This window comes from Paraconexibacter sp. AEG42_29 (assembly GCF_040581415.1).
Classification (GTDB): Bacteria; Actinomycetota; Thermoleophilia; order Solirubrobacterales; family Solirubrobacteraceae; genus Paraconexibacter.
The window spans coordinates 4,418,323-4,639,914 of record NZ_CP114014.1; the positions used below are offsets into that span (position 1 = coordinate 4,418,323).

Here is a 221,592-nt window from a genome sequence, read left to right on the forward strand (position 1 = left end):
CGCCCAGAACCGCTACCGGCTGGGCTGGCGCATCCTCGACCTCAGCCGTACCCTCGACGCGAGCACGGCCTTCAGGCAGACCGCACGCCCGGTGATGCGGGCGCTCGCCGACTCGACCGGGGAAACCGTCCACCTCGCCATCCTGGAGGACGGCCGCGCGGTGTACGTCGAGAAGATCGAAGGCCGGCACGGCGTGCAGATCGGCGAGTCGCACATCGGCGCTCAACTCCCCGCGCACTGCTCAGGCGTGGGCAAGGTCCTGCTGGCGTTCCGACCCTGGACGGACGTCGAGCGCATCATCCGCGAGCACGGCCTCGCCTCTCGGACACCGCACACGATCACCTCGCCGGACGTCCTGCGCCTTGAGATCACCACCGTGCGCCGCCAGCGACTCGCCTACGACCACGAAGAGGCCGTGCTCGGGATCGCGTGCGTCGCCGCACCGGTCTTCGGTGCGAACGGGCTCATCGCCTGCGCCCTGTCCCTGTCAGCGCCGGCGCCCCGATACGCCGAACGGTCAGAGACCTACCGACAGGCCGTGACCACGGCAGCAACGCGCCTCAGCACGCAGCTCGGGGGCCGTCCGTAGAACGCCGCGCTTCATCATGCCCGCAGCACTCATCGGGCTTCAGCGGCCCGCCGGCCGGGGCGGGCTCTCGGGCTCCGTCATACGGTGGCTGCGCGCCTAGGAGCGCCGCACGCTCGCGCAGCTTGAAGCGCTGCACCTTGCCGGTGAGCGTGCGCGGTAGGGCGTCGACGAACTCCACCACGTGCGGGTACTCGTAGCGTCGCAGGCGCTCCTTGCACAGCGCCCGCAGCTCCGCTGCCAGCTCTTCGTCGCCGTCGCCGTCGCACTCGACGAAGGCGGCTATCCGGCTTGCGTTGTTGATCGTCGTGGCGGTCACGCCAACACCCCGGACGCGGTCGTGCTCGAGCAGCGCGTGCTCCATGTCCACGGGAGAGACCCACAAGCCGCCGACCTTGAACATCTGATCCAGTCGGCCGATGTAGACGAAGTTGCCGTCCTCGCGGCGCTCGTAGCGGTCGCCGGTGGCGAACCAGTCCCCGCGCATCGAGGACTTGGTCTTCTCGTGCTGATGCCAGTAATAGGCCGCACAGGAGTCGCCGCGCACCTCGAGGGCGCCGGTCGCGGCCCCCTGGAGCACGCTTCCGAACTCGTCCACCAGTCGGAGCTCGTAGCCGGGCACGCCCTTGCCGGTCGTTCCGGGCACGATCTCGCCGGGACGATTTGAGCAGTAGATGTGCAGCAGCTCGGTTGATCCGATTCCGTCGACGATCTCGACGCCGAAGCGATCTTTGAACGTCCGAAACGTCTGCGGTGGCAGGGGTTCGGAGGCCGACACGCAGCGCCGCACCGAGGCGAACGCCGCCGGTGCCTCGGGTTCGCGGGCGATCATCCGGTAGACCGCCGGCACCGAGAAGAAGATGGTCGGACGGTGCCGATGCAGCGTTCGCAGGATCGCCTCGGGCTTGGTCGGGCCGTTCATCAGGACCGCGGTGGCGCCGAACCACAATGGGAAAGACAAGCCGTTCCCCAGCCCGTAGGCGTGGAAGAGCTTGGTGGTGGAGAACGTCACGTCGTCCTCGCGCAGCCCGAGGACGTTCGCCGCGTAGGTCTCGCACGTGACCGCGATGTCGTGGTGCAGGTGCACCGCGCCCTTGGGCCGCCCGGTCGATCCGGAGCTATAGAGCCAAAACGCCATGTCGTCGCGATGGGTTGGCCACGCCTCGAGCTCGTCGCTCTGGCCGGCTAGGCCTTCGGCGAGGTTCAGGACCCCCGGCGGGGTGTGGCCGGGCTCCCCCGCGAAGACGTAACGTACGGGCTCGCCGGCGAGTGCGTCCTGGAGCCGCGGGAGCGAGGCCGCATCGGCCACGACGACCTCGGCGTAGGTATCGCTGTGGTAATGACGGAAGTTCTCGCTCTTGTCGAGTCCGCTCACCGGGACCGGAACCGCCCCGATCCGCATCGCTCCGAAGAACATCACCGGGAACGCGATGCTGTCGTCGAGCACCAGGAGCACGCGATCCTCTCGCCTGACCCCGAGACCGCGCAGGAGGTGTCCGGCACGGTTGACCTGCTGCCGCAGCTCCCCGTACGTCAACGTCGTATCGCCGTCGATGTAGGCGGTTTTCGTGGATCGTTCCTCGTGACGATCCACGATCGAGCTGGCGTTCCACCGGTCTGTCTGAATCACGCGCATGGCTTGGTCTCCCCGTTCGTGCTGATCGGCCAGCCCACCTCGCGGTCGGCTCCTGCAGCGTGAGGCGCTGACGGCTGGTGGTCGTCGGCGAAGTCCTCACGGATCGCTTCGAAATACGATTTGCAGACAAGGCACTGCCAGTGGGCGGTGATCATCTGCCCGCCCCACTGACCCACGCGCGTCACCGCGTCCGAGGCGCAGAAGGGACAGTGGAACTCATCGACCGTCATGCTGTCCAGCGGCGTCGCTGCGGGTCCCAGCGCGTCCAGTCGGCCGGCTCGTCGAGCTCGACCTCGGCGCCCTCGGCCGCGAGCCGGTCGGCAAGCCAGTCGAGCACCTGCCGGCGCTGCTCCGCGGGCCCGCAGCTGATCATTCCTGCCTCGACGGCCTCCGCGAACCCGGGGTCGTCGTCGGGGCCGAGCCAGCGGCCCGCGTGCTCCCATGCTTCCGCTAGCCGGCGCAGGAAGCCTTCGCGCTCGGACGAGTCCGTGCGGCACAGGCGCTTCAGCCACGCCTCGGCGTGGACGCGATGTGAGCTCTCCTCCTGAAGGATCTTCTGCGCCCGCTGGGCCATCGGTGCCACGCTCGAGCCGACGCACGATGCGACGAAGGTGGAGAGGACAGCGTCGACGACGACGTTCGCGGCGATGACGGCCGACCAGTCAGCGAGCTCTTCGTCCAGGAGCGCCAGGCAGTGGCCGCGATCGTCGTCGTCGGTGTCCTCCCCGAGCGCCTTGAGCACCGGGTACGTCGACCGGGCGTGCCCGAGCTCGTCCTGGGCCATCGCGGCAGCGGCAACCGCCGCCTCAAGGGCGGGGGCGCTGACGGCCCATTCACCATAACGCTGTCCGAGCGCGGCCTTGTTGTCGGCCAGCGAGCCGACCAGCGAGACCATTGTTCTCGTGGCGGCGTCCGTGGGAACGGTGGTGGTCAACGGTCAGCCTTTCGGTCTTTCGCGGGCGAGCGGACGCCGGATGGGAGATGCCGAGTCATGCCTGGATCGCCTCGCGGATGGCAGCGCGCGGGACGATGATCATGTGAATCCAGACCTGCTCGTCGTAGATGGAGCGGGCCGCGACGAGCGCTAGGTCCTCGTCCGCTTCGGTGACGGTGCCGACGTGGTGGAGCGGGTCCTCGTACGCCTTGCGGGCGAAGACCTCCCAGACGTCACCGCGGTCCCCGGGAGCGGTCACGCGACGATCCCCAGACTGCGCATCGTCGCGCGCGCGTCCTCGCGGATCCGGCTGCGTGTCCACACCGGATCCCAGACCACGTCGATGGTCACGATGTCGACGTCGGGCTCCCGGCAGAGTCGTTCGCGGATGTCGTCCTCGATGAACTCCATCGCCGGACACCCCATCGAGGTGTAGGTGAGTTCGAGGTCGACGGCACGTTCGTCGGGACGGTAGGCGACGGACACGATGAGGCCCAGTCCAACGACGGAGATCGGGATCTCCGGGTCCTCGACCTGGCGCAGCGCGAGCCAGAGGCGCGCCTCGACGGCCTGCTCCGGAGTCAGCGGCGCCGCGGCGGCGGCCTCGGCCACCGCCTCCTGCCGCGTGATCAGGCCCGCGGCAGTCATGACGCCATCGCCTCGCGGCGAGCGCGGTAGCCCTTCTGCAGCCGGCCGACGTAGTCCACGTTCATCGTGCCGCGGCCCTTCCACCGAGTCATCACCTCGTCCCATCCGCACAAGCCTTCGTCGAGGAGCCAGGACTTGCGCTCGGCGTCGAATCGCGCCGGAAACGGGCAGTCGATCACGTAACAGTCCTGCTCGGCGTCGAAGTGCGCCGGGACCTCGAGCCCGACCTCCTCCATGAACGGCACCACGTGGCCCATCCAGTCCTGCCGGAGCTCGTCGTTGGACTTGCCCTTGAAGCCGTAGTCGAGCTGGACGGAATGGCGCTTCTGCCGGTCGGGCAGCCCGAACCACTCGAGCGTCAAGATGAACATCCAGTCGAGCGACTCCTGCAGACGCTGTTTCTCGTCCGGGTCGGCGGCGAGCTTCTTGACCCAGGTGCGGCCGTGTCGCAGATGAAAGGTCTCTTCCTTGTCGACCTTCGCCAGGGCGCGCTTCCATGGGCCGAACGTGCTCGAGTTGTGCACGTCGGAGAGCAGGACGAACCCAGCCTGGTCGTACAGCGTGTTCGCCAGGACCAGTTCGCGCCACGAGTCCAGCGGGATGTCGAATGCGTAGGGGTACTTGAACTCCGCGGGCTCGCGCTCGTAGATGAGCTCCGCCATCTCAACCCCGAGATCGCCCAGCAGGCGGTAACCGATGTGGGCATGGGCGAGCTCGTCCTGGACGATCGACATCGCTGAGCCGTAGTTGTTCAGCGCCGGCGCGTGCGTGGCCGCGCGCAGGTAGGCAGGAGCACTGACCAGCTCCGTGTCGGCTGACACCGTGAGGATCCGGCGGATGCCGCTGAGGTAGTCCGGCGACATGTGCTGAAGCCCCTCCACGAGCCGGCCTGACGCGAGGTGATCCCGGACCCACTGCTCACTGCGCGGTGCCAGCTCTTCGATCGTTGAGGCGTGCGACGTCATCGGAAAACAGACTCCCACATTGCATGACAAAGAATTGACGTTCGGTACGCTACCGTCAATCATGCGCCGTCGTCAAGTGTCGGATGACGGCCAGACGCTTTCCTCATATAAGACGTTTGACGAACGGTCGCGACGATGTAGTCTTTCGTTTAATGGTGTCGAACGGCGAACGTGCAGTGCTCGCCCGAGCGTCCGACGCGGGCGTCGTCACGCTCACGCTCGACCGCCCGGAGAAGCGCAACGCGATCGACGCGACGCTGCTCACGGCGCTTGCGGACGCGCTCGAGCACGCGGCCATCGATGCCGATGTCCGCGCCGTTGTTCTGACCGGTGCCGGCGGCGCGTTCTGCGCCGGGGGCGATATCGGGGGTTTCGACCAACTGCGCGACGGGCGCACGTACCGTCACGCCTCCCACCGGCTCTCGGACCTGATCGAATCGGTCGAGCGACTGGAGAAGCCCGTGGTCGCGGCAGTCGGCGGCGTGGCCATGGGGGCGGGGCTGGCGCTCGCGCTCGCCTGTGACTGGCGGATCGGCTCGCCGCGCACGCGGATCCTGTTGCGCGAGGGGCAGATCGGCCTGATCCCGACGCACGGGGGTCTGACACGGCTGGTGAAGCACCACGGGCTCGCCCGCGCCAAGGAGATTCTCCTCGGCGGCGACGACCTCGACGCTGACGCCGCCCGTTCGGCCGGGCTGCTCTCCGAGCTCTGCGCGCGAGACGAAGACCTGCTGCCCGCGGCGCACGACCGTGCGCACCGCATGCTCGCGCGCGCGCCGCTGTCCTTCGGTGCCGCCAAGCGTCTGCTTCACCTGGCGGCCGACGTGGACCAGCGCAGCGCCATGGTCGCGGAGAGCCTCGCCCAGACCCATCTGCTCCAGAGCGCCGACCACCAAGAGGGCCTGGCCGCCGCCCGCGAGCATCGTGCACCGGTGTTCACCGGAGCCTGATGCCTCACACACTTGCCCATCACCGTCGCCGTGTCACGACGGCACCCACCCCACGAGGAGACTGCCAATGGAAGCGTCGATGCTGATCGGAGGAGAGTGGCTGCCGGCCACCTCCAGCGAAGAGATCGAGATCGTCAACCCGGCGACCGAGCAGACCGTCGGCGCGGTACCGAGCGCCGACGCGGTCGACGTCGATCTCGCCGTGGCGACCGCCAAGCGGGCGTTCCCCGGTTGGGCGAAGACGGACGTCGAGCACCGGGCAGGAATCCTGCACAAGGCGGCTGACCTCATCGAGGCCGGCGCAAGGGACCTGGCCGCCGTGCTGACCGCCGAGCAGGGCAAGCCCGTCGGCGAGGCCCTCGGCGAGGTCCAGCATCTCGCGCACGGGGTGCGCTATTACGCCGAGGCTGCGACCAAGGTGCGCGGCAGCCACCAGGCGCTCCCCTCCTCGTTCGGGCCTGCGTACGGCCTGGTCGTGCATCGCCCGCTCGGTGTCTGCGCGGCTATCACCCCATACAACTTCCCGCTGACGTTGCTCGGCACCAAGGTCGCGCCCGCCCTGGCGATGGGGAACACCGTAGTGGCCAAGCCCGCCGCCACCACCCCCTTGGCGACGCTCGCGGTGGCGCGCCTGTTCGCGGAGGCCGGAGTTCCGGACGGCGTGCTGAACGTCATCACCGGCCGCGGATCGGTCGTCGGCGACCTGCTCGTCGGCCACCCCGACGTCCGTCGCGTCGCGTTCACCGGGTCAACGTCGGTCGGCCGTCACGTGATGTCCGTCGGGGGCCCGCTGCTCAAGCACATCTCGCTCGAGCTCGGCGGCTCTGATCCGGTGATCGTCTGCGCCGACGCGGACATCGAGGCGGCGGTGAAGGCGGTGAACATCGGCCGCTACTGGAACGCCGGCCAGGCATGCCTCGGCTGCAAGCGCGTGTTCGTCCACGAGAAGGTCTACGACGAGTTCGTCGCCCAGCTCAGCTCCCGCGTCGGCCGTTACTCGCCGGGCGACGGGACGCAAAAGGCCGAGAAGCCGAACATCCGCATGGGCCCGGTCCACACCCGAGCGGCACGCGACGAGCTGCTTGAGCAGCTCGAGGACGGCATCAAGAGCGGCGGCGAGTTGGTCATCGGCGGCGGCACCGGTGACAGCGACAAGGGCTACTTCCTGCAGCCGGCGATCGTCGCCGAGCCCGGTGCCGACTCGCGCCTGATGCAGGAGGAGGTCTTCGGGCCGATCCTGCCGGTGCTTCGCTACAGCGAATTCGACGACGTCCTCGAGCGCGCGAACAACACTCCCTACGGGCTCGGCTCCTCGATCTGGACGCACGATGCCCGGCTGATCCATCGCGCCGTGCAGGAGATCGACGCCGGCATGACGTGGGTCAACCAGATGCACTACGGCTACGACGAGCTGCCGTTCGGCGGCACCAAGGACTCGGGCCTGGGCAAGGAGCACGGCCTTGAGGCCCTCGACAGCTACGTCGAGACCAAGAGCGTCGTGATGGGAGGGCTGGCCTGATGGGTTCCCCTGAAGTCGTGACCTACAGGGTCAAGAACGGCGTGGGCACGATCACCCTCGACAACCCTCCAGCCAACTCGTACGACCTGCAGGTCATGCAGTCCCTCGGGTCCGCGGTCGACGAGGCGATCGCGAGCGACGCGAACGTCGTCATCCTCCGCTCGGGGAGCACGAAGTTCTTCTCCGCGGGCGCCGACGTCAAGAAGTTCCTCGAGGGCGACGTCGAGGGCAACATGGAGATGATCCGCACCAGTCAGGCGACGTTCAAGCGGATGGGCGCAGCGCGCCAGGTGTTCATCGCGCACATCAACGGGCACGCCCTCGGCGGTGGCCTGGAGATCACCCTCGGCTGTGACCTGCGCTTCGCGAGCGAGGGTCGCTACAAGCTCGGCACCCCCGAAGTCACGCTCGGCCTGCTCCCCGGCAACGGCGGCACGCAGCGCCTGACGCGGCTGATCGGGGCCTCCCGGGCGATGGAGCTGCTGCTCACCGGCCGCACGTTCTCGGTCGAGGACGCCGTCCAGTTCGGGCTGATCCACGGCGTCTTCCCCGCCGAGAAGGCTGAGGACGCCGTACGCGAGGTCGCCGAGCGGCTCGCCGCCGGCCCGACGCTCGCGCTCGCGGCGATCAAGCGCTGCGTGCACGAGGGCTCGCAGCTCGCGCTCGACGACGGCCTCGCCCTCGAGCAGGATCTCGTCGAAGACCTGTTCCGGTCGGCCGATGGGCTCGAGGGGATGACGGCGTTCGTCGAGAAGCGCCCGGCCGAATTCACGGGCGCATGACGCCGCCATCGACCGAGAGGTTCCCCTCGTGAGTACTACTGACGTCATCGCGTTCGAACGCGGCCTGTTCATCGACGGCGCACCCCGCCCGCTTGCGGGCGAGAGCCTGTGCATCACCAACCCCGGAACCGGCGAGCACGTCGGCCGTGCCGCGTCCGCGTCGGCCGCCGACGTGGACGCCGCGGTCCGCTCGGCTCACGCCGCACAGCCGGCGTGGGCCCGGCTGGGCTACTCCGCCCGCGGCGAGATCCTCGCCGCCTGTGCCGAAGCCTTCGAGGCTCACGTTGACGAACTCGTCCCGCTGCTCGTGGCCGAGCAGGGCAAGACGATCCGCGAGGCGAAGATCGAGCTGCACAAGGCCCCGGACACGCTCGCGCACTACGCGGGGATGTCGAAGGAAGTCCGCGGCGTGTCGGTGGCTGGGCTGGCCCCCGGCGTCGACGGACGCGTCATCCGGCGCCCGCTGGGTGTCGTGGCCGCAATCGTCCCGTGGAACTTCCCCACGACACTGCTATGCAACAAGCTCGGCCCCGCGCTGTTGTGCGGCAACACGGTCGTCGCCAAGCCCGCCGACACCACGCCGTTCACGACTCTGCGGCTCGCGGAGATCCTCACCGAGGCCGGCCTGCCGCCCGGGGTGCTGAACGTCGTGACCGGCACCGGGCCGGTCGCCGGAGAGGCGCTCGTCACCCACCCGCTCGTGCGCAAGGTCGCGTTCACCGGCTCCACGCCAACCGGCGAGCACGTCGCCGCCTTGGCGGCCAAGGGCAGCAAGCGCGTCACCCTCGAGCTCGGCGGCTCTGACCCGATGATCATCTGTGAGGACGCCGATCTCGCGAAGGCCGCAAGCGCCGCGAGCATGGGGCGCTTCTACAACTGCGGGCAGGCGTGCCTGGCGATCAAGCGCGTCTACGTCATGGACTCGGTCGCCGACCAGGTGATCGAGTCGATCGCGGCGAAGGCCGGGCGCCTTCGCGTGGGCATCGGCAGCGACCCCGACGCGCAGTTGGGACCATTGCACTCCCGGGCCCAGCTCGAGCAGCTCGAGCGTCAGGTTGACGCGAGCATCGCCAGCGGCGGCGAGCTCCTTGTCGGCGGAAGGCGCCCGGGCGACGAGGCGCTGGCGAACGGCCACTTCTACGAGCCGACGGTCATCCTGGACCCGGCGAAGGACTCGCCGATGGCCGTCGAAGAGGTCTTCGGGCCCGCGCTCCCGATCTGGCGCGTCGCCGATCTGGACGAGGCGATCGCCCTGGCCAACAGCTCCGAGTTCGGCCTCGGATCCTCGGTCTGGACCCAGAGCCTGCAGACCTCCGAGCGGGTCGCGGCGGAGCTGGACTGCGGCTACACGTGGATCAACTCGCCGACCAAGGTCTACGACGAGCTTCCGTTCGGCGGGCTGAAGGCCTCCGGCTACGGCAAGGAGCACGGCTCAGAGGCGTTCGACTTCTACACCGACAAGAAATCGATCGTCGTCAAGCGCACGCTGTGAACCCGACGATGCATCTGTCCGGGAAGCCCCACCGCCCATGACGGGCGCGGTGATCGTCGAGGCCGTCCGTACTCCGATCGGACGACTCGGTGGCGCGCTGGGTGACGTTCGGAGCGACGACCTCGCTGCGAACGTCCTGGCGGCTGCCGTTGCAAGGTCCGGAGTCACTCCGGCCGACATCGAGGACGTCGTGCTCGGCTGTGCCAACCAGGCCGGCGAGGACAATCGCGATGTCGCCCGCATGGCCGCGCTCCTCGCCGGCTTCCCGGTGGCGGTCGGTGGGGTCACCGTCAATCGGCTGTGTGGGAGTGGTCTTGAGGCGGTCGCGCAGGCCTCCCGGGCGATTGCCGCCGACGTCGGCGAGGTCTACGTGGCCGGCGGAGTGGAGTCGATGACCCGGGCGCCGCTGGTCATGGCCAAGCCGCCGCGCGCGTACGACCGCGGGGACCGCATGGTCCACGACAGCGCGCTCGGGTGGCGCTTCGTCAATCCTCGCATGGAGTCCCTCGGCCATACCGACCCCCTCGGCGTCACCGCCGAGAACGTCGCCCGTCAGCACGGCATCTCCCGGGAGGAGCAGGACCGCTTCGCATTGGCCAGTCACACCAAGGCACTCGCCGCCGTCGACCGTCTGGCGGCGGAGATCGTCCCGGTCGGCGCCGGCCCGGACAGTGTCACCGCCGACGAGGGCCCGCGCGCCGACACTTCACTTGAGCGCCTCGCGCGACTACGACCCATCTTCGCCCCCGACGGGACAGTGACCGCCGGCAACGCAAGCCCGTTGAACGACGGCGCCGCTGCCTTGGTACTCACGTCCGCGAACTACGCGCAGACTCGTGGTCTTGAGGCGAAGGCGCGGGTGCTCGGCGCAGCCGCTGCGGGGGTGGAGCCGCGGGTCATGGGCCTCGGGCCGGTCCCCGCCGTGCACAAGCTCCTCGGCCGCCTCGGGCTGACCCTCGATGACATCGACCTGATCGAGCTCAACGAGGCCTTCGCTGCTCAGACGATCGGCGTCTGCCGGGAGCTTGACCTTGATCCCGAGGACGCGCGCCTGAACCCCAACGGCGGCGCGATCGCGCTCGGACATCCCCTCGGTTGCTCGGGCGCCCGGCTCGTCACGACGCTCGTGCACGAGCTGCAGCGGCGCCCCGACGCCCGCTACGGTCTGGCCACCATGTGCATCGGCGTCGGCCAGGGCGTCGCCCTCGTCGTGGAGAGACTCTGAGGTGAGCGGCATGACCGCATACCTTCCCCACCCCGTGACCAGCCACGATGAGCTGCAGGCCGAGCTGACGCGGGCCTTCGAGCATCTCCAGGGCGCCCTCGCCGCCGGCAGCCCGGTCGTCGTCCTGCTCGAGGAGCGCAATGTGCAGGCGACCGAAGAGCCGCTGGCCGCCGCGCTTGCCCACGGCCTGATCGGTCTCGTTCGTGCCGCAGCGATCGAGGGGCGTCAGGCCGGGTGGCACGTCGCGGCGCTCTCGTACCTGCCGCACACCGACGATGCCGAGTTGCAGCGCTGGGTCGGGAGCCTCGCCGCGTCGGCGTCGACGTCTGGGAGCCTTGTTCGGCTCGGGGGCGAGCACCTCGGTCGGGTGGCGGTATGAGCGGCCCCCTCGACGTTCGAGAGGGCACGCCGCTGACGATCGTGACCGGCGCATCCGGAGCCATCGGCCGTGCGATCACGGCCGAACGCATCCGTGCCGGCCACGCCGTGCTGCTCGTCGACGTCGCCCCGCAGGTCATCGACCACGCCGCTGCACTGCGAGCGAGCGGTGCCGCGGTGGCCGCCTGCGTCACCGACCTCACCGACCCCGGCGCGGCGGCCGTCATCCTCGCTGCCGCGGAGGCGCTGGGCTCCCCCACCGTGCTGGTCAACAACGCCGGGATCACCCGGGACGGACGTCTCCTGAAGCTCTCGGCGGACGACTTCGCTGCGGTCATCGGCGTCAACCTCCTGGCACCCATGCGCCTGGCCGAAGCGATCGCCCCTCGCCTGCCGGACGGCGGCTCCGTCATCAACATCTCCTCCCGCGCTGCCCTCGGGAACTTCGGCCAGGCCAACTACGTGGCGGCGAAGTCCGCGCTCGTCGGTGCGACCCGCGCGTACGCGCTGCGCTGGGCGCCGAGGGTCAGGGTCAACGCCGTCGCCCCAGGCCTCGTGAACACGGCGATGACGCAGGCGATGCCTCCGGAGGTCCTCGACAAGCTGGTCGGGCGGATTCCCGCGGCCCGCGCAGCCGATCCGGCAGAGATCGCCGAGACAGTGGGCTTCCTCGCTTCATCGCGTGCGTCGTACACCACCGGCCAGGTCCTGTTTGCCTGCGGCGGACGCAGCCTTGCCGCCTGATCCGGACACCTTGGACACCTCACCCGACACCTGCAGCGACACCCCGGGAACGACGGTGACCGACCACCGCGAGGACGTGACCGTCGACGGCCACCGGATCGAGGTGGTCCGCTTGGACGGCGATACGCGGCGGGCTGCGCTGGTGCTGCTGCACGAGGGCCTCGGCTCGGTGGGACTCTGGCGCGGATTCCCCGCTTCCCTGCAGGCGGCAACAGGCCGCCGGCTGATCATCTACTCGCGGTTCGGGCACGGGCGATCCGCCCCGCCGCCGCAGCCGCGGACTCCCGCGTTCTTCGGCGAGGAAGCTCACAACGTCCTGCCCAAGCTGCTCGCCGAATGCGGCGTCGAGCGCCCGATTCTGATCGGGCACAGCGACGGCGGTTCGATCGCGCTGGTCCACGCGGCCGCACACGCCGTGGGCGGCATCGTCCTCATTGCCCCACATGTCGTGGTCGAGGACATGACCATCACGGCGATCGAGGAAGTGCGGGACGTCTTTCGTGGCGGACGGCTTCGCGAGCGCATGACCCGCCATCACGACGACCCTGATGCGGCGTTCTGGGGCTGGTGCGACGTCTGGCTTGATCCCGCTTTCCGCGCCTTTAATCTCCAGGCCGACGCCGAGAATGTCTCCGCCCCGACCTTGCTGATCCAGGGTGCGGAGGATCCGTACGGCACGCTCGATCAGCTCGACCGGATCCAATCACGCGTCCGCGGCCCGGTCGAGCGCTTGGTCGTTCCCGGGGGACATTCCCCCCACCTCGAGCAGCCGGCGGCGGTGGTGGAGAGGATCGCCGCCTTCACCGCAGAGCTGGCGTGACGGTCCTGGCCATCCGGTCGGCGATGTCAGGCTGCGAGGCGCTCGGTCTCAAGCGCGTCGAAGTACTCCTGCGCACCTGCGTGCCACGAGTCGTGGCGCTCGCGGAACACCTCGAGCGCGCGCTCGCGAGGCCACTTCGCCGGCAGCAGTTCCTCCGGAAGCCCTGGGTCCAGGAACGGGAATTTCCGCCACTCGTGCACGAGCATCGTCTGGGCGGCGAACAACCCCGCGGGGCTCTGCGGGCGCGATCGTGCGAACCGGTCGATGAACTGACGGTAGCCCGCGTGCAGCCCGTCCAGGTCCCACGCACCGGTGACGACCTGTTGCGGATCGCCGACGTTCCCCATCTCCGCGCGGAACGTCTGCAGCTCGGCGACCGAGTCGTCGCCCTGCAGATCTCTGAGCTCGCTCTCGCGGTCGATGTGCGGGCTGATCCACAGGCCGCCGCCGAGCGACCCGAAACCCGCCCACGCAAGGCGGGTACGAACCTGGTGGCGGACTTCGCGACGCTGCTCCGGGACGCGCAACACGACAAGCAGCCAACGACCGTCCCATGCCCATGGCTCCCCGAACGCATAGATGCGCTCGGTGCCGGTCTGCAGCATTGCGGCGGTCGAGTCCGTCAGCGTCACACGCGACCGGCGTCCATGACGCTCGGCCGTGAGCCAACCTTGGCCGACACTCCGCGCGAGCGCTTGGCGCGCCGCGTGCATCTTGTAGTCGAGCGCCCCGAGGGCCTCGACAAGCGTCTCCTGCCAGACCCCCTCGCCGCGGGGCAGCACGTACTCCCCCAGCACGGTCAAGAGCATCGATCGCGCGGCGGGTGCCCCCACGGAGCGGCGACGGAGCTGATCTTCCACGACCCACGACACTACAGCGAAGGCGGCGTCACGCGCATGTCAGACATCACCGAATCCGCAGCCGGTCACGCCCGGATCACGTTGACGCGCCGGGTCGAGTGGATCGATACCGACGCTGCTGGCATCTATCACTGGACCACGGCGTTCCGGTTCGCGGAGGCCGCCGAAGCTGCCCTGCACACAGCGCTCGGCATTGTCGACCAGACATTCGGAGTGACGCCACGAGTCGCCGTGGCGACCGAATTCACGCGGTCCCTACGCTTCAACGACGAGGTATCCGTCGAACTCGCGGTCGAACGTGTCGGCCGGACGTCCCTTCGTTATGGCTTTGGAATCATCGGCCCACAGGGCGTCGCGGTCACGGGGACCCTGACCATCTGCCTCGTCGACGCCACCGCGGGTCGCCCAGTGCCATGGCCAGAAGAGACTCGCCTTCGTCTCGAAACCGGCGGACCGCAGCAAGAGGTCCGGTGACTCAGCCGTGCACGCCAACGGCTCTCCCTACCAGGCGGCGGGCGGCTTCAGCTCCACCAGCACCGCCACCTCGTGCCCTTCTGCGGTGAGCGTCCGCTCGAGCATCCGGCGGACGGAAGGGTCATCGTCGACGACCAGGATGAGCGAGCCCACCGTGCCAGAGCAGGCGCGCGGCACCCGCCCGGCTGAACACCGCCTGAATGTGCACCTGGCGCGGGGCCTGGCGCGAACGGACGATTGCCGCGTGTCCGCAACCGAAACACGAGACCACGACGATCCGTCGCGTTGCCCCGTGAAGCACGAAACCCCCCTGGCGAGAGGGGGGCTTCGAAGTAGCGGGGGCAGGATTCGAACCTGCGACCTTCGGGTTATGAGCCCGACGAGCTACCGGACTGCTCCACCCCGCGACGGACTGGGAATACTAGCACCACCGGGCCACCCGCGACGGCACCCCGGCGAGGCGACCGTCAGACCGGGCGGGCCGCGTCCGTGTACTGCGCGGCGTACTCGGGCGACGCGGCGATGACCTGGACCACGTCGACCAGGAGGCCGTCGGGGTCTGACGTGATGAAGTGGCGCTGGCCCCAGTCCTCGTCCCGGAGCGACCGCGCGATCGGGAGGCCCATCGCCTCCGCTCGCCGGTGGACCGCGTCGACGTCCTCGACCTCCACGGTGACGAGCGCGCCCATGGGAGCAGCGGCGAACCCGTCCGGGATCGACGCGTGCGTGCGGGCGACCGTGGCCAGCTGCGGCCCGCCGCCGGGCGCAGCGAGCGACACGTACCAGTCGGCGGTGAACGTCCGCTCGAGCGCGAGCAGCTCGCAGTAGAACTCCGCGGTCACCTCCGGGTCCTCGCTCATCGTGACCGGGTACAGGGCATGGGTCGTCATCGCTCCTCCTTCAGGGGAACCGTGAGGCGGGTGGTGTGGGGGTCGAGGTAGGTCTCGCGAACCGGGCCGGCGGGCTCCAGCCCGCGTTCGTGCACCCAGGCGAGCAGCGGCCACCAGCTCAGCGCGAGCGTGTCGCGCGGGCCGTCGTGGACGACTGCGGCACACGGCCCGCCCGGCAGGTCGACGGCGGTCGTGCCCGGCGGCGGCGACGCGCCGGCCGCAAGCGGCACGCCGAGGACGACGTCGAAGCTGTCCGGCACGTCGACCGGGAAGAGCGCGACGAACGGCGGCGACGGATCCGGCAGCGCGGCGGCGAGCGCATCGGCGAGCGCGGTCGTCACCGCGCCGACGGTCTCGGGGGTCGCTTCGCGGGTCAGCGCCCATAGGCGACCGGGCGCCTCGCGGACCACCGTCACCTCGGGATCGCGCTCCGGCTCTGCCGCCAGGCGGCTGAGCATCGCGACGCTGCGCGCCGCCCGGTCGAGCTCCGCAGCGCGGCGGTCGCGCTCGGCCTGAAGCAGCGCCGACGCCGCCTCCGGCTCGGCCACGAGCAGCTCGCGGACCGTCGCGAGCGGGACGTCGAGCTCCCGCAGCAGCGCCACCGTCGCGGCCGTCCGCGCCTGGCGACGGTGGTAGAAGCGGTACCCGGTGTCGGGGTCGACGACCGCGGGCGCGAGCAGCTGGAGCTCATCGTACCGGCGTAGCTGCCTGACGCTCAGCCGGGTGAGGCGGGCGAAGCGCCCGATCGAGAGCAGGTCAGCGGCCATGGCCCCAATGATCGGGCCTCCCCCCGCGGGAGGGTCAAGCGCCGGCTACTGGACGTCGAACTTCCACTCGCCGTCCTCCTTCACGAACTTGGCCGTCGCCTCGCCGGACTTCGTCTCGTTCGTGACGGTGGCCTTCTCGCCGTCGACCTCGATCTTCTTGATCTTGCTGGCCTTCACGTCGGCCTCGCTCGGCGGGTCGGCCTTGACCTGCTTGACGCACGCCGCCTTGCCGCCGGGGATCGACTTCAGGGCCGCCGCGGAGAAGTGGTCGCAGAGGGACGCCGGGTTGTCCTTCACGTCGTTGATGACGCTGGTGATCTTGTCCTCGTCCGAGTCGCCGCCGCCACCGCACGCAGCCAGCGTGACCATCGGGACGGCGAGGAGCGCGAAAAGGGACTTGCGGCGGTGCATCAGGGACAGCTCCGTTCAGCGGACGAGGGACGGAAAACGGGCTCAGACACTACATCGCGGTGGATCGTGGCAGTCCCGCGCCACGGCGAACGCGCCACGCCGCCGGCGGCGCCCGCGACGACAAACGGCGCGCCCCGCAGAGCGGAGCGCGCCGTCGCCGTCACCTGTCCCAGGCGGGACCCGGCAGTGGTGGCTACACCGCCGCCAGCTTGAAGCGCCCGACCAGCGACTCGAGCACCTCGGCCCGCTCCGCCAGCTCCTGGGCGCTGACCGCGATCTCCTGGGCGGAGGCGGTCGTCTCCTGCGTGGACGCGCTGACCTGCTGCGCGGACGCGGAGGACTGCTCGGCGACGCTCGCGACGTCGACCATGTCCGTCTGGACCTGCGTGGACGAGTCCGCGATCTGCTGGATCGCGCCCGCGATCTGCGCGACGCGCTCGTTCATGTCGTCGACCGACTGCCCGATGAGCAGGAAGCTCTCGCGGGCCTGCTCGACGGTGGACGCGCCCTCGTCGGTCCGGGACGCACCGGCCGACACGGCCTCCATCGCGCGGCGGGTCTCGCTCTGGATCTCCCCGATCAGCGAGCCGATCGAGCGGGCTGCCTGCTGGGACTCCTCGGCGAGCTTGCGGACCTCCTCGGCGACGACCGCGAAGCCGCGGCCCTGCTCGCCGGCGCGGGCCGCCTCGATCGCCGCGTTCAGCGCCAGCAGGTTCGTCTGCTCGGCGATGTTCGTGATCGTCTCGACGATGCCGCCGATCTGCTCGCTCTTCTTCGCGAGGTCCCCCATGACGCCGCTGACGGCGGACGAGCTCTCCCGCACGCCGACCATGGCGGCGGTCGCCTGCTCGACGGCCTTGGCCCCCTCGGTCGCGACCTCGCGGGCGTTTCGCGCCGCGGTCGTCGCCTCGGCGGCGGACGACGCGCTGGACTGCGTGGCGGTGACCATCTCCTCGGTCATACGCTGCGCGCTCTCGACGGTCCGCACCTGACGCTCGGCACCGTGGGCGACGTCGCTGACCGCGTGCGCGATCTCCCCGATCGCACGCCCGGCCTCGTCGCTGGAGCGCGCCATCTGCTGGCTGGCGGAGGACAGCTGGGACGCCATCACGGCGACCTGGCCGACGAGGTCGCCGAGCTTGGCGGTCATCTCGCCGAACGCGTTGCCGAGGGTGTCCTCGGTGCCCTTGGAGCGGATCTCGACGCTGAGGTCACCGGCGGCGACCACCTCGACCGTCGATGCGACCGTGGCCAGGTCCTCGCGCATCGTGTTGTACGCCTCCAGCGACGTCTGCGCGCGGCCGAGCATCCCGTTGAAGATCTCCGCCAGCGTGCCGGGCGCCAGCCCGTCGCCGGTCTGCACCGGAGTCGTGACGGGGATGACCTCGATCGTCAGGTCGCCGTCGCGGCTCATCGCCTCCAGGCCCTTCTGCAGGTTGGTCAGGCAGTTGCTGTTGAGCGAGTCCAGGCGCGGGACCAGCTGGTCCAGGCACGACTGGTCGCCGAGCGCGGAGCGGAAGTCCTCGCGCGTGGTGTTGTACGCCTCCAGCGACGTCTGCGCGCGGCCGAGCATTCCGTTGAACGTCTCGCCGAGCTGCCCGACCTGCTGGCCGTCCCGCGCGGTGATCGGGGTCGTCGCCGGCTGCACGTCGACGGTCAGGTCGCCGCGGGACATCGCGCCGAGGCCGACCTCGAGGTTCGTGAGGCAGACGCTGTTCAGCGACGTCATGCGCTCGCCGAGCTGCTTGAGGGACGACTGGTCGCCGAGGCCCGCCCGCAGGTCCTCGCGCGTCGCGTTGTACGCCTCCAGCGACGTCTGCGCGCGGCCGAGCATCCCGTTGAAGATGTCCCCGAGCTCCCCGAGCTCCTGCCCGGGCCGGGCGGACAGCGGCGAGGTCACCGGCTGGACCTCGACGGTCAGGTCCCCGGCCTCCATCGCCTGCAGGCCGTCCTTGAGCGAGTTCAGGCAGTTGTTGTTGAGCGACGCCAGCCGGCCGCGCAGCTCGTGCAGGCACGACTGGTCGCCGAGCGCCGAGCGCAGGTCCTCGCGCATCTGGTTGTAGGCGTTCAGGGCCGTCTGCGCACGACCGAGCATCGAGTTGAACTGCACGACGAGCGCCTGCACCTGCGGGTCGTTCGACGCCGCGGTGATCGGCGTCGTGGTGGGCTGCGCGGCGATCGTGAGGTCGCCGGTGGTCATTCCGGTCAGCCCCCGCTCGAGTGCCGAAAGGCAGTTGTTGTCCAGTGCGGCCAGGCGCTCGGAGAGCTCGGCGACGACTGGATCGTGCTTGGGCTTGCGGCTGAGGAACGACATGGATTCCCTTCTGGTGGTGGCCCCGACGGTGACACTCGGGGTTCTCGACCATCGGCCGCCCAGATTGAGAGCATCCGCCCTGTGGCCCGTGTCCTCGTCACCCGCCGGCTGCCGTTCGCGGCGCTCGATCGCCTCGCCGCCGAAGGCCACGAGGTGACCGTCTGCGACGGGGAGCTGCCGCCGGACCGCGCGACGCTCGAGCGCGCGATCGCCGGCGCGGACGGCCTGCTGTGCATGCTCACCGAGCGCGTCGACGCCGCCCTGCTGGACCACGCGCCGCAGCTGCGCGTCGTCGCGAACTACGCGGTCGGCGTGGACAACATCGACCTCGCGGCCTGCGCCGCCCGCGGCATCCCGGTCGGCAACACCCCCGACGTCCTGACGGCGGCGACGGCGGACCTCGCGTTCGCGCTGCTGCTCGCCGCCGCGCGTCGCCTGGCCGAGGGCGAGCGCGCGATCCGCGAGGGGGACTGGCACACGTGGGTCCCCGATCGCTGGCTCGGCGCGGACGTCCACGGCGCGACGCTGGTGATCGTCGGCGCCGGGCGGATCGGTGAGGCGGTCGCCCGCCGCGCCGCCGGATTCGACATGCGCGTGCTGCGCGTCGGGCGCTCGGACGACCTGCACGCGGCGCTGGGCCAGGCGGACTTCGTCAGCGTCCACACCCCGCTGACCCCGGCGACGCGCCACCTGATCGACGCCGCCGCGCTTGCCGCCTGTCGCCCGGGGGCGATTCTGGTCAACACCGCGCGGGGCGGCGTCGTCGACCAGGTCGCCGTCGCCGCGGCCCTGCGCTCGGGTCACCTGGCCGCCGCTGCGCTCGACGTCATGGACCCGGAGCCCCTGCCGCCGGACGACCCGCTGCTGGACGCGCCGAACCTGCTGGTCGTCCCCCACATCGGGTCGGCGACCCGCGGCGCCCGCGAGCAGATGGCCGAGCTCGCCGTCGCCAACGTCCTCGCCGGGATCGCCGGCGAGCCGCTCCCCCATCCAGCGCCGTCGCCGACCCTGCCAGACTGAACAGCAAGACGATGACGCCACCTGCCCGACTCGATCGCAAGAGCGCACGCAACCTGCTGCTCGTCAACGCCGTCACGCGCCCGGTGAACCTGATCGCCGCGCTGGTTGCGCTCGTGGTGGTCGCCGGGATCGCCGGCGGCGCGGGCCTCCTGGCCGGCCTCGTCGTCCTGGCGGGGATGTCGGCCCGCACGTTCTTCGACGAGGACGAGGCAGAGAAGGTCTTCCGCGAGCACCGTGAGCAGCGGCAGGGCGTGGCGGACGGTGCCCCGCCGCCGCCACCGGCCGGCGTGCGACAGCGCATCCTGAACGCCGCCGCGCCCACGGGCCCGGCGCTCCCCCCGGCCGCCAAGCGGATCGACCCGTCCACCATGCCCGAGCAGTTCGCGGTGCACCTGCGGTCCGCCCACCGCACCGAGCAGTCGGTCAAGGACGCGCTCGCGCAGACGGGCAAGGAGTTCTCCGGCCTCGGGCAGGAGCTGTCGCTGATCATCGACGACATGGAGAAGACCGCGGCTCGCGCCAACATGGTCAACACCTACGTCCGCGGCCAGAACCCCACGCACCTGCAGGCCGAGCTCAACGCGCTGCGGGCGAACAACGGCTCGCAGGCGCGGATCGACCAGCTCAACGACCAGCTCAAGAGCCTCTACCGCCTGCAGCGCAAGGTCGAGGACTACGTCCACCAGCTCTCCTCGCTGACCGGCGCGCTCTCGACCGTCGCCACCAAGGTCGTCGAGCTCGCGCTGATCGGCGACGAGTCCGGCGGGGCCGATCTGCTCGCCCAGGCCCGCGGCCTGCGCGAACAGGTCGATGAGCTGCAGAACATCCTCCGCGACCCCGCCGTCTAGGCAGCGACGAACATGCGCGTCACCGTCGTCGACGTGGGGACGAACTCCACGCGCCTGCTCGTCGCGGACGTCGTGGACGGGACGATCACGGAGCTCGAGCGCGAGTCGACCGTCACGCGCCTGGGTCACGGCGTCGACGCGTCCGGGTCGCTCGCCCCCGAGGCGATGGACCGCGTGTTCGCCGCGCTCGCCGCCTACCGCACGCTGATCGACCGGCACGACGCCGGCGGCGCAACGATCGCCGTCCTCACGAGCGCGGTCCGCGACGCCGCGAACGGCGCCGAGTTCACCGCACGGGTCCGGGCGGACTTCGGCCTCGACGCGCGCACCATCACCGGCGATGAGGAGGCCCAGCTCACGTTCCTCGGCGCGACCGACTCCCGGGCCGCGTCTGCCCCGGTGCCGGTGGCGGTCATCGACATCGGCGGCGGCTCGACCGAGTTCGTCGTCGGTGCGCGGGCGGCCGTGGACTTCCATGTCTCCACGCAGGTCGGCGTCGTCCGCCAGGGCGAGCGCCACATCCGCAACGATCCGCCCACCCGCGAGGAGCTCATCGCCGTGGCGGCCGACGTCCGGGCCACGTTCGCCGCCGCTGTCCCGGCACCGGTCCGGGAGTCCGTCCGCGCCGGTGTCGCGGTCGCCGGCACGGCCACCTCAGCGGCCGCGATGCTGCTGGAGCTCGAGCCCTACGACCCCGAGCGCGTCCATGGCTACCGGCTCGGCCTGCCCGAGTGCGAGGCGCTTCTCGCCCGTCTGGCCCAGCTGGACGAAGCGCAGCGACGCGCCCTTCCCGGCCTGCACCCCGACCGGGCTCCGACGGTCATCGCGGGGATGGTCATGCTCGTCGAGGCGATGCGGCTGCTCGGCCTGGAGACGGTCGAGGTCTCCGAGCACGACATCCTGCGGGGCGCCGCGCTCCACCTCGCCGGCACCGCCTGACCCGCGAGACCCCACTTCTGGGGACCGCCCTGGACGGGTGTCCGATTGTGCGAACGATGACGTGCCCCGATACTCACCTTGTCGGGAGCGAAGGCGAGGAACCGCAAGGTTCCCGCCAGATGGCCCGGCATACATAGTCCGGGCGATCAGCCGCTTCATCCCGGCGCCTCCCGCCGCCCGGACACCTCATCGGCCCTGCATGGCACGTACCCCTGCCCGTCCTGACGGGGCCAAGTTTGGAAGCCGCCTTCGGGCGGCTTCCGACGTTTAAGCGTGGATCCAGGCTAAGCGGTCGGCGGCCCGGCGTCCTCGGACGGCGGCGCCACGCGGCCCTCCGGCACGTCCTCGGGCGCGAACCGCACACCGGCCACCACGAAGCGCCACATCTCCTCCGTGAGCGCGGACTGGGACGGACGCCGGCTGCGCGTGAGCGCTTCGGCGATCGCGACGCGGAACGCGCCCATCAACATCGCGCCGATCATCCGCGCGTCGAGGTCCTCGGGGATCTCGCCCTGCCGCTGCCCGCGCTGCACGCTGCGGGCGGCGTCGTCGACGAGCTTCGTGATGAACCGCGCCTCGACGGCGGCGACCTCGCCCTCGCGCGCCAGGAGCGTGAGCACGATCGGTGCCAGCGGCTCGCGGTAGTAGAAGGCGACCGAGCGCTCCGTCCGCCCGCGCTCCCGCGCCGCCCAGTCGAGCGAGCGGTCGTCCCCCTCCCCCGTCTCCTTCAGCGAGCGGTCGTAGAAGTCGGCGACCACCGTCGCCACGAGGCCCGCCTTGGATCCGAAGTAGCGGTAGAGCAGGCCGACCGAGACGTCGGCCCGCGCGGCGACGGAGGCGACTTCGAGCGCGCCGTCGCGCTCGATGAGCTCGTCCACGGCAGCCTCGAGGAGGCGCGCGCGGGTGGCTTCACCGCGGCGGGTCAGGGTCTGGTCGCTCATGCGCGAGCGACATTACCTGAAACGAGTTCAGCTCCTGGGGCGACGGCTTCTGCCGCCGGGTCAAGTGGCGTGGGCCGCGAGCGCGGCGTGCTCGCCCGGGGTCAGGTCGCGTGCGCAGCGCCCCTCCCCGTCCCAGCCCACGATCACCGTCCGGCCCGTGGCGGCCACCGTGCCGTCGGGCTGCAGGACGTCGTGTCCGAGGGTCAGCGACCGGCCGCCGACCCGCTCCACGCGGACGACCACGTCGACGGTGCCGTGGGCCAGGCGCACCTCTCGTCGGTAGTCGAGCTCCACCCGGGCGAGCACGTACGCGTCGGGCCGCGCGTCCGGGACCCCGAGGTCCGCGATGAACGCGGCCCTGGCCTCCTCCAGGAACTCGTGGTAGGCAGCCTGGTTCGCGTGGCCGAGCTCGTCCATGTCGCGGCGGCGCAGCGTGATGGTCCGGCGGAACTCTGGGCTCGTCATCGGCCGTCGAGGGTAGACGGCAGCCGCGTCTCAGGCCCGGACGGCGTCGGTCACCGGGCCGGGCCGGGTGGCCGCGGCGGCGACGGGCGCGTGCAGACGCACGCGCTCGGTCTTGCCCTTCAGGTCGACCGTGGGCCGTTCGACGAACGCGCCGTGGTCACGCGCGAGCAGCCGGCGCGTGGCCTCCGTCAGGAGGATGTCGTCCCCGGTCTCGCGCGTGACGGACTCCACGCGCGCGGCGGTGTTGACCGCGTCCCCGATGACGGTGAACTCGACGCGGCCGCCGCCGCCGATCGTCCCGGCGACCACCGGCCCCGAGTTGATGCCGACCCCGACGCGGAGCGTGTCCCCGAACCGCTCGTGCACGCTCGCCACGAGCTCCAGCGCCGCCGCCGTCGCCGCGTCCGCGTGATCGGGCAGGTGGTCCGGGGCGCCGAAGACGGCCAGCAGCCCGTCCCCCACGAACTTGTTGGCGTGGCCGCCGTGCTGCGCGATGACGGGCACCACGAGCGCGTAGAAGAGGTTCAGCTGCCGGACCACGTCGGCGGCGCTCGCGCGCTCGGCGAACGCCGTGAAGTCGCGGATGTCGACGAACAGCACGGTGACCTCGACCTCCTCGCCGCCCAACTCGGTGCCCTCGGCCAGCACGCGCTCGGCGAGCTGGGGATCGACGTAGGCGCCGAACGCCTCGCGCAGCAGCTCGCGCTCCTGCAGGCCGGCGACCATCGAGTTGAACGACGCGGCCAGGGCGCCCGTCTCGTCGCCGCCCAGGACGGGAACCCGCACGCTGAAGTCGCCCGCCGCCACGGCGTCCGTCCCGCGGCGCAGCTGGCGCAGCGGCTGCAGGATCGAGTTCGCGAGCAGGATCGACAGCTCGAGGGAGATCGTGAACGCCACCACGATCGCCGCGGCGACGCCGATGCCGAGGTCGTCGATGGAGCGGTCGCCCCCGCTGGCGGAGACCCCGGAGACGACGACCCCGCTGATGATGTTGATCGCCGGGAGGGCGACGAGCAGGCGCGTCTTCAGCGAGACCGAGGTGCGCCGAGGGTCGACGTCCGGCCCCAGGTCGGCGGCGACCGCCTCGAGCACCGGGCGCGTGATGATCTCCATCGCGAAGAACCGCAGCATCGAGCCGTACAGCAGGACGACGCCGGACGCGCCCGCCAGCGCGAAGAAGGCCGGGAACCACGGCACCTCCAGGCGCCAGGTCGCGAACGCCGCGATCGGCGGGATCGTGATGAGCACCGGATGCAGCACGCGCCGGCGCACGAACGCCAGCGGCAGCCCGGCGAGGGCGTGCCAGGCGGCATCGGCTGCCTCGGGCGAGTGGTCGCCGCGCTGCCACGGGTCGGCCGGCCGCAGCAGCTTCGAGGTCACGCGGCAGGAGATGACGTTGTCGACGACGACCAGCACCTGCGACGCGGCGAGGATCTGCAGGAATGTCGTGCCGTCCGCCCGGACGAACAGCTGCAGGAGGCCGGCGCCGCCGGCGACCACGACATGCGCGCCCTGCATCTGGATGAACAGGACGAGGCGGACGTAGCGTCGGCCGAGCTTCGCGTAGAGCCAGCGCATCGGGCCGCCGAGCATGGGCGGGAGTGTGACGGGCCGACGGGCTTCGCGCCACCCGCGGCGCGGCCCGGCGGCTGCGCTCAGCCGGCGGTCGGCGAGTCCGGCCGTGCCAGCGAGCGGGCCGGACCCGTGACGCGTGCGGCGGCGGCCGCCTCCAGCAGGCGGTCCTCGCCGCAGAACAGGGTCCGTCGCACGCGCACCGCCGGCAGCAGCTGAGCGCCCTGCGCGGTCAGCCGGCGGCCGCGCTCGATCAGCGCGCCATCGCGCCCACGGTCGCCCGCGGCCCTCAGGCAGTCGTCGAGCGGCAGCCCGGCTGCGGCGGCCGCCTCCGCCAGGATGTCCGGGTCGTCGAGGTCGAACCCGCCGCAGAACGCGAGCCGGCAGGCGGCGAGGACGAACGGCTCACCCCGGCCCGCATCGCAGGCGTAGTCGGCCACGCGCATGGCGGACAGGAACGAGACCGGCATCTGCTCCGGCCAGACCAGCGGCATCCGCAGCTCGGTGGCACGGCACTCGGCCCGCTGCTGCAGCTCCTCGTCATCCCGGCAGCCGTCGCCGACGGCGTCCCCCAGGACGGGGACCCAGCGGACCTCCGCGAACCCGCGCGTGACGCGCTCGGCCGCGAGGTACGTCTCCGGCGAGGCGAGGTCGAAGAAGAAAGTCGCCGCGGTGCTCGGGAGGCGATGGTCCAGCCGCTCCGCCACTGCGCCGCGCTGCCGCCGGCGTCCTGCCATGTCGATCACGTCGCCCATTTCGCTCCACCCCGTCCGCGCGCCGCCTCCGGGGCGACGCTACTCCCGGCTCTAACGGCAGGTTTGAAAGAAACTCGCGCTAAGTCGGGTGACTGGTCTGGGTGCGCACAGTGCAGCTGCGACGCGGGCTCGCGGATATTGGCGCGTCGCTCAACAGACCGCGGTAAGGTAGATCGGGAATGACGCCGTCCCACGCGGCATCGAGCACGTCCCACCCCAGCTGAAGGAGCTCGCCATCCCCGCCCCGCCCCCGCCCAAGCGCCACCCCTACGACCAGTGGGCGCCGGATGCGCGCGCACTGGATCTCGTCGGGGACAAATGGACGCTCCTGATCGTCCGTGACCTCGTCGGCGGCCCGCGCCGCTTCGTCGAGCTACAGCGCACCCTCCCCGGGATCTCGACCGAGCAGCTGCGCTCGCGGCTGAACCGCATGGTTGCGGACGGCCTGCTGACCCGCCAGCGCTACCGCGAGGTCCCCCCGCGCGTCGACTACGAGCTGACCGAACGCGCCCGTGACCTGCTTCCCGTGATCGGCGCCCTGGCGCGCTGGGGCTATCAGTGGGCGTGGACCGCGCCCCGCGCCGGCGAGGCCGTCGACATCGGCGCCGTCCTGCGCTCGCTTCCGGGCCTCGAGGCGCCGAAGGGCCTGCGCGGGGTCACCCAGCTGATCGTCACCCGCCCCGACGACGAGGACCGCGTGTACGCGGTCACCGCCAAGAAGGGCGCCGTGACCGTGCAGGAGGAGGCGCTCACCGACGCGCCGACCACCATCAGCGGCACGGAAGCAGCCTGGGTCGCCGCGCTCGGCCCCGACGAGGACCGCAAGGGCCTAAAGATCGCGGGCGACCAGGCGCAGGCGAACGTCCTGCTGGACGGGCTCGCGCCGCTCCACGCGCGGGAAGCCGCCGTCGCCTGACCGACGCCGCCACAAGCATGCAGTCCCGACGACCCGCCCGCGTGCGGGTCGTCGTCGTTCTCGCGGCACTGTCGTCCTCATACCTTTCTCATGAGGTGTGACCGCAACGAACCGGGGGCAAGGACGGTTGCGATGACCATGTCCCACGTTCCGAAAACCCTCCTCGCCCTCGTGCTCAGCCTCGCCGTCCTGGCGGGTGCGCAGAGCGCCCAGGCCGCGACGACGAAGATCGCCGTCGGGGTCGGCGACCAGAGCCCCAACATGTTCGCGTCTCCTGTCTACAAGGCGCTCAAGATGAAGAAGACGCGCTACTTCATCCCCTGGAACGCCGCCAGCAGCAGCTTCGAGCTGCAGCGGGCCGACAACTTCATGAAGGCCGCCAAGGCCGCGAAGGTGAAGGTGCTGCTGCACATCTCGACCGACAACTTCGAGTCCAAGAAGGCGAAGCTGCCGTCGGTCTCGGACTACAAGAAGAAGGTCAAGACGCTGATCACGCGCTACAAGAAGCTCGGCGTGAAGGAGTTCGGCGCCTGGAACGAGGCGAACCACGCCTCGCAGCCCACCTACCGCTCGCCGAAGCGTGCCGCTGAGTTCTTCGTCGCGATGCGCTCGATCTGCTCGGGCTGCACCATCGTCGCGCTCGACGTCCTGGACCAGTCCGGCGTCGCCACGTACATCAAGAAGTTCTACGCGGCCGTGCCGTCGTCCAAGCGGAAGTACGCGAAGATCATCGGGATCCACAACTACTCCGACGTCAACCGTGCCCGCTCGACCGGCACGTCGACGATCATCAAGGCGGTCAAGAAGGCGGACGTCATCGACACCGACTTCTGGCTCACGGAGACCGGCGCGCTGATCTCGTTCGGCAGCAACTTCCCGTGCTCGGAGTCGCGGGCCGCGAAGCGCATGGCGTACATGTTCACGCTGGCGAAGAAGTTCAGGTCCGACATCACCCGCCTGTACTCGTACAACTGGCAGGGCACCGACTGCACGAACCGCTTCGACGCGGGCCTGGTGCATCCGGACGGCTCCCCCCGCCCGGCGTACGACGCGTTCCTCAAGGGTGCGAAGAGCTTCACCCGCTGAATGAGGATCGTGTGAGGACCCGCCGAGGCTCCCGCCTCGGCCGGCTACCCTGGAGGTGCGGCGGCTGCCACCACGGCGCTGCCGCACCCCGGCGCAACCTTCCGCGCCGGGCGGCGTTGTAGCCCCCAGTCCCCACTCACACGTGGAAGCCTCCAGCCTCACATCCCGAAGCGCAGCCGGCCTGCGCGGACCCACTCCGCTCCTGCGGATGGCGGGTGACGAACGTCTCGTCGCCCTCACCCGGCGCGGGAACCAGGCGGCCTACGAAGCGCTGGTCGGCCGCTACCAGTCGCGCCTGCTCGCGTTCTGCCGGCACATGCTCGGGTCCCGCGAGGATGCCGAGGACGTACTGCAGGAGGTCTTCGCGGCCGCCTTCAACGCGATGATCGCCGACGACCGGCCCATCAACGTGCGGCCGTGGCTCTACCGGATCGCGCGCAACCGCTCGCTGAACCACATGCGGCGGCAGACGGCGATCGGCGTGGACTCGATGGACGCGCACTTCGCGGACCACGGCGCCACCACCGCGGACAAGGTCCACGCCCGCGAGCAGTTCCGCGAGCTCATCGGCGACGTGCAGGAGCTCGCCGAGACGCAGAAGACCGCGCTGCTCCTGCGCGAGATCGACGCCCTCTCCTACGAGCAGATCGCCGAGGCGATGGAGACGACGGTCCCGGCCGTCAAGTCGCTCCTGGTGCGGGCCCGCGTGTCCCTGGCCGAAGCGGCCGAGGCGCGACGGCTCTCCTGCGAGGAGGTCCGCGATGAGCTCGGCGAGGTCGCCGAAGGCCTGAAGCGCCGCAGCCCCCCGGTCCGGCGTCACCTGCGCCAGTGCGAGCGCTGCCACGACTTCGACAAGGACCTGCGAACGACGAACCGCCAGCTCGCCGCGATGTTCCCCATCGGGCCGCTGCTGCTGCTCAAGAAGTTCGTGATCATGCAGGGTGCCGGGCAGGCCGCCGCCGGCTCGGCCACCGCCGCCGGTGCGGGTGCCGCCGCGAGCGTCGGCACGAGCAGCGCGCTGTCCGCCGGCATCGGCGCCGTCGTCACCAAGACCGCCGCCGGAATCGCCGCCGCGGCGATCGTGACGGCCGGGGCCGTCGAGGTGGACCACGTCCGCCGCAAGCCCGCCATCGCCGCCAGCGAGGCGCAGGCCGCGGTGGCCAGCAAGCGCGCGGCCGACGCCGCTGCGAAGGTCGCCGCCACCCCGCGCGTGGTCGTCACCACGCCGCAGCCGCTGGAGGCATCCGCCGCCGAGGCCCCCGCGGTCCTTCCCGCACCGTCCCTGTCCAAGCCGGCGCGCGCCGTGGCCAAGCTGACTGCGGTCCAGACCGCCGCCGCCCTCGCACGCCTGAAGGCCAAGCGCGAGAAGCTGCTCGCCGCCACCACGCCCCCGGCCACCCCGGCCGTCGCCGCGGTCACCGACCCCGCTGCGCCGCTGCCGGCGGACGGTCTCGCGCCCGCGGTGACCGGGCAGGTCCCGCAGGTCGTCGGCCCGCCCCAGACGGGCTCGGACACCACGACACTGCCGGTCACCGGTCGCCCCGTGGCGCCTCAGGCCGGCGCGACGACGCCGCCGGCCCAGCCGCCGATCATCGCCGGCGCCCCGCTTCCGGCTGCGCCCGCACCTGCGCCTGCGGCCCCTGCGGCGGACACCACGCCCCCGCCGGTCGCGGCCGCCCCGGCGCCCGCCGCCGAGCCCGTCGCCCCCACGGACGCGGCGCCCGTCCCGACGGACACGGCGCCCGCGCCCGCCGACGCGGCGCCGGCAGCGGACGTCGCAGCCCCCGCGCCCGAGCCCGCAGCCGCACCGGCTCCGGCCGAGACAGCCCCCGCCGCACCCTGAGTCGGTCGGCGGCCGCGGTCAGCCGACCTGGTCGCCCGGCTGCGCGTCCGGCTCCGGGTTCAGCAGCAGGACGAGGCGCTCCGCGGTGTAGGTCCCGAGCACGAGGCACTCGCTCATCACGGGACCGATCTGCTTCGGCGGGAAGTTGACGACGCCGATCACGAGCCGGCCGAGCAGCTCGTCCTTCGCGTAGTTCGTGATCTGCGCCGACGAGCGCCGCTCGCCGATGCGCTCCCCGAAGTCGACCCGCAGCTTCCAGGCCGGCCGGCGGGCCTCCGGGAAGTCGTCCACGGCGACGATCCGCCCGACGCGCATGTCGACCCGCTCGAACTCCGGCCAGGTCAGGTCACGGGCGGGGTCGTCGCTCACGCGGGTCCTCCGAGGGATCTCACGGGCGTTCGGTCCCGAAGCGAAACGACCGCAGCGGCGCCTTCAGCAGGACGTCGCTGCCCAGCGCGGTCGGGTTGGGCACCTGGCCGGAGAACTGGGCGGTGAGCGCGAGCACCGCGCCCTCGCGCGTCTGCTCCCCGCCCTCCTCCTCCGGCTCCGGGACGAGCCAGAAGACGCGGCCGAAGACGGTCCGGCCGTCCGGACGGCCGCCTTCGCGGGTGGAGTAGGTCAGCTGATACCCGGGAATCAGGTTGATGCGGGTCTTGCCCTCGCCGCGGTAGCGCAGCTGCGGGTCAGCTGCCTGCAGCTCCGCCAGCTTGCGCGTGGCCAGCCCCAGGAAGGCCGAGGAGATGTCCCCGCGGTACGGCGGGACGGTCAGCGCGGAGACCGCGTAGGTCTCCTTCGCGCCGCTCTTGCCGGGCAGGACCCCCTCGAGGCGCAGCAGCTCACCGGGCCGCGGGTCGACCTTCGGGAAGTCGGCCCGGTGGATCAGGTTGAACGCGATCGGCTCGCGGACGACCAGCGTCTCGAGCGGGTCGGAGCGCAGGACGGCGTAGGCGGCGGCGAGCAGCAGCACGAACGCCGCGAGCGCGGCGCCGAGCAGCCGGCGGTGCGCGCGCGAGATGCGCGCCCAGTGCGGCCGCGCGAGCTGCGGCAGGGTCGGGCCGAGCTCTTCCCGGACGAGGGACACGGTGCGGGAGTCTACGAGCGCGGCGCCCCGGGGCGGGCTACGGCCCGACGGCGTCGTCGGCCGCGGTGAGCCGCCCGGCCGCCGCCCCGTCGTCGACCGCGATCTCGTAGCTGCCCGGCTTCAGCCCGTCGACCGTCCGCGTGACGAGTCCCGTGGCGGGGACGTCGACGGTGATCGGGGACGGCGTGCGGAGCGTGAACCGGTGCGCCGCGCCGTCGCCCGAGCTGAGCCGCAGCTCGACGCGGAGGAACGGCGCGACCGTGACCTCCGCGGGTGTCACGCGGCCCGGCGCGACCGAGAAGGTCGCGGGGATCCGGATGCCCTCCTCGTCACCGCCGGGGGCGCCCGCTGCGCCGGCCGGTGTCGTCGCCGGCGGCGCGGGGGCGGTCGCCGACGGGGTCGCCGGGTCGGCGGCCGGAGCCCCTGTGGTGGCGGCCGGCGCTGCCGCGGTGCCTTGCGGGGCGGTCGCGGTACCGGGGGCCGTGCCGGTCGTCGCCGGGCCCGGCGAGGCGGGTGCGGCGCCCGTCTCCGCGGCCGCCGCGCCCGTCCTGGCACCGGCGTCGCCGGCCCCCGACGGCGCGTCGTCCGAACCGCAGGCGCTCAACGAAAGGGCGATCAGGACGCATCCCAGCGTCAACGATTTCGGTCGAATGCCGATATAGCGGTCAGAAGGTGACATCAGAAATCCCCGGAGTGAGGTGATCGATCCATGAGCTCGCAGACGCACAATCTCGTCCACTATGACGCCACGCAGCGACGACTCTGGATCGCGGGCCAGCGGTGTCACCACGGTGCCACCGGGGCCCTCATGGCCGGCATCGCGGCAGCCGGGCTGGCCGCCGCCCGGCTGCACATGAGCGGCACCGTGGCGCTGCTCGCGGCCGGCACGCTGCTGATGGCCGACGACTGGCACGACCGCCGTATCTGGTTCGAGCGGGGCTGGCAGAACCAGCCCTGGCCCGACGCGCACGCGTGACCCGCGCCCGCGCCTACTTCGCGGTGTAGGACTGCCCCGGGTCGAGGACGACGACCTGCGCGAAGCCGGCGTGCTCCACGTCGGCCTTGAACGCCTGCGCGTCGGCCTCGATCGGCGGGAACGTGTCGTAGTGGCACGGGATCACGACGTCGGCGCCGACGAACTCGGTGGCGACCACGGCGTCGAAGCGGTCCATCGTGTAGTGGCCGCCGATCGGGACGATCGCGATGTCGATCTTGCCGCGCTTGCCCGGCAGGGCGAGATCGCTGAACAGGGCCGTGTCGCCGAGGTGGTAGATCCGCTTGCCACCGAACTCGATGACGAGGCCGCCCGCGGGCGTGACCGTGCCCTTCGGGGTGGTGGACGTGTGGAACGCCGGCACGATCCGGACGCTGCCCCACTCGTACTCGGCGGTGCCGCCGAAGTTCGTGTCGATCGCGTTCAGGCCCTCCTCGCCCAGCTCGCCCGCGATCTCGGTGATCGCCTGGACGGACGCGCCGGTGCGCTTGGCGATCTCGACCGTGTCGCCGTAGTGGTCCTGGTGGCCGTGGGTCAGCAGGATCGCGTCGGCGGGGACCTCGTCCGCCTTCGCCGCGCCCTTCGGGTTGCCGGTCAGGAACGGGTCGACCAGCACGCTGACGCCTGCGTCCTGCAGCAGGAAGCAGGACTGTCCGAGGAAGGTGATCTCCATGGGGGTGGTTCTCCTTATGTGGGGGGTGCGGGGGTGTCCGGGGTGCCGGCGACGTGCTGCAGCTCGTGCGCGAGCTGGAAGCCGACGGCTGTCCCGATGAGCAGGCCGAGGCGAACCTCCTCGGCGATCAGGACCCTGATCGCCGCGAGGCGCTGCTCGTCGTCCGGGGTGGCCAGTGCCTGGCCGACGGCGGCCTCGTGCGCGCCGCTGAAGTAGCCGCCTTCGAAGAGCGCGTCGTTGAGGATCTTCTGCAGCGCCGGCGCGGCGTGCGTGACGACGTCCTGCGCGTGATCCAGGCGACCCGGCTCGCTCATCGCGGTGACGGCGGCGTCGACCTGCTCGGCGGTGTACGTCGGGGCGTCGGCCATGACGGCCGACTCTACAAACCGCGGGTGGGCCGGACCGCTCAGCGCGGCTTCGTGCGCGACAGCAGCAGCCCGGCGAGACCGCCGACCGCAGCGCCGGTGAGCAGCGCGACGGGGCTGGCGCCGAAGGCGACGACCGACAGGAGCACGACGACGCCGGCGATGACGGCCGTCCCGAGCAGGTCGGCCTCGTCCTCGTCCCCGCGCCGCCGCGCGAGCAGGATCGGGATGACCCAGGCGAGCAGCAGTGCGATCGCGCCACCGTTGCCGCCGAGGACGAACACCTGCTCGTCGGCCTTCGTGGCGAGCACGACGCCGCCGATCGCGCCGAGGCCCCAGATGAGCACGACGGCGACGGGACCGTGCCGCCGCTCGAGCAGCCAGCCGTAGATCGCGACCGGGGTGACGCAGGCCAGCTGCACCCAGCCGCTCTCGTACAGGAAGGGCGTCGTGGCGTAGCGCCAGTACTCGCCGTCGATCGGGCCGGCAACGCCGACCGACACGCGGTCGACCAGGTACAGGACGAGGAAGCCGACGACCCCGAGGGCGGTCAGGACGATCGTGGCGTACGGGCGCGCCGACTCGTCCCCGCGGATGCCCGGGATCTCCCCGGTCCGCAGCGGCCCGAGCGTCGGCCGCGGCATCTTGCGGGACTCCTTGACGCGGGCCTCGCCGTCCTCCCGCTCGATCTTCGGCGCGCGCTTGCGCAGCCGCTGCCCGCAGTACGGGCACTCGGTGATGTACGGGCTCACCTCGGAGCCGCAGCTCTTGCACACGACGAAGAGATCAGGGGTGCCGGCCATCCGCCTCCGATGATAGGCGTCCTGGCGCTTCGGGGTCGCCGTGCTATCGTCATGGGTCGCATGTGGCGCCGCCGCATGCCCGAGGTGGCTTTTCCGTCAGACGAAACTCGCCTCCCCCATCAGACGTGACCCGCCAACCGAATCGGGCGGTCACAGGAAGCGAAGGTTCGTATGACCCCGTCGTTCGCCGATCTCGGTGTGTCCGAGATTGTTTGCAGCACCCTGGCCAAGAAGGGCTTCACCGCCCCGTTCGCCATCCAGAACCTCGTCGTCGCCGACGTGCTCGCCGGCCGTGACGTCCTCGCCAAGTCCCCCACGGGCTCCGGCAAGACCCTCGCCTTCGGCATCCCGGTCGTCGACCGGATCGAGGCGACCGACCGCCGTCCGTCGGTGCTGATCCTGGCCCCGACCCGCGAGCTCGCCTCGCAGATCGTCGAGGACATCCGCCCGCTGGCCCACGCCCGCGCGCTGTCGATCACCGCCGTCTACGGCGGTGTCGGCATCCAGAAGCAGGCCCGTGACGCGGCCAAGTCCCACATCGTCGTCGCGACGCCCGGCCGCCTGGAGGACCTCCTCAAGCGCCGCGCGATCACGCTGTCCCACATCAAGATCCTCGTCCTCGACGAGGCCGACCGCATGCTCGACATGGGCTTCAAGCCCGCTGTCGACCGGATCGTGAACCTCTGCCCGAAGTCGCGCCAGACGCTGTTCTTCAGCGCGACGCTCGACGGCGAGGCCGGCCGGGTCGCGAAGGCGTACACCGAGAACGCCGCCCAGCACGAGCACACGCCGCCGATCGACCCGAAGGTCGCGGCGCGCATCGAGCACCGCTTCCTGTCGGTCGTCCACGAGCACAAGCTCCGTGTCCTGACCGAGGAGCTGCGCCGCGAGCGCGACCTCGCCCTCGTCTTCGTCCGCACCAAGCGCGGCGCCGACCGCCTCGTGCAGCGCTTGACCCGCGAGGGCATCGACGCCGTCGCCATGCACGGCGACAAGACGCAGAAGCAGCGCGAGAAGGCGCTGGCCCGTTTCGAGGCCGGCAACGTCGACGTGCTCGTCGCCACCGACGTGGCGGCGCGCGGCATCGACGTCGCGGGCGTCTCGCACGTCATCAACTTCGATCCGCCGGAGGACCGCGAGGGCTACGTGCACCGCATCGGCCGCACCGGCCGCGCCGGGCGCCGCGGCATCGGCATCACGTTCGTTATGAGCGACCAGGCGCGGGACGTCGGCGCGATCGCCAGCGCGCTCGAGCTGTCCGATCAGTTCGCCAAGGCCGGCCTGCGCGGCGGCGGCTCGGGTGGCTCGTCCTCCTCGCGCGGTGGCTCCGGCGGCGGGAACGGCGGCAGCGCGCGTTCGTCGCGGCCGAAGACCCGCTCGGGCAAGGGTCACACCGGCCCGAGCGAGCGCAACAACGCCGCGGCGCCGACCGGCTACCGCGGCGGCAGCTACGGCGGCGGCAAGTCGAGCGGCTCCTCGCGCTCGGGCGGGTCGCGCCGGTCCAGCAGCCGCTAGCCGGACCCTCTCGGGTGCCGAGACCCGTTCTTCATCACCTTGGGTGATGGAAGACGGGACTCGGCCCCTCAGGTCGCGCTACTAGGGCGCGGTGGCGGCGACGATCTCCGCCATGACCTCACGGAGGTCCTGGTTCGCCTCGTAGACCACGATCTGCCGCTTCGCGCCGTTGTTGCGCTCGATCAGATCGGTCAGGCCGTCCAGGTCGTCGCCCGAGCCGAGGTCCTGCGCGTGCTCGCGCAGCCGGTCGCGCAGACGCCGGGCCAGGGTCTTGGAGGAGACCTTCTCCGCCACGGGGAGGTCGACGAGCTCGCCGTCCATCCCGTGCCGCGCGGCGAGCCACTTGTTCTCGTCGAGCATCTGCCACTGGACGTCGGACAGCGTCTCGCCGCTGTCGTAGCGCTCGCTGAGCTCCTTGACCATCGCCTGGATGAGGGCCGCGAGCGCCAGCGTGTGCTCCACGCGCGTCTGCGCGTCGCAGACCCGGATCTCCACCGTCCCGAAGCGCGGGTGCGGCCGCACGTCGTACCAGAGGTAGGTGTAGTCCTCCATGACCCCGGAGCGGACCATGAAGTCGATCTCCGCGCAGTAGTGGTCCCAGTCCTCGTAGCGCGGCGGGATGCCGACGCGCGGGAAGGCGCGGAAGATCGGGGTCCGGGACGACATCAGGCCTGTCCGGCCCGAGCGCCAGAACGGCGAGTTCGCGCTGAGCGCCTGCAGGATCGGCACGTGGACCCGCATGCCGTTGGCGACGTAGACCGCCTTGTCGGGGTCGTCGACCGCGACGTGGACGTGGAGCCCGAAGATCAGCTCCTGCCGGGCGACGAACCGCAGCGCGTCGATGAGGTCCTGGTACCGGGGGCGGGCGACGATGCGCTGGTCCTCCCACATGGCGAACGGGTGCGTCCCGGCCGAGCCGATCAGCAGCCCCTTGGACGCGGCGGTGTCGCGCACCTGGCCGCGGAGCTTGCGCAGCTGCACGCCCGCGTCCGCGGTGTTGCGCGCCGGGTGCGTGGCGATCTCGAGGACCGACTCCATGAGCTCGGGTTTGATCTCGCCGTCGCTCGAGGCCTCCAGGAGGGACTCGATCGCGTTCTTCAGGTCGTAGCTGACCGGGTCGACGATCATGAGCTCTTCCTCGATCCCGATCGTGTAGGCGTCGCGGTCAGCGCGGAAGGCGTGCTCCATTGGAGCGGATGGTATGGCCCGAGTGGCGGTCCGTTACACGTCGTTTTCCGGGTATCGTCCGGTTATGACCACTGCCGAGATGACCAGCACGCGCCTCGAGGAGCTCCTCGGCGCGGACGCGGCGACCCTGTTGGAGCACCAGTGCACCACGGTCGCGGCGTCTGACCTCCACCTCCCGGGCCCGGATTTCATCGACCGGGTCTGGCTCGATTCCGACCGCTCGCCGCAGGTGCTGCGCAACCTCGCCGCGCTGCGCGACAGCGGTCGCCTCGGCGGCACGGGCTACGTGTCGATCCTGCCCGTCGACCAGGGCATCGAGCACTCGGGCGCCGCGTCGTTCGCGCCCAACCCGATCTACTTCGACCCCGAGAACATCGTGAAGCTCGCGATCGAGGGCGGCTGCAACGCCGTCGCCTCCACCCTCGGCGTCCTCGGCGCGACGTCCCGCAAGTACGCCCACAAGATCCCGTTCGTGGTCAAGCTGAACCACAACGAGTTCCTGTCCCTGCCCGAGACCTACGACCAGATCATGTTCTCGTCGGTGCAGCGCGCCTACGACCTCGGCGCGGTCGCGGTCGGCGCGACGATCTACTTCGGCTCGCCGGAGTCCGGCCGCCAGATCGTCGAGGTCTCCCGCGCGTTCGAGGAGGCTCATCGCCTCGGCATGGCCACGATCCTCTGGTGCTACCTGCGCAACTCGGCGTTCAAGGTCGACGGCGTTGACTACCACACGGCCGCCGACCTCACCGGTCAGGCGAACCACCTCGGCGTGACGATCGAGGCGGACATCATCAAGCAGAAGCTGCCGGAGCTGAACGGCGGCTTCAACGCGATCAAGGTCGGCAAGACGCACAAGCTCGTCTACGAGAACCTGACGACCGACAACCCGATCGACCTCACCCGCTACCAGCTCCTCAACTGCTACATGGGCCGCGCCGGCCTCATCAACTCCGGCGGCGCGTCGTCGGGCGAGAGCGACCTCGCCGAGGCCGTCAAGACCGCCGTGATCAACAAGCGCGCCGGCGGCACGGGCCTGATCTCGGGTCGCAAGGCGTTCCAGCGTCCGATGGACGAGGGCATCGGCCTGCTGAACGCGATCCAGGACGTCTACCTCAACGAGGCCGTCACCGTCGCGTAGCGACCGCTACGCCGTCACCGTCGCGTAGCGACCGCTACGCCGTCACCGTCGCGTAGCCCGTCTGTCCCGGCGCTGTGCCGGGACGACCGCCGTTCTGCAACGCCGGGGGCCTGCCGCCCGGCGTTGCTGCTTCTCTCCCCGGATGGACGCGAAGACCGCACTCGGCTGGCTCATCGTGATCGCCGCCGTCGCGATCGCCGCCGCGACGGCCGGCGGCGGGGGCGGGGGCGGGGGCAGCGCCGATCAGGCCGGCCGGCTCGCCGTTCGCCCCGGGCAGACGGTCGCAGCCCAGGTCACGCGGGTCGTCGACGGGGACACGGTGCGCGTCCGGGCGCCGGGCGCCGCCACCGAGACGGTCCGGTACATCGGGGTCGACACCCCGGAGTCCGTCAAGCCCGACACGCCGGTCGAGTGCTACGGGAAGGAGGCGAGCCGTCGCAACGCCGAGCTCGTGTCCGAGCAGTCCGTGCGGCTGGTCGTCGGGGCCGAGCCGCGCGACCGCTACGGGCGGCTGCTCGCCTACGTGTACCGGGCGCGGGACGGGCGGTTCGTCAACGAGGCGCTGGCCGCCGAAGGCTTCGCCCGAGCCCTCACGATCCCGCCGAACGACCGCTTCCAAGGCCTCTTCGAACGCCGCGTGTCAGCCGCCAAACAGGCGCGCAAAGGGCAGTGGGGCGCCTGCTGAACGCCCTCCCGCGACGACTTCGTCGTCATAATCCTCTACCCTTTCGGGAGTTCATGGGCGTGCGGCAGAACCTTCACCAGCTGGAACAGGCGTTCGTCGAGGAGACGATCGCCGACCGCGAGCGCCGCGAGGCGCTGCAGCGCCAGATCGTCTCGCGCAGCCGTCAGCGCGAACTCGACAAGGTGCACAAGAAGGGGTCCCTGCGCTTCGTGGCGCTGTGCCTCGTGCTGATCGCGACCGCCGTCCTGGTGACGGCCGCGATGTTCGAGACGCTCTACATCGTGATGGGCTGAGCGGCGCTCAGCCGTCGCTGAGGGACTTCAGCGCGTCGTCGACCGCGGCGCTGAAGCCGCCGGCCGGTACAGCGGGACGATCGCCGTCCGCGGCACGCTCCGCCTGGATCTCGAGGTAGACCTCTTTCCGGAACACCGGCACGTCACGCGGTGCCTGGATACCGATGCGGACCTTCTCGCCCATGATCGACAGAACGGACACCTCGATGTCGTCGCCGATCATGATGCTCTGATTGGACTTGCGTGTCAGGACGAGCATTGGGTCGCCTCCCTGGTTCCCTGCGCTGCCGTGGGATCCACGGGACGCACGAGTTGTTGTGCCTGATGACGACGGGACAACTTGGGTGCTGCGACGTACCTGCCCGGCGTCGTCGCTGCCCCGTCGACGAGCATGCTTTCAGGTTGTGCACCGGCGCGCCACCGACAGGCCGTTTTGCAGCCCATTCGTATAGGGTCCGTGGTCGATATGGCTCGTCGTTCCTTGCGTCCCCACCTCAATCAGATCCGCACCTGGGTGCAGCAAGGGCGCACCGATGCGTGGATCGCTCACCAGCTGGAGGTCACGGTCCAGCAGATCGATGCGTTCAAGCGCGAGAACGAGCTCGTTCCCGGCGCTTCGGTCGACGGAGGGCCCGCTGCGGACTTCGACGACGAGATCGACCTGCGCGCCCAGGACGACGAGCTGATCGCCGCCGAGCTCGAGAAGGCCGAGGCGGAGCGCCTCGTGCGCGAGGCCGAAGAGGCAGCGCTGGCCGCCGCCGAAGCGGAGAAGGCCGCCGCCGAGAAGGCCGAGCGCGCTGCGCGTGGCGAGGAGGAGCCCGAGGACGAGGCCCCGCGCCGTCGCGGCCGCCGCGGTGGTCGTGGGCGCGGCAAGAAGAAGTCCGCCGGCCCGCTGGAGGCGACGTTCGACCACGGCGAGGAGGGCTACGGACTGTGGCTCGATCCCGCGGTCGCCGACGACGCCGTGTACGCCGAGCACTGGGCGGGCCACCGTCCCGTCGTCGTCGTGGTCGAGGAGGACCAGATCATCATCCGCCGCGCGGGTGAGGACGAGGCTGCCGAGGAGCCGGACGAGAAGTAGTCCCCGCGTGCCGCAGTGGCGGCACGCCCCATGGGGCCGGCGCGAGCCCTACGCGTCCTGCTCGAGCTCGATCCGCCGGCCGCCGGCGAAGTCCTGCGCCTCCCGCACGTAGCGGAAGAAGGTCGCGTCGGCGACGACGCGCTCGTCCCACGCCCATGGCGCACCGGGGGCAGTGGCCGCCGCGAGGTCGAGGCACCAGCTCGTGCCGCGGTCGTAGAGCTCGACGAGCTCGTCCGTGGTGAACGTCCCCCCCAGCCGGCGCCTGAGCTCCGCGTGGAGCGCGTCGCAGACCCGGTCGACGGCGATGCGCTTCGCCCCCTCGACCTGTGCGGCGAGTTGGTCGCCGGCGCGCCACTGCTGGTAGGCGAGTTCGAAGCTGCTCACCCGCCCGACGGTAGCACCGGGCGCTACGGGCCCTTGGGGAGGCCCCGCACCACGAACGGGCGCTCGGTCGGGCGGACCATGCCGCGCCGACGGGCCTCGAGCTCGAGCGTCCCCTTGGACTTCAGGGCGCTCTGACGCTGCTTGAGCCGCGTGTTCTCCCGCTGCAGACGCTGGACCTCGGCCTGCTTGGCGTCGGACTCGGCGAGCGTCGAACGCAGCGACAGCAGCGGGCCGACGAACAGCGCGGTGATGCCGAGCAGGACGCACAGCAGGGCCATGCGGCCGACGCGGTCCCAGCGGATCCGGCTGCCGGGCTGCCGTGCCGCGGTGGCGCGAGCGGGCGCGCCACCGCGGACCGCCCGCACCGGTGGCCGCGGCGTGCCCGACCGGCGATGCGGGTCGGGGACGTCGGGACGCGGGGCACGAGCGGCAGCCATCGGACTGCCATTCGGCTCGCCCCCACCATCTCCTTCCGCGGCCGGCGGCTTGCACGACGGCGACCACCGGACCTGGCCGAAAAGCCGACCCGGCCGGCCCCGGCCGGCCGGCGATGGCTAGGAGCGGAAGATGCCCCGGCCCGGGTAGGACGCGGCCGAGCCCAGGGCCTCCTCGATGCGCAGCAGCTGGTTGTACTTCGCCACGCGGTCGGAGCGGGACGGCGCACCGGTCTTGATCTGCCCGCAGCCCGTCGCGACGGCCAGGTCGGCGATCGTCACGTCCTCGGTCTCCCCCGACCGGTGGGACATCACGGAGGTGTAGCCCGCCGCCGTCGCCATGCGGATCGCCTCGAGCGTCTCGGTGAGCGTCCCGATCTGGTTGACCTTGATCAGGATCGAGTTGGCGGTCGCGGAGTCGATGCCGCGCTTCAGGCGCTCCGGGTTGGTCACGAAGAGGTCGTCCCCGACGAGCTGGATCTTGTCCCCCAGCTTGTCGGTGAGGAGCTTCCAGCCGTCCCAGTCCTCCTCGTTCATGCCGTCCTCGATCGACAGGATCGGGTACTTCTCGCACATCTGCGCCCAGTAGTCGGCCATCTCGGCGGACGTGAGCTTACGGCCCTCGTGGTGCAGGTCGTAGAGCCCGTCCGCACCGTGGATCTCGCTGGTCGCCGGGTCCAGGGCGATCGCGATGTCGGTGCCCGGGGTGTAGCCGGCAGCCTCGATGCCGGCGACGACGACCTGCAGCGCCTCCTCGTTGGAGCCGAGGTTCGGCGCGAAGCCGCCCTCGTCGCCGACCGACGTCGCCATGCCCTGGTCGTGGAGGAACTTCTTCAGCGCGTGGAAGACCTCGGCGCCCATGCGCAGCCCCTCGGCGAACGAGGACGCGCCGCACGGGATGACCATGAACTCCTGGAAGTCGACCGAGTTGTCCGCGTGCGAGCCGCCGTTGAGGATGTTCATCATCGGGACGGGCAGCACGCCGACGTCGTCGCCGCCGAGGTGGCGCCAGAGCGGCTGGCCCGCCTCGGCGGCGGCCGCGTGCGCCGCGGCGAGCGACACGCCGAGGATCGCGTTCGCGCCCAGGCGCGACTTGTTCGGCGTGCCGTCGAGCTCGATCAGGGCGTTGTCCAGGCCCGCCTGGTCGGCGCCGTCGCGGCCGGCGACCGCGGACGCGATCTCCTCGTTGACGTTGCCGACGGCCTGCAGGACGCCCTTGCCCAGGTACGCGTCGCCGCCGTCGCGCAGCTCCGTGGCCTCGAACTCGCCGGTCGACGCGCCGGACGGGACGGCGGCACGACCGTGCGCGCCGGAGTCGAGGGTCAGCTCGACCTCCACGGTCGGGTTGCCCCGCGAGTCGAGGATCTGGCGGGCGTGGACGGTCTTGATCGTGCTCATGGCGGGGAGGGTTGACCCTTCTTGGTGGTCGCTTGGGTTCAGGGGGCGCCGGCGGGGTCCGCTAGGCGCCGTTCTGCAGCATGGAGCGGGCGTAGACCTGGAGCTTCTGCTCCTCGGTCAGCGTGGCCCAGGTGAGGCCCTCGGCGGCAGCGAGCGCCTCCGCGGCCTCGATGCGGGCGCGGTACCGGGTGGCCGACGAGCGCAGGGAGAGCTCGGGGTCGACCTTCAGCTTGCGCGCCACGTCGACCGCGGCGAACAGCAGGTCGCCGAGCGCGGTGAACGCCGCGTCGCGGTCGCTGTCGACGGCCTTCAGCGTCTGGAGGGCCGTCTCGAGGACCTCGTAGGGGACGCCGTCGACGTCGAGGCCCGCGGTGGCCGCGCGCCGCTGGACCTTGCGGGCGTAGAGCGGCCCGGGCAGGTTCTCCGGGACCTCGCCGAAGATGCCGCGCTCGCGCCCGGGCTCTTCCTGCTTGATCTGGTCCCAGTTGCGCAGGACCTCGCCCGCGTCCGCCACCTCCACCGCACCGAAGATGTGCGGGTGGCGGTGGATGAGCTTCTGCCGGGTGTGATCGGCGACCTCGGCCAGCGACCCGCCGCCGCGCTCCTCGAGCAGCAGCGACAGGAAGTGGACCTGGAAGAGGACGTCCCCCAGCTCGTCGAGGAGCTTGCCGTCGTCCCCGCTGTTGGCGGCGTCGGCGAGCTCGTAGGCCTCCTCGAGCGTGTGCGGCACGATCGAGCGCTCGTCCTGCTCGCGATCCCAGGGGCACTCGACCCGGAGCTGACGCGTCAGCTCGTCAAGCGCTTGGACGGCGGCTGCCGCGGCGGCGGGGTCACTGCTCACCGCCCGCAGGGTACCGTCCAAGCGGCTCGGACGGCGCTACGGCGTGGCGGGCGCCGTGTCGGGCTGGACCGGCACCTGCGTCTGCGGCGCGGGCGTCGCCGGGGCGGCACCCGTGGACGTCGTCTTCGCCTTCGGCGCGTTCTTGCAGTCCTGGGTGATGAAGCCCTTGCGGCAGTCCGTCTTGTCCTTCCACTTCTTCTGGAAGGTCTTGACGAAGGTGTCCAGCGCCTTCTGCGTGTTCTCCTGGGAGACCACCTGCTTGATCGTCGCGGTCGCCTGGGCCTTGGTCTGTTGGCTCTTCGGCGTGATCTTCTGGACCTTGAAGACGTAGTAGCCGAAGTTCGTCTTGACCGGACCGGTCAGCGCGCCCTTCGCGGCCGAGAACACCGCGTTGTCCAGCGCCTTCTCCTGCTGGCCCTTGGACACCGCGAGCAGCACGCCGCCCTGGCTCTTGGAGGCCTGGTCGATCGAGACCTTCTTCGCGACCGTGCCGAACGAGGCGCCGCCCTTGATCTGGCCGATGGCGCTGTCCGCCTGCGCCTTGGTCTTGGTCAGGATGATCCGCAGGTCGCGGCGCTCGGGCTGGGCGAAGCGCGCCTTGTTCTTGTTGTAGTACGCGGTGATCTGCGCGGGCGTGACCTTGTCCTTGCCCTTTGTCACCTTGGTGCGGAGCTTGTTCGAGAGCGTGTCGAGGCGGACGCGGTAGAGCAGGTCGCCGAGGGTCATGCCGGACGACTTCAGGAACTTCTGGAAGTCGGCCTCCTTCGGGAACGACTGCTTCTTCGTGGTGTCGAACGCCTTCTGGACCTCCTTGTCGGTCACCTTCACCGACTGGTCCGAGGACTCGCCCGAGATCCACTCGGAGGAGATCAGGAACTGCAGGACCTGGTCGCGCAGGCCTTCGTACTCGGTCTTGCACTGCGTCTTGAACTGCGTGGCGTTCTGCTTCGGCTGGCCCTTGGCCGGCTTCGGCGCGGTCTTCGTCTTGTTCGCGACGCACGCCTTGAACTCGGGCGGGTCCGGGAGCGTGACCTTCGGCTTCGTGCCGGCGGCGGCCGCGGCCGGGTCGGAGGCGCCGGCGGAGGAGATCGCAGCGATCTCGAGCCAGTGCTCGAAGGTCGTCTTCTTGATCGTGACGTCGCCGACCTTGACGACCGCGCTACCCGGGATGCCGCTGTCGCCTCCGCAGGCGGTCAGCAGGGCAGCGGACACAAAAAAGGCGCACAGCGCCGAGAACGAACGAGTTTTAGCCATGTCCCTGTTGATGGTAGGGAACTCGGTTCCGGGACGTCTCACCGGGCAGCACGTCCGGGGCCTGGAGTCAAGGCGAGCTGGGAGTCGCCTGTGCGCCGGCTGTGCCTCGGAAGTTCGCGCAGTCGGCGACGGCCAGGTCTGCTCGGCAGAACGTCTGCGCCCGCCAGCGCCGCGTGAACTCCCGCGTGAACCGGTCGAGCGCTGCGCCCTTCTGCTGCTGGGTGCCCTTTGCGACGGCGGCCTGCAGCTTGGAGGAGCTGACGTTCAGCTCGACCCGGCGCCGCAGGTCGGCGGGTGTCATCCCGGACGACTTCAGGAACCGCTGGAAGTCCGCCGCCTTCGGGTAGGAGCGCTGCTTCTCGGCAGCGAACGCCTTGTCGATCTCGGCCGCGGTGACGGTGAGCCCACGGCGCTCCGCCTCGCGGGTGATCCGGATGCCCGAGATCAGGAACTGCAGGGCCTGGTCGCGGAAGCCCTTGGCTGCCGCCTTCCGCGATGACGCGGGCTGGCCCGCGGTGGCCGGGGCGGCGCGGCGGACGACCGCGACCCAGTGGTCGAGGGTCGCGCGCGTGATCGGCTCGCCGCCGACCGTCGCCACGGCGTCGGCGGGGATCGCGGCGACGCCGGCCGTCGGCGTGCTCGCGACGGTCCCCGTGCTGACGGCAGCGTCCTTGCCGGTCGACGAGCCGTCCCCGTCGTCCCCACCGCAGGCGCTGAGGGTCGACGCAGCGATCAGGACGGCGACGAGGCTGGGGACAAGGCGGCGGCTGGACACCCGACGATCATCCCGGATCCGGCGTATGGCCCGGTCTCGTTCCGGGCTCAGGTCGCGCTCGGGCCGGGTCTCACGCGCCGAGGCGGGTGACGGCGAGCAGCACGTCCGCGGCCTTGACGACGGCGGGGAAGCGCTTGGCCGGGTCCTTGTCGACCTTGACCGACAGCTGGCTGCGGCCCGGCTCGTACAGGCAGCCAGGGAGCTGCTCCTTCAGCGCCGTGACCTGGCTGCCCTCGATGTCCACCGGCGTGACGGACAGCCGGTCCTGCTTGAAGGAGACCGCGCGGACGCCGGCCTGCCCGAGCTTGATGCGGGCCTGCTGCAGCTGGATGAGGTGGTCGACGGGCTCCGGCACGGGACCGAAGCGATCCTCGAGCTCCTCGTGCAGGGCGCCGAGGTCAGCGAGGTCGCGCGCGCCGGCGATCCGGCGGTGCGTGTCGATCTTGGCCTGCTCGTACGGGATGTAGTCGGCCGGGACGTAGGCGTCGACGTTGACGTCCATCCGCACCGGCTCGCCCTCGTCCTCCCCGTCGACGGCCGGTCCAGCCGCCGCGACGGCCTCGTCGAGCATCGCCATGTAGAGCTCGAAGCCCAGGGCCGCGACGTGGCCGGACTGCTCGTCGCCGAGCAGGTTGCCCGCCCCGCGCAGCTCCAGGTCGCGCATGGCGATCTTGAAGCCGGAGCCGAGCTCGGTGTAGTCGCTGAGCGCGGTCAGGCGCTTCATCGCGTCCTCGGTCAGCGAGGCGTGCGAGGGGTAGACGAGGTACGCGTAGGCGCGCTCGCGGGACCGGCCGACGCGTCCGCGGATCTGGTAGAGCTGGCTCAGGCCGAACAGGTCCGCGCGCTCGACGATCAGCGTGTTCGCGGTGGGGACGTCGATGCCGGACTCGATGATCGAGGTGGCGACGAGCACGTCCGCCTCACCGCGCAGGAAGGTCAGCATGCGCTGCTCGAGGACGGTCTCCTCCATCTGGCCGTGGGCGACGACGAACGACATGTCGGGGCACAGTCCGCGCAGCCGCTCGGCGGTCTCGTCGATCGACTCGACGCGGTTGTGCAGGAAGAACGCCTGGCCGCCGCGGGCCTTCTCGCGCTCGAGCGCCTGCTTGAGCAGCGGCTCGTCGTACTCGCCGACGTAGGTCTTGACCGGACGCCGGCCCTCGGGCGGGGTCTCGATGACGCTGATGTCCCGCAGCCCGGCAAGCGACATCTGCAGCGTGCGCGGGATCGGCGTGGCGGACATCGCGATGACGTCGACCTTGAGCTTGAGCTGGCGCAGCAGCTCCTTCTGCTTGACGCCGAAGCGCTGCTCCTCGTCGACGATCAGCAGGCCGAGGTCCTTCGGCCGCATGTCCTTCCCGAGCAGCCGGTGCGTGCCGATCAGGATGTCGACCTTGCCGTCGTTGAACGCGCCGATCGCCTCGCGCTGCTCCTGCGGGGTGCGGAAGCGGGACACGTGCGCGATCGTGAACGGGTAGTCCTTCAGCCGTTCGGAGAACGTCCCGAAGTGCTGCTGCGCGAGGATCGTCGTCGGCGCGAGGACGAGCACCTGCTTGCCGTCGTCCGCCGCCTTGAACGCCGCGCGCAGCGCGACCTCGGTCTTGCCGTAGCCGACGTCGCCGCAGACCAGGCGGTCCATCGGCCGGGCCGACTCCATGTCGACCTTGACCTGGTCGATCGCCTCGCGCTGGTCGGCGGTCTCCTGGTGCGGGAAGCGGCCCTCGAAGTCCCGCATCCAGTCCGAGTCCTCCGGGAACGAGTGGCCGACGCGGCGCCGCCGCTCGGCGTAGAGGTTGATGAGCTCGCCCGCGAGCTCCGAGGCCGCGCGACGGGCACGCGACTTCATCGTCTCCCACGACTTGCCGCCGAGCTTGGAGAGCGGCGGGTGGCTGCCGCCGGCGCCGACGTACCGGCTGATCTTCGCCAGCTGGTCGACCGGCATGAACACCTTGTCCGTGCCGGCGAACTCGAGCTCGAGGTAATCGCGCGTGATGCCGGCGACGGTCTTCGTCTCGAAACCCGCGAAGCGCGCGAGGCCATGGTCCTCGTGGACGATGATGTCGCCCGTGCGCAGGTCCGCGAACGACCGCAGCGCCCCCTTGCGACGCTGGCGGACGGACTGCCCGCCGGTGCGTTCGGTGCGCTTGCGGCGGAAGAGGCGATGCTCGGGCAGGATCGCGAGCTTCAGGCCGGCGGCGATGAAGCCGTCGCGGAGCGTGGCCTCGGCGAAGTTTAGCGCTGGCTCCGCGTACGGGTCCTTGTTGCTGACGATGTGGTCGTTCGCGCCGAACCAGCGGGCCTTCAGACGCGCGAGGTTGTAGGCGGCGCGCTCACCCTCGCCGCGGCGCGGCCAGGCGACGAACGTGCGGTAGCCGGAGCGGACGAGCTTCTCGAGCTCCGGCTCGGCCTCCTTCAGCGACCGGGCGGCGAGCTCGGCCGACTGCGCGCGGAACTCCATCTCCTGACCGGAGTCCAGGCTCGACAGCGCGATCGAGGTGCGCGCCTTCAGCGTCGCGGTGATGGTGTCGGGATTGACGTAGAGGTCGCGGGCGTCCGTGTCGTGGAAGGCCGCGGTGACGTCCTGCCAGTGGTCGGCGAGGGCGGGCTCGATCTCCTCCTCCGCGGCGATGACGATCGCGGCGTCGTCCGGTGCGAGGTCGAGGAAGGCGTGGAAGCGGTCGACGGGCAGCAGCTGCGAGACGTCCGGGCGCTCGTCGTCGTCTGCCAGCAGCGCAGCCTGCTCGGCGGCTTCGCGGTGTTCGGCCGCCAGCTCGGCCGCCGGGGCGATCTCGACGCTGTCGGCCTCCCCCAGGGACCGCTGCGTGAAGGTCGAGAACCAGCGCAGCGACTCGATCTCGATGTCGAACAGGTCGACGCGGATCGCGCGGTCCTCGGTCGCGGGGTAGACGTCGAGGATCCCGCCGCGGATGGCGAACTGGCCCCGGTCGTCGACCTGGTCCACGCGCTCGTACCCGGCGGCGACGAGCTCCAGGGAGACCTCGTCGAGGTCGAGCAGCTCGCCGACCTTCAGCGTGAACCCGTGCGGCCTGAGCGCCGGATCGGGGATCTTCTCGCTGAGCGCGACCGCCGAGACGACGATCACGGGCGGCTCCCCGTCGGCGGCGGGGTCGTCCGCGGCCACGAGCGCGTCGAGGGCGGCGATCCGCAGGCCGGTCAGATGCGGCGGCGGCGCGAGGTGCGACTCGTACGTGACGCCGCGGCTGGGATAGAAGCGGACGGGACGCGGCTCGAGCCAGGTCCGCAGGTCGACCGCGAGGTCACGCGCCTGGCGGTCGTCCCCGGCGACGACGATCGCGGGCCGGCCCGCGGCGAGGGCGCCGTCGACGCCGTCGAGCAGCGCGGCCAGCAGGTACGGCCGCATCGTCTGGGAGACGAACGCGCGGCCGCCCTCGGTGGCGAGCTTGACCCCGTCGGGGCTGTCGGCGAGATGGGCGAGGAGCGGGCGGAGGGACATGGCGGGACGCACGACGGCCGCGCGGGTGGCGCGGCCGGGGGTTGGCCAGTCTACGAACCCGGCGCTGCTTTCGGCCACCCCACCCCCGCCCATGCCGCCTCCAGCGTGCCGAAACCCGGCGAGCATCAGACTGGGTGATGAGAAACGGGTTTCGGCGGCTTGGGCGGCCGCCGCGGGACCTCGCGGACCGGCTTGGGCGGGGATGGGGCCGCCGGAGCGGTCAGGCGGCGGTGGCGTCCAGGTTCAGGCGGACGTAGTCGATCGTGATGCGGCCGTCCGGGGACGCCGCGGACAGCTCGGCCGCCACGTCCGCGACGAACGACTCGTGCAGCTCGGCCGGGAGGCGCTCGAGGTGGGACCCCAGCACGATCGTCGACAGGTACTCGAGCGGCTCGTCCGGCTGGACGGGCCGCTCGACGAGCGTGGCGCTGACGTCCGTGAACCCGGCAGCGCGCAGCCGGTCCGTCGCGTCCTGCGGCGTGCTGAAATTCCACGGACCGGCCCAGCCGGACAGGTAGGGCGCATACGGGTCGCGAGCGCCGACCGCCCGCGACGCGGCGTGCGGCCCGGCGACGTTGCCGGCGCCGCCGCACTGGACGACCAGCTGTCCTCCGTCCCGCAGCGCCCGGCGCAGGGCGGCGAAGAGCCGGGCATGGTCGGGGATCCAGTGGAAGGTCGCGGTCGAGAGGATCGCGTCGACGGTCCGGCCCGGGCCGAGGTCCAGCTCGGCCAGGTCCTGCACGAGCAGCTCGGTGCCGGCGGGCAGCCGCTCCGCCGCCACGTCGATCATGTCCGCCGAGCCGTCGACGCCGATGACGCGGCCCCGCGGGAGGCGGTCGATCAGGGCCTCCGTGACGCGCCCGCTGCCGCAGCCGGCATCGAGCACGGTCTCGTCGCCGGCGAGCTGCAGCCGGTCGAGGACCTCCCGGCCCAGCTGCTCCATGAAGTCCGCAATGCGGTCGTACGACCGCCCGTTCCAGTCACGAGGTGTTGAGTGCATGGCTGTACGTTATCACGTACAACCGTTATTGCATACACCCATCTGCGATCACGGTCAGGGCGAGGGCAGGTCCTCGGTCAGGACGTCGACCCGCTCCCGGAGCTCGCGCACGTCGCCGACGAGCTCCGCCTCCCCGGAGGCCTGCGAGCTGACGGCCAGCCCGACCAGGCGCGCGTGGACGGTCCGCAGCGACGCGTTCACCTGCTCCATCTCGCCGTAGGCGCCGCGCAGCATCGCGTCGAGCCGGCCCAGTTCGGCGTCCTGCGCGCGCAGCGCCGCGACCGTCGCCTCGTCGCCGATCCGCGCGAGCTGCTCGATGCGGTCGCGCAGCGCGCGCCGGTCCTGCGTGACCAGGTAGCCGTAGAGCCGCTGCGACCGGCCCGCTGCGCCCTCGAGCGCGGCGACCAGCTGCGCGACCTCCTCGCGGACGTCGGCGAACGAGAGGTCCGACTCGGTGATGGTCCGCACGATGCCGCTCTGCTCCGCCCGCGCGGCGTCGAGCTGCGCGCGGATCTCGGGCGCGAGCTTCGCCGGGTCCAGGCCGGCCCGCGTCGTGCCGCCGTGCCCGCGGGCGTACGCGCGATCGCCGACCGCCTCGGCCTCCTTCTCGTCGAAGAACGTCAGCGCCGCGAGCGCGGCGTAGGCGACCAGCGCGATGACCAGCAGCCACGTCGCCCCCAGCACGATCGCGGCGACCGCGACCGCGGCGCCGACGCCCACCGTCACGGGCTTGGTGAGGGCGTTGACCGCGAGCGCGCGCTGCAGCTCGCTTCGGGTCGGGGGACGGCGATCGGGCGTGCTGTCGCGGCGCACGGGTTAGAAGAACGACGAGATCGAGAGGTACACACTCTCGATCTGCTTCGGGTCACCGGTGAAGGCCTTGCCGCCGGACGCCGCCGCGACCGCTTCGAGCGCGGACCGGTTGGCCTCCCTGCCGTAGGCGATCGTGTAGAGGCGGACCGTCGAGCCCTCGCTGCGGGCCTGCGCGTCGAGCGTGCGCCGGAGGGCGTCGTCGGTGCCGGTGGACGACGTGTCCTCGCCGTCGGTCAGCAACACGACGGCGTTTATGCGCGTGTCGTCCTTCAGGTCCTGTACCTCTTTCAGCGCGTCACCGGCGGCATCGATCCAGGCGGTCTCGCCCCCGGCCAGCAGGTCGCGCACGGTGGCCCTGAGCTTGGCCTCGTTCGTCGCGAAGCGGGCGACCGGCACCCCGCGGAAGACCTGGTTGTTGAAGAAGATCAGGCCGATGCGATCCCGCGGCGAGAGCTGCGCGAAGAAGCGCTCGAGCCCCTCCTTGGCCTGCTCGAGCTTGTTCTCCTCCCCCATCGAGCCGGAGACGTCGACCGCCAAGACGACGTTCGCCGGCTTGCGGTCCTCGCGCCACGCGGCCTTGACGCGGGCGAGGACCTCGGGCTGGGGCAGCGACAGCACGCGCTGCGGCTCGTCCGGGTCGACGCCGTTGGCGGCGTTCACGGGGGCCACCGGCCGGGCGTCCGGATCGCCAGGGCGGAACCCCGCCCGGGCGGCGACCGCCGCCGTCACGTTCTTCGTCAGGAACCCGACGAACTGGTCCGCCGCCGCCTTGAGGTCGGGCGTCACCCACGGAGCGGCAGGGACGATCAGCGGGTTGTCGGAGAAGAACGTCCCCTCCGACGGGTAGATCCCGACGAGCTTCGTCGCGCTGCCCCGCGTCTGGTTGAACTGGACCAGGGTCGCCTCCTCCATCGCGACCGCGCTCGCGTAGGCAGGCCCGTACTTCTTCAGCTGCTCGGCGAAGAACAGGGTGGTGTCGCCGTAGTGGACGATCGCCCGCTCGATCGCCCGGATCTGCGTGCGGACCTTCGCGGAGTTGACGTCGGCGACCGTGAGGCCCTCGCGCTTCCCGGTCGCGGAGTAGTACTCGGCGGCGACGGCGCTCAGGCCGGACGTCGAGAAGTCCGGGTTCGTGTGGCCGAGGCGGAAGCTGCCGTACTCGGGCTTGCCGAGCTTGCGCAGTCCGTCCGGGTCCTGCGCGAGCCGCAGGACCGTGTCGAAGCCGACCGGCTTCTTCGGCCACCCGAGCGCGCGGGCCAGCGGCTCCCACATGGCGATGACGAGCGGGGTCCGCGCCAGCGACGGGTTCTCGTCCGGGACCCACGGCTTGTCGGCCTCGTAGTTCAGCAGCCGGCCCCACAGCGAGGACGCCGGCGACCAGATGGCCGGCTTCAGCGTCCCGCGGGCGATCTGGCGCTGCGCGTCCCCGGAGGCGACGTTGCGCCCTTCCACGAAGACCGTCTTGCCGCCGACCTTCACGCCCTGGTCGTTGAACGCCTTGATCTGCTCGGCCACGAGCGACTCCTTCTCGGGCGAGTACGCGAACTCGACCACGAGGGCGCCGGACGGGGCCTTCGCCCCGGCCGGGCTGCCGGCGGACGTCGAGGCCCCGTCGTCCCCACCCCCGCCCGCGACGACGACCGCCACGATCACGGCGACGACGGCGAGCACGATGACGGCGAGGCGGCCTTGGGACACGCGCGAAGCGTACCGGCCGCCCCGGGGCCCGACGAGGGGCGCTGTTACAGCTCGAGGTCGCCGCGGACGATCCGCTCAGCGGCGTCCGCGGCGGCGGTGACGAGCGCGTCGACGTCGGGGGCCGGCTGCTGCCACCGCCCCAGGACATAGCCCGCGACGATCTCCGGATCGGTCGAGTCGGGGCGGCCGACCCCGATCCGCACACGGGCGAAGTCGGGGGCGCCGAGATGGGCCTTCAGGGATTTCAGGCCGTTGTGGCCCGCGAGGCCCCCGCCCAGGCGCCAGCGGACGTCGGCGAACTTCAGGTCGATCTCGTCGTGCAGGACGAGGACGCGCTCGAGCGGCAGCTTGAGCGCACCGCGAGCCGGGCCGACCGCGCGGCCCGAGTCGTTCATGAACGTCTGCGGCGCGAGCACGGCGACACGCGGGCCGGCGGGGACGACGCCCGGCGGGGTGGTGCGGCCCTCGGCGAAGCGGCCCGCGTACTTGTCCTTCGCGCGTGGCAGGTCCCAGCGACGCGCGAGCTCGCCCAGGACCTGGAAGCCCACGTTGTGGGGGGTCCCGTCGTACTGCGCACCGGGGTTCCCCAGGCCGACGACCAGCCAGTCGACCGGCGGGGATGAGCGGCCGAAGGCCATGACGTGATCGCCTTCGCCGGTCCGGGGCGCAGCGCGCCCCGGCCGGGGGTCCTACTCGGAGTCGCCCTCGCCGTCGGCCGACGCGTCGGCGTCGCCCGCGTCCTCGTCGCCCACGCGCTCGGTCTCGGTCTCGAGCTCGTCCTCCGCGGCGTCCTCGGCGGCGGCGTCGATCGTGGGCGGCGTGACGGTGACGAGCACGACGTCATCGGTCTCGTCGAGCAGCGTGACTCCGGCCGGCATCGTGAGCGCGTCGAGCCCGATCGTGTCGTTGACCTCGACATGGGCGACGTCGAACTCGATCGTCTCGGGGATCTCGTTCGGCAGCGCCTCGATGTTCACCTCACGCGTGATCTGCGTGATGATGCCGCCGTTCTTGGCGCCCGGGGAATCGTCGCCGTTGATGAGCTCGACCACGACGATCGCGGCGATCGGCTTCTTGAGGTCGACCCGGACGAGGTCCAGGTGGATGATCTCGCCGCGGACGGGGTGACGCTGCGTCTCCTTGACGACGGCGGAGGTGGTCTTCCCGTCCAGGTCCAGCTCGAGGACCGCGCCGGAGCCGGCGAGCGCGTTGCGCAGCTCACGGGCGTCGACGGCGAAGGACTGCGGGTCCTGGCCACGGCCGTAGATGACACCGGGCACCTTGCCCTCGCGCCGCAGGCGGCGCGTGGCGCGGGAGGAACCGGTCTCGCGGCTGGAGATCTGGAGGGTCGTGGAAGTGTTCGTCTGGGCCATGAGCGACCGACCATGCTAGCTGAGCAGGGCCGATCGGCGTCGCCCGGTCCGGCGGGACGCAGGCCCCGCCGACGTCCCCTCAGGTCCCCCCGCCGACCCGCGGCGGGAGCGACCGGATCTGCTTCGTGCCCTTGAAGATCCGCTGGACGTCGAACCATGCCGGCTTCTTCACGCCGGCGAACGTGATCAGCCCCTTCTCGTGGATCGGCGGGTTCGGCCGCGGGTTGCCGCCCTGCCAGCCCGGCCGCACGCGGAACTCCTCCATGGCCCAGTACATGGCGCCGGCGAGCCACGGCTTCGTCGCGTAGACGCCGAAGTGGTAGTTCACGAAGTCCTGCTGGAACTCGTAGGTGCCCTTCTCCTCGACCGGGCCGCTGCGGTTCGCCTCCGCGCCGGTCTCGGTGATCACCAGCGCCTTCTTCGGGTAGCACGCGTGCACGGTGTCGAGGTAGGCCGACATCAGGGTGCGGTCGGCGACCTGGCCGTTCGGCCCGGGGTACCAGCCGAAGTACTCGTTGATGCCGAGGACGTCGAGCGGCGCGTACTCCGCCTGGCAGCCGGCGGCGGGATAGCCGGCGACGGCGTAGCCGACCGGCCGGGTCGGGTCCATCCGCTTCGCGGTCTTCGCCGCCTTGGCGAGGTAGGCGCCCTGGACGGCGCCCGGCCGCGAGCTCAGCTCGTTGCCGACCGACCACACGACGATCGACGCGTGGTTGCCGTTCTCGGTGATGTTCGACGCGAGCTCCTTGGCGGCGAGGTCGCGGACGAGCTTCTTCTTCAGCTCGGTGGTCCGGACCGAGTACACCGGGATCTCGGACCAGTTCATGATGCCCTGCTTGTCGAGCTGCTCCAGCGTGTACGGGTGGATCGGGTAGTGGCTGCGCACCATCGTCGCCCCGAGCTCCTTGGCCGAGGCGACCTCCCGGTCCCGGATCTTGTTGTTGATCGCGAACCCGAGCTTGGGGTCGTCCTCGTGCATGCCGAGGCCGCGGAAGTTGAGCGCGCGCCCGTTCAGCAGCCACTTGCCGTCGACCACCTTCACCGACCGGATCCCCGAGCGCAGGAAGTAACTCTGGAGCGTCCGGCGCGTCGCGGCCTTCTTGCCCTTCGCCTTCTTGCCGGCGACCGTCGCCGCCAGGCGGACCGTGTAGAGGTTCGGGCTGCCCGGCGCCCACAGCTTCGGGTTCCTCACGGTGATGGTCCGCGAGAGCGAGCGGAACCCGCCCGCGCTGATCGTGGTCGACCCCAGGTCGAGCTTCTGCGTGCCGTACGTCCCGGTCACCCGCGTCGTGACGCTCCCGGGCCCCGCGTTGCGCAGAACCGTCTCGACCTTCACCTTGGCGTCGCACGTGGTGCAGTCGATGGTCGGCCGGACGAGCACGCGCGAGAAGTCGACCTTCTCGACCTTGCGCAGGTACACCTCGCGCAGCAGACCGCCGTAGTTCCACCAGCCGCCCGTGGGTGCGCCGGCGACGGACAGGCCGGCCGGCGGGAAGTCGTACGCGAAGCGATGGTTCTCGACGCGGACGACCAGCCGGTTCGTCCCGCTCCGCTTCAGCAGGCCGTTCGGGAGCCGGATCTCGAACGGGAGGTAGGCGCCGCGGTTGGAGCCGATCGCCGTCCCGTTGAGGAACACGCGCGAGCGGTAGTTGACGGACTCCAGGCGCACGACCCACGAGAGCGACTTGTCCGCGCTGGGCAGGCGGAAGTCCTTGCGATACCAGCCCACCGAGCCCTGGAAGGACTCGAGCGACTCATCGGTCGCGTTCCAGGCGTTCGGCACCTTCACGGGACTCCAGCCGGCGGTGCCCGTCTGGTCCTCGAAGTGCTCCTTCAGCCCCACCTCGGCCTTGTCGAGCCGGAAGAGCCACGAGCCGTTCATGAGAATGCGGCCGGACGGGCCGTACTCGTACAGCGGCTTCCCGTTCGGGACGCTGCCGGCGGCGTGGGCGGGCGCCTGCGGCAGGACGACCACCGTCGCGAGCAGCGCGAGCAGCAGTGGCAACAGCACCAGGCGGTGGCGCCGGGCAGGGCGTGCGGGCACGGCGACGGGGGTCGGCACGAACGAGGAGGTGTGGGTCATGGGGTGCGGTGCTCGCAACACGGGCTCGCGGTCGCGGTTGCGGCCGGGGCAGTGTCAGTGGGGGAACGTGGCGTCAGCAGGATGCTTCGTTGCCGATGCGGGGGCTGATGCCGCGCAGCTGGACGCGGGCCCCGTGGATGAAGGACCAGCTCTTGCGGACCGCGACGCACTGCACGAAGGTCGCGCCGTCCTTGTCGAGGTCGCTCCACGCGACCCGGGTCAGGCCCGAGGTGGTCGAGAGCTTGTACGACGTGTCGCTCTCCATCAGCAGCACGCGGACGTTGCCGTCGGTGCGCAGCGCCCGCGCGTTGCGGCGGACGATGGCGGCGCAGGCCGGCTTCTCGTCGCAGTCCCCGAGGCGCTCCAGCATCGCGGTGGCGTCGCCGCGGGCCTGATCGCGGAGCAGCGCGACGACATCGCTGCGCTCGGAGCCCGAGGCCGCAAGGTAGCGCGCAAGCTCGACGGAGACCGCGAGGAAGACGATGACGGCGGGGACGATCCAGACGCGGCGGGGCAACGCCGCGCAGGCTACCCGTCGACCCGGTCCCCGCGCCGCACCACCTGTGCCGACGCCTACGCGGCGTCCCCGTTCAGCTCGAGGAAGCGCGCCACGCTGGCCTCCTGGTGCTCCATCTGCTGGGCCAGCCGGTGCGCGTGCTCGGCGGTGCGGCGGCTGAAGTCCTTCAGGCAGCGCTCGGGATCGTCGGGCAGCGGGTAGACGTGCGCGACGTCCTGCTGCGCGCACGCGATCCCGAGCGGCGGACGGCCCTCGGCCAGGGTGCGGGCGCCGCAGACGGGGACGACGGTCAGGCGGCGCTCCGGCGCGACCAGCGCCACGGGCATCAGGCGGTGGGCGGGCAGCGACAGGCCGAGGTCGACCGACCGGTCCACGCTGACCCGGATGTCCTCGAGCTCCGCGAGCGCCTCCTGCCAGATCGCCAGCACCGTGTCCGCGGCCAGGAGCGCCTCGCGCAGCGCGCGCGCCTGGGTCGCGTACAGCTCCTCGGCCTCGCTCCGGGTCGCCGCGTCGTGGAGGTCGAGGTCGCACGGCACGCGGAGCAGCGACTGCGCCGTGACGGCCTCGCCGGCCCCGTGGCCGCCGTTGGCGACGAACGTCTGGATCGTGGCGAGGTCCTTGCGCCCGTGGAAGATGACCGTGAGTGACTCCCCGATGGCGAGCCCCTCGACGCGCAGGGCCACCGCGGCCGACGCCTCGGGGTCCAGGAGCGCGCGCTCGAGCAGCGCCTCCGCCTCGCGGCGTGCCGCCTCGTCACGGTCCTGACCTGACTCTCCCATCGCGTTCGCTCCTTGGTGCGTTGGACGGCCTCTGCAGATGGTGGGCTATTGCGCTCCTCATCGTTATCGACCGTCCGGCGGAATCGGCTCACCCCCGGGTGGACGTGTTGGCGGCCTGCGGCCGCGGGGTAGGGTCCGGCCCATGGTGAAACTGCTCTACAAGCCCTTCGGGATCCTGCTGGCCGTCGTCACCGGCCGCATCGCCGGCGCGGTGTTCGACGCCGTGTGGGCGCGGCTGGACCGTAAGGGCGACGGGTCGGTCCCGGCCCCCACGCAAAAGGGCGTGAGCACCGGTCGCGCGGTCGCGGCGACCGCCGTGCAGGCGGCGACCTACGCCGGGACCAAGACCGCCGTCGACCGCTTCGGGGTGCGGGTGTTCCACCACCTGACCGGACTCTGGGCGGGCGACCCGAGCTCCGAGGAACAGGCCGACAAGGCCGCGAAGAAGGCGGCCAAGAAGGCCGAGAAGAAGGGCGAGAAGCGGGTCGTCGCCTGACCGCTCAGGCCTGCGGGCGGCCGGCCGCGTCGAGGGCTTCCCGCGCCGGGACGGGCGCACCGACCGCGGGACCCTGGGCCTGGTCCACGCCCAGCGCACGCAGGGCCTCCAGCGTCGGCGCGTCGGCAGCGCCGGTCGCAACGGTCCGCGCCCCCACGCCCGCGGCGAGCTCGACGATCGCCGCGATCACCACCTGATCGATGTGCTCCGTCGCGCTGCTGCGGACGAAGCCCTCGTCGATGCGCAGGACGTCGAACGGCAGGTGCTTCAGGAAGTAGAAGCTGCCGAAGCCCGCCCCGACGTCGTCCAGCGCGAGCGGGCAGCCGAGGTGCCCCAGGTCCCGCCCGAACTCCTGGACACGGGCCAGGTGGGCCACCGCCTCGTGCTCGCGCAGCGTCACGGTGAGCCGGCGGGGATCGACGTTGCGGCGCGTGAGCTGGTCGGACAGCACGTCCACGAGCCCGTCGCCCATCAGCGAGCGCACCGACACACGCGCCGACAGGGCCGGCCCGTCCGGATAGTCGGCCAGCAGCTCCGCCGCCCGCGTGATGACGTACCGGTCGAGCTCCGGGACGAGTCCCGCGCGCTCGGCGTCGGGCAGGAACGCCGCCGGGCCGTGCAGATCGCCGTCCGGCGTCACGAGCCGCGGGTGGAGCACCAGCTCGGGGACCCCGCCGCCCGCGAGGTCGAGCAGCGGCTCGGCGTGCAGGACGAGGCGGCCTGAGGACAGCGCGGCGCGGATCACCGCTGCGGGGTCGGCGCCGGCGGCCCGGGCCCGTCCGCGCTGGGCCGGACGGGCCCTGGCCCCGCGTGCCTGCCGCAGCCTGTCCCGGCCCGCCTGCTTGGCGTCGTACATGGCGAGGTCGGCGTCGCTCAGCAGCTCGTCGCCCCGCTGCTCGGGCCGGTCGACGAGCGCCAGGCCGATGCTGGCCGTGAGCGGGACGTGGGCGTCCGCGGTCCGCACGACGTCCGCGAGTCCGGCAGCGATCTCGAGCGCCTCGGGCAGCTCGGCCTCCGGCAGGAGGACGACGAACTCGTCGCCGCCGTGACGGGCGATCAGGTCCGAGTCGCGCAGCCGCCCGCGCAGGGCGTCGGCGATCCGTGCGAGCAGGGCATCGGTGGCCGTCCGGCCGAGCCGCGCGCCCACCGCCGCGAAGCCGTCCAGGTCGATGACGAGGACGGCACCCCGGACGCCGTAGCGGCGGCCCCGGCGCAGGTGCTCGTCGAGCGAGCGCTCGAAGGCGCGGCGGTTCAGCAGGCCCGTCAACGGGTCGCGGTCCACCAGGTACTGCAGCTGCGCCTCGGCGCGGCGGCGGCCCGAGACGTCCTGCACCTGGGTGAGGTAGTGGCGTGGGCTGCCGTCGGCGGCCAGCACCAGCGCTGTGCTCATGGCCGTCCAGACCACCTCGCCGCCCGGCTGGACCAGGCGCAGCTCCGCGGTGTGCTCGCGCAGCACGCCGTCGAGCAGCGCGTCGCGCGCCTGCGCGTGGACGTCCGCGTCGGCCTGGTGCAGCAGTGCGTCGAACGCGACGCCGCGCGGTCCCGGCTCGTCCCAGGCGCAGAGCCCGGCGAGCGCGCGATTGGCCTGCAGCAACTCGCCCTCCAGGCTGATGACCGCCATCCCGAGCGGAGCCTCGTCGAACGCGCTGCGGAACCGCAGCTCGGCCTCGCGCAGGCGACGCTCGGCATCACGGCGGCGCGTGACGTCCCGCACGCTGCCCTGGGCCTCCATGACCGCACCGGTCGCCGGGTCCTTGACGGCGCGCAGCAGCGTCTCCACCCACAGCCAGCGGCCGTCCGCCCGTCGCAGCCGGTGCGTGATGTCGACGGCGGCGTCCGTCCGTCCCAGGTGCGCGACCAGCGCCTCGAGGCGGTCACGGTCGTCCGGGTGCGCAAGGGCGGCGAGCGTGTGGCCGAGCAGGGCATCCGGCGCGGTCCCGAGCAGTGCCTGCGCCGCCGGGGACACGTACGTCAGGGTGCCGTCGGGCCGGGTGAGCAGAAGGATGTCCGTGGCGCTCTGCTCCAGGAAGAGCGACCGCCGCCGCGCGTCGAGCGCGTCGCGCGCGGCCAGGTCCCGCTCCCGGGCCCCCAGCACGGCCAGCGTGCGCGCCTCCTGCTCGCGACGGACCAGCGCGCCGACTCCCAGCACCGCGAGCAGCGTGAGGCTGAGTCCGGAGCCGGCCGTCGCCGCGATGCCGGACCACGCCGCGGGCACCCGGTCGACCGAGACGGTCCAGGCCCGGCCGGCGACCCGGACGACCGCCTCCCGGGTGGACGGGCCGACCGCTGCACGCCCGCCCTCGAAGCTGACCGAGCCGTCGCGGATCTGGGCGCCGAGGCCGCTCGGCAGCGCGGCGGCGATCGTGCGCGCCAGGACGCGCGTGTCGCAGACCACCGCCACGCGCAGCGGGCTGAGCTCCCCGGTCAGCCGGACCACCGGAAGGTAGAACGCGACCACGGCCCGGCCCGGGTCCAGCAGGGCGTTCGGCGCGGTGACGGACGCCGACCGCGTCCGGATGGCCCGGGCGAGCGCCAGCGCGCGGCGCGGGTCCGCGGCGGCGTCGATGTGGCCGCGGGCCGGGATGGACGACGGCCGCCCCACGCCGATGCCCTGCTGCGCGAGCGCCGTCAGGATCGGCGTGTACTGCGGTCGAGTCCGCGCGCGCGTGCGGCCGTCGAGCTCCACGATCGGCCCGGCCGACGCCTCGAACCGGGCGCGGCCGGACTGCGGGACCGCGCGCAGCACCGAGACGGCGGCCACGATCGGGTTCTGCAGGAGCTTGGCGGCAGCGAGCCGCAGGTGCGCCGGGGACACGGGTCGCGCGGCGGCGTACAGGGTGGCGAGCGCTTCGAGGTCGCTGATGACCCCATTCGCCGCGTTCCGGGTCGCGTCGGCGGCCAGGTGGAGCTCGGAGCGCTGCTCGCGCTCGGCGGCGTCGCCGGCGTGCTCCGTCGCGACGAGGGCCGCGATCACGGTCAGGAGGACCCCCACCACCGCGACGATCCGTGGCAGGACGGTCGGCGACGACGTCGGCCGGTGAGCGCCCATCGGTTCCGGTCAGGCGCCGGGGCGCGGACCGCCGCCGCCCGTGATGACGAAGCCGCGGTCGGCCAGCGTCGCCAGCGCGTCCTCGAAGCCGGCGTAGTCGCGGGCCAGGAGGTGGTCGAGCGGCCGGCCCTGCGGCCCGCTGACCCGGAGCCAGCGGCGCAGCGCGTCCGGGTGGACCCGCTCGGCCGCCTCCTCGGTCAGCGTGAGCAGGATCGGGAGCTGCGGCTTGTCGTCCAGGTCGCCCGCGATCAGCGACAGCGGATCGGCGCCGAGTGCCGCGCAGAGCTCGTCCTCGGTGAGGCCGAGGCGCTGCATGAGCACGGCGGCGGCGGTGGCGGTCACGGGGCCTTCTGGCGGTGGGCGGGCGGTCGGGGCCTGGGTCAGCCGCCGCGCTTGCGGCGCAGGGCGGCCCAGCCGTTGTCGAGCAGCATATGCGCCGCGGTGATGGGCATGGGCTCGGACGCGGTCGGCTCGTGACCGCCGCCGATGCGCTGGATCTGCCGCGTGTGGAAGTAGAGCTCGAGTGCGGCGTCGAGCTGCTTGGCCGACGTCTTGCGGCCGCCCATGTCCGGCGCGGTGCCACCGCCGGCGACGGTGCGCGGGACGGCGGCGTCGAGCGCGAACGGCCGGCCGAGGCCGACCACGTCGGTCGCCCCGGACGTGATCGCGTCGCGCATCCCGGCGGGGGAGCGGAAGCCGCCGGTCACCATGAGCGGGACCGGGGTGATCGCCCGCACCTTCTCGGCGTAGTCCAGGAAGTAGGCCTCGCGCTGCTTGGTCGACTCGGCCCGCGTGTCGCCCGTGGTCATCGCCGGCGACTCGTACGTTCCGCCGCTGACCTCGAGCAGGTCGAGGCCCTCGGCGGTCAGCGCCGCGACGACGTCCATCGACTCCTCCTCGGTGAACCCGCCCCGCTGGAAGTCGGCCGAGTTCAGCTTGATGCCGACGGGGTAGGCGGCCCCGACCCGGGCGCGGATCGCCTTCATGACCTCGACGACGAACCGCATCCGCTTCGTCGCGTCTCCGCCCCAGGCGTCGGTGCGCTCGTTGGCGCGCGGCGAGAGGAACTGGCTGACGAGGTACCCGTGGGCGCCGTGGATCTGGACGCCGTGGAAGCCAGCCTCCTTCACGACCGCAGCTGTGGTCGCGAAGCGCTCGACGATCGCATGGATCTCGGCGTCGGTGAGCTGCTTGGGCGTCGGCGCGCCCGGCACCTTCGGCCGGATCGGCGACGGGGCGACGGGATGCGTGCCCGCGATCCGGAGCGCCTGACGGCCGGGGTGGTTGATCTGGACCCAGGTGGGCGTGCCGCCGGCCTGGGCGGCCGTCGCCCACGCGCGGAGCTGCGTGAGGTGGCGGTCGTCGTCGACGACGACGTTCTTCGGCTCGCCGAGGTGACGGCGGTCGACCATCACGTTGCCGGTGATCAGGAGCCCGCCGCCGCCGGAGCCCCAGCGGCCGTAGAGCGTGTTCAGCGCGGGCGTCGGAGCGTTGACGCGGTCCCCGAGCTGCTCGCTCATGGCGGACTTGCCGATCCGCCCCGGGAGGACGGCGCCGCACGGCAGGGCCAGCGGCTGGGTCAGGACGTCAATGGCCGCTTCGACGGTCGGTTGCATTCCACAACCTTACTTCCCGACCGTCAGAACAGTTGATTCTCCCCGCCGAAGACCTCGCTCACGGAGTCGTCGGTGAAGATCCGGCGGATCGAGTCGGTCAGCAGCTCGGCGCAGCTGAGGACGCGGATGTTGTCCGGCGCGCCGCGGCGCAGCGGGATCGTGTCGGTGACGACGATCTGCTCGAACGGCGACGCAGCGAGGTTCTCGAAGGCCTTGCCGCTGAGGACCGGATGGGTGGCGGCGGCGAAGACACGCGCCGCGCCCTCGTCCCGCACCGTCTGACCGGCCGCCTTCAGCGTGCCTGCGGTGTCGATCATGTCGTCGACGATCAGCGCGGTCTTGCCGCGCACGTCGCCGATGATGTACCCGATCTCGGCGACCTGCTGGGCGGGGCGCTCCTTGTCGAGGATCGCGAGCTCGGCGCCGAGCTTGGAGGCGAACTTCTTGTTGAGCTTCACGCGGCCCGCGTCCGGGGCGACGACGACGAGGTCCTGCAGGTTGAGGTCCGCGAAGTACTGGGTGAGCATCATCATCGCGGTCATGTGGTCGACCGGCTTCTGGAAGAAGCCCTGGACCTGACCGGCGTGGAGGTCCATCGTGAGGACGCGGTCGGCGCCGGCGGACTCGAGCATCCGGGCGACGAGCCGGGCGGAGATCGGCTCGCGCGGGGCGGACTTCTTGTCCTGCCGGCTGTAGCCGTACCAGGGGCAGACGGCGATCACGCGATGCGCGGACGCGCCGACGGCCGCGTCGATCATGAGCAGCAGCTCCATCAGCGCGTCGTTGGCGCTGACACCCGTGTCGGGGTTGCCGCAGGTCGGCTGGATGATGAAGACGTCGGCGCCGCGGATCGACTCCTCGTACCGGCAGTAGACCTCGCCGTTGGAGAACGTCTTGAGCGTGACGGGACCGAGGTCGACCCCCAGCTTCTCGGCGATCTTCCCGGCGAGTGCCGGGTTCGCACGGCCCGAGAACAGCATCAGGCGCTTGTCGTAGTCGATCGGGAGGCTCGTCGCGCCGCGCACAGCGGTCGAGAGTCTACGGACAGGGTCCGACGCGTAGGTCATGGAGGAGATGGCCCGGGCTTGGGAGGAGAGGGCGGGAGGGTCAGGCGCCGCGCCCGTCCGGGGCGGCGGCATCCTGTCCGGCAGCATAGTCCTCGAGGTTCGTCTGGCGCGCTCGGGCGATCGCGAGCGCCCCCGCAGGGACGTCCTTGGTGATGACGGAGCCGGCGCCGGTCACCGCGCCGTCGCCGATCGTCACCGGTGCGACGAAGCTGACGTCGACCCCGGAGCGGACGTCCCGGCCGATCGTGGTGCGGTGCTTGTGGCGGCCGTCGTAGTTGGCGGTGATGGTGGCGGCCCCGAGGTTCGACCCGGCCCCGACGTCCGCGTCGCCGATGTACGACAGGTGCGGGACCTTCGCGCCCGGGCCGATGTCGGAGTTCTTGACCTCGACGAACGTGCCGACCTTCGCGCCGTCCCGCAGGACCGTGCCCGGCCGCAGGTAGGCGAACGGGCCGATCGTGACCCCGTCGTGCGCGGTCGCCTCGACCCCGAAGGCGTGGCGGATCGTGACCTCGTCGTGCAGCGTGCAGTCGGTCAGCGTCACCTGCGGGCCGATGCGGCAGCCGCGGCCGACGACGGTCGCGCCGCGGAGCACGGTCCCGGGCTCCAGGACGGTGTCCTGGCCGATGACGACGTCCGCGTCGACGACGGTCGACGTCGGGCTCACGACCGTCACGCCGCTGCGCATGTGGTCGTCGAGCAGGCGCCGCTGCATGGTCTCGCACGCCTGAGCGAGCTCCGCGCGGTCGTTGATGCCGACCAGCAGGCCCGGGTCGCCGAGGTCCACGGCCGCGGCGCGGTCCGCCAGCGCGAGCACGTCCGTCAGGTAGAGCTCGCCCTGGGCGTTGTGGCTCTGCAGCTGCGGCAGCGCCGCGTGCAGCGCCGCGCCCTGGAAGGCGTAGATGCCGACGTTGATCTCGTCGACCGCGAGCTCGGCCTCGGTGGCGTCGCCCGGCGAACGGGTCTCCACGATCCGCAGGACGGAGCCGTCCTCGTCGCGGATGACCCGGCCGTAGCCGCTGGGGTCGAGCGCGCGGATGGTCGCGACGGTGGCGTCGGCGCCCGCGGCCCGATGGCGTTCGATCAGGGCGGTGAGGGGCCCGGCCGGGATCAGCGCGGCGTCGCCGTTGATGACGATCACCGTCTCCTCGGCGTCCAGCAGCGGCGCGGCGGCGGCGACCGCACCCCCGGTGCCGTCGGCGACCGGCTGGACAGCGGTCTCGACGCCTTCCGGCAGGTGTCCGTCGAGCTCCCCGCCCGGCGAGGTCACGACGATGACCCGGGTCGCCCCGGCGGCGCGCGCCGCCCGGATCGGCCAATGGACCATCGGCAGGCCGCACACGTCGTGCAGGACCTTCGGGGTGGACGAGCGCATCCGGGTGCCTTTCCCGGCGGCCATCACGACGGCGGTGAAGCTCACTGCGCGGATGCTACGCCGGACGGCCCTCGCGAGGTCCTTCGGCGGCTTCGTATGCCCGGACCCACTTGCGGACGGCGTTGCCCGACACGCCGTAGCGGCGGCCGACGCGCTCCCAGCCGTCGGCGTCCACTTCGGCCACGATCTGCGCGAGGGGCGGGCGCTCGACCTTGCGGGTGGCCGGCCGTCCCGCGCCGCTCCGGGCCCGCCCCGCGCACCGGCGGGAGCAGTACCGCTGCCGGGACGGGGCGCGCATCGGATCGCCGCACCAGGCGCACGGACGTTCAGGCGCTCGCGCATTGCGGCCGCAGTGGGTCTCGAGGGTGGCTGCGCAGTTCGGGCAGACGATCCTGAGGTTCGCGAGGCGGTTGTCGTCGGGGACGCCGTTGACGTGATCGAGGATCAACGCGATCGACTTGCCGCGCCAGAGCTCGCCCTGCCCGCAGAGCTCGCAGGCACGCGTCTTGTACCCCTCCTCGAAGAGGCGCGCCTTCAGCGAACGACGACTGAACGGCCGACCGGTGGCAAGGATCTCCTCGAGCGGGACGCGCTGGGCGCGCGATCGCGCACGAGTCGTGGCGTAGCGGTCGAAGTGATCGACCGGGATGCCCCAGACCGCGACGTACTTCTGGAGGACCTTGAAGCTGTTGCCGGTGGACGACGCGTTCATGCGCCGAAGCGCCTCGGCGTAGCTCTTCGACGCTGCGACAGCACTTCGGGCTTCGGTCTCGGAGTAGCGCGGAGGCATGCCCGAGACGATCAGACGCCGGTCGGACAGAACCTAGGCCATGACGGCCGACAGCTGGGGAGTCGGGACTTGAACCCGAACTTTCGGCCTTCAAAGGGCCGCGTGCTGCCATTACACCACTCCCCAGTGCATTGAACCAGCGCTCTGGCTCGACCGCTCAAGCTTAGCCGCAAGCCGGCCGATCCGTGCGGTGTAGCATCGCCCGTACCCCACTCCAAGGAGCCAGTCCATGAAGCAGTTCAGCTGTGGCGCCGTTGTCCCCGGATGCACCGCGACCTTCACCGCCGAGACCGAGGACGAGATCCTCGGACAGGTCGCGGCTCACGCGCAGGCCGACCACGGCATGGAGTCGGTGCCCGACGAGGTCGTCGCGCAGGTCCGCGAGAAGATCGAGACCGTCTGACACGCGGAGCGACGTGCCGCGCCGCCCTCGACCGGTGGGGGCGGCCGCGTCAGCGGGCCAGCGCGCCGACGATGCGGTCGATCGGGACCAGCCCGACGTAGGCGTCGTCCTCGCCGATCACCGCGACCGGATCGAAGCGCGTCGCGAGCGGCCGCGCCATCGCGCGGCGCGCCGCGTCGGCGATCGGCACGCCGCCGGTCAGGCTGAGCGGGGCCCGCGGCAGCGTCCCGCGCTGGTGGGCGGGGCTGTCGATGACGCCGCACGGATGGCCGTTCGGCGTCAGCACGACGACGTGGTCGGCGGCGGGATGCGACGCGAACGCCTCGGTGACCGCTCCGGGGCCGCCGGCGACAGGGACGGCCGGGGCGCGGTCCATCAGCCCTGACAGCCGCTCGGCGGCGGCCGGGTTCGGCGTCCGGGTGCGCATGCGCTGGGCGATCGTGCGGTCGAGCTCCCCCATTGCGGCGCTCGGGCGGCCAAGCGCGTAGCCCTGGCCGAGCGGCACGCCGAGCTGCACGAGGACGTCGAGCTGCTCGGCCGTCTCGATGCCCTCGGCCACGATCCACGCGTCGAGCCGCGCGGCGAACTGGCCGAGCGTCCGCACGATCTCCAGGCGGGTGTCGTCCGCGTCGATCCCGGTGATCAGGGACCCGTCGACCTTCACGAAGTTCGGGCGCAGGGCGGTGACCCGCTCGAGGCTGCGCGCTCCCGCTCCGGCGTCGTCGACGGCGACGAGTGCGCCGCGGGCGCGCAGCCGGGTCAGGGCGGCGGCGACGTCGTCGAGGTCGGCGCCGTCGGGCTGGTCGACGACCTCGATGACGAGCCGCTCGAGCGAGTGCTCGGCCGCGAGCACCGCCTGCACCTCCGCGCTGAGCAGGGCGGCGGGGCTGACGTTGACGGCGATGAAGCGGTCGCGCGTGAGCAGCGGGCGCGTCACGAGCGCCGCCTGCATGACCTGCGCCTCGAGCGCACCGGCGTACCCGAGCTGCGCGGCGGCGTCGAACCAGTCGCGCGGGCCCACACCCGCGGCCTCCGGGAAGCGCGCCAGCGCCTCGTATCCCCGGACGGCGCCGCGCTGCAGGTCGACGATCGGCTGGTAGTGGACGCGCACGCAGTGCGGCTCGGCCAGGATCCGCTGGAGTGCGTCGGTCCAGCCCTGGGCGTGGCGGTCGGCCGCCGGCACGGGATCGGGAACCGCTGTCACGGCGGGGACGTGGGCGTGGGCGTGGACGACGGGAACGGCATCGGGTTGTGCGTACGACATCGCGGTCGGGACCTCGCGAGGGAAGAGGGGGTCACTCCGACTATCGGTCGATATTCGTGCTGACTGAAGCCCGGCCTGGTGTCATGACGCTACGCCCGTCGGATGCGGACGTCGAGGCCCGCGGCCAGGAGCACCCCGAGCTCGAGCGGGGTGGACGGGTCCGCGGCGACCGCCCGTGCGTCGGCGGCGGTGGCGAGCCGCCGCTCGGACCGCAGCATCCCCACCGGCGCGCCGCGTCCGCCCACGGTCCTGAAGAGCTCGTCGCGGTGGCCGCCCGCGAGCGCGAGGAACTCGGCGTCGAGCGTCGGGGTCGCCATCAGGTACGGCGTGGCGTCGAAGGTCGGCGCGAACGTGAGGCCCACGCCGTCGGCCAGGTCCCCGAGCACGGCGGCGCCCAGCGCGTGGTCGAGCCCCGGCACGTCGGGCGCGACGAACACCACCGGACCGCAGTGGCCGTGCAGGGCGGTCAGCGCCGCGTCCGTCGTGTTCGCCTCGAAGGCGCCGGGACCACCCGGCGTGGCCGTCGCCGCGGCCCACCGCCGCGCACCCCGCAGCAGCTCGCGTCGCAGGGCGGACGCGGCGACCGGCCCGAGGAGCGCGGCCAGGCTGTCGCCCGGGTCGGCACCGGCGAGCGCATCGAGCACGACGACCGCGAGCGGCCCGCCGCCCGCCGCCGTCACGGCACCGGCAGCATCGGGGTCGCCGTGCGGCCGCTGCTCAGTCCCAGGCAAACGCGGTCCCGTTCGGCGCCAGCGACGCCGCGTCCACCAGCGGGACGGCCGCGCCGAGCGCCGCGGCGAAGGACGCGGTCGACGCCGCCACCAGGCGCACGAGCTCGCTGACCGGTGTCGGGTCCTCGGGCTTGACACCGTTGGCGTAGTCGGTCGCGTAGCCGAGCAGCGCGTACGGGATCTTGGCCTCGCCGGCGAGGACCGTCTCCGGCCCGGCGGTCTGCGAGACGCAGGTGACGCCCGCCTGGCGCAGCATCCGGATCTCCGTACGCGTGTTGAACCGGGGCCCGTCGACGTGGCCGTAGCACCCGCCGTCGCGCACCGGGTGGTCGACTGCCCGCGCCCCGGCCAGCAGCGCCGCGCGCAGTGGCTCGCTGAACGGGCCGTCGAAGATCCAGTGCCCGCGGCCCGCCGCGCCCGGCTCGGTGTGGAGCGTGCAGATCGTGCCGTCGGGGAGGCGGTTGGCGAGGAAGTGCAGGTCGTCGAAGACGACCAGCGACCCCAGTCCGAGCTCCGGGTCGCACGCCCCGCAGACCGTCGCGGACAGGATCGCGTCGACCCCCTCCTCGGCGAGGGCGCTGATGTTGGCCTGGTGCGTCACCTGATGGGAGACGAGCTCGTGGCCGTGCCGGTGGCGGGACACGTGCACGACGTCGGCACCGGCGAAGCTGCCGCGGGTCACGGGCACGTCGCCGAAGCGGGTGGCGACGGTCGCCGGCGTACCGTCCTCGAAGCCCGGCAGGGCGTACGTCCCCGAGCCCGTGATGATCCCGATGCGCATTGGCCGCCACATTAGTGGCGAACCGGTCCGACGGGCCGACCTACTGGCGTCGGCGCGGGACGCGGCCGCCCGTGACGCCGGCCTCGGTCGCCGGCCCCCCGCGGTGCGCGATGCCGAGGACGCGCATCGCCTTCAGCCCCAGCGACAGCTTCTCGCGGCCGTCCGTCGAGCCGACGTCCAGGCCGCTGAGCTCGCGGACGCGCTCGAGGCGATAGCGGATCGTGTGCCGGTGCGTGAACAGCCGCGCGGCGGTCCCGGCCACGTTGCCGTCGGCGTCCAGGAACGCCTCGACGGTCTGCACCAGGTCGGTCTCGTACTGCTCGTCGTACGCGACGAGCGGCTCCACGGTCTCGGCGTAGAACCGCTGCAACTCGGCCGGGTCCTCGCTCATCGCCGGGAGCAGCAGACGGTACGCACCGGTGTCGTCGAACGCCAGCAGGGGCCGCTCGGTGTCGCCCTCGGCGACGTTCGCGGCGAGCAGCGCCTCGGCGCCCGCCCGTGCGAGGTCCGTCGCCTCGGCGGCAACGCGGCTGCGGCCGACCGCGAACGTGTGCCCCGGGAGCGCCGACTGCAGCTCGTGCAGGACGCCCTCGGCGGCGCGGCGCGCCTGGGTGTCGTCCCCGCCGGGGATCAGGACGGTGACCTCGGTGCCCTCGCGGTCGCCGCGTTCGATCAGGGCCGCGAGTGCCCCGGACGCAGCGGCGCGGGCGCCGCGCTCGGCGGCCGCCAGGACACGCGGACGCCAGCCGTCCTCGGACGGGATGTGGGCGTGGACGCGGGCGACGACGAAGGACGCCCCCGTGAGCAGGTCGACGCCGAGCTCGCCGGCGGCAGCGAGGATCTCCGCCTCGTCGGTCAGCTCGCGGGCCAGGACCGACCCCAGGAAACCGGCCGCCGCCTCCTGGGAGGCGCGCTCGGGGGCGCGGACGCGCTCGACCTCGGAGGCGATCAGCGTCGCGACGATGCGGACCAGGGCCGCACCGGGCTCACCGCGGGCACGCATGCGCATCAGGCCGACGGGCTCGTCGGCCACCCGCAGCTCGACGGTGTCGACGCCGTTGGCGCCCATCGTCAGCGACTGCTCGTCGGCAGGGGAGCGGGCCGCCACGGCCAGGACGGCACCGGAACGGTCGACGAGCACGAGGCTCGCCTCGAGGGCACGGGAGGCGGCGCGCACGATCTCGGGCAGTCCGGCGCCGGACTCGACGGCCTCCGTCATGGCGTCCAGTGCCGAGAGATCGAGGCCCGACGACGTGCCTTCTGCCGGGATGGGCATCGCACCCCAGTGTACGGACCGCGGCCGGCGGGCGACCGTGGCCCGTCGCCACCACCTCGAGCGGAAGCTGCGTCAGAACTCGATGCGATCCCAGAACCAGACGATCGCGGCACCGCCGGCCACGCCCAGCCCGATGAACGCGGCGAGGATGTAGATCGTCAGGAACGACGCGGCGATGCGCTCCCACACCCGCGAGTACGACTGCCACGCGGGGACGAGGATCAGGCCGACGTAGGCGGCGAGTCCGAGGACCGCCGCAGCGACGGCGACGACGTAGGTGATCGTCTGGTTACTCATGCGCTGCCCGCTGATTCTGCCGGAAGTGGGAGACGACCAGCGCGACCATGCCGCAGAGCGCGAAGACGGCCGCCCCGAGTCCCCATCCGCCGAACACGTCGCTCAGGTAGTGCGCCCGCACCTGGACCCGGCTCAGGCCGACCGTGACGACCAGCACGATCGCGAACGCCAGGACCGCCACGCGCGACCCGAGCCCGGGCAGGGCCCGCAGCAGGACGACTGCCACCGCGAGGTAGGCGACGGCGTTGGCGGAGTGCCCGGACGGGAACGAGGAGCCGGCGGTCTCGGTGAGGCCGTCGGTGGGGCGCGGCCGGTCCGTCCAGGCCTTGATCTGGTGCGAGGCCATGCTCGTCAGGACGACGCCGGCGACCAGCGCGACCGCGTCCGCGAACTTCCGCCGCACCAGCAGCAGGACGCACGTCAGCAGGACGAGGCTGCCGGTCCACTCCAGGCGCCCGAGATCGGTGACGGTCTTGGCGACGTCGTCGAGGCGCTGTCCGCTGAGGTCGGCCGACCACTGCATCCCGCGACGGTCCGCCGCCGTCAGCTCCCCCGGCGTGATGCTGACCGCGTAGCCGATGCAGACGAACGCGCCGACCGCCACGACGGCCAGCAGCGTCGTCAGCTCCAGGCCGAGGTCGCCGGGGGTCACGCGCCGCCAGGCGAAGCGGGCCGGGCGTCGGAGGCGTCGCGCGAGTGGGCCGAACACCGGGTGGGCGTCGACCCGCCGCAGCAACGCCTCGCGCTGCTCCTCGTCCCGGAGCCGGCGGACCGCCAGGACGACGAGCGTCCCGATCACGATCACGGCGCCGAGCGCGAGCGACCCCTTCTTCGCGAGGTCGAGGACCTGGTCGATCGATTGCCAGAAGACGTAGCCGAGGACCGCGAACGTCGTGCCCCAGAGCCCCGCGCCGAGGATGTCGTAGGGGGCGAACCGGCGCAGCGGCATGCCGCTGGACCCCGCGAGGAACGGCGCGACCGCACGGATGAGGCCGACAAAACGGCCCAGGAAGATCGCCTTGCCGCCGTGCTTGTCGAAGAACGCCTCGGTCTGCTCGATCCGCGCCTCGGAGATCTGCACCTTCGGGCCGTGGCGGACGAGGAAGTCGCGGCCGAGTCGTCGCCCGATCAGGAAGCTCGTCATGTCGCCGGCCACCGCGCAGACCCAGATGATCGCGACGAGGGCGACGATGTCGATCTGGCCCTGGCCGGCCACGACGCCGCCGATCAGGATCACCGTCTCACCCGGGGCCAGCAGGCCGACGAACGCCCCCGTCTCCAGGAACGCCATCACCGCGACGAGCACGTAGGTCCACGGCCCGAGCGCCTCGCCGAGGTCCTCCAGGACCTGGTCGATCTTCGGCAGGTGCACGACGCCGGTCCCGTACACGATCGCGCCGACGGCGACGATGAGGCCGCCCACGAGCAGCGTCGGCTCCAGGTGCCTGCGCTTGCGGTGCAGGGCCACGAGGATCGCGGCGGCGACCAGGAACCAGACGGGCTTCACGACGAGCGGTCCGGGTCCCAGACGCGGGTGGCGATCGCCTCGGGCCCGAGGCGGGCCGCGACGTCGACCGCGGCGTCGAGGTCACGGGTGAGGCCGAGGGTGGTCGGGCCGCTGCCCGAGACCAGGACGAGGTCGGCGCCGGCGCTGCGGAGCCGCTCGAGGTTGCGGCCGACGGGCGGGCACAGGGAGATCGCGGCCGGCTCGAGGTCGTTGACGACCAGCGCGTCCGGGAGGTCGTCCGCCGTCACCTGGACGCGCGCGGCGAGCGCGGCGAGCTCGGTCGCGGGGCGGGCCAGCCGGAGCCGATCGAACTCGCGGTAGACGGCGGGCGTCGACAGCGGTTCGGGGTGGGGCAGCACGACGACGCCGTAGGGCCGTGGCTGCCGGCGCGCCGCCACGCGCTCCCCGGCCCCGAGGGCGAGGTACCGGCCCGGACGGACCTGGGCCGGGACGTCGGCCCCGAGGCCCGCGGCGAGCTCGCGCAGGACGTCGTCCCCCAGGCCCGTGCCGCAGTGCTCGTCGAGCAGCCGCAGGACGGCGCCCGCGTCCGCGCTGCCGCCGGCCATCCCGGCGGCGACGGGGATCGCCTTCGCGATCGTGATCGCCACGGGCTCGCTGCGCCCGGACCGGGCGCGGAAGCGGGCCAGCGCGGCGGTCACGATGTTCTCGCCGCTCACCCGCGGGCAGACGAGGGCGTCGGCGTCGGCGTCCTCCACCCAGACCTCGTCGCAGAGGTCGACGGCCTGCATGACGCTGACGAGCTCGTGGCGTCCGTCGCTCGGGCGGGTCGCGCCCACGAACAGGCAGACGTTGATCTTGCCCGGGGCGCGGGTGTGCACCGAGCTCATGTCGGGGCCCCGGCCTGGAGCGCCGCCGCGAGGGCGCGGAAGTCCTCGGGCGAGAGGCGCTCGGCCCGGACGTCCGCGGGATGGCCGAGCTCCAGCAGCGCGGCGCGCGCCTGCTCGCGGATCTCCTTCGGGTAGGCCGGGTGCAGCTTCAGGGAGCCGGCCAGGGCCTTGCGTCGGTGCGCGAACCCGGCCTGCACGAGGGTGCGCAGCGGCTTGCCGACCACGGCGACGTCGGTCCGCCGGTGCAGCACGATCAGGACGCTGTCGACGTTCGGCACCGGATGGAAGACCGACCGCGACACCTTGTGGTGGACGCGGACGTCGCAGGACAGCTGCGCCAGCACGCTCGGCACGCCGTAGGCCGACGTCCCCGGTCCGGCCGCGAACCGCTCCCCCACCTCCTTCTGGACCATCGCCACCCACGTGGTGACGGCCGGCAGCTCCTCGATCGTCTTGAGGATCGCGGTCGCGGCGATGCCGTACGGCAGGTTGGCGACGACCTTCGTCGGGACGGGGTCGAGCGCGCCGAGGTCCAGCTGCAGCGCGTCCCCGAAGTGGAGCGTGGCGTGATCGCCGAAGCGGTCGAGGGCGTCACGCAGGGCCGGCTCGAGCGACCGGTCGACCTCGACCACGTGCGTGTGCGCGACCAGTGGCGCGAGGTACTCGGAGAGGACGCCGAGGCCCCCGCCGATCTCCAGCGCGACGTCGTCACCGGTCAGCTCGGCGGCCCGCGCGATCACGCCGAGGATGTTCGAGTCGATCAGGAAGTTCTGCCCGAGGTCCCGCTTGGGCCGGACCCCGAACGCCTTCAGCCGCCGGAGCGTGGGCTGGGTCGGGAGGTCGTCGCCGTCCGGGGTCACCGGTGCCTCAGCCCCAACCGAACAGGCCGGCCGCGTTGGCGGTCACGAGCGCGTCGAGGTCGTCGTACGGCAGGTCGCGCAGCTCCGCGACGAAGCGGGCGGTGTGGGCGACGAACGCCGGCTGGTTGCGGTGCTTGCGGACGGCCTGGGGCGTCAGGTACGGCGCGTCGGTCTCCACCAGGAGCCGGTCGGCCGGGACCTTCGCCGCCGCCCGCGCGAGGTCCGCGTTCTTCGGATAGGTGACGTTCCCCGCGAACGAGAACCACCAGTCCTCGGCGATGCACGCGTCCACGTGGTCCGGCATCGAGAAGCAGTGCAGGATCACGGTGACCCCGGCCGCGTGCTCGCGGAGCATGCGGATCGTGTCGTCCTCCGCCGCGCGGGTGTGGATGACGAGCGGCTTGCCGACGTCGCGGGCGAGGTCGATCTGCGCGCGGAAGGCGTGCTCCTGGTCCGGGCGCGGGCAGTAGTCGCGGAAGTCGTCCAGGCCGGTCTCGCCGATGGCGCGGCAGCGCGGGTGGCGCGCGAGCTCGGCCAGGTCCGCCAGCTCGGCGTCCCCGAAGCCTTGCGCGTTGTTCGGATGGCGCCCGACCGCGGCGAAGACCTCGGGGAAGGCCTCTGCGGCCAGCAGCGCCGACCGGTTGGATGCCTCGTCGGTGCCGACCGTCAACATCCGCGCGACACCGGCCTCGCGGGCGGCGGCGACCAGTTCGGCGTTGTCGGGCGCGCAGGAGTCCAGGTGGGTGTGGCTGTCGATCATGGTGGCGGCGTCGGGTCGCGCGGAAGGCGCGGGTGGCTCAGGCCGCGACCGGCGCGGGCGGCAGGTCCTTCGGGAACAGCGGCGCGAGGACGTCGACCTGGGTCACGGCGCCGGCGGTCAGCGTCGCCCCGGCGTACGCGATGTCCGGGGCGTTCAGCGCGGCGAGCAGCTTGTCGACGGTCTCGGGGAGGACCGGCGCGAGCAAGACGGCGACGACGCGCACGCCCTCGATCAGCGTGGCCAGGACGACGTCCAGCCGCTCCGCGTTCGCGGGGTCCTTGGCGAGCGCCCACGGCGTGGTCTCCTCGACGTACCGGTTCAGCCGCCGCACGCGCTCCCAGACGAGCTCCAGCGCAGGGGTCAGCTCCGCGCGGTCGATCAGCGCGGCGACCTCGTCCGCCAGCCCGTCGAAGTCCTCGCGCAGCTCCGGCTCGACGTGCGGGACGGCGCCGTCCCGGTACTTGCGCACCATCGCGATCGAGCGACTGGCGAGGTTGCCGAAGCCGTTCGCCAGCTCGGACTCGTAGCGCTGCTCGAAGGCCTCGGTGGAGACCGAGCCGTCCTGCCCGAACGTCACGTCGCGCAGGACGTAATGGCGCAGCGCGTCCGTGCCGAACCGGTCCATCACCACGAACGGGTCCAGGACGTTGCCCAGGGACTTGCTCATCTTCTCGCCGTCCATCAGCAGGTAGCCGTGGATGTAGAGGCGTTCGGGGAGCGGCAGGTCGGCCGCCATCAGCAGCGCGGGCCAGAAGACGGCGTGGAACTTGAGGATGTCCTTGCCGATGACGTGCTGCTGCGGCGGCCAGAACGTGCCCGTGAGATCCTCGCCCGGCTTCGCGTACGACAGCGCCGTGTAGTAGTTCAGGAGCGCGTCGAACCAGACGTAGAAGACGTGGTCCTCGTCCCACGGCACCGTCACGCCCCAGGTGAGCTTCGCCCGCGACAGCGAGACGTCCTGCAGCCCGCCCTTGATGAACGACAGCGCCTCGTTCGCGCGGTGGCGCGGGCCGACGAACTCGGGGTGGTCGGCGTAGTGCTGCTCCAGCCGCTCCTGGAAGGCGGACAGCTTGAAGAAGTAGTTCTCCTCCTTCTCCATCGTCAGCTCGATGTGGTGGATCGGGCAGCGGCTGCCGTCCTCGATCTCCGCCTCGGACTTGAAGTCGGCGCAGCGCGGGCAGTACCAGCCCTCGTAGTGGTCCTTGTAGACGTACCCGTTGTCCTTGATCCGGACGAGGACCTCCTGCACCTTCGCCTTGTGCTCGGGGTCGGTCGTCCGGATGAAGAAGTCGTTCGACGCGTTCAGGCGCGGCATCAGGGACCGGAAGCGCTCGGCGTTCTGGTCGGCCAGGGCCTGCGGGGTCATCCCGAGCGCGTCGGCGGCGTTCGCCACCGGCTCGCCGTGCTCGTCGACGCCGGTGAGGAAGAAGACCTCGTCGCCCCGCTGGCGGTGGTGACGCGCCATGACGTCGGCCGCGATCGTCGTGTACGCGTGCCCCATGTGCGGCGCGGCGTTGACGTAGTAGATCGGCGTCGTGACGTAGAAGGTCCCCATCGGCCACCTACGTTACCGGCGGCCCGCGCGCGGTCCGTGTCCGCCGCCCGGGTCAGCGCCGCTCGGTGAGCGCGGCGTAGAGCGCGTTGGCGCCGGCACCCGTCAGCGACGCGACGACCTTGGCCGCCGGCCGTGGCTTCGCGCCTGCGGCCACGAGGTCGCGCAGCGCCTGCAGCGCCGGGCCGAGGTCGGCCTGCCCGCCGTCCTCGGCGGCCGCCGCCGGGCCGACGACCAGCACGATCTCGCCCTTGACGTCCTGTCCGGCGTAACGCTCGGCGAGGCCTGCCGCGGTCCCGCGGACGACCTCCTCGTAGAACTTGGTCAGCTCACGGCAGACCGCGACCGGGCGATCCGGGTCGAGCGCCGCCAGCACGGCCAGCGACGCCGCGATGCGCCGCGGCGACTCGAACGCGACGAGCGTCTCCCCGCTCGCGGCCGCCAGGACCCCGGTCAGCTCACCGGCTTTGCGCGGGAGGAACCCGCCGAAGCGCCAGACCTCCGACGGCAGGCCGCTGACGGCGAGCGCGACGAGCACCGCGGACGGCCCGGGCAGGACCTCCACGCCGAGGCCCGCCGCCACGCAGGCGCCCACGAGGACCGCACCCGGGTCGCTCACCAGCGGCATGCCGGCGTCGCTCACCAGCGCGACCGTCTGGCCGCCCTGCATCCGGGCGACGAGCTCGTTCGCCCGCGCGCGCTCGTTGTGCTCGTGGTAGCTGACGAGCGGCGTCGTCACGCTGTAGCGGTCCAGCAGCCGCTTGGAGTGGCGGGTGTCCTCGCACGCGATGACGTCCGCGTCGCGCAGCGCGCTGAGCACGCGCAGGGTCACATCCTCCAGGTTGCCGATCGGCGTCGGGCACACCACCAGCCGTCCGGGCGTCGTCACGTGGGGATCCCGTCGTGCTCGTCGTAGGCCAGGACCGCGGCGCCGAGCATGCCCGACTCCGCGCCGAAGCGTGCCGGGACGATGCGGGCGATGTCGCGCGACGGCGACAGCGCACGAGCCCGCATCTCCGCGCGGGCGGGCTCCAGGAGCAGGTCGCCGGCCGCGATCACGCCGCCGCCGATCACCACCACCTCCGGGTTGAAGATGTTCACGATGTTCGCCAGCCCGACCCCGAGCGCCACGCCCGCGGCGCGCAGGCACTCGGTGGCGGCGGGGTCGCCGTCGTGCGCGAGCTCGGTGACGAGCGCCCCGGTCATCAGGCGGCCGGTGGCCACCGCCGCGGCCAGCGCGCCGCGGGGGTCCGCGGCCGCCGCGGCCAGTCCCGCGCGGCCCAGCGCACTGCCGGACACCAGCGCCTCCATGCAGCCGCGGTTCGGGCAGTTGCCCTGGCACGGCGGGCCGTCGAGGTCGATCACCATGTGGCCGAGCTCGGCCGCCGCGCCGACCGCCCCGCGGACGAGCTTGCCGTCGACCACGATCCCGCTGCCGATGCCGGTCCCGATCGTGATCAGCACGGCGTGGTCGGTGCTGGCGGCCGCGCCGAAACGGTGCTCGGCGAGCATCGCGACGTTCGCGTCGTTGTCGACCACCACGGGGAGGCCGAGCCGCTCGACCATGATGTCCCGGAACGGCACGTCGGCGATCGGGAGATGGACGGTCGACACGGCGACCCCCCGGACCCGGTCGATCAGCGACGGAATCCCGAAGCCGACGCCGAGCACGTCCCCCGGCGCTGCGGCGATGGCCTCCTCCACGGCGTCGACGACGCGGTCCAGCACGGCGGAGCGGTCCCCGCCGGCGGCCGGACGGTGAGCGCGGTGGTGGACGTTGAGCTCGCGGTCGACGGTCCCCGCGAGCAGCTTGGTGCCACCCAGGTCGACGCCGATGACGCACGGCGGCGGCATTGGCGGGACTGTACCGCGGCACCCCGTGGTGGCCCGCCGCGCTTCGTCATCAGTCTCCATGGAGCGCTCGATGTGTCACCACGTCCGCCGGTGGCATGTGGTGGCACATCGACGGCGTCCGGGGGTGGCGCTGCAAGGCGCGTCACGGCGCCGGCGGGGTCCATGCGCCAGCATGTCCCGGAGTGCCTGACCCGCTTGACCCACGCCGCGGCGACGACGAGTCGCCGCAGTACACCCGCCACCGTGCGCGTCCCGGCTTCCTGAGCCGCCTCGGCGGGCGCAAGGACGACGACCTCGCCGCCCTGCAGGCCCTGCGCGAGCGCGAGGGCGAGCTCGACGTGTCCGAGCGTCCCGGCGACGCGGCCCCGTACCGCGACGACGACGGTCGGTCGATCTACCGCGTCGGCAGCGACCGCCCGCGCGGGCGGCGACGCCTGCCGGGACTCCCCGGTCTACCGGGCCTTCCGGGTCGCCGCGTGGCGCGGGCCGGCGGCACCATCACCGCGGGCTGGGTGGCCAAGCTCGTCCTGAAGGCCGGCCTCGCGTGGCTCGTGATCTCCCTAGGGGCGTTCCTCGTGTCCGCCACCATCCACCAGACCGGCAGCGGCGGCGGCGCCCTCGGCGGCGGCGGGCTGCCGCCGTTCGGGACGACCACCATCCTCGTGCTCGGATCCGACGCACGGCCGAAGGGCAGCCGCGAGCCCGGCGCAGGCGACGGCGGCCCGAGCCGCTCGGACACGATGCTGCTGCTGCGTGTCGGCGGCGGGCACAACGCACGTCTGTCGCTGCCCCGCGACACCGTCGTCGACATCCCGGGCCACGGTCGCAACAAGATCAACGCGGCCTACGCACTCGGCGGCTCCGAGCTCGCCGTCCGCACCGTCGAGGGCTACCTGGGGATCGCCGTCAACCACCTGATCGAGGTCAACTTCGAGAACTTCCCGGACCTCGTCGACGCGATGGGCGGCGTCGACTACACAGGGAGCTGCGTGGTGTCACGGATCAACGGCGGCTACAAGAACGGTGGCTTCACGCTGCGGCTGAAGAAGGGCACCACGCGCATCGACGGCGAGCAGGCGCTCGCGCTCGCGCGGACCCGGAAGAACGACTGCAACCCGCGGGAAAACGACTTCACGCGCGCGCGCCGCCAGCAGAAGCTGCTGTCGGCGATGAAGAGCCGGATCGTCAGCCCGTCCGGCTTCCTGCACGGCCCGTTCATCGGCTGGAACGCCCCGAAGGCGATCAAGTCCGACATGAGCGCCCCGACGCTGCTCGGCGTCTTCGGCGCGCTGGCGACATCGGGCAACGCGACCCCGCGTGTCCTGAAGACGACGCCGCAGACGCTGCCCGACGGCTCGTCGGGCCAGGTCGCGTCCGACGCCTCCCGGCGTGCAGCCGTGCGGCGCTTCTTGGGCTGAGCAGCGAGCCGCAGGCGAGGCCTACGCCGCTTTCGGCTTCTTGGCCTTGTCGGACCCGCCGCTCTTGGGCTTGTCCGACGAGGACGACGACGAACTGGACGAGGACGAGCCGCCGCTGCTGGAGGAGTCGCTGCTGCTCGACGAGGACGAGGACGAGCTGTCCGAGGAGGACGACGACCCCTCGGCCTTCTTCTTGTCGGCCTGCTTGTCCGCCATCTTCGCGTCGTTCTTGTCAGCGCCCTCGGACGCGGACTTCTCGAGCTCGCGGTTGCGGTTCTTCGTGCCGTAGTCCGTGTTGTGGAAGCCCTTGCCCTTGAAGTGGATCGCGGGGGCGTGCAGGACCTTGGTCACCGGGACGCCCGTCTCCGGATCGACGGTCAGGGTCTCGTCCGAGAACTTCTGCATGACGTCGAACGTCGTGCCATCGGGTCGGCGGTACTCGTAGATCGGCATCTCACCGGCCATTATGCCACGCCGCCGTTGGCACTCTCAAGGGGAGAGTGCCAATCCAAGCTCGGCGGCTACGATCGCGTCCATGTCTGAAGACGTCGTCACCATGGACAAGATCGTCGCGCTGTGCAAACGCCGCGGCTTCATCTTCGCGAGCAGCGAGATCTACGGCGGCCTCGGTTCCACGTACGACTACGGGCACTACGGCGTCCTGCTGAAGACGAACGTGAAGAACGAGTGGTGGCGCGCGATGCTGCAGGAGCGCGACGACATCGTGGCCCTCGACTCGGCGATCCTCCAGCATCCGGACGTCTGGAAGGCGTCGGGCCACCTGGCCGGGTTCACGGACCCGATGGTCGACTGCCGCACCTGCAAGGCGCGCTTCCGCGCGGACCACATCGCCGAGCGCCAGCCAGGGATCGTCTGCCCGAAGAAGCCGTCGAAGGTGCCGGGCGAGGGCCCGGACTGCGACCTCACCGAGGCGCGCGACTTCAACCTGATGTTCAAGACGAACGTCGGCCCGGTCGAGTCGACCTCGTCCGTCGCCTACCTGCGCCCGGAGACGGCCCAGGGCATCTTCATCAACTTCAAGAACGTGCTGCAGTTCGCCCGCAAGAAGCCCCCGTTCGGCATCGCGCAGGTGGGCAAGTCGTTCCGCAACGAGATCACGCCGGGCAACTTCATCTTCCGCACGCGCGAGTTCGAGCAGATGGAGATGGAGTTCTTCGTCCCGCCCGCCGAGGCGCCGCAGTGGTACGCGACCTGGAAGCAGATCCGCTTCGACTGGTACACGCGCCTGGGCATCCGGCCGGCCGGCCTGCGCCTGCGCGAGCACGAGGCCGACGAGCTGAGCCATTACTCGTCCGGCACGGCGGACGTCGAGTACCTCTTCCCCATCGGCTGGTCCGAGCTCGAGGGCATCGCGAACCGCGGCGACTTCGACCTGTCCGCGCACGCCGCCGAGTCGCGGACGAAGCTCGAGTACTTCGACCCGGGCAGCGGCGAGCGCTACGTCCCCCACGTCATCGAGCCGGCCGCCGGCGCCGACCGCGCCACGCTCGCGTTCCTCGTCGACGCCTACGACGAGGAGCAGGTCGACGGTGAGCTGCGCACCGTCCTGAAGCTCCACCCGCGCCTCGCGCCGGTCAAGGTCGCGGTGCTCCCGCTCGTGAAGAAGGACGGCCAGCCGGACATCGCGAAGGAGATCGTCGCGTCCCTCCGCGGCCTGATGCAGACCGAGTACGACGAGGGCGGCGCGATCGGCAAGCGCTACCGCCGCCAGGACGAGATCGGCACGCCGTACTGCGTCACCGTGGACCACGAGACGCTGACCGAGCGCACGGTCACGGTGCGCGACCGGGACTCGATGGCCCAGGAGCGCGTCGCGATCGACGACCTGCCGGCGCTGCTCGCGGGGCGCCTGGCGCAGCCCTGGTCCTCACCGAAGCTCGGCTGAGGATGCCGGCGCTCTCACGCGCCGGAACGGAACGAGTGGTCAGGAGAGCGGGCGGGCCACGCCCCAAGAGGGCGCGGCCGCCGATGGGTGTCAGCTGAAGTCGACGTTCAGCGTCGTGTAGTTCGCGCCGGGGGTCGCTGTGAACGTGCAGGACCGCGGCGAGCTTCCCCCCGTGACCGCGCTGCACGGCGCACCCGAGAAGGTGATGAAGTTGCCGCCGGTCGCGGTCAGGGTCACGGGGATACCGGCCGGGATCGTGGCGGAGCATGTCCCCGACGGCGCGCCGGGCGGGGTGTTCACGCAGTTCAGGCCGCCGGCCGAGCTGGTCACCGTGCCCGGCTGACCGCCGGTCGTCGACAGCCCGGTGATGGTCGCCGACCCGGTCGGGGTGGGCGCCGCGGGGCCCTGCGGACCGACTGGGCCCACGGGGCCCACCGGACCCTGGGGACCGGCGGCACCGGTCGCCCCGACGGCCCCGGCCGGACCGCGCGGCCCCGTCTTGCCGCGCAGCGAGTCGATCGCCGACTGCTTGATGTCGACCAGCGCGATGCTGCGGTTCTTGATGTTGGCGCTCGTGATGAGCGACGCGGCTGTGGCGCTGCCGGCGCAGGCCACGATCAGGGCGATCGTGGCGACGACCATCGCGGGCGATGGCCAGCCGAGCCGGATCCGGCGGGGTTCCTTCTGCATGACGTCCTCCTCGTGCGTGGGTGGCCCCCGGCCGCAGACCACCACCTTGCAGTGCGCAGTCGAACAAGGCCCGTGGCGCGACTATAAACCGGACCGCCGCCGCCGTGGGGGTCCGATCTGACGCACTTCAGGGCGCGCCGGCGCTCACCGTGACGTGCCGCAGACCTTGTACCGCCGCACGTCCGTCGCGACCCGGCCGCTCTTCAGCCGCATCCGGATGCGGACGACGACGGTGCGGGCCTTCTTCGCCGGCTTCAGCGCGACCGGCGTGCTGCGCGTCAGCCGCGCGCCGGTGAGCGTCGCGACCCGTCGCCCGGCGACCGTCACGACCGCGGACCGAACGCGTCCCCGGAAGGTGCTGCGCAGGTGCAGCGCGACCCGGCGCGTCCGGCACGCGCGCGCCGCAGGCGGAACCGACGCCCCGACCACCGCGCCGTAGTCCCGGCCCGCCTGGGCGATCGGCAGGTTCAGCACGCCCGGGCTGCCCGGCGAGGTGCGGATCTGGACCGGCCCGGGGATCAGGTTGCCGCGGTAGGCGACATCCCCGCCGGAGATCGCGAGCACCAGGCGGTGGCCCTTGGGGAAGCGGTGCACCGTGCCCGGCAGGTCGACGTGCACGGGCAGCGACGGGCTGGCGAACCGCGCCGGCGAGATCACGCGGTGGGTGAGCGTGATCGTCCCGTCCGGGGCGACGTCGTAGAGCTTGAAGAACAGCGCGAGCTCGGTCGGGCCGCCGATCTGGCCGACCGGCTCCTGGACGGGCGCGATCAGCCGCAGGTCGACGGACGGCACGCCGACGATGTCCGTGTCGGCCTGCAGCGGCGGCGTCTCGAAGCGGACCGTGGTGCCCGGGATGTCGCTGACCGGCGTCTTCTGGTCGATGGCGCTCGCCTCGGTGAAGCTCGTCGGCGCGCCCGCGGCCGTGGTCAGCAACGTGGCGGCACCGTCCTTCACGGCGGCCTTGTCGGCGACCAGGCCGTCCGTCCCGGAGAGGTACAGCGGCGTCGGGGACGCGACCGCGGGATAGGCGGGCGCGCGACCGTATGCCGGCGTCGCGTTCCCCTGGTAGGTCACCCAGTCGCGGAAGAACGTGAAGTCCAGCGGCGGGACCTTCGGGGAGTCCTTCAGGTAGTGGTCGAACCAGTCCAGGTACAGACGGCCCTGGTAGTTCGTCTCGGGCTTGGTGACGTTCGCCTCACCCGGAGCCGCGGGCCCGCTGTGCCCGCCGAACTCCCAGGTCAGCTTGACGGGGGTTCCCTGCGCCTTCAGCGACTGGTAGGTCGCGACCGACTCGCGCAGGTTGAACAGGGTGTCCCCCTGGCCCTGCACCAGCATCGTCGGGATCCGGATCTTGTCGATGAACGACACCACCGAGGCGTGTCGCAGGAACGCGATCTGGGCGTCGCTCGGGGCGCCGGTGACGCCCGCCTGCACGAGGGCGGTGCAGACGCGGTCGTCGAAGTTCGGGCACGGCAGGATGCGGCTCGGGTCGACCGACACCTGCGAGACCCCGTTGACGATCCCGAGCACGGAGAACAGCGCACCCCACAGGACCTTCGTCACGCCCGGCGTCTCCGAGCTCACGCCGCGCCCGCGCAGGGTGTCGGCGTTGTTCGGCATCAGCGAGTACGACAGGTCGTTCCACGTGATGATCGGGATGATCGTGTCCAGGCGCGGGTCGATGCCGGCGATCGCGAACTGGATCTGCCCGCCGTAGGAGCCGCCGAGCATGCCGACGCGCGGGTCGAACTCGTGCGCTGCGCCGTCCGCGCCCTTGGCGTCGCGCCGGACGTAGTCGATCGTGGTGCCGTCCGTCGCGGCCTTGCCGCCGCCGAGGAACGTGATCAGCTGGCTGCCGGCCTTGCCGTCGTAGTCGCGGTCGTCGAGCGTGATCTTGCACCCGCTGCCGCCGAAGCCGAGGCCGCTGTAGGAGAGGACGACGTAGCCCTGCGACGCGTAGAACTTCGCGAAGCCGGCCTGGTCGTCCTTCGACCCGCCGAAGCCGTTGGTCGTGAGGATCGCGGGGGCGGGCCTGGCCTTCGTGGCGGACGCCGGCTTGTAGAGGTCGGCGACGACGGTGCACGTGATGTCGTCGTCCGGCCCGACGACGGTGGCGAAGCGCAGCGTCTTGACCGACACCTCCTCGGCCTGCGCCGGGGCGACGGGCAGCAGCGCGAGGCCCGCGAGCCCGCAGGCGGTGAGAAGACCGGCGAGTCGACGCCGGGGACGGACGGACTGCTTGCGCATGTGACCCTCTCCTGGGTGCGGCGAACGGCGACGTTCATTGAAGACCGCGGCCTCAGTGTAAACGGCGTGTGACCGCAGCGCACCGGGAGCGGACGCCCGTCCGGGTCAGCTCACAGGAGCGGGAGCCGCACGGTGAACGTCGACCCCTCGCCGGGCGTGCTGAGCACGCTCACGGTCCCGCCGAGCGCGCTGCTCAAGCGGCGCACCAGCGGCAGGCCGAGCCCGGTCCCGGCCACCCGGCCCAGCTGGGCCTCCGGCACCTGGCCGAACTCGGTGAAGACGTGCTCGAGCTGGTCGGCCGGGATCCCGATTCCGGTGTCGGCGACGGTGAACGCGATCAGGGCCGGCTCCTCGATCGTGACGGCCAGGCGGATCTCGCCGGCGTCCGTGAACTTCAGCGCGTTCGTGAGCAGGTTGCGGAGGATCTGGGCGAGCAGGTGGCGATCGGTCCGCAGCGACACCACCGGCGGCTCGTCGATGACCAGGGCGACGGCGTCGCTGCGCTTGAGCGCGTCACAGGTGCCCTGCAGACCGTGCAGCAGCGCGGACAGGTCGACGTCGGCGGTCCGCACCCGGACCGACCCCGCCTGCAGACGGGCCAGCTCGAGCTGCTCGGTCACGATCCGCATCCCCTCCTGCACCGACTCGCGCGCCAGCGACACATCCGCCTCGGTGTCCGAGGGGACGTGCTCGTCGAGGACGATCTCGAGCAGGCCGTCGGCCGCGGCCAGCGGGTTGCGCACCTCGTGGGCGAGCGTGCGCAGGAGCTCGAGGTTCAGGTCGGCGGCCGCGCGCATCTGCGTGGCCTGGTCGGTCATCTCCTCGTGCAGCGCCTGGATCGAGACGGTCCGCTCCTCGACACGCTGCTCGAGCTCGGCGATCAGGCGGACGTTCTCGATCGCGACCGACGTGGCGTCTGCCAGCGCCGAGAGGAGGGCGACCTCGCCGGCGAGGTCACGCGTCGCCTGCTCGAAGACGACCTCGATGGCCTCGGGGGAGCGCGCGACAGCGAGGCGGGTCATCGCGTCGACCAGCACGGCGGTGCTCGGATCCATCACGTGTCGTCCTGCCGCATCGGCAGCAGAGCGCTGCGTCGTCTCCATACGTCTCCTCTTGCCCCGGAATCCGGCCCAGTAACGCGGGAGCGTATCGCGCGAGCCCGGGGCAGCGGGCGCGTTTGCGCCCGGACGCTCACGCCGTGAGCAGGCCGCGGACCGCGATGACGCCGGCCTCAACCGTCGGGCCCCAGTCGCGACCCGGGTCGCTGATCATGCGGATCGCGAGGCCGTCCGCCAGGCCGAAGAGCACGTCGGCGATTGCCTCCGGGTCGGCTTTGAGCTGTAGGACGCCCTCGGCCTGCTTGGCCGCGAGCAGCTGCGCGACGTGCGAGCTCGTGCGCCGCAGCAGCTCCGCGAACTCCGCCGCGATCTCCTCGTTCCGGCGGGCGATCGTGAACAGCTCGAAGATCAGCGCCACCAGACCGGGCTCGGTCGTGACGAAGTCCTCGAGCTGGGCGCGCAGCAGCCCGAGCAGGATGTCCGCGTCCGCGGCGCCGGCCAGCTGTGCCTCGAGCAGCTGCATCCGCAGGTCGCAGTCGCGCCGGACGACCTCGGTGAGAAGCCGTTCCTTCGTGCCGAAGTAGTAGTGCAGCAGGCCACGGGAGACGCCGGCCTCGCGGGCCACGTGGTCGAACGTCGCCCCCGCCACGCCGCGCTCCGCGACGCAGGTCCGGGTGGCGTCGACGATCCGCTGAGCCTTCTCGCCCTCGATCGAGCGGGGGGTCTCGGTGGTTGTGGCTGCCTCCATGCGCGTCCTCCGATGATAGTCCGGCTGGCCCCCCCTACGACAAGGGCGCCCCGGAGGGCGCCCTTGTCAACCGCAGTCGCCGCGCGAGGCGGCGTGAGCCGGGTGCCGGGTCAGGCGGCCGGGGTGTCGTCGCCGGCGTCGGCGTCGGCCGTGGCGGCCTTCGGCTTCGCGGCGGCGCGCTTCGGCTTCGCAGCCGCGGCGGCGCTGTCGTCGGCGGGGCCGTCGGCGGGCTCGGCGGCCGGAGCCGGTGCGACCGGCGCGACCGGTGCAGCCGCGACGGGCGGCGCAGCGGGCGGCGGCGTCGTCGGCGCCGTGGTCGAGGTGTAGTCGAACTCCTCCTCGGCGCCGAACAGCGCGTCCAGCACCTTGTTGCGCAGGTCAGCGGACGCCACCAGCGCGCCGACCGACGAGACGGTCACGAACAGCAGGCGCCGCTTCAGCTTGCCCTTCTTCTTCTTCTTCTTCTCGGCCTTCTCGCGGGCGGCGGCCTCCTTCGCGGCCTTCGCTGCAGCAGCCGCAGCAGCCTTCTTGGCGGCCTTCTGCGCACGCTTGCGCTTCGGCTTCTTCGCGGCCTCCGCGATCGCGGCGGCTTGCTTCTCGGCCTGGGCCTTCGCCTGGTCGGCCGCCTCGCGAGCGGTCGCCTCGGCCTGGGCCTTGGCGCTCTCGAGCGCCTCCGCGCGTGCCTTCTTGCGCGAGCGCTTCTTCTGGGCGCTCTTTGCGGACGCGACCGCGTCCTGCGCGGACGTCACGGCGTCCTGCGCCTTCGCCTGCAGCGCCACGCCGGCGCCCTGGGCCTTCGCCGCGATCATCGCTTCGGCGGCCTTCGCGGCCTGCGCGGCAGCTTCGGCGGCCTCCTGGGCCTGCTTCTTCCTCGATGCCATCGGCTCTCCTTGCATCACAAATGGGGACGACGACCCCTGGCGGAGTCGCCGGCGGACATGCAGCATCTCTGCAGCGTGCGCCGCCTGACAATCGAGTCTATACCCGGATCGGCGACGTCCGAACAAGCAGGTCGCGGCGACTGTCAGGCGGGTGGCTCGAGGGCCCGATCGAGCACCTCGTCGATGTCCTGCACGAACGCGAACCGCAGCTTCGAGCGTAGGTGCTCGGGGATGTCCTCGATGTCCGGCTCGTTGCGCGCCGGGGCGATCACCTGGGTCACGCCGTTGCGCTGCGCCGCCAGGGCCTTCTCCTTGAGCCCGCCGATCGGGAGCACCTGTCCGGTCAGCGTGATCTCCCCCGTCATCGCCGTGTCCGACCGGACGGGGCGGCCGCTGAGCAGCGAGACCAGCGCGGTCGCCATCGTGATGCCGGCGCTCGGACCGTCCTTCGGGATCGCGCCGGCCGGGACGTGCAGGTGCAGGTCGTGCGACGCGAACCAGCCGTCCTCCAGCCCGGGGGCGAGCTCGCCGACGTGACCGCGGACGTACGACAGCGCGGCGTGCGCGCTCTCCTTCATGACGTCGCCGAGCTGTCCGGTCGTCATCAGCTTGCCGGTCCCCGGCATCGCGGTCGCCTCGATGAAGAGCACGTCGCCGCCGACCGGCGTCCAGGCCAGGCCGGTCGCGACGCCGGCCTGCTGCGTGCGCCGCTGCGCCTCCGCGTGGAAGCGGCGGCGCCCCAGCAGCTCGCGGACCTTCGCCTCGCCGACCGACGTGCGGCCGACCTTCCGCGGCGGGTCGGCGTCGAGGTCGCCGGCCGCGCTGCGCGCGACCTTGCGGCAGACCGCGCCGATCTCACGCTCCAGCCCGCGCACCCCCGCCTCGCGGGTGTAGTCGGAGATGATCGTGCGCAGCGCGGCGTCGGTGATCGCGATCCAGGACTTCTTCAGCCCGCTGCGCTCGATCTGCCGCGGGACCAGGTAGCGGCGGGCGATCTGCAGCTTCTCGTCCTCGGTGTAGCCGGCGAGCTGGATGATCTCCATGCGGTCGCGGAGCGGACCCGGGATCGTGTCGAGGGTGTTGGCGGTCGTGATGAACATGACCGCCGAGAGGTCGAATGGCACGTCGAGGTAGTGGTCGCGGAAGCTCGAGTTCTGCTCTGGGTCGAGCAGCTCGAGCAGCGCGGACTCGACCCCGCCGCCCCCGCGGTAGTCGGTCCCGAGCTTGTCGATCTCGTCGATCATGAAGAGCGGGTTCGCCGAGCCGGCGTCGCGCAGCGCGCGGATGATCGTGCCGGGCATCGCGCCGATGTAGGTGCGGCGGTGACCGCGGATCTCGGCCTCGTCGCGCATGCCGCCGGCGCTGATGCGCTCGAAGTTGCGGCCCAGGGCGCGGGCGATCGACTTGCCTAGCGACGTCTTGCCGACGCCGGGCGGGCCGACGAAGCAGAGGATCGACCCCCTCGCGTCCGGCTTCAGGCGGCGGACGGCGAGGAACTCGAGGATCCGGTCCTTGACCTGCTCGATGTCGTAGTGGTCCTCGTCGAGGACGGTGCGCGCGTGGGTGAGGTCGAGGTCGTCCTCGGTCTGGACGCCCCACGGCAGCGACGCGAGCCACTCCAGGTAGGTGCGGATGACGCCGTGCTCGGCGGCCGCGGGCGGCAGCGACTGCAGCCGCTTCAGCTCACGATCGGCCTGCACGCGGACGGTCTCCGGGAGGTCGATGGCCGCCAGGCGCTCGCGCAGGCGCGCGGCCTCCTCGGTCGACTCGTCGAACTCCCCGAGCTCGGTCTGGATCGCCTTCAGCTGCTGGCGCAGCACGTACTCGCGCTGGCCCTTGTCGATCTCCGACTGGACCTGCGTCTGGATCTTCGTCCCGATCGAGATGACCTCGAGCTCGCGGTGCAGCGACTCGACGAGCCGGCGCAGCCGCGTCGTGACGTCGACCTCCTCGAGCAGTGCCTGCTTCTCCTCGGTCTTCAGGCGCAGCGAGCCGGCGATCAGGTGCGACAGCGTGGACGGGTCGTCGATGTTCGCGACCGCGATCAGCAGCTCCTCCGGCAGGTAGGGCACCTCCTCGACGATCTGCGTGAAGGTGTCCTGCACGGTCCGCATCAGCGCCGTCAGCTGGGTGGTCTGCTTGACGACGTCCGGCAGCTCGACGATCTCCGCCGCGAGGTACGGCTGCTCCTGGCTGAAGCGCTCGATGCGGACGCGCTGGGCGCCCTGGACGAGGATCCGCAGCGTCCCGTCGGGCACCTTGAGCATCCGGGCGATCGACCCGACGACGCCGACGTCGTAGAGCTCGTCGGGACCGGGCGTCTCGAGGTCGGGGTCGCGGCTGGCGACCATCACCAGCATCCGGTTGCCGGCGAGGACGTCGTTGACGAGCTGGACCGATCGCTCCTGCCCGATCGCCAGCGGCGTCAGCGTGTCGGGCAGCGGGACGGTCTCGCGCAGCGGGAGCACCGGCAGCGTGGCCGGGATGACCCGGCCCGCCCCGACCGGGATCTCGTGGTCGCCCGAGCGGTCCTCCGCGATCTCGATCACGGTTCGAGGTCCTCGAACCGCTCGGTGACGATCTTCACCTGGCGGATCCGCGGCTCGGGTGCGGCCAGCGGCAGCTCGACCCGCAGGATCCCGTCACGGTACGTCGCGCGGGCCTCGTCGGCCACGACGTCCGCCCCGAGCGGGATGACGCGGCGGAACGGGCCGAAGTCGATCTCGAGCTGCTGGTAGACGCGCTCCTCCGCCTCGCCCGGGGCGCGGCGGTTGCCCGCGATGACCAGCTCGCGGCCTTCGATCTCCAGGCCGATCTCGTCGGGGTCGATCCCGGCGAGCTCGGCGTGGACGACCGCGAACGCCCTGCCACCTGACCCGGCCCCGCCCGGCGTCTCGTAGAAGACGTCGACGGCGGGGCTGAAGCCGCCGCGCCGTCCGGGGGCGAGGCCGGTGCGGTCCAGGACGTCGCCGAACAGCTCGTCCATCTCGCGGCGCATCCGCTCGAAGTTCGCGAACAGATCTCGCTCGGGTCGCATGGCGTCTGAGTCTATGTCGCGGTCGCGGTCCGTCCTCAGACGGAGTAGACGGCGCCCTCGGCGGCCACGAGGACCTCGCCGTCGAAGACCGCGCCGGCCTCGTCGACGGCCCACAGCGCGTCGAGCTCGTCGCTGATGTGCGTGAGCACCAGGCGCCGGGCGCCGGCGCGGGCCGCATGCTCGCCGGCCTCACGCGGGGTCAGGTGCCCGCGGATGCCGCTGCGCTCCGGCCGCGGGAGCGTCGCCTCCAGGACCAGCAGGTCCGTCCCTTGCGCGAAGGCGACGATCTCGTCGTTCGGCGCAGAGTCGGCGCCGAACGTGAAGCGCCGTGCGTCGGCGCCGCCCTCGGCGATGCGGACGTCGATCGCGCACGTCGGCAGGTAGTGCGGGACGGCGGCGAAGCTGAGCGCGAGCGGGCCGATGGTGACGTCGTCCCCCGGCCCGTACTCGTGGAGGTCGAAGGCCTGCTCGATGTGGTCGGGGAACATCCCGCCGCCCTGGCAGATCAGCGAGAACGCCTCGCGCGCGCCGTGCGGGGCGTAGAGCGCGGGGCGGACCGGGGACTCGACACCCGGCCAGCGGTCCACCGGGACCGGCTGCTGACGGGGGGCATAGGTCAGCGCGCTGGCGAACGGGACGAGATCGAAGATGTGGTCGGCGTGCAGGTGGGAGATGACGACCGCGTCGACAGCGATGTAGTCCCGGTGGCTGCGCAGCTTCCCGAAGACCCCGTTGCCGCAGTCGAGCAGCACGCACGTGTCGCCCTCCTCGACGAGGTACCCGCTGCATGCGCCACCCGCGTCTTGCCACGCCGGCGACTTCCCTAACACGGTGATGCGCACTGCCGTCTCTCCCTCCGTGTGACCCCGCAGACACTACCGCGGTCGGTCCGCGCGTCGGGCGGCGGCCGTCAGGCGACGGCGTGCAGCCGCGCCTGCTCCTGCGCGGTCGGGAACGCCCAGGCGGCGCGGGTGCGCTGATCGGTCCGGAACTCGAAGCGCATCTGCTGCGGCGGCTTCAGCCCGTCGGGATGGTCGGGCCGGAACGTCGCGCAGGGCGCGTCGAGGTCCAGGGCGCACAGCAGGTTGCACCTGAAGAAGCACCCCTCACACGACGCCTTGCGACCTGCTCCACGACCGTTTGCCATCTCTGCGCGACACCCTCGTTCGACGATCTCTGCCGGGGCGGATCCCCGGCGACGTCGGGCAGAAAAGCACACCTGATTCGACGCGCGCAACGTCGATTCCCGCTCAGCGCACCTTTCCGGAAACGGTGCACTTCGCAAATGCCGCAGATTTCCCCGGCGTACCCAGAAGAGGCCCTCGGGAGGCACATCTCGCCCCCCTCCGCGAGCGTCTTTCCCGCATCCTCGGACGATTTCCGCGTGCGCGCTACGGACGCCGGCGCACGTGCGCGGCCGTCAGCGCAGCCGGGCTGCCGGCGCCGACCAGCGCGAGCGCGCGGGCGGTGTCCTCACGGAGCGCGTCGAGCACCGCGCGGACGCCGGCCTCGCCGTCCGCCGCCAGACCCCAGGCGTACGGGCGCCCGACCAGGACGGCGGCCGCGCCGAGGGCCAGCGCGCGCACGACGTCGCCGCCGTCGCGGATCCCGCCGTCGACGAGCACCGGCGCCGTCCCGGCGACAGCGGCCGCCACGTCCGGCAGCGCGACCGCCGTCGGCAGGCAGCCGTCGAGCTGCCGGCCCCCGTGGTTGGACACGATGACCGCGCACGCCCCCGCGTCGACGGCGAGCCGGGCGTCCTCGCCGGTGAGGACGCCCTTCACCAGGACGGGCAGGCCGCTGGCCTCCCGCACCCAGGCGACGTCGTCCCACGACAGCGCACGCCACCCGCCGACCGGCGGCTTGGCCGTGTCGGCCGCCGCGTGGCCGAGATGGGTCGCGAGCCCGACACCGGGCGGGAACGGGACGGGCCCGTGCCGCAGCTCGCGCTCCCGCCGGCCGGCCACGGAGAAGTCGACGGTGAGGACGATGTGGGAGTACCCGTGCTCCGCGGCGCGCGCCAGGACGGTGCGCACCGCGGCCGGGTCGGGCCCGACGTAGAGCTGGAACCAGCGGTCGCCCGCCGGCGCGGCGGCAGCCACGTCCGCGAGGTCGGTCGTCGCCCGCGTGGAGAGCACGTAGACGCTGCCGGCGGCCGCGGCGGCGCGGGCGGCGGCCAGCTCGCCCTCGGGGTGCAGCAGCCGCTGCGCGGCGACCGGGGCCAGCAGCACCGGCGAGGCCAGGCGGGCGCCGAGCAGCGTGACCGCGGGGTCGGCGGCGCCGACGCCGGTCAGCACCCGGGGGACGAGCCACCGGTCGCGCCACGCGCTCACGTTCTCGGCGAGCGTCTGCTCGTCCCCGGCGCCGCCGGCGAAGTAGTCGTAGACGGCCTGCGGCAGCCGGGAGCGGGCGGTCTCGTGGTGGGCGCGGAGGAGCTCCATCGGTGTCGCGGCGATCGTATTCGCGATCCCCTCCGTACCCTGCAGGCAGATGTCCACCGTCCTCGTCACGGGCGCCTCCGGCTATGTCGGCGCCGCCATCGTCCCCCACCTGAAGGGCTCCGGGCACACGGTCCGCGCGTTCGCGCGGACGCCGGCGAAGGTCACCGCGCCGGTCGACCAGGTCGTCGCCGGCGACGCGGTGACCGGCCAGGGCCTGGACCGGGCGCTCGACGGCGTCGACGTCGCGTACTTCCTGATCCACTCGATGGAGGGCGCGACCCCGGGGTTCGACACGACCGAGGCGCAGGCCGCGCAGAACTTCGCGGACGCCGCGCAGCGGGCCGGTGTGCGCCGCGTGGTCTACCTGGGCGGGCTCGTGCCGACCGACCACGACGTCTCGCGGCACCTCGCCAGCCGGCTGGCGGTCGAGGAGATCCTGCTGCAGAGCGCGCCCGAGGCCGTCGCGTTCCGCGCCTCGATCGTCATCGGCGCCGGCTCGCGGTCGTTCCGCTTCCTCGTGCGCCTGGTCGAGCGCGCACCGGTCCTGCCGCTGCCCGCGTGGCAGCGGTTCCGCACCCAGCCGATCGACGAGCGCGACGTGCTCGCGCTCCTGCACGCCGCCGGAACCCAGGACGACGTCACGGGTGCGACCAGCTACGACATCGGCGGCCCGGACATCCTCACCTACGGCGACCTGATCCGCCGGATCCGCGACAGCATGCTGGTCGGCCGTCCCACGCTGGCGCTGCCGATCAGCGTCACCCCGATCGCCGCCAAGTTCGCCGCGGCCATCGCGGGCGAGGACGTCGCGCTGATCGAACCGCTGATGGAGAGCCTCGAGAGCGACCTGATCGCCGATCCGAGCCACGACGCGGCCGGCCGCTTCGGCGTCCGGCTGCACAGCTTCGACGCCGCGATCGAGCACTCCCTGCGGGAGTGGGAGGCGGTCGAGGTGCTCAGCGCCCGCTGAGAACGCCGCTTCCTGGGTAGGTTCACCGCTTCATGAGCGACCCCGTCATCACGCAGATCGATATCGACGCCCCGCCGGAGGCGGTCTGGACCGTCGTCATGGACACGGAGCGCCTGGGCGAGTGGGTCAGCATCCACCGTGGCCTGGGCGACTACTCCACCGGCCCGGCGGCGGTCGGCTCCACGATGGAGCAGAGCCTCGCGCTGCGCGGCGCGAAGTTCAAGGTCAAGTGGAAGCTGGTCCGGTGCGAGGACGCGAAGGTCGCCGAGTGGCACGGCAAGGGCCCGGCGCGCTCCAAGGCGGAGACCGAGTACCGCCTGGAGGCCATCGACGGCGGGACGCGGTTCCACTACCGCAACGAGTTCAAGGCCCCGCTCGGGCCGCTCGGCGCGGTCGCGTCCAAGGCGCTGGTCGGCGGCCTGCCGGAGAAGGAGGCGCACGCCTCCCTCAACGCCCTGAAGGCCCTCGTCGAGAAGGGCTAGACGCAGCGGGGTACCGCCGGTGTCGGCGTCGTCAGCCGACGGCGGCTGTCGCGCGCACGGGTGGCGCGTCGATCGCCTGCAGGCCGACCGCGCCGATCCGTGCCGGGACGCTGGCCCAGCTCTCGGGACCGCCGAGGGCGGTCACCTGCACGGTCGCCTCGAGCACGCGGCCGCGGTCGGCGAGGACGTGGTCCACGAGCCGGACCGCACCCGCTGCCCGCTCCGCCGGCGACCCGGCGGCGGCCGTGGCGTCGAGGCCGATCACCCGCTGGCGCGGCCAGCTCAGCGCCTCCTGGAGGGCGGCGGCGTCGGTGAGCGGATCGGAGGTCGCGACGATCAGCAGCGCATCCGGGCAGCGCTTCGCCAGCTCGGCGACGGGGACGCGCTCGCCATCGCAGACGATCACGATCGGTGCCGCGGTGAGGGCAGCGATCGGGACCGGGCCCTCGACCCGCGGCTCCACCCCGAGCGCACCGGCGGCAGCCTTGAGTCCGCCGGCGTCCTCACGGCTGAGCTGCACGTGGCAGTCGTCCCTGAGGAGCAGCAGCAGCGCGACGTTGCGCGTGCACTCCGAGCTCCCGACCAGGGCGATGCGATGTCGCATGGCGCGACACTACCGTGGCCCACGCGGACGCGTCGCACCTGGCGTATGGGTGCAGCTTCTCTGACACACAGTTACTCGGGGCGATTTTCCGGCATAGTCAGTTTCACCATGACCGATTTCCTTGATGAGAAGAAGCGCGAGATCGACGAGCGACTGCGCGAGCTGCGTCCCCTCGTCGAGGAGTTCCACCGGCTCGAGGCTGCCTCCGCCGCGCTGGAGGGGGTCAGCGTCGCGCCCGTCCCGTCGGGCAAGCGCGCGTCCCGGCCCGCACGGAAGTCCGCCGCCGGCGACGGGGGCGACGGCGGCGGGGGCGGAGGCGGCGGGCGGGGACGGCCGAAGGGGTCAGGTACCCGGTCCAAGCAGGCGATGGCGGCGGTCCGCGACCAGCCTGGCATCACGATCCCGGAGCTCGCGCAGACTATGGGGATCGCCCAGAACTACCTCTACCGCGTCATGCCGGAGCTGCAGAAGGACGGGATGGTGCGCAAGGAAGGCCGCGGCTGGTTCCCGGTCGAGGCGGCATGAGCGCGCCGGAGGATCGCGACTCTCATACCAATATGAGGAGAAGTGAACCCGGCGCGGCACAGCACATGTGCTCGCACATCGACACCCACTGTGACGTGCTGCGGGATTTCCGGTACACCCCGGAACCGCCGGCCCTGGCGGCCGCGCGAGCGCCGGCCGTCGCTGCCGACTGAGCGCCGTGGACCTGCGGCAGCTCGAGTCGTTCGTGTGCGTCGCGCGGCACGGGCACATCACCCGCGCCGCGCGCGAGCTGTTCGTCACCCAGCCCGCGCTGTCGCAGCAGATCCGCCGCCTCGAGCGCGAGCTCGGCGTCGTGCTGCTGACCCGCACCGCGACGGGGGTCGAGCTGACCCCCGCCGGGGCCGACCTCGCGCAGCGCGCCCAGCGGATCCTGGCCGACGTCGCGCAGGCCCGAGGCGCCATGGACGACCACGCGGGGGTCCACCGCGGGGTCGCGCGGGTCGCGGCGGCGACGGGGGACGCGCACGGCCTGCCGGCCGCGCTGGCGAGCTTCCACGCCGCCCACCCGGAGGTCCGGCTCGCGCTGCGGCAGGGCTCCGAGCACGAGGTGCTCGCGCTGCTCGCGCAGGGCGCCGTCGACCTGGTGGTGACCAGCCAGCCGGCGCCGCCCGGGACGTCCGCCGTCGCGGTCGGCGACCAGCCGCTCGTCGTCGCCGCGGTCGCGGGCGACGACCTGATCGGCACGGGCGGCGGGCCGGTCGCCGTGTCGGCCCTGCGGGAGCGGATCCTGATCCTGGGCGAGCGCGGCACCGCCCTGCGCGGCGTCGTCGTCGCCGCGTGCCAGGCCGCGGGCTTCAGCCCCGTCCCGCTGCTCGAGATCTCGGGCGCGGCGGCGGTCCTGACGCTGGTGCGGGCGGGCCTCGGCGTGGCGGTCGTCCCGGCGGCGTGGGTCGCGGGCGCCGACGGTATCGCCACGGCGGCGGTCACGACGACCGGCGGCTCACGGCTGACGCTCGGCACCACGCTCGTGCGCGGCGGCGAGCTCGGTCCGGCGGCGGCGCTGCTCGAGGCGCACCTGCTCAGCGCGCTGCGCTGAGCACCGCCTCGAGCTCGCGCTCGAGCCGGCGGCGCGGGCGGCTGCCGACCAGCGTCAGGACGGGCTGCCCCGCGCGGAAGACGATCAGCGTCGGGGCGGCGAGGACGCCGTAGCGGGCGGCGGTGACCTGCTCGGCGTCGATGTCGACCTTGGCGAAGAGAACGTGGGGCAAGCTGCCCGCGAGCTCCTCGAAGACGGGCGCCATCACACGGCAGGGGCCGCACCAGGGCGCCCAGAAGTCGACGACGACAGGCCGGTCGGACTCGAGGACGACCGCGGTGAACGCATCGTCGGTGACCGGGACGACAAGGGTGCTGAGCTGGGTCATCCCCTCAGGCTGCCGGGCGCACTGCCGGCCGTCCAAGTGCGATCGGTGATGACGCCGATAACGCCGGACGGATAGCGTGGCGGGCATGGCCATCGAGGGTTCCGCCAGCATCGAGATCAACGCGCCGATCGACCGCGTCTACGCGATCGCCGCGGATGTGGAGGGCTCGCCGCGCTGGCAGCCGGAGATCAAGACCGCCGTCCCGATCGAGCACGGCCCGAACGGCGAGCAGACCTACGTCAAGACGACGGTCGACAGCAAGGTGAAGACCATGCAGTCCGACCTGCGCTTCTCCTACGACGCCCCCACCGGCCTCTCCTGGAGGCAGGAGGAGGGCGACCTGAAGGAGGTCCGCGGGTCCTGGGAGTTCGTCGACCTGGGCGACGGCCGCACGAAGGCGACCTACAACCTCTACGTGGACCTCGGCCGCAAACTCGGCATGGTCATCCGCGGCCCCCTGGTCGACCTCATGCGCAAGCAGCTCTGCGACACCATGCCCGGCAAACTGAAGGGCTTCGTGGAAGCCGAGTAACGGCTCTCGCCTCCACCAAGCATCCCCGCGAGGTCGCACGGAGACGCGGGACAGCCGATGTCTCCGAGGTGCGTCGGTGCGTCCCCCAGAGTGTCGTCCGGCAAAGCGAGGGACGAGCGTGCCGAAGCGGCGGGGGATGCACCGACGCACCCCCGCCGCACGTTCGTCCTGCGGCCTAGATCAGGCCGAGACCCTTCACGGCATCTCGCTCGCCGACCAGTTCCGCCACGGTGGCGTCGATCTTCTCCTGGGCGAACTCCGGGATGTCGAGACCCTGGACGATCTCGTACTCGCCGCCGGACGTGGTCACCGGGAACGAGGAGATGATGCCCTCGGGCACGCCGTATGAGCCGTCGGACGGGACGGCCATCGAGACGACCTCGCCGTTCGAGCCCAGCACCCAGTCGTGGATGTGGTCGATGGCCGCGCTCGCCGCCGACGCCGCGGAAGACGAGCCGCGCGCCTCGATGATCGCCGCGCCGCGCTTGCCGACGGTCGGCTGGTAGTCGTCGGCGTACCAGGCGAGGTCGGAGCCGATGGCCTCGAACGCGTTCTGGCCCTTGACCGTCGCGTTGTAGAGGTCGGGGAACATCGTCGGGGAGTGGTTGCCCCAGATGGCGATCTTCTTGATGTCGGTGACGGCGGCGCCGGTCTTCTTCGCCAGCTGCGCGATCGCGCGGTTGTGGTCCAGGCGCGTCATCGCGGTGAAGCGCTCCATGGGGACGTCCGCGGCGTTGGCCTGCGCGATGAGCGCGTTCGTGTTGGCCGGGTTGCCGACGACGAGGACCTTGATGTCGCTCGCGGCGCCCTTGCTGATGGCCTCGCCCTGGGGCTTGAAGATGCCGCCGTTGGCCTCGAGCAGGTCGGCGCGCTCCATGCCCTTCGTGCGCGGACGCGCGCCGACGAGCAGGGCGATGTTGGTGCCGTCGAAGCCGTCGGTCGGGTTGTCGTGGATGTCGATGCCGGCGAGCAGCGGGAACGCGCAGTCGTCGAGCTCCATCGCCGTGCCCTCAGCAGCCTTCACGGCCTGCGGGATCTCGAGCAGCTTCAGGTGGACCTGGGTGTCCGGGCCGAGCAGGGCGCCGGACGCGATGCGGAACAGCAGCGCGTAGCCGATCTGACCGGCGGCGCCGGTGACGGTGACCTTGACGGGGGTGCTCATGTGCGTGGTTTCTCCTTGGGGGGATGTGGCGCTGACGCTATCGCGCCGCTGATCTCGACGGCGGTCCGCGGTTAGGCTCGCGCCATGCGGATGCGTCTGATGGGGGCGGCGGCGCTCGTGGCCTGTGCGCTGGCGGCTGCATCGGCCGAGGCGGGAGCACCGATCCCGAAGCTCTCGGCCTGCAAGGACCAGGATCTGCCCTACACCGGCAAGGCCGATGACGTGCGCTTTCGCAGCGCCGTCGTCTGCCTCATCGGCAGGGTCCGCCAGAGCCAGCGGCTGAACGTGCTCAGGCGCGACGCGAAGCTCGAGAGCGCCGGCCAGAAGCACAGCGCCACCCGGGCGCGGACCGGCAACCTCAGCCACGGCGGCGAGCCGAACATCGTCATCCCACGCCGGATCAAGGCCGCGGGCTACAGGGCACAGGCGCTCAACGAGGGCATCGGCTGGGGCGACCTGGACACGACCACCCCGTTCGAGGTCGTCAGCGGCATGATGGTGCAGTACGACGCGTGCGCGCAGATCCTGGACCCGCGCTTCCGTGATCTGGGCGTCGGCGTCGTCGCGGCGACCCATCGCGCGACCTACGACGGCATCCCCACCGTCCACGTCACCGTGGAGTACGGCCTGAAGCGCTCGGTCAGACCGCCGGCGACCGTGAAGCGCACCGGCCCCGCGGCGAGCTGCGTGCACCGGCTCACCGGCGGCGTGGCGAAGCAGGGCGACTCGCTGGCCGACAGGGCGCTGCCCGGACCGGGCCGGCCCGTCCTGCGCGGGCACCCGGTCGTCGTCAACCCGGACGAGCTGATGGTCACGATCGCCTGTGTCGGCACCTCGGACTGCACGTTCGACATGTACTTCAAGCTCACCCACGAGCCCGACGAGGCGCGGGGTAACAGCGGCTACGAGCTCCGCCGCGGGACCCGCGCCCAGTTCACGTTCGCGGTCGACCCCGACGCCGCCAGGCGCGAGCTCGCCGCGCCCGTCCCCGGCGTCGATCTGATCCTGCGGACCGACGCCGGGACCGACATCAAGACGCTGCCCCTGGACGTGTCGCCCGACTGAGCGCCGCCGGCTCGCGCTACAGCGACTCCAGCGCGGCGTTCAGCGTCTCGCTCGGCCGCATCGCCGCAGCGATCTTCTCGACGTCCGGGCGGTAGTACCCGCCGATGTCGACCGGCTGGCCCTGGACCTCGGCCAGCTCGGCGACGATCGCGGACTCGTCCGCGGCCAGGCGCTCGGCGAGCGGACCGAACTTCGCCGCGAGGTCCGCGTCCTCGGTCTGCTTCGCCAGCTCCTGCGCCCAGTACAGCGCGAGGTAGAAGTGGCTGCCGCGGTTGTCGAGCTCGCCGGCCTTGCGGGACGGCGAGCGGCCCTCCTCCAGGACGCTGCCGGTCGCCTTGTCGAGCGTCACGGCGAGGACCTTCGCGCGCGGGTTGTCGGTCTTGTCGGCCAGCATCTCCAGGGAGACGGCCAGCGCGAGGAACTCGCCGAGCGAGTCCCAGCGCAGGTGGTTCTCGCGTGTGAACTGCTGGACGTGCTTCGGGGCGGAGCCGCCGGCACCCGTCTCGAACAGGCCGCCGCCGTTCATCAGCGGGACGATCGACAGCATCTTCGCGCTCGTGCCGAGCTCGAGGATCGGGAACAGGTCGGTCAGGTAGTCGCGCAGCACGTTGCCGGTGACGGAGATGGTGTCCTGCCCCGCGCGTGCGCGCTCGAGGGTGAACTTCGTCGCCTCGCCGACCGGCAGGACCTCGATCTGCAGGCCGTCCGTGTCCAGCGCCTCCAGGGCCGGGCGGACCTTCTTGAGGACCTCGGCGTCGTGGGCGCGGGTCTCGTCGAGCCAGAACACGGCCGGCGCACCGGTGGCGCGGGCGCGGGTGACGGCCAGCTGGATCCAGTCCTGGATCGGAGCGTCCTTCGCCTGGCACATGCGGAAGATGTCGCCCACCTGCACGTCATGCGACATCAGGACGGTGTCGCCGGCGCTGTCGACGACCCGGATGGTCCCCTCGAAGGCGGCCTCGAACGTCTTGTCGTGCGAGCCGTACTCCTCGGCCTTCTGCGCCATGAGGCCCACGTTCGGCGTCGTCCCCATCGTGGCCGGGTCGAAGGCGCCGTGCTCGCGGCAGTGGTCGATCGTCTCGGCGTAGAGTGCCGCGTAGGACGAGTCCGGGATGACGTACTTGGTGTCCTGCAGCGCGTCGTCCTTGTTCCACATCTGGCCGGACGTGCGGATCGCCGCGGGCATCGACGCGTCGATGATCACGTCGCTCGGGACGTGCAGGTTCGTGATGCCCTTGGAGGAGTCGACCATCGCGATCGCCGGGCCGGCGGCGATCGCGGCGTCGACCGCGGCCTGCGCCTCCGGGTGCTTCTGGACGAGGACGTTCAGGCCGTCGTTCGGGCTCACGTCGGTGTAGCCGTCGTAGGCGTCGCCCGCGTACGCGCGGACCGCGTGCCCGAAGATGATCGGGTCGGAGACCTTCATCATCGTCGCCTTCAGGTGGACCGAGAACAGGACCCCCTGCTCCTTGGCCTCGGCGACCTGCGCATCGAGGAACGTGCGCAGCGCGGCGGCCTGCATGACCGACGAGTCGATGATCTCGCCGGCGAGGAGCTTGACCTCCTCCTTGAGCACCGTGATCGCACCGTCCGGCGTGATGTGCTCGATGCGGACCGACGTGGCGTCCGGGACGGTGACCGACTGCTCGGTGGAGCGGAAGTCGCCGCCGGACATGGTCGACACGTGCGACTTCGAGTCGCCCGACCAGGCCCCCATCGAGTGCGGGTGGGACTGCGCGAACGCCTTGACGGACGCAGGCGCGCGGCGGTCGGAGTTGCCCTCGCGCAGCACCGGGTTCACGGCCGAGCCCATCGCCTTGCCGTAGTCCTCCTTGGCGTCCTCGTAGTCCGGGAGGTCGACGCCCTGGGCGCGCAGCTCGTCGATCGCGGCCTTCAGCTGCGGCAGCGACGCGGAGACGTTCGGGAGCTTGATGATGTTCGCGTCCGGCGTCTTGGCGAGGTCGCCGAGCTCGGCGAGCGCGTCGTCCTGCTTGCCGAGGGCGGCGAGGATCCGGCCGGCCAGCGAGATGTCGCGCAGCTCGATGTCGATGTCTGCGGCACCGGCGAAGGCGCGGACGATCGGGAGCAGCGACTGCGTGGCGAGCGCGGGCGCCTCGTCGGTGTGGGTGTAGATGATCTTCATGCGTCTCTTCCGGAGCTCGAGGACAGTGGCGTGATCGGAGCCGACACGCTATCGGCCTCACCCGCGCGGGGACGGGCCGTCCGACGGCGATCGCGCGTAGGCTTCGCCGCGTGCCGCCTGTGCAGAGCCACCGGGGCGGGGGCCCCGCGGAGCCCCCTGCGCCGATCGTCCCGCGCTCGGTGCCGTTCCTTCGGGCCGAGCCGTCAGCTGCGGGCTTGGCGGCCGTCGAGCGCGCGGTCCGCGAGACGGACCTGAAGGCGCGCGGAGCCGCCACGCAGCGCTGCGAGCAGCGGCTGTCGGCGCTGCTCGACCGGCCGGCCGCGGTGCTGATGGTCCAGTCGTGCACGGCCGCCCTCGAGCTGAGCGCGATGCTGCTGGGCGTCGGGCCCGGGGACGAGGTGATCATGCCCTCGTTCGGCTTCGCGTCCGCCGCGAACGCGTTCGTCCTGCGGGGGGCGACGCCGGTCTTCGCCGACATCGCCCCCGGGACGCTGAACCTGGACCCGGCCGCGGTGCGGGCCGCGCTCACGCCTCAGACGCGGGCGATCCTCGTCGTCCACTACGCCGGCGTCGCCGCCGACATGGAGGCGCTGCTGCGGATCGCCGCCGAGGCCGGCGTCCCGCTCGTCGAGGACGCCGCCCAGGGCATCGGCGCCGCCTACCGCGGCCGGCCGCTCGGCACCCTCGGCGCGCTCGGCGCCATCAGCTTCGACGCCACCAAGAACCTCACCGCCGGGAGCGGCGGCGCACTGATCATCAACGACCCGGTCCTGGCCCAGGACGCCGAGACCCTGCGGGACTACGGCACCGACCGCGCGCGGTTCGCCCGCGGCGAGGTCGCCCGCTACCGCTGGGTCCTGGCCGGCAAGAACGCCGCGATGAACGAGCTCGCCGCCGCGTACCTCGCGCCGCAGCTGGACGATCTCCAGGCCATCACCGCCGGCCGGCGCCGCACGTGGGACCGCTACCACGCAGCGTTCGCGGGCCTCGAGCGCGACGGCCTCGCCGCACGGCCGCTCGTCCCGGCGGAGTGCGCGTCCAACGCCCACATCTACGCGCTCGTGTTGAACAGCGCGGCCGAGCGCACGCGCGTGCTCGCCGCCCTCCGCGAGGACGGCGTCGAGGCGACGTTCCACTACGTCCCGCTGCACTCGGCGCCCGCGGGCGAGCAGTTCGGCCGGGCCGACGGGCCGCTCCCGCAGACCACCGACCTCAGCGCCCGGCTCCTGCGCCTGCCGCTCTGGAACGACATGCCGGACGCGGACGTCGCCCACGTGATCGACGCCGTCGAGCATCGTGTCCGCGAGCACGCGACCCCCGGAGCACCATGACCGAGCCACCCGTCGCCTCCGCCACCGACCTCGAGCAGGAGCTGCGCCGCCAGTCGGCCGCGCTCCACGCCGCGCTGGCCGCGACCCAGGACGCGCTGACCGTCGAGCAGGAGCAGCTGGCCACGAGCCGGGACGAGGTCCGCCGCCTGGAGGCCGACCTGGTCGCCGTCCGTGCCCACCTCGCGGACGCCCGCCGCGAGCTGCAGTGGCTGCGCCGCGCCGGGGTCGACCTGAACGCGCTGATGGAGCACCGGCTGATCCGCGCGGTCCGTGCCGCCGGGCGGCTCGCGCGCCGGCCGCTGAGCCTCGTCCGGCGCCGCCCGTCGTGACGGCGGAGCCGGGCGCCGCGACCCCCGTCCCCCGCGGCATGACGATCCCGGCGACGCCGGGCCGCCACGTCTACACCCAGGTCACCGACGTCCTGCGCGGCCGGATCGCGCCGCTGGCGCCGTCCCGGCCGGGGACCGCGGACGGGCCGCTGCGCTGTGCGCTGATCGTCCCCCACTTCGCGTTCGGCAGCGGCGGGCACCAGGTCGTCTTCCAGCTCGGGCATCAGCTCGAGCGGCTCGGGCACGTCGTCTCCTATTGGGTCCACGACCCGTTCGACGAGCGCCCGGACGCCACCGGCAACCAGCTGCGCGACGCGATCGTCAAGGCGTACGCGCCGATCAGCGGCCCGGTCTTCAGCGGGTTCGAGCACTGGACGGGGACGGACGTCGCGCTCGCCACCGGCTGGCAGACCGTCTACCCGATGATGGCGCTCGAGGGCTGCCGTGCCCGCGCGTACATCGTCAACGACCACGAGCCCGAGTTCTACCCGACGTCGCTCGAGTCGATCTTCGCCGCGCGCACCTACGAACTCGGCCTGCCGTGCATCGTCGGCGGCGGCCCGTGGCTGGCGAACCAGCTGCGGTCCCGGTACGGCGCGCCGATCGCGGCGACGTTCGACTATCCGGTCGCGCCGGAGTTCCGCTGGCGGGACGTCCCGCGCCGGGACGACACCCTCGTCGTCTACGGCCGCAACGTCACCCCCCGGCGCGCGGTCGGCCTCGCGCTGATCGCCCTCGAGGAGCTGAAGGCGCGGCGCCCCGAGCTGCGCGTCGTGCTGTTCGGCGACGAGGGTGCCGCCGCGCTGAACTTCGAGTACGAGCACCACGGCGCGATCAGCGCGGAGCGCCTGTCCCACGTCTACTCCGAGGCGACCGTCGGCATCGCGTTCTCGCTGACGCACGGCTCGCTCGTCCCGCACGACATGATGAGCTGCGGGCTGCCGGTCCTGGACCTGGAGGGCTACGGGACGGCGGCCGAGCACGCGGACTCGGGGCTGATCGAGCTGGCCCCGCTGGACCCGCTGGCCATGGCGGACGCGCTGGAGCGCCTGCTGGACGACCCGCAGCTGCGCGCGGCGCGTTCGCAGGCCGGGCGCGAGTACGTCGGCGCCCACAGCTGGCCGGCGAGCGCCGCCCGGGTCGAAGCCGGGCTGCGCGACATCCTGCGCGCGCGGGAACCCGCGCCGGGCGCCTGAAGCAGGCCCGCGGCCGCACCTGCCACGATGGGCGGCACATGATGCGCGGGGGTTCCTTTCAGCTGGCCAAGGTCTTCGGGATCCGGGTCGGGGCGACCCCCAGCTGGTTCTTCGTCCTCTTCTTCCTCATCTACTGGCTGACGGGGTACTTCGGCGACGTCCTGGACGGCTCCGACCAGCAGGCGTTCCTCTGCGCCGTCGTCGCCGCGCTGGTGTTCGAGGTCTCGCTGGTCCTGCACGAGCTCGGGCACGCGCTGCAGGCACGCCGGCACGGGATCGGGACGACCGGCATCGACCTGTGGTTCTTCGGCGGCGTCGCGAAGCTCGACCGCGAGCCGGACACGCCCGGCGAGGAGTTCAAGGTCGCGGCGGCCGGGCCGCTGGTCACCGCGCTCGTCGTCGGCGCCTGCCTGCTGGCCGCGGTGGCCGCCGGCAAGTTCGGGACGATCGGGGACACCGCCACGATCAGCCAGACGGACGCCACGCCGTTCAGCGCGGTGGTCGGGTTCCTCGCGGGCATCAACGTCCTGCTCCTGGGGTTCAACCTGATCCCCGCCTACCCGCTCGACGGCGGCCGGATCGCGCGGGCGATCGCCTGGCGCGCGACCGGCGACCGCAACCGCGGCACGCGCTTCTCCGGGCGCCTGGGCCTGGGCTTCGCGTACCTGCTGATGGGCGGCGGGGCGGTCCTGGTCGGCACCGGCGACACGGTCAACGGCGTCTGGTTCCTCGTCCTGGGGTTCTTCATGTCCCAGAGCGCGAAGGCGGCCGTGGTCAGCTCGAACGTCCGCGAGCGGCTGGAGGGCCTGACCGCCGAGGACCTGATGGCGCCCGACCCGCTGACGATGGGCCCGGAGACGACGGTGCTCGAGGCCCACGAGCGCTACTTCACCCCGCACCGCTCGCCGTTCTTCTGCGTGGTCGCGCCGGACGGGCGCTACCTCGGCACGCTCGCAGCCGACCGGGTCGCCGGCGCGCTGGCCGACGGCCAGCCGATCCTGCCCGTGCTCGAGCTGCTCGACGATCCCGACGGGGGCCGGGACGGCGCGCGGGTCGCCCCCGAGGTCGGCCTCGAGGAGCTGCTGCAGATCCCGGCGCTGCGCGACCTCGGTGCGGTGATGGTCGTGGACGCGTCGGACCGCCTCCGGGGCGTGGTCACGGCCGAGCAGGTCCGCCGCGCGCTGGCGGCGTCGGCCACGCGCTGACCTGACAGCCGGACCGCACGGACGTACGGGATCGACCCAGTTGTTCCGGCGCTTTGCGAGGTCTTGCTCGTGACGATGAAGTGAGCACTCTCGGAGGACGCGAAACAACCCCAACGACGGCGCGATCGGGACTCGCAGCCGTGCGGGCTTGCGGTTCCGCGGGCGGTCCTGGGTGGCAGCCGAGCGGGAGCGGGGCGTGTGCCCCGGACGCGTTGGAGGGTTTGGGGGGTCTGCCCCGCCGAATCCTCCGGGGAAGCACTGCCGCCCGGTGGCGCCCGGCACGAGCGAAGGGTTTGGGGGTATGCCCCGCCGAATCCTCCGAGGAGGCACTGCCGCCCGGCCGTGCCCCGGACGCGCGGAAGGTTCGGGGGGTATGCCCCGCTAAATCGTCCAAGGACCCGTGCCCTCCGCCACGCGTCCCGCCCGGCCAGCCGACCGCCCCACGCCCCGCACCCCAGACCCCGCAACCCCCCAGCGCCCACCGCCGTCTGCAGCCCGCAGTTCCCAAAGCCGCCACGACCGGGACAGTCCTCGGCGCCAGCGCCACCAACCCCCAACCACCAGACCCCCGGCGCCACTGGCCCCGGACTACCACAGCTCCGGGCGCGAGAGCCAGGGCGCTCACCAAAGGGGTGGGGAGACCCGCGCCCTGGGGTCGGTGTCCGCCGCGGCCCGCGTGCGCGATCTTCGGACCATGCCCGCACGCCGCTCCGTCCTGACCACCGCGCTGACCGCCGCCGCCCTCGCTGCCACGCCCGCCGCGGCCGGAGCGCGTGACCTGATCGTCACCCCGGCCGGCAGCTCCGCCGCCGGCACCCCGTGCACCGCCACGGCCCCCTGCGGGATCGGCCGGGCGTCCCTCGACGCCGCCGCCGGGGACACGATCCGCATCGGCGCCGGCGACTACGGCTCGCCCGCGACGCCGCTCGGCTTCGGGGTGGGGACGACGGCGGCCAACGTGACGTTCGTCGGCAGCGCCGGTGCCACGCTCTACCTCGACAACGTCGACCCGAACTCGTTCGAGCTGTTCCCGTCGCAGCGCCTGGAGGGCAACGGCATGCGGATCGTGTCCTCGGATTCGGCCGGCCTGATGCTCCACGACCGCGCTTTCGCCGAGCGGGTCAGGGTGGACAACCGCAGCCCGATCGCGGGGGCGACGGCCTGCCGTATCGACGGCGGCCCCGTGATCGGTGTCGTCACGCGGATCGTCAACGCCGAGTGCGTGACGTCGGGGACGGCCGCAGGGAACCGCGCGGTCGACGTGATCTCGCGGAACACCAACCAGCACTTCTTCCTCACCGGCGTGACTGCCGTGCTCGCGTCGTCCGCCGGGGCCGGGGTCCGGTTCGCGCGGACCGCCGAGGGCGTCACCGGCAGTTCGACGCTCGACATCGACCTGTCGATCGTGGATGTCCCCGACGTCCCGTTCGCGACCCACTCCCTGGATTCCGCCTCCGTCGACGCGCAGCGCACCGCGTGCATCACCGTCCGGTCGTCCGCCACGAGGAGCACCCGCAGCGCCGGGTGTGTCCCGACGATCGTCAACAGCGCGTCCGAGGTCGCGTCGTTCGTCGCCCGGCTCACCGATCACCACCAGCGCGCGGACTCGCTGCTCGTCGACCCATTCGGCGGGTCCGTCGTCGGGACGGTGCCCCCCGTCGACCTCGACGGCCTTCCGCGGGACCCGTCCAACCCGGACCCCGGCGCCTACGAGTACCGCGCACCGGCACCGGCACCCGCGCCAACCCCTGCCCCGACGCCGACCCCCACGCCGTCACCGAGCCCCACCCCCACTCCGACCCCGACCACCCCGACGCCTTCACCCACGACGCCTGACGCGCCCGCGCCCGGCCCGCAGCCGTCCCCGGCCCCGCTGCCCGTCCCCACCCCGCAGACACCGTTGCCCGCACCGACGCAGAAGCCCGCCCCCGTCAAGCGCTGCGTCGTCCCGAAGCTCGTCGGTCTCACGATCGCGAAGGCCACCGCGCGCCTGAAGGCGGCCGGGTGCGCCCGCGGCCTGATCACCCGCCAGGTGCTGACCGGTGGGGTCGTCCGCAGCCAGAAGATCAAGCCCGGCACCCGGCTCGTCGGCGGGGCGAAGGTCGCCATCACGGTCGCGAAGAAGAAGCGGGTGGCGGCCCGCGGGTAAGGGTCGCCTAACTCCTCTTCGCGACCCGAAAGCCGTCCAAAACGGTCGGTATTCGGGCGCGGAACGGCAACCCGAACCGGGCCGTGCGCCGTATAGAGTGCGACCCGAAAGCCGTCCGTCGCAGAGAGAGTCCACTTGCCTTCACATGACGTCCTGATCATCGGTGCTGGTCTCGCAGGCCAGCGCGCCGCCCTCGCCGCCGCCGAGACCGGCGTGTCCGTCGCGATCATGAGCAAGGTCCACCCGGTCCGCTCGCACTCGGTCGCCGCCGCCGGTGGCATCAACGCCGCCGTCTCGATCGACGACGACTGGCGCTCGCACGCCTACGACACCGTCAAGGGCTCCGACTTCCTCGGGGACCAGGACGCGATCGAGGTCATGTGCTCCGAGGCGCCCAAGGAGGTCATGCACCTCGAGCACATCGGTGTGACCTTCCACCGCAACGAGACCGGCCACCTCGACCTCCGCGCCTTCGGTGGCGCCTCGGTGAAGCGCACCGCGTACGTCGCCGACATCACCGGCCAGGCGATCCTCCACGTGCTCTACGAGCAGCTGATGAAGCACCACGAGACCGTGGACCGCTACGAGGAGTGGTTCACGACCTCCCTCATCCTCAACGCCGAGGGCACCTGCACCGGCTGCGTCGCGCGCCACATCCGCAGCGGCAAGATGGAGATCTTCACGGCGAAGAACGTCATCCTCGCCTCCGGCGGCGCGGGCCAGGTCTGGAAGCCCACGACCAACGCGCTCATCTGCACCGCGGACGGCATCGCCCAGGCCTACCGGGTCGGCGTGCCGCTGATGGACATGGAGATGATCCAGTACCACCCCACCACGCTGGTGGAGAACGGGTTCCTCATCACCGAGGGCGCCCGCGGCGAGGGCGCGCACCTGCTCAACAAGGACGGCGATCGCTTCATGGAGAAGTACGCGCCGAACAAGATGGAGCTCGCCTCGCGCGACGTCGTCTCCCGCGCCGAGCAGACCGAGATCAACGAGGGTCGCGGCGTCGGCGTGGACGGCGAGGGCATCTACCTCGACATCACCGTCGTCCCCAAGAAGCGCACGCTCGAGGCGCTCCGCGAGATCGTCAACATCGGCAAGGACTTCGCCGGCGTGGACATCACGAAGGAGCCGATCCTGATCCGGCCCGGCCAGCACTACATCATGGGCGGCGTCAAGACCGACATCGACGGCGCCACGCCCGTCTCCGGCCTCTACGCCGCGGGCGAGGTCGCCTGCGTCTCCGTCCACGGCGGCAACCGCCTCGGCGCGAACTCGCTGCTGGACACGCTGATCTTCGGCCGCCGCTCCGGCGAGCACGCCGCCGAGCGCGCGAAGCACATGGCGATGCCCGTCAACGACGAGGAGATCCTGCGCCGCGACGAGAAGATGATCGCGGAGATCATCTCGCGCCCGAAGGAGGGCCGGCGCGTCTCGGAGATCAAGGACGAGCTGGGCACGGTCATGAACCAGAAGCTCGCCGTCTACCGCGACGAGGCCGGCATGCTCGAGGCGAAGGAGGTCGTCGCCCGCCTGAAGGAGGAGGCGAAGACCGCCTACATCGACGACCGCGGCACGATCTTCAACCAGGACGTCCTGGGCGCCATCGAGCTCGGCTACATGCTCGACGCCGCCGAGACCTGCGTCCTCGCCGCGATCGAGCGCAAGGAGTCGCGCGGCGCGCAGTTCCGCACCGACTACCCGGAGCGCAACGACGAGGTGTGGCAGAAGCACATCAACACCACGATCGCCGACGTGACCGACCCGGACGCCCTGCCGGAGATCACCTACTCGCCCGTCACGATCACCCAGTGGCAGCCCGAAGAGCGCAAGTACTAGGAGCCTGATTCCTCATGGAACCCAAGAAGCCCCCGCAGGATTTCACCCTCCGCGTCCGCCGCTATGACCCGGAGTCGGGCGAGGCCCCGTACTGGGACGAGCACACGATCACCCTCGAGCCCCACCGCTCCGTGCTCGAGGGCCTGCTGCAGGCCAAGGGCCGGTTCGACGGCTCGATCGGCATCCGCTGCTCCTGCAAGGCCGCCATCTGCGGGTCGTGTGGCGTGCGCGTCAACGGCCAGCCCGGCCTCGCCTGCCACACGCACCTCGGTGCCGCGCTGAAGACGGCGAAGGACGGCGTCATCGACGTCGAGCCGATGGGCAACATGCCGGTCATCAAGGACCTGATCGTCGACATGGACGCGGTCCACTGGAAGAAGATCCAGCGCGTCACGCCGTGGCTGCTCACCGGCGAGCTGCCCGAGCGCGAGCACATCGTCCCCAAGGAGGCGATGGTCGACGTCACCCAGTCGATGGCCTGCATCCAATGCGGCGCCTGCGTCTCGGACTGCCTCTCGATGGAGGTCGACCCGCTCTTCATCGGCCCCGCCGCGCTCGCGAAGTCCTACCGCTTCGTCGGGGACCCGCGCGACACGCAGCAGGCCGAGCGCCTGAAGGACATCGCCGAGGATCCGCACGGCATGTACAGCTGCACGCACTGCTTCAAGTGCATCGAGGCGTGCCCCAAGGGCGTCGCGCCGATGTCGCAGATCATGCGCCTGCGCCGCCGCGCGACCGGCGATCACCACATCAAGGATCGCAACAACGGCTACAACCACGAGAAGGCGTTCGTCAAGAACATCAACAAGAACGGCCTGCTCCACGAGAACGACCTGCTGGCCGACTCGTTCGGCGGCAAGTTCAACCCGGCGTCGGGCCTGTTCCTGATGAAGTCGCTGCCGGTCATCAGCCGCGCGCTGCTGCGCCGCAAGGCGACGCTGAAGGTCGCGCTGCTGCACCCGCACAAGGCGCCCGCCGACGTGAAGCGGATCTTCGACGAGATCCACGCCAAGGACGAGCGCAACGAGTTCAACCTGTACATCTCGGGGACGGACGAGGACAACGCCCCCAACCAGCCCGACGAGGCGGACGGCCCCCAGGCCGGGCCGCTCGCCGGCAAGGAGAGTTCGGCAGCATGAAAAAGGTCGCTTACTGGCCCGGCTGCGTCAGCCGTGGCTTCACCCCCGAGCTGCACGGCTCGATGGCCAAGGTCGCGCCGCTGCTGGACCTCGAGCTCATCACGCTCGACCGCGCCTGCTGCTCCGGCGCCGGCGTCATGGCCGAGCACAACCAGGAGCTCGCCGACACGCTGAACGCGCGCACCTTCGCGATGGCCCAGCAGGAGATCCGCAACGGCGCGGACCTCATGATGAACATCTGCTCGACCTGCCAGGGCGCGCACAGCGAGAGCCAGGAGCGCCTGGACGCGAGCGAGATCTACCGGGCCCAGGTCAACGAGACGCTGAAGCCCGACGGTCTGGAGTACACGGCCGGCATCTCGAACAAGAACTTCCTCTGGCTGCTCGTCGAGGAGATCGGGCTCGACGTCCTGAAGTCGAAGGTCAAGCGCCCGCTGACGGATCTGAAGGTCGGCCCGTTCTACGGCTGCTACATCGTGCGTCCGACCTCCCGGCTGGACATCGACGACGAGCATCCGCGCGACACGTACCTGCCGCTCGTCATCGAGGCCCTCGGCGGCACCGTGATCGACTACGCCGGCTCGCACAAGTGCTGCGGCTTCCCCATCATCACGATGAACACCGAGGCCTCGCTGAAGCAGGCCGGCATGCACCTGGGCGACGCCAAGGACGCCGACGCGGACTGCCTCGTCACGCCGTGCCCGCTCTGCCACCTGAACCTCGACATGCAGCAGCCGCTGGCCAACAAGGTCGTCGGCCGCAAGCTCGACATGCCCGTGCTGCACCTCCCGCAGCTGGTCGGCCTCGCCCTGGGCCTCACGCCCAAGGAGCTCGGCCTGTCGCTGCACGTGGTCAAGCCGACGTCGGTCGTCGACTGGACCACGTCCGTCGTCGGCTCTGTCGGGGCCGGCTCCTCCGGTTGGTAGACGAGCCGTCGCGGCCGCCCGCCGGAGCTGCGCCGCAGCAGGTCGCCGACCTGCTGCGGACGTTCAGCGGTGGTGCCGCGACCGGGCGTCGCCGGCGGCGTCCCCGTGAGGACGCGCCGGACACGATCGTTCCGCTGCTCGTCGAGCCCGACGAGACGCCGCTGGACCCCTCGCGGATCGAGGCTGCCCGTGCGCGGCTGAAGGAGCAGGCTGCTGCTGCTGTCGCAACTGCCGCCGCCGAGCCGGCAGCCGGAGCGCAGGCGGTCGACCCGGCCGCCTTCGACGCTGCGCGCTCGCGCCTGCGCACGCGCCGATCGCGGCCGTCGTCCCCGCCCCAGCCCTGAGAACGGCGAAAGCCGCCGCGCCCAAGGAAGGCGCGACGGCGGTCGACGGGGCTGGGTCCTGCGGTCGGGCGACTAGCTCGCCAGCGCTGTGATGTAGAACGCGTGGGCCTCGGCAGCGCCGGCCTGGTTGCCGGTGCGGACGAACACGTGCTCGTTGTCGTTGGTCCCGGCCACCGCGCAGGCGACGTGCTCGACGGTCGGAGCGCCGCAGATCTCGACGACGGGGTTGGCCCGCGGGTCGGTGTCGCCCGACAGGTAGGCCGCCGTCGCGATCAGGCCACTGTTGGTCAGCGAGCTGTTGAAGTCGACGTAGTACCCCGAGCCGAAGGCCTGGACGGTGATGCCGCCGCTCTGACGCAGGACCGTGCCGTCCGCCTTCACGAGCGCCCACTTCGCGCCGGGGCCGGGGGTGCCGGGGGTGCCGGCATCGCCCTTGTCCCCCTTGTCGCCCTTCGAGCCGGGATCGCCCTTGTCACCCTTGTCGCCCTTGGCGGCGGCGGTTCCGGGAATTCCCGGGTCGCCCTTGTCGCCCTTGGCGCCCGGGGCCCCGTCCGCGCCCTTGGCGCCGGCCGGCAGCTGGCCGGCCTTGAAGTCGGCCTTGAGCAGCGAGCCGTTCTTGATGTCGGCCGAGGCGACCGAGTTGTTGGCGATGTCGATCGACTTGACCGTGCCGTTCTTGATGTTCTGGCCGGTGACGGACACCGCGGCGTACGAGGTGCCGCCCATGGCGCAGACGAGGGCGATGGTGGCGGTGACGTAGCGACCGTTGCTGAAGAGGCGGGGCATGATGGTTCTCCTGAGGGGTTGAGTGCTGCTTTCTGATCACACAACCGGCCCCGATGCACGGACTTACGCGCCGCTGCGAAATTTCTTCCGCAAGGTCGTGAAGAACGACGAAAGCCGCCGCGCCCAGGGGAGGCGCGACGGCTGTCGACGGCGATGCGTGGGTCCTGCGGTCAGACGGTCAGCCCTGCACCTGCATGGTCGAAAGGACCGCGTCGTCCAGCGAGAGCGTCGCGCCGCTGACCATCGCGACCTCGACGGTCACCACGTGGGCCCCGGGAGCGAGGTTGCCGCTGAAGCGCTGCATCGAGTGAGCCTCCCACGACGAGCTGCTCTCGGTACCGCCGTCCGTCGAGTCGAACGCGAAGTTCGTGCCGACGACCGGGCTCAGCTCCGCCCCGTCCACGAGGATCCGAGCGCTGCACCAGCCGGCGCCCGAGCACGCGGACTCGGCCGAGAGGGTCGCGAGCAGACGGCGCGGGGCACCGGCCGGCACGACGATGTTCTGCGTCAGCTCGGGCACGGCCGCGAAGGCAGCGTTGTTGTAGGTGTCGACGCCGGGCTTCGACGACAGGCCGGTGTTCGGGACCGCGTCCGAGCCCGGGGCGCCGTCGAAGCCATTCGTACCGGGGGTACCCGGGTCGCCCTTGTCGCCCTTGTCCCCCTTGTCGCCCTTGTCGCCCTTGGCGGCAGCGGTGCCCGGGATGCCCTGGTCGCCCTTGTCCCCCTTGTCGCCCTTCGCGCCGGCGGCGCCCGGGGCACCAGCCGCACCATTGGCGCCCTTGGCGCCCGCCGGCAGCTGGCCGGCCTTGAAGTCGGCCTTGAGCAGCGAGCCGTTCTTCACGTCGGCCGAGGCGACCGAGTTGTTGGCGATGTCGATCGACTTGACCGTGCCGTTCTTGATGTTCAGGCCCGAGACGCTCACGGCGGCGTAGGACGTGCCGCCCATGGCGGCGACGAGGGCGAGGGTGGCGGTGACGTTGGCGTAGCGGCCGTTGCTGAAGATGCGGGGCATGGTGTTTCTCCTGGTGGTCGAGTGCTGCTTTCTGATCACCCAACCGGCCCCGTGTCGCGGACTTACGCGCCGCCGCGAAATTTCTTCAGAAAGTTTTCAGCGGCGCGATGCGACGCCCGCGGCGAGGTCGCCCAGTGCCTCCGCGGCGGCCGCCGCCGCGAGGTAGACCATGCGCGCGTCCGGGTCCCGCGTGATGTCCGCCCTGCGCTGCTCGGTGGCGGCGAGCGCGTACAGGCCGCTCGGCCCCAGGCTCGCCATCCGCTCCCGCACCGGCTGAGCCTGGTGCACGAGGCGGCCCTCGACCTCGCGCAGTTCGAAGAGCGTGCGTTCCAGGTCCATGCTGACTCCGTCCGTGAAGTGGTGGTCCGTTAAATGCGGAAGGAGGGACCCGTTCCCGCGGGCCCCTCCTTCCTGTCCCCAACCCTGCTGCGTACCCCTAAGTCCGCCCGAGGGAAGTCTGTGCTGCTGGTGTCGCGCTTCCTTGCAGCGACAAGAGGAAGGATCGCGCAGCGGGGCCGGCGTGTCGTCCCCCGGGGCGGGTGATCTTCGGGTGAGCCGCCGGGTGAACTGCGGGTGAGAGGGCCCTCACCCTTTTCGGGAGGCCTGCCGATAGGACGAGAGTGCAGCCCCGGCGCCCGATCACCGTCGTCCTGTCCCGTTTCGAGGACCTGGTGGCCCGTGGCCTGCGCGCGTTCGTCGAGGACGACGGGGCGCTGAACCTCTCGGCGGCCGACGTCGATGCCGCCGATCTGGACCGTACCCTGACCGACATCAGGCCCAGCGTGGCGCTGCTGAACTTCGGCTCGTTACGCTCGGCCGCCGACCTGCATCGCCTCAGCACCACCCATCCCACGACCCGGTTCCTCGTGCTCGCCAACCATCCCACCCTCGCCGAGGCCAACCAGCTGCTCGCGTTCGGCGCCAGCGCCTGCCTGAGCAAGGAGACCCAGGCCCGCGACATCCTGAGCGCGATCCACCTCGCGCACCGCGGGCTGCAGGTGCTCCCGCGCACGGACGCGTCCGGCGACGGCACGGCACCCGGGGCCGGTGCCGGGGCTGCGCACCATGCCGGCGAGACCAGCGGCCCCGAGCTGCTCACGCCGCGCGAGGCCGACGTCCTGGGTCTCCTTCAGGCGGGCGAGTCCAACGCCGAGATCGCGCGTTCGCTCCACGTCGGCGTCGAGACGGTCCGCACGCACCGCCGCAACATCTACCGCAAGCTCGGCGTCCGCACGCGTCGCGAGCTCGCGACGCTCGCCATCAGGCGCAGCGCATGACCCGGCGCGGATCGCAGTTCCAGCCCGCCCGCGTCCTGCTCGTCGAAGACAACATCGCCGACGTCCGCCTGACCGTGGAACTGCTGCGCGAGGCGCGGCTCGCCAACCGGCTGAAGGTGGTTCCGAGCGGGTCGGAAGCCCTCGACCTGCTGATGAGCGCCGGCACCCACGACGACGCGCCGCCGCTGCCGGACCTGATGCTGCTGGACCTCGACCTGCCGGGCATGGACGGTCGCCGGCTCCTGGCCCGGATCCGCGCCGAACCGCGGCTGAAGCACATCCCGGTCTTCGTCCTGACCGCGTCGGCCACCCACCGGCAGATGGTGCAGGAGGAGGGCCTGGACGCGGACGGGTACCTCGAGAAGCCGATCGACCTGGACGCGTTCGTGCACCTCGTGACGCACCACGACCGCTTCTGGCTCGAGCTGGTCTGCACGCCGAGCGGCCAGTCCTGACCGAGTCCCGTCAGGGGGCGACCGGGGCCGGCCGCGGCCGCGTCCCCACGCGACTGGTCCTGACCGTCGTCCCCGGCGGGGTGGCGATGCGCAGCAGGCGCGCACCCGCTGCGTCGTCGGGCAGGGTCTCGTAGCGCGTGACCACGACCGAGAACACGGTTCGCACCTGGCTGGGGGGGCGCCCGGACGTCGCCGGCAGACCGGCGACGTTCGTGATCTGCACCTGGACCGGGGCGAACGTGTCCGGATCCACGTCGTAGACGATGCGCTGACGGCGGTCGGCAGCAGTCGACGAGGTGACGACGAGCCGACGCACGTCTCGGCCGCGGACCCGCAGCTCGCCGCCGTCCCGAACACGTCCGCCAGCGAGGAGGCGCTGCAGGCCGGCGGCGGGGTCCGGCCCGGGGATGTCGACCAGGGCCGGCGGGCGCGCCGTCGCTCCGGCCTCGGAGTAGCCGCTGCGGACCTCGAGCCGCGCGTCCGCTGCGGTGTAGGTGCGCAGGACCCCGCGGGCGTAGCTGCGCTCGAAGACGTTACCCGGGTCGCGAACGCCGGCGCTGCGCTCGCGCCAGCGCCGGGGGCGATCGACCGCGATCCAGCGCTCGTTGCGCGTCCCTCCCTCGATCGTCCGCACGCCCGGCGGACCGAGCCGGCCGTAGGCGACGAGGTGCAGGATCTTCCCGCGGGGCGCGAGCGCCGCCCGGGCCTCGGCGACGACGTCCAGGCGCTCCCCCGCCGCGCCGCCGCCGATCGCCAGCACGATGGCCGTCGCGGCGCCCGCCAGGGTGAGCGTCCCGCCGACGCCGAGGACCCAGCGACGCCGGGCACGCGGCGGCGGGCCGGTGGCCGCCGACCGCAGGCGGCCACCGAAGTCGTCCAGGTAGCGGTCGTACTCGTCGTCCGGGGTCATGGCGTCCTCGCCGCGTCGATGGTCGGTGCGTCCAGCAGGTCGGCCAGCGCCGCGAGGCCGCGTGAGACACGGGCGCGGGCGGCCGGCTCGGCAATGCCCAACCGCCCGGCGACGACCGGGTAGGGCAGCTCGTCGACGACGCGCAGGGCGACGGCGCCGCGGATGCCGGGAGAGAGCTGGGCCAGAGCTGCGGCCAGCGCGCTGCGGAGCTCGTCCAGCCCGGCACGCCGCGCGATCTCCGCGAGGACCTCGGGCCCGGCGGGCGCCCGCTCGAGCTTCAGCCGGCCGAGCGCCCGCTGCTCGATGCGTCCCCGCCGGTAGTACTGCGCCAGCTGCCGGCGGGCGATGCCGTAGAGCCAGCCGGCGGCCTCGGCGTCCGTGGTCCCGCGGTAGCGCCGTCGGCCGGCGACGGCCTCGGCGAACGTCTCCGCCCAGAGGTCGAGCGCGATCTCCGGGTCCGCCGTTCGGCGGGCCAGGAAGACCAGCAGCTCGTCGCGGTGGCGGGCGTAGAGGGCGTCGACCTCGAGGGACATCGACCCCACAGTTGCACGGGCCTCCCGGCTGTGACACGGCCCGGCGACAGGTTCGGCGGGGCGTGTCCGCCGACCCTGCCAGCCACGACGTCAGGCGGCGGGGGTCCCCGCGCCGAGCAGCCCGCGCTCGTGCAGGATCTCCGCGAGCTGCACCGTGTTCAGCGCGGCGCCCTTCAGCAGGTTGTCGCCGACGACGAACAGGTTCAGCGTCTTGGCGTCCTGCAGGTCGGGGCGGATGCGGCCAACGGCGATCTCGTCCTTGCCCGCGTACTTCACGGGCGTCGGGAGGTCGTCCAGGACGACGCCGGGGAAGTCCTCCAGCGCCGCACGGGCGGCGGCCAGCTCGGGCTCGCGCTCGAAGGTCGCGCGGACCTGGATCGAGTGCCCGACCATGACCGGGACGCGCACGCACGTGGGCGTGACCATCAGCTCGGGCAGCGCGAGGATCTTGCGCGACTCGGAGACCATCTTCATCTCCTCGTCGCTGTAGCCGTCGCCGGCCTCGCTGCCGAGCCACGGGACCACGTTGAACGCCAGCGGCGCCGCGTGGATGTCGTGGGTCGCCGCGTCCAGGACGGACGCGCCGTCGGTGACCAGGCGCTCGCGCTGCGCGAGGAAGCCCGGCGTCTGCTCGGCCAGCTCGTCCATGCCCGACTGCCCGGCGCCGCCGGCGGCCTGGTAGCTGGTCGCGACGAACGACTGCAGGCCGAACGCGTCGTGCAGCGCCTTGAGCGGCAGCATGATCGCCATCGTGGTGCAGTTCGGGTTGGCGACGATCCCGCGCGGGGTGTTCGCCAGCTCGTCCGGGTTGACCTCGGCGACGACGAGCGGCACGTCGTCGTCCTTGCGGAAGGCCGACGAGTTGTCGACGACGATCGCGCCGGCGGCCGCGAACTTCGGCGCCCATTCGCGGGAGATCGAGCCACCCGCGGAGAAGATCGCCACGTCGAAGCCCTGGATGGTGTCGTCGGCGATGCCTCGGACCGTCATGCCGTTCGGCAGCACCTTGCCTGCGCTGCGCGAGCTCGCGAACGGCACGATCTCGCTCGCCGGGAAGTCCCGCTTGGCCAGCAGGTCGAGCATCGTGGTGCCGACGGCACCGGTGGCGCCGACGACGGCGACGCGGACGGGATCAGGGCTCATGCGGGGGTGGCCTCGCTGGGGGTTGCGGGAGCGGACAGGTCGAAGGCGGCGTGGAGCGCGCGCACGGCGTCCGGGACGTCGTCGCCGGGCACCACGCAGGAGATGCGGATCGGCGACGTGGAGATCATGTGGATGTTGATGCCGGCGTCGCCCAGGGTCCCGAAGACCTTCGCCGCGACGCCCGGGTGGAACTTCATCCCGGCGCCCACGATGGAGACCTTGCCCATCGTCTCGTCGGTCACGAGCTCGGTGCCGAACTCCATCGCGATCGGGTGCAGGGCGCCCACGGCGGTGTGCATGTCCTCGCGGGTGACGGTGAACGAGACCTCGGCCTGGGTGTCGGTCGTCGCCGGCTCGTTCTGGATGATCATGTCGACGCCGACGTTGGCGTCCGCCAGGGCGGTGGTCACCCGGCCGGCGATGCCCGGGGTGTTCGGCAGGCCGATCAGCGAGACGCGCGCCTCGCCGGTGGAGTGCGTCACGGCGGTGATGACGGGCGTCTGGGTGGTGTCGGCCTCGCTCAGGACGACGGTCCCCTCGCTGTCGTCGAAGGACGAGCGGCAGTGGATCCGGACGCCGTGGTTGCGCGCGTACTCGACGCTGCGCAGCTGCAGGACGCCCGCGCCGGACGCGGACATCTCGAGCATCTCGTCGAAGCTGACGACGTCGAGCTTGCGCGCCAGCGGCACGATCCGCGGGTCGGCGTTGAAGACGCCCGCGACGTCGGTGTAGATCTCGCAGACGTCCGCGTCGATCGCCGCTGCCAGCGCGACCGCGGTGGTGTCCGAGCCGCCCCGGCCGAGCGTCGTGACGTCCTTCGCGGTCGACACGCCCTGGAAGCCGGCGACGAGCACGATGTTGCCCTCGTCGAGCGCCTTGAAGATGCGCAGGCTCGGGTTGACCTCCAGGATCCGCGCCTTCGTGTGCGAGGTGTCCGTGACGATGCCCGCCTGCGAGCCCGTCAGCGACATGACCTTGTGGCCCATGTCGTGGATCGCCATCGCGGCCAGGGCGCACGACACGCGCTCCCCGGTCGACAGCAGCATGTCCATCTCGCGCGGGTGCGGCGCCGGGGACACCTCGAACGCGTCGGCGATCAGGCGATCGGTCTCCTTGCCGCGGGCGCTGAGGACGGCCACGACCCGGAAGCCCGCCTCGCGCTTGGCCACGATGCGGGCGGCGGCGCGCTTGATGCGGACGGCGTCGGCGACGGAGGTCCCGCCGAACTTCATGACAACGGTGCCGGACATGGACGCTAGAGAATACGAGGCTTCGCCCGCGGGCCTCGGCCCGGGGACGGTCACCCGCCGGGCCGCTGCCCCGGACTCCCCCTCGCGGCGGGTTTGAGTCCGCCTTCGGAGTCCGCGGCGGCGCTATCGGCACACCGGCGCCCCCGGATCTTGGATGATCGCGCGGTGGTCCCCCATGTCCGCCGCCGAGTCGCGGCTCTCGCCCTGCTCCTGCTCGTCACCGTCGGCATCATCGGGGTGGCGATCGTCGGTACAGGCAGCGGCGACGACACCCCGGACGTGCCGGAGGGCGGCTCGTCCTTCGCGGTAGGCGACCGCAAGACCGAGAACCTCTCGCTGCTCGACGCGCTGGCCCCGCTGCTCGCGGCCGGAACCCCGACGGCGACGTCCGGCGCGACCCCGACCGGCGGGTCCGCCAAGCAGCCCGAGCGGCCGAGGTCCGCGGGCGCCCCGGTCACCGCGCAGGAGGTGGCGCAGCTCTTCATGGTCGGGTTCCGGGGCCGCGGGCCGGACAACGCGTTCTTCGACCGGCTGGCGCTGCGGCGCTGGGGGGCGGTCATCCTGGACGGCTCGAACTACGCGGACGAACTGCAGTTCACGGCGCTCGCGTCGCAGGCCGTCAGCACCCTCCAGGGCGCAGGATCCGCGGCGCCGCTCGTCGTCGCCGACCAGGGCGGGGGCGACGACAACACGCTGCCCGGCGTCGGGCCGGCGGCGCAGCCCAGCATCGGCTCACGCGCCGAGGGCCGCGCCGAAGCGCTCCGGGCCGGCCGGCAGCTGCGCCGCCTCGGGGTGCGGATGGTCGTCGCCCCGAGCGCCGACATCGGGCACGTCGGCGCCGCCTGGGACGGGCGCGCGTTCAGCGACGACGTCGCGGCGGTGCGCCGGCGGGCCGGCGGGGCGGTCCGGGGCTGGCGGACGGCAGGGCTCGCGCCCGCGGTCGGGCACTTCCCCGGTGAGGGCGGCGCCTCGCAGGACCCGGCCGACGGGCCGGCCACGGTCGGATTCAGCCTGCCCGAGCTGAAGGGCGGTGACCTGAAGGCGTTCGGCAACGGCCTGCTGCCGCTGGCGCCGGCACTCGTCGTCTCCAATGCGCTGTACGCCGCGTACGACGGCGTGACCCCGGCGACGCTGCTGCCCGAGGTGCCGGCCCTGGCGCGCAGGATGGGCTTCCGCGGCGTCGTCGTCTCGGGCAACCTGGCGGTGACGGTCCTGGCGACCGGCGGGACGATCGCGGACGCCGCCGTGGACGCCCTGAAGGCCGGCTGCGATCTGCTCTGGATCCCCGGTGACGCCGGCGACCAGGAGGCGGCCTACCGGGCCGTCGTGCGCGCGGTCCGGACGGGCGCGATCCCGCGCAAGCGGGTGCGGAGCGCGCTGGCCCACGTGACGGCGCTCAAGCGCAAGTACGCGGCGGCGGGGACCTGAGGCTGACGGGCGATGCGGACCGGGCGGCCGCACGCGGGGCTGGGCGGCCGACGCGGGGTGGGGCGGCCGAACGAAAGAGTTGCTCTGTCAACCGTTTCGTACGGCGGGTCGTCGGGTCGCCGGGTGGCAGCCGAACGAACGGGTTGCTCTGTCAACCGCTTCGTACGGCGGGTTGTCCGGTCAGGCGACGGCCGGGCGGGTGCCCAGGAACGCCAGGGCCAGCGCCAGGACGTCCTCCGCGATCGCGATGTCGCGGTCCGGGCGGCCCGTCGTGCGCACGAGCCACTGGCGGGTGTGCTGGCCGCCGTAGGCCGCGACGACCGCGACCGCGGCCCCGACCAGCGCGCCCTGAGCACCCGCACGGCGGAAGCTCAGCAGCCCGCCGGACAGCGCCCGGGCCAGGAGCGGCGGCGGGTCCGTGCGCGGGGGCGTGAACGGCAGCTTGTCGCCGACGAGCTCACCGGCGGCCAGCGCCGGCAGCACCTTGGCGGCGGGCCCGTCCCCGAACCCGCCCCGCAGCGCGGTGACGCCGAGCGGCGCGAAGCCACGCAGCCCGGCGGCGACGCCGATCAGGAGGGCGGCACGGAGGTCAGCGTCGTCGGGTGCGGGCATGCGGGCCAGCGTACCCCGGTGAGGACCGGGCAACCGCCGGTCAGAGCGCGCGGCGACCCGTGAGGGCCTTGCCCAGCGTGACCTCGTCGGCGTACTCGAGGTCCGACCCCACGGGCAGCCCCGACGCGAGCCGCGTGACCGTGACCTGCGGGGCGCGCTCGCGGAGGACCGAGGCGATGTGGAGCGCGGTCGCCTCGCCGGTGGTCGTCGGGTTGGTGGCGACCACCACCTCGCTGATGGCCGGGTCGGTCGCGGTCACCCGCGCGTACAGCTCGCTGAGCTTGAGGTCCTCGGGGTCGATGCCGTCGATCGGGGACAGGGCACCGCCCAGCACGTGGTAGCGGCCGCGGTACTCGTGGGTGCGCTCGATCGGGGAGATGTCCCCCGGCTCCTCGATGACGCAGATCAGCGTGGTGTCGCGGCGCTCGTCCTGGCAGATGCGGCAGCGCGGCTCGTCGGCGAGGTTGAAGCAGACCTCGCACAGGCGGATCTTCTCCTTGACCTCGCGGATCGCGTCGGCGAGCGCCGTCGCGTCCTCGAGGTCCGCGCGCAGGATGTGGAACGCAAGTCGCTGCGCCGTCCGCTGCCCGATGCCCGGCAGCTTGCCGAGCTCGGTGATCAGGCGCTGGACGGGCGGGGCGTGCACTAGTGGCCCTCCACTAGAAGCCCGGCAGGCCCATGCCGCCGAGGCCGCCCGCGAGCGGCTGCATCTTCTTCGCGGCGTGGTCCTGGGCGGACTGCAGGCCCTGCTGCACGGCGGCGAGGACGAGGTCGGACAGCATCTCCGGATCCTCCGGATCGATGACCTCGGGGTCGATGGTGATGCTCCGGACCTGCAGGTCGCCGGTGACGACGACCGTCACCATCCCGCCGCCGGCGGTCGCGGTGACCTCTTCGTTCTTGAGCTCCTCCTGGGCCTTCAGCATGTCCGCCTGCATCTTCTGGACCTGCTTCATCATCTGGTTCATGTTCGGCTGGGGCATGCGGGGCTCCGGGTTAGTCGGGGACGATCTCTTCGGCGTCGAACTCGTGCTTCAGGCGGTCGACCCAGTCGTCGGGGGACGCGGGCTGCTGGTCGGCGGACGGTGAGTCCGCCTGCAGCTCGGCGAGGTCGTGCAGCTCGATCGTCGGGCGGGCCGCGAGGCCGGTGACGACACGGATCGCCTCGCCGAGCTTCTCGCGGTTGGCCGCCTGATCGGCGATCTTGAACTGGAAGGAGTGGGACTTGTCGAGGGCGACGGTGACCTCGCGTCCGGCCACCGCGATCGGCATCGCGTCGCGCAGCAGCACGGCGAGCTGGTTGTTCGCGGTCGCCATCTGGTCGCAGATCGCGGGCCAGACCTCGGCGAGGTCGACGAGCGCGATGTCCTCCGACGGCACGGGGGCCGGCGGCAGGTCGTGGAGGTCGGCCTCCGGGACGGACGCCGTGGCCGGAACCGTGTTCGCCGGGGCGGGCGGTTCCGGGCTGTGCGCCGGCGCGGCGGGGACGGGAACCGCCGGCGCGGCGGGGGTCAGGCTCGCCGGGGACGCGGGGCCGGGCGGAGAGGTGTCGGCGGCGGACGGAGGGGTCGGGGGTGCGGCCGGTGCGGTGGCAGCGGCGGACGGGGCAGCGGCGGGGGCAGTGGGAGCCGCCGGGGTCGGGGCGGCCGCCGGGACCGGGGCGGCCAGGGCCGGGGCGGCAACCGGGGTCGGTGCGGCCGGGGTCGGTGCGGCCGCCGGGGTCGGTGCGGCCGCCGGGGTCGGCGCCGGCCGTGGCGGACCCTCCGCCAGGGACCGCTCGATCCGCTCCAGGCGGACCATCAGCGCCTTCGCGGACGGGTCGACCTGCGGCGCCGCGGCCTTCACCAGCGCGAGCTCCATCTGCGTCCGGGCGTCCGCGCCGTCCTTCATCGCGCGCAGGGCGTTCGCGAGGAGGTCGATCAGCCGGACCACGTCGGTCGCAGGGACGCGGCCGGCCTGCTCGGCCAGGCGCGTGTCGCGGTCGGGGGTCACGGCGATCTCGGCCGGGACCGAGCCCAGCATCTGGACGAGCATCAGCTCGCGGGCATGGCCCTCGAGGTCGCGGACGAACTGCGACACGTCACGGCCCGTCTGCGCCAGCGCAGCCGCCGCGTGCAGGGCGGCGCGGGCGTCGTGCGCGCCGATCGCGTCCAGAGCCCCGAAGAGCAGGTCCGCGTCCGCCACGCCCAGCACCGCGAGGACGTCGTCGACCGCGATCCGCGTCCCGTCGGCGCCCATGTCGGACGTCCCGGCGTAGGTGACGAGCTGCTCGAGCGTGCCGAGCGCATCGCGGAAGGAGCCCGTGGCGTGCCGCGCCAGCAGGGCGACCGCGTCCGGCGGGATGTCGATCGCCTCACGGCCCGCGACCCGCTGCAGCACCGCGGCGAGTTGCTCGACGGTGGGGCGCGTGAAGTCGAAGCGGTGGCAGCGGTCGACGACCGTCGGAAGGACCTTGTTCGCCTCGGTCGTCGCCAGCACGAAGATCGTCGACGGCGGCGGCTCCTCAAGCGTCTTGAGGAACGCGTTCCACGCCTGCGTGGTCAGCATGTGCGCCTCGTCGAGGATGTACACCTTGTACTTCCCGCTGACCGGGGCGAAGGAGACCGACTCGCGCAGCTCGCGGATGTCGTCGACCGAGTTGTTCGACGCCGCGTCCATCTCGATGACGTCCATCGACTGCGCGTTCTGGATGGCGACGCACGCCTCGCAAACCCCGCACGGCTCGATCGTCGGCCCGTTCACGCAGTTCAGGCACGAGGCGAGGATCTTCGCCATCGACGTCTTGCCGGTCCCCCGGGAGCCCACGAACAGGTAGGCGTGGTGCAGCTTGTCCTGGCCCACGGCGTTGCGCAGGGTGCGCACGACGTGCTCCTGGCCGACGACGTCGGCGAAGGTGCGGGGGCGGTGGCGGCGGTACAGGGACGGGGCGGTCGACACGGAGCTTCGGCAGTCTGGCACAACCACCGGCGAGCCCTGAGCGGTAGAGCGCCGGTACCCTGCTGCCCAGATGCGGCGCCCTGCGATCCTCGGGGCCCTGGCGACGATCGTCGGGGTGACCCTGCTCCTGCGCCTCGTCTACGGCGAGCCGTTCCTGAACTACGACGCGTCGTACTCCCTGCTGTGGGCGCACGACATCGCGCACGGGCGGACCCCGGACTACCAGGGCTTCATCGCGCCGACGCCCCACCCGCTGCAGACCTTCGTCAGCCTGCTGGCACTGCCGCTCGGGGACGCGACCACGACCGTCCTCGCGTGGATCGTCATGGTCTGCTTCGGCGGCATCGTCTACGTCACCTACCGCCTCGGGCGCGAGCTCTTCAGCGTCCCGGTCGGCGCGCTGGCGGCGATCGTGGTCCTGACCCGGCCGGCGTTCGGGCGCAACGCCGAGTTCGCCTACCAGGACATCCCGTTCGCCCTGTTCGTCGCGTGGGCACTGCTGCTGGAGGTCCGCAGCCCGCGGCGGGGCGCGCCCGTCCTGGTCCTGCTCACGCTCGCCGGGCTGCTCCGGCCGGAGGCGTGGGTCCTGGCCGCGGCCTACTGGCTGTGGCTCGTCTGGGGACGCGGGACCGACGCCGACCGGCGCGCCGTCCGCGAGTCCCTCCCTGGCCTGCGTCGTCCTGGCGCGGCGAGCCTGCGCGCGGTCCTCGGCGGCGGCGCCCGCGTCGTCCGCGGCATCCCCAGGGCCGACCGGCCGCAGCTGCTGGGCCTGGCGGTCCTCGGCGCGTCCGGCGGGATCCTGTGGGCGATCAGCGACGCCGCGATCACCGGCGACTTCCTGCACTCCTTCCACGGGACGAGCGACCTCGCGGAGCAACTCGGCCGGCCGCGGTCGCCCGCCGAGGCCCCGTTCCGGACGGCGAAGTTCCTCGGCTTCACCCTGCGCGAGCCGCTGATCGTCGGCGTCCCGGTCGGCTGCGTCTTCGTGGCGCTGCTGGCGCGGCGCGGATTGATCCTGATCGGCGTCGCGGCGGCGATGGTCGCCTTCTTCCTGCTGAGCACGATCGGCGGGCTGCCGCTGATCGCGCGCTACGTCCTGACGCCGAGCCTCTTCCTGGCGATCGTCTACGCCTCCGGCTGCCTGGGCTGGATGCAGCTGCCGGCCGGCTCACGGGAGCGGCGTATCTGGCAGCGCGTCGGTCTCGCCACGCTGGCGCTGTCGGTGCTGTTCCTGCCCAAGCACGTCGACCTGGTCGACGAGGTCCGCACGAAGGTCACGAACTCGCGCGAGATCCAGACCGACCTGAAGGACATCGCGGACTCGTCCGTCGTCCGGCAGCACCTGGACCGGTGCGGGCACCGCCTGACGACCTACGATCACCCCGAGGTCCCGCCGCTGCGGTACTACCTCGGCACGGCACCGGGCTCGGTCCGCGACCGGCACGAGAAGGAGTACCCGGTCGCCCAGCTGCTGCTGATGCCGGTCGACGAGAGCGTCGAGCGGCGTTACTACCAGGGCGTCCCGCCGCTCGTGGTCCCCCGTGGGTACCGCGAGGTCTTCCGCAGCACGTACTGGCGGCTGATGGCGTCCCCGGATTGTCCGGCCACGCGTGTCGTCTTCGAGGAGCGGTGACCGGCGCTACTTGACAGCCAGGTGTGAGTGAGTGCATACTCACACCTGTCGCATGGTCCCGCCCACCGCCACCACCCGGACGCTGTCCACCGCCGAGGAGCGCCGCGAGGCGGTCATCGAGGCGGGCATGAAGGTCATGGCCGAGCGCGGGATCCACGGGACGCCGACCCTTGAGGTCGCCAAGGCCGCCGGCATCTCGCAGGCCTACCTGTTCCGCCTCTACCCGACCAAGGCCGACCTGGCGATCGCCGTCGTCCGGCGCTGCAACGAGCGCATCCACGCGACCTTCACCGCCGCAGCCGCCCAGGCCAAAGCCGCCGGGGCGACAGGTGAGGATGTGCTCCACGCCATGGGCGAGTCCTACGGCGAGCTCATCCAGGACCGCACCCTGCTCCTCCTGCAGCTGCACTGCCACGCCGCCGCACCGAGCGAGCCCGCGATCCAGGCGGCCATGCAGGACGGCTTCCGCAACCTCTACGCGCTCATCAAGGCCGAAGCCGGCGCGGACGACGAGGAGATCTCGCAGTTCTTCGCCACGGGCATGTTGATCAACACCCTGGCCGCGATGGGGGCCTACGAGCTCGACGAGCCGTGGGCCCAGAAGCTGTGCCTGATGCCGAAGTCCGACGATCCCGCCTGACGCAGGACGGCGCCGCCAGGCGCCCCTTTTTTTGCCCTCTCAGTGAGTGACTGCTCACACTCTTACCCCAGACCGCAAAGGACCCCGATGACCTCCCCCGCTCCACCGACCCAGAAGTCCCGCCCCGGCTGGACGCTCGCGATCGTCTCGGTCGCGCTCTTCATGACCGCCCTGGACAACCTCGTCGTCGGCGTCGCGCTGCCGTCGATCCGCACCGACCTCGGTGGTTCGCTCGAGTCCCTCGAGTGGACCGTCAACGCGTACACGCTCTCGTTCGCGGTGCTGCTCATCACCGGCGCCGCGCTCGGCGACCGGTTCGGCCGCAAGCGCATGTTCACCCTGGGACTAGGGCTGTTCACGCTCTCCAGCGCCGCCGCGGCGCTCGCACCGACCGTCGACGCGCTGATCGCCGCGCGGGCGGTCCAGGGCGCCGGCGCGGCGATGGTGACTCCCCTGACCCTCACGCTGCTGGCCGCGGCGTTCCCCGGCGAGCGCCGCGGGCTCGCGCTCGGCGTCTGGGCCGGCGTCAGCGGCCTCGGCGTCGCGCTCGGCCCGTTCGTCGGCGGGGCGGTCGTCGAGGGCATCTCGTGGCACTGGATCTTCTGGCTGAACGTGCCGACCGGCCTGATCGCGATCCCGCTCGCCGTGCGGTACCTCACCGAGTCCCACGGCCCTGAGGCGAAGCTCGACCTCCCCGGCCTCGGCCTGATTGCCGCAGGGCTCTTCGGGATCACGTTCGGCATCGTCCGCGGGCAGCCGCTCGGCTGGACGAGCGCCACCGTCCTGACGTCGCTCGTCGGCGGCGTCCTGCTCCTGGCCGCGTTCCTGGCCTGGGAGCACCGGACCAGCGCCCCGATGCTGCCGCTGCGGTTCTTCCGCTCACGTGGCTTCTCGGCGAGCAGCGGCGTCGCGTTCGCGATGTTCTTCGGCGTCTTCGGGTCGATCTTCCTGCTCTCGCAGTTCTTCCAGAGCGCCCAGGGCTACAGCCCCTTCGAGGCGGGTCTGCGCACGCTGCCGTGGACCGGGATGCCGATGATCGTCGCGCCGATCGCCGGCATGCTGAGCGACCGGATCGGCTCGCGGCCGCTGATGGCCACGGGTCTCGCGCTGCAGGCCGGCGCGATCACATGGCTCTCGCAGGTCGCGAGCGTCGACGTCGCCTACGGGTCGCTCGTCGTCCCGTTCATCATGGGCGGGACCGGCATGGCGCTCGTGTTCGCACCGTCCGCCAACGCGATCCTCGCGTCGGTGAAGCCGGAGGAGGCCGGTCAGGCCTCCGGGGCGAACAACGCCATCCGAGAGCTCGGCGGCGTCATGGGCGTCGCCGTCCTGGCGAGTGTCTTCAGCGCGCGCGGCGGCTACACGAGCCCGCAGGCGTTCGTCGACGGGATGAACGCGGCGCTGCCGTACGGCGCCGCGGTGCTGGTCCTCGGCGCGCTCGTCGCGCTGCTGGTCCCGGGCCGCGACACCGCAGCGCCCGCCCCGGCGCGGCCGACGCCCGAGGAGGCGCGGGTCCCCGTCCCGGCCTGACCGCGCACGCCAGCTTCCGTGTGCCCGCCCGCCCCGGCGGGCACGCCGAGCGACATGAGCAACGCATTCACCAAGGGCGACAAGGTCAGCTGGAAGACGTCCCAGGGCACCACGCACGGCAAGGTCGTCAAGAAGCTGACGAGCGACTGCAAGATCGACGATCACCAGGTGCGGGCGTCGACCGACGATCCGCAGTACCTCGTCGAGTCGGACAAGACCGGCGCGCACGCGGCCCACAAGCCGGACGCGCTGACCAAGGCGTCCTGAGAGACGCCGAAGGCCCCGCGGTGGCGGGGCCTTCGGCGATGCGGCGAAGAAGTGGACCGTGCACCCGACCTTGTGGCATGCCCACCGGAGGCTGACGCTGACATTCTGGCTCGGGCCCGGGAACTCCCGCTACGCCCGTCGGTTGTCGCTTAAGGCTGCTTCCTTCCGGACCTGACCTGGTTCACGAGCCGACGTCGCGCGGGACCCGGGCCGTCAACACCAGACTGCAGCGCGCCGACCCGATGGCCACACCCCGCGATCGGGGATTCGGCCTCGCTAGAGCGGATTGCGAGCGACAGGGCACCGCTACCTCCCCGCCTAGCACGGTCCGCGATCCAGACTACCTGACGGCCACCGCAGCCGGTGCACGGGTCCGGCCGCCGGCGCAGCGGTCAGGGCCGGACCGGCCTACGGCTCGGTGAAGGTCGTGACGCCGGGGTTGGCGCTCGACCCCCCGGTGCTCGTCGTCCCGGTCCCGGGCGGCGTGGTCGTGGCGGGCGGGGTCGTCGTCGCGGGCGGCGCGGTCGTCGCCGGCGGTGTCGTGGTCGCGGGCGGCGTCGTGGCTGCGGGCGGCGTCGTGGTCGCGGGTGGCGTGGTCGTCGCGGGAGGCGTGGTGGTCGCCGGGGGGACGGTCGTCCCCGGCGTCGTCGTGGTGCCCGGGACCCCGGTCGTCGCGGTGGCGGCGGGCGGCGTCGTGGTGTTGGCGCGGCCGGGGTCGTCGTCCTGCGTCACGAGCAGCGCGATGAGCACGCCGACGATCACCGCGAGCACGCCGGCGGCGATCAGCGCGGCGTCCGGTCCGCGGCGCGACCGCAGCGTCGTGCCGCAGGTCGGGCAGAAGATCGCGTCGGCCGCGAGCGGCGTGGCGCAGACGGGGCAGGGCCGGACGGCGACCGGGGCGCCGGCGACAGGTGGGGGCGTGGCCATCGGTCGAGAAGCTACCTACGCGGGCCCGGGCGTGTCACGGCGCGGTCGCGGGCAGGCGCCGGTCGAGCTCACGGCGCAGCTCGCGCCGGACCTGGGTGTCGATGTCGTCCACCTGGTCGTCGATCTCCTTGCGGATGTCGGCGATGCCGTCGTCGACCTGGGTCTGGACGGTGTCGCCGGTCATCGCGAGCGCGGTGATGAGGACGCCGAGGACGAGGACGGTCTGCACGAGCAGGAGCAGCGCCACCGCCGGCAGCACCCGCCGGCGGTAGGAGCGGCGGCACCACGGGCAGTGCGAATCGGCGGTGGTCGCGACGCTGGCGCAGTGGGGACACAGGCGCTGGGGAGTGGGCGCGCCGGGAGCGGGACGGACGGTCGACATCGGCTCGACGCTACTGCGGCTTCCTGAGGCCCGCCCAAAGCTGACCCCGGGTTCCCCGACCGCGGCGGTGGTGAAAGTCCGGACGACGCGCGCGCACGGCCTGCGCGCGCCCGGGCTACCGTGGAGCGCATGGCCACCATCTGGACCATCGGCTACGAGCGCCTGCTCCCAGGCCCGCTCGTCGCGGAGCTCGCGGCCGCCGGGGTGGAGCGCCTGATCGACGTGCGCTACCGGCCGCAGTCCCGCCGCGCCGGAATGTCGAAGACCCGTCTGGGCGACCTGCTGCGCGAGCACGGCATCGCGTACGAGCACCGGCGCTCCCTCGGCACCCCGCCCGACCTGCGCTTCCTCTACAAGAACAAGCGCGTCGCCGAAGGGGCCGCGGGCTTCGCGGAGTACGTCGAGGCCACGGCGGCGGACGAGCTGGACGCGCTCGCGGCGGAGCTCGACGACGGGCCGCGGACCGCGCTGCTCTGCCTCGAGGAGGACCCGGCGGTCTGCCATCGCCGCAAGCTCACCGAGGCGCTGCAGGCCCGGCGGCCGGACCTGCAGGTCGTCGACCTCTGAACGCGGGCTGGACGGCCGCTGGAGACGGCGGATACTGTGGCCGCCGTGCGCCGCCTCCTCATCCTGCTGCCGGTCCTGCTGCTGTGCTCGGTCGGCCTCGCGGGCTGCGGTTCAGGTGGCGAGGGCCCGACGCTGCGTGAACGCGCGCAGCAGGTCCGTGAGGACGCCAAGCAGCTGCGGGAGGACTCCCGCGAGCTGCGGAAGGACCTGAAGGCGCGTGTCCTGAAGCGGACGGAGCGGGTCCGAGCCCGGGCGCGCCGCGTCGGCGACGAGCTCGCGGCGAAGGTCCGCAAGGCCCTGGACGACCTCGAGCGATCGGTCCCGCGGGCGGACGAGCAGACGCGTCCGCCGAGCTCCGCCGGCCGGGCGAGCACCGCGAAGATCGACGACTTCCTCACCGAGACGCTGCGGAGCATCGACAGCTACTGGTCGAAGACCTTCGCGGCCAACGAGCTGGAGGAGCCCAGCGTGAAGTACAGCTGGGTGCCGCCCGGCGAGGAGGTCCGCAGCGCCTGCAACGGCCAGCCGGCGGACGACACCGCGGCGTTCTACTGCCCGGCCGACGACACGATCTACGTCGGCCGGCGCCTGGCGACCGGCGTCCTGGAAGGGACGCTCGAGGGCCTGCCCGGCGAGGGCCGGGCCATCGGCGACTTCGGCGTCGCGTACATGGTCGCCCACGAGTACGCCCACAACCTGCAGCAGGAGCTCGGTTTCTTCTCCAGCGCTCGCGCAGGCGCCTCTGCCCGTCCGTTCGAGCTGCAGGCCGACTGCATGGCAGGGGTCTGGGGCGCGTCCGTCTACCGCGAGGGGCTGCTGACGGACGACGACGTCCAGGAGGCGCTCAGCACGACGCTCGCCGTCGGCGACTTCGAGGTCGGCAGCCCGCAGCACCACGGCACCCCCGAGGAGCGTCGGGACGCGTGGCAGCTCGGCTTTGAGTCCGGCGAGCCGTCGGTCTGCACGGAGTTCGTGCGCGCCTGAGCCCGGCGGGCGTCAGACCATCCGGCGGCGGGCCGCCCAGCGGGTCAGTTCGTTGCGGTTGGACAGCTGGAGCTTGCGCAGGACGTTCGACACGTGCGTCTCCACGGTCTTGATCGAGACGTGGAGGCGGGCGGCGATCTCCTTGTACATATAGCCCCGGGCGAGCAACAGCAGCACCTCCTGCTCGCGCGGGGTGAGCTGATCGAGCTCGGGGTCGGCGACCGCGGGGCTCGCCGCCCCGCCGAACGCGTCGAGCACGAACCCGGCGAGCCACGGCGAGAAGACCGCGTCGCCGTCGGCGATCCGGTGGATGGCGGCGGTCAGCTCCTCGGGCGCGACCGACTTCGTGAGGTAGCCGCGCGCACCCGCCCGGATCGTGGCGACGACGTCGTCCGCGGCGTCGGAGACCGACAGGGCGAGGAACTTCACGGCCGGGCGCTCCGCGTGGACCGGGCCGACGACGGTCGCGCCCACGCCGTCCGGCAGGTGGACGTCGAGCAGCACGACGTCCGGCTCCAGGCGCTGGATCAGCGGGATCGCCTCCTCGACCGAGCCGGCCTCGCCCACGATCTGCACGGTCGGGCCCAGGGCCGCGCGCAGCCCGGTCCTGAAGATGACGTGGTCGTCGACGATGACGATCTTGCGCAGTGGCAGGCTCATGGGGTCGGGCGCGGGAGCAGCAGTTCGATCTCGGTGCCCTCGCCGGGCGCCGTGTGGATCGTCGCACGTCCACCCAGCCCGGCCAGGCGCTGCTCGATCGAGTCCCGGATGCCGCGGCGATCCGCCGGGATCCGGTCACGGCGGAACCCGGTGCCGCGGTCGCGGACGTACACCGACGCCTCCTCCGGGGCGATCCGGGCCAGGACCGAGATCTCGGCGGTGCCGGAGTGCTTGGCGGCGTTCGTCATCGCCTCGCGCGTCGCGGCAACGAGCGCCTCGAGGCCGGCGTCGAGCGGCCCGTCGCCGGGCTGGACGAGCGCGACGACGACCTCGTAGTCCTCCTCCACGGCGTCGGCCGCGTGGCGCAGGGCGCCGGCGAACGTCGTCGCCGCGTCAGGGTCCTCGCCGCCGTAGAGCCAGGCGCGGAGCTCACGCTCCTGGCGCCGCGCCAGCGCTCGCGACCGCTGCGTGTCGTCGGTCGTCTGGATGAGCGCGAGGGTCTGCAGCACCGAGTCGTGCAGGCGCGCGGCGACGCGTGCGCGCTCGTCGGCGCGGACGCGCTCCAGCCGCTCGGCCTGGACCTCGCCGCGCGCGCGGCCGAACGCCGGGCCGAAGAGCAGGCCGATCCCCGACGCGACGACGGCACCGGCAACGGCCGCGGACGCGAAGGCGCTCAGGCTGCCGTCCTGGGCGATGATCGTCAGGACGCCGCCGCCCAGCAGCAGGCCGCCGACGACCGTCCGGGCGACGGCGGGGACGCGCCCCTCCTGCGTCGCGTTCCAGGCGACGGGGACGGCCTGGCGCCACACGACGGCGATGCCGCCGAGCAGGAGCAGGGTGGGCGCCGAGGACCGGATCGACGCGAGCAGCACCGCGAGGCCGCTGAGCAGCGCGAGCAGCCCGAGGGCCCGCTGCAGCGGGCGCGGGTGCGGCTCGGGGGGACCGTCCGGCGGCGGCGCCGGCAAAAGGATCCCCGCGAACAGGTAGGCGACGAGCCCGAACCCGCCGGCGAACGTCGCGGCGGCGACGCCGAGGCGGAGCAGGACCGGGTCGATCCGCAGGGCCGCGCCGATGCCGCCGCAGACGCCGAGCACGACCCGGTCGGCCCCGGACCGGGCGACCGTGGCGCGGTGCGCGGCGTGCGCGGCGGCGGGGTGCACGTCAGGGGCCATAGGCGAGGACCGCGGCGCTGCCGTGCGGGGTGTCCGCGTCGATGAGCAGCGTCCGGGCGGGCGCGGCGACCGGGGCGGTGCGGCCCGCTGCCTTCGCGCTCGGCTTCGCCTTCCCGGACCCGCGCCCGGCGGCCGGGTTCGTCCTGCCCTTGGCAGCCGCCTTGCCGGCCGCCACGGCGCGGGCGGTCCGGTCGGCGCGCTCGGCCCGGTTGACGCGGTCCACCCCGGTCACGAGCGTCGGGCCGATCGAGCGGACCCGCACACCGGCCGGGACCCAGATGGTCAGGTTGCCGACCCCGACGGCGCCGCGGACGGTCGTCGTCCCGCGCGGCAGGCGCGTGTCCCGCAGGTCGATGTCGAGCGAGCCCACCCCGAGGCGGTAGCGGTCCTGCAGGTCGCTGGCCGCGGCGGGACGCTCGGTGCGGGCGCCGATGCCGCCGCGCAGCTGGTCCGGCAGCGCGGCGACAGCGAGGGTCGCCGTCCCGAGCAGCACCGCGAGGGCCAGGAGGGCGGCGGTGCCGCGGCGGCCGGCCGTCGCGATCGCGGTCAGCGCGACCCCGGCGGTGACGGCCGCGAGCAGGCCGGCCACACGGGAGGTCGTCACGGCGACACCGCCGCCGACGACGAGCGCGCCGAACGTCGCCGTCCCCAGCGCGAGGGCGCCGAAGACGTACGGGGCGACCGGGCGACCCGCGTCGACGACGTCCGCAGGCGGGTCGGCGGTGGCGTGGCGCAGGGTGGGCTCCACGCCACGGGCGGCAGCGGTCGGTGTGGCCGGCGCGGCGGCGTGTCCCGGGGCCGGCCAGGCTGCGGTGGTGGTCGTCGCCGGGGCCGGGGAGCCGGCCGGGGCCTGGGCCATCGGCGCGGGGCCGGCTGCAGGGCGGGACGCGAGGCCGGGCCCGGGCGCGGCCGCGGTGTCGTGGCCCGTGCCGCGGAGCAGCACCCAGCCGGCCGCGAGGGCGCCGCCGAGCAGCAGCGGCCCCGCGAGCACGCCCCGGACGCCATCGTTGATCCCGACGTCGCCGGCCAGCAGCACGATCCCCGCGATGCCGACGAGGCCCCAGCCCAGCAGCGCGTCCCGCGTCGCGACCGGCCGGCCGCCGAGCAGGCCGCGCCCATCGTCGTCGGGGACGATGAGCGCCCCGGTGGCGTAGGCGACCAGCGTGAGGCCAGGAGCCACGAGCGCGCCCAGGAGCACGGCGAGGCGCACGGCCAGGACAGGGACGTCGAGGGCCTGCGCGATGCCGGCGCAGAGGCCGAGCATCCGGCGCTCCCCGGAGGCCCGGCGCAGGGTGGGGACGGCGTGGACGGGTGTGGGCGAGGTGCTCATCGGGTTCGTTTCGTCGGGGGACAGGGTGTCAGCCCTGGAGGAGGGCGGCAGAGGTCTGGGGTCCGGGGACGCCGTCGACCGCCAGGCCGCGGGCCGCCTGGAACGACGCGACCGCGTCGGCGGTCCGGTGGTCGAAGCGGCCGCTGACCGCCGCGGCCGGCAGCAGGCCGAGGTCGGCGAGGTGGTGCTGGACGGTCCGTGCCGGGAGGGCGGGGATCGCGCCGCTGGCCGTGGCGCCGCCCGGGACGGCCAGCGTCCGGAGCGCTGCCCACAGGCCGGCAGGCCACCGCGGCATCGGTCGGGCGGCGGGCCTGAGGGCCGGGACGGGAAACGTGGGTGTGGGGTGGGTGCTCATCGGGGCAGTCGGTCGGGGGGTGGAGCCAGCATCGGGCCACCACGCGCCGCTGACCATCGGGGATCACCCGGAGTCGCCCCTGAGTCACCCCGGACGCGCCACCCCGACCGCTGCCTCCCGCGGCCCCCCTCCGGCCCCGGAACGACGAGAGCCGCCCGGAAGGCGGCTCTGGGACTGCGATGGACGAGGAGGGACTCGAACCCCCGACCCCGCGCGTGTGAAGCGCGTGCTCTAGCCAGCTGAGCTACTCGTCCGGACGGGACCTGCAGCGCGGATCCTATCGACCCGGGCCGTCCGCCGGTCGCGCGATCGGGCGGACAGCGGGGCCGTAGGGTTCGTCGCGGCCCGCCCCTCGTCCCCGCCACCCGGAAAGCAGCCCGCGCATGAGCCTGAAGATCACCGGCGTCGACTTCGTCTGCGTCCCCACGTCCGACCACGACCGCGCCGTCGCGTTCTACGGCGGGACGCTCGGCCTCGAGCAGCGCCAGCGCTGGGGCGACATGCCCGCCACCGAGTTCCAGGCCGGCAACCTGACGCTGGTCGCGTTCGATCCGAGCGCGTTCGGGCAGGGGGCGGCGACGGCGAACAGCGCCCCGATCGCGCTGCAGGTGGACGACGTCGCGGTCGCCCAGGCGGCGCTGAAGGAGCAGGGTGTCGAGTTCGTGATGGAGCGGTTCGACTCGGGTGTCTGCTGGCAGGCCGTGTTCCTGGACCCGGACGGCAACCCGCTGATCCTGCACCAGCGGTACGCGCCCCCGGCCGCCTGACCGGCCGCCGGTTCTCGTACGGTGCGCGGGTGGCCGCGCCCCCGAACCGCATCATCCGCGGGGAGAACCTGAAGGTCCTCCCCACCCTCGGCGACGGCGCGTTCCAGATGGTCTACATCGATCCACCGTTCAACACCGGCAAGCGGCAGACCGCGCGGACCCTGAAGATCCAGCCCGACGACGGCGGCGACCGGATCGGGTTCGCGGGACGGCGGTACGCGAGCCGGCTGCTGGCCGGGTCCTCCTACGTGGACGAGTTCGGCGACTACCTGGCGTTCCTGGAGCCGCGCCTGGTGCAGGCGCGCCGCGTCCTGGCGGCGAGCGGGACGCTGTACTTCCACATCGACTACCGCGAGGCGCACTACTGCAAGCTGCTGCTCGACGAGGTCTTCGGCCGCGAGAACTTCCTCAACGAGATCATCTGGGCGTACGACTACGGCGCTCGTGCGACCCGCCGCTGGCCGGCCAAGCACGACACGATCCTCGTGTACGCCCGCGACCTGGCGGCGAACTACTTCGACGCGGCCGAGGTCGACCGCGAGCCGTACATGGCCCCGGGCCTCGTCACGCCCGAGAAGGCCGCCCGCGGCAAGCTGCCGACCGACGTCTGGTGGCACACGATCGTCTCGCCGACCGGCCGCGAGAAGACCGGCTACCCGACCCAGAAACCGGAGGGGATCGTGCGGCGGATGGTGCTCGCGTCCTCACGCCCCGGCGACATGTGCCTGGACTTCTTCGCCGGCAGCGGGACGCTGGGCGCGGTCGCCGCGCGGCACGGCCGCGGCTACGTCCTGGTGGACGAGAGCACGGCGGCCATCAAGGTCATCACGGCCCGTCTGGCCGCGATCGACCCGGACGCGCCGGCGGTCGAGCGGATCCCGCAGCCGCGGCGGCGCAGGCCACCGGCCACCACGCCCCCGGCCGTCGCCCCGCTCGAGGTCACGCCGGACGCCGGAGCGCCGCCGCCGCGGGCCGCCCCGCCGGACTCAGCAGCCGGGTGAGGCCGGGACGCCGGCGACGCTGAGGTGGTCCTTGGCCCACGTCGCGATCGCGGTCATGTTGCGCGTCCCGGTCTCGTGGCTGCCGTCGGCCGGACGGCTGATCATCGCGATCGCCACCCGGCGCCCGCCGACGCGCGCGATGCCCATCTGGCGATCGATGTAGCCCCCGTTCGCCCCGGGGCTGCTGCCCGGCCCCCAGCCGCCCTTGAGCTGCGCCGCCCCGTCGATCCGCCCGAGGCCCCAGCGCTGGCCGCCGACCGTCTGGCCCATCAGGTCGAGGACCGCGCGGCCGGCCTTCAGACACGGCATCCCGGCGACGAACCGGGCCTGGTCGGCGACCGCCCAGACCGTCTGCCCGAACGCGGTGTACCCGCTCCGCAGGCGCCTCGACTGCACCGTGGTGGTGCGGTCGCCGGCGCTGCGCAGCTGCCGCGTCGCGGCGCCGGCGGCCTTCGTGCCCGACCCGAGGCTCGACCACAGTCGCTCGGCCGCCGCGTTGTCGGACGCGGTGATGGCCGCGCGGAGGTTCGACGACTGCGCGCTCGTGCGGCCAGCGGCGACCACGGCCATCGCGACCGGGACCTTGCTGGTGGACCACGCGATCGCGCTCTTCAGCGAGCCGGCGCTCTCGACCGCCTGGCCCTTCCCGAGCGGGGAGACGGCCAGCCCGATCTGCCCGCCGAGCTTCGACTGCAGCTTGCCGAAGCTGGCCTTGTCGCGGGCGCTCAGCAGCTCGGCGTCGGCTGCCGGAGCGGCGAGACCGGCGAGCGTCAGGGCGGCCACAAGCGGGGACAGGCGGGACAGGCGCATCCCGAGACGGTAGCCGGGCGGGTGGCCGTGGGCGCGAGGCGTGGGCCGGACAGCCGCGGGTGACGTGGGGACCGTGTGCGCTGGTGCATGCACGACGTGCGCCAGCGCACGAGGTCCCCGCGGACCGGTCAGCAGACCGGCGTGATCGGCGCGGCGGCCGGGTCGACGTGGGCGACGACCCACTTGGCGATCGCGGTCAGGTTGCGGGTCCCGCCACCGAACGATCCGTCGGCCGGCTGCGTGGCGATCGTCACCGCGACCTGGTGGCCGCGGATCCGCAGGATGCCCATCTGGCGGACCAGGTAGCCGCCCCCCGACCCGGGTCCCCACCCGCCTTTGAAGCGTGCACTCACGCCGGCCGAGCCGAGCCCCCACCGTTGATCGGCGACGACCTGGCCCATGAGCGCGAGGACCTGCCGACCGGGTCCGGTGCAGGTCATCCCCGCGGTGAACCGGACCTGGCCGGCGAGCGGCCACTGCGTCTGGCCGAACGCCGTGAAGCCGGAGCGCACCCGCTGCGTCTGCACGCTCGTGGACACGTCCCCGGCCGCGCGCAGCTGCGCCTCGACGAGGGCACCGGCTTGCGACGGTGGCCCGAGGTTGCTCCACAGGCTCTCGGCGGCGCTGTTGTCCGACGCGGTGATCGCCCGCGACAGGAGGCCGGCGGAGCTGCCCCCCGTGCCCTTGGCGTAGGTCGCGGCGGCGACGCCCGTCTTCATCGTCGACCAGGCGACACCGGTCTGCAGGCTGCCCGCGGTCTGCACGGTCCCGCCCCGGCCGGCCGGCATGACGGCCACGCCGCTGGTACCCCCGAGGCTCGAGGCGAGCGCCCCGAAGCTCGAGCGATCGGCGTCGCTCAGGAGGGGTCCGCGGGTGCGGGTGGCCGCCGGGCGGGACGGCGCCGGCGCCGGCGCGCGCTTCGCCTTCGGCCGCTTGGTCTTCGCCGTCGCCTTGGGACGGGCCTCGGCGGGCGCCGACGCCGCGGGTGGCGGATCGGCGGGTTCGGCGCCGGGGAGCTCGGGGTTCTGCGCGTTGGTGTCGTCGATGGCCTGTCCGGCACCGACGGACCGGAACTCCGCCTGGCGACGCTTGGCCGAGGCGTCGATCGTCGCGGCCAGGCGCGCGTCCACCTGGGCGACGCTCGGCGGCCCGTCGTCCCCGCTGCTGCCGCAGCCGGCGAGCAGGGCGCAGGTCACGGCGAGGACGAAGGACGGGACGGCACGACGCACGCCGCAGAGCCTGACACGTCCCGCCGCGCAGTGGGACCCCCGGCCCGGGCTTGGCTAGGCTCCGGCGCCATGCGCTCCGGTCGTCGACCCCTCGTGCTGGGCCTGCTCGCGGCAGCCCTGCTCGCCGCCGGGTGCGGGGACGATACGAGCACCACGGCGACCACCGGAACCGCCGCCGGTGACGGCCCGCCCACGCAGGCCCTCACCGCAGCGGCCCGCTCGCTCACGTCCGCCATGACGGCCAGCGCCGAGGCCATCACCGCGGTCACGCCCACGCGCGCCTCGCTCGACCGGCTTCATGCCCTGCTCGAGCCCACGTCCGCCCAGACGGACGACGTCGTCAGCCTGATCGCGCCGACCGCCCAGGGCTCGGAGGCGACGACCCAGCTGCTGGCCGCCGCCCGCGACCAGGCGACGTTCCTGCGGGAGACCGGCGTCGCCGTGCGGGCCGGGTCCCGCGCCGCGGCCGTCCGCGCACTGACCCGGGCCGCCGCCGCGGCGACGGCAGCGACCCGCCGCTACCAGCGACTGACGCTCGTCCCCCGGGCCAACCTCGCCGGCGACCTGCCCCCGGAGACCGCGTTCGACCTCGACGCCCCGCGCGCCGCGGTCGGCATGATGCGCTACCCATGACCCGCCGCCGACCGCTGACCCTGCTCCTGATGACGACGACGGCCGCGGTCCTGGCGACCGGGCCCGTCGCCGGGACCGCGGTCGCCAAGGACAGCTCACTCGCCGGCAAGACGGTCGTCCTCGACCCCGGCCACAACGGCGGCAACGCGAGCCACCCGCAGCAGATCAACCGCCAGGTCGACGTCGGCGGCGGCCAGCGCAAGGCGTGCAACACGACCGGCACGGCGACCAACAGCGGCTACTCGGAGGCGGCCTACACCTGGGACGTCGCCAAGCGCGCCCGCCGGGTCCTGCGCAACCGCGGGGCCACCGTGATCCTCACCCGCAGCAGCAACACCGGCGTCGGCCCGTGCGTGAACGAGCGTGCGCGCATCGCCAACCGCGCGAACGCCGACGCGTCCGTCTCGATTCACGCCGACGGCTCCGGCGCCGGCAACCGCGGGTTCCACGTGATCGAGCCGGCGCGCATCGACGGACTGACCGACGACATCTTCAGCGCGTCGCACCGGCTCGCAGTCGACCTGCGCGGCTCCTTCCGGTTCGCGACCAGGCAGCCGTATGCGAACTACATCGGCCGCAACGGGATCGATCGCCGCGGCGACCTCGGCGGCCTTCGCGTCGCCGACGTCCCTGCCGTCTTCATCGAGACCGGCAACATGCGCAACGCCACCGACGCGCGGGGCATGACGAGCCCTGACTACCGGCTGAAGGTCGCCCGCGGGATCGCGAACGGCATCGCCCGGTTCGTCACGCGCCGCCCGGCGTAGTCCGCCGCGCGATCACCTTGTAGGAGCACGATGCCTTCGCGCGTTTGTTCCGCAGCGTGTAGCTGACCCGGTAACGCCGGTTCCCGATATCCGTCGCGGTGAGCTTGATCCGATAGGCGTCCGTCGACCGGTCCATCCCGAAGCCCCCGCGCCGGATGCGGAGCGGCGGGTCGGTGCCGTCCTCGATGAGCGCGATGTTCGGCAGGCAGACCCCGCCGACGAACAGCCCGACGACGCTCTGGCCACGGATGACGAAGCTCGCGTAGGTCACCTGCCCGCGGATGCCCGAGTAGGAGATCGACTTCTTCTTGACGGCTGCGGCGGGGGCCACGACCGGGACCACCGCCACCCCGCCGGCGACGACCGCCGCCACGCACAGCGGCGCCGCGAGGACGGCACGTGCGCGGGACGGAGGACCGGTCGCCATCGCGCCAGGCTCCCACGCGGGCGTGGCGGCCACAAGGTGCAACCGCGACAGGCGACGCGTTACGCGGCTCGGCGTGCCGAGGTCTACGGTTGTCCGCGTGAACGCGGGGGCCCTGAGCACACCGGATTCAGGCACGGCCGAACCCGACGGCGGATCCCTCGCGATTGGCGCTCGCCGCACGGCGCTGATCGCGCTCACCATCCTGCGGCTCTCCGCGGTCCTCGTCGTTCTCGCGCTCGGCTCGACCGTGGACGATCCGCGCCTCGGCGTCTACCTGCCGCTGGCGGCGGCCGGGGCGCTGGCCGTCGCGGCCACGAGCCGGCTGCTGTGGCGCGAAGAACGCACGGGCTCGCGGACGGCGAACGTCGCGCTCTGGCTCGACGGTGCGTTCCTGCTCGTGGCCTGCGCGCTCAGCGGTGGCGGCGACAGCCCGGTCCTCCTGGTCTTCATGGTCATGCCGCTCGTGGCCGCGCTCGTCCTGCGGCCGTGGCCGATCGTGATCGCCGGCTTCGGGATCGCAGCCGGCCGCATCGCGCTCGGCGGGGAGCCCGACGCCATCGCCGCCTTCCTGGTCGAAGGCGTCTGGGCGACCGTCATCGGGGTCGTGGCGGCCCGGGGCCGGGCGGCGTTCTGGCGTCGCCTGGACGGCCTCGATGCGGTCTGGAGCGCGCTCGTCCCGGCCAGCGCGCAGAGCCTCGTCCGCCAGCGTGTCGCCGACGAGCTGCGCATCGTCGCGCTCGAGCCGCTGACCGTCATCCGGGCCGCCGCCGCGGCCGCGGTTCCGGGACCGGACGGACCGCCTCGCGCGCTGTTCACCACGCTCGCGGAGCGGGTGCGGTCGATCACCGACGCCACTCGTGCCGTCGTCTACGAGCTACACGGCATGTCCGGGTTGACCGGTCCGGTCGATGCCCGCCTGCGGCAGCTGGCGATGCGCCGCGCGCCCGGCTGCACCATCGACGTCGATGTCGACGACACGGTCCCTGAAGGCCTGGCCGAGCCGCTCGGCGCCGTCGTCCGCGATGCGCTCGCGCTGGTCGTCGGCACGGCGACGCGCGTCGTGACCGTCCGCGCGCGAAGCGTGGGCCGCAGCGTTCGCGTGGAGGTCGCCGCCGGCCCGGCATCGCCGCTGGACCGCCGGACCGTGCAGCTGCGATGGGCCGCGCTGACCGCCCGGCCTGGAGTCAGCGATGCGACCCTCGGAAGCGACCGCGACGGGCGCCGGATCGACCTCCGGCTCCGTGGGCTGGCGCTGACGGACGAGCGGGCGCGGACCGTCCTCGGCCGGGACTTCCGGGACATGGGCCCGTTCATCGCCGCTGTGCACGCCGGGTTCGTGGTCGTCGGGCTGGCAGTCCCGCTGCTCGTCGGTGGCGCCGAGCCGGCCTACTGGTTCGTCGCCGTGCCCACGGCGGCGCTGATGCTGCTGTACAGCTGGGTCCTGCGGCGGCCGCGTCGCGGCTGGATCTACGTCGCGATGTTGCTCTCCAACCTCGTCCTGCTCCCGGCCTCGTTCGCCTTCGCCGGGACCGAGGCGCAGCTCGCCCTCCTTCCCGCAGCGATCGCCTTCCCCGTCACCGCAGCAGTGGTGTTCCGGCCGGTGGTCGTCGGCCTGGCGTGTGCGGCAGGCGCCCTGGCCCTGGCGCTGCTGGGCGAGACGACGCAGCCTGCCATGTCGATCGCGGCGGCGTGGGCGGTGCTCGCGGGGGTGGTCGAAGCCTCCGTCCGAGCACGGCTGCAAGGGCGCCTGTTCGAGGTCTCGGGCCGACGGCTGCGGCTGCTCACCGGGCTGTTGGTCGCCGAGGACGCCGAGCGGCGCCGCCTCGCCCTGCAGCTGCACGACGACGTGCTGCAACTGCTGCTCGTCGCCCGGCAGGACCTCGAGGAGGCCGGCCAGGGCGACGCTGCCGCGGTGGCGCCGGCGCTCGAGGCGCTCGACCTGGCGCTCGCGAGCCTCGGCCGGACCGCCAGCGAGCTCGACGTCGGCGAGGGCGCTCCCGCGGTCGCCGGCGGCCTGGCCGACGCGCTCGCGCTGGTCGCCGTCCGCCGCGACGGGCCGCCGGTCAGCATCACGGTCGACCCGGTCGTCGAGGGCATCCGGGACGGGCTGCTCGCCCAGCTCACGCGCGAGCTCTACGTCAACGCGGCCAAGCACGCGGAGGCCGGGCTCGTGCACATCAGCGTCCGGCCGCAGGACGGCGGCATCGCCCTTGACGTCCGGGACGACGGCGTCGGCTTCGATCCGGCTCAGGCCCGGGCGGCACTGGACCGCGGGCACATCGGGCTGGCGACGGTCCGCGAGCGCGTCGCCGCGACCGGTGGACGCACCGACCTGCGGCGTGCCGCGGACGGCGGGACCCACGTCGCGGTCTGGCTGCCGCCCGTGGCCGACGCGGTCAACAGTCCCGCGTGAGCCGGCAGACCGTGTCGGCGTAGCCGGCCTTCAGCTGCTTGAGCGTCAGCCCGCGGTGGTGGCGCTGGTCGGTGAAGACGCGCGCGGTGAGCGGGGCCAGGAGCACGTCGACGAGGTACTCGTTGTCGGCGTCGGGGCGCAGCTGCGCGAGCAGGTGGCGGGTGTGCGTCCGGTGGACCGCGTGCGGCTCTGAGCGCAGGTACGAGCCGTGGCTGATCTCGGCTTCGAGCAGGATCTCGTGGTGCTCCTCGAGGCGATCGAGCATCGCGTCGCCGAACGCCAGCAGGCGGTCCCGCGGCGGGGCGCCGGGGCCGAGCGGCGCCGGCCCCCGGATCATCGCCTCCTGCAGCGTCGTCTCCGAGGCGTCCAGGACCGCCAGGGCGAGCGATGCTCGGTCGCCGAAACGCCGGAAGACGGTCCCCTTGCCGACTCCGGCCGCGGCCGCGATGGCGTCCATCGACGTGCACCCCACCCCGTTCTCGGCGAACAGCCGCGTGGCCGCGTCCAGGATCCGCTGCCGGTTCGCGACGGCGTCGGCGCGTTCCTTCGGGGTGACGGGTTGGACGACGGGGAGTTCCACGGAGGTCCAGCATACCGGATCACACGGCATTAACGGACCGCGGTCCGTTTGTGCTACCTTGGATCCACGCAGCAAAGCGGACCGCGGTCCGCTCCCCATCAGCACTCCCCCCCCCCACAATCGAAGGAGCACCACCATGAGCACCACCGACACCACCACCGACCGCCTCGCCGGAACCTGGAACTTCGCCCCGGTCCACTCGTCCGCCGACTTCTCCGTCAAGTACCTGGTCGCCCAGTTCCGCGGCGGCTTCGAGGACTTCACCGCCGAGCTGTCCGATGGCAAGCTGAGCGGCTCCGTCAAGGTCGCGTCCGTCAAGGTCAAGGACGAGAACCTCGTCGCCCACCTCCTCGCGCCGGACTTCTTCGACGCCGAGCAGTACCCGGAGATCACCTTTGCGTCCTCCTCCATCGACCTCGACGGCGACGTCGCGAAGATCGACGGCGAGCTGACGCTGAAGGGCGTCACGAAGCCGCTGAACGCCGTCGGCGCCGTCAACGGCCCGACCGAGGACTTCATGGGCAACACGCGCCTCGGGTTCACGTTCGAGACGACGATCGACCGCGCCGCGTTCGGCGTCGACTGGAACGCCGACCTCCCCAAGGGCGGCAAGGCCCTCTCGAACGACGTGACCCTCGTCGTCGAGCTCGAGTTCCACAAGGGCTGATCGGCATGCGGATCCTGGCCATCTCGGGCTCGCTGCGTCGGGACTCGCACAACACGGCGCTCCTGCGGGCGGCGGCAGAGATGCTGCCCGCGGGCGTCGAGCTGACGATTCACGACGGACTGCGGGACATCCCGCCGTATGACGACGACACGCTGGCGACGCCGGACGCATCCGTGGTCCGCCTGCGTGAGGAGATCGCGGCCGCCGACGGCGTCCTGATCTCCACCCCCGAGTACAACAGCTCGATCCCCGGGCAGCTGAAGAACGCGCTGGACTGGATGTCGCGGCCCCTCGCGGACACCCCGTTGCGTGGCAAGCCGGCCGCGGTGATCGGCGCGTCGACCGGCATGTTCGGCGCCGTCTGGGCCCAGGCCGAGACGCGCAAGGTGCTGAAGGCGATCGGCGCCCGCGTGGCGGACACGGAGCTCCCGGTCCCCAGCGCGGACGAGCAGTTCGACGCGGCCGGGAAGCTCACGGACGCCGAGCTCGAGGCGCAGCTGGTGACAGTGATCGAGGAGCTGGCGGACGCGGTCCGCGCCCGCGAGGCTGCGCGCGCCGCCTGACCGCGGGTCGGGCGCGCGCCGCCTGCCCCGCTGGTCGGACCCTCCCCGCCTGCCCCGCAGGTCGGACCCTCCCCGGGCCGAACGTCGGTTTCCCCTCGCGCCTGCGTGGGGGAACCGACGTTCGATGCTGCCGTCGGCCGCTGGGGCCATCGACCGTCGGTTCCCCCGTCCCCATGGGTGGGGAAACCGACGGTCGGTGCCGCGGTCGGGGTCGTGCCGGATCGGCGGGGTGGCGAAGGCGGCACACTGGTCGGCATCCGTACCCGGCCCTCCGCCCCCGTCCGTACCGCCGCGCTGCTCGCCGTGGCTGCTGTCGTCGCCGGGTGCGGGGACGGGTCCGGCACGCCCGCCGCCCCGCCGACGACCTCGGTCCGTCCAGCCGGGACGGGCACCGCGGCGCCGTCGGCACCGGCCGCACGCCCGCCGGCCCTGTGCCGCCCGGGCCGCCCCGTCACTCTCGGCCGCCTCCGCGATCCCGCTCTCGACGAGCTCAGCGGCCTCGCGCGCAGTCGTCGTAACCCGTCGGTCCTGTTCGCGAACGAGGACTCCGGCGCCGCTCCCGTCCTCACCGTCGCCCGGACCGACGGCACCGTGCTGGGGACCGTGTCCGTCACCGGTGCGGAGGCCGTCGACTGGGAGGACATCGCCTCCGGGCGCGGGCCGGACGACCGCGCCGTGCTCTTCGTCGCGGATATCGGGGACAACGCAGCGGCCCGGTCGTCGGTCCAGGTCTACCGCCTCGCCGAACCGGGGCCGGCCGGCGGCGCTACCGGCCTCGCCACTCGGCTCGACCTGCGCTACCCGGACGGCCCGCACGACGCCGAGGCGCTGCTGGCCGACCCGCTCCGGCGCGAGCTCGTGATCGTCACGAAGGCGCTCGGCGGCGGCCGCGCGTACACCGTCCCCGCGAGCGTGGCCGGTGGGGACGCCACCGCCGGGACGACGACGTTGCGCCGGGGCCCGGCGATCGACCTCGGGTGGGTCACAGCCGGGGACGTCAGCGGCGACGGACGAGTGGTGGCGCTGCGGACGTACACGTCGCTGGCGGTCTGGCAGCGACAGGGACGCGAGCCGCTGGCGACGACGCTCGCCCGGTCACCAACATGCCGGGCGGACGTCGACCTGGCCGGCGAGGGTCAGGGGGAATCGCTGGCGCTGGACCGGTCCGGCCGCACCGCGCTCACGGCCCCGGAGGGCGCGGCACCACTGCTGCGCCGCTACGGTCGCCCCGGAACGCGCGGACGCTGACGCCCGCGGGCCCGTCGTAGGTCGCCACAGCGACAGCAGACGGGCCCGCGCTGCCCGGCCAGTGGGTCAGCGGGATCGACGTCGCACCGGAGACCGCGGGTGAATGACGATCCACCCGGCCCGGAGCCTCGCGATCCGCCACCGGCCACCACGCGCCGCGGTGAATGACGATCCACCCGGCCCCGACCCAGGCAATCCGCCACCGGCCACCCCACGCCGCGGTGAATGGCGATCCACCAGGCCCCGACCCGTGCGATCCGCCAGTCGCCGCCGCACTCCGCGGCGGAAGACGATCCACCCGGCCCCGACCCGGGCAATCCGCCACCGGCCACCCCACGCCGCGGTGAATGGCGATCCACCAGGCCCCGACCCGTGCGATCCGCCAGTCGCCGCCGCACTCCGCGGCGGAAGACGATCCACCAGGCCCGACCCGGGCAATCCGCCACCGGCCACCCCACGCCGCGGTGAATGGCGATCCACCAGGCCCCGACCCGTGCGATTCGCCAGCGGCCACCACGCGCCGGGGGTGATTCGGCATTCAGCCTTCCAGGGCCTCCAACAGCGTCAGCGCGGCCAGCAGCTCCGCCGGGCCTGCGCGCTCCGCCGGTGGTAGCGCGCGGTCGATTGCCGCCTGCCGCTTGGCCACGGTGTTCTCGTGGACGCCCAGCCGGCGACCCGCGCGGCGCGGACTGCCCTGCTCCTCGAGCAGGACCCGCAGTGTCGCTGCCAGCCGGCGCGCCGGCGGCTCGGCGCCGGCCAGCGAGCCGAGCGTCGCCGCGAGGAACCGGCGGGCCTGGACGAGGTCATGCGTCAGCAGCGCCAAGAGCGCCACGTCCCGGTGCTGAACCGGACCGGACGTCGGCACGGCGAGCAGCCGCGCCACGCGCCGAGCCTCCATCGCCTCGTGGTGGCTCGAGCGGAACCCGGCCACGCCGCTGCCCGCCGATCCGACCGCGACCCGCGCCAACGCGTCCGGCTCATGCACCGGCACGGTCCCGCGCGCAGCCGAACCGACCGCCGCGGGCACCGACCTGGCTCCGGGCGCAGGCCCACCCACACGCGCACCCCCAGCCGCACGCCGAGCCCCAGTCGCAGCCGCACGCGCAGTCGCATCCCCAGCCGCACGCGCAGTCGCATCCCCAGCCGCACGCGCAGTCGCATCCCCAGCCGCACGCGCAGTCGCATCCCCAGCCGCACGCGCAGTCGCAGTCGCAGTCGCAGCCCCAGACGCAGTCGCAGGCACGGCCCCAGGCCCGGCCGTGGCCGCACGACCCCCAGCCGCGGCGACGACGCCGTCGGGACCGCCGGGGTCAAGGACCAGCGTCCCCGGCGGCGCCCACCCGGCCACCAGGCCGTCACCGAGGGCGACCACCAGCGCACGCGACCCGCCGACTGCCGCTGCCAGCGTCTCCGGGCTCGCGTCGTCCTCGTCCGCCCAGACCACGAACGCCTGGTGCTGCCCGCGCAGCTCGTAACCCAATCGGCTGCTCGTCGCCGCGACGTCGACGCGCGTCCCGGCAAGCAGCTCGGCGACCGCGGCCCGGCGGACCGCTTCGCCGCTGCGCATCCAGCGCTCGCGCTCGGCGGCGTAGCGCTCCATGACCAGCGTGCTGAAGATGTCCCCGGTGCGGAACGCGGCGTCCGAGAGCTCCTCGACGGCGTCGGCGACGGTCGCCGGGTCCGCGATGCGGGCGCGGATCTCGTCGACCGACCACTGCCACAGGACGTGCTGCGCGACGCGGTAGGCGCGGCCGAGGTCCGCGACAGGCACGTGGCGCCGGGCGAGCTCGCGCGCGAACGCCATCGCGGCCGGCGGCGGCTCGAGGTCGTCGAGGACGCCCGGGTCCTGGACGAGGTGCAGCATCAGCTCGAGGTTGGCGGCGGCGCTGCGCCGTGCCGCGTCGCGCAGATCGGCGTCGTCGCGCAGGAACGGAAGCTGCTCCTCGATGGCGACCGCGGCGACCTCGACCAGCCGGTCGACGCCGACGTCGAGCCCAGCGGCCAGCAGGACCTGGCGCCAGGTCGTCGTCTCCGCCATAGGCGACGAGCCTAGTGTGCCGCCGCCACACCGACAACCGACCGGCTCAGGCGCAGAGCACAGCGTCACCACCCCGCCCACGCGCCAAGATGCCGCATGGCCTCCATCCTGCCGCCGCCCGACGAGTACGCCGCCCTTGCGCCGCGTCCGGGGTCGCCCGTCGCGGTCGCCTTCAACGACGTGCGGGCGCTGTCCGCTGCGGGCTACGCCACGCTGCTGCAGGTCGCCCACCCGACCGTCGGCGCCGGTGTCCACCAGTACTCCTCGTTCGTCAAAGACCCGTGGGGCCGCCTGCTCCGGACGCTCGACTACGTCCACGGGACGGTCTCGGGCGGACCCGAGCTGGCGGGCACCATCGGGAAGCGGGTGCGCGAGATGCACCGCACCATCCGCGGGCACCGCGGCGACGGCGTCGCATACAGCGCGATGGAGCCGGACGCCTTCGCCTGGGTCCACGCGACCCTCGCCAGCTCGATCGTCGACGGCCACCGGCAGTTCGCGCGCCCGATGACCGACACGCAGGCCGAGGCGTTCTGGGCGCAGTGGATCGACGTCGGCAAGCTGATCGGCGTGCGCCCACGCGACCTGCCCGCCACCTGGCGCGACTTCCGCCCGTACTTCGACCGCGTCGTGCGCGAGGAGCTGACGTGGACGCCCGCCGTCCCCGAGCTCCTGGAGACGCTCGACCGGCCCGCACCGCCCGCGATCCCCGGCCTGCATCCGGCGCTGTGGAGCGTCATGCGGCGGCCGATGGCGCTGCAGCTGCGCATCGCGACCGTCGGCATGCTGCCGCCGGACCTGCGCCCGCGCCTGGGCGTGAGCCTGACCCGCAGCGAGGAGACCGCGTTCCGCGTGCTGTCGGCTGCCTCGCGCGCGGCGACACCCCTGATCCGCGGCCCGCTCGGCGAGTTCGGCCCGACCTACGTCAAGTACCGCCGCGCGGCCCTCGAGCGCGGGGACGTGGCAGCGGCGACACCGGCCGCGAAGCTCGCCGCGTGATCAAGCACCGACGCGCGGCCGGCGGGCCGAGCGGCGACACCGGCCGCGAAGCTCGCCGCGTGATCAAGCACTGACGCGCGGCCGGCGGGCCGAGCGGCGACACCGGCCGCGAAGCTCGCCGCGTGAGCGAGCACCGACGCGCGGCCGGCGGGCCGAGCGGCGACACCGGCCGCGAAGCTCGCCGCGTGAACAAGCACCGACGCGCGGCCGGCAGGCCGAGCGGCGACACCGGCCGCGAAGCTCGCAGCGTGAACAAGCCCGACGCGCGGCCGGCGGGCCGAGCGGCGACACAGGCAGCGAAGGTCGCTGCCTGACCGGCTCCACCCGGCGCGCGGCCGGCGTGCGATGCTCGCCCCATGAGCACCCCGTTCGCCAACTTCCAGTACGGCATCTACCTCGACGGCGCCGTCAACGGCAAGCGCCCGCAACACCCGATGGCGTGGGACGCCCTCGAGCGCGAGGCCACCGAGCGCCTGGCCCCCGGCCCCCGCGGCTACCTGAACGGCGGTAGCGGCACCGAGGACACGATGCGCGAGAACCTCGACGCGTTCCGTCGCCGGCGCATCGTGCCGCGGATGCTGCGCGACGTGGAGACCCGGTCGCTCGAGCGCACGGTCCTGAACACCGCGATGCCCGCCCCGCTGCTGATCGCGCCGATCGGCGTGCAGTCGATCGTCCACCCCCAGGGCGAGCTCGCCACGGCCCGCGCGGCCGCGTCGACCGGCCTGACGATGATCGCGTCCACCGCGTCGTCCTACACCATGGAGGCGATTGCGGAGGCCGGCGACGGCGCGACGCCGGAGGACCAGACGACGTCCCCGCGGTGGTACCAGCTCTACTGGCCACGCGGCCGTGAGCTTGCGCGGTCGCTCGTCGAGCGCGCCGAGGCCGCCGGCTACCAGGCGATCGTCGTCACCCTCGACACGTGGCTGCTCGGCTGGCGCCCGCGCGACCTGCAGGAGGCCTACCTCCCGTTCCTGGAGTCGGTCGGCATCGCGAACTACCTGAGCGACCCGGTCTTCCGGTCGACGCTCGAGAAGACCCCCGAGGAGGACCCGATGGCCGCCGTCGGCCAGTTCGTCGGCGTCTTCTCGAACCCGTCCGTCACGTGGGACGACCTCGCGTACCTGCGCGAGTGCACGAGCCTGCCGATCGTCCTGAAGGGCATCCTCAGCCCGGACGACGCGCGCGAGGCGGTCGCCCGCGGGATGGACGGCATCATCGTGTCCAACCACGGCGGTCGCCAGGTCGACGGGGCCATCGGCGCCCTCGACGCCCTGCCCGGCATCGTGGACGCGGCCGGCGCGGAGCTGACGGTGCTGTTCGACTCCGGCGTGCGCTGCGGCGCCGACGTCTTCAAGGCGCTCGCGCTCGGTGCGCGCGCGGTCTGCGTCGGCCGGCCGGTGATGTGGGGACTCGCGGTGGGCGGCGAGGACGGCGCGCGGCTCGTGCTGCAGTCGCTCCTGGCCGAGCTCGACCTGACGCTCGCCCTCAGCGGCCTCGCGCACGTGGACCAGATCGGCCGGGCGGCGCTCACCCCGCTGCACTGACCGCGCGCACGTCCCGGCAGATGCCGAACCGGCACGCCAGCGCGCCTACTCGCTCCAGGTCTGCGGCGATCCGTCGATAGCCTGGACCAGGCGTGCCGACGACCGACACCCAGACGAACGAGCTCATCCACCGGGCGATGGAGGCCGCGCGCGAGCTCACCGGGCTCAAGCTGGCCTACGTGACCCAGTTCCTCGACGGGGCGCAGCACGTCCAGGCCATGGATGGGGACAACGGCCCGTTCGGCATCAGCCTCGACGCCGCCTACCCGCTGGAGACGACGATCTGCCAGCGGATGGTCGACGGCCGCCTCCCGCGCGTCATGGCGGACACGCACGCCGCCGAGGTCGTCGACGCCTTCAACGAGACCGCCGGCTCGGCGATCATCGGCGCCTACGTCGGCGTCCCGATCCGGCTCCCCGACGGCCGCCTGTACGGCTCGTTCTGCTGCATCTCGCACGAGGCGCACCCCGAGCTGACCGAGCGCGACACGGCGCTGCTGCGCATGTTCGCGCGGCTCGTCGGCGACCAGATCGCGGAGATCCAGAAGACGGACGCCACGCAGCGCGCGCAGAACGAGTTCCTCGCGTCCGTCTCCCACGACCTGCGCTCCCCGCTGATCGCCGTCCGGAACCTGGCCGAGGACCTCGCCGCCGGCTACGACGACCTGGACCCCGTCGACACGGGAGCGGTCATCGAACGCGAGGCGCAGCGCGTGTTGTCGATGGTCGACGACATCCTGCTGGTCTCCCGCCAGCGGGCGGGCGCACTCACCGTGGACCTCGCCGCGGCCGACCTCGCCGACGTGGTGCGCTCCAGCGCCCGGTCTGCTGCGACCGTCGCGGGCGCCGACGGCGGCCGGATCGCGCTCGCGGTCCCGGACGAGCCCGTCACCGCCGAGGTCGACGCCGCCCGCGTCGCCCAGGCCCTGCAGAACCTGATCGAGAACGCCCTGAAGTACTCGCCGCGTGGGGGCCCGGTCGACGTGCGCCTGCGACGCGAGGCGACGGTCGCGGTCATCGAGGTCCAGGACCGCGGGATCGGCGTCACGCCCGCCGACCAGGCCCGGCTGGGCGAGCGCTTCTTCCGCGCCAGCACCGCGACGGCCCATGGCATCAAGGGCATCGGCCTCGGGCTGGCGACGGCGCAGGCGATCGCCGCGCTGCACGAAGGCACCCTGAGCACGACGTCCGAGCCGGACGAGGGATCGACGTTCACGTTGATCCTGCCGCTCGCGGCGGCGGCGGATCGCGCCTGACGCCGGTGCATTGACCCGGGCGCCGACCTGAGGTATAGTTGCGCGTGCAACTACTATCCGCCGTTCGGACGAAAGGCACACCGTGCAGCTCCAGGGCATCCACCACATCACCGCGATCACGGGCGACGCCGCGCGCAACGTCGAGTTCTACGCGGGCGTGCTGGGCCTGCGGCTCACGGCGAAGACGGTCAACCAGGACGACCCGACCGTCTACCACCTCTTCTACGGCGACGAGCAGGCCAGCCCGGGCGCCGACATCACCTTCTTCGAGTACCCGCACGCGATCCCGGGGCGGGCCGGTGCGGGCATGGTCCACCGGATCGTCTGGCGCGTGGCCTCCCCGGAGGCCCTCGGCTTCTGGGCAGAGCGGCTGACGGCGGCCGGCACGGCCGTCGAGCGCACCGCCGACGGGAGCGTCCGCTTCACCGACTTCGAGGGACTCGGGCACGAACTCGTCGCCGTCGACGTGCCGGACGCACCGCTCGTCGCCGACCACCCCGACATCCCCGCGGCCCACGCACTGCAGGGCTTCGAGGGCGTGCGCGCGTACAGCGGCCACCAGGAGGGCAGCGACGTCGTCCTCGAGAAGCTGATGGGCGCCGCCCGGCGCGGCGAGGACGCGTGGGAGGTCCGCGGGGACGAGCGCGGCGGCTGGATCGCCTTCGACCCGCCGCCGGCCGAGCCGGCGCGGCAGAGCGCGGGGACCGTCCACCACATCGCCTGGGGCACGACCGACGCCGACGCCCCGCGCTGGGTGAAGACCCTCGACGAGGTCGGGCTCGGGAGCAGCGGCATCATCGACCGCCACTACTTCCACTCGGTCTACTTCCGCGAGCCGGGCGGCATCCTCTACGAGCTGGCCACCGACACGCCGGGGTTCACGGTCGACGGCCCGGTCGAGGAGCTCGGCCGCCGGATCATCCTGCCGCCGTGGCTCGAGACCGAGCGCGAGCAGATCGAGGCGCAGCTCACGCCGTTGCCGGACCCGCGCGCCGATTGGGCGCCCCGGGCCTGACCGCCGCCGGATATGGTCGGGCCTCACTACTCGGGAGGCCCGAATGAGCACCGTCACGCCTGTCCGCCTCATTGCCGTCGATGACCTCGGCGACTCGCAGGTCACCGTCGTCGAGACCGATCACGGCAAGCTGGCCGTCGGGCTCAGCGCCGGGACGCCGTTCGCGGTCTCCAACCGGTGCCGGCATCTGCTGGCGTCGCTGGGCGAGGGCAAGGTGACCGACGACGGCTGCCTGGAGTGCCCCTGGCACGCCGCGCGCTTCGACGTCGCCACCGGCAAGATGGTGCGAGGCCCCCAGGGCGCCTTCAAGCCGATCGCCGGCGCCGTGAAGGGCACGCTCGGTGCGCGACCGTTGAAGACCTATGCGGTCGAGGTGCGGGACGGCGCCATCTGGCTCGTCTGACCGGGCCGGCGTGGCGGCGACGCCCATCGGGCGCGCCTGCACCGGACACCCGCCGGGTCCGCCCCAACCGGGGGGTGACGGCGACCGGGCCACTTCCCGCGCGTGCGCGACGGTGGTTGGCTGCTGCCATGACCGCCGTCCACCGCGCGTGCCCTCCGGCCCCGCTCCGCTGCCGCTCACCGCGCGACGCGACCGCGTGACCGTCGCCGCGCGTAGGATCGGCGGATGACGGCTCGGCCGGGCGCACAGGCGCCGCACATCGACGCGATCGAGATCGTCGTCGACCTGCTCGCCCAGGTCGAGTCCGATGACGCTCCCGGCTCGTTCTACAACCGCCTTTGCGAGGCGCTCTGCCTGCTCACCTCGATGGACCGCGCGGTGCTGTTTCGCTACGACGCCGCCATCCGCCGGGTGACCGCCGCAGGCGTCCACGCGCTCGACGCCTCGCAGTTCAGCGACTTCCCGTTCAACCCGGACACGACCCCGATCGCCCGCCAGGCGCTCGTCGAGGACCGCGTCATCGAGGTCCCGCAGGAGGCGGCGGCGCTGCTGCCCGAGCGGTACAAGGGCCTCATGGACGACACGATCCTCGTGTGCACCCCGATGGCCGCCGCAGGCCGCTGGGTCGGCGTCATCCTGTCCGACCGCCCGCGCAGCGTCGGCCCGCTCGACGGCGCCGAGCGGCACCTGCTGTGGACGCTCGGCAAGACCGCGGCACTGGCCGCGATCGCCCGCATCGCGACCGCCCAGGTCGAGCGCTCCAAGCAGCTCGAGCAGCGAATCGACCTCGCCCGCGAGATCCACGACAGCGTCGTGCAGCGGCTGTTCGGCGTGAACCTCGTCCTCTCCTCCGAGCAGGCGCTGGACACCGAGACGCAGCAGCGCTGCGCCGGCGAGATCCAGGCGGCGCTGGCGGACCTGCGCACGGCCGTCCAGCGGCCGCTCGGTCGCTCCTCGCGGGCGTCGGGCGTGTCGCTGCGCGAGGAGATCGGACACCTCAAGCGGGCGATGGACGCTGAGGCCGGCGGGCCGGAGCTGCACGTGGAGGACGTCGCCGACGCGATGGACCGCCTGGACCCGCCGAGCGCCGCGGTCGCGCGCTCCGTCCTGATCGAGGCGACGCGCAACGCGCGCAAGCACGCCGAGGCCACGTGGATCGAGGTCAAGCTGACCGAGCACGACGACGCGGTCGTGCTCGAGGTCGCCAACGACGGCGTGCCCAGCGAGCGGCCCCCGACCGCGGGCGTGTCCGGCATGGGCCTGCGGCTCGCCGCGTTCGAGGCGCTGCAGGTGGGCGGGGTCGTCGAGTTCGGCGGCCGCGACGGCGGCCGCTGGGTCGTCCGACTGGTGGTGCCGCGCGATGTCTGACTCGTCCGCGCCGGTCCTCCCCGACGCACCCGACCTGACCGACGACCCGCGCGCGCTGCGCGTCCTGATCGTCGATGACCACGACGTCGTCCACTGGGGCTTCCGCGTCATGCTCGGGCAGCAGCCGTGGGTGCAGCGCTGCCTGAGCGCGCGCAACGAGGCCGAGGCCCTCGCCCTGACGACGCGCTACGCGCCGCACGTCGCGCTCGTCGACCTGTTCGTCGGCGCCGAGTCCGGCCCCGAGATCTGCGAGCGGCTGAAGTCGCTGTCCCCCCGGACCCACGTCCTGCTGATCTCCGGCGCCGGGCACATCTCCCCGAACGCCGCGCGGGCCGCGGGCGCGGCGGGCTTCGTATCGAAGGACTGGCCGGCAGCCGACATCGCTCGTGCCGTCCGGATGGTGGGACTCGGGATGACGGTCTTCCCGCCCCGGACCGAGCCGACGGGGACCCGTCTGACCGACCGCGAGCAGCAGGTCCTGGACCTGATGGCGGGCGGTGCGACGAACCGCGAGATCGCGGCGTCGCTGCACCTCTCGCCGCACACGGTCAAGGAGCACACGAGCGCGCTCTACCGCAAGCTCGAGGTCCGCAACCGGGCCGAAGCCGTGAGCCGCGCGCAGCGCATCGGGCTGCTCGGCTGAGTCCGGCCCGCCCGCTGCGCGCCGCAGCCGCGGCCGCAGCGCCACGTCAGCGGCAGCTCAGCGGCCGAGCCTGACGAGCTGGCCGCGCGCCTGGGCGAGCCCCTGCTGCCGGACCACGGCGCGCACCTGGCCCAGGCGGCCACGACGCGCTGCCCTGACGGCCTGCGGGCGCAGCGCGACGCGGACCGTGCGCCGGCCGGCCCCGCCGGCAAAGCGCGCGGTGCCGATGACCGTCCCTGCACGCAGCCCAGCAGCAGTCCGCGCCGCGACCAGGGTGACGGTGCCGCTGCAGGCGGACGAGCAGACGACGGGCAGCTTCACGGCCGAGCGGTTGCCGCTGACGGTCAGCACGGCCGACCGCGCGATCGTCGCCCGCGCGCTCCGCGGCGCAGCGGGCGTGGTGACCGGCGGCGCGGCCGGCGACGGATTCGCCGCCGGCTCCGGATCGCCGGCCACCACGAGGAGCGTGGCGGAGGCTGTCCGGTCGGCGCTGTCCGGGTCACGGATCGGGGCGATGTTGGCCAGCGTCGCGGTGTTGACGATCCGACGGGCGACGACCGGGTCGCTCGTGCGCACGTTCACGCACGTCAGCCCGAGGCGGACGTCGAGCGACCCGCCGGTCCCGTTCTGCAGCGTGAAGACGCGGCTCTTCGGCTGCGGCTGGTTGCCGAGCGCGATGATCCCGGCGGGCGCGAGGAACGACGCGACGGCGCCCTTCGCGTCGTCGGCACAGACGAGCGACTCGGTGACGGTGGCGCCCGCGGGCACGGAGACCGTCCGCCCGATCTCGTCGATGACGAGGTCGTGGGCGTGACCGGCGGCCGTGCCGGTGCGCAGGTCCAGGCAGCGCCCGGACACCGTGACCGTGGCCCCCGCGTCGAGCACGTCGACGGTGAACGCGCGCCCGCTCCCAGTGCGCTCGGAGCCGACGAGAACTGCGCGGCCGCCGACCACGTCGATGCCCGGTGAGGCGACGCTGCTGCCAGGCGCGCAGGTCAGCGACGCCGTCTGGCGGCCGGTGCCCGCGGGCACCGTGGCCGTTCCGAGGCCACCGAGCGACAGCGCATGCGAGTGCCCGGCGGCATCGCCGGTGCGCGCAGGGAGGCAGAGACCGGAGAGCTTGCCCTGAGCGCGGCCGGTCGCCCGGTTCGCGATGGTGGCGGTCGCGGCTCCCGTGGACGTCGAGACGAAGCGGACGAGGTCGACGTCCGCGGCGCTTCCCGTGCCCTGGTCGACGCTCACCACGCCGAACGAGGTGTCCACCAGCAGCCCGCCGCCGGGGCAGGCGAGCGCTGCGGTGACCGTCTGCCCCGGATCGAGCGCGACGTCCTGGTCGATCTTGTCGACGGCCAGATCGTGCTGGTGCGCGACGGGCGTGGCGACCGCGTCGACGGTGACCGTGATCGTGAAGGTCCGCGCCTGCCCGCTGTCGAGGCCGTCGGCCGTGCAGGTGACGGTGGTGCCGGCCAAGGTGCAGCCGGAGTTCGCCCCGGCGAACGTCACGCCGGAGGGCAGCGCGTCGGTCACCGTGATGGTGCGGGCGTCCGCCGGTCCGTCGTTGCGCGCGGTCAGCGTGTAGGTGCGCGTCGCACCCGGGGCGGCGGTCGGGGTGTCCACGGTCTTGGCGAGCGACAGGTCGGCGCTGTCCTCGACGCGGGAGTTCGTGGTGCCCGTGTTGTTGGCCGGGATGTCGTCCACGATGGCGGCGTTCGCCACCGAGGTCGCCGTCGCCGTGACCGTCCCCGTCGCGGTCGGGTTCACGGCGTAGGCGATCGTCCGCGTGGCCGCGGTGCCGGCGGCCAGGGCACCGACGCTGCAGGTCAGCGTCTGGCCGCTCAGCGTGCAGCCGCTCGGCGTCGCGGCGAGCGTGGTCTGCGCGGGGATCTGGGCGGTGAACGTCGAGGACGGGGACGACACCGGGCCGTTGTTGCGCACGGTGTAGGCCACGGAGAGGGCATCGCCGGCGCGGACGGGGTCCGGGGTGGACGCGACGGTCATGGCGAGGTCCGCCGGCTCGTCGGCGACGACCTCCACGTCGAGGAACTGGTTGCCGCCGGTGTCACGGGCGCGGACGGCGAGGAGGTTCGCTGCGCCCGCCGTCACTGCGGCGGCGGGGACAACGAACTCGAAGTCGGTGCCGCCCGTTGCGCAGGCGCGGCGGGTGTCGATGTTGGAGCCCACCTGGACGCCGTTGAAGTACACGGTCACGGCGTCGTCGACGCGGCCGCGGATGGTCACGCGGCCGACACGCGCCGGGACGGCGACCTGCTTGCGCACGAGCAGGTCCGTGTTGCTCCCCTGCCAGGTGGTCACGACGGGTTGGCTGCACGACGCCCCGGGGTTGCCGAAGCCGGCGGCACCGTTCGCGAACCCGGTGTCGGCGAAGGCGACGGCCTCGAATCCGGGGGTGTGGTTCAGCGGACCGACCCTGTACCGATAGCCGCCCGACCCGTAGGGCGACAGCGTCACCGTCGCGGCTTGGGCCCCGGCGGCAAACAGCACGGAGGCGAACACGACGAGCGCGGCCGCGCTGGAAAGTCGAAATCCGTGCATGTTTTGAAACTACTGTTTTTCCGAGTGCAAAGCGCGCCCAGTGTGCGGTCGCGCCGGCTGCCGGAACCCTTACATCAACCGATGTCACGGTCGGCTCGATTTCGGCTAGGGTCGCATGATGGTCGAGAAAGCGGCAGAACCCACCATCTCGGCGGTGCGACGGCAGGTGATGCGCGCCGCACGGGCGATGACGTTTCCGCTGGTCCCCGACGACTACCTGGGGCTGCTGAACCCGGCCTGGTCGGCCCGTGAGCTGACCGGGACGATCGTCCGCCTGAAGCCCGAGACAGCGGACGCGACCACGGTCGTCGTGAAGCCGTCGTTCCCCTGGCCGGGGCACCGTCCCGGCCAGTACCTGCGCATCGGCGCGGAGCTCAACGGGATCCGGCACTGGCGCGCCTACTCGCTCACGAGCGACCCGGACCATCCCGAGGGCCTCGTCTCGATCACCGTCAAGCACGTCGACGAGGGGCTGATGTCCCCGTGGTTCACGCGCCGCGTGCAGCCGGGGACGATGGTCTACCTGGGTGAGGTCGAAGGCGAGTTCCGCCTCCCGAACCCGCTGCCGCAGAAGGCGCTCTTCATCAGCGCCGGCTCGGGGGTCACGCCGATCTGGTCGATGATCCGCGAGCTCGAGCGTCGTGACGGCTTGGCCGACGTCGTCCACATCCACTGCGCGCGCGAGCCCGAGACGGTCATCTTCGGCAAGGACCTGCGCCGCATGAACGGCCAGTACGACGGCTACACGCTGCACGAGCACCTCACCGGCCAGGTACCGCGGATCACGCCGGAGTCGCTCGCGGAGGTCGTCCCCGACTGGGCCGAGCGGGACACGTTCCTCTCCGGCCCGCGCGAGATGATGGACATGTTCGAGGAGCACTGGAAGGACGCCGGTGACCCCGAGCGCCTGAACATGGAGCGCTTCCAGCCGGTCATCGGCACGGGCGACGCCGAGGTCGGCTCCGGCGGGACCGTGCGCTTCCGCGTCACCGACGTCGACGCGTCGTGCGACGTCGGCGTGTCGATCCTCGTCGGCGGCGAGGAGGCCGGCGGACTGCTGCCGTACGGCTGCCGACTGGGGATCTGCCACACCTGTGTGGGCAAGCTGCACTCCGGGCAGGTCAGAGACCTGCGCACGGGTGAAGTCCACGGAGAGCAGGGCCAGACCATCCGCACCTGCGTCAACGCACCTGAAGGCCATATCGAGATCGAGCTGTAGAGGACCACCATGCCTTCCGCCAACGCCACGTACACCAGCGACCACCCGAACCATCCGCTGCACCGGCTCACGCCGGAGCAGATCGATGAGATCGGCGTCGCCTTCCAGGCCATTCACGACGAGGTCCGCGCGGACCTCGGCGATCGCGACGCGGAGTACATCCGCTCGCTGATCCAGTTCCACCGTCGCCTCGGCGCCCTGTCGCGGATCGTCCTGATGGCGTCCCGCTACCCGCCGGCCTGGCTGCTCGGGACGACCGGGCTGTCCGTCGCGAAGATCCTCGAGAACATGGAGATCGGCCACAACGTCCTGCACGGCCAGTGGGACTGGATGAACGACCCGAACATCCACTCCTCGACCTGGGACTGGGACACCGCCTCGACGTCCGCGTCGTGGAAGCACTCCCACAACTACCTGCACCACACGTACACCAACGTCGTCGGCAAGGACAAGGACGTCGGCTACGAGATCATGCGCGTGGACCCCAAGCAGGACTGGGAGCCGCGCTTCCTGGCCCAGCCGGTGGTCAACGTCCTGCTGATGCTGCTGTTCGAGTGGGGCGTCGCGTTCCACGACATGGACATCGAGGCGATCCGCAAGGGCGAGAAGCCGATCAGTGCGCTCAAGGAGGACCTCAAGGGCGTCGCGTACAAGGGCGGCCGCCAGATCATCAAGGACTACATCGCGTTCCCGGCGCTGTCCGGCCGCAAGGGCTTCAAGAAGACGCTGTACGCGAACATCACCGCGAACCTCGTGCGGAACGTGTGGTCCAACGCGATCATCTTCTGCGGCCACTTCCCCGACCAGGCCTACACCTTCACCGAGGAGGAGGCGGCCGACGAGTCCCAGGGCGCGTGGTACATCCGCCAGCTCCTGGGCGCCGCGAACATCGACGGGTCGGACACGTTCCACCTGATGAGCGGCAACCTGAGCTACCAGGTAGAGCACCACCTGTTCCCGGACATGCCGTCCTCGCGGTACAAGGAGATCGCCCCGAAGGTCAAGGCGATCTGCGAGAAGTACGAGCTGCCCTACAACACCGGGCCGTTCCTGCAGCAGTGGCTGATGGTGCAGCGGACGATCCTGCGCCTGGCGTTCCCGGGCGGGGAGCCGCGGCCGAAGTCGCCGCCGTACGTCGCGCCGCCCGAGGTCCACAAGCCGGGCCCGGTCGTGCACTCCGTGGCCGGGCCGATCCCGGCGTTCCCGTGATCAGCTGACGAGGTCCGCGAGGGCCGGCGCGAGGTCGGGGAAGGCGAACGTGAACCCTTCCTCGCGCAGCCGCTCGCTGACGACGTAGCGGCCGTAGAGCGCGAGGTCCGGGTCGGTCCGCATCAGCAGCGGGGCACCGACGCGGACCATCGTCGCCGTCGCCGGCAAGCCGATCCGCCGGCCCAGCGCGGTCCGGAGCGCGCGCATGAACTCGGCCTGCGGGACGGGGTTCGGGCCGGACGCGACGTACGTGCCGGCCACCGCGTCCTCATCCAGGCTGCGCGTGAAGAGGGCGTTCATGTCGGCCTCGTGGATCCAGCTCATGCCCTGCGTCCCGCCGCCCACGGTCCCGCCGAGGCCGAGGCGGACGAGCGTCCGCAGCCGGCTCAGCGCGCCGCCGCCGGCACCGCGGTCGCGGCCGACGACGAAGCCCGTCCTGAGGACGACGCCGCGCTGGCCCGGGAGCACCGCGGCGGCGAACGCCGCCTCCCACGCCTTGGCGACGAACGGCGCGAGCCCTTCGCCGTACGCCGAGGACTCGGTGCAGACCACCTGCGGCGGGTCCCCGTAGATGTGCGCCGTGCTCATCTGGACCCAGACGGGCGGCGGCACGTCGACGGTCCTCACTGCGTTGCCGAGCACCGTCGTCGACTCCACCCGGGAGCGCAGGATCTCGTCGCGGTGGTCGGGGGTCTTGATGCAGTCGACGGTCCTGCCTGCGAGGTTCACGAGGCCGGCGGCGCCGTCGAGCTCGCGGGTCCAGTCGCCCGGCGTGCGGCCGTCCCAGCGGGCGTGGCGCCACGGGCCGCTGACGGGCGGCGGGGTCCGGGACAGGATCACCACGTCCCGGCCGGCGGCGGCAAGCACGTGGGCGAGCGACACCCCCAGGAACCCGCTGCCTCCGGCGATGACGACACGCTCTTTGTCCATCCCCGAGACGCTACCGCGGCCGCCGACCGGGCTCCCTCACCGGCGCGCGGGGATCAACAGCCTCTTCCCCGCAGCCCGCTCCGGGAAAAGGCTGTTCATCGGCAGTGGGTCACTTCTTCCTTGTCGCCTTGGCCGAGCGCGGGAGCGCAACCGATCGCGGGGCCCGGGACATCGGCACGCCGCCGTAGATCACGCGGCCCTTCGCGTCCCCGTAGCGCAGCCACGGGACCGTGCCCTGCTGGTCCACGCCGGGCTGCCTGAAGTCGCAGACCCCGCCCGGGAACGCCGCCTGCAGCTGCGCCCACTGCGCGTCGGTGAAGCTCACGCCGTAGGCGCTGCGGTCCAGCGGCCGGAGCCGGCACTTGTTCGCGTCGGTCGTGATCGCGTCCCCCGCCGCGGTCCGCGGGGTGCCGTAGATGGGGACGACGAGCTCGCCGCAGCGGCCGTCGCGGAGCTTCGGCCCGACGCCGCTGAAGCACTTGTCCCCCAGGTCGGCGGGCTTGGACCGCACGAGCTTCTGCGCGACCGACCCGCTGCTCGTGTCCTTCTCGACCGCGGCGAGCCAGCGGTCCATGGCGATCAGGCTGAGCTGCGCGCACTGCGTGTCCCCGACCAGCGGGGCCGCCCCCTCCCAGATCAGCTGGTTCGCGTGGGAGCCGTGCTCGCGATCGAGGCGCGCGCGGACGGCGTAGGCGCGGTAGGAGTCGTGCGCGGCGCCCGGGTCCGGCCCGCGGCAGTCGATGATCGCCGTCTGGTCCAGGTTGTTCGCCGAGTTGATCATGCCGCTGCGGTAGGCGCGCGCCAGCGCCGGCCGGTCGGCGGTGATCCGCGCCGCCGTCGGGGTGATGTCGATGTCCAGCCCGCCGATGCGCGCGTTCAGGTCGGCGAACTGCCCCGGGGTGATCTCCCCGGCAGCCAGCGCCTTCAGGCCGTACTGCACGCCGACGTTGTCGACCGCGATCCCTGCGAAGCCGCGTCCCAGGGCCCGCTCGTTCTTCGTCCACACCGACTGGTCGCGCGGGCCGAAGACGTTGATGGCGAGGTCCGACACCGAGCAGCGCACGCCGCCGGGGTTCGTGTCGGGGTGGTAGCGCTGTCGATCGGAGATCCCGCCGCACTCGTGCGTCGGGACGATCGCGTTGAAGAACCCGATGTCGCTCACGATCGCGTTCACGGGCAGCAGGTTGCCCTCGACCGTGGCGAACTGCGTCGGCAGCCACGCGACCCCGGGGCTCCACCGGCCCGGGTTCTCGAAGTACGCACGCAGCAGGTGGTAGTCCATCACCTGCGTCGCGCTCGACCAGGTGTCCGGGAACGAGCACGTCGGCAGGATCCCCTGGTAGATCCCGGGGTAGGCGTTCGAGATCCACTGCACCGCGAGCGACCCGCCCGAGCAGCCGGTGCCGATCGTGTAGCGCAGCTGCCCGTAGGCCTCGATCACGTGCTCCTTGGCCATCATGAGCGACTCGGCCTGGGTCGTGACGTCGCAGTTGTGGCCGCTGTTGTTCAGCGCGGTCGACATGACGACGAAGCCGCGGCCGAGCGCATACTGGACGCTGTCGGCCAGGATCCCCTCGGGGACGGCGACCGGCAGGCCCAGCAGGTCGGCCGGGTTGTAGCTGAGCACGCTCGGCGCGTTGCCGGTCGCGTAGTCGACGTCGCAGCTCGCGCCGTGGGTGATCAGCAGCTTGCGGTTGAACTGCGGCTGCGGGTCGGCGGCCGTCCAGGGCTTCGCCGGGTCGAAGAGCGTCGCGATCCGGTACTGATCACGGTCCTGGTAGCCGGTCTCGACGCGCACGACGAACGGGACACTGCCGCCCGTGTCGCTCTTCGTCCGCGCCACGTCCTTCGCCGGCCTACCCGGGTCGTACGGCTGCAGGCCCTTCTTCGTGGGGTCGGTCGACCGGTACACGAACGTGAACGTCGCCGGCTGGTTGCACTGCGCGTCGACCGCCGTCTTCTGACAGGCCCTGGGCTGCGGCTGCGGGCCGGCGAAGACCGGGCCGCCCTGCGGGTGGTTCGTCAGGGTCAGGCGCGCCCCCGAGCCGTCGGGGAGGCGGACCCGGAGGGTGCTCTTCCCGACCTTGAGCCCGGTGATCAGGCCCTCGAGCCGCAGACCGGAGCGCCGCAGTGCCCGCGTCACGCTGCGCTTGCCGACGGCGACGCGGACCGTCTTCCCGCGTGCCCGCGACGGCAGGTCGACGCGGACGAGCGCGTCTCCACCGGACAGCAGGTCGGCGCGGTTCGACAGGACGGAGATCACCGGCGCCGCCGGTGCCTTCTTCGCGGCCTCGGCGGCCGCGGTCCCTGCCGTCGCGACCCCCACGAGCACCGCTGACACCGTCGCCCTCCATGACCCCGGAAACATGGTCGCAGGCTATACGAACGACAGCGTTCGCTGGGAATGACCATGCGGACGAGGCCGCCGGCAACCGCCTACCCCCCACCCGTCGCCCAGCGCCCCCCGCTCGGGGGGTGGCCCTCGCGGCGGCGCCGGAGGAAGCGGAGGGTGCGAAGGGTGAACGATGCTGCCACGCGCACCGCTGTGCTGTTCCCCGGCCAGGGGAGCCACGTCGAGGGGATGGGCGACACGGTCGCTCGGGCCGCTCCCGAGCTGCACGCCCGCTGCCTGGAGCTGGTCGGCGACGACGCGTTCGCCCGTGCCGGTGAGGACACGCGCTTCGCCCAGCCGGCGATCTTCTGCGCGTCGCTCGCCGCGGCGGCCCACGACGGCGTCGACGGCGACGCGATCTACGCCGGCCACTCGCTCGGCGAGATCAGCGCGCTCACCGCGGCCGGGGTCTTCACCCTCGACGACGGACTGCGGCTGGTCGTCGAGCGCGGCCGGCTGATGGCCCAGTCCGCGGCCGACCAGGGCGACGGCACCATGTTCGCGCTGCTGAAGGGCACCGCCGAGCAGGCCCACGAGATCGCCGGCGCGCACGGCGTGACGGTCGCCAACGACAACGCCCCCGGGCAGCTCGTGCTCTCGGGCTCCCGCGCGAAGCTCGAGGAAGCGCAGGCGGCCGCGAAGGAGGTCGGCATCCGCGTCATGCGCCTGGACGTCGCCGGTGCGTTCCACTCCCCCGCCATGGCGTCCGCCGCCGACGGCTTCGCGGCCGCGCTCGCCGACATCGAGCTGCACGAGGCGCGGGTCCCGGTCTTCTCCTGCGCGAGCGCCAAGCCGTTCGCCGACGTCCGGGCCGAGCTCGCCGCAGCGCTGACCTCGCCCGTGCTCTGGCGCCAGACGCTGCTCGCCCTGCAGGACGCCGGGGTCACCGACTTCGTCGACGCGGGGCCCGCGCAGATCCTCGCCGGCACCGTCAAGCGCACGATCGCGGTGGCCGCCAATGCTTGAGCAGGACGCGGCGACGCCGGTCGCCCCCGCCCCCACCCGCACCAACGGCGCCCGCGCCACCGAGCTGCGCACCGCGTCCGTCGCGGGTCTCGGGACGGCGCTGCCGCCCACGATCGTCGAGAACGCCCCGATCGCCACCCGCGTGGGCGTCGGCGACGACTGGATCGAGCGCCGCACCGGCATCCGCCAGCGCCGCCACGCCCGTCCGGGCGAGTCGACCGCGACGCTCGGCGCCGAGGCCGGCCTCGCCGCGCTCGCGGACGCCGGCATCGCCGCCGCCGACGTCGACCTGCTGATCGCCGCGACCTGCACCGCCGACCACGCCATCCCCGGCACCGCGCCCGAGATCGCGCACCTGATGGGCTGCGGCCAGATCCCCGCCTACGACCTCGGCGCCGCGTGCTCCGGGTTCGTCACCGGCCTGGACACCGGCAGCGCGCTGATCGAGAGCGGCCGCCACGACACGATCGTCCTGATCGGCGTCGAGGTCCTCTCGCGCTTCCTGAACCCGGAGGACAAGGGCACGGCGCCGATCTTCGGGGACGGGGCAGGCGCCGCGGTCCTGACCGCGAGCGCACTCGGAGGCGCCGGCATCGACCTCGCGGTCATGGGCAGCGACGGCAGCAACGCCGAGTACATCATCGCCCGCCGCGAGAACCCGGTGATCGTCATGGACGGCCACTCGACGTTCGGCGCGGCGGTGTCCCGGATGTCCCAGGGCGCGCTCGACGCCTGCGCCGCGAGCGGCCTGACGCTCGACGACATCGACCTCTTCGTCTTCCACCAGGCCAACGCGCGGATCCTGACCTCGGTCGGGGACCGCCTCGGCCTGGACCCGGCCAAGGTCGTCAACGCGATCGGGGAGATCGGCAACGTCAGCGCCGCGTCGATCCCGATGGCGCTGCAGCACGCCCGCCGCGCGGGGCAGCTGAACCACGGGGACCGCGTCCTCTGCGGAGCGTTCGGCGCCGGCCTCACCTGGGGCTCCTGCATCCTGACCTGGACCGGCCCGGGCAGCACCACGGCCGGAGGCCACGCCTGATGGCCCGTGCCTTCCCGACCGAGCGCCCGGAGGGGTGTGCCCTCGTGACCGGTGCCTCCAAGGGCATCGGCGCCGCGACGGCGATCGCCCTCGCGGCCGACGGCTGGGCCGTCGGCGTCCACTACGGCCGGGACGCGGCCGGCGCCCAGGCGACCGTCGACGCGATCACGGAGGCCGGCGGCCGCGCCTTCGCCGTCAGCGGCGACGTGGCCGACCCTGCCGCGCCGGACGCGATCCTGAGCGCCGTCGAAGCGGAGCTCGGCACCGTCCTCGCCCTGATCAACAACGCCGGCATCACCGACGACGGCCTCGCGATGCAGCTCGACGACGACGCCTTCGACCGCGTGATCGCCACGAACCTCGGCGGCGCGTTCCGGCTCACGCGGCGGGCCCTCGGGCCGATGGTCCGAGCCCGCTACGGCCGCGTCGTCAACGTCGCGTCCGTCGTCGGACTGAACGCCAATGCCGGGCAGTCCAACTACGCGGCGTCGAAGGCCGGCCTCGTCGGCCTGACGAAGACGATCGCCGCCGAGGTCGCCCGCCGCGGCGTCACCGTCAACGCCGTCGCCCCCGGCTTCATCGCCACCGACATGACGACCGACATCCCCGAGGGCCAGCTCGGCGCGATCCCCGCCCGCCGCCCCGGCACCCCCGACGAGGTCGCCGCGTGCATCGCGTTCCTCGCCTCCGACGCCGCCGCCTACGTCACCGGGTCCGTCCTGACCGTCGACGGCGGCCTCAGCGCTTAGCCGCACCCCCTTCCCGCCAGACACCGAACAACCAAGGAGCACCACCACATGCCCAGCACCATCACCACCGAAGCCGTCGAGAAGACGGTCGTCGACGCACTCATCTCCTTCGGCGCCGAGCCGTCCGAGGTCGCGCCCGCAACCGAGCTCACGACGCTCGACATCGACTCCCTCGACCTGGCGGAGCTCTCGCAGATCGTCGACGACGAGTACGGCGTGTCCATGAAGAGCAGCGACGTCTCCAAGATCAAGACGGTTGGCGACATCGTCGCGCTCATCGTCTCCAAGGGCTGAGCCCTGATGCGTGACGTCGTCATCACCGGGGTCGGGGCGGTGACGCCCCTGGGCGTCGGTGCCCGCACCCTCCACGAGCGCTGGACCGCGGGCGTCTGCGGGATCGTGGACGGTGAGGCGCCGTGCGCGGAGTACGATCAGGCCGACCACTTCTCCCGCAAGGAGTCGCGCCGCAGCGACCGCTTCACGCAGCTCGCCCTCGTGGCAGCAGCCGAGGCGATCGCCGAGGCCGGTTGGGGCGCGGATGCCGGAGGGCTCCCCGTCGCGCCCGATCGTGCCGGCGCCATCATCGGCACCGGGATCGGCGGGATCGACACGCTGCTCGGCAACTACAAGGAGCTGCTCGGCGGCAGCGCCGTCAGCCCGCTCGCCGTCCCGCTGATGATGGGGAACGCCGGCGCCGCCGCGATCTCCATGAAGCACGACCTCGAGGGTCCGTCCTTCGGCGTCATGTCCGCGTGTGCGGCCGGGACGAACGCGATCGGCGTCGCCCTGCGCGCGATCCAGCACGGCGAGGCGGACGTCATCGTCGCCGGCGGCAGCGAGGCCGCGCTCCACCCGCTGACCCGAGCCGCGTTCGGGGCGCTCGACGCGCTCTCGACGCTCGGCATCAGCCGCCCGTTCGACGCCGACCGCGACGGCTTCGTGATGGGCGAGGGCGCCGGCGTCCTGGTCCTGGAGGCCGGGGATGTCGCCCGCGCCCGCGGCGCCCGGATCCTGGGGACGCTGTCCGGCTACGGCACCACCTCCGACGCGCACCACCTGACCGCGCCGCGGTCCGACGGCAAGCGCGCGTCCGCCGCGATCACGATCGCGCTGGCCGACGCCGGCTTCTCGGCCGACGCCATCGACTACGTCAACGCGCACGGGACGTCGACGCCGCTGAACGACGCCGCCGAGACGGCGGCCCTGAAGGCGTCCCTCGGCGAGCACGCCGCGAAGATCCCGATCTCCTCGACGAAGTCCGCGATCGGGCACCTGCTCGGCGCGGCCGGCGCCGTGGAGGCGGTCGCCACCGTCCTCGCGCTGCGCGACCGCGTGGCGCCGCCGACGCTCGGGCTCGAGACCCCGGGCGAGGGCCTGGACCTGGACTACGTCCCCGGTCAGGCCAAGGCGATGTCCGTCCCCGACGGTCGTCAGGCCCGTGCGATCTCGACCTCGTTCGGGTTCGGCGGCCACAACGCCGTCCTCGTCCTCGAAGCAGCCGAAGCAGCCTAGGAGACCATGACCCCGCCCGCCCTGCAGCTCGCGCCCCGCCCCGACGAGAAGCTCACCGCGCTCGAGCGCCTGGAGGTCCTCTGCGACCCGGGCTCGATCCACCTCCTGCGGACCGCCGTCCGCAGCACCGGCATGGGTGAGCGCGCGGTCGCGGGCGACGGCGTCCTGACCGCGTCCGCCCGCGTCGACGGCCGCCCGATCTTCTGCTTCGCCCAGGATCCGTCGTTCATCGGCGGCTCGCTCGGCGCCGCCCACGCGGACTCGATCGTCGCCGTGATGCGCGCTGCGGGCCGGGCCCGCGTCCCGCTGATCGGCTTCGTCCAGTCGGCCGGCGCGCGCCTGCAGGAGGGGACGGCGGCCCTCGGCGGGTACGGCCGCATCTTCCGCGAGCACGTCGCCCTCAGCGGCGTCATCCCCCAGATCTCGATCATCTGCGGCGCCTGCGCCGGGGGCGGCTCCTACGCGCCGGCGCTGACGGACTTCATCGTCATGACGGAGTCGGCGGCGATGTTCCTGACCGGCCCGGCGATCGTGAAGGAGGTCACCGGCGAGGACGTCGACGCGACGGGCCTCGGCGGCCCCAAGGTGCACGGCCGCAACGGCGTCGTGCACATGACCGCGCCGACCGAGGTCGACGCCGCCCTGCTGGCGCGCGACATCCTGGACCACCTCCCGCAGCACTCCGGCGCCGCGGTGCAGCGCTGGCCGTCCGTCGACCCGCCCGGCCGCGCGCCGGACAGCATCCTGCCGGCGCAGGACCGCCAGGTCTACGACGTGCGCGACGTCGCCAAGTCGCTGGTCGACGGCGGCCGGATCCTCGAGGTGCAACCGAAGTTCGCGAAGAACGTCGTCTGCGCCATGGCCCGCCTGGACGGGCGGGCGATCGGGATCGTGGCCAACCAGCCGCGCTACCTGGGCGGCGTCCTGGACGCGAGCAGCGCCCAGAAGGCGTCGCGCTTCATCCGCACCTGCAACATCTTCGGCCTGCCGCTGCTGGTCCTCGTCGACACGCCCGGCTTCCTGCCCGGCGTCAAGCAGGAGGAGCAGGGCGTCATCCGCCACGGCGCGAAGCTCGTCTACGCGTTCGCCGAGGCGCAGGTCCCGAAGGTCACGGTGATGCTGCGCAAGGCCTACGGCGGTGCCTTCATCGCGATGAACTCGAAGGACCTCGGCGCGGACCTCGTCCTCGCCTGGCCCGGCGCGCAGCTCGGCGTCATGGGTCCGAAGCAGGCCGTCGGCATCACCCAGCGCCGCGCCATCGCCGCGGCCGACGACCCAGACGCCACGCGCGACCGGCTGGCCGACGAGTACACCCGCGACCACCTCGACGTGTCGTCCGCCGCCGCGGGTGGGTTCGTCGACGAGGTCATCGCCCCCCACGAGACCCGCGCGCGGCTGATCGCCGCCTACGCCGGCTTCGAGGGCCACCACCGCACCCAGCAACCGACAGGGAACGTGCCCCTATGACCCCCCGTTTCGTCCGCGACACCGAGGCCGCCGAGGCCGTCATCGACTGGGCCGCGCCGTTCGAGGCGCTCGCCGCGGGACTGACGTTCGTCAGCCGCGGCCGCACCGTCACCGAGACCGACGTCGTGCAGTTCGCGGCGCTGACCGGCGACTACCACCCGCTGCACACCGACGCGCACTTCGCCGCGTCCGGGCCGTTCGGCGAGCGCGTCGCGCACGGGATGCTCACGATCTCCTACGCGGTCGGCCTGGTCCCGCTGGACCCGGCGCGCGTGCTCGCGCTGCGCCGCATCGGGGACGTCGTCTTCAAGCGCCCCGTGAAGCTGGGCGACACGATCCACGTCGAGGGCAGCGTCAGCGGCCTGAGCGCGATCTCCGACGAGGCCGGCATCGTGACGTTCTCCTGGCGGATCAAGGACGCGCACGGCAAGCTGCTGACCCGCGCGTCGATCGACGTGCTGTGGTCGACGGACCACGTCGCGGCGGCCGAGCCCGAGCTCGCCGTGGTCGCGACGGCCACCGGCCCAACCGCCGTCGACCGCGTGGTCGAGGGCATCCAGGCGGTGCCGGCGGCGTACCTCGAGGACCTGCATCCCACCGGGGCGTACTGCCCGGTGCCGTTCTGATGCTGGCCGGCAAGAAGCTCGTCATCACCGGGGTCCTGACCAAGGACTCGATCGCGTTCGAGGTCGCCCGGCAGGCGCAGGAGCAGGGCGCGGACATCGTCCTCACCGGCTTCGGCCGCACGCGGCGCATGACCGAGCGCTCCGCGACCCGCCTGCCCGAGCCCGTCGACATCCTGGAGCTCGACGTCAACAACCCCGACGACCTCACGGCGCTGACCGCCGACCTGCGCGAGCGCTGGGGCAGCGTCGACGGCATCCTGCACGCGATCGCGCACGCTCCCGGGGACGCGCTCGGCGGCGGGTTCCTCCAGGCGCCGACCGCGAGCGCCCTCACCGCGTTCCAGACCAGCGCGATCTCCCTGCGCGAGGTCGCCGTCGCCGTCACGCCGCTGATGGACGAGGCGGGCGGCGGTTCGATCGTCGGCCTGGACTTCGACGCGACCGTGGCGTGGCCGGCGTACGACTGGATGGGCGTGGCCAAGGCCGCGCTCGAGTCGGTCTCGCGCTACCTGGCCCGCGACCTCGGCGCCCGCGGCATCCGCTGCAACCTGGTGAGCGCGGGTCCGATCGAGACCGCCGCCGCCGGCGGGATCCCCGGCTTCGACGGTCTGGCCGGCGCCTGGCAGTCGCAGGCGCCGCTGGGCTGGGACGCGACGGACGCGGCGCCGGTGGCGTCCGCGGTCTGCTTCCTGCTCTCCGACCACGCGCGGGCGATCACCGCCGAGGTGCTGCACGTGGACGGCGGCTACCACGCCATGGGCTCACCGTTGCCGTCGCTGTCTTCCGGGGAGTCCACCGCGCCCCCGCTCACCACCCCGGCCTGACCCCCCCATCGGGCCGAGATGCGACGGGCGTCGACCCGGGTGTCGAAGAGCGCATCTCGGCCCCGGGGGCCGGATGCCGTGCGCCCACGCCACCGGACACGCTGATTCAATGCGGGCATGAGGCACCCACGCCTGATCGCGGCGCTCGCGACCACCACGCTGCTGCTGGCCGCCTGCGGCAGCGACTCCGACGAGGACAAGCTCACCGCGATCATCAAGGACGGCGGGAAGGACCCGAGCACGATCTGCGATCACCTCGCGCCCACCCTGCTCACCGCCTTCGGCACGGTGAAGGAGTGCAAGGCCAAGGCGAAGGCCGACGACGACAAGCAGGACGACGTCAGCATCAAGAGCGTCGTCGTCGACGGCACCGCCGCGACGGCGACCATCTCGGGCTCGCAGGGCAACCAGACGGTCACGTTCGCCCGCCCTGGGTCTGATTGGGTCATCACGGCGATCAAGTAGCCATTGAGCGGAGATTAAGTTAGCTTTAGAGACGGGTCGATCTTCGACCTAAAGCGACCGGACGGCCCCGCGGGCGGATTGTCCAGCCGATCACCAACCTCACCCGAACGGACCCATGGCCATCTCACGCAAGCTGTACGCGCTCCTCGTCGTCCCCACCCTCACCCTCGCCGCGTGTGGCGGCGGTGGCGGCGACAGCGATGAAGACCAGATCCGGTCGATCATCAAGGACGGCGCGAACGACCCGGCGTCGATCTGCGACCACGTCACGCCGGCCCTCCTGAAGCAGCTCGGCGGCACGGTCGATGCGTGCAAGAAGGTCGCCAAGGAGCAGGACGACGGCGACAAGAAGGCCGACGTCAGCAACCTCAAGGTCAACGGCGACTCCGCCACGGCGACGGTCACCGACAAGACCGGCGCGAACTCCATCAAGTTCACGAAGTCCGGGGACGACTGGAAGGTCTCCGGCTGAGCGGTGGCGGCCGCGGCTGACGCCGCGGCCGACCTGCCGGACCGGCCTCCCGCCCCTCGCGGACACCGGACCATGGTCTTCTCACGCAAGCCGCCCGCCGCGCTCATGGCCCCGGCGCTCGCGCTCACCGTCCTCGCCTGCGGCGGGGACGACGGCAGCAGCGACAAGGACAGGATCACGGCGATCGTCAGGGACGTGGCCAGGGACCCGGCGACAGTCTGCGACCACCTCACGCCGGCGCTGCTGAAGCAGCTCGGCGGCACGAAGGCCGGCTGCGTCAAGGCGTCCGCCGCTGGGCGCAAGAACGCGAAGACCTCCCTCGTCAAGGTCGAGATCGACGGCGCGAAGGCCACCGCCACGATCAAGGACGCGGCGGGAGAGGGCGTCATCGAGTTCGTCAAGGTGGACGGCGAGTGGCTGGTCAGCGGCTGACGCGCCACCCGCCGGGTCCGGCGGCAGGAGGGCAACTTCGGGCCCCGAACCCGGGTTGCAGTGCCGATGGTCTCGCGGACTCCACAGATCCAGGCCGGCCGGCGCCGGCTCGCACGCAGGGCGGCGTCCGTCCTGCTCCTGACCGCGGTCGGCGGCGGCCTGCCGGCGGCCGCCGAGGCCGAGGCGGCCTCGCGCACCCCGGTGATCACGGTCATCCGCTGCGTCCCGGCCGGGAGCGCGGCGTGCGCCGGCGGGGTGGCCGTCGCGCCGGGTCGGCTGCTGCAGTTCAGCGGGCGGCGCCTGCGCGACGGGATGCGGGTCAGCTTCCGCTGGCCGACGGGCGCGCTGGCGACCAAGCTCCGCAGCGACCGCAACGGCTACACCGCGCGGGTGCCCGTCGGCACGCGCGCCGGGTCGGTCACGGTGACCGTCACCGACGGCGCCGGCCGCCGCTCGGCGGCGAAGCGCATCCGCGTGCTCGCCGGCGGGTCGACTCCGGCCCGGGCGCCGGTCGTCAGCGGGCTGCCTGACAGCTTCGCGGGCCACGGCATGTGGATCTGGGAGCTCCCCAAGACCGAGGGCGGGAGCGTCGCGGCGATCGCCCGCCGCGCCACCGCGGCCGGGTTCAAGACCGTGTTCGTCAAGGCCGCCGACGGCCGCAACGTGTGGCGGCAGTTCACACCCGCGCTGATCACCACCCTGAAGGCGGCCGGGCTGCGCGTCTGCGGCTGGCAGTTCGTCTACGGCTCCTACCCGACCGGCGAGGCGGCCGCGGCCGTCGAGGCCGTCAGGCGCGGGGCGGACTGCTTCGTCGTCGACGCCGAGACGCAGTACGAGGGTCGCTACTCGGCGGCGTCCACCTACATGAAAGCGCTGCGCGCCGGCGTCGGGGCGGCCTACCCGCTGGCGCTGACCTCGTTCCCGTACGTCGACTACCACCCGTCGCTGCCGTACTCGGTCTTCCTCGGTCCGGGCATGGCGCAGGTCAACCAGCCGCAGGTGTACTGGAAGGACATCGGCGGGACCGTGGACGCGGTGAGCGCCCGGACATTCGCGCAGAACCGGCCGTACGGCGTGCCGATCGCGCCGCTCGGCCAGACCTACCAGAAGCCCGCGGCGTCGGAGCTGCAGCGCTTCCGCCAGGTCTGGCTGTCCTACGGGGCGGGCGGGCTGTCGTGGTGGGACTGGCAGGAGACGACGGACGCTGCCTTCACGACGCTGGCGGCCCCCGTCCCCGCGCCCATCACGCTGCCCGACCCGGGCTGGCCGGTGCTGCGCAAGGGCAGCAAGGGCGACCAGGTCGTCTGGCTGCAGCAGCACCTCACCACGTTCGCCCCGGCCGTGAAGGTCAACGGCAGCTTCGACGCCGCGACCGTCGCGGCGGTCAAGGCGCTGCAGACCGCACGCGGCTTCACGCCGTCCGGGCAGACCGACCCCGCGACCTGGCAGGCGGTGCTGCTCGAGCCGAACGTCCCGATCGACTGGTCCGGGCGCAAGGCCCCGGCGGCCCCGCGCACGGCGGCAACGACCACGGCGCTGCGGTCGGCTGCGGGCGCCCCGCGGACGGACATCCCGACGCAGGGCTTCGGCGGCGCGGGCGGGTAGCGCAGTCGTAGCCCCGGGTGCCGAGCGGGGTTGTCCCCGGACGATGGAGCGACGGCCTTCCCGGAACGCGAAACGGCCTCAACGACGGCGCGCTCGCGACGGTCGGCCGTGCGGACCTTGGTGACCGCGAGTGGGCCGGGGGCAGGAACCGTGGGGGGCGGGCGCGACCGTGCGCGCAACGCGCGGACGGTCTGGCGGACCTGACCCGTCGAATCCTCCGCGCGTCCAAGCCGGCGCCGGCTGCGTGGAGGCTCCCGCGGGCCTGTCCCGTCGAATCCTCCGAGCGTGCGCCAGCGGCGGGGCGGCGGGGCGGCGGCGGCCGGTGGCGTTGTGCCGGGCTGGGAGCCGTGCGATCCACCTCTCGCCCCGCCCGGCAGCAGCCAGTGGCATTCCACCCGGCCGGGAGCCGTGCCATCCACCACTCGCCCCGCCCGGCAGCAGCCAGTGGCATTCCACCCGGCCGGGAGCCGTGCCATCCACCACTCGCCCCGCCCGGCAGCAGCCAGTGGCATTCCACCCGGCCTGGGAGCCGTGCGATCCACCACCCGCCCAACCGGCCAGCCGCCCGCCCCACGCCCCGCACGCGAGACCCCGCAACGTCCCAGCGCTCACCGCCGTCAACAGCCCGCCGTTCTCAAAGCCGCCGCTACCGGGGCAGTCTTCGGCGTCAGCGCCACCGACCCCCGACCACCAGGCGCTCGGCGTCAGCGCCACCGACCCCCGACCACCAGGCGCTCGGCGTCAGCGCCATCGACCCCCGACCACCAGGCCCTCAGCGCCACCGACCCCCGACCACCCGGCCCCCGCGTCAGCGCCCAAGACCACAAAGGCCGCTACGCGCAACGCGTCCGGCCTGACCGACGACACGCGCGGCGCGCCCCCGGGCCCGCCTGGGTACGCTCGGAAAGTGTCCGGCCAGACCTCCGACCGCATCAAGAACGCGATCCTGCCCGTGATGATCGTGTCGCTAGCGATCGGGTCCTACGTCAAGAACGACGACGGGGGCGACAGCCGCGCTGCCACCACGGCCGCGCCCAGCACGGCACCCGCAGCGACGACGCCCGCCGAGCTGCCGCGCACCGCGACCACCCCGGCCGCCACCACCACCCCGGCGACAGCCCAATCGGCCCAGAAGGCCCAGAAGGCGCTGCCCGTCGACAAGGCCCTCGGTCAGACCCTGGCCGGCAGCTATCTCGGACCCACTCCCTCCGACGCGCTCCTGGGCCGGATCCGCCGCGGCGAGCTCGGCTCGGTGATCCTGTTCGCGGGCAACGTCAGCGGCGGCATCACGCGCACCCGCGCGGCCGTCGACCGCATGCAGGACGCGGCGAAGGCCGGCGGCAACCCGCCCCTGCTCGTGATGACCGATCAGGAGGGCGGCATCGTCAAGCGCCTCCCCGGGCCGCCCGACCGCGCCGCCGCGAGCATGACCAGCGCGAGCGTCGCGCAGGCCCAGGGCAAGGCCACCGGCCGGTTGCTGCGCAAGGCCGGCGTGAACTTCGACCTCGCCCCCGTCGTCGACGTCAAGCGCGTCAAAGGCTCGTTCCTCGGCACGCGCGCCTTCGCGACCGACCCCGTCCGCGTCGCCCAGCGCGCCTGCGCGTTCGCCGCCGGCCTGCGCACCGCCGGCGTCGGCGCGGCGCTCAAGCACTTCCCGGGGCTCGGGCGCGCGAGCGGCAACACCGACGACGGCCGCATCACCATCACGTCGAGCGCCGCCACGATCCGCAGCGACTACGCCCCGTACGAGCGCTGTGCCGGGGCCGGCCGCACGGCGGTGATGATGAGCAACGCGACCTACCCGAAGCTCCTGGACCCGGACGCCCCGGCAGTCCTCACCGCCGCCACCTACTCGCGGGAGCTCGGGCGCGCCGGCGTCCCCGACAGCGCCCTCACGATCAGCGACGACCTCAACGCCGCCGCGATCAACGGGCGTGAACGACCTGGCCACCGGGCGCTCGTCGCGGGCCTGGACCTGCTGCTCTACGCCGGTGACCCCGGGGCGTCCGCGTTCGCCTACACCAAGCTGCTGGCGGAGCTGAAGGCCGGTGACCTGCCCGCGGCGCGCGTCCGCGACGCCGCCGCAGCCGTCCTGCGGTTCAAGGCGCAGCTCCCGGACTGACGGCGCCCGGCCCGGCGCCCGCGAACCCGAGCTGCCGCCAGGCCTCGTAGGCCGCGATCGCGACGCTGTTGCTGAGGTTCAGCGAGCGACGACCCTCGAGCATCGGGATCCGCAGCCGGTCGGTCACCGCACCGTCGGACAGCACGGCGTCCGGCAGCCCGCTCGGCTCGGGGCCGAACAGCAGGACGTCGCCGCGCGCGTAGGCCACGTCGACGTAGGAGCGCGTCGCGTGGGTCGTGAACGCGAAGACGCGCGCGGGCAGCAGCGCCGACCAGGCCGCCGGCAGGTCCGGGTGCACGGTCAGACTCGCCAGGTCGTGGTAGTCCAGGCCCGCCCGGCGCAGGTTCGCGTCCGTGAGGTCGAAGCCGAGCGGCTCGACCAGATGCAGCTCGGCGCCCGTCGCCGCCGCCAGCCGGATGGCGTTGCCCGTGTTGCCCGGGATGCGCGGCTCGTAGAAGAGGATCCGGATCACGCCGGCGGCTCCGCGGCCAGCCGCCGCTCCACGGACGCCACCTTGTCCGCCAGCGACTGCTCCTTGTCGCGGCGCTCGTCGAGCTTCAGGACGGTGTAGACACGCGGGATCCCCAGCTCGAACGGGACGCCGTGCAGCTCCCCCACGACCGCGAGGATGTCCTGCGTCGAGCCCTCCAGCGACGTCCCCATGGCGTGCATCGCGTAGCCCACGCGGTCCTGCGCGGCCAGCCGGCGCTGGATCTCCGCGATGTACGCGCTCGCGCTCGGGTCGGGCCGCCCGAGGGCGAGGATGGTGAGGTCGGCAGTGGCCATGGTCCGACACGGTACGGCCCCTTGGCGACCGGCCGGTGCGGGAGGATGCACCGGTGTCGAAGCCGTCGTCCGAAGCCGACCCCGCCGCTCCCGACCCGGGCGCGCGGATCGCCGAGCTCGCCGCCGAGGTCCAGCGGCTGAACGACCTCTATTACGGAACCGGCGACTCCCCCGTCCCGGACGCGGAGTTCGACGCCGTCAAGGACGAGCTCGCCGCGCTCGTCGCCGAGCATCCCGACCTGGCCCCCGCGGACAACCCGCTCGACAAGGTCAACCAGCCGTCGCAGTTGACCGGCCCGACGATCCGCCACGCGCGGCCGATGCTGTCGCTCGCGAAGGCGAACACGGACGAGCAGATCCGTGCGTTCTGCGACCGCTTCCCCGGCAAGGTGTTCCGCGTGTCGGAGAAGCTCGACGGCCTGTCGCTGAGCGTGGTCTTCCAGGACGGGAAGCTCGACTACGTCGCCACCCGCGGCACCGGGGACGTCGGCGAGCTCGTCACCGACAAGGTCCGGCACGTCATCCCGGACCTGCCGCACACCGTCACCGGGGACGGCCGCATCGAGGTCCGCGGCGAGGCCGTGATGCTGCGCTCGATCTGGACGGCCTACAACGAGGCCCATCCGGACAAGATCCTCACCAACCCCCGCAGCGGCGCCGCGGGGACGCTGATGCAGAAGGACCCCGTGGCGGCCGCCGCCGCGAACCGGCTGCTGCGGTTCTTCGCGTTCGGCGCCGACCGGGACGGCACCGCGGTCGACGTGGACTCGCTCGGCGGCAGGATCGTGGACGCGGCGACCGTGGTCTGCGACGACGCGGACGCCGTCATCGCGCAGATCACGGCCATCGGCGAGCGCCGAGACGGCTTGGACTACGACATCGACGGCGCGGTCGTCCGCCTGCACGACCCGGCGGAGTTCGACGCCGCGGGCTACAACTCGGCCGAGCCGCGCGGTGCGATCGCCTTCAAGTACCCGCCCGAGGAGCGCACCACGAAGCTCCTGGGCGTCGAGTGGCAGGTGGGCAAGGTCGGCCGAATCGCCCCCCGCGCCCGCGTCGCCCCGGTCTTCGTCGGCGGCGTCACGGTCGAGAACATCACGCTCCACAACCCGCGCCTGATCCGCGAGCGGGACCTGCGCATCGGCGACACCGTGGCCGTCGTCCGGCGCGGCGACGTGATCCCGTTCGCCGGCCGCGCCATCGTCGAGGACCGCGACGGCAGCGAGGTCGTGATCGAGCCGCCCACCCACTGCCCCTCGTGCAAGGAGGAGCTCGAGGTCCGCGGCACCGGCGAGGAACGCTGGTGCGCGAACCTGCAGTGCCCCGCCCAGGTCACGCGCCGGCTGATGCACTGGGCGTCGCGCCCCGCGGCCGACATGGAGGGCGTCGGAGACGTCTGGATCGAGCGCCTCGCCGACGAGGGCGTCCTGCAGACCCGCGCCGACTTCTACCGCCTGACCGTCGAGCAGATGCTCGCCTACGAGCGCATGGGCGAGACGTCCGCGAAGAACATGATCGACGCGATCGAGCGGACGAAAGGCCTCGGGCTGCGCCGCGCGCTGATCGGCCTCGCGATCCCGATGGCGTCCGACGGGACGGCGAAGCGCCTGTGCCTGGCGGGCTACGAGCGCCTCGAGGACATCGTGGCCGCCACCGAGGAGGAGCTCGTCGCCATCCGCGACATCGGCCCGAAGGTCGCCGAGTCGCTCGTGTCGTTCTTCCGGCGTGAGGTCGTCGTGACCGAGGTCGCCGCGCTGCGCGAGCTCGGCGTCTCGCTCGACGTCCTCGACGAGGACCGGCCCGTCGACGTCGCCGCCGCGGCCGACTCGCCGCTGAAGGGCGCGACCGTCGTGGTGACCGGGGCGTTCACGCACGGCGTCACCGGCGCGAAGATCAGCCGGCCGGACCTGACGCGCCTGGTCGAGCAGGCCGGGGCGACGGCGTCCTCGTCCGTCTCGAGCACCACCACCTACCTGCTGGCGGGCGCGAACGTCGGCGCCGCGAAGACCGACAAGGCCGAGAAGCTCGGCGTGACCGTGGTCGGCCCCGACGAGCTCTGGGGCTGGCTGAAGGACGCGGGCGTCGCCGGCTGACCCGCCGCCGCCCGGCAGCCCTCAGTCGCGTTCGACGAGCTTCTTGCGCGCGGCCAGCGTGAGCTTGCGGTAGGACGCCCGGCTCTCGTCGAAGTACCAGACCGGCAGGTCCTGTCCGACGGTCGGGATGCCCTCGGCGCGCAGCGGGCCGGAGAGCGGACGGAACCACGTCGTGACCGCCAGCTCGGCGACGACGCGGACGACCTGCGGGCGGCAGTGCGGCTCCAGGCGCGCCAGGGCCTCGGTGACCTGCGCCGGGGTGAGCTCCTTCCCGTCGCGGAGCGTGACCGCGGCGACCGCGACCGCCCGCCCGTGCTCCCCCGACGGCACGCCGAAGCAGACCGCCAGGTCGACGGCGTCCAGGCGGCCGAGGGCGTCGCGGATCGGCGCGCTCGGGATCGCGCCGCGCTCGGTGTGGATCAGCGAGCCGACGGGATCGACCAGCCAGTAGTCGCCGTCGACGTCCCGGCGGAACAGGTCGCCGGTCGCCAGCCACGCGTCGTCCCGGCGGAACACCCCGCGCAGCGCGCTGTCGCTGCCGGTCGGGTCGTCGATGTCGGCCTCGGCCAGCAGCATCCCGACCTGGTCGCGCTCGCAGACGATCGCGAACCCGTCCTTGCCCGTCCGCAGCCGGCCCTGGTCGGAGTCGTACGCGGCGATCCGCACGCGCGCGCTCCCGGGCAGGCGCCGTCCCATCGCACCGATCTTGCGGGTGCCGAGGTTCACCAGCACGGAGTCGCCGATCGACGAGGTGTAGAACTCGACGACGCCGGCCGGCCCGAAGCGCTCGAGGACACGGCGCCAGAGCGCGGGCGGCATGCCCGAGCCGACGAACAGCCGCACCGGGTGGTGTCGCTCCCCGGGGTGCGGGGGCGCCTCGACGATGTCGCGGAGCATCGTCCACGTGTAGGTGACGACGGTGATGCCGTAGCGGCGGACCTCGTCCCAGAACGTGGTCGGGTCGAACTGGCGCGCCATGGCGATCCGGGCGCCGCCGGCGATCGCACCGCCGATGCCGACGAGCAGGCCCGACGGGTGGTAGACCGGCGTGACCGAGTAGATCGTGTCGGCGCTGCCGAGCGAGGCGGACGACGCGGTGCCGACGGCGGACAGCAGCCAGCGGCCGTTCGTGATGCGGTTGATGCGCGTCCGCTCGCCCTCGCCCGTGAACAGGATGTACGCGAGGTCGCGGGCGCGTCCGGGGTTCGGGCGGTACCAGCGCGGGAGCTCGACCAGGTCCGGGTCGATGCGCTCCATGTCGATGACCCCGGGGCCGAGGTCACGGTCCTCCGAGCCGCCGCCCAGGACCAGGATCTGGGCGTCCACCTGCCCGGCGATCTCCTTGTGCTGCGGGTCGCAGACGATCCGGGAGACCTGCCCGAGCCGGGCCTCGCGCGTCACCGCGCCGTCGGGCCGCAGCAGGACCGCGACCGCCCCGATCCGGTTAAGCGCCGCGACCGTCGTCAGCGCACTGGGCCGCATGTCCATCAGGACGCCGACGTGCTCGCCCTGGCGGACCCCGAGGGAGATCAGGCCACGGACGACGGAGTCGATGCGGTGCTTGGCCGCCGACCGCGTGTGGGCCCGGTCCTCGAACAGGAACAGGATGGCGTCCGGGTTCTTGGCCTGCTGCTCGTCGAGCATCAGGCCGAGCGACGCGCGCGTCCGCGGGCGGACCTGCTCCAGGCGGCTCAGGCGGGGCAGCTGCTCGGCGGCCTCGACGCCGAGCTCGCGCACGGTGTGGACGGTGCGGCCGGCACCGGTCACCGCGGTCCGCACGAGGCCGGCGCTGACCCCGGCGGCAAGCTCGATCGCGTAGCCGGCGCGCGGGCTCACGCCGGGCGACACGACCGCGACGGACTCGTCCGCCGGCTTGATCTCCTCCGGGAGCGGGCCGTTGCCCTCGCGCCACTTGCTCCAGGCGGCGACCGCAGGCCACGTCTCGCGGGTGGCGGCCGAGCCGACGACGAGGCCGAAGTGCCCGGCGCGGAGCGACTTCTCGTAGACGTCGGCGCGGGGCGCGGCGTAGACGATCGGGCGGACCGCGGCCGGCGGCGCGATCTCGTCGACCTCGCCGACGAAGGTCAGCACCGGGCACGTGATGTCGGCCAGCGTGACGAGGCGGTCCTCGATCACGAACCCGCCACGCAGCATCCGGTTGTGCGCGACGAACTGCCGCATGAAGTCCGCGAGCGCCGGGCCGGGCCAGGCGACGAACCCGTCGGCCTGCAGGAAGCGCCGCTGCGCCTCGCGCGGGAGCAGCGCCTCGCGGTCGTGCAGCTGCATGACGAAGTCGATCTGCTGGCGGACGGCCTTCACGGGGTCCAGCAGCCGGAAGCCGGCACGCGACGCCCAGGCCGGGAGCTGATTGCCGCCGAGCGCGCCGCCCAGGAGGCCGGCGAGGGCGGCGATGGTCTCCTCGGGCAGGCCGAACGGGATCACGCCGCGCGTGTCGACCGGGCTGCCGAAGGTGATCAGGCTGGACAGGCCCTTGCCCCGGCGGTAGGCCGCGGTCTGGTAGCAGAACATCCCGCCCTGGGAGTAGCCACCGAGGTGGACGTCCTTGCCGACGATCTTCCGGACCTGATCGACCGCGTCGCTCACGGCGACGACGTGGTCGGTGAGGGTCCGCTCGAGCGCACCCTCGATCTCCCCCGGGGAGCCGAAGTCGACGACCCACGCGTCGATGCCCGACTGGTGCAGCTCGCGCACCGCGCTGGCGTGCGGGGAGACGTCCCACACCTCTGCGGCGAGCATCATCGGCGGGACGAGGATCACCGCGGGCGCGTCCGGGGGCACGGCGTCCGCGTAGTAGCGGCGCAGCTTGAAGACGCGCTGCTCGGTGACGACCTCGTAGGGCGCCGGCTCCTCGCCCGTGTCGAGGCCACCGAAGCGGGCGACCTCGAGGGCGTTCTGCGCGAGCGCGCCGAGGCGTGCAACCGGGTTCGGGATGGTCGCCATGAGGCGCGACGGTATCGGTTCGCGCGGGCGCACGGTGTGTCTGAGCGCGTCGTCCGGGGTCCGCAGCGCTCCAGAAAACGTCATAGCATGCGGGGATGTCCCCCGCGATCGTCCTCCACGTCCTGCCCCCGTCCCACCCCTGCATGACCGCCGAGGCGGCGCTGCGGCTGAAGGGCCTGGAGTACGAGAAGGTCGCGCTGCAGGCCGGCCGGCACGGCGACGAGCTCGAGGCGATCTACGGCCCGGACGGCCGGACGGTCCCCGGGATGACGGTGGACGGCGAGCCGGTCCACGGGTCGCGGCCGATCCTGGCCCGGCTCGAGGAGCTGGTGCCCGATCCGCCGCTGTTCCCGGACGCGATCCGTGACGCCGTGGTCGAGGCCGAGGCGTGGGGCGACGAGCACCTGCAGGACCTCGGCCGGCGGCTGACGTGGGGCGCGATGCACTTCCGGCCCGAGTCGCTCGGCACGTTCGGCGGCGGCGAGCCACTCGACGGGCCGGGGACGGACTTCGCCATGCGCTACGTCCACGCGTCCTGGAAGTACCACGGGATCAGCGCGGCGCTGCTGGCCGAGGACCTCGCGGGCCTGCCGGCGAAGGTCGACCACATCGACGCGCTCGCGGCGGCGGGGACGATCGGCGGCGAGCACGCGAACGCGGCGGACCTGCAGATCGGCGCGACGGTCCGCGTCCTGCTGACGATCGGGGATCTGGTGCCGCTGCTGGAGGGGCGCGCCGGAGAGCGGATCGCCCGGCGCTGGTTCCCCGAGTACCCGGGCCACGTCCCGGCGGGTGCGTTCCCGGCCGGCTGGGTGCCGGCGCGCTGAACCTGCAGCCACGCCGGGGTGGCCGCTGACGGCTGGCCGGGGAGCCAGTAGCGTTCCCGGCATGGCCTCCTACAAGCTCACCGCCCGTGATCGTGCCGAGCGGGCCGGCGCCCGCGCGATGGCGCGGCTGTCCCCGCGGACCGTCCGGCTGCTGGCCGGCAAGCCGATCGTCCGGGACGGGCTGACGCTCGACCCGCAGATCCAGCTGATCCTGAAGGCGCTCGAGGCCGCGGCGCCCGGGCCGTGGTCCGCGCTCGGCGCCGAGGCGACCCGGGCCGAGGTGCGCCGGACCGCCATCGTCAGCGCGTCCCCGCTCCCGCGGGTCAAGGCGGTCACCGATCTGACCGTCCCCGGCCCCGTCGGTCCGCTGCCGGCGCGCCGCTACGACGCGCCCGGCGCCGCCACCGGCCCCCAGCCCGCGCTCGTCTTCTTCCACGGCGGCGGCTTCGTGTTCGGCGACCTCGACACCCATGACGAGCTGTGCCGGATGCTGTGCTTCCACGCGGGGGTCACGGTCATCGCGATCGACTACCGGCTCGCCCCCGAGGCGCCGTTCCCCGCCGCCGTCGAGGACTGCATCGCCGCGTTCGACTGGATCCACGCGAATGCCTCGGCGCTCGGCATCGACCCGGCCCGGATCGGCGTCGGCGGGGACAGCGCGGGTGGCAACCTCTCGGCCGTGGTGTCCCAGCAGGCGCTGCTGTCGGGCAGCGCGGTCCCCGCGTTCCAGCTGCTGATCTACCCCGCGACCGACCGCGCGCGCAGCACCCGGTCGGCCGAGCTGTTCAGCCAGGGCTTCTTCCTCGTGCAGGAGGACATGGACTGGTTCATGGGCGCGTACGCCCCGGTGCTCGACGACCTGCGTGCGGCGCCGCTGCGGTCCGAGGACCTCAGCAACCTGCCGCCGGCCTACGTCACCACCGCGGGCTTCGACCCGCTGCGCGACGAGGGCGAGGCGTACGGCGCGGCGCTGGCGGCGGCGGGCGTCCCGACGGTGGTCCGCCGCCACGACGGGCTGGTCCATGGGTTCGCGAACATGACGTCGATCTCGAAGACCTCGCGGGACGCGGTCATCGAGATGGCGGGCGCGCTGCGGATGGGCCTCGCGGCCTCGGCGGTCGCGACCCTCCGCGAGCAGTCCGCCACCCCGGCCTGACCCCCGCCTCACCGGCGGGGGCGTCAGCGGCGGGCGCGGCGGCGCAGGAACTCCAGCAGCGGGAGGTCCCGCTTGGACTGGTTGCAGGGGCCGCAGGCGCCGACGACGTTCAGCCACGAGTGGGCACCGCCGAGGCCACGCGCCGCCTGCGACCGCGGCTCGACGTGGTCGACCGTGCCGCCCGGCGCACCGCAGTACGCGCACGCCTCGCGCCGCAGCTGCGCGAGCCACGCGTCGTAGTGCGACTGCCCGTCGGTCCGCAGCGGCCTGCCGCTGCTGCCGGCCCGCGCGCCGAGCGGCGTCCCGGCGTCGTCCCGCACGAACTCCGCCAGCACGGCTTCGGTGGTCGGTCTTCGGGTGAGGGTGAGGGTCATCGTTCGTCGCTCCACAGTCCCGCGGGAGGCAGGAGCGACGAACCTGCTGCCGCCCCTGCCGTGTCTTCCGACCGGCAGGAGCGGCGGCGTATCTACAGCCGCTCCTGCCAGGTGACCGCTGCCTGCGCGAGGGCTCCGAGAGCCTCGGCCAGCGCGGTCGGGTTGTTGGTCCGGCGTGCCGCGGCCAGGTCGCTGAGCGCCTTCGCCAACACTGCCGGCCCTGCCGGCCCGGAGGCCCGCAGCTCGTCCAGCTCCGCCGCCGTCAGGCGCCGGGGCTCGCCCTTGACCGCGGCGACGGTGGCACGGAGCTCACGCTCCGCGGCCGCCTCCCGGACCCGGGCACCGTCTGCCTCCCGCCGTGCTGCCTCCGCCTCCTCGAGGGCGTCGCGCACGACCGCGGCCTCGGGGGCCTCGACGTGGACGACGACCTTCTCAGCAGACGGCTGTGCAACACGGACGGCAGCGACGGCACGCGCCTCGGCGAGCGCCCGCTCCATCGCGAGCGCCCGATCCTCGGCACGGTGCATGGCCTCGGTGAGCTCCCTGCGCTCGTCGCGCAGGGCGTGCACCGTTGCCTCCGACCGCTCCTGACGGGCCGCCAGACGCTTGGTGGTGCCGCGGGCCTCGGCCGCATCCATGCGGGCCTCGGCCACGAGCGCCTTGGCGTCGGCGACCGCCGCACGTGCCTTGTCCTCGAGGACCTTCGCCCTCGAGACGGCCCGTGCGACCGCCGCGTCGTCCACGACACGCTCGCGCACCACCTTCGTCTTCACGACCGTCCTGGACGCGGCCCGACGTGCTTCGTCCCGCTCGGCACGCGCGGCGTCAAGCCGCGTGCGCGAACGGTCCAGCTGCGCGTCGAGCTGCGCGATCCGGCGTTCAGCCTGCTTCACGTCCGCCAGGGCGGCGTCGACCATGGCGCGGCCATCGGCGCCGAGGTCGGCGACGTGGGCCTGCGTCAGGTCGACGGTCTCCCGACGCCGCGGCCCCGGCTTGGCCGGCTCGAAGCCGGCGGCACGGATGGCAGCGTTCAGGGACCCGCCGAACGGGCGCTTGGCAGAGTTGAGCGCAGGCCAGGCGGAGCCGTCCTCACGACCGGCCCGGTACCTGGCGACACGCCAGTCCTGAGCCGACCACTTCGCAGAGGACGGGTTCCAGTCGGCCGCACGCGGCGGCTCGCCATAGCGGGCCACCCATTCCTGGATGGCCGTGATGATTGAGTCGCGGTCCCACACCACTCCCCGGCCCTTCCGGACCTTGGTGGTGGTGGCTTCCGCGAACGTCGCGGAAGCCATGAGATGGACTCCCGCTCAGTCGCCGCAGCGCTGGTCGATGGGCTTCGTCAGGTTCGACGTCGCCGGTGCCAGCCACGGACGCGCCCCACCCGTGAGGGCGAACGGCTGCATCGTGCTGTGGGCGACGGCGGCGGACATGACCTGGTCAACGGTAAGGGACGCTGGCCGAGGGCGCAACCGCGAATCTGCGCGGCCGGTCGCAGGTCGGTCTCGTGGGTTCGAGTCCACTCCCCGTCGCGCGCGACCGGTCGCTACGCCGCGCCGTGCCGGGCCAGCGCCACGCCGATGCCGTCCAGCACGAGGTCCAGGCCCTGCTCGAAGCGGTCGATGGCGTCCATCTCCTGGAAGAACGCGAACGCGTCGTCCGCGGTCGGATCTCGCTCGCCGAACAGCGCCCGGAAGTGCGGGAACTCGCCCGAGGCGATCACGTCCTCGAACCACGTCTTCATGTCGTCGCCGAAGTGCTCTTGCTGCTCCTGCTCGATCCGTTCCACCTGCTTGCGGAACACGTGACCCATCACGTACTCGTCGACCGTGCCGGTCAGGTGCAGGCGCTCGGCCGGCGGGAGGTCGAACGCGGCGAGGGTCCCGAACGTCTGGTTGCCGTGGCGCATGACGTTCTCACCGGGCGGACCCTCCTCACCCTGCAGCATCCCGAGCAGCATCCAGGGGTGACGGTCGAACGCCGCCTTCGTCCGCAGCGCGATCGCGCGCAGCCCGCCGCGCCAGTCGTCCGGCATCTCCTCCGGCGGCACCAGGAACTCGCCCATGATCGCGTTGCCCATGAGGCTGAAGAGGTCCTCCTTCGTGCGGACGTAGTGGTAGAGCGACATCGTCCCCACCCCCATCCGGGCTGCGACCTTCCGCATCGAGACCGCTTCGATCCCTTCGGCGTCGGCCAGATCGATGGCCGCTCGACCGACGGCTTCGCGCGACAGGTTTGACATTCGTACACCGTACTACTACGGTGGTTCGTACGATGTACGAAACCACCGGAATCGGTGTCGAGGCGGCGGGCCTCGGCAAAAGCTACGACGACTTCTGGGCGCTCCGGGACGTGGACCTCCACGTCCCGGCGGGCTCTGTCCTGGGTCTGCTCGGCCACAACGGCGCGGGCAAGACGACGGCCATCAAGATCCTGACCACGCTCGCCTCGCCCACGACCGGCACGGCCCGCGTGGCCGGCTACGACGTGAAGACGCAGGGCCGCGAGGTGCGGTCCCGGATCGGGGTCGCCAGCCAGGCGGCCACCGTCGACGGACTGCTGACCGGGCGGGCGAACCTCACGCTGGTCGGTCGGCTCTACGGGCTCTCGAAGACCGACGCGCGGACCCGTGCCGACGAGCTGCTCGAGCGCCTCGACCTGGTCGACGCCGCCGACAAGCTCGTGCAGGCGTACTCCGGCGGCATGCGCCGGCGCCTGGACCTCGCGGCGAGCATCGTCGCGCGGCCCGCCGTCCTGTTCCTCGACGAGCCCACCACGGGCCTGGACCCGCGCAGCCGCGGTGATCTCTGGGCCCTGTTGCGCGAGCTGGTCGACGGCGGGACGACGATCGTCCTCACCACCCAGTACCTCGAGGAGGCCGACCGACTGGCCGACGACATCGTGGTCCTCGACCACGGCCGGGTCGTCGCCCACGGCACGCCGACCGACCTGAAGGCCCGGGTCGGTGGGGAGCGCGCCGAGGTGACGGTCAGCGGCGTCGCGGACCTCGCACCGGCAGCCCGTGCCCTCGACGGCTTCGCCGACGCGCCGGCGGTCACCGACGCGGAGGCGCTCACGGTCACCGTGCCGCTCCGCGGCGGGACGCGCCTGATGGACATCGTGCGCGCGCTCGACGCCGGCGGCGTGGACGCCGTCGACGTCGCCCGGCGCGAAGCCACCCTGGACGACGTCTTCCTCTCCCTCACCACCACCTCGAAGCCGGAGGCCATCGCCGCATGAGCCAGTCACTGTCCGCCGACGCGAGCATCTTCGCGCGCCGCAACGCCGCCCACATCCGGCAGATCCCCGAGAAGCTGATCGACGTCACGCTGCAGCCGATCATGTTCGTGCTGCTGTTCGCCTACGTCTTCGGCGGGGTGATCGACGTGCCCGGGTCCAACTACCGCGAGTACCTCATCGGCGGCATCCTGGTGCAGTCGCTGGCCTTCGGGATGATGGGGCCGGGGACCGCGATCGCCACCGATCTGAGGGAAGGCGTGATCGAGCGCTTCCGTTCGCTGCCGGTGTCCCGCGCCGCCTACCTGATCGGCCACCTCGTCTCCGAGGTCGGCGCGTCGCTGATCGCGCTGACGATCCTCACCGGCAGCGGCCTGCTCGTGGGCTGGCGCCCGCACGAGGACGTGCTGCACGTCGCCGGCGGGTTCGGCCTGCTCATCCTCTTCAGCATCACGATGATCTGGATCGGCACGCTCCTGGGCCTGATCAGCCGCAGCGCAGACGGCGTGCAGGGGCTGATCTTCATGACGATCTTCCCGCTGACGTTCCTGTCCAACGCGTTCGTCCCGGCCGAGGGCCTGCCGGCCGCGCTCGAGACGTTCTCGAACTACAACCCGGTGAGCACCGTCGTCAGTGCCGTGCGCACGCTGTTCGGCAACGCGACCGCAACGCCGGACGGCGCGCCGTGGACGCTGCAGCACCCCGTCGTGTCCGCGGTCGGGTCGTGCCTGCTGCTGCTGGCGATCGTCGTCCCGCTCACGCTCGCGCGGTACCGGGCGCGGACGACCGACTGACGCGCCGCGCCGTCAGCCCTCGCCGCTCGCCTCCGCATCCTCCGGGTCGGGGCGGGCGCGGGAGGGCTGCACGCGCTTGGGCTCGCCGGGCATCTTCGGATAGTCCGGCGGGTAGGGCATGTCCCCCGTCTCGTCGCGCTCGTACATGTCGAGCAGCGGCTGCAGCGAGTGCTGGACATCGTCGATCTGGGCCTGGCGGTCGCCGATCTCGGCGAACCGCGCGGGCATCGTCGTCACCGTGAAGTGCTCAGGCTGGACCGACGGCAGCTCGTCCCACTCGACGGGCGCCGACACCGGCGCACCCGGCCGCGGGCGGATCGAGTAGGCGGACGCGATCGTCCGGTCACGGGCGTTCTGGTTGTAGTCGATGAAGACCTTCTCGCCGCGCTCCTCCTTCCACCACTTGACGGTGACGTCGTCCGGCATCCGTCGCTCGAGCTCGCGGCCGAACGCGATGACCGCGTGGCGGACGTCGGTGAACGTCCACTTCGGCTCGATGCGGACGTAGATGTGGACCCCGCGGCCGCCGGAGGTCTTCGGGAAGCCGCGGTAGCCGAGCTCCTCGAGCAGCTTGCGCGCCTCCGCGGCGACGCGGACGGCATCGTCGAAGTCGGTGCCCGGCTGCGGGTCGAGGTCGATGCGCATCTCGTCGGGGTGGTCGACGTCGGCGCGCCGGACCGGCCACGGGTGGAAGGTGATCGTCCCCATCTGCGCGGCCCAGCCGACGACGGCGATCTCGGTCGGGCAGATCTCGTCGGCGGTGCGGCCGGACGGAAACTCGATCGTCGCCGTCTCCAGGTAGTCGGGCGCACCGCGGGGGACGCGCTTCTGGAAGAACGCGTCGCCGCCGCCCTTCTCGCGGGTCGACACCACGATGCCCTCGTGGACGCCCTTCGGCCAGCGCTCGAGCGTGGTCGGCCGTTCGCGCAGTGCGCGCATGATGCCGTCCTCGACGGCCAGGTAGTACTCGACCACCTGGAGCTTGGTGATGTCGGGCGTGCTCCTCGTCGCCGGGAAGATCACGCGGTCGAAGCTCGAGACGCGGAGCGCGCGGCCGCCGGCGTCGATCTCGGTCGCTGCGGATTTGGCCATGTGCCCGTGGAGCATCGCAGCCGCGCCGCCGGGCTTGAACCGGTGGGCGGTCCGTGTCATGTCGGTGTCAGGAGCGTGGCGTCCCGGTGCCACGTGATCGACGGGCGTGCCAAGCGTCCGGCACGATCGGAGAATGAGCAAGACCGAGATCCCGATCACCGTCCGCGGGGACGTGGACGACCGTGCCGTCGAGCAGCTGCGTCGCTGCGCCGAGGCGGGCGACGCGACGGCCGGCGTGCTGTGCGCCGACGGCCACGTGGGCTACTCGCAGCCGATCGGCGGCGCGGTGGCCTACCCGGACCCAAGGGGCTCCGCCCCTTACGCCGTCGCGTAGGGCGCTCCGGCTAACCCCGAGAGTGAAGGGGACGGCTGGTGCGCGCCGATCGAGGCGGTCCCGGCGACCGCGCCCGTGCTGTGCTGGGACGGGCGCGCCGTACGTGTCGCCGAGCCGTGCGACGGCGCGATCGCGCGCGGTCGTCAGCCGGTCGTGGACCTGATGCTGGCGAACGGGACGAGACTCACGGCGACGCCCGACCACGAGGTCCGCACCCCGGCGGGCTGGCGCGAGGCCGGCACCCTGCGTCGCGGCGACAGCGTCGCCTGCCTGCCGTTCGCCGGCCTCCCCCACACGGTTCCGACCGGTGAGCTGGCGATCGACGCGCCGACCCGGGCGGACGCGCTCGCCGCGCGCGGGCTCTGGCCGCTGCGCGCCGCCGACACACGCCTGCCCGCGCTGCTGCGGCTGTTCGGCACGCTCATCGGTGACGGTCACCTGGCCCGCAACGGGAAGGCCGTGTCCTGGTACACGGTGGTCCCGGCCGACGCCGCCGCGATCGCCGCCGATCTCGAGCGCGTCGGCTTCCGCGCGTCGATCCACGTCCGCGAGCGGGGCGCCCGCCGGCGCGACGAGCACTGCGTGCGGTGCTCGTCCGTCGACCTTCACGCGCTGCTCGCGGCGATGGGCTGCCCGGTCGGCCGCAAGGTCGACGGCTGGCCCGCGAACCCGCTCGGCTGGGTTCTGGACCTCGAGCCGTGGCAGCGCGCGCTCGTCCTCTCCGGCTTCGCCAGCGCCGAGGCGACGACCGCTGCCCTGCGTCAGGGCGGGATCGCGAACGTCGCCATCAAGCAGGCGGGCACGACCCGTCACGCGATCGACTTCGTGGTTCGGCTGCTCGGGTCGCTCGGGTTCGACGCGTCCGTGACCGTCAGCGGACCGGTCCGCGGCGCCGTCACGACCTGGGTCATCCAGGTCCTCGGCGGCACGGACGCGCAGCTGCGGTTCTTCTGCGAGGTCGGCTTCTGCCACGCCGCGGAGAAGCGGGTCACGGTCGCCGCGGTGACGTCGGTCGCCTGGCAGCGCGAGGCTGAACGTGCGCATCGTCGCGCGGCGATCGCAGCTGCCCACACGCTGCGTTCCCGGGTGCCGAACGTCCGCGTGCGCGACCTCGTGGGCGCGGTCGCCACCGAGTACACCGTCCCGCGGTCGCTCGTCCACCATGGCCTCGACGGCCGGGGAATACCGCGCAGCGTGTCCGTCCTGACCCCCGACCATTGCGGTGAAGTCGTCTGGGTGCCCGTGGTCGGGCTCGCGGACGCGGGCACGCGCGACGTGTACGACGTGGTCACGGGCGACGCGGCCGCGGGGTTCGTCGCGGACGGGGTCTGCGTCCACAACTGCGGCAATAAGGCCGTCCGGACCGCGCTGCGGACGGACGACGTCATCGCGGAGCTGCCGCGCATCATGGACGAGGTGTTCGAGCGCATCTCCTTCGGGGTCGGGCGCAAGAACGACGAGCCGGTCGACCACCCGGTCCTCGACGCGATCTTCAAGGCCGACTTCCACCCGCAGCGCAGGCTCTTCCAGAGCGCGCGCAACCAGCTCGGGACGGTCGGTGCGGGCAATCACTACGTCGACCTGTTCGCGGGGGACGACGGCCACGTGTGGGTCGGCGTGCACTTCGGCTCGCGCGGGTTCGGCCACAAGACGGCCTCAGGCTTCCTCTCGCTCGCCGGCGGCGGGGAGTTCGGCGATCGCGCACCCGACGGGGAGATGGACGCGCCGCCGACGCTGCTGCACGTCGAGTCGGAGCTCGGGCAGTCCTACATCGCGGCGATGGAGCTGGCAGGCGCCTACGCGTACGCGGGGCGTGACGTCGTCGTCGACAAGGTCCTGGAGATCCTCGGCACGGAGTCCACCTTCGAGGTCCACAACCACCCAAGGGGCTTCGCCCCTTACGCCGTCGCGTAGGACGCTCCGGCTATCCCCAGGAGTGACGCGACCGGGCAATTTCCCGGGGTTCGAGCGTTCGTCGGCGCCACGATGGGCGAGGACTCGGTCATCCTGCGCGGCCTCGACGCGCCGGCCTCGGCCGAGCTGCTCCACAGCACCGTCCATGGCGCCGGCCGCGTCATGTCGCGGACGCAGGCCGCGGGCCGGATGGGGACGCGGGCGGAGTGCAACGATCGCAACTGCACGTTCTGGGTGTCGTGGGCGCAGTACCGCCACGACCGCGAGCGGGCGGGCATCACGGCGGCGAAGGCGCCGTTCACGCTCTGCCCGGACCACCCGGACGGGACGATGCTCAAGCGCCGCGGCCGCGTGAAGGAGGGCCGCATCGACTTCGACGCGGTCCAGGCCGAGCTGTCCGGGCGCGGGATCGAGCTGCGCGGCGGCGCGGCCGACGAGGCACCGGACGCCTACAAGCGTCTGGACACGGTCCTGGCGGCGCACGCGGACACGATCGAGGTCCTGCACCGCCTGCGGCCGATCGGGGTCGCGATGGCGCCGTCGGACACGGTGGACCCGTTCAAGGATTGAGGGGTGTCTTCGCCGGGGTGGTGGGCGATCGGTCATGGCCCTCCGCGGCTGGGGCGCCGGGGCACGCGGAAGAAGCGAGCCCTCCCGCTCGGCGCCGGACGCCGCTCCGCGCCACGACCGTCGGCCCACCATCCCGGTGTGGGCTGTGGTTTTGCTACTGGCAGCGAGTGGCAGCGCCAGGTGTCGTTTTTCGACATCCGACACTGCCACACCCCGTGCGGGCCGCCGCGCTTAGCTGTGAATGACGATCCACCCGGCTCCGAGCCGCGCGATCCGCCACTGGCCGCTGCGCCTGCCGCGAGCCCCTGTGCCTGCGCCAGGCCACATGCCCGGGCCGCGCCCGTCAGACTGCAGGTCGTGAGCACCTACGATGCCGACGACCTGCTGAGCGAGAACGCGCTGAACGCGGCCGTGTCAGCCCTGGCGAACCGCAACGCCCATCACCTGCAGGACATGACCCCCGCCGAGCAGCAGGAGGCCGCCGGTCACTGGCGCGCCCTCGCGATCGACGTCCTGGTGGCGGTCCGCGCGACGGTGACGAACCCGGAGATCGGCCCGGCCATTAACGAGGGCGGCCCCGGCCGCGCGGTCATCGTGCTCGAGGACTCTGGCGAGGAGGAGATCAACGTGCACGTGGCGTTCCACCCCGAGCTGCAGCAGCTCGGCGACGACCAGGTCGCCGGCACCCCCGCGCAGATCACCGCGGTTTCGATGATCGACACGCTCGGCGAAGAGGGCGGCGAAGGCGCGGAGCCCGGCCCCGCCTGAGGTCACGGCCGGGCAGCCAGCCCGCCGGCGGCGACGACGTCCGTCCACCCGGCGTCGTCCGCCTCTACAGAAAAGCCGGGCCTTGGCCGAAGAGGGCCATGATGCAGGCCATGGAACAGCACCGACACGAACGCGTCCAGATCGAGACCGCGCGCCACCGGATCGAGGGGACGCTCACCCTCGCCCGTGACGGGTACCGGTCCCGCGTCTCCGACGTGCTCAACGCGACCGAGCGGGACTTCGTGTCCCTGACCGACGTCACGCTCATCCCCCACGACGCGCCGCAGACGCCCGAGATGCACGAGTTCGTGATCGTCGCGCGCAACCAGATCGTGCTCGCGATCCCGCTGGACGACCGGCGCGGCTCCGGCCCGCCCGGCCTGACCTCCGTCTGAAGGCCCTGCCCGATCCTCAGCGCTGAGCGCGCTTGACGCGCTTCCAGCCGTCCCACAGGGCGGGAACGTAGTCGGCGAACGCCGGGATCACGATGCCGGTGCCGGCCAGGGCCGCGCGGGTGCGGGTCGTCTCGAAGCGGCAGCGGAACGGGGCCGCGTCGACCAGGCCGGCAGGCACGCCGATCGCGTTCAGCGCGCGGTCCCGGGCGCCGCCGATCACCGGCAGGCGGCCGAGGGCCTGGCCCACCCAGAAGCCGGCGGTCCCCGTGGCCTCGGGCAGCGCGGGCACGATCTTCGGGCCGCCGACGTGGGCGGACAGGGCGGCGAGGACATCGTGGACGCGCTCGTCCTCGGTCGCGTAGAGGCCGAACGTGTCGCCGTGGGCGCCCTCGTCCGTCTCGGCGGCCAGCCCGATCTCCGCGATGGCCTGCGCGCAGCGGTCGACCGGGACCGTCGGCAGCCGGCCCATCTCCGGCACGGGGACGATCGTGTAGGCCGGGAGCGCACGCAGCGCCGCAGCGAGCGGGAAGAGCGCGTAGACCCCGTCGAGCTTGTCCGTCGCACCGGTGTCCGTCGTCCCCACCACCGCGCCGGGACGGTAGATCCGGAACGGCATCGCGGCGTGGTCGCGCACCAGGATCTCGGAGTCGAACTTCGAGCGGTGGTAGGCGTGCGGGAAGCGCTGGCCGTGCCGCGGGTCGGTCTCCGGGAACGTCCCCTCCAGGTCCCCTGCGGCGGCGACGGACGAGACCATGTGGAACGTCCCGGCGTCGTGGACCTCTGCGAACGCGAGCACGCGCCGCGTCCCTTCGACGTTCGCCTCGGCCATCTCGTCGGGGTCGGCGTCCATGTCGTAGATGGCGGCAAGGTGGAACAGGTGGTCCGGCCGGCCCTCGTACGGCTCGATGGTGAGCCCCTCCCGCTCGATGTCGCCCGCCACCGGAACCAGGCGGTCCGGGTCGACGCCGAGCTGCTCGGCGATCTTCGCCAGGCGCCGCGCCGACTGTGGTCGCACGAGGGCGTGGACGGTCGCGCCGCGCTCCAGGAGTTCGGCGATGACGTGGCGGCCGAGGAAGCCGGTCCCGCCGGTGACGAAGCAGATGGGGGCAGCGGTCATGGCCCCATCCTGGCAGGTGGCCGCTCCGGGCTCAGGCGCCGCTCAGCCGCGAGCGGATCGCGGCGAGTTCCTCGTCGGACAGCCCTGCCCCCCGCAGCCAGGCCTCGAAGCCGCCGTGCTGCTCGTCGAGGAGCTCGAACAGCCGCTCCATCGTCCCGGCGGGGGGCCGGTGCTTGTCGACCTGGTCCATGTGCATCTCGCGGGCGTACGTCGGGCTCCCCGCGAGGCGTCCGACGATCTCCGCGATGTTCTCGCCGGTCTCCACGTAGTCGGCGGCGATCGCCTCGACGGGGACGCCGGTGACGGCGAGCGCCAGCGCGACGACCATGCCCGTGCGGTCCTTCCCGGCGGCGCAGTGCACCAGGACCGCGCCGTCCGTGGTCGTGATGGCGCGCAGCGCGGCCGCGATCGAGTCGGGCCGCCGCTCGAGGTAGCCGAGGTAGGCACGGACCGTCGGCGTCTCGTCCGGCAGGTCGGCGCCCTGCCCGTCCCCCCACGGCTTGATCGTCGCGTCGTCGAGGTCGAGGTCCGTGCCGCCTCCGGTGGCCGGGTACAGCGAGTGGTGCTCGACGCTGACCCGCGGCTCGTCGTTGAGCGGTCCGGGGCCTTCGGAGCGCAGCTCGAACTCGGTCCGCAGGTCGACCACGGTCCGGACGCCGTGGCCGACGACGAGGGACTCCACGTCGTCCGGCGACAGATCCTGCAGGTTGTCGGACCGCAGCAGGACCCCGGTCGCGACCTGACCGCCCCCGGCGAGCGGGAGCCCGCCGACGTCGCGGGTGTTGACCGTCCCGTCCAGCGCGATGGTCCTGTTCAGCGTCGTCTCGTCGTGCACGCCCAGGACGTTAGTGCCCCTGCCCTTCCAGAAACGCTCGACGGGTCACGTGCCGCAGGCCCGGTACCGGCGCACGCTGCGGTACGCGCGGCCGCCGGCGGTGCGTCCGCTCAACCGCAGGGTGACGGTCCCCGCGCGCCGGCCACGCAGGTCGACGGTCACGCTGCGTCCGCGCGGGCGCAGCGCCCGCCCGTTGAGGACGGCGCGCAGGCGGGTGACGCCGCGCGGCACCGTCACCGTGAAGCGACGGCGGCTACGGCACGTCTGGCCCGCGGCCGGCTTCGGGACCGTGGCGACCGGGCAACCGGCCGCGAAGGGGCAGCGCAGAGCGGGCTCGTCCCCCGTCGCCTGCGTGATGTTCAGCAGCACGAAGTTCGGCACGAACGACAGGTTCTCCAGACCGAAGCCGCCACCGGCGTCCTGCGGCGGGTCGACGCACGGGTTCAGGAGGCGGGCAGGATCCGCGGGCCCGGGGTGGGTGAAGGCGTCGAGGACGAGCCGGCGCGTGAGGGCGTCGGACAGGATCGTGAAGTGCTCGACGGGACGGCGGGGGCAGACGTCCTGCAGCGTGATGTTGCGGGCCCCCGCCATCCGGCTGGCCTGCGGCTGAGGCGTGATGACCTCGTCGTAGGCGGTCGCGATCGACGTGTAGTCCGGCCCCGCGGGCGGCGGCTCGCGGACCATCGCGGCCAGCAGCGCGGAGCCGCGGGCGATCTGGTGGACGGACGGGGCGCACGCCGTCGCGGCGCTGCACACGTCCGCGGCGAACCGCGTCCCCTGGTGCGGTGTCGCCAGGGACACGTAGTCGGACACGAGCGCCGGGAGGTCCGGCCAGAAGCGCAGGGCCAGGAGCAGGTCGACGGCTCCGTGCTGGTGGCCGAGGACGCGGACCTTCCGTCCGCTGCGCGCGGCGACCTCCCGGATCGCGTGGACGGCGTACTCGGTCGCTGTCTGCAGGTCGCCGAAGCCGCGGTCCTCCAGGGTCACCGAGCAGGTCGGGATGCCCTGCTTCGGCAGCAGGTCCAGGTACCCGCCGCCGTAGGACTCGCGGGCGGTCGAGAAGGCCGGGACGAGCAGGACCGGGTCGACGGCGGCCCGGTCGACCCCCGGGCTGCACGTCAGCGCGGCGGCGAGCTTCGCCGGCGGGACGGTGAGCGGGGTCCCGGGGGCGGCGGCGGTCGCGGTCGCGGTGGCCGGTGCGCCGGCAAGCAGCACGGCGACGGCTGTGGTGAGGAGTCCGCGGCAGCGCATTGTTACGCCACCGTACCACTCGCCGTCGCGCGGCTGCGGGCTACCAGTGCGTCCCGCGGGTCAGCTTGGCGAACGCCTCCTGCGCGGCGGTCGCCTCCTCGGCCGTGGGCTCGGCCGGCGCCGTTCCGGCCTTGGCGGCGATCGAGTCCGGGAACATCTTGAACCCGCGGTTGCGGATCTCGTCCATGATCGAGGGGCTGAAGGAGTCGGCGAGGCCGGCGAGGCTGCCGAAGGGCGGGCCGAGGCGGCGCGAGCGGTGCACGATCGCCTGGGCGACGAGGTGCCCGGCGTCCTCCGGCGTGAGCGCGGGGAAGCGGTCGTAGAGCTTCGTCGGCGCGATCATCGGCGTGCGCACGAGCGGCATGTGGATGGTCGTGAACCGGACGCCCTCGTCGTGGACCTCGGCCTGGAGCGAGTCGCACAGCGTGTCGAGCGCCGCCTTGGACGCGATGTACGCGCCGAACCGCGGCACCTTCGTCTGCACGCCGTAGGAGGAGATGTTGATGATCTGGCCGCTGCCGCGCTCGCGCATCCCGGGAAGGACCCGCAGGATCAGCCGGACCGCGGCGAAGTAGTTGAGCTGCATGGTGCGCTCGTAGTCGTGGAAGCGGTCGTACGACAGCGCGACGGAACGGCGGATCGACCGGCCGGCGTTGTTGATGAGCACGTCGACCGCCCCGTGCTCGGCGAGGATCTCCCCCGCGACGCGATCGATCGCGTCGAAGTCAGACAGGTCGCACGGACGCGGGTCGGCGATGCCACCGGCCGCGCGGATCCTGCCTGCGACGAGGTCGAGGTTCTCCTTGCCGCGCGCGATCAGGACGACGGTCCCGCCGGCCGCGCCGATCTGGAGGGCGGTCTCCTCGCCGATGCCGGACGACGCGCCGGTGATGACGATGACCTTGCCGGTGACCGCCTTCTCGAGCGAGCCCGCTCCGCGCAGGACGTCGAGCGGCCGCAGCACGGCGGGCCGGCTCGCGATGTTGCCGAAGGCGCCGATCGGCTTCGCCGCGGCGGACGCGAGCTGGTCAAGTCCAGGAATACGAGCCATGCCCGCGAGCCTAACGGCGGCGCGGCGTCGTCGTCCGTCCGCGGCGGGTCCGGCGCAACCTTCGCGGGTCGAGTGCGGTTAATGCGTCCGTCTTGCCCGTCGCCTTCCCGTCCCGCGGCCGGCGTGCCGTCGCCACGCTGGTGGCGTTGCTCGCCGGTTCGTTCGCTGCACCGGCCGCCGCGTCCGCGGCGGTCCGCGTCGTGTCCTGGAACATCGCCGGCAGTCCGACGAACGCCCGCGTCAAGGCCGGGCTGCCGTTCGACCCGGCCGCCGTGGCCACCGTGATCCGGCGGACCCGTCCGGACGTGGTCGGCCTGCAGGAGGTCTGCGGCTGGCAGGCGACCGCGCTCGCCGGGACGCTCGGGTACGCGGTCTGGCACGTCTCGGCCATCACGGGCTTCGCCGACGACCGGCCCGGCGCCGCGGGCCGGTGCGACTACGGCAACGCGCTGCTCGTGCGCCCGCCGCTGACTTTGGATGAACGCGTCGTCACCCCGCTCGTCGACCCCGGGAGCTGCAAGGCCGACGCGCGCACGGTCGCCCAGGCCAGGCTGCCCGAGTGCCGTGTCCTGCAGACCGGCGTCCTGAATCCGGGCGGCGTCCACGTGGCCAACGTGCACGTCGGTGTCGATGCCACCGCGCCCGCGCAGCTTCGGCGGCTGGTGAGGCGGGCGGCCGAGCTGACCGTGCCTGCCGTCCTGCTCGGGGACGACAACGTGCAGCCGGACCGGGCGGGCCTGGCGCCCCGGCTCGCCGCGCGCGGCTTCCTGGACGCCGCGGGGGCGCTGCCGGGCCTGCCGTGCGGCGACACGTCCGGGTGCGCACCGACGTTTCCCTCCGGCGGCGCGTTCGGTGCCCCGCTGCTGCGTGCGGACTACGTCTGGCACAGCGGGACACGGGCCCGGCGGGGCGCCGGACGGGTGGACACGACGGCCGCCGGCGTGCCCGCGTCCGATCACCTGGCGCTGTTCGCGGACCTGCGTCCCGTCGTCGGTCCGTCGGGCGGACTCGCGGTCACGCCGCGGATCCTGCGCAACCTGCGGCAGTTCGGCCTGCCGGTCACCGTCGGCACGGCCGGTGCCGCCGCCGTGACCGTGACCCTCGCGGCCACGCCGAAGACCGTGCGCACGCTCGGGCTGAGCCGCGGCACGCCGGTGCTGGCGACGGCCACCGCCGGGCGCACGAGCGCCGGTCACGTCCGTCTCGCGCTGAAACCGCCGCCGGCCGCAGCGCGGGCACTGGCCAGGGCACGAGACCCGGGCCGGTTCACCCTCTCCACCACGTTGACCGACGTCGAAGGTCGCCGGACGCGCCTCCCGACCCGCACGATCACGCTCCACGCGGTCCGCCCCGTGGCGCCCTGAGCGCGATCGCACGCGCCCAGGTGGCGGAGTCGAGGTCGGACGCGACGTGCGCTCCGAGCTCGTGCTCGAAGCCTTCGTGGCGCTGACGCCGAGCACCGCATGGTCGCGCGGGGTCTGGAACGGCAGGCTGGAGACGGCGGGGGCTGGATCGGCCGCGGCAGCCTTGGGCGCGGAGCCGTGGCGGCGGTCGCCGGAGACGCGATGCCCGCAGTGACGGTGAGCGGCGCTGCGGGCATCGGATTGCGGCGGGACGAGCTCGACGGGGTTGATCGCGGTGGCTGGTGGATCGCACGGTTGGCAGCCTGGTGAATCGCCATTCACTGCGGCGGGGCAGGTGGATGGTGGATCGCACGGCTCCCGGGCGCGTGGATCGCCATTCACCGCGGAGGGGCGGGTGGATGGTGAATCGCACGGCTGGCAGCCTGGTGGATCGTCATGCACCGCGCGTCGGGCGATGACTGGCGGATCGCACGGCTGGCAGCCTGGTGGATCGTCATTCACCGCGCGTCGGGCGATGGCTGGTGGATCGCACGGCTCCCGGGCGCGTGGATCGCCACTCACCCGCCTGCGGGCGGGTGGCCAGGGGCGACGTCCTCCGCGGCGGAACCGGGCTCGCGGAGGATGGTGCGGGGCAGGCCCGCCGATTCCACCGACCGCCGGGTCCCCCACCCGAACCGAGGCGGGACGCGGCGGCATCCGGTGCCGCGACCGGTGGCGGTGCTCCACCCGCCCATGGGCGCCCCAGCATCCGCCGGACGCCCGGGGTCCGGGTCCGGGTCCCGCCGGCGCTGTCGCAGGCGGCGCTGCGGACCTCAGGCGGCTAACGCGGGGGTCACCGCGTCGGGCACGATCGGCCAAGCCCTTGGAATGGGGTCGAGGATCCCCTCGGCCCGGTGCGCCGCTTCCAGCGCGGCGGCCTGCTCGGCCGCCCAGGTCACCTGCCGGCGGTGCAGGACCCGCAGGTCCGCACCCGCGACGGCGGGGAACCGCTCGGCCACACGCACGGCAACCCGCGCCGCCGCGAGGGCATCTGCCGCGGCCGCGTGGGGGGTTGCGAGCTCCACCCCGTAGTGCGCGCAGACCGCCGCCAGTGAGCGCGGACCGATGCGCGTGGTGTCGTGGTGGCGGTCGAGGACCGACGGGTCGATCACGACCAGCTGATCGGGACCGCCCACGCGTTCGGCCAGCGACCGCACGCCGTGTCGCCGGGCCTCGCGGTCCAGGAGCGTCAGGTCGAACCGCGCGTTGAACGCCACGATCGGCACCCCCGCGCTGACCTGCGCAGCGAGCAGCCCGGCGATCGCGTCGATCGCGCGGGCCGGTGCCATGCCCCCGGTGCGCGCGGCCGCGGTCGTGATGCCGTGGACCGCGGTGGCGTCGGGCGGGATGTCGACGCCGGGATCCACGAGCCAGCTGCGGTGCTCGGTCGGCAGCCCATCGCCGACGAGGCTCACCGCCGCGGTGACGATCCGATCGCTCGCCGGCTCGAGGCCGGTGGTCTCGAGGTCGAACGCAGCCAGGCGGCGGGCGGACCAGCTCATGCATCGAAGGTAGAGACGCCACCGGACAGCCCGCACGCCGGACCGGTCAGGACCCCGACCCCGACCCCTGCCCCTTCACCGCTGGTCCGGTGCGCTGGATGTGCCATGACGTGCGCCCGCGGCGTGTGGTGGCACATCGAGCGCGGCGCGGGGTCCACGCCCCACGCCCGGCAGGGCTCAGGCGCAGGCGAGGACGACGGGTCACCCGTGTCTCGGCGTAGGCTGGGGCATGGGCATCGTGGAGCGGATCGCGCTCGAGCATCCCGTCGTCCAGGCCGGCATGGGCGGCGGCATCGCCGGCGCGCGCCTGGCCGGCGCGGTCTCGGCGGCCGGCGCTCTCGGCACGGTCGGGATCATGGAGCCGCGCGCCTTCATCGCGGCCCTCGCCGAAGCCGGCGAACGTGCCGGCGCGGGAAAGCCTGTCGCTGCCAACCTGCTGGTCCCGTTCACGAAGCGCAGCCACGTCGAGGCCTGCGTCGGCGCCGGCGTCGCCGTGGTCGTCCTGCACGCCGGCCGCGCCCCCGGCGCCGTCCGCGCGCTTCGCGACGCCGGCATCGAGGTGCTGCAGACCGTCGGCACGGCGACGGAGGCGCAGCAGGCAATCGCCGACGGCGTGTCCGGGCTGGTCGCGCAGGGCGGTGACGCGGGCGGCCATCTCGTCGGCGTCGCCGACACCGACGAGACGCTGGCCGCGGTCCTGAAGGTGGCGGGCCCCGTCCCCGTCTGGGCGGCGGGCGGCGTCGCCGATGCCGCGGACGTCCGGCGCCTGCTCGCCGCCGGGGCCGAAGCCGTCGTCGCCGGCACGCGCTTCGTGCTCACCACCGAGTGCGCCGCGCACCCGGGGTACAAGCGCGCGCTGGTCGCCGGGACGGACACGGTCGACACCACGCTCTTCGGCTTCGGCTGGCCCATGCGCCACCGCGTGCTGGTGAACGCCGCGACCGAGCGCTGGGGCGAGGGTCCGCGGGCGATCGGCGCCGTCAACCGGCGGACCGCCCGCCTCGGCGGCCTGCTGCCGCTGCGGCTGATGGCGCTGTACCCACGGCTGCAGCACGCGGCCGTGCCGGTCTTCACCGCCGGCCCCGCGCTCGAGGGCATGCCGGACCGGACGCTCGGCGTCGCCCCGCTCTACGCCGGGCGCAGCGTCGCCCGGCTGCACGACGTGGTCGACGCGGCCGACGCGGTCGCGTCGCTCACCCGCCGAACATCGCCGGAGTCGCCGGCCCGCCCGCCCACGCCGCAGGCCTGACCGCCACGGCCGGCGCAGGCCTCGCGGACCCGACCGCCCACCGACACCGGCGCCGCGGCCTCGACCGCCGCCGACCCCGCCGACCTGACCGGCCCCGCCGGTACGGTCCCCACGGTGTTTCGCGACGCGCACCGCGAGCCGTCGGCCATCCTGCTCGCCGCGCAGCTGGTCGCGGTGCTCGCCTACCCCTTCATGGAGGACAGCGACGTCGGCCGCGCGCTGTTCAGCCTGTTCGGCATCGCGATCCTCGGCCTCGTGATGCTCGCGGTCCGCGACCTGCCCGCGAAGACCTGGATCGGCGTGGCGCTGGCGGTCCCGGCGACCGTGCTGCTGGTGATCCAGGCGGTCACGGCGGACGACGCGCTGTTGCCGTACTCGTCGGCGATCGAGGCCGCCCTCTACTTCTACGCAGCCGGCGCGCTGATCGCGTACATGCTCGCCGACCACGTCATCACGCGGGACGAGCTGTTCGCCGTCGGCGCGACGTTCACCCTCGTCGCGTGGGCGTTCGCCTACACCTACACGGTGTGCCAGGCGATCGACCCGGGCAGCTTCATCGCCGCGGTCGACCCGGCCGACGACCGCAGCTGGATGGAGCTGCTGTTCCTGAGCTTCACCACGCTGTCGAGCACCGGCCTCAGCGACGTCGTCCCCGTCCGGCCGTTCGCGCGGTCGCTCGTGATGCTCGAGCAGCTCGCCGGGCTCGCCTACGTCGCGATGGTCGTCTCCCGCCTGGTCGGCCTGCTGATCTCCGGCCGGCAGGAGAAGGCGGGCTGACCCGGTGACCGCCCCGGTCCTGAGCCGGCGCGCCCTGAACCGCGCGACGCTCGCACGCCAGTTGCTGCTCGAGCGGGTGGACCGGCCGGTCGCCGACGTCGTCGAGCACCTCGGCGGACTCCAGGCCCAGACCACCCACACCTGGTACGCGGGTCTGTGGTGCCGCCTGGAGCCGTTCGACCCTGAGGCCGCCGGTCAGCTCCTGACCGACCGGGCGCTGGTGCGCATCGGCCTGCAGCGCTCGACCATCCACCTCGTCACCGCGCACGACGCCCGCTGGATCCGGCCCCTGCTCGACCCCGTCCTGGCCCGGACGCTGAGCAGCTTCGCCCGCCACCTCGATGGCCTCGATCAGCCCGCCGTCGCGGCCGCCGCGGGCGCGATCCTGGAGGCGGAGCCGCTCCAGTGGGCGGCGCTGGGCCGGCGCCTGCAGGAGGACTGGCCCGGCCGCGACGGGAACGCCCTCGCGCAGGTCGCCCGCGCCCGCCTGCCGCTCGTGCAGCTCCCGCCGCGGGGCGTCTGGGGCCGCAGCGGACAGGCGCGGCACACCACGCTCGAGGCCTGGCTCGGCGGGTCGACGGCGCCTCGAGCGGGGACGGTCGCCGACCTGTTCCTCCGCTACCTGGCGGCGTTCGGGCCCGCGAGCGCGAAGGACGCCCAGGCATGGTGCGGGCTGACGCGCATGCAGGCCGTGGCCGACGGCCTGCGCGACCGCCTGGTCACCTTCACCGCCGAGGACGGGCGCGAGCTCTTCGACCTTCCCGACGCACCACGTCCCGAGCCCGGCGTCCCGGCCCCCGTCCGGCTGCTCTACGACTACGACAACCTTCTGCTGGGCCACGCCGACCGCAGCCGCTTCCACGGCACGGTCCCGCCGGGGGCGGCGTTCGCCGGCGTCCCGCCCGACACCGCCCCCGGCGCCGTCCTGGTCGATGGCGTCATCCGCGGCTCGTGGCTGCCGCACCGCGACCGCACAGCAGCCGGCCTGACGGTCCGCACGGCAGGCATCACCCCGACTGAGGCCACCGCCGTCGAGGCCGAGGCGGGCGCGCTGCTGCGCTTCCTCGCCCCGGAGGCGGACCCGGGGAACGTCCGGCTCGTGCCGGTCTGACGGCACACCCCACGGGCGAGAGCCGGGCACCGGTGGCGAGCTGGCGCCGAGCTGCGTTCTTCGACACCCAGGTCGAGGCGCATCGCGACGAGGCGGCCGTGCACCGCCGCCGCGGACCGCGCGGGCGCCTACCCGCGCAGCGTGGACGTCGTGCGCTTCACCGTCACCGCGCCGCGCCGACAGCCGCTCTCGGTGAACGTGCGTGTACTGGTGACGACCAGGCCGGACGACGTCCGCGTGCGGATCACGACGCTGAACGTGGGCCGGTCCTTCGGCAGCTTCACCGTGACCGCGGTCAGCCGGCGGCCCCGCCGGTTCACGACCAGGGCCCGCCCGACTCGCACCTGCAGGCTGACGATGCGCTTACCGGCGCCCGCGCCCGTGCTGAGCGCGAACCGAACCGCGGCCGGCGGCGTGCAGGCCGGGACGACAGCCGGGTCCGCCGGGATCAGCTTGGACCCGGGCGCCAGCGCTCGCAGGAACGGCAGGCCCAGCGGCGAGCCGAGCCCGGTCGAGTCGTCGTAGCCCGGCACCGACTTCAGCGACCCGAGGTTGTTCGCCGTCCGCAGCACCGTCTCGGTGCCGCCGTCCGCGTTCGTCGCGTTGACATAGTTGGTCCGGATCACCGCGACCCGCTTCGTCGGCGAGGAGATGTCGCGGAACGCCCCGGCCGGGCGGGCCGCGTACAGCGCCGGGTTCGCGAACCCGTGCGCCCTGCCCGCCGCTTGGTCGGCGAGCGCCATCATGCCGGCGAACAGCGGCGCCGACAGCGACGTGCCGCCGATGCGGTACTCGCTGTAACGCGTCTCGTCCCCCGGCAGCGTGTTCCCGCCGAGGTTCCGGTAAGCGCTGTGATTCTGGGTCTGCCCCATCAGGAAGCCGGAGTTGGTGTCGCCGACCATCGCGACGTCCGGCACCACCCGGCCGGGGATCTTGGCGTCGGTCAGCGCCTCGGGCCGGCCCTTCCAGTAGCTGCCGAACCCGTCCGGGACGACGCCCTTCTGGTACGCCGGCAGCGCGTAGGACTGGCTGGTGCCGCCGCCACCACCGGCGTTGAAGACCGGGGTGCCGAACGCGCCGTCCTTCAGCGTCGCGGTGAACGTGCCCCAGTAGGTCTCGAACTGGTGCTCGTCCTGCGGCCCGACGGCGAGCGTCGTCCCGCCGACCGCCGTGACGAACGGCGAGTTCGCCCCCGCGCCGACGGTCTTGAGCTTCGGGTCGCCGGTGCCCATCGTCTCGTCGCCGTCGTCCCCCGACGAGAAGTACGCGCCGATCCCCTGCGCAGCGGCCTGCCGCCAGATGTTGTCGCTCGCCTCATCGAGGTCATCGGTCGTGCCGCCGTAGGAGTTCGACACGATCTGCGCGAGGTTCTGCGAGACCACGTTGTTCTGGGCGACGTTGATGTCCATGTTGAGCGCGGTGTTCGCGCCCTGATACACGAGCGTCGCCCCCGGGGCCATCGCGTGGACCGCCTCGATGTCGAGCGTCTGCTCACCGGACCAGCCGTGCGGGTCGAGGATGCCGAGCCCGATCGGGGACAGCGTGTCGAGCGGCGTGTCGGTCGGTGGCAGGGACGGACCCTGCGGCGTGGTCCGCTGCAGCAGGTTGTCGTGGATCTCGATCTGGGGGACGGGCAGACCGCGGTTGCGCGACCACTGCGCCACGTCCTCCTGGATGAGCGGGGACGAGAACGCGTCGATGATCGCGACGCGGATTCCCGTGCCGTCGAGGCCGGCCCTGACCGCGGGCGTGATGCCGTAGGCGCCCTGCAGCTGCTTCGGGGTGTAGCCGCACGGGACGTTCGGCAGCGGCTCGGTGAAGCCGTCGGGTATCGGTGCGGTGGACGTCGTGGACGCCCACGACTCCGAGCACGGCGGCGCGTTGACGAACGCCGGCGGCGGGTCCGCGTGGCGCTCGGCGACGTCCGCGGTGTCCAGGCCCTTGACGTCGGCGACCAGGCCCGCGATCGACGCGGGCAGGCGGACGGCGGCGCGCGGCGCGTGCACGCGCGACCCGGCGTAGGAGAAGTCGCGCAGCGCCGTGCCGAACAGCGCGCGCGCCTGGGCCGCCGTGCCGCTGACCATGACGTAGGCGTTGTTGCGCGGGGCGGCGGCCACGGTGAGCCCGGCGGCCCGGGCCGCCTTCGCCACCGCCGCGACCGACGCATCGGTCGGGGCGAAGCGCTGCTCGAACTCGGCTGGGCTGAGGTAGTCGCCGTAGTGCGGGGAATGCGGGTCCGAGACGGCCGCGATGAGCCGGTCCAGGCCGGCCGGGTCGCGGTGACGGAGCGCGATCAGCGCGCGGACCGGGGTGAGGTCGGCGGTCGGGCCGAGGTCGGGTGCGCGCGTGGCATACGCGGGGACGGTGCCGCGGATCGCGCGCGTGCCGGCCGGAGGCGCGGTTGCTGCCGCAGCCGGCGCGGCGGCGGCGACGACGACAGCGAGCGCAGCCGCGGCAGCAGCGGCAAGGGCGGTCACGGGCCGTGCGGACGGGCTCATCGCGACAGGCTAACTCCTGGTGCATCGGCGCGCGGATACGCTGACGCCTGCGACAGCGTGCAATCAGCACCCAGCGAGCGGGTAGCTTTCAGGGTCCGCCAGGCGTCTCGGCGCGGTCGTGCGGGCGTGCCCCGCAGCCGCAGGCGTCCGGCCCGCCGGCGCGGGCGCAGCGCTGCTGCGCACGGCGCCGCGCGACGGCACGGCGACAGACGGCGCGGAGGTAGACGACCCAGAGCACGAGCCCGGCCGACAGCGACACCGCGACCCACGCGCAGAGGATCCAGACCCAGAGGGCGACGGCGACCGGCATCAGCCGACCGTCCCGGACACGGGAGGTGCGACCACCTTGTCCGAGCGCACGAAACGCGCGACTGGTTGCTCCTGATCCACGCGGTGTGCCTTGCCCTCAGTTGGTCCCGGTGCCGCCCCCGACGGGCGGCCCGGTCTGTCCCTGCCCTGCGGACCCGCGCGGCACCGCGTCAACGCGCGGTTCCGGGTGGGCCAGCGGCGAACAATACTCCAGCCGCTACTCGATGACCCGGAAAGCAAACTATTGGCTGGCGGGCCAGTTTCACATTGCCAGTGACCGCGGGCGATCTCGCGCCCGGAGGCGCGCGACGCCTTCGACCGCAGCACCTCGGTCGGCCGTCCCCGAGATGCTCGGACAGGCGGAGCCCGACGTCGTCGGCGGGCGGGGCCAGCGGAGAGAGGGGGATTCGAACCCCCGGTACGGGTTAACGCACACACGATTTCCAGTCGTGCCCATTCAACCGCTCTGGCACCTCTCCTGGGTCCGCCGCAATCGGCGGGAGACGCAGGGTACCGGCCCGCGGGCCGGGTTGTCGGCCCGCGGGTGCCGCCCCGCCGCGGTCAGTGCGCGGCGCCGCCCGTGGCGAGCACGTGCTGATCGAGCGCGGCGATCGTGCGCTCGCGGCCGAGTTCGATCATCGCCGCGGCGCGGTGGAAGTCCAGCGTCCGCGCGGCGTCGCGCGGGATCGTGATCAGGACGTCGGGCGGGAAGCCGGCCAGCCGGTAGCGGGCGATGATCGCCTGCATCGCCTCCAGCGACTGCTGCATCACGTCGACCTTGGTCAGGCCGGCGGGCAGCGCCTCGAAGCCGGCGTCGCTCGCCGCTGCCGCGTCGGCGGCCTCGACGGCGGCGCTGCCGGGGGCTGCCCCTGCCCCGACCCCACCGCCTGGCCCGCCGGCGCGTGTCGCCAGGCGGCTCATGTTCAGGTCGCCATCGAGGAACCGGGCGGCGCCGCGCCGGAACCGCTCGCGCCACTCCTCGACCGGTCGCAGGTCGGTGGTCTCGCCCGTGGCCGACGCCCCGGCGCGGTCGTGCGGGTTCCCGCCGAGCGAGATGGCGATCGTCAGGTCGGTCGGGACCGCGGCCGTGGGGGCGATCGGCACCGGGTCCATCAGGCCGCCGTCGACCAGCAACCGCCCGTTGAGCATCACGGGCGCGAAGATCCCGGGCAGCGAGATCGACGCGCGGATGGCGGCGTCGAGCGGTCCGTGCTGGAACCACACCTCGCGGCCGTTGACCAGGTCGGTCGCGACCGCGGTGTACGGGAACGGCAGCTCCTCGATGCGGACGCCGTCGACCAGCTCGCTGACGAGCGCGAAGACCTTCTCCGCCCGGATCGCCCCCGGACCGACGAGCGACACGTTCAGCAGCCGCAGGACGTCGACCTGACCGAGCCCGCGCGCCCAGGCCTCGAACTCATCGAGCGCGCCGGCGGCGTACAGGCCGCCGACGAGGGCGCCCATCGACGAGCCCGCGATCGTCGTGACCTCGTAGCCGCGCTCGCGGAGGACCTGCAGCGCGCCGATGTGCGCGTAGCCGCGCGCCCCGCCGGCGCCCAGCGCGAGCGCGACGCGGGGTCGCTGCGCCGCACCCCCGGGCCGGGCGTGCGGATCGCCGCCGCCGGTGGGCAGGACCGGCCCACTCACGGGACGACCCCCGGCGTGGGCGCACGAGCCCCCTGGGCGAGTTCGCCCGACCGGACCCGAGCGCGCAGGGCGAGCGGTTCGGCGCTCAAGCGTGCCACGCCCCGCCGTGGAGGACCGGGACCGTCTCGCCTGCCTGGGTCACGCCGTCCACGTCGACGCCGGGGCCGCCGATCATGAAGTCGACGTGGATGATCGACCGGTTCAGCCGGCTCTGGTCCTCGTCGCCGGCCGTGAAGCTGTACGCCTCGCCGAGCGCGATGTGGCTGGCGGCGTTCTCGTCCAGCAGGGTGTCGAAGAAGACGGTGTCGAGCGCGCCGATGCGTCCGTCGCCATCGACCAGCGCCACCTCGCCGAGGCGCGCCGACCCCGCGTCGCGGCCGGCGTAGCCGCGGACGACGTCCGCGTTCTCGTCGGCGTCGATGCGGACGGCCCGCCCCTCGCGGAACTCGACCTCGAGCCCGCGCACGATCGACCCGCCGACGACCAGCGGCTTCGTCGAGCGCACGACGCCGTCGACGCGCTCGGGGTCGGGGGCGGTGAAGACCTCCTCGGACGGCAGGTTCGGCATGTGGACGATGCCGTCGACCGTCTCGAACGTGGCCGCCATCCAGCGCGACGTCGGCAGCAGCCCGACCTTCAGGTCCGTCCCCTCCCCGCGGAAGTGCAGCGCGTCCAGGTGCTGATCGGTCAGGCGGGCGGCGGCGCCGATCAGGGTCGCCTGGCGCTCCTTCCACGCCGCGATCGGGTCCTCCTCGTCGAGCCGGCAGATGTGCAGGATCTGCTCGCCGAGGCGCGTCCACGCCTCGTCGGGCTCGAGGTCCGGGTGCACGAGCTGCGCCCAGGCCCGCGTCGGGCACGGGATCGCCGTCCAGTTCGTGGTGCGGTCGTTGACCACCTGGCCGCCCTCCTTCAGCGCAGGGAGCTGGTCGCGGCTGAGGCGTGCCTGGTCGAGGCCCTCGAGCAGTCCCGGGTGCGCGGGGCCGGTCAGGCCGATCCGCGCGCACCGCTGGTTGCCGAGCTCGAGCACCCGCTCGCCGAGCCAGGAGGGGACGAACGACAGCGTCTCCTCCCGCGCGAACTGCATCCGCGCGCGCTTCACGTGCAGGTCGAAGTAGGCGACGTCGACGAACCGGGCACCGTGGCGGTATCCGCTCGCGGCGAGGGCCCGGGTGAGGTCCTCCTTGCCGATCTCGGACCCGATCGCAAGGACCTGATCGTGCTGCAGGTTGACCGCAAACGCGATGACCAGGTCGGCAAAGCGGTCGAGCGTGGCGGGGTCGTCGAAGGGACTCATCGGCGGGGACGCTACCGCCCCCGAGCGCAGTTGACCGATCGGATGAGGCGCCCATCCCCCGATCGGTCAGCGCGCCGTGACCCCAGACTGCACGGCCAGACGATTAGGACACACCGTCCGAGCACCGATGATCCGTCCTGTCCGGGTGAGCCCCCTGCCCCCAACGCCGTGATCCAGCTTGCCTGAGTCTGGATCTGGCCATTGCCCGGGCTTCGAAGCACGAGGAGACTGCGCCGGCTGCGAATTGCCCCCCAATTCGCAACCGGCGCCCCTCGTTAAGGGCCCGCCCGCCCCGCGTCAGTCCAGGACCGGCGAGCGGCCCTTCGACGCCCGCTCGGCCGCTTCGCGCAGCCCGTCGCGGAACTGCGGGTGGGCGATCTCCGCGAGCGCGTCCCCGCGCTGGTGCACGGTCAGCCCCTCGAGCTCGGCGACGCCGTACTCGGTCACGATCACGTCGACCTGGTGGCGCGGGGTCGTGATGACGCTGCCCGCGGGGAACCAGGGCATGATGCGCGACCGCAGCTCCCCGTCCACCGTCGCCGTCGACGGCAGGCAGATGAGCGCCCGCTGCGCGAGGCTGCCACCGGGACCGGCCACGAAGTCCTCCGCGCCGCCGATCCCCGAGTACTGCGTCCCGTTGATCGTGTCGGCGACCACCTGGCCGTGGATGTCGACGGCCAGCGCGCCGTTGATCGTGACCATGTCCCGGTTGGCGGCGATGACCTCGGGCGCGTTGACGACCTCGACGGGCAGGAACGCGATGTCCGCGTTCTCGTGCAGCCACGTGTAGAGCGCCTCCGAGCCGGCGGCGAACGTCGCCACCGACACGCCGTCGTACTGGCCCTTGCCGGTGTTCGTGACCTTGCCCGCCTCGTGCAGCGCCATCAGCCCGTCGGTGAACATCTCCGTGTGGACGCCGTAGCCGGAGCCGTCGCCGGCGGCCAGCCGCGCCACGATCGCGGACGGGATCGTCCCGATGCCGGTCTGCAGCGTCGCCCCGTCGCGGATGAACCCGCCGGCGTGGCGGGCGATCGCGTCGTCGGTGTCCGACGTCGCGGCCTCGGGCAGCGCGAGCGGTGCGGCCTCGCTGCGGATCAGGATGTCGATCTCGTCCACGTGGATGGCGTGGCGGTGCGTCTCCCCGAGGCCGAACGTGCGCGGGTACTTCTCCGACACCTCGACGACGAGCAGCCGGTCCGGGTCGGCACCGGCGCCGCGCAGCTCGCGGATGGTCCCGCCCGCGTGCAGGGAGAGGCTGCACCAGCCGTCCGCGTCCGGGGGCGCGGCGACCGTGCACATCACGCGCTGGCGTGCCTGCTCCAGGAGCGGGGCGAAGCGCCGGAAGTCGGCCGGGGCGAAGGAGACGTTCGCCCCGGCGTCGCGCAGGTACCGCTCGAACGGCCCGAAGAAGCCGGAGAGGTAGTGGACGCCGGGACGGGTGAAGAGGTCGGTCCCGACCAGCAGCAGGGCGCCGCTGACGCGCAGGTCCGTCCAGTCCTCACGGGCGCCGAGTGCCTGCAGAAAGGCCGGCGGCTGACCGGGGCCGAGCGGCATGCCGAGGGTGTCGGCCGGGTTGATCCGGGCTGCCGCCGCAGCGGCGTCGAGGTGCTCGGTCATGGTGTTCAGGAGGCTCCGGGGGTGACGGTGTAGTGGGCGAAGATGCTGCCGGCGCGCGCTTCGGCGTCGCGGAGCTCGAGGGCGATCGGGGCGGCGCGGCCTGAGTCCGGGATGAGCGGCGGGCCCTCCCCGCCGATCGCCGGGGCGACCGTGATGCTCAGGTCGGTGAGCACCCCCGCCCGCAGCGCGGCGGCGAGCAGGTGCGGCCCGCCCTCGCAGGCGATGACCTGCGCGCCGTAGCGGTCCCGGGCGTCGGCGACGACGTTCGCCGGGGCGACATCGGGCAGCGTGACGATCTCGACGTCGCTGCCGTGCGCCCGATCGCCGTCGGTCGCGTCGGCCTCCGTGTACACGGTGAGCGGCAGGTCGGGGTCGGTCGACAGCGTCTTGGCGAAGTCGATGTCCAGCCGGCGGGAGATCGTGAGCAGCCGCGGCCAGCCGGGCCGCCCGGCGGCGAGGCGCGCGTCGCGGTCGGCGTCGGGGATGAGCGACCCGTAGCGCTCGGTCTCCAGGGTCCGGGCGCCGACGAGGACGGCATCGGCAACAGCGCGCCACGCTTTCAGCAGCGCCTTGTCGGGCTCCGAGCTGAGCCCGCCGCTCTTGCCGTCGAGGGCCGCGCGGGCGTCGACCGAGGCGACCATCACGCCGATCAGGCGCGGACGGGGTGGGGTCGTCCCGCCGGCGACGAGCATGTCGCGCGCGCGGGCGGCGGCCCACTGGCGGTCGTCCGTGAGGTCCTCGACGTCGGGCATGCGCGGAGCGTAGGCCGTCGCCGCCGCCGGCGTGTGGTCGAGAGCGCCCCTGAGGCAGCTCTGGACCACACGCCGCGCGGGTCAGATGCCGCGACTGCGCCCGCGCGTGGCGATCTTGACCGACTGGCCGGGCGACAGCCGCGTCGTCTTCAGCCGCAGGCGGTCCTTCACGAGGACGACGCCCTCCTTCACCGTGACGCGCGTCCCGTCGCACTGCAGCGTCGTCAGCCACGACGTCCCGATCGCCGCCGCGGACACCGAACCGGTCGCGGTGCGCCACTTGCCGCCCTTCTCGGTGACCCACAGCCGGCGGGCGCGCTTCTTCTTCGGCTGCTTCTTCTTCGCCGCCCGGAGCGCGGCGCGCGGCTTGGCGGCGGTCGGGACGGCGGCGGCGCTGCGCCGGGCGGAACGCGCCTCGGGCTCGTTGCGGCAGCCGGTCAGCGTCGGCAGGCGGAAGAGCGTGCCGAGCGGCTGCCCGCCGCCGCCCTCCTGCCGCACCGTGAACGCACCCTGGAAGACGTTGGCCGTCTGCTGCGAGCCCTGCCTGTCGGTGGTCGTCGTGACGAAGGTGCCGCCGTTCGTGGCGTCGACGAACGAGCCGAGCGGGATCAGGTCCTCCTCGCGCAGGGGCAGGCCGGCCGTCATGCCCATCGGCCGCACGGCGACGCTGCCGAAGCCCGGCGCGAGGTTCAGCGAGCGCGCGGCGACACCGGCCGGGACCGCGCCGACGTCGCTGACCCGGCGGATGCGGGCGTTGTTCGTGTCGGCGACGAGGAAGCCGCCGCCCGGCGCCGGGCTGACCGCTCCGGGCTGGCTGAGGCGCGCGCCCTTCGCGAGGCCACCGTCACCGGCGAGGCCGCCGGTCGTCCCGGCCACGGTGAAGATCGCGCCCAGCGGCGTGATCCGCCGCACTCGGTCGTTGCCCGTGTCCGCGACCAGCACGCCGCCGTTCGGCAGGGCCGCGACGCTGAACGGCGCGGCGAGCTTCGCCGTCGCCGCCGGGTCGCCGTCCCCCGCGAGCCCCTGGCCCGCACCCGCGATCGTCGTGATGACGCCGTCCGGCGCGACCCGCCGCACGCGGTGGTTCCCGGTGTCGGCGATGAGGATCGCGCCGTCCGTCCCGTACGCGACGTCGCGCGGCTGGCTGAGCTGCGCGCCGGTGGCCGGTCCGCCGTCGCCGCCGAGCCCGCGCGTCGTCCCGGCGACCGTGGTGATCGAGCCGTCGGGGGCGACCTTGCGGATCCGGTCGTTGTCGGTGTCCGCGACCAGGATCGAGCCGTCCGGCATCGTGGCCGTGTCGCTCGGCAGGTTCAGGCGTGCGCTCTTGGCAGGGCCGCCGTCCCCCCGCAGGCCACCGGCGCCGTCGCCCGCGACGAGCACGATGGTGCCGTTCGGCAGGACACGGCGCAGCTGGTTGTTGAAGGTGTCGGCGATCAGGTAGCCGCCGTCGGCCAGGGCGGTGACGCCGCGCGGGCGGTCGAGGCCGGCGGCCGTCGCCGGCCCGCCGTCGCCGACGTCGCCGGAGGCCGCGGCGTTGCCGCGCGCAGGGTTGCCGGCGCTCGTGTTGATGCGGCCATCCGGGGTGATCCGGCGGATGCGGCTGTTGGCGAAATCGGCGATCACGATCGAGCCGTCCGGCAGCGTGGCGATGTCCCGCGGGGTGTCGATGAGCGCCTGGCCGGCCGGGCCGCCGTCCCCCGCGAAGCCCGGCACGGAGCCGGCGACCGGGGTGATCGTGCCGTCGGTCGCGACGGCCCACGCCACGCCGGCGGGTGCCCCCAGGATGCCGGCCGCCGCCAGCGTGGCGGCCGCGATCACGAGTCGGCGGGGACGGGCTGCGGTCATGGGAGTCGTCATCGAGATCACCTGGGAGCAACCGTAGTCGCGGTGCGCCAGGTCCGTCTGCCGTGGCGCGTGCAGTCCGGGAGTCACGGACACGACACAATGCGCCGATGCGCGGGCGACGCCAGCGACAGCGGACGGCCCTGCTGCTGCTGGTCGCCGCGCTGGCGGGGACGTTCGGCGCCGTCGGCCACGGGACGAGCCTCATGCGCCGTCCGGAGCTCGCCTCGGTCGACGCGCGGTTCGGGATCCGCGGGACGCAGGCGCCGCCGTCCGACGTGGTGGTCGTCGCGCTCGACGACGCGTCGATCGACCGCCTGGATCAGTCGGTGCCGATCCAGCGCCGGCTCCATGCCCGGGTGATCGACCGCCTCAGCCGTGCCGGCGCGAAGGTCATCGCCTACGACTTCGACTTCCTGACCCCGACGACGGCGCGGGACGACAACGCGCTGATCACGGCGCTGCGACGCGCGCGGGGGGTGATCCTGGCCGCCACGCAGATCACGGAGGACGGGGAGACCGACACCCTCGGCGGCGACGAGACGCGGGCGTACGCGCGGGTGACGGTCGCCACGCCGAACTTCCTGCCTCCCAACGCGCGTCGCGCCACGATCCGCCGCCTACCCCTGGACGTCCTCGGCGTGCCGAACTTCGCGGTGGCCGTGGCGCGGCGCGCAGGCGCGGCGATCCCCCGCGACGAGTTCGACGGCGACGGGATGTGGATCGACTTCCCGGGGCCCGAGGGCACGTTCACGACCCTGCCGTTCGCCGACGTCGTGGAGGGCCGGCGCGCGTGGTCCGCCGCGGCCGTCCGCGGCAAGGTCGTCATCGTCGGGGCGTCGGCGTCGGTCATCCAGGACGTCCGGAGCACGCCCCTCGGCGACGGCGTCCCGGGCGCGGAGATCAACGCCGCCGCGGTGAGCACCCTCCTGCGCGGCGCCCCGCTCCGCGACGCCCCCGGCTGGCTGGCGGTCCTGTGGGTTCTCGGCCTCAGCACCCTCACCCCGCTGGCCGCCCTCCGGCTTCAGGCGCTGCGCTGGCTGCCCGTCCCGGTCGTCCTCGCCGCCGCCGGGGCGGTCGTCGCGCAGCTCGCGTTCGACGGCGGCCGCATCCTGCCCGTGGCGGCGCCGGGCGCGGCGCTGCTGTCCGCGCTGCTCGGCACCCTCGCCGTCGCGTACGCGACCGATCTGCGCGACCGCCGCCACCTCCGGGCCGCCTTCGCGCGCTACGTCCCGCCGTCGGTCGTCGACGAGGTCGTCGCCCAGGCGGGGGACGACCTGCGACTGGGCGGGGTTCGCCGCGAGGGGACCGTCCTGTTCTGCGACCTGCGGGGCTTCACGAGCGTCGCGGAGCACCTCGAACCCGAGGCCGTCGTCGCGCTGCTCAACGTCTACCTGTCGGAGATGAGCGCCGCGCTGCTGGACCACGGCGGCACGATCGTGTCGTTCATGGGCGACGGCATCATGGCGGTGTTCGGCGCGCCCCTCGTGCAGGAGGACCACGCCGACCGGGCGCTGCGCGCGGCCCGTGAGCTGCTGGGCCCGCGGCTGGACGCGTTCAACGCCGCCGCGGGGACCGCCGAGCCGATGCGCCTGGGCGTCGGCGTGTGCTCGGGGCCGGTGCTGTCGGGCAACGTGGGGTCCCAGCGCCGCGTGGAGTACACCGCGGTCGGCGACACGACGAACACGGCCGCGCGCCTGGAGCAGATGACGAAGGCCGCGGGCGTCCCGATCCTGATCGCCGACAGCACGCGGGCGCTGCTGCACGACGAGCCGGCGGCGGGCCTGGAGCCCGTCGGGGACCTGGAGATCCGCGGCCGCCAGACGCGCCTCAAGGCCTGGACGCTCGCCTGACCCACCCGCCCAGCCCGTTCGATGTGCCACCACGTGCGCCGGTGGCGTGTGGTGGCACATCGAGCGCCCCGCAGCGGGTCAGGCCAGGCCGATCCGCTGCAGGAACTCCACCTGGTCGGCCGCGATCCGCGCCGGCGCCTCGCCCAGGAACGGCTCGAAGTGGTCGTACGGGTAGCGGTGCAGCTCGCCGAGCGGCGCGTCCTTGGCCAGCCGCTCCACGGACGGCCCGTGGGTGCTGATGTCCCGCTCGCCGACGCCGACCCACAGGGGGGCGCGGACGTGCCGCGCCTGCGCGACCGGGCGCTCCAGCCCCACCGTCACGAACAGCCCGGGCGAGATCTCGTTGCGCCACGGCGACCCCTCGGGCACCGCGGCGGCGAACCCGTCCGCCTCGCCCGGGAGCGTCATCGCGGCGCGCGACCCGGGCGGCCCGGTCACCGGGATCAGGTTGTGCGAGCCGGCGAGGTCGCGCAGCGCCCGCGGCAGGATCCACGCGATCAGCGACGGCGGGGTGGCCAGCACCCGCTGCGGGCCGTCGACGAACGGGCACAGCACCAGGCCGGCGGCGACGTCGGCGCGGTGGATGAGCTGCCGGACGACGTGCCCGCCGGAGAACGAGTAGCCCCACAGGACGATGCGCGCCGGGTCCACGCCCTCCAGCGTGCGCGCGTGCGCGACCACGTTCGCCCAGTCCGCCCGCTGCTCGGCGGCCCGGAAGCGCTGGCGCGGCCGCGGCGGTCCGGAGTCCCCCAGGTGGCGGTGGTCGAACAGCAGCACGTGCAACCCGGCGGCGGCGAACGCCTCCGCGAAGGCCGGCAGCCCGTCGTGGCGCGTCAGGCTGAACCCGTGCGCCATGACGACGCAGCCCGCCCGTGCGCCCGCGCCCGCGGCACCGCTGGGCCGGTACCACCAGGCGGCGACCTCCCCGATCCGGATGTCCTCCCGCCGGGCGGGCGTGTCCACGACGCTCATGCGGTCAGGAAAGCACACCGCCACGGCGACGGACGCGGCGTCGATGTGCCACCAGGCGCCACATCGGTACCTGGTGGCACATCGAGCACCGCTTTCGGGTTATCCCCACCCCGACCGGTGGCGACCCTGAACGACAGGGGCGCCGAGGTATGGCAGCCTCCCGGCCACGATGGCGACGACTCCTGCCCAGGCGCAGCCCCGACTCGACGACGACGGACCCACCCCGGAGGAGATCCGCGACCCGGTCCTGGTGAACCTCGACCGCGCGATCACGGCGGTCATCACGGTCGTCCCGCTGGCGCTGCTGGTCTTCGGCGCGGTCCAAGCCTGGAACGACACGCTGCACCTGCGCGACCTGATCATCCTCGCGGTGCTCTACGTCCCCACCGCTCTCGGGGTGACCGTGGGCTTCCACCGCCTGCTGACCCACCGCGCGTTCAAGACCTCCCCCTTCATGCGCGGGCTGCTCGCCGTGCTCGGGACGATGGCCGTCGAGGGCCCGGTCATCAACTGGGTCGCCGACCACCGCAAGCACCACATCTACACCGACCGCCTCGGCGACCCGCACTCGCCCCACGTGGACCACGGCCACGGCGTCAAGGGCGCCATCCGCGGCCTGCTCCACGCCCACGTCGCGTGGCTCTTCATCCACGACCAGCGCGCCGCCCGCGAGCGCTTCGCCCGCGACCTCATCGCCGACCCGGTCGTGAACTTCGTCGACAAGACCTTCATCTTCTGGTCGCTGCTCGGCCTGGCGATCCCGTTCGGCCTCGGCTACGCCTTCGGCGGGACCGTCGACGCGGGCCTCACCGCGATGCTGTGGGGCGGCGCCGTGCGCATCCTCCTGCTGCACCACGTCACCTACTCGATCAACAGCCTCTGCCACTTCTTCGGCCGCAAGCGGTTCGAGACCGGGGACGAGTCGCGCAACCTCGCCTGGCTCGCACCGTTCAGCATGGGCGAGGCCTGGCACAACAACCACCACGCCTTCCCGACCTCGGCGTACCACGGCCTCGGGCGGCGCGAGCTCGACGTCTCCGGGCTGGTCATCAGCGGCCTCGAGAAGGCCGGGCTGATCTGGGACGTGCAGAAGCCGAGCGAGGAGCGGCAGGCCGCCAAGGCCGTCGCTTGATCGCGCGGCGCCGGCCGGCGCCGCCCGCGGGCCTCGCGTCCCGCCCGCGCCGCTCTGCGACCATGAGGTGAATGAGCGACCACCCGTGGCGTTCCGTGCCCCCGGTCCCGAGCGTCGTCCCGCTCCGGCGCTGGGTCGCGGCGCAGGCCGACGGCCTCTCGCGCACGGAGTTCGCCCGCCTGGTCGCCCACCGCGCCGCGCTCCTCGGCGCCGCGTTGCTGCTGGTGCTCTGGGCGATGACGGGACAGGGGACGTTCTGGCCCGGGTGGGCGTGGCTGGGGCTGGTGGCGCCCGTCCTGCTGGACGTGTCGTTCCGCTGGCCGCGTCGCTTCCAGACGGACGCCTCGCGGCGGGTCGCGCTCGTCTGGTCCCTGATCCTGACCGCCACGCTCGTGCTGCTGGCGGTCTGGCTGCTGGCGAACACGATCTCCGGCGTGAAGGGCTTCTGGCCGGAGTGGCCCCTGTTCGGCCTCGCGACGTTCGGCGTCTTCTACTCGTTCCTCACGCTCCACGACCGCGTCCTCATCGCGCAGGGACGGCGGACGCTCCGCGCCCGGATCGACCTGCTCTCGCGGACCCGGCGCCAGGCGATCGACGCGCAGGCCGCCGAGCTGCGGCGCATCGAGCGCGACCTCCACGACGGTGCGCAGGCGCGCCTCGTCGCGCTGACGCTGCACCTGGGCCGCGCCGAGATGCGCCTCGACGAGCAGCCCGAGGTCCAGGCGCTGATTCACGACGCGCAGCGCGAGGCGCACCAGGCGATCGCCGAGCTGCGCGACCTGGCCCGCGGGATCGTGCCGCCGCTGCTCGCCGACCGCGGCCTGGTCGCGGCGGTGCGATCGCTGGCCGCGCGCTCCCCGCTGGGGACCGAGGTCATCGCCGAGACCAGCCGCGCCATCGCCCCGGCGGTCGAGAACGCCGCCTACTTCGTGATCGCCGAGGCCATCACCAACACGGCCAAGCACTCGGGTGCGGATCGCAGCTGGGTCCGCCTGCGCGAGGACAGCCGCGCGCTCCTGGTCGAGGTCGGGGACGACGGCCGCGGCGGCGCCGACCCGGCCGGCTCGGGGCTCGCCGGGCTGCGGGCGCGGGTCGAGGCGCTCGACGGCACCCTGTCCGTGCGCAGCCCGCCCGGCGGCGGCACGACGCTGGAGGTCCGCCTGCCGTGCGCGTCGTGATCGCGGAGGATCTGGCGCTGCTGCGGGAGGGCATCGTCGCCCTGCTGCGCGAGAACGACATCGAGGTGGTGGCCCAGGTCGACGACGGTCCCGGCCTGCTGCGGGCGATCGCCGGGCACGCCCCGGACCTGGCGATCGTCGACGTCCGCCTGCCGCCCTCGTTCAGCGACGAGGGCCTGCGCGCCGCGATCGAGGCCCGTCGCCGCCAGCCGGACCTGAGCGTCCTCGTCCTCTCCCAGTACGTGGAGACCGCGTACGCCGGCGAGCTGATCCAGAACGGCAGCGCCGGCATCGGATACCTGCTGAAGGAGCGGATCGGGGACGTCCGGGCGTTCCTGGACGCGGTCCGCCAGGTCGCGGGGGGCGGGACGGTCCTCGACCGGCAGGTGGTCTCCCAGATGCTGGCCCCCCACCAGCGCGGCGCCGAAGGGCTGCAGCGCCTGACCCCGCGGGAGCACGACGTGCTGCAGCTGATCGCCGAAGGCCGGTCGAACGCGGCGATCGCCGACGCGCTGGTCGTGACCCCCGGGGCGGTCGAGAAGCACATCACGTCGATCTTCGGGAAGCTCGACCTGCCGGCGGCGGGCGACGACCACCGCCGGGTCCTCGCCGTCCTGGCCTACCTGAGGATCACCTCCCCCTGACCGACGGCCCCGGCGCGGCCGGGTGGCAGCACCCCGTCGCGGCCGACGGGACCACGCACTGCCACCCTCGCCCGCCACCACGCGGGTGGCAGTACCTCCTCGCGGGTGGCGGGACCCCGTACTGCCACCCCGGACCACGTCATCCCGCGCCACGACTGCGTATCGTCCGCCGCCCCGCCTGATGCCGCCCCTCCCCCGCCAGCCTCGTCCGCGCCGCCGCCCCCTGCGCCGCCCGAAGGCCGATCCGAGCCCCGGTCCCGAGGCCACGCCGGACGCGACGGACACGCCGGACCTCCCGGACGCGGCGCCCCCGGTCGTCCCCGACCCCCCGGAAGCGATAGCGGAAGCGGGCCTGGAAGCGGCAGCGGAAGCGGGCCCGGCAGCGGAAGCGGGCCCGGACGTCGACCAGCCGGCGCCGCCACCGGCCGCCGTCCCGCGTCCCCTCGCCCTGGCCACCGCGGCTGCGGTCGCCCTCGTCGTCGCGCTCTACGGCCTGACCCTCGTCGTCGGCGGCCAGGACGACGACAGCACCGCCGCCGCGCAGACGAAGACCGAGAAGCGGGCGTCCAAGCCGCTCGTCCGGACCGGGCCGCCAGTCCCCTCGCCGCTCACCCAGGAGCCGTGCTTCGGCGCCGTCGCGCACGACCCCACCAACCCGTGCCGCAACCCGAAGCTCCGGCTGGCCGTTCACCCCACGCCGGCGCAGTCGGCCGACGAGCCGAACGCCGCGTGTGTCCCGGTCGGTCAGAAGGGCGTGCTGCTCCCGTGCGAGTTCGGGCTCCCCGAGGACGAGGCCAAGCAGACCTTCGCGCTGATCGGGGACAGCCACGCGTCGCACTGGCGCGCCGCGATGGAGCGCGTCGCCCAGACCAAGGGCTGGCGTGGCGTCTCCATCACCCGGTCCAGCTGCCCGTTCACGACCGCGACGGCGCTGCTCTCCAATCCCGCGACCCAGCAGTGCGCGGACTGGAACCACGCCACCTACGAGTGGCTGAGGACCCATCCGGAGGTCAGCACGGTCTTCGTCTCGCAGCACAGCGGCGGCTCCGTCCTGCGGCTGAAGGGCCAGACGCCCGAGGAGGTCCAGGTCGCCGGGTACGTCGAGCGGTGGAGCAAGCTGCCCCCGAGCGTCAAGCGGATCTTCGTCATCCGCGACACCCCGAGGAACTCGCGCAACACCGCGTCCTGCGTCGCCAAGGCGATCCGGGACCGCAAGCAGGCCGCGATCGCCTGTGCGCTCCCGCGGCGGTACGCGGTCCGGCCCGACCCGGCCGTCTCGGCCGCGCGCCGCATGGCCGGCTCCCGGGTGCACCTGATCGACTTGACCCGCTACCTGTGCAGCCCGCGCCTGTGCCAGCCGGTCATCGGCGGCGCGCTCGTCCACAAGGACAGCGACCACCTCACGCAGACCTTCGCCGCCACCGCCGCGCCGTTCTTCGTCGCCCGCATCGACGACGTCGTCGGCGCGGACGGCCCGCCGCTCTGGTGACCGGCGGGCAGGCCGGCCTGAGAGTCCCTCAGCGCGGCGCGCAGGTCAGGTAGCGCCGCGTCTCCCGGATCGTCTTCCCGGACCGCGTCCGGGCCTCGACCCGCACGGTCACGGTGCCCTTCTTCAGCCCCCGCAGGTCGATTCGGGCGGTGGTGCGGGCGCCGCGCACGGTCTTGACCTGCCGGCCGTTCACGAACACCTTCGCGCTCTTCAGCCGCTGGCCCTTCGGCTGGCGCAGCCGGATCGTGAACGAGCGCCGGCTGACGCACGAGCCCTGCGACGGCAGCCCGAGCGTGCTGCCCTTGCTGTCGAAGACCTGCGCCGCCTTCGACAGCCGCAGCGAGTAGAAGCCGCTGTTGCCGTCGGAGTACCAGATCTCGTTGCGGCTCGGGACGAACGACGGCCGCGACATCGCGAAGTTCGAGCGGAACAGCGGCAGCGGCGTGCCGCCGAGGTTGGAGATCGGCGCGACGAAGTAGGCGATCTCCTTCGGGTTGTACGGGTCGCGGATGTCGAACACGCGCAGGCCCGAGGCGATGAACGAGCACGCGACGATGCCGGGGTCGACCTCGCGGGGGACGCCGCAGTAGTGCCCCGCGTAGCCCTGCACCGGCAGCGGCGCGCCCGGGTCCTGCGCGATGGCGGCGCGGTTCTCGGGCTGGTTGACCGCGAGCCGCAGGTTCGAGATCACCTTCGGCCGCGTGTCGTCGCTGATGTCGATGATGCGCCCTGCCCCGACGTTGACCCCGTTGGACGCGATGTTGTTGTTCGCGTCCTTGGAGTACTCGTCGATCTCGAGGAGCATCTTCTTGCCGCCGATCGTGACCGGCATCGCGTTCTGCGGGATCGTCATCGACTTCCACTGCAGCCGCGAGACCACCGGCACCTGCGGGTTCGGCTTCCTGGCCTGGATCTCGGAGGTGTCGAGCACGACCAGCCCGTCCCCGGTCCCGGCGACGTACATGCGGTTGCCGTCGGCGCTCAGCGAGACGCCGTGGGCGTCGTAGGCCCCGGTCCACAGCTGGGCCGGGACCTTCGGGTTCGTCACGTCGATGGCGACGAGCGTGTTCGTGCCGGGGGACGTGGCGTAGAACGTCCGGCCGTCGAGCGCGAACCCGCTCTCGTGGCCGAAGATGCCGACCGGGGAGCTGGACTGCAGCTCGGGGAACCGGCAGTCCTTGCTCACGTCGTAGATGTCGACGATGCCGGGGCCGAATGCGGGGTTGCCGAAGACGGCCGCCAGCAGGCCGCGCTTGGCGTTGACCACCAGCGACTCGTGCGGGGACTGCATCGCGAGCGTGACCAGCGTCGCGGTGCGCTTCGGGTTGGCCGGGTCGCTCATGTCGAGGACGGCGGTCCCGGTCGCCTTCGTGTCCAGGAGCGCCGACACCGCGTTGGTCGGGAACAGGAGCGTCGTGTCGTAGTAGGCGCAGTCGTGGCCGGCGGCGTCGGTGTAGCGCTCGACCTTGAAGCCGCCCGCCGTCCCCTCGTGGCCCAGCTGGGTGACGTTGCACTGGTAGCCCTTGGGGTCCGCGTCGGCCGGGACGCGGCCCTGCATGTAGGGGGACGGGCGGGACGCGGAATCGCACGTCGCCGCGGGTGTCGCGGTCAGCGGCGGCTCGTCGCGGAACGGCGCGACCGCCCGGAACGTGCGGTTGGCGCTGTCGGCAGCGACCGTCGCGTCGCCGCCGCGGGCGCGCAGGTCGGCCTCGGGCCGGACCTCGGACCCCGGCATCGCCGCGGCCGGTCGCCCGGCCCCGGGCGACGTCGCGGCGGCCGTCGTCGCGCCCGCCGGTGCGGCACCCATCAGCATCAGGACGGCGACAAGCGCGGCCCCCGGCCCGAACCCTCGTCCCATGCGCGCGAGCCTACCGGCCTGGCGAACGTTCGTGTTCACATCACGGACCGATGTTCGAGTCGCCGCGGCGGTCGGACTGCCCCCACCGAGCCGGCATCGCGCCGGAAAGCTGTTGGCTAGGGGATCCGTCGGTTCGCGCATATGGTTCGCGCCATGGAACAGGGGTACGTCTCGGCGTCCGGCAGAGCGGATGCGGCAATCAAGGCGCTGTACGCGACGATCGTGGCCAGCGTGATCTCGATCGGCGCAGCCGGGAACCGCATCTCGACGATCGAGGACCTGCTGGACGCTCCGGGCAGCAGCCTGGACGAGCTCGACGCCGCGGACGACCTGATCGCCGCCAGCTCGATCATCCAGCTGGTCGCGCTGATCGTCGCCGCCGTGTTCGTCGTGCGGTGGGTGCTGCAGGCGACGCGGAACATGCGGCCCCTGGGGATCATGGAGCCGCGCTACTCCCCGAAGGCCGCCGCCTGGTCGTGGTTCATCCCGGTCCTGAACCTGTGGCGGCCCAAGCAGGTGGTCAATGACCTCTGGCGCAGCGCCGACCAGACGCTGCCCTACCCGGAGCGCGACCAGGGCTGGGTCGGAAACAACGTGCCCAAGCTGTTCGCGTGGTGGTGGGGCCTGTGGCTCGTCGGCGGCATCTCGTCGCGGGCCGGCGGGAACCCCGAGACGCTCGACGAGTTCCGCGACGCCGACGGCGTGGACGTCTTCGCCAACCTGCTCCTGATCGTCGCGGCGATCCTCGCCACCATGGTGGTGCGGCGCATCGCCGACCGGCAGGAGCAGCGTGCGGAGTCGCTCACCGCCCGCGGCGTGACCCCGGGACAGGGCGCCATGCCCGACCTCGGCGGCTTCGTCGCGCCCGCACCGCCCGGCGCGCCGAGCACGCCCGGACTCCCGGCCTCCGCCTTCGTCAAGGACTTCCCGTCGTCGGCACCGCCTCCGCCACCCGCGCCGCCGCCACCACCACCGCCTCCGCCACCGCCACCGCCGCCGGGTCGATGAGCGGCCGGTGATCGGCAGCGTGCACGGGCACCGGTCGGCGGCCGCCCGTGCCCGCCGCGTCGAGTCCGCGCTCCAGGCCGTCGTCGTCGCCGCGCTGCTGGCGCTCCTCGCCGCCGTGAACGACCTGCTGGCCATCGACGCGTTCCTGGACGGCAGCCGATCGGTGAGCGTGCTGGACCACTCCGAGACGCTCCGCCTGGTCACGCTCTGGACGCAGTTCGCCGTGCTCGCCATCGCCGCGGGGTGCTACCTGCACTGGCAGGCGCAGGCGACCGCGAACCTCGGCGCCCTGGGCCTGCCCTCAGGCCGCTGGACAGCCCGCTCCGCGGCCGCGTCCTGGGTCACCCCGGGCGTGAACCTCGTCCAGCCCAAACGCGTCACCGATGACCTCTGGCGCAGCGGCGACCCGGCCGCGCCGACACGCACCGCGGCGGTGGACGTCACCGGCC

The 221,592-nt window shown here is 72.8% G+C and carries 220 protein-coding genes, 4 tRNA genes, 1 other RNA gene and 1 pseudogene (2 of these 226 cut by a window edge); 102 read left to right on the plus strand and 124 right to left on the minus strand.

Going from position 1 to position 221,592, the window contains the following annotated elements:
- Positions 1 to 589, plus strand: partial view of an IclR family transcriptional regulator gene (locus DSM112329_RS21425; RefSeq protein ID WP_354698592.1) — the 3' portion only. The gene continues 164 nt to the left of window position 1, outside the view; only the last 589 of its 753 coding nucleotides appear in the window; its start codon lies beyond the left edge, outside the window; the stop codon is at positions 587 to 589.
- Here DSM112329_RS21425 and DSM112329_RS21430 read toward each other — a convergent pair.
- The 6 genes from DSM112329_RS21430 to DSM112329_RS21455 are packed head-to-tail and all read right to left on the minus strand — an operon-like array spanning position 561 to position 4,667.
- Positions 561 to 2,222 (minus strand): benzoate-CoA ligase family protein, encoded by a 1,662-nt coding sequence (locus DSM112329_RS21430; protein ID WP_354698593.1) that lies wholly within the window; start codon positions 2,220 to 2,222, stop codon positions 561 to 563. The two genes, DSM112329_RS21425 and DSM112329_RS21430, sit on opposite strands and share 29 nt — an antisense overlap.
- Positions 2,213 to 2,452 carry a hypothetical protein gene (locus DSM112329_RS21435; protein WP_354698594.1) on the minus strand — a complete coding sequence of 80 codons (240 nt, stop codon included), beginning with the start codon at positions 2,450 to 2,452 and terminating at the stop codon, positions 2,213 to 2,215. The genes DSM112329_RS21430 and DSM112329_RS21435 overlap by 10 nt, the downstream gene beginning before the upstream one ends.
- Positions 2,449 to 3,156 carry a Phenylacetic acid catabolic protein gene (locus DSM112329_RS21440; protein WP_354698595.1) on the minus strand — a complete coding sequence of 236 codons (708 nt, stop codon included), beginning with the start codon at positions 3,154 to 3,156 and terminating at the stop codon, positions 2,449 to 2,451. The genes DSM112329_RS21435 and DSM112329_RS21440 overlap by 4 nt, the downstream gene beginning before the upstream one ends.
- A gap of 55 nt (positions 3,157 to 3,211) precedes the next feature.
- Complete coding sequence (locus DSM112329_RS21445; RefSeq protein WP_354698596.1) at positions 3,212 to 3,415, minus strand: hypothetical protein; 204 nt, start codon at positions 3,413 to 3,415, stop codon at positions 3,212 to 3,214.
- Positions 3,412 to 3,804: a metal-sulfur cluster assembly factor gene (locus DSM112329_RS21450; protein ID WP_354698597.1), complete on the minus strand. Its 393-nt coding sequence runs from the start codon at positions 3,802 to 3,804 to the stop codon at positions 3,412 to 3,414. Before DSM112329_RS21450 ends, DSM112329_RS21445 begins: the two co-directional genes overlap by 4 nt.
- Positions 3,801 to 4,667 carry a Phenylacetic acid catabolic protein gene (locus DSM112329_RS21455; protein ID WP_354698598.1) on the minus strand — a complete coding sequence of 289 codons (867 nt, stop codon included), beginning with the start codon at positions 4,665 to 4,667 and terminating at the stop codon, positions 3,801 to 3,803. The genes DSM112329_RS21450 and DSM112329_RS21455 overlap by 4 nt, the downstream gene beginning before the upstream one ends.
- 254 nt (positions 4,668 to 4,921) lie before the next feature.
- Between DSM112329_RS21455 and DSM112329_RS21460 the strand changes: the two genes are divergently transcribed.
- From DSM112329_RS21460 to DSM112329_RS21495, 8 genes are all read left to right on the plus strand, one after another.
- Complete coding sequence (locus DSM112329_RS21460; RefSeq protein WP_354698599.1) at positions 4,922 to 5,719, plus strand: enoyl-CoA hydratase/isomerase family protein; 798 nt, start codon at positions 4,922 to 4,924, stop codon at positions 5,717 to 5,719.
- A 79-nt stretch (positions 5,720 to 5,798) separates the two neighbouring features.
- A complete protein-coding gene (locus tag DSM112329_RS21465) occupies positions 5,799 to 7,238 on the plus strand; it encodes an aldehyde dehydrogenase family protein (RefSeq protein ID WP_354698600.1) in 1,440 nt (479 codons plus the stop codon).
- Positions 7,238 to 8,020 carry an enoyl-CoA hydratase/isomerase family protein gene (locus DSM112329_RS21470; RefSeq protein WP_354698601.1) on the plus strand — a complete coding sequence of 261 codons (783 nt, stop codon included), beginning with the start codon at positions 7,238 to 7,240 and terminating at the stop codon, positions 8,018 to 8,020. The genes DSM112329_RS21465 and DSM112329_RS21470 overlap by 1 nt, the downstream gene beginning before the upstream one ends.
- A gap of 28 nt (positions 8,021 to 8,048) precedes the next feature.
- Entirely contained in the window at positions 8,049 to 9,512 is a 1,464-nt protein-coding gene (locus DSM112329_RS21475; protein ID WP_354698602.1) for an aldehyde dehydrogenase family protein, read from the plus strand.
- 37 nt (positions 9,513 to 9,549) lie between these two features.
- On the plus strand, positions 9,550 to 10,737 hold the full coding sequence (locus DSM112329_RS21480; protein ID WP_354698603.1) for an acetyl-CoA C-acyltransferase: 1,188 nt from the start codon (positions 9,550 to 9,552) through the stop codon (positions 10,735 to 10,737).
- 1 nt (position 10,738) lies between these two features.
- Positions 10,739 to 11,116, plus strand: coding sequence for a hypothetical protein (locus tag DSM112329_RS21485; RefSeq protein ID WP_354698604.1), 378 nt, complete (start codon positions 10,739 to 10,741; stop codon positions 11,114 to 11,116).
- A complete protein-coding gene (locus DSM112329_RS21490) occupies positions 11,113 to 11,859 on the plus strand; it encodes an SDR family oxidoreductase (protein WP_354698605.1) in 747 nt (248 codons plus the stop codon). The genes DSM112329_RS21485 and DSM112329_RS21490 overlap by 4 nt, the downstream gene beginning before the upstream one ends.
- A 10-nt stretch (positions 11,860 to 11,869) precedes the next feature.
- On the plus strand, positions 11,870 to 12,679 hold the full coding sequence (locus DSM112329_RS21495; protein ID WP_354698606.1) for an alpha/beta hydrolase: 810 nt from the start codon (positions 11,870 to 11,872) through the stop codon (positions 12,677 to 12,679).
- 26 nt (positions 12,680 to 12,705) lie between these two features.
- On the opposite strand, the gene DSM112329_RS21500 is transcribed toward DSM112329_RS21495, so the two are convergent.
- Positions 12,706 to 13,539, minus strand: coding sequence for a PaaX family transcriptional regulator C-terminal domain-containing protein (locus DSM112329_RS21500; RefSeq protein WP_354698607.1), 834 nt, complete (start codon positions 13,537 to 13,539; stop codon positions 12,706 to 12,708).
- 36 nt (positions 13,540 to 13,575) lie between these two features.
- On the opposite strand from DSM112329_RS21500, the gene DSM112329_RS21505 reads away from it, so the two are divergent.
- On the plus strand, positions 13,576 to 14,013 hold the full coding sequence (locus DSM112329_RS21505; RefSeq protein ID WP_354698608.1) for a thioesterase family protein: 438 nt from the start codon (positions 13,576 to 13,578) through the stop codon (positions 14,011 to 14,013).
- A gap of 27 nt (positions 14,014 to 14,040) precedes the next feature.
- Here DSM112329_RS21505 and DSM112329_RS21510 read toward each other — a convergent pair whose 3' ends face one another.
- From DSM112329_RS21510 to DSM112329_RS21535, 6 genes are all read right to left on the minus strand, one after another.
- Positions 14,041 to 14,166: a hypothetical protein gene (locus tag DSM112329_RS21510; RefSeq protein ID WP_354698609.1), complete on the minus strand. Its 126-nt coding sequence runs from the start codon at positions 14,164 to 14,166 to the stop codon at positions 14,041 to 14,043.
- Between the two features lie 180 nt (positions 14,167 to 14,346).
- Positions 14,347 to 14,420: transfer RNA gene (locus DSM112329_RS21515), tRNA-Met, on the minus strand.
- A gap of 60 nt (positions 14,421 to 14,480) precedes the next feature.
- Positions 14,481 to 14,903, minus strand: coding sequence for a VOC family protein (locus DSM112329_RS21520; protein ID WP_354698610.1), 423 nt, complete (start codon positions 14,901 to 14,903; stop codon positions 14,481 to 14,483).
- Complete coding sequence (locus DSM112329_RS21525; protein WP_354698611.1) at positions 14,900 to 15,670, minus strand: MerR family transcriptional regulator; 771 nt, start codon at positions 15,668 to 15,670, stop codon at positions 14,900 to 14,902. The genes DSM112329_RS21520 and DSM112329_RS21525 overlap by 4 nt, the downstream gene beginning before the upstream one ends.
- Positions 15,671 to 15,715: 45 nt before the next feature.
- Complete coding sequence (locus DSM112329_RS21530) at positions 15,716 to 16,081, minus strand: hypothetical protein (RefSeq protein ID WP_354698612.1); 366 nt, start codon at positions 16,079 to 16,081, stop codon at positions 15,716 to 15,718.
- Between the two features lie 193 nt (positions 16,082 to 16,274).
- Positions 16,275 to 18,395, minus strand: a complete 2,121-nt coding sequence (locus DSM112329_RS21535; protein ID WP_354698613.1) for a methyl-accepting chemotaxis protein — start codon at positions 18,393 to 18,395, stop codon at positions 16,275 to 16,277.
- An 81-nt stretch (positions 18,396 to 18,476) separates the two neighbouring features.
- Here DSM112329_RS21535 and DSM112329_RS21540 point away from each other — a divergent pair, with 81 nt between their 5' ends.
- Genes DSM112329_RS21540 through DSM112329_RS21550 form a run of 3 tightly spaced genes read left to right on the plus strand, consistent with a single transcriptional unit; the run spans position 18,477 to position 21,202 of the window.
- A complete protein-coding gene (locus DSM112329_RS21540) occupies positions 18,477 to 19,415 on the plus strand; it encodes a D-glycerate dehydrogenase (RefSeq protein ID WP_354698614.1) in 939 nt (312 codons plus the stop codon).
- Between the two features lie 11 nt (positions 19,416 to 19,426).
- Positions 19,427 to 20,263, plus strand: coding sequence for a hypothetical protein (locus DSM112329_RS21545; protein WP_354698615.1), 837 nt, complete (start codon positions 19,427 to 19,429; stop codon positions 20,261 to 20,263).
- 12 nt (positions 20,264 to 20,275) lie between these two features.
- Complete coding sequence (locus tag DSM112329_RS21550) at positions 20,276 to 21,202, plus strand: Ppx/GppA phosphatase family protein (protein ID WP_354698616.1); 927 nt, start codon at positions 20,276 to 20,278, stop codon at positions 21,200 to 21,202.
- Positions 21,203 to 21,486: 284 nt separating this feature from the next.
- On the opposite strand, the gene DSM112329_RS21555 is transcribed toward DSM112329_RS21550, so the two are convergent.
- The 4 genes from DSM112329_RS21555 to DSM112329_RS21570 form a co-directional block, all read right to left on the minus strand.
- Entirely contained in the window at positions 21,487 to 22,143 is a 657-nt protein-coding gene (locus DSM112329_RS21555; protein WP_354698617.1) for a TetR/AcrR family transcriptional regulator, read from the minus strand.
- 60 nt (positions 22,144 to 22,203) lie between these two features.
- Positions 22,204 to 22,608 (minus strand): thioesterase family protein, encoded by a 405-nt coding sequence (locus tag DSM112329_RS21560; protein ID WP_354698618.1) that lies wholly within the window; start codon positions 22,606 to 22,608, stop codon positions 22,204 to 22,206.
- A gap of 30 nt (positions 22,609 to 22,638) precedes the next feature.
- Complete coding sequence (locus tag DSM112329_RS21565; protein WP_354698619.1) at positions 22,639 to 24,201, minus strand: adenylate/guanylate cyclase domain-containing protein; 1,563 nt, start codon at positions 24,199 to 24,201, stop codon at positions 22,639 to 22,641.
- 62 nt (positions 24,202 to 24,263) lie between these two features.
- Positions 24,264 to 24,935: a hypothetical protein gene (locus DSM112329_RS21570; RefSeq protein ID WP_354698620.1), complete on the minus strand. Its 672-nt coding sequence runs from the start codon at positions 24,933 to 24,935 to the stop codon at positions 24,264 to 24,266.
- Positions 24,936 to 25,233: 298 nt separating this feature from the next.
- Here DSM112329_RS21570 and DSM112329_RS21575 point away from each other — a divergent pair, with 298 nt between their 5' ends.
- The 3 genes from DSM112329_RS21575 to DSM112329_RS21585 all read left to right on the plus strand — a co-directional run bounded on the left by DSM112329_RS21575 (position 25,234) and on the right by DSM112329_RS21585 (position 28,780).
- Positions 25,234 to 25,851 carry a helix-turn-helix domain-containing protein gene (locus DSM112329_RS21575; protein ID WP_354702516.1) on the plus strand — a complete coding sequence of 206 codons (618 nt, stop codon included), beginning with the start codon at positions 25,234 to 25,236 and terminating at the stop codon, positions 25,849 to 25,851.
- Between the two features lie 138 nt (positions 25,852 to 25,989).
- Positions 25,990 to 26,937, plus strand: a complete 948-nt coding sequence (locus DSM112329_RS21580) for a hypothetical protein (RefSeq protein ID WP_354698621.1) — start codon at positions 25,990 to 25,992, stop codon at positions 26,935 to 26,937.
- Positions 26,938 to 27,145: 208 nt separating this feature from the next.
- The gene (locus DSM112329_RS21585; RefSeq protein WP_354698622.1) at positions 27,146 to 28,780 is read left to right on the plus strand and encodes an RNA polymerase sigma factor; all 1,635 of its coding nucleotides are present in this window, start codon (positions 27,146 to 27,148) and stop codon (positions 28,778 to 28,780) included.
- A gap of 18 nt (positions 28,781 to 28,798) precedes the next feature.
- On the opposite strand, the gene DSM112329_RS21590 is transcribed toward DSM112329_RS21585, so the two are convergent.
- The 3 genes from DSM112329_RS21590 to DSM112329_RS21600 are packed head-to-tail and all read right to left on the minus strand — an operon-like array spanning position 28,799 to position 30,465.
- A complete protein-coding gene (locus DSM112329_RS21590; RefSeq protein ID WP_354698623.1) occupies positions 28,799 to 29,149 on the minus strand; it encodes a tRNA-binding protein in 351 nt (116 codons plus the stop codon).
- Between the two features lie 19 nt (positions 29,150 to 29,168).
- Positions 29,169 to 29,861 (minus strand): hypothetical protein, encoded by a 693-nt coding sequence (locus DSM112329_RS21595; RefSeq protein WP_354698624.1) that lies wholly within the window; start codon positions 29,859 to 29,861, stop codon positions 29,169 to 29,171.
- Between the two features lie 37 nt (positions 29,862 to 29,898).
- A complete protein-coding gene (locus DSM112329_RS21600) occupies positions 29,899 to 30,465 on the minus strand; it encodes a hypothetical protein (RefSeq protein WP_354698625.1) in 567 nt (188 codons plus the stop codon).
- 105 nt (positions 30,466 to 30,570) lie between these two features.
- Between DSM112329_RS21600 and DSM112329_RS21605 the strand changes: the two genes are divergently transcribed.
- Entirely contained in the window at positions 30,571 to 30,837 is a 267-nt protein-coding gene (locus tag DSM112329_RS21605; protein ID WP_354698626.1) for a hypothetical protein, read from the plus strand.
- 13 nt (positions 30,838 to 30,850) lie between these two features.
- On the opposite strand, the gene DSM112329_RS21610 is transcribed toward DSM112329_RS21605, so the two are convergent.
- The 3 genes from DSM112329_RS21610 to DSM112329_RS21620 are packed head-to-tail and all read right to left on the minus strand — an operon-like array spanning position 30,851 to position 32,696.
- Positions 30,851 to 31,528 carry a metal-dependent hydrolase gene (locus DSM112329_RS21610; protein WP_354698627.1) on the minus strand — a complete coding sequence of 226 codons (678 nt, stop codon included), beginning with the start codon at positions 31,526 to 31,528 and terminating at the stop codon, positions 30,851 to 30,853.
- A gap of 14 nt (positions 31,529 to 31,542) precedes the next feature.
- The gene (locus DSM112329_RS21615) at positions 31,543 to 31,896 is read right to left on the minus strand and encodes a hypothetical protein (RefSeq protein WP_354698628.1); all 354 of its coding nucleotides are present in this window, start codon (positions 31,894 to 31,896) and stop codon (positions 31,543 to 31,545) included.
- Positions 31,897 to 31,934: 38 nt separating this feature from the next.
- Positions 31,935 to 32,696, minus strand: coding sequence for a rhomboid family intramembrane serine protease (locus DSM112329_RS21620; RefSeq protein WP_354698629.1), 762 nt, complete (start codon positions 32,694 to 32,696; stop codon positions 31,935 to 31,937).
- A gap of 198 nt (positions 32,697 to 32,894) precedes the next feature.
- On the opposite strand from DSM112329_RS21620, the gene DSM112329_RS21625 reads away from it, so the two are divergent.
- Positions 32,895 to 34,211, plus strand: a complete 1,317-nt coding sequence (locus DSM112329_RS21625) for a DEAD/DEAH box helicase (RefSeq protein WP_354698630.1) — start codon at positions 32,895 to 32,897, stop codon at positions 34,209 to 34,211.
- Between the two features lie 81 nt (positions 34,212 to 34,292).
- Here DSM112329_RS21625 and DSM112329_RS21630 read toward each other — a convergent pair whose 3' ends face one another.
- Positions 34,293 to 35,399 (minus strand): carboxylate-amine ligase, encoded by a 1,107-nt coding sequence (locus DSM112329_RS21630; RefSeq protein WP_354698631.1) that lies wholly within the window; start codon positions 35,397 to 35,399, stop codon positions 34,293 to 34,295.
- Positions 35,400 to 35,478: 79 nt separating this feature from the next.
- Here DSM112329_RS21630 and DSM112329_RS21635 point away from each other — a divergent pair, with 79 nt between their 5' ends.
- The 3 genes from DSM112329_RS21635 (at position 35,479) to DSM112329_RS21645 (ending at position 37,515) form a co-directional block, all read left to right on the plus strand.
- Complete coding sequence (locus tag DSM112329_RS21635; RefSeq protein WP_354702517.1) at positions 35,479 to 36,537, plus strand: class I fructose-bisphosphate aldolase; 1,059 nt, start codon at positions 35,479 to 35,481, stop codon at positions 36,535 to 36,537.
- A gap of 142 nt (positions 36,538 to 36,679) precedes the next feature.
- Positions 36,680 to 37,222 carry a thermonuclease family protein gene (locus tag DSM112329_RS21640; protein WP_354698632.1) on the plus strand — a complete coding sequence of 181 codons (543 nt, stop codon included), beginning with the start codon at positions 36,680 to 36,682 and terminating at the stop codon, positions 37,220 to 37,222.
- A gap of 59 nt (positions 37,223 to 37,281) precedes the next feature.
- Complete coding sequence (locus DSM112329_RS21645; protein WP_354698633.1) at positions 37,282 to 37,515, plus strand: hypothetical protein; 234 nt, start codon at positions 37,282 to 37,284, stop codon at positions 37,513 to 37,515.
- Positions 37,516 to 37,522: 7 nt separating this feature from the next.
- On the opposite strand, the gene csrA is transcribed toward DSM112329_RS21645, so the two are convergent.
- Complete coding sequence (gene csrA / locus DSM112329_RS21650) at positions 37,523 to 37,774, minus strand: carbon storage regulator CsrA (RefSeq protein WP_354698634.1); 252 nt, start codon at positions 37,772 to 37,774, stop codon at positions 37,523 to 37,525.
- 207 nt (positions 37,775 to 37,981) lie between these two features.
- Between csrA and DSM112329_RS21655 the strand changes: the two genes are divergently transcribed.
- Positions 37,982 to 38,596 carry a hypothetical protein gene (locus tag DSM112329_RS21655; protein ID WP_354698635.1) on the plus strand — a complete coding sequence of 205 codons (615 nt, stop codon included), beginning with the start codon at positions 37,982 to 37,984 and terminating at the stop codon, positions 38,594 to 38,596.
- A gap of 48 nt (positions 38,597 to 38,644) precedes the next feature.
- On the opposite strand, the gene DSM112329_RS21660 is transcribed toward DSM112329_RS21655, so the two are convergent.
- The 15 genes from DSM112329_RS21660 to DSM112329_RS21730 form a co-directional block, all read right to left on the minus strand.
- Complete coding sequence (locus DSM112329_RS21660) at positions 38,645 to 38,980, minus strand: hypothetical protein (protein WP_354698636.1); 336 nt, start codon at positions 38,978 to 38,980, stop codon at positions 38,645 to 38,647.
- A 23-nt stretch (positions 38,981 to 39,003) separates the two neighbouring features.
- The gene (locus tag DSM112329_RS21665; RefSeq protein ID WP_354698637.1) at positions 39,004 to 39,417 is read right to left on the minus strand and encodes a septum formation initiator family protein; all 414 of its coding nucleotides are present in this window, start codon (positions 39,415 to 39,417) and stop codon (positions 39,004 to 39,006) included.
- Positions 39,418 to 39,534: 117 nt separating this feature from the next.
- Positions 39,535 to 40,812 (minus strand): phosphopyruvate hydratase, encoded by a 1,278-nt coding sequence (eno, locus tag DSM112329_RS21670; RefSeq protein WP_354698638.1) that lies wholly within the window; start codon positions 40,810 to 40,812, stop codon positions 39,535 to 39,537.
- Positions 40,813 to 40,873: 61 nt separating this feature from the next.
- Positions 40,874 to 41,653, minus strand: coding sequence for a MazG family protein (locus tag DSM112329_RS21675; protein ID WP_354698639.1), 780 nt, complete (start codon positions 41,651 to 41,653; stop codon positions 40,874 to 40,876).
- 36 nt (positions 41,654 to 41,689) lie between these two features.
- Positions 41,690 to 42,907 carry a peptidyl-prolyl cis-trans isomerase gene (locus DSM112329_RS21680; RefSeq protein ID WP_354698640.1) on the minus strand — a complete coding sequence of 406 codons (1,218 nt, stop codon included), beginning with the start codon at positions 42,905 to 42,907 and terminating at the stop codon, positions 41,690 to 41,692.
- Between the two features lie 67 nt (positions 42,908 to 42,974).
- Positions 42,975 to 43,682, minus strand: coding sequence for a SurA N-terminal domain-containing protein (locus tag DSM112329_RS21685; RefSeq protein WP_354698641.1), 708 nt, complete (start codon positions 43,680 to 43,682; stop codon positions 42,975 to 42,977).
- Between the two features lie 70 nt (positions 43,683 to 43,752).
- Complete coding sequence (gene mfd, locus DSM112329_RS21690; RefSeq protein ID WP_354698642.1) at positions 43,753 to 47,157, minus strand: transcription-repair coupling factor; 3,405 nt, start codon at positions 47,155 to 47,157, stop codon at positions 43,753 to 43,755.
- A 220-nt stretch (positions 47,158 to 47,377) separates the two neighbouring features.
- Entirely contained in the window at positions 47,378 to 48,157 is a 780-nt protein-coding gene (locus DSM112329_RS21695) for a methyltransferase domain-containing protein (RefSeq protein WP_354698643.1), read from the minus strand.
- 54 nt (positions 48,158 to 48,211) lie between these two features.
- Complete coding sequence (locus tag DSM112329_RS21700; protein WP_354698644.1) at positions 48,212 to 48,970, minus strand: hypothetical protein; 759 nt, start codon at positions 48,968 to 48,970, stop codon at positions 48,212 to 48,214.
- 3 nt (positions 48,971 to 48,973) lie between these two features.
- Positions 48,974 to 50,668: a VWA domain-containing protein gene (locus DSM112329_RS21705; RefSeq protein WP_354698645.1), complete on the minus strand. Its 1,695-nt coding sequence runs from the start codon at positions 50,666 to 50,668 to the stop codon at positions 48,974 to 48,976.
- A 44-nt stretch (positions 50,669 to 50,712) separates the two neighbouring features.
- Positions 50,713 to 51,306, minus strand: a complete 594-nt coding sequence (gene pth, locus DSM112329_RS21710; RefSeq protein WP_354698646.1) for an aminoacyl-tRNA hydrolase — start codon at positions 51,304 to 51,306, stop codon at positions 50,713 to 50,715.
- Between the two features lie 51 nt (positions 51,307 to 51,357).
- Positions 51,358 to 52,041, minus strand: coding sequence for a 50S ribosomal protein L25 (locus DSM112329_RS21715; RefSeq protein WP_354698647.1), 684 nt, complete (start codon positions 52,039 to 52,041; stop codon positions 51,358 to 51,360).
- Positions 52,042 to 52,120: 79 nt separating this feature from the next.
- Complete coding sequence (locus DSM112329_RS21720; RefSeq protein WP_354698648.1) at positions 52,121 to 54,124, minus strand: glycoside hydrolase family 2 TIM barrel-domain containing protein; 2,004 nt, start codon at positions 54,122 to 54,124, stop codon at positions 52,121 to 52,123.
- Positions 54,125 to 54,197: 73 nt separating this feature from the next.
- Positions 54,198 to 54,641 carry a hypothetical protein gene (locus tag DSM112329_RS21725; RefSeq protein ID WP_354698649.1) on the minus strand — a complete coding sequence of 148 codons (444 nt, stop codon included), beginning with the start codon at positions 54,639 to 54,641 and terminating at the stop codon, positions 54,198 to 54,200.
- A 56-nt stretch (positions 54,642 to 54,697) separates the two neighbouring features.
- Positions 54,698 to 55,420, minus strand: a complete 723-nt coding sequence (locus DSM112329_RS21730; RefSeq protein ID WP_354698650.1) for a hypothetical protein — start codon at positions 55,418 to 55,420, stop codon at positions 54,698 to 54,700.
- A 142-nt stretch (positions 55,421 to 55,562) separates the two neighbouring features.
- On the opposite strand from DSM112329_RS21730, the gene DSM112329_RS21735 reads away from it, so the two are divergent.
- Entirely contained in the window at positions 55,563 to 55,916 is a 354-nt protein-coding gene (locus DSM112329_RS21735; protein ID WP_354698651.1) for a DUF4235 domain-containing protein, read from the plus strand.
- A gap of 4 nt (positions 55,917 to 55,920) precedes the next feature.
- Here the strand turns inward: DSM112329_RS21735 and DSM112329_RS21740 are convergent, their stop codons facing one another.
- From DSM112329_RS21740 to DSM112329_RS21770, 7 genes are all read right to left on the minus strand, one after another.
- Complete coding sequence (locus tag DSM112329_RS21740; RefSeq protein ID WP_354698652.1) at positions 55,921 to 58,908, minus strand: EAL domain-containing protein; 2,988 nt, start codon at positions 58,906 to 58,908, stop codon at positions 55,921 to 55,923.
- 66 nt (positions 58,909 to 58,974) lie between these two features.
- On the minus strand, positions 58,975 to 59,307 hold the full coding sequence (locus DSM112329_RS21745) for a hypothetical protein (protein WP_354698653.1): 333 nt from the start codon (positions 59,305 to 59,307) through the stop codon (positions 58,975 to 58,977).
- Positions 59,308 to 59,345: 38 nt separating this feature from the next.
- Complete coding sequence (locus DSM112329_RS21750; protein WP_354698654.1) at positions 59,346 to 60,581, minus strand: NADH:flavin oxidoreductase/NADH oxidase family protein; 1,236 nt, start codon at positions 60,579 to 60,581, stop codon at positions 59,346 to 59,348.
- 23 nt (positions 60,582 to 60,604) lie between these two features.
- Positions 60,605 to 61,582, minus strand: coding sequence for a ribose-phosphate pyrophosphokinase (locus DSM112329_RS21755; RefSeq protein ID WP_354702518.1), 978 nt, complete (start codon positions 61,580 to 61,582; stop codon positions 60,605 to 60,607).
- Positions 61,583 to 61,688: 106 nt separating this feature from the next.
- On the minus strand, positions 61,689 to 63,068 hold the full coding sequence (glmU, locus tag DSM112329_RS21760) for a bifunctional UDP-N-acetylglucosamine diphosphorylase/glucosamine-1-phosphate N-acetyltransferase GlmU (RefSeq protein WP_354698655.1): 1,380 nt from the start codon (positions 63,066 to 63,068) through the stop codon (positions 61,689 to 61,691).
- A 10-nt stretch (positions 63,069 to 63,078) separates the two neighbouring features.
- Entirely contained in the window at positions 63,079 to 63,735 is a 657-nt protein-coding gene (locus DSM112329_RS21765; protein ID WP_354698656.1) for a hypothetical protein, read from the minus strand.
- A 132-nt stretch (positions 63,736 to 63,867) separates the two neighbouring features.
- A tRNA-Gln gene (locus DSM112329_RS21770) sits at positions 63,868 to 63,939 on the minus strand.
- A gap of 103 nt (positions 63,940 to 64,042) precedes the next feature.
- On the opposite strand from DSM112329_RS21770, the gene DSM112329_RS21775 reads away from it, so the two are divergent.
- Positions 64,043 to 64,216 carry a DUF1059 domain-containing protein gene (locus tag DSM112329_RS21775; protein WP_354698657.1) on the plus strand — a complete coding sequence of 58 codons (174 nt, stop codon included), beginning with the start codon at positions 64,043 to 64,045 and terminating at the stop codon, positions 64,214 to 64,216.
- 49 nt (positions 64,217 to 64,265) lie between these two features.
- On the opposite strand, the gene DSM112329_RS21780 is transcribed toward DSM112329_RS21775, so the two are convergent.
- From DSM112329_RS21780 to DSM112329_RS21835, 12 genes are all read right to left on the minus strand, one after another.
- The gene (locus DSM112329_RS21780) at positions 64,266 to 65,480 is read right to left on the minus strand and encodes an EAL domain-containing protein (protein ID WP_354698658.1); all 1,215 of its coding nucleotides are present in this window, start codon (positions 65,478 to 65,480) and stop codon (positions 64,266 to 64,268) included.
- Positions 65,481 to 65,569: 89 nt separating this feature from the next.
- A complete protein-coding gene (locus DSM112329_RS21785) occupies positions 65,570 to 66,211 on the minus strand; it encodes a hypothetical protein (protein WP_354698659.1) in 642 nt (213 codons plus the stop codon).
- Positions 66,198 to 66,992, minus strand: a complete 795-nt coding sequence (locus DSM112329_RS21790) for an MTAP family purine nucleoside phosphorylase (RefSeq protein ID WP_354698660.1) — start codon at positions 66,990 to 66,992, stop codon at positions 66,198 to 66,200. The genes DSM112329_RS21785 and DSM112329_RS21790 overlap by 14 nt, the downstream gene beginning before the upstream one ends.
- 40 nt (positions 66,993 to 67,032) lie before the next feature.
- Positions 67,033 to 68,268 (minus strand): helix-turn-helix domain-containing protein, encoded by a 1,236-nt coding sequence (locus DSM112329_RS21795; RefSeq protein ID WP_354698661.1) that lies wholly within the window; start codon positions 68,266 to 68,268, stop codon positions 67,033 to 67,035.
- A gap of 72 nt (positions 68,269 to 68,340) precedes the next feature.
- The gene (locus tag DSM112329_RS21800; protein ID WP_354698662.1) at positions 68,341 to 68,565 is read right to left on the minus strand and encodes a hypothetical protein; all 225 of its coding nucleotides are present in this window, start codon (positions 68,563 to 68,565) and stop codon (positions 68,341 to 68,343) included.
- Complete coding sequence (locus DSM112329_RS21805; protein WP_354698663.1) at positions 68,558 to 70,072, minus strand: VTT domain-containing protein; 1,515 nt, start codon at positions 70,070 to 70,072, stop codon at positions 68,558 to 68,560. Before DSM112329_RS21805 ends, DSM112329_RS21800 begins: the two co-directional genes overlap by 8 nt.
- Complete coding sequence (locus DSM112329_RS21810) at positions 70,069 to 70,920, minus strand: 4-(cytidine 5'-diphospho)-2-C-methyl-D-erythritol kinase (RefSeq protein WP_354698664.1); 852 nt, start codon at positions 70,918 to 70,920, stop codon at positions 70,069 to 70,071. The genes DSM112329_RS21805 and DSM112329_RS21810 overlap by 4 nt, the downstream gene beginning before the upstream one ends.
- The gene (gene rsmA / locus DSM112329_RS21815; RefSeq protein WP_354698665.1) at positions 70,917 to 71,780 is read right to left on the minus strand and encodes a 16S rRNA (adenine(1518)-N(6)/adenine(1519)-N(6))-dimethyltransferase RsmA; all 864 of its coding nucleotides are present in this window, start codon (positions 71,778 to 71,780) and stop codon (positions 70,917 to 70,919) included. Before rsmA ends, DSM112329_RS21810 begins: the two co-directional genes overlap by 4 nt.
- 7 nt (positions 71,781 to 71,787) lie before the next feature.
- Positions 71,788 to 72,540, minus strand: coding sequence for a TatD family hydrolase (locus tag DSM112329_RS21820; RefSeq protein WP_354698666.1), 753 nt, complete (start codon positions 72,538 to 72,540; stop codon positions 71,788 to 71,790).
- Between the two features lie 37 nt (positions 72,541 to 72,577).
- Complete coding sequence (gene metG / locus DSM112329_RS21825; RefSeq protein ID WP_354698667.1) at positions 72,578 to 74,095, minus strand: methionine--tRNA ligase; 1,518 nt, start codon at positions 74,093 to 74,095, stop codon at positions 72,578 to 72,580.
- A 52-nt stretch (positions 74,096 to 74,147) separates the two neighbouring features.
- Positions 74,148 to 74,981: a 16S rRNA (cytidine(1402)-2'-O)-methyltransferase gene (gene rsmI / locus DSM112329_RS21830; protein ID WP_354698668.1), complete on the minus strand. Its 834-nt coding sequence runs from the start codon at positions 74,979 to 74,981 to the stop codon at positions 74,148 to 74,150.
- Entirely contained in the window at positions 74,978 to 75,946 is a 969-nt protein-coding gene (locus DSM112329_RS21835; protein WP_354698669.1) for an ROK family protein, read from the minus strand. The genes rsmI and DSM112329_RS21835 overlap by 4 nt, the downstream gene beginning before the upstream one ends.
- Positions 75,947 to 76,128: 182 nt before the next feature.
- Between DSM112329_RS21835 and DSM112329_RS21840 the strand changes: the two genes are divergently transcribed.
- Entirely contained in the window at positions 76,129 to 77,364 is a 1,236-nt protein-coding gene (locus DSM112329_RS21840; RefSeq protein ID WP_354698670.1) for an LCP family protein, read from the plus strand.
- Positions 77,365 to 77,385: 21 nt separating this feature from the next.
- Here the strand turns inward: DSM112329_RS21840 and DSM112329_RS21845 are convergent, their stop codons facing one another.
- The gene (locus tag DSM112329_RS21845; protein WP_354698671.1) at positions 77,386 to 77,817 is read right to left on the minus strand and encodes an FmdB family zinc ribbon protein; all 432 of its coding nucleotides are present in this window, start codon (positions 77,815 to 77,817) and stop codon (positions 77,386 to 77,388) included.
- An 82-nt stretch (positions 77,818 to 77,899) separates the two neighbouring features.
- Between DSM112329_RS21845 and DSM112329_RS21850 the strand changes: the two genes are divergently transcribed.
- Positions 77,900 to 79,270, plus strand: coding sequence for a glycine--tRNA ligase (locus tag DSM112329_RS21850; RefSeq protein ID WP_354698672.1), 1,371 nt, complete (start codon positions 77,900 to 77,902; stop codon positions 79,268 to 79,270).
- A 90-nt stretch (positions 79,271 to 79,360) separates the two neighbouring features.
- Here DSM112329_RS21850 and DSM112329_RS21855 read toward each other — a convergent pair whose 3' ends face one another.
- From DSM112329_RS21855 to DSM112329_RS21900, 10 genes are all read right to left on the minus strand, one after another.
- The gene (locus DSM112329_RS21855) at positions 79,361 to 79,960 is read right to left on the minus strand and encodes a hypothetical protein (protein WP_354698673.1); all 600 of its coding nucleotides are present in this window, start codon (positions 79,958 to 79,960) and stop codon (positions 79,361 to 79,363) included.
- 144 nt (positions 79,961 to 80,104) lie between these two features.
- Positions 80,105 to 82,207, minus strand: a complete 2,103-nt coding sequence (locus DSM112329_RS21860; protein WP_354698674.1) for a CocE/NonD family hydrolase — start codon at positions 82,205 to 82,207, stop codon at positions 80,105 to 80,107.
- Positions 82,208 to 82,317: 110 nt separating this feature from the next.
- Positions 82,318 to 83,262, minus strand: coding sequence for a HAMP domain-containing sensor histidine kinase (locus DSM112329_RS21865; RefSeq protein ID WP_354698675.1), 945 nt, complete (start codon positions 83,260 to 83,262; stop codon positions 82,318 to 82,320).
- A 136-nt stretch (positions 83,263 to 83,398) separates the two neighbouring features.
- A complete protein-coding gene (locus tag DSM112329_RS21870) occupies positions 83,399 to 84,013 on the minus strand; it encodes a TetR/AcrR family transcriptional regulator (RefSeq protein ID WP_354698676.1) in 615 nt (204 codons plus the stop codon).
- Positions 84,014 to 84,123: 110 nt separating this feature from the next.
- A complete protein-coding gene (locus tag DSM112329_RS21875; protein WP_354698677.1) occupies positions 84,124 to 84,894 on the minus strand; it encodes a hypothetical protein in 771 nt (256 codons plus the stop codon).
- A 143-nt stretch (positions 84,895 to 85,037) separates the two neighbouring features.
- Positions 85,038 to 87,443: an endopeptidase La gene (gene lon / locus DSM112329_RS21880; RefSeq protein ID WP_354698678.1), complete on the minus strand. Its 2,406-nt coding sequence runs from the start codon at positions 87,441 to 87,443 to the stop codon at positions 85,038 to 85,040.
- Positions 87,440 to 87,931: an Hsp20/alpha crystallin family protein gene (locus DSM112329_RS21885; protein WP_354698679.1), complete on the minus strand. Its 492-nt coding sequence runs from the start codon at positions 87,929 to 87,931 to the stop codon at positions 87,440 to 87,442. The genes lon and DSM112329_RS21885 overlap by 4 nt, the downstream gene beginning before the upstream one ends.
- 35 nt (positions 87,932 to 87,966) lie before the next feature.
- Positions 87,967 to 88,773: an MBL fold metallo-hydrolase gene (locus tag DSM112329_RS21890; protein WP_354698680.1), complete on the minus strand. Its 807-nt coding sequence runs from the start codon at positions 88,771 to 88,773 to the stop codon at positions 87,967 to 87,969.
- A 68-nt stretch (positions 88,774 to 88,841) separates the two neighbouring features.
- Positions 88,842 to 89,078, minus strand: a complete 237-nt coding sequence (locus DSM112329_RS21895; protein ID WP_354698681.1) for a hypothetical protein — start codon at positions 89,076 to 89,078, stop codon at positions 88,842 to 88,844.
- Positions 89,079 to 89,322: 244 nt separating this feature from the next.
- A complete protein-coding gene (locus DSM112329_RS21900; RefSeq protein ID WP_354698682.1) occupies positions 89,323 to 90,372 on the minus strand; it encodes an alpha-hydroxy acid oxidase in 1,050 nt (349 codons plus the stop codon).
- Between the two features lie 49 nt (positions 90,373 to 90,421).
- Here DSM112329_RS21900 and DSM112329_RS21905 point away from each other — a divergent pair, with 49 nt between their 5' ends.
- A complete protein-coding gene (locus tag DSM112329_RS21905; RefSeq protein WP_354698683.1) occupies positions 90,422 to 91,342 on the plus strand; it encodes an NAD(P)H-binding protein in 921 nt (306 codons plus the stop codon).
- Positions 91,343 to 91,374: 32 nt separating this feature from the next.
- A complete protein-coding gene (locus DSM112329_RS21910; protein ID WP_354698684.1) occupies positions 91,375 to 91,824 on the plus strand; it encodes an SRPBCC family protein in 450 nt (149 codons plus the stop codon).
- A gap of 31 nt (positions 91,825 to 91,855) precedes the next feature.
- Here DSM112329_RS21910 and DSM112329_RS21915 read toward each other — a convergent pair whose 3' ends face one another.
- Entirely contained in the window at positions 91,856 to 92,428 is a 573-nt protein-coding gene (locus DSM112329_RS21915; RefSeq protein WP_354698685.1) for a hypothetical protein, read from the minus strand.
- Positions 92,429 to 92,536: 108 nt separating this feature from the next.
- On the opposite strand from DSM112329_RS21915, the gene DSM112329_RS21920 reads away from it, so the two are divergent.
- Together DSM112329_RS21920 and DSM112329_RS21925 are read left to right on the plus strand one after the other, a co-directional pair.
- Positions 92,537 to 92,953, plus strand: a complete 417-nt coding sequence (locus DSM112329_RS21920; RefSeq protein ID WP_354698686.1) for a hypothetical protein — start codon at positions 92,537 to 92,539, stop codon at positions 92,951 to 92,953.
- Between the two features lie 178 nt (positions 92,954 to 93,131).
- Positions 93,132 to 94,010, plus strand: a complete 879-nt coding sequence (locus tag DSM112329_RS21925; protein ID WP_354698687.1) for a LysR family transcriptional regulator — start codon at positions 93,132 to 93,134, stop codon at positions 94,008 to 94,010.
- On the opposite strand, the gene trxA is transcribed toward DSM112329_RS21925, so the two are convergent.
- Positions 93,994 to 94,338 carry a thioredoxin gene (gene trxA, locus DSM112329_RS21930; RefSeq protein WP_354698688.1) on the minus strand — a complete coding sequence of 115 codons (345 nt, stop codon included), beginning with the start codon at positions 94,336 to 94,338 and terminating at the stop codon, positions 93,994 to 93,996. The genes DSM112329_RS21925 and trxA overlap by 17 nt on opposite strands.
- Before the next feature lie 85 nt (positions 94,339 to 94,423).
- Between trxA and DSM112329_RS21935 the strand changes: the two genes are divergently transcribed.
- Positions 94,424 to 94,870: an SRPBCC family protein gene (locus DSM112329_RS21935; protein WP_354698689.1), complete on the plus strand. Its 447-nt coding sequence runs from the start codon at positions 94,424 to 94,426 to the stop codon at positions 94,868 to 94,870.
- A 175-nt stretch (positions 94,871 to 95,045) separates the two neighbouring features.
- Here the strand turns inward: DSM112329_RS21935 and DSM112329_RS21940 are convergent, their stop codons facing one another.
- Positions 95,046 to 96,032, minus strand: a complete 987-nt coding sequence (locus DSM112329_RS21940; RefSeq protein ID WP_354698690.1) for a malate dehydrogenase — start codon at positions 96,030 to 96,032, stop codon at positions 95,046 to 95,048.
- Between the two features lie 84 nt (positions 96,033 to 96,116).
- On the opposite strand from DSM112329_RS21940, the gene DSM112329_RS21945 reads away from it, so the two are divergent.
- The gene (locus DSM112329_RS21945) at positions 96,117 to 97,097 is read left to right on the plus strand and encodes a CAP domain-containing protein (protein WP_354698691.1); all 981 of its coding nucleotides are present in this window, start codon (positions 96,117 to 96,119) and stop codon (positions 97,095 to 97,097) included.
- 16 nt (positions 97,098 to 97,113) lie between these two features.
- Here the strand turns inward: DSM112329_RS21945 and DSM112329_RS21950 are convergent, their stop codons facing one another.
- The gene (locus DSM112329_RS21950) at positions 97,114 to 99,240 is read right to left on the minus strand and encodes an NADP-dependent isocitrate dehydrogenase (RefSeq protein WP_354698692.1); all 2,127 of its coding nucleotides are present in this window, start codon (positions 99,238 to 99,240) and stop codon (positions 97,114 to 97,116) included.
- Between the two features lie 179 nt (positions 99,241 to 99,419).
- Between DSM112329_RS21950 and rffA the strand changes: the two genes are divergently transcribed.
- From rffA to DSM112329_RS21995, 9 genes are all read left to right on the plus strand, one after another.
- A complete protein-coding gene (rffA, locus tag DSM112329_RS21955) occupies positions 99,420 to 100,571 on the plus strand; it encodes a dTDP-4-amino-4,6-dideoxygalactose transaminase (protein ID WP_354698693.1) in 1,152 nt (383 codons plus the stop codon).
- A complete protein-coding gene (locus DSM112329_RS21960; protein ID WP_354698694.1) occupies positions 100,568 to 100,900 on the plus strand; it encodes a hypothetical protein in 333 nt (110 codons plus the stop codon). Before rffA ends, DSM112329_RS21960 begins: the two co-directional genes overlap by 4 nt.
- Positions 100,901 to 100,938: 38 nt before the next feature.
- The gene (locus tag DSM112329_RS21965; protein WP_354698695.1) at positions 100,939 to 102,096 is read left to right on the plus strand and encodes a glycosyltransferase family 4 protein; all 1,158 of its coding nucleotides are present in this window, start codon (positions 100,939 to 100,941) and stop codon (positions 102,094 to 102,096) included.
- 38 nt (positions 102,097 to 102,134) lie between these two features.
- Entirely contained in the window at positions 102,135 to 103,301 is a 1,167-nt protein-coding gene (locus DSM112329_RS21970; protein ID WP_354698696.1) for a site-2 protease family protein, read from the plus strand.
- Positions 103,302 to 103,995: 694 nt separating this feature from the next.
- Positions 103,996 to 105,450: a PASTA domain-containing protein gene (locus tag DSM112329_RS21975; RefSeq protein WP_354698697.1), complete on the plus strand. Its 1,455-nt coding sequence runs from the start codon at positions 103,996 to 103,998 to the stop codon at positions 105,448 to 105,450.
- Between the two features lie 135 nt (positions 105,451 to 105,585).
- A complete protein-coding gene (locus DSM112329_RS21980) occupies positions 105,586 to 107,292 on the plus strand; it encodes an FAD-binding protein (protein WP_354698698.1) in 1,707 nt (568 codons plus the stop codon).
- A gap of 14 nt (positions 107,293 to 107,306) precedes the next feature.
- A complete protein-coding gene (locus DSM112329_RS21985) occupies positions 107,307 to 108,431 on the plus strand; it encodes a succinate dehydrogenase/fumarate reductase iron-sulfur subunit (RefSeq protein WP_354698699.1) in 1,125 nt (374 codons plus the stop codon).
- On the plus strand, positions 108,428 to 109,357 hold the full coding sequence (locus DSM112329_RS21990; protein WP_354698700.1) for a CoB--CoM heterodisulfide reductase iron-sulfur subunit B family protein: 930 nt from the start codon (positions 108,428 to 108,430) through the stop codon (positions 109,355 to 109,357). Before DSM112329_RS21985 ends, DSM112329_RS21990 begins: the two co-directional genes overlap by 4 nt.
- Complete coding sequence (locus DSM112329_RS21995) at positions 109,351 to 109,701, plus strand: hypothetical protein (protein WP_354698701.1); 351 nt, start codon at positions 109,351 to 109,353, stop codon at positions 109,699 to 109,701. Before DSM112329_RS21990 ends, DSM112329_RS21995 begins: the two co-directional genes overlap by 7 nt.
- 72 nt (positions 109,702 to 109,773) lie before the next feature.
- Here the strand turns inward: DSM112329_RS21995 and DSM112329_RS22000 are convergent, their stop codons facing one another.
- The 3 genes from DSM112329_RS22000 to DSM112329_RS22010 all read right to left on the minus strand — a co-directional run bounded on the left by DSM112329_RS22000 (position 109,774) and on the right by DSM112329_RS22010 (position 111,838).
- Positions 109,774 to 110,487, minus strand: coding sequence for a collagen-like protein (locus tag DSM112329_RS22000; protein ID WP_354698702.1), 714 nt, complete (start codon positions 110,485 to 110,487; stop codon positions 109,774 to 109,776).
- A 178-nt stretch (positions 110,488 to 110,665) separates the two neighbouring features.
- Positions 110,666 to 111,499, minus strand: a complete 834-nt coding sequence (locus tag DSM112329_RS22005) for a hypothetical protein (protein ID WP_354698703.1) — start codon at positions 111,497 to 111,499, stop codon at positions 110,666 to 110,668.
- Positions 111,500 to 111,595: 96 nt separating this feature from the next.
- Positions 111,596 to 111,838, minus strand: coding sequence for a hypothetical protein (locus DSM112329_RS22010; RefSeq protein WP_354698704.1), 243 nt, complete (start codon positions 111,836 to 111,838; stop codon positions 111,596 to 111,598).
- 281 nt (positions 111,839 to 112,119) lie between these two features.
- On the opposite strand from DSM112329_RS22010, the gene DSM112329_RS22015 reads away from it, so the two are divergent.
- Together DSM112329_RS22015 and DSM112329_RS22020 are read left to right on the plus strand one after the other, a co-directional pair.
- Positions 112,120 to 112,776, plus strand: coding sequence for a response regulator transcription factor (locus DSM112329_RS22015; protein ID WP_354698705.1), 657 nt, complete (start codon positions 112,120 to 112,122; stop codon positions 112,774 to 112,776).
- Positions 112,773 to 113,231 carry a response regulator gene (locus DSM112329_RS22020; RefSeq protein WP_354698706.1) on the plus strand — a complete coding sequence of 153 codons (459 nt, stop codon included), beginning with the start codon at positions 112,773 to 112,775 and terminating at the stop codon, positions 113,229 to 113,231. The genes DSM112329_RS22015 and DSM112329_RS22020 overlap by 4 nt, the downstream gene beginning before the upstream one ends.
- Before the next feature lie 10 nt (positions 113,232 to 113,241).
- Here the strand turns inward: DSM112329_RS22020 and DSM112329_RS22025 are convergent, their stop codons facing one another.
- From DSM112329_RS22025 to DSM112329_RS22040, 4 genes are all read right to left on the minus strand, one after another.
- Entirely contained in the window at positions 113,242 to 114,141 is a 900-nt protein-coding gene (locus DSM112329_RS22025) for a hypothetical protein (RefSeq protein ID WP_354698707.1), read from the minus strand.
- Positions 114,138 to 114,674 (minus strand): RNA polymerase sigma factor, encoded by a 537-nt coding sequence (locus DSM112329_RS22030; RefSeq protein ID WP_354698708.1) that lies wholly within the window; start codon positions 114,672 to 114,674, stop codon positions 114,138 to 114,140. Before DSM112329_RS22030 ends, DSM112329_RS22025 begins: the two co-directional genes overlap by 4 nt.
- Before the next feature lie 90 nt (positions 114,675 to 114,764).
- The gene (locus DSM112329_RS22035) at positions 114,765 to 115,817 is read right to left on the minus strand and encodes an aspartate-semialdehyde dehydrogenase (protein ID WP_354698709.1); all 1,053 of its coding nucleotides are present in this window, start codon (positions 115,815 to 115,817) and stop codon (positions 114,765 to 114,767) included.
- The gene (locus DSM112329_RS22040) at positions 115,814 to 117,067 is read right to left on the minus strand and encodes an aspartate kinase (protein ID WP_354698710.1); all 1,254 of its coding nucleotides are present in this window, start codon (positions 117,065 to 117,067) and stop codon (positions 115,814 to 115,816) included. The genes DSM112329_RS22035 and DSM112329_RS22040 overlap by 4 nt, the downstream gene beginning before the upstream one ends.
- A 165-nt stretch (positions 117,068 to 117,232) precedes the next feature.
- On the opposite strand from DSM112329_RS22040, the gene DSM112329_RS22045 reads away from it, so the two are divergent.
- A complete protein-coding gene (locus DSM112329_RS22045) occupies positions 117,233 to 118,495 on the plus strand; it encodes a glycoside hydrolase family 3 N-terminal domain-containing protein (protein WP_354698711.1) in 1,263 nt (420 codons plus the stop codon).
- Between the two features lie 180 nt (positions 118,496 to 118,675).
- Here the strand turns inward: DSM112329_RS22045 and DSM112329_RS22050 are convergent, their stop codons facing one another.
- The 4 genes from DSM112329_RS22050 to dnaX are packed head-to-tail and all read right to left on the minus strand — an operon-like array spanning position 118,676 to position 122,044.
- Positions 118,676 to 119,107 (minus strand): hypothetical protein, encoded by a 432-nt coding sequence (locus DSM112329_RS22050; protein ID WP_354698712.1) that lies wholly within the window; start codon positions 119,105 to 119,107, stop codon positions 118,676 to 118,678.
- 40 nt (positions 119,108 to 119,147) lie between these two features.
- The gene (recR, locus tag DSM112329_RS22055; protein ID WP_354698713.1) at positions 119,148 to 119,753 is read right to left on the minus strand and encodes a recombination mediator RecR; all 606 of its coding nucleotides are present in this window, start codon (positions 119,751 to 119,753) and stop codon (positions 119,148 to 119,150) included.
- Between the two features lie 13 nt (positions 119,754 to 119,766).
- Positions 119,767 to 120,075, minus strand: coding sequence for a YbaB/EbfC family nucleoid-associated protein (locus DSM112329_RS22060; protein ID WP_354702519.1), 309 nt, complete (start codon positions 120,073 to 120,075; stop codon positions 119,767 to 119,769).
- 28 nt (positions 120,076 to 120,103) lie between these two features.
- Positions 120,104 to 122,044 carry a DNA polymerase III subunit gamma/tau gene (dnaX, locus tag DSM112329_RS22065; protein ID WP_354698714.1) on the minus strand — a complete coding sequence of 647 codons (1,941 nt, stop codon included), beginning with the start codon at positions 122,042 to 122,044 and terminating at the stop codon, positions 120,104 to 120,106.
- Between the two features lie 70 nt (positions 122,045 to 122,114).
- Between dnaX and DSM112329_RS22070 the strand changes: the two genes are divergently transcribed.
- From DSM112329_RS22070 to DSM112329_RS22085, 4 genes are all read left to right on the plus strand, one after another.
- Positions 122,115 to 123,677 carry a glycosyltransferase family 39 protein gene (locus DSM112329_RS22070; protein ID WP_354698715.1) on the plus strand — a complete coding sequence of 521 codons (1,563 nt, stop codon included), beginning with the start codon at positions 122,115 to 122,117 and terminating at the stop codon, positions 123,675 to 123,677.
- 52 nt (positions 123,678 to 123,729) lie between these two features.
- Positions 123,730 to 124,317: a TetR/AcrR family transcriptional regulator gene (locus DSM112329_RS22075; protein WP_354698716.1), complete on the plus strand. Its 588-nt coding sequence runs from the start codon at positions 123,730 to 123,732 to the stop codon at positions 124,315 to 124,317.
- Positions 124,318 to 124,404: 87 nt separating this feature from the next.
- A complete protein-coding gene (locus DSM112329_RS22080; protein WP_354698717.1) occupies positions 124,405 to 125,847 on the plus strand; it encodes an MFS transporter in 1,443 nt (480 codons plus the stop codon).
- Positions 125,848 to 125,901: 54 nt separating this feature from the next.
- Positions 125,902 to 126,114 (plus strand): DUF2945 domain-containing protein, encoded by a 213-nt coding sequence (locus tag DSM112329_RS22085; protein WP_354698718.1) that lies wholly within the window; start codon positions 125,902 to 125,904, stop codon positions 126,112 to 126,114.
- A gap of 56 nt (positions 126,115 to 126,170) precedes the next feature.
- On the opposite strand, the gene ffs is transcribed toward DSM112329_RS22085, so the two are convergent.
- The 3 genes from ffs to DSM112329_RS22100 all read right to left on the minus strand — a co-directional run bounded on the left by ffs (position 126,171) and on the right by DSM112329_RS22100 (position 127,423).
- Positions 126,171 to 126,441: signal recognition particle sRNA large type (gene ffs, locus DSM112329_RS22090), an RNA gene on the minus strand.
- Positions 126,442 to 126,522: 81 nt separating this feature from the next.
- Positions 126,523 to 127,041, minus strand: a complete 519-nt coding sequence (locus DSM112329_RS22095) for a zinc ribbon domain-containing protein (protein ID WP_354698719.1) — start codon at positions 127,039 to 127,041, stop codon at positions 126,523 to 126,525.
- Positions 127,042 to 127,075: 34 nt separating this feature from the next.
- A complete protein-coding gene (locus DSM112329_RS22100; RefSeq protein ID WP_354698720.1) occupies positions 127,076 to 127,423 on the minus strand; it encodes a hypothetical protein in 348 nt (115 codons plus the stop codon).
- Between the two features lie 129 nt (positions 127,424 to 127,552).
- Between DSM112329_RS22100 and DSM112329_RS22105 the strand changes: the two genes are divergently transcribed.
- Both DSM112329_RS22105 and DSM112329_RS22110 read left to right on the plus strand, forming a co-directional pair.
- Positions 127,553 to 127,990 (plus strand): DUF488 domain-containing protein, encoded by a 438-nt coding sequence (locus DSM112329_RS22105; protein WP_354698721.1) that lies wholly within the window; start codon positions 127,553 to 127,555, stop codon positions 127,988 to 127,990.
- Positions 127,991 to 128,035: 45 nt separating this feature from the next.
- Positions 128,036 to 128,974 (plus strand): neutral zinc metallopeptidase, encoded by a 939-nt coding sequence (locus tag DSM112329_RS22110; protein ID WP_354698722.1) that lies wholly within the window; start codon positions 128,036 to 128,038, stop codon positions 128,972 to 128,974.
- Between the two features lie 12 nt (positions 128,975 to 128,986).
- Here the strand turns inward: DSM112329_RS22110 and DSM112329_RS22115 are convergent, their stop codons facing one another.
- From DSM112329_RS22115 to DSM112329_RS22135, 5 genes are all read right to left on the minus strand, one after another.
- Positions 128,987 to 129,634, minus strand: coding sequence for a response regulator transcription factor (locus tag DSM112329_RS22115; RefSeq protein WP_354698723.1), 648 nt, complete (start codon positions 129,632 to 129,634; stop codon positions 128,987 to 128,989).
- Positions 129,631 to 130,794: a PspC domain-containing protein gene (locus tag DSM112329_RS22120; RefSeq protein WP_354698724.1), complete on the minus strand. Its 1,164-nt coding sequence runs from the start codon at positions 130,792 to 130,794 to the stop codon at positions 129,631 to 129,633. The genes DSM112329_RS22115 and DSM112329_RS22120 overlap by 4 nt, the downstream gene beginning before the upstream one ends.
- A 1-nt stretch (position 130,795) precedes the next feature.
- Entirely contained in the window at positions 130,796 to 132,136 is a 1,341-nt protein-coding gene (locus DSM112329_RS22125; RefSeq protein WP_354698725.1) for a PspC domain-containing protein, read from the minus strand.
- A gap of 28 nt (positions 132,137 to 132,164) precedes the next feature.
- On the minus strand, positions 132,165 to 132,491 hold the full coding sequence (locus DSM112329_RS22130) for a peptidoglycan-binding domain-containing protein (RefSeq protein ID WP_354698726.1): 327 nt from the start codon (positions 132,489 to 132,491) through the stop codon (positions 132,165 to 132,167).
- A 180-nt stretch (positions 132,492 to 132,671) separates the two neighbouring features.
- Positions 132,672 to 132,745, minus strand: a tRNA-Val gene (locus DSM112329_RS22135).
- A 129-nt stretch (positions 132,746 to 132,874) separates the two neighbouring features.
- On the opposite strand from DSM112329_RS22135, the gene DSM112329_RS22140 reads away from it, so the two are divergent.
- Together DSM112329_RS22140 and DSM112329_RS22145 are read left to right on the plus strand one after the other, a co-directional pair.
- On the plus strand, positions 132,875 to 133,258 hold the full coding sequence (locus DSM112329_RS22140; RefSeq protein WP_354698727.1) for a VOC family protein: 384 nt from the start codon (positions 132,875 to 132,877) through the stop codon (positions 133,256 to 133,258).
- A 29-nt stretch (positions 133,259 to 133,287) separates the two neighbouring features.
- Positions 133,288 to 134,259, plus strand: a complete 972-nt coding sequence (locus tag DSM112329_RS22145) for a site-specific DNA-methyltransferase (RefSeq protein ID WP_354698728.1) — start codon at positions 133,288 to 133,290, stop codon at positions 134,257 to 134,259.
- On the opposite strand, the gene DSM112329_RS22150 is transcribed toward DSM112329_RS22145, so the two are convergent.
- Positions 134,245 to 135,069 carry a hypothetical protein gene (locus DSM112329_RS22150; RefSeq protein WP_354698729.1) on the minus strand — a complete coding sequence of 275 codons (825 nt, stop codon included), beginning with the start codon at positions 135,067 to 135,069 and terminating at the stop codon, positions 134,245 to 134,247. The genes DSM112329_RS22145 and DSM112329_RS22150 overlap by 15 nt on opposite strands.
- Positions 135,070 to 135,197: 128 nt before the next feature.
- A complete protein-coding gene (locus tag DSM112329_RS22155; RefSeq protein WP_354698730.1) occupies positions 135,198 to 136,298 on the minus strand; it encodes a hypothetical protein in 1,101 nt (366 codons plus the stop codon).
- 69 nt (positions 136,299 to 136,367) lie between these two features.
- On the opposite strand from DSM112329_RS22155, the gene DSM112329_RS22160 reads away from it, so the two are divergent.
- Both DSM112329_RS22160 and DSM112329_RS22165 read left to right on the plus strand, forming a co-directional pair.
- On the plus strand, positions 136,368 to 136,931 hold the full coding sequence (locus DSM112329_RS22160; protein WP_354698731.1) for a hypothetical protein: 564 nt from the start codon (positions 136,368 to 136,370) through the stop codon (positions 136,929 to 136,931).
- On the plus strand, positions 136,928 to 137,698 hold the full coding sequence (locus tag DSM112329_RS22165; RefSeq protein WP_354698732.1) for an N-acetylmuramoyl-L-alanine amidase: 771 nt from the start codon (positions 136,928 to 136,930) through the stop codon (positions 137,696 to 137,698). Before DSM112329_RS22160 ends, DSM112329_RS22165 begins: the two co-directional genes overlap by 4 nt.
- Here the strand turns inward: DSM112329_RS22165 and DSM112329_RS22170 are convergent.
- Positions 137,679 to 138,125, minus strand: a complete 447-nt coding sequence (locus tag DSM112329_RS22170; protein WP_354698733.1) for a hypothetical protein — start codon at positions 138,123 to 138,125, stop codon at positions 137,679 to 137,681. The genes DSM112329_RS22165 and DSM112329_RS22170 overlap by 20 nt on opposite strands.
- Positions 138,126 to 138,222: 97 nt before the next feature.
- On the opposite strand from DSM112329_RS22170, the gene DSM112329_RS22175 reads away from it, so the two are divergent.
- On the plus strand, positions 138,223 to 140,538 hold the full coding sequence (locus tag DSM112329_RS22175; RefSeq protein WP_354698734.1) for an ATP-binding protein: 2,316 nt from the start codon (positions 138,223 to 138,225) through the stop codon (positions 140,536 to 140,538).
- Here DSM112329_RS22175 and DSM112329_RS22180 read toward each other — a convergent pair.
- Positions 140,522 to 141,118 (minus strand): helix-turn-helix domain-containing protein, encoded by a 597-nt coding sequence (locus DSM112329_RS22180; RefSeq protein ID WP_354698735.1) that lies wholly within the window; start codon positions 141,116 to 141,118, stop codon positions 140,522 to 140,524. The genes DSM112329_RS22175 and DSM112329_RS22180 overlap by 17 nt on opposite strands.
- A gap of 136 nt (positions 141,119 to 141,254) precedes the next feature.
- Here DSM112329_RS22180 and DSM112329_RS22185 point away from each other — a divergent pair, with 136 nt between their 5' ends.
- The 3 genes from DSM112329_RS22185 to DSM112329_RS22195 all read left to right on the plus strand — a co-directional run bounded on the left by DSM112329_RS22185 (position 141,255) and on the right by DSM112329_RS22195 (position 143,596).
- Positions 141,255 to 141,785 (plus strand): YceI family protein, encoded by a 531-nt coding sequence (locus tag DSM112329_RS22185; RefSeq protein ID WP_354698736.1) that lies wholly within the window; start codon positions 141,255 to 141,257, stop codon positions 141,783 to 141,785.
- 5 nt (positions 141,786 to 141,790) lie between these two features.
- Positions 141,791 to 142,348: an NADPH-dependent FMN reductase gene (locus tag DSM112329_RS22190; protein ID WP_354698737.1), complete on the plus strand. Its 558-nt coding sequence runs from the start codon at positions 141,791 to 141,793 to the stop codon at positions 142,346 to 142,348.
- A gap of 303 nt (positions 142,349 to 142,651) precedes the next feature.
- A complete protein-coding gene (locus DSM112329_RS22195) occupies positions 142,652 to 143,596 on the plus strand; it encodes a PE-PGRS family protein (protein ID WP_354698738.1) in 945 nt (314 codons plus the stop codon).
- 538 nt (positions 143,597 to 144,134) lie between these two features.
- Here the strand turns inward: DSM112329_RS22195 and DSM112329_RS22200 are convergent.
- Positions 144,135 to 145,634: a helix-turn-helix domain-containing protein gene (locus DSM112329_RS22200; RefSeq protein WP_354698739.1), complete on the minus strand. Its 1,500-nt coding sequence runs from the start codon at positions 145,632 to 145,634 to the stop codon at positions 144,135 to 144,137.
- A 96-nt stretch (positions 145,635 to 145,730) separates the two neighbouring features.
- On the opposite strand from DSM112329_RS22200, the gene DSM112329_RS22205 reads away from it, so the two are divergent.
- The 8 genes from DSM112329_RS22205 to DSM112329_RS22240 all read left to right on the plus strand — a co-directional run bounded on the left by DSM112329_RS22205 (position 145,731) and on the right by DSM112329_RS22240 (position 152,868).
- Positions 145,731 to 146,633 carry an oxygenase MpaB family protein gene (locus DSM112329_RS22205; protein ID WP_354698740.1) on the plus strand — a complete coding sequence of 301 codons (903 nt, stop codon included), beginning with the start codon at positions 145,731 to 145,733 and terminating at the stop codon, positions 146,631 to 146,633.
- A 122-nt stretch (positions 146,634 to 146,755) separates the two neighbouring features.
- A complete protein-coding gene (locus DSM112329_RS22210; protein WP_354698741.1) occupies positions 146,756 to 146,947 on the plus strand; it encodes a hypothetical protein in 192 nt (63 codons plus the stop codon).
- Positions 146,948 to 146,989: 42 nt separating this feature from the next.
- Entirely contained in the window at positions 146,990 to 148,183 is a 1,194-nt protein-coding gene (locus DSM112329_RS22215; RefSeq protein WP_354698742.1) for a lactate 2-monooxygenase, read from the plus strand.
- A 92-nt stretch (positions 148,184 to 148,275) separates the two neighbouring features.
- Positions 148,276 to 149,439: a GAF domain-containing sensor histidine kinase gene (locus DSM112329_RS22220; RefSeq protein WP_354698743.1), complete on the plus strand. Its 1,164-nt coding sequence runs from the start codon at positions 148,276 to 148,278 to the stop codon at positions 149,437 to 149,439.
- An 82-nt stretch (positions 149,440 to 149,521) separates the two neighbouring features.
- Entirely contained in the window at positions 149,522 to 150,454 is a 933-nt protein-coding gene (locus DSM112329_RS22225) for a VOC family protein (RefSeq protein ID WP_354698744.1), read from the plus strand.
- A gap of 43 nt (positions 150,455 to 150,497) precedes the next feature.
- Entirely contained in the window at positions 150,498 to 150,857 is a 360-nt protein-coding gene (locus DSM112329_RS22230; RefSeq protein ID WP_354698745.1) for a Rieske (2Fe-2S) protein, read from the plus strand.
- Between the two features lie 225 nt (positions 150,858 to 151,082).
- Entirely contained in the window at positions 151,083 to 152,225 is a 1,143-nt protein-coding gene (locus DSM112329_RS22235; protein WP_354698746.1) for a histidine kinase, read from the plus strand.
- Complete coding sequence (locus tag DSM112329_RS22240; RefSeq protein WP_354698747.1) at positions 152,218 to 152,868, plus strand: response regulator transcription factor; 651 nt, start codon at positions 152,218 to 152,220, stop codon at positions 152,866 to 152,868. Before DSM112329_RS22235 ends, DSM112329_RS22240 begins: the two co-directional genes overlap by 8 nt.
- A gap of 57 nt (positions 152,869 to 152,925) precedes the next feature.
- On the opposite strand, the gene DSM112329_RS22245 is transcribed toward DSM112329_RS22240, so the two are convergent.
- Positions 152,926 to 155,421: a DUF11 domain-containing protein gene (locus tag DSM112329_RS22245; protein ID WP_354698748.1), complete on the minus strand. Its 2,496-nt coding sequence runs from the start codon at positions 155,419 to 155,421 to the stop codon at positions 152,926 to 152,928.
- Positions 155,422 to 155,539: 118 nt separating this feature from the next.
- On the opposite strand from DSM112329_RS22245, the gene DSM112329_RS22250 reads away from it, so the two are divergent.
- Both DSM112329_RS22250 and DSM112329_RS22255 read left to right on the plus strand, forming a co-directional pair.
- Entirely contained in the window at positions 155,540 to 156,640 is a 1,101-nt protein-coding gene (locus DSM112329_RS22250) for a ferredoxin reductase (RefSeq protein WP_354698749.1), read from the plus strand.
- Between the two features lie 9 nt (positions 156,641 to 156,649).
- Complete coding sequence (locus DSM112329_RS22255) at positions 156,650 to 157,849, plus strand: acyl-CoA desaturase (RefSeq protein ID WP_354698750.1); 1,200 nt, start codon at positions 156,650 to 156,652, stop codon at positions 157,847 to 157,849.
- Here DSM112329_RS22255 and DSM112329_RS22260 read toward each other — a convergent pair whose 3' ends face one another.
- Both DSM112329_RS22260 and DSM112329_RS22265 read right to left on the minus strand, forming a co-directional pair.
- On the minus strand, positions 157,850 to 158,779 hold the full coding sequence (locus DSM112329_RS22260) for a DUF1731 domain-containing protein (RefSeq protein ID WP_354698751.1): 930 nt from the start codon (positions 158,777 to 158,779) through the stop codon (positions 157,850 to 157,852). It lies immediately after the preceding gene.
- Positions 158,780 to 158,888: 109 nt separating this feature from the next.
- A complete protein-coding gene (locus DSM112329_RS22265; RefSeq protein WP_354698752.1) occupies positions 158,889 to 161,120 on the minus strand; it encodes a DUF6351 family protein in 2,232 nt (743 codons plus the stop codon).
- Between the two features lie 177 nt (positions 161,121 to 161,297).
- Here DSM112329_RS22265 and DSM112329_RS22270 point away from each other — a divergent pair, with 177 nt between their 5' ends.
- The 13 genes from DSM112329_RS22270 (at position 161,298) to DSM112329_RS22330 (ending at position 173,453) form a co-directional block, all read left to right on the plus strand.
- Positions 161,298 to 162,137 (plus strand): ACP S-malonyltransferase, encoded by an 840-nt coding sequence (locus tag DSM112329_RS22270; protein WP_354698753.1) that lies wholly within the window; start codon positions 161,298 to 161,300, stop codon positions 162,135 to 162,137.
- Positions 162,130 to 163,179, plus strand: coding sequence for a beta-ketoacyl-ACP synthase 3 (locus DSM112329_RS22275; protein WP_354698754.1), 1,050 nt, complete (start codon positions 162,130 to 162,132; stop codon positions 163,177 to 163,179). Before DSM112329_RS22270 ends, DSM112329_RS22275 begins: the two co-directional genes overlap by 8 nt.
- Complete coding sequence (gene fabG / locus DSM112329_RS22280; RefSeq protein ID WP_354698755.1) at positions 163,179 to 163,928, plus strand: 3-oxoacyl-ACP reductase FabG; 750 nt, start codon at positions 163,179 to 163,181, stop codon at positions 163,926 to 163,928. Before DSM112329_RS22275 ends, fabG begins: the two co-directional genes overlap by 1 nt.
- A 48-nt stretch (positions 163,929 to 163,976) precedes the next feature.
- Positions 163,977 to 164,222, plus strand: coding sequence for a phosphopantetheine-binding protein (locus tag DSM112329_RS22285; protein ID WP_354698756.1), 246 nt, complete (start codon positions 163,977 to 163,979; stop codon positions 164,220 to 164,222).
- A 6-nt stretch (positions 164,223 to 164,228) separates the two neighbouring features.
- The gene (locus DSM112329_RS22290; RefSeq protein WP_354698757.1) at positions 164,229 to 165,440 is read left to right on the plus strand and encodes a beta-ketoacyl-[acyl-carrier-protein] synthase family protein; all 1,212 of its coding nucleotides are present in this window, start codon (positions 164,229 to 164,231) and stop codon (positions 165,438 to 165,440) included.
- A gap of 6 nt (positions 165,441 to 165,446) precedes the next feature.
- Complete coding sequence (locus DSM112329_RS22295) at positions 165,447 to 166,907, plus strand: acyl-CoA carboxylase subunit beta (RefSeq protein ID WP_354698758.1); 1,461 nt, start codon at positions 165,447 to 165,449, stop codon at positions 166,905 to 166,907.
- Positions 166,904 to 167,533 (plus strand): MaoC/PaaZ C-terminal domain-containing protein, encoded by a 630-nt coding sequence (locus DSM112329_RS22300; RefSeq protein ID WP_354698759.1) that lies wholly within the window; start codon positions 166,904 to 166,906, stop codon positions 167,531 to 167,533. Before DSM112329_RS22295 ends, DSM112329_RS22300 begins: the two co-directional genes overlap by 4 nt.
- A complete protein-coding gene (gene fabI / locus DSM112329_RS22305; RefSeq protein ID WP_354702520.1) occupies positions 167,530 to 168,357 on the plus strand; it encodes an enoyl-ACP reductase FabI in 828 nt (275 codons plus the stop codon). Before DSM112329_RS22300 ends, fabI begins: the two co-directional genes overlap by 4 nt.
- 117 nt (positions 168,358 to 168,474) lie before the next feature.
- Entirely contained in the window at positions 168,475 to 168,822 is a 348-nt protein-coding gene (locus DSM112329_RS22310; protein ID WP_354698760.1) for a hypothetical protein, read from the plus strand.
- A gap of 115 nt (positions 168,823 to 168,937) precedes the next feature.
- On the plus strand, positions 168,938 to 169,294 hold the full coding sequence (locus tag DSM112329_RS22315; RefSeq protein ID WP_354698761.1) for a hypothetical protein: 357 nt from the start codon (positions 168,938 to 168,940) through the stop codon (positions 169,292 to 169,294).
- Between the two features lie 72 nt (positions 169,295 to 169,366).
- Positions 169,367 to 169,726 carry a hypothetical protein gene (locus tag DSM112329_RS22320; protein ID WP_354698762.1) on the plus strand — a complete coding sequence of 120 codons (360 nt, stop codon included), beginning with the start codon at positions 169,367 to 169,369 and terminating at the stop codon, positions 169,724 to 169,726.
- 66 nt (positions 169,727 to 169,792) lie between these two features.
- Positions 169,793 to 171,331, plus strand: coding sequence for a peptidoglycan-binding domain-containing protein (locus tag DSM112329_RS22325; RefSeq protein ID WP_354698763.1), 1,539 nt, complete (start codon positions 169,793 to 169,795; stop codon positions 171,329 to 171,331).
- 907 nt (positions 171,332 to 172,238) lie between these two features.
- Positions 172,239 to 173,453 (plus strand): glycoside hydrolase family 3 N-terminal domain-containing protein, encoded by a 1,215-nt coding sequence (locus tag DSM112329_RS22330; RefSeq protein ID WP_354698764.1) that lies wholly within the window; start codon positions 172,239 to 172,241, stop codon positions 173,451 to 173,453.
- On the opposite strand, the gene DSM112329_RS22335 is transcribed toward DSM112329_RS22330, so the two are convergent.
- The gene (locus DSM112329_RS22335; RefSeq protein ID WP_354698765.1) at positions 173,431 to 173,925 is read right to left on the minus strand and encodes a tRNA (cytidine(34)-2'-O)-methyltransferase; all 495 of its coding nucleotides are present in this window, start codon (positions 173,923 to 173,925) and stop codon (positions 173,431 to 173,433) included. The two genes, DSM112329_RS22330 and DSM112329_RS22335, sit on opposite strands and share 23 nt — an antisense overlap.
- Entirely contained in the window at positions 173,922 to 174,239 is a 318-nt protein-coding gene (locus DSM112329_RS22340; protein WP_354698766.1) for an MTH1187 family thiamine-binding protein, read from the minus strand. The genes DSM112329_RS22335 and DSM112329_RS22340 overlap by 4 nt, the downstream gene beginning before the upstream one ends.
- A 53-nt stretch (positions 174,240 to 174,292) precedes the next feature.
- On the opposite strand from DSM112329_RS22340, the gene ligA reads away from it, so the two are divergent.
- Positions 174,293 to 176,332 (plus strand): NAD-dependent DNA ligase LigA, encoded by a 2,040-nt coding sequence (gene ligA / locus DSM112329_RS22345; protein ID WP_354698767.1) that lies wholly within the window; start codon positions 174,293 to 174,295, stop codon positions 176,330 to 176,332.
- Between the two features lie 21 nt (positions 176,333 to 176,353).
- Here the strand turns inward: ligA and DSM112329_RS22350 are convergent, their stop codons facing one another.
- Positions 176,354 to 179,293 (minus strand): AMP-binding protein, encoded by a 2,940-nt coding sequence (locus DSM112329_RS22350; RefSeq protein ID WP_354698768.1) that lies wholly within the window; start codon positions 179,291 to 179,293, stop codon positions 176,354 to 176,356.
- 95 nt (positions 179,294 to 179,388) lie between these two features.
- Here DSM112329_RS22350 and DSM112329_RS22355 point away from each other — a divergent pair, with 95 nt between their 5' ends.
- Together DSM112329_RS22355 and DSM112329_RS22360 are read left to right on the plus strand one after the other, a co-directional pair.
- On the plus strand, positions 179,389 to 180,120 hold the full coding sequence (locus DSM112329_RS22355; protein ID WP_354698769.1) for a glutathione S-transferase N-terminal domain-containing protein: 732 nt from the start codon (positions 179,389 to 179,391) through the stop codon (positions 180,118 to 180,120).
- 61 nt (positions 180,121 to 180,181) lie between these two features.
- Complete coding sequence (locus tag DSM112329_RS22360) at positions 180,182 to 181,276, plus strand: alpha/beta hydrolase (protein ID WP_354698770.1); 1,095 nt, start codon at positions 180,182 to 180,184, stop codon at positions 181,274 to 181,276.
- Positions 181,277 to 181,356: 80 nt separating this feature from the next.
- On the opposite strand, the pseudogene DSM112329_RS22365 reads toward DSM112329_RS22360, so the two are convergent.
- The 4 genes and pseudogenes from DSM112329_RS22365 to DSM112329_RS22380 form a co-directional block, all read right to left on the minus strand.
- Positions 181,357 to 181,479, minus strand: a pseudogene (locus DSM112329_RS22365) (HNH endonuclease); the annotation flags it as partial.
- Positions 181,480 to 181,742: 263 nt separating this feature from the next.
- Positions 181,743 to 182,945, minus strand: coding sequence for a hypothetical protein (locus DSM112329_RS22370; protein WP_354698771.1), 1,203 nt, complete (start codon positions 182,943 to 182,945; stop codon positions 181,743 to 181,745).
- Between the two features lie 15 nt (positions 182,946 to 182,960).
- A complete protein-coding gene (locus DSM112329_RS22375; RefSeq protein ID WP_354698772.1) occupies positions 182,961 to 183,083 on the minus strand; it encodes a hypothetical protein in 123 nt (40 codons plus the stop codon).
- A 113-nt stretch (positions 183,084 to 183,196) separates the two neighbouring features.
- Entirely contained in the window at positions 183,197 to 183,892 is a 696-nt protein-coding gene (locus DSM112329_RS22380) for a TetR/AcrR family transcriptional regulator (RefSeq protein WP_354698773.1), read from the minus strand.
- A 32-nt stretch (positions 183,893 to 183,924) separates the two neighbouring features.
- On the opposite strand from DSM112329_RS22380, the gene DSM112329_RS22385 reads away from it, so the two are divergent.
- Together DSM112329_RS22385 and DSM112329_RS22390 are read left to right on the plus strand one after the other, a co-directional pair.
- Entirely contained in the window at positions 183,925 to 184,890 is a 966-nt protein-coding gene (locus tag DSM112329_RS22385; protein WP_354698774.1) for an ATP-binding cassette domain-containing protein, read from the plus strand.
- Positions 184,887 to 185,681, plus strand: a complete 795-nt coding sequence (locus tag DSM112329_RS22390) for an ABC transporter permease (RefSeq protein ID WP_354698775.1) — start codon at positions 184,887 to 184,889, stop codon at positions 185,679 to 185,681. The genes DSM112329_RS22385 and DSM112329_RS22390 overlap by 4 nt, the downstream gene beginning before the upstream one ends.
- 12 nt (positions 185,682 to 185,693) lie before the next feature.
- Here the strand turns inward: DSM112329_RS22390 and ligD are convergent, their stop codons facing one another.
- Positions 185,694 to 186,773 (minus strand): non-homologous end-joining DNA ligase, encoded by a 1,080-nt coding sequence (ligD, locus tag DSM112329_RS22395; RefSeq protein WP_354702521.1) that lies wholly within the window; start codon positions 186,771 to 186,773, stop codon positions 185,694 to 185,696.
- Between the two features lie 133 nt (positions 186,774 to 186,906).
- On the opposite strand from ligD, the gene DSM112329_RS22400 reads away from it, so the two are divergent.
- The 5 genes from DSM112329_RS22400 (at position 186,907) to DSM112329_RS22420 (ending at position 190,754) form a co-directional block, all read left to right on the plus strand.
- Positions 186,907 to 187,107, plus strand: coding sequence for a hypothetical protein (locus DSM112329_RS22400; protein ID WP_354698776.1), 201 nt, complete (start codon positions 186,907 to 186,909; stop codon positions 187,105 to 187,107).
- A gap of 162 nt (positions 187,108 to 187,269) precedes the next feature.
- Positions 187,270 to 189,021, plus strand: coding sequence for an RtcB family protein (locus DSM112329_RS22405; protein WP_354702522.1), 1,752 nt, complete (start codon positions 187,270 to 187,272; stop codon positions 189,019 to 189,021).
- Positions 189,022 to 189,033: 12 nt separating this feature from the next.
- Complete coding sequence (locus DSM112329_RS22410) at positions 189,034 to 189,591, plus strand: RtcB family protein (protein WP_354702523.1); 558 nt, start codon at positions 189,034 to 189,036, stop codon at positions 189,589 to 189,591.
- Between the two features lie 357 nt (positions 189,592 to 189,948).
- Positions 189,949 to 190,359, plus strand: a complete 411-nt coding sequence (locus tag DSM112329_RS22415; protein WP_354698777.1) for a hypothetical protein — start codon at positions 189,949 to 189,951, stop codon at positions 190,357 to 190,359.
- Between the two features lie 110 nt (positions 190,360 to 190,469).
- A complete protein-coding gene (locus DSM112329_RS22420; RefSeq protein WP_354698778.1) occupies positions 190,470 to 190,754 on the plus strand; it encodes a hypothetical protein in 285 nt (94 codons plus the stop codon).
- A 16-nt stretch (positions 190,755 to 190,770) separates the two neighbouring features.
- On the opposite strand, the gene DSM112329_RS22425 is transcribed toward DSM112329_RS22420, so the two are convergent.
- From DSM112329_RS22425 to DSM112329_RS22440, 4 genes are read right to left on the minus strand one after another with little or no spacing between them, the layout of a single operon-like run.
- Positions 190,771 to 191,871, minus strand: coding sequence for an SDR family oxidoreductase (locus tag DSM112329_RS22425; RefSeq protein WP_354698779.1), 1,101 nt, complete (start codon positions 191,869 to 191,871; stop codon positions 190,771 to 190,773).
- A gap of 31 nt (positions 191,872 to 191,902) precedes the next feature.
- The gene (locus DSM112329_RS22430) at positions 191,903 to 192,706 is read right to left on the minus strand and encodes a tyrosine-protein phosphatase (RefSeq protein ID WP_354698780.1); all 804 of its coding nucleotides are present in this window, start codon (positions 192,704 to 192,706) and stop codon (positions 191,903 to 191,905) included.
- A gap of 45 nt (positions 192,707 to 192,751) precedes the next feature.
- A complete protein-coding gene (locus DSM112329_RS22435) occupies positions 192,752 to 193,957 on the minus strand; it encodes a hypothetical protein (protein ID WP_354698781.1) in 1,206 nt (401 codons plus the stop codon).
- A gap of 40 nt (positions 193,958 to 193,997) precedes the next feature.
- Entirely contained in the window at positions 193,998 to 195,008 is a 1,011-nt protein-coding gene (locus tag DSM112329_RS22440) for an SDR family NAD(P)-dependent oxidoreductase (RefSeq protein WP_354698782.1), read from the minus strand.
- Positions 195,009 to 195,100: 92 nt separating this feature from the next.
- On the opposite strand from DSM112329_RS22440, the gene DSM112329_RS22445 reads away from it, so the two are divergent.
- A complete protein-coding gene (locus tag DSM112329_RS22445; protein WP_354698783.1) occupies positions 195,101 to 196,372 on the plus strand; it encodes an endonuclease/exonuclease/phosphatase family protein in 1,272 nt (423 codons plus the stop codon).
- 812 nt (positions 196,373 to 197,184) lie between these two features.
- Here the strand turns inward: DSM112329_RS22445 and DSM112329_RS22450 are convergent.
- On the minus strand, positions 197,185 to 197,913 hold the full coding sequence (locus DSM112329_RS22450) for an exonuclease domain-containing protein (protein WP_354698784.1): 729 nt from the start codon (positions 197,911 to 197,913) through the stop codon (positions 197,185 to 197,187).
- Between the two features lie 229 nt (positions 197,914 to 198,142).
- On the opposite strand from DSM112329_RS22450, the gene DSM112329_RS22455 reads away from it, so the two are divergent.
- From DSM112329_RS22455 to DSM112329_RS22465, 3 genes are all read left to right on the plus strand, one after another.
- The gene (locus DSM112329_RS22455) at positions 198,143 to 199,162 is read left to right on the plus strand and encodes a nitronate monooxygenase (protein WP_354698785.1); all 1,020 of its coding nucleotides are present in this window, start codon (positions 198,143 to 198,145) and stop codon (positions 199,160 to 199,162) included.
- 114 nt (positions 199,163 to 199,276) lie between these two features.
- A complete protein-coding gene (locus DSM112329_RS22460; protein WP_354698786.1) occupies positions 199,277 to 199,939 on the plus strand; it encodes a potassium channel family protein in 663 nt (220 codons plus the stop codon).
- A gap of 4 nt (positions 199,940 to 199,943) precedes the next feature.
- Positions 199,944 to 201,050: a winged helix DNA-binding domain-containing protein gene (locus tag DSM112329_RS22465; protein WP_354698787.1), complete on the plus strand. Its 1,107-nt coding sequence runs from the start codon at positions 199,944 to 199,946 to the stop codon at positions 201,048 to 201,050.
- Between the two features lie 128 nt (positions 201,051 to 201,178).
- Here the strand turns inward: DSM112329_RS22465 and DSM112329_RS22470 are convergent, their stop codons facing one another.
- From DSM112329_RS22470 to DSM112329_RS22505, 8 genes are all read right to left on the minus strand, one after another.
- Positions 201,179 to 203,548: a S53 family peptidase gene (locus DSM112329_RS22470; protein ID WP_354698788.1), complete on the minus strand. Its 2,370-nt coding sequence runs from the start codon at positions 203,546 to 203,548 to the stop codon at positions 201,179 to 201,181.
- Positions 203,549 to 203,636: 88 nt separating this feature from the next.
- On the minus strand, positions 203,637 to 203,858 hold the full coding sequence (locus DSM112329_RS22475; protein ID WP_354698789.1) for a hypothetical protein: 222 nt from the start codon (positions 203,856 to 203,858) through the stop codon (positions 203,637 to 203,639).
- A gap of 391 nt (positions 203,859 to 204,249) precedes the next feature.
- Positions 204,250 to 204,336 (minus strand) — tRNA-Ser (locus DSM112329_RS22480).
- Positions 204,337 to 204,418: 82 nt separating this feature from the next.
- A complete protein-coding gene (locus tag DSM112329_RS22485) occupies positions 204,419 to 205,504 on the minus strand; it encodes a patatin-like phospholipase family protein (RefSeq protein WP_354698790.1) in 1,086 nt (361 codons plus the stop codon).
- Positions 205,505 to 205,589: 85 nt separating this feature from the next.
- Complete coding sequence (locus DSM112329_RS22490; RefSeq protein ID WP_354698791.1) at positions 205,590 to 206,798, minus strand: aminopeptidase; 1,209 nt, start codon at positions 206,796 to 206,798, stop codon at positions 205,590 to 205,592.
- 297 nt (positions 206,799 to 207,095) lie between these two features.
- A complete protein-coding gene (locus tag DSM112329_RS22495; RefSeq protein WP_354698792.1) occupies positions 207,096 to 208,415 on the minus strand; it encodes an acetyl-CoA hydrolase/transferase C-terminal domain-containing protein in 1,320 nt (439 codons plus the stop codon).
- A 5-nt stretch (positions 208,416 to 208,420) separates the two neighbouring features.
- Positions 208,421 to 209,167, minus strand: a complete 747-nt coding sequence (locus tag DSM112329_RS22500; RefSeq protein WP_354698793.1) for a dihydrofolate reductase family protein — start codon at positions 209,165 to 209,167, stop codon at positions 208,421 to 208,423.
- 81 nt (positions 209,168 to 209,248) lie between these two features.
- Positions 209,249 to 211,024, minus strand: coding sequence for a hypothetical protein (locus DSM112329_RS22505; protein WP_354698794.1), 1,776 nt, complete (start codon positions 211,022 to 211,024; stop codon positions 209,249 to 209,251).
- Between the two features lie 95 nt (positions 211,025 to 211,119).
- On the opposite strand from DSM112329_RS22505, the gene DSM112329_RS22510 reads away from it, so the two are divergent.
- Positions 211,120 to 212,862, plus strand: a complete 1,743-nt coding sequence (locus DSM112329_RS22510; protein WP_354698795.1) for an adenylate/guanylate cyclase domain-containing protein — start codon at positions 211,120 to 211,122, stop codon at positions 212,860 to 212,862.
- A 78-nt stretch (positions 212,863 to 212,940) separates the two neighbouring features.
- On the opposite strand, the gene DSM112329_RS22515 is transcribed toward DSM112329_RS22510, so the two are convergent.
- Positions 212,941 to 213,834 (minus strand): alpha/beta fold hydrolase, encoded by an 894-nt coding sequence (locus tag DSM112329_RS22515; protein WP_354698796.1) that lies wholly within the window; start codon positions 213,832 to 213,834, stop codon positions 212,941 to 212,943.
- A 169-nt stretch (positions 213,835 to 214,003) separates the two neighbouring features.
- Here DSM112329_RS22515 and DSM112329_RS22520 point away from each other — a divergent pair, with 169 nt between their 5' ends.
- The 4 genes from DSM112329_RS22520 to DSM112329_RS22535 all read left to right on the plus strand — a co-directional run bounded on the left by DSM112329_RS22520 (position 214,004) and on the right by DSM112329_RS22535 (position 218,277).
- Complete coding sequence (locus DSM112329_RS22520) at positions 214,004 to 214,966, plus strand: acyl-CoA desaturase (RefSeq protein ID WP_354698797.1); 963 nt, start codon at positions 214,004 to 214,006, stop codon at positions 214,964 to 214,966.
- A 71-nt stretch (positions 214,967 to 215,037) separates the two neighbouring features.
- Positions 215,038 to 216,144 carry a histidine kinase gene (locus tag DSM112329_RS22525; RefSeq protein WP_354698798.1) on the plus strand — a complete coding sequence of 369 codons (1,107 nt, stop codon included), beginning with the start codon at positions 215,038 to 215,040 and terminating at the stop codon, positions 216,142 to 216,144.
- Positions 216,132 to 216,788, plus strand: a complete 657-nt coding sequence (locus tag DSM112329_RS22530) for a response regulator transcription factor (protein WP_354698799.1) — start codon at positions 216,132 to 216,134, stop codon at positions 216,786 to 216,788. Before DSM112329_RS22525 ends, DSM112329_RS22530 begins: the two co-directional genes overlap by 13 nt.
- A 181-nt stretch (positions 216,789 to 216,969) precedes the next feature.
- Positions 216,970 to 218,277: an SGNH hydrolase domain-containing protein gene (locus tag DSM112329_RS22535; RefSeq protein ID WP_354698800.1), complete on the plus strand. Its 1,308-nt coding sequence runs from the start codon at positions 216,970 to 216,972 to the stop codon at positions 218,275 to 218,277.
- Between the two features lie 28 nt (positions 218,278 to 218,305).
- On the opposite strand, the gene DSM112329_RS22540 is transcribed toward DSM112329_RS22535, so the two are convergent.
- Entirely contained in the window at positions 218,306 to 220,135 is a 1,830-nt protein-coding gene (locus DSM112329_RS22540; protein ID WP_354698801.1) for a hypothetical protein, read from the minus strand.
- A gap of 153 nt (positions 220,136 to 220,288) precedes the next feature.
- On the opposite strand from DSM112329_RS22540, the gene DSM112329_RS22545 reads away from it, so the two are divergent.
- Together DSM112329_RS22545 and DSM112329_RS22550 are read left to right on the plus strand one after the other, a co-directional pair.
- On the plus strand, positions 220,289 to 221,143 hold the full coding sequence (locus DSM112329_RS22545; protein WP_354698802.1) for a DUF4328 domain-containing protein: 855 nt from the start codon (positions 220,289 to 220,291) through the stop codon (positions 221,141 to 221,143).
- A 7-nt stretch (positions 221,144 to 221,150) separates the two neighbouring features.
- Positions 221,151 to 221,592 carry the 5' portion of a DUF4328 domain-containing protein gene (locus DSM112329_RS22550; protein WP_354698803.1) on the plus strand. Its footprint extends 320 nt past the window's final position, so 442 of the gene's 762 nt are visible here — the first part of the coding sequence; it begins with the start codon at positions 221,151 to 221,153; its stop codon lies off the right edge, out of view.

What these genes read in the sequence shown, in the direction of transcription:
- DSM112329_RS21430 (WP_354698593.1), bottom strand. Translation starts at nt 2,222, where the DNA reads ATGCGCGTGATTCAGACAGACCGGTGGAACGCCAGCTCGATCGTGGAT.
- DSM112329_RS21435 (WP_354698594.1), bottom strand. Translation starts at nt 2,452, where the DNA reads ATGACGGTCGATGAGTTCCACTGTCCCTTCTGCGCCTCGGACGCGGTG.
- DSM112329_RS21450 (WP_354698597.1), bottom strand. Translation starts at nt 3,804, where the DNA reads ATGACTGCCGCGGGCCTGATCACGCGGCAGGAGGCGGTGGCCGAGGCC.
- DSM112329_RS21455 (WP_354698598.1), bottom strand. Translation starts at nt 4,667, where the DNA reads ATGTCGCCGGACTACCTCAGCGGCATCCGCCGGATCCTCACGGTGTCA.
- DSM112329_RS21460 (WP_354698599.1), top strand. Translation starts at nt 4,922, where the DNA reads ATGGTGTCGAACGGCGAACGTGCAGTGCTCGCCCGAGCGTCCGACGCG.
- DSM112329_RS21465 (WP_354698600.1), top strand. Translation starts at nt 5,799, where the DNA reads ATGCTGATCGGAGGAGAGTGGCTGCCGGCCACCTCCAGCGAAGAGATC.
- DSM112329_RS21470 (WP_354698601.1), top strand. Translation starts at nt 7,238, where the DNA reads ATGGGTTCCCCTGAAGTCGTGACCTACAGGGTCAAGAACGGCGTGGGC.
- DSM112329_RS21480 (WP_354698603.1), top strand. Translation starts at nt 9,550, where the DNA reads ATGACGGGCGCGGTGATCGTCGAGGCCGTCCGTACTCCGATCGGACGA.
- DSM112329_RS21490 (WP_354698605.1), top strand. Translation starts at nt 11,113, where the DNA reads ATGAGCGGCCCCCTCGACGTTCGAGAGGGCACGCCGCTGACGATCGTG.
- DSM112329_RS21505 (WP_354698608.1), top strand. Translation starts at nt 13,576, where the DNA reads ATGTCAGACATCACCGAATCCGCAGCCGGTCACGCCCGGATCACGTTG.
- DSM112329_RS21520 (WP_354698610.1), bottom strand. Translation starts at nt 14,903, where the DNA reads ATGACGACCCATGCCCTGTACCCGGTCACGATGAGCGAGGACCCGGAG.
- DSM112329_RS21525 (WP_354698611.1), bottom strand. Translation starts at nt 15,670, where the DNA reads ATGGCCGCTGACCTGCTCTCGATCGGGCGCTTCGCCCGCCTCACCCGG.
- DSM112329_RS21530 (WP_354698612.1), bottom strand. Translation starts at nt 16,081, where the DNA reads ATGCACCGCCGCAAGTCCCTTTTCGCGCTCCTCGCCGTCCCGATGGTC.
- DSM112329_RS21535 (WP_354698613.1), bottom strand. Translation starts at nt 18,395, where the DNA reads ATGTCGTTCCTCAGCCGCAAGCCCAAGCACGATCCAGTCGTCGCCGAG.
- DSM112329_RS21545 (WP_354698615.1), top strand. Translation starts at nt 19,427, where the DNA reads ATGACGCCACCTGCCCGACTCGATCGCAAGAGCGCACGCAACCTGCTG.
- DSM112329_RS21550 (WP_354698616.1), top strand. Translation starts at nt 20,276, where the DNA reads ATGCGCGTCACCGTCGTCGACGTGGGGACGAACTCCACGCGCCTGCTC.
- DSM112329_RS21555 (WP_354698617.1), bottom strand. Translation starts at nt 22,143, where the DNA reads ATGAGCGACCAGACCCTGACCCGCCGCGGTGAAGCCACCCGCGCGCGC.
- DSM112329_RS21560 (WP_354698618.1), bottom strand. Translation starts at nt 22,608, where the DNA reads ATGACGAGCCCAGAGTTCCGCCGGACCATCACGCTGCGCCGCCGCGAC.
- DSM112329_RS21565 (WP_354698619.1), bottom strand. Translation starts at nt 24,201, where the DNA reads ATGCTCGGCGGCCCGATGCGCTGGCTCTACGCGAAGCTCGGCCGACGC.
- DSM112329_RS21570 (WP_354698620.1), bottom strand. Translation starts at nt 24,935, where the DNA reads ATGGGCGACGTGATCGACATGGCAGGACGCCGGCGGCAGCGCGGCGCA.
- DSM112329_RS21580 (WP_354698621.1), top strand. Translation starts at nt 25,990, where the DNA reads ATGTCCCACGTTCCGAAAACCCTCCTCGCCCTCGTGCTCAGCCTCGCC.
- DSM112329_RS21585 (WP_354698622.1), top strand. Translation starts at nt 27,146, where the DNA reads ATGGCGGGTGACGAACGTCTCGTCGCCCTCACCCGGCGCGGGAACCAG.
- DSM112329_RS21605 (WP_354698626.1), top strand. Translation starts at nt 30,571, where the DNA reads ATGAGCTCGCAGACGCACAATCTCGTCCACTATGACGCCACGCAGCGA.
- DSM112329_RS21610 (WP_354698627.1), bottom strand. Translation starts at nt 31,528, where the DNA reads ATGGAGATCACCTTCCTCGGACAGTCCTGCTTCCTGCTGCAGGACGCA.
- DSM112329_RS21615 (WP_354698628.1), bottom strand. Translation starts at nt 31,896, where the DNA reads ATGGCCGACGCCCCGACGTACACCGCCGAGCAGGTCGACGCCGCCGTC.
- DSM112329_RS21620 (WP_354698629.1), bottom strand. Translation starts at nt 32,696, where the DNA reads ATGGCCGGCACCCCTGATCTCTTCGTCGTGTGCAAGAGCTGCGGCTCC.
- DSM112329_RS21630 (WP_354698631.1), bottom strand. Translation starts at nt 35,399, where the DNA reads ATGGAGCACGCCTTCCGCGCTGACCGCGACGCCTACACGATCGGGATC.
- DSM112329_RS21635 (WP_354702517.1), top strand. Translation starts at nt 35,479, where the DNA reads ATGACCAGCACGCGCCTCGAGGAGCTCCTCGGCGCGGACGCGGCGACC.
- DSM112329_RS21640 (WP_354698632.1), top strand. Translation starts at nt 36,680, where the DNA reads ATGGACGCGAAGACCGCACTCGGCTGGCTCATCGTGATCGCCGCCGTC.
- csrA (WP_354698634.1), bottom strand. Translation starts at nt 37,774, where the DNA reads ATGCTCGTCCTGACACGCAAGTCCAATCAGAGCATCATGATCGGCGAC.
- DSM112329_RS21655 (WP_354698635.1), top strand. Translation starts at nt 37,982, where the DNA reads ATGGCTCGTCGTTCCTTGCGTCCCCACCTCAATCAGATCCGCACCTGG.
- DSM112329_RS21665 (WP_354698637.1), bottom strand. Translation starts at nt 39,417, where the DNA reads ATGGCTGCCGCTCGTGCCCCGCGTCCCGACGTCCCCGACCCGCATCGC.
- eno (WP_354698638.1), bottom strand. Translation starts at nt 40,812, where the DNA reads ATGAGCACGATCAAGACCGTCCACGCCCGCCAGATCCTCGACTCGCGG.
- DSM112329_RS21680 (WP_354698640.1), bottom strand. Translation starts at nt 42,907, where the DNA reads ATGGCTAAAACTCGTTCGTTCTCGGCGCTGTGCGCCTTTTTTGTGTCC.
- mfd (WP_354698642.1), bottom strand. Translation starts at nt 47,157, where the DNA reads ATGTCCCTCCGCCCGCTCCTCGCCCATCTCGCCGACAGCCCCGACGGG.
- DSM112329_RS21695 (WP_354698643.1), bottom strand. Translation starts at nt 48,157, where the DNA reads ATGCACTCAACACCTCGTGACTGGAACGGGCGGTCGTACGACCGCATT.
- pth (WP_354698646.1), bottom strand. Translation starts at nt 51,306, where the DNA reads ATGGCCTTCGGCCGCTCATCCCCGCCGGTCGACTGGCTGGTCGTCGGC.
- DSM112329_RS21715 (WP_354698647.1), bottom strand. Translation starts at nt 52,041, where the DNA reads ATGGCCCAGACGAACACTTCCACGACCCTCCAGATCTCCAGCCGCGAG.
- DSM112329_RS21720 (WP_354698648.1), bottom strand. Translation starts at nt 54,124, where the DNA reads ATGACCCACACCTCCTCGTTCGTGCCGACCCCCGTCGCCGTGCCCGCA.
- DSM112329_RS21730 (WP_354698650.1), bottom strand. Translation starts at nt 55,420, where the DNA reads ATGGGAGAGTCAGGTCAGGACCGTGACGAGGCGGCACGCCGCGAGGCG.
- DSM112329_RS21735 (WP_354698651.1), top strand. Translation starts at nt 55,563, where the DNA reads ATGGTGAAACTGCTCTACAAGCCCTTCGGGATCCTGCTGGCCGTCGTC.
- DSM112329_RS21750 (WP_354698654.1), bottom strand. Translation starts at nt 60,581, where the DNA reads ATGCAACCGACCGTCGAAGCGGCCATTGACGTCCTGACCCAGCCGCTG.
- DSM112329_RS21765 (WP_354698656.1), bottom strand. Translation starts at nt 63,735, where the DNA reads ATGAACGCGTCGTCCACCGGCAACAGCTTCAAGGTCCTCCAGAAGTAC.
- DSM112329_RS21775 (WP_354698657.1), top strand. Translation starts at nt 64,043, where the DNA reads ATGAAGCAGTTCAGCTGTGGCGCCGTTGTCCCCGGATGCACCGCGACC.
- DSM112329_RS21780 (WP_354698658.1), bottom strand. Translation starts at nt 65,480, where the DNA reads ATGTCGTACGCACAACCCGATGCCGTTCCCGTCGTCCACGCCCACGCC.
- DSM112329_RS21790 (WP_354698660.1), bottom strand. Translation starts at nt 66,992, where the DNA reads ATGCGCATCGGGATCATCACGGGCTCGGGGACGTACGCCCTGCCGGGC.
- DSM112329_RS21795 (WP_354698661.1), bottom strand. Translation starts at nt 68,268, where the DNA reads ATGCCCATCCCGGCAGAAGGCACGTCGTCGGGCCTCGATCTCTCGGCA.
- DSM112329_RS21800 (WP_354698662.1), bottom strand. Translation starts at nt 68,565, where the DNA reads ATGAGTAACCAGACGATCACCTACGTCGTCGCCGTCGCTGCGGCGGTC.
- DSM112329_RS21810 (WP_354698664.1), bottom strand. Translation starts at nt 70,920, where the DNA reads ATGAGCTCGGTGCACACCCGCGCCCCGGGCAAGATCAACGTCTGCCTG.
- DSM112329_RS21820 (WP_354698666.1), bottom strand. Translation starts at nt 72,540, where the DNA reads ATGATCGACAGCCACACCCACCTGGACTCCTGCGCGCCCGACAACGCC.
- metG (WP_354698667.1), bottom strand. Translation starts at nt 74,095, where the DNA reads ATGGGGACCTTCTACGTCACGACGCCGATCTACTACGTCAACGCCGCG.
- DSM112329_RS21835 (WP_354698669.1), bottom strand. Translation starts at nt 75,946, where the DNA reads ATGCCGCCGCCGTGCGTCATCGGCGTCGACCTGGGTGGCACCAAGCTG.
- DSM112329_RS21845 (WP_354698671.1), bottom strand. Translation starts at nt 77,817, where the DNA reads ATGCCGATCTACGAGTACCGCCGACCCGATGGCACGACGTTCGACGTC.
- DSM112329_RS21850 (WP_354698672.1), top strand. Translation starts at nt 77,900, where the DNA reads ATGTCTGAAGACGTCGTCACCATGGACAAGATCGTCGCGCTGTGCAAA.
- DSM112329_RS21855 (WP_354698673.1), bottom strand. Translation starts at nt 79,960, where the DNA reads ATGCAGAAGGAACCCCGCCGGATCCGGCTCGGCTGGCCATCGCCCGCG.
- DSM112329_RS21860 (WP_354698674.1), bottom strand. Translation starts at nt 82,207, where the DNA reads ATGCGCAAGCAGTCCGTCCGTCCCCGGCGTCGACTCGCCGGTCTTCTC.
- DSM112329_RS21865 (WP_354698675.1), bottom strand. Translation starts at nt 83,262, where the DNA reads ATGGATCCGAGCACCGCCGTGCTGGTCGACGCGATGACCCGCCTCGCT.
- DSM112329_RS21870 (WP_354698676.1), bottom strand. Translation starts at nt 84,013, where the DNA reads ATGGAGGCAGCCACAACCACCGAGACCCCCCGCTCGATCGAGGGCGAG.
- DSM112329_RS21875 (WP_354698677.1), bottom strand. Translation starts at nt 84,894, where the DNA reads ATGGCATCGAGGAAGAAGCAGGCCCAGGAGGCCGCCGAAGCTGCCGCG.
- DSM112329_RS21885 (WP_354698679.1), bottom strand. Translation starts at nt 87,931, where the DNA reads ATGCGACCCGAGCGAGATCTGTTCGCGAACTTCGAGCGGATGCGCCGC.
- DSM112329_RS21895 (WP_354698681.1), bottom strand. Translation starts at nt 89,078, where the DNA reads ATGGCAAACGGTCGTGGAGCAGGTCGCAAGGCGTCGTGTGAGGGGTGC.
- DSM112329_RS21900 (WP_354698682.1), bottom strand. Translation starts at nt 90,372, where the DNA reads ATGGAGCTCCTCCGCGCCCACCACGAGACCGCCCGCTCCCGGCTGCCG.
- DSM112329_RS21905 (WP_354698683.1), top strand. Translation starts at nt 90,422, where the DNA reads ATGTCCACCGTCCTCGTCACGGGCGCCTCCGGCTATGTCGGCGCCGCC.
- DSM112329_RS21910 (WP_354698684.1), top strand. Translation starts at nt 91,375, where the DNA reads ATGAGCGACCCCGTCATCACGCAGATCGATATCGACGCCCCGCCGGAG.
- DSM112329_RS21915 (WP_354698685.1), bottom strand. Translation starts at nt 92,428, where the DNA reads ATGCGACATCGCATCGCCCTGGTCGGGAGCTCGGAGTGCACGCGCAAC.
- DSM112329_RS21920 (WP_354698686.1), top strand. Translation starts at nt 92,537, where the DNA reads ATGACCGATTTCCTTGATGAGAAGAAGCGCGAGATCGACGAGCGACTG.
- trxA (WP_354698688.1), bottom strand. Translation starts at nt 94,338, where the DNA reads ATGACCCAGCTCAGCACCCTTGTCGTCCCGGTCACCGACGATGCGTTC.
- DSM112329_RS21935 (WP_354698689.1), top strand. Translation starts at nt 94,424, where the DNA reads ATGGCCATCGAGGGTTCCGCCAGCATCGAGATCAACGCGCCGATCGAC.
- DSM112329_RS21940 (WP_354698690.1), bottom strand. Translation starts at nt 96,032, where the DNA reads ATGAGCACCCCCGTCAAGGTCACCGTCACCGGCGCCGCCGGTCAGATC.
- DSM112329_RS21945 (WP_354698691.1), top strand. Translation starts at nt 96,117, where the DNA reads ATGCGGATGCGTCTGATGGGGGCGGCGGCGCTCGTGGCCTGTGCGCTG.
- DSM112329_RS21950 (WP_354698692.1), bottom strand. Translation starts at nt 99,240, where the DNA reads ATGAAGATCATCTACACCCACACCGACGAGGCGCCCGCGCTCGCCACG.
- DSM112329_RS21960 (WP_354698694.1), top strand. Translation starts at nt 100,568, where the DNA reads ATGACCGAGCCACCCGTCGCCTCCGCCACCGACCTCGAGCAGGAGCTG.
- DSM112329_RS21965 (WP_354698695.1), top strand. Translation starts at nt 100,939, where the DNA reads ATGACGATCCCGGCGACGCCGGGCCGCCACGTCTACACCCAGGTCACC.
- DSM112329_RS21970 (WP_354698696.1), top strand. Translation starts at nt 102,135, where the DNA reads ATGATGCGCGGGGGTTCCTTTCAGCTGGCCAAGGTCTTCGGGATCCGG.
- DSM112329_RS21975 (WP_354698697.1), top strand. Translation starts at nt 103,996, where the DNA reads ATGCCCGCACGCCGCTCCGTCCTGACCACCGCGCTGACCGCCGCCGCC.
- DSM112329_RS21985 (WP_354698699.1), top strand. Translation starts at nt 107,307, where the DNA reads ATGGAACCCAAGAAGCCCCCGCAGGATTTCACCCTCCGCGTCCGCCGC.
- DSM112329_RS21990 (WP_354698700.1), top strand. Translation starts at nt 108,428, where the DNA reads ATGAAAAAGGTCGCTTACTGGCCCGGCTGCGTCAGCCGTGGCTTCACC.
- DSM112329_RS22000 (WP_354698702.1), bottom strand. Translation starts at nt 110,487, where the DNA reads ATGCCCCGCCTCTTCAGCAACGGTCGCTACGTCACCGCCACCATCGCC.
- DSM112329_RS22005 (WP_354698703.1), bottom strand. Translation starts at nt 111,499, where the DNA reads ATGCCCCGCATCTTCAGCAACGGCCGCTACGCCAACGTCACCGCCACC.
- DSM112329_RS22010 (WP_354698704.1), bottom strand. Translation starts at nt 111,838, where the DNA reads ATGGACCTGGAACGCACGCTCTTCGAACTGCGCGAGGTCGAGGGCCGC.
- DSM112329_RS22020 (WP_354698706.1), top strand. Translation starts at nt 112,773, where the DNA reads ATGACCCGGCGCGGATCGCAGTTCCAGCCCGCCCGCGTCCTGCTCGTC.
- DSM112329_RS22025 (WP_354698707.1), bottom strand. Translation starts at nt 114,141, where the DNA reads ATGACCCCGGACGACGAGTACGACCGCTACCTGGACGACTTCGGTGGC.
- DSM112329_RS22030 (WP_354698708.1), bottom strand. Translation starts at nt 114,674, where the DNA reads ATGTCCCTCGAGGTCGACGCCCTCTACGCCCGCCACCGCGACGAGCTG.
- DSM112329_RS22035 (WP_354698709.1), bottom strand. Translation starts at nt 115,817, where the DNA reads ATGAGCCCTGATCCCGTCCGCGTCGCCGTCGTCGGCGCCACCGGTGCC.
- DSM112329_RS22040 (WP_354698710.1), bottom strand. Translation starts at nt 117,067, where the DNA reads ATGTCCGGCACCGTTGTCATGAAGTTCGGCGGGACCTCCGTCGCCGAC.
- DSM112329_RS22050 (WP_354698712.1), bottom strand. Translation starts at nt 119,107, where the DNA reads ATGCCCGCACCCGACGACGCTGACCTCCGTGCCGCCCTCCTGATCGGC.
- DSM112329_RS22060 (WP_354702519.1), bottom strand. Translation starts at nt 120,075, where the DNA reads ATGAACCAGATGATGAAGCAGGTCCAGAAGATGCAGGCGGACATGCTG.
- DSM112329_RS22070 (WP_354698715.1), top strand. Translation starts at nt 122,115, where the DNA reads ATGCGGCGCCCTGCGATCCTCGGGGCCCTGGCGACGATCGTCGGGGTG.
- DSM112329_RS22075 (WP_354698716.1), top strand. Translation starts at nt 123,730, where the DNA reads ATGGTCCCGCCCACCGCCACCACCCGGACGCTGTCCACCGCCGAGGAG.
- DSM112329_RS22080 (WP_354698717.1), top strand. Translation starts at nt 124,405, where the DNA reads ATGACCTCCCCCGCTCCACCGACCCAGAAGTCCCGCCCCGGCTGGACG.
- DSM112329_RS22085 (WP_354698718.1), top strand. Translation starts at nt 125,902, where the DNA reads ATGAGCAACGCATTCACCAAGGGCGACAAGGTCAGCTGGAAGACGTCC.
- DSM112329_RS22095 (WP_354698719.1), bottom strand. Translation starts at nt 127,041, where the DNA reads ATGGCCACGCCCCCACCTGTCGCCGGCGCCCCGGTCGCCGTCCGGCCC.
- DSM112329_RS22100 (WP_354698720.1), bottom strand. Translation starts at nt 127,423, where the DNA reads ATGTCGACCGTCCGTCCCGCTCCCGGCGCGCCCACTCCCCAGCGCCTG.
- DSM112329_RS22105 (WP_354698721.1), top strand. Translation starts at nt 127,553, where the DNA reads ATGGCCACCATCTGGACCATCGGCTACGAGCGCCTGCTCCCAGGCCCG.
- DSM112329_RS22115 (WP_354698723.1), bottom strand. Translation starts at nt 129,634, where the DNA reads ATGAGCCTGCCACTGCGCAAGATCGTCATCGTCGACGACCACGTCATC.
- DSM112329_RS22125 (WP_354698725.1), bottom strand. Translation starts at nt 132,136, where the DNA reads ATGAGCACCTCGCCCACACCCGTCCACGCCGTCCCCACCCTGCGCCGG.
- DSM112329_RS22130 (WP_354698726.1), bottom strand. Translation starts at nt 132,491, where the DNA reads ATGAGCACCCACCCCACACCCACGTTTCCCGTCCCGGCCCTCAGGCCC.
- DSM112329_RS22140 (WP_354698727.1), top strand. Translation starts at nt 132,875, where the DNA reads ATGAGCCTGAAGATCACCGGCGTCGACTTCGTCTGCGTCCCCACGTCC.
- DSM112329_RS22150 (WP_354698729.1), bottom strand. Translation starts at nt 135,069, where the DNA reads ATGCGCCTGTCCCGCCTGTCCCCGCTTGTGGCCGCCCTGACGCTCGCC.
- DSM112329_RS22160 (WP_354698731.1), top strand. Translation starts at nt 136,368, where the DNA reads ATGCGCTCCGGTCGTCGACCCCTCGTGCTGGGCCTGCTCGCGGCAGCC.
- DSM112329_RS22165 (WP_354698732.1), top strand. Translation starts at nt 136,928, where the DNA reads ATGACCCGCCGCCGACCGCTGACCCTGCTCCTGATGACGACGACGGCC.
- DSM112329_RS22170 (WP_354698733.1), bottom strand. Translation starts at nt 138,125, where the DNA reads ATGGCGACCGGTCCTCCGTCCCGCGCACGTGCCGTCCTCGCGGCGCCG.
- DSM112329_RS22185 (WP_354698736.1), top strand. Translation starts at nt 141,255, where the DNA reads ATGAGCACCACCGACACCACCACCGACCGCCTCGCCGGAACCTGGAAC.
- DSM112329_RS22190 (WP_354698737.1), top strand. Translation starts at nt 141,791, where the DNA reads ATGCGGATCCTGGCCATCTCGGGCTCGCTGCGTCGGGACTCGCACAAC.
- DSM112329_RS22200 (WP_354698739.1), bottom strand. Translation starts at nt 145,634, where the DNA reads ATGGCGGAGACGACGACCTGGCGCCAGGTCCTGCTGGCCGCTGGGCTC.
- DSM112329_RS22205 (WP_354698740.1), top strand. Translation starts at nt 145,731, where the DNA reads ATGGCCTCCATCCTGCCGCCGCCCGACGAGTACGCCGCCCTTGCGCCG.
- DSM112329_RS22215 (WP_354698742.1), top strand. Translation starts at nt 146,990, where the DNA reads ATGAGCACCCCGTTCGCCAACTTCCAGTACGGCATCTACCTCGACGGC.
- DSM112329_RS22230 (WP_354698745.1), top strand. Translation starts at nt 150,498, where the DNA reads ATGAGCACCGTCACGCCTGTCCGCCTCATTGCCGTCGATGACCTCGGC.
- DSM112329_RS22235 (WP_354698746.1), top strand. Translation starts at nt 151,083, where the DNA reads ATGACGGCTCGGCCGGGCGCACAGGCGCCGCACATCGACGCGATCGAG.
- DSM112329_RS22240 (WP_354698747.1), top strand. Translation starts at nt 152,218, where the DNA reads ATGTCTGACTCGTCCGCGCCGGTCCTCCCCGACGCACCCGACCTGACC.
- DSM112329_RS22245 (WP_354698748.1), bottom strand. Translation starts at nt 155,421, where the DNA reads ATGCACGGATTTCGACTTTCCAGCGCGGCCGCGCTCGTCGTGTTCGCC.
- DSM112329_RS22250 (WP_354698749.1), top strand. Translation starts at nt 155,540, where the DNA reads ATGGTCGAGAAAGCGGCAGAACCCACCATCTCGGCGGTGCGACGGCAG.
- DSM112329_RS22255 (WP_354698750.1), top strand. Translation starts at nt 156,650, where the DNA reads ATGCCTTCCGCCAACGCCACGTACACCAGCGACCACCCGAACCATCCG.
- DSM112329_RS22260 (WP_354698751.1), bottom strand. Translation starts at nt 158,779, where the DNA reads ATGGACAAAGAGCGTGTCGTCATCGCCGGAGGCAGCGGGTTCCTGGGG.
- DSM112329_RS22275 (WP_354698754.1), top strand. Translation starts at nt 162,130, where the DNA reads ATGCTTGAGCAGGACGCGGCGACGCCGGTCGCCCCCGCCCCCACCCGC.
- fabG (WP_354698755.1), top strand. Translation starts at nt 163,179, where the DNA reads ATGGCCCGTGCCTTCCCGACCGAGCGCCCGGAGGGGTGTGCCCTCGTG.
- DSM112329_RS22285 (WP_354698756.1), top strand. Translation starts at nt 163,977, where the DNA reads ATGCCCAGCACCATCACCACCGAAGCCGTCGAGAAGACGGTCGTCGAC.
- DSM112329_RS22290 (WP_354698757.1), top strand. Translation starts at nt 164,229, where the DNA reads ATGCGTGACGTCGTCATCACCGGGGTCGGGGCGGTGACGCCCCTGGGC.
- DSM112329_RS22295 (WP_354698758.1), top strand. Translation starts at nt 165,447, where the DNA reads ATGACCCCGCCCGCCCTGCAGCTCGCGCCCCGCCCCGACGAGAAGCTC.
- DSM112329_RS22300 (WP_354698759.1), top strand. Translation starts at nt 166,904, where the DNA reads ATGACCCCCCGTTTCGTCCGCGACACCGAGGCCGCCGAGGCCGTCATC.
- DSM112329_RS22310 (WP_354698760.1), top strand. Translation starts at nt 168,475, where the DNA reads ATGAGGCACCCACGCCTGATCGCGGCGCTCGCGACCACCACGCTGCTG.
- DSM112329_RS22315 (WP_354698761.1), top strand. Translation starts at nt 168,938, where the DNA reads ATGGCCATCTCACGCAAGCTGTACGCGCTCCTCGTCGTCCCCACCCTC.
- DSM112329_RS22320 (WP_354698762.1), top strand. Translation starts at nt 169,367, where the DNA reads ATGGTCTTCTCACGCAAGCCGCCCGCCGCGCTCATGGCCCCGGCGCTC.
- DSM112329_RS22325 (WP_354698763.1), top strand. Translation starts at nt 169,793, where the DNA reads ATGGTCTCGCGGACTCCACAGATCCAGGCCGGCCGGCGCCGGCTCGCA.
- DSM112329_RS22340 (WP_354698766.1), bottom strand. Translation starts at nt 174,239, where the DNA reads ATGGCCACTGCCGACCTCACCATCCTCGCCCTCGGGCGGCCCGACCCG.
- DSM112329_RS22350 (WP_354698768.1), bottom strand. Translation starts at nt 179,293, where the DNA reads ATGGCGACCATCCCGAACCCGGTTGCACGCCTCGGCGCGCTCGCGCAG.
- DSM112329_RS22355 (WP_354698769.1), top strand. Translation starts at nt 179,389, where the DNA reads ATGTCCCCCGCGATCGTCCTCCACGTCCTGCCCCCGTCCCACCCCTGC.
- DSM112329_RS22360 (WP_354698770.1), top strand. Translation starts at nt 180,182, where the DNA reads ATGGCCTCCTACAAGCTCACCGCCCGTGATCGTGCCGAGCGGGCCGGC.
- DSM112329_RS22370 (WP_354698771.1), bottom strand. Translation starts at nt 182,945, where the DNA reads ATGGCTTCCGCGACGTTCGCGGAAGCCACCACCACCAAGGTCCGGAAG.
- DSM112329_RS22375 (WP_354698772.1), bottom strand. Translation starts at nt 183,083, where the DNA reads ATGTCCGCCGCCGTCGCCCACAGCACGATGCAGCCGTTCGCCCTCACG.
- DSM112329_RS22380 (WP_354698773.1), bottom strand. Translation starts at nt 183,892, where the DNA reads ATGTCAAACCTGTCGCGCGAAGCCGTCGGTCGAGCGGCCATCGATCTG.
- DSM112329_RS22385 (WP_354698774.1), top strand. Translation starts at nt 183,925, where the DNA reads ATGTACGAAACCACCGGAATCGGTGTCGAGGCGGCGGGCCTCGGCAAA.
- DSM112329_RS22390 (WP_354698775.1), top strand. Translation starts at nt 184,887, where the DNA reads ATGAGCCAGTCACTGTCCGCCGACGCGAGCATCTTCGCGCGCCGCAAC.
- ligD (WP_354702521.1), bottom strand. Translation starts at nt 186,773, where the DNA reads ATGGCCAAATCCGCAGCGACCGAGATCGACGCCGGCGGCCGCGCGCTC.
- DSM112329_RS22400 (WP_354698776.1), top strand. Translation starts at nt 186,907, where the DNA reads ATGAGCAAGACCGAGATCCCGATCACCGTCCGCGGGGACGTGGACGAC.
- DSM112329_RS22405 (WP_354702522.1), top strand. Translation starts at nt 187,270, where the DNA reads ATGCTGGCGAACGGGACGAGACTCACGGCGACGCCCGACCACGAGGTC.
- DSM112329_RS22420 (WP_354698778.1), top strand. Translation starts at nt 190,470, where the DNA reads ATGGAACAGCACCGACACGAACGCGTCCAGATCGAGACCGCGCGCCAC.
- DSM112329_RS22425 (WP_354698779.1), bottom strand. Translation starts at nt 191,871, where the DNA reads ATGACCGCTGCCCCCATCTGCTTCGTCACCGGCGGGACCGGCTTCCTC.
- DSM112329_RS22435 (WP_354698781.1), bottom strand. Translation starts at nt 193,957, where the DNA reads ATGCGCTGCCGCGGACTCCTCACCACAGCCGTCGCCGTGCTGCTTGCC.
- DSM112329_RS22440 (WP_354698782.1), bottom strand. Translation starts at nt 195,008, where the DNA reads ATGGCTCGTATTCCTGGACTTGACCAGCTCGCGTCCGCCGCGGCGAAG.
- DSM112329_RS22450 (WP_354698784.1), bottom strand. Translation starts at nt 197,913, where the DNA reads ATGAGCTGGTCCGCCCGCCGCCTGGCTGCGTTCGACCTCGAGACCACC.
- DSM112329_RS22455 (WP_354698785.1), top strand. Translation starts at nt 198,143, where the DNA reads ATGGGCATCGTGGAGCGGATCGCGCTCGAGCATCCCGTCGTCCAGGCC.
- DSM112329_RS22470 (WP_354698788.1), bottom strand. Translation starts at nt 203,548, where the DNA reads ATGAGCCCGTCCGCACGGCCCGTGACCGCCCTTGCCGCTGCTGCCGCG.
- DSM112329_RS22475 (WP_354698789.1), bottom strand. Translation starts at nt 203,858, where the DNA reads ATGCCGGTCGCCGTCGCCCTCTGGGTCTGGATCCTCTGCGCGTGGGTC.
- DSM112329_RS22490 (WP_354698791.1), bottom strand. Translation starts at nt 206,798, where the DNA reads ATGAGTCCCTTCGACGACCCCGCCACGCTCGACCGCTTTGCCGACCTG.
- DSM112329_RS22495 (WP_354698792.1), bottom strand. Translation starts at nt 208,415, where the DNA reads ATGACCGAGCACCTCGACGCCGCTGCGGCGGCAGCCCGGATCAACCCG.
- DSM112329_RS22500 (WP_354698793.1), bottom strand. Translation starts at nt 209,167, where the DNA reads ATGCCCGACGTCGAGGACCTCACGGACGACCGCCAGTGGGCCGCCGCC.
- DSM112329_RS22505 (WP_354698794.1), bottom strand. Translation starts at nt 211,024, where the DNA reads ATGACGACTCCCATGACCGCAGCCCGTCCCCGCCGACTCGTGATCGCG.
- DSM112329_RS22510 (WP_354698795.1), top strand. Translation starts at nt 211,120, where the DNA reads ATGCGCGGGCGACGCCAGCGACAGCGGACGGCCCTGCTGCTGCTGGTC.
- DSM112329_RS22515 (WP_354698796.1), bottom strand. Translation starts at nt 213,834, where the DNA reads ATGAGCGTCGTGGACACGCCCGCCCGGCGGGAGGACATCCGGATCGGG.
- DSM112329_RS22520 (WP_354698797.1), top strand. Translation starts at nt 214,004, where the DNA reads ATGGCGACGACTCCTGCCCAGGCGCAGCCCCGACTCGACGACGACGGA.
- DSM112329_RS22525 (WP_354698798.1), top strand. Translation starts at nt 215,038, where the DNA reads ATGAGCGACCACCCGTGGCGTTCCGTGCCCCCGGTCCCGAGCGTCGTC.
- DSM112329_RS22535 (WP_354698800.1), top strand. Translation starts at nt 216,970, where the DNA reads ATGCCGCCCCTCCCCCGCCAGCCTCGTCCGCGCCGCCGCCCCCTGCGC.
- DSM112329_RS22540 (WP_354698801.1), bottom strand. Translation starts at nt 220,135, where the DNA reads ATGGGACGAGGGTTCGGGCCGGGGGCCGCGCTTGTCGCCGTCCTGATG.
- DSM112329_RS22545 (WP_354698802.1), top strand. Translation starts at nt 220,289, where the DNA reads ATGGAACAGGGGTACGTCTCGGCGTCCGGCAGAGCGGATGCGGCAATC.